Source organism: Granulicella mallensis MP5ACTX8 (assembly GCF_000178955.2).
Classification (GTDB): Bacteria; Acidobacteriota; Terriglobia; order Terriglobales; family Acidobacteriaceae; genus Granulicella; species Granulicella mallensis.
Map to the genome: position 1 here is coordinate 1,150,026 of NC_016631.1, position 230,686 is coordinate 1,380,711.

The 230,686-nt window shown below is 58.2% G+C and carries 203 protein-coding genes, 3 tRNA genes and 1 pseudogene (2 of these 207 only partly in view); 114 read left to right on the forward strand and 93 right to left on the reverse strand.

The window, feature by feature from the left end:
- The 4 genes from ACIX8_RS04760 to ACIX8_RS04775 form a co-directional block, all read left to right on the forward strand.
- Positions 1-286 carry the 3' end of a TonB-dependent receptor gene (locus ACIX8_RS04760; RefSeq protein WP_014264190.1) on the forward strand. Its footprint begins 3,419 nt before the window's first position, so only the last 286 of its 3,705 coding nucleotides appear in the window; the start codon falls outside the window, past its left edge; it ends in the stop codon at positions 284-286.
- A 283-nt stretch (positions 287-569) separates the two neighbouring features.
- Complete coding sequence (locus ACIX8_RS04765) at positions 570-1,619, forward strand: phytoene/squalene synthase family protein (protein ID WP_014264191.1); 1,050 nt, start codon at positions 570-572, stop codon at positions 1,617-1,619.
- A 355-nt stretch (positions 1,620-1,974) separates the two neighbouring features.
- Positions 1,975-5,181 (forward strand): TonB-dependent receptor, encoded by a 3,207-nt coding sequence (locus ACIX8_RS04770; RefSeq protein ID WP_150110492.1) that lies wholly within the window; start codon positions 1,975-1,977, stop codon positions 5,179-5,181.
- Positions 5,182-5,332: 151 nt separating this feature from the next.
- On the forward strand, positions 5,333-6,361 hold the full coding sequence (locus ACIX8_RS04775) for a hypothetical protein (protein ID WP_223295465.1): 1,029 nt from the start codon (positions 5,333-5,335) through the stop codon (positions 6,359-6,361).
- Between the two features lie 268 nt (positions 6,362-6,629).
- On the opposite strand, the gene ACIX8_RS04780 is transcribed toward ACIX8_RS04775, so the two are convergent.
- Together ACIX8_RS04780 and ACIX8_RS04785 are read right to left on the reverse strand one after the other, a co-directional pair.
- Positions 6,630-7,883, reverse strand: a complete 1,254-nt coding sequence (locus ACIX8_RS04780; protein WP_014264194.1) for a YdcF family protein — start codon at positions 7,881-7,883, stop codon at positions 6,630-6,632.
- Positions 7,884-7,966: 83 nt separating this feature from the next.
- Complete coding sequence (locus tag ACIX8_RS04785; protein WP_014264195.1) at positions 7,967-10,831, reverse strand: TonB-dependent receptor; 2,865 nt, start codon at positions 10,829-10,831, stop codon at positions 7,967-7,969.
- Positions 10,832-11,168: 337 nt separating this feature from the next.
- Between ACIX8_RS04785 and ACIX8_RS04790 the strand changes: the two genes are divergently transcribed.
- Entirely contained in the window at positions 11,169-12,485 is a 1,317-nt protein-coding gene (locus tag ACIX8_RS04790; protein ID WP_014264196.1) for a hypothetical protein, read from the forward strand.
- A 131-nt stretch (positions 12,486-12,616) separates the two neighbouring features.
- On the opposite strand, the gene ACIX8_RS04795 is transcribed toward ACIX8_RS04790, so the two are convergent.
- The 4 genes from ACIX8_RS04795 to ACIX8_RS04810 all read right to left on the reverse strand — a co-directional run bounded on the left by ACIX8_RS04795 (position 12,617) and on the right by ACIX8_RS04810 (position 19,203).
- Positions 12,617-13,834: a DUF1624 domain-containing protein gene (locus ACIX8_RS04795; RefSeq protein ID WP_052310566.1), complete on the reverse strand. Its 1,218-nt coding sequence runs from the start codon at positions 13,832-13,834 to the stop codon at positions 12,617-12,619.
- Between the two features lie 81 nt (positions 13,835-13,915).
- Positions 13,916-16,024 carry a glutaminase family protein gene (locus tag ACIX8_RS04800; RefSeq protein ID WP_014264198.1) on the reverse strand — a complete coding sequence of 703 codons (2,109 nt, stop codon included), beginning with the start codon at positions 16,022-16,024 and terminating at the stop codon, positions 13,916-13,918.
- A 131-nt stretch (positions 16,025-16,155) separates the two neighbouring features.
- Positions 16,156-17,676, reverse strand: a complete 1,521-nt coding sequence (locus ACIX8_RS04805) for a sialate O-acetylesterase (RefSeq protein WP_014264199.1) — start codon at positions 17,674-17,676, stop codon at positions 16,156-16,158.
- Between the two features lie 225 nt (positions 17,677-17,901).
- Entirely contained in the window at positions 17,902-19,203 is a 1,302-nt protein-coding gene (locus tag ACIX8_RS04810) for an MFS transporter (RefSeq protein WP_014264200.1), read from the reverse strand.
- 519 nt (positions 19,204-19,722) lie between these two features.
- Here ACIX8_RS04810 and ACIX8_RS26470 point away from each other — a divergent pair.
- Positions 19,723-19,857, forward strand: coding sequence for a site-specific integrase (locus tag ACIX8_RS26470; RefSeq protein WP_223295536.1), 135 nt, complete (start codon positions 19,723-19,725; stop codon positions 19,855-19,857).
- A complete protein-coding gene (locus ACIX8_RS26085) occupies positions 19,854-20,075 on the forward strand; it encodes a hypothetical protein (protein ID WP_044176177.1) in 222 nt (73 codons plus the stop codon). The genes ACIX8_RS26470 and ACIX8_RS26085 overlap by 4 nt, the downstream gene beginning before the upstream one ends.
- 32 nt (positions 20,076-20,107) lie before the next feature.
- On the opposite strand, the gene ACIX8_RS04825 is transcribed toward ACIX8_RS26085, so the two are convergent.
- Positions 20,108-20,182, reverse strand: a tRNA-Phe gene (locus tag ACIX8_RS04825).
- Between the two features lie 232 nt (positions 20,183-20,414).
- On the opposite strand from ACIX8_RS04825, the gene ACIX8_RS04830 reads away from it, so the two are divergent.
- The 5 genes from ACIX8_RS04830 (at position 20,415) to fabF (ending at position 26,347) form a co-directional block, all read left to right on the forward strand.
- Positions 20,415-22,052, forward strand: coding sequence for an adenosine deaminase family protein (locus ACIX8_RS04830; protein ID WP_014264202.1), 1,638 nt, complete (start codon positions 20,415-20,417; stop codon positions 22,050-22,052).
- A gap of 71 nt (positions 22,053-22,123) precedes the next feature.
- Positions 22,124-22,429 (forward strand): hypothetical protein, encoded by a 306-nt coding sequence (locus ACIX8_RS04835; protein WP_044177817.1) that lies wholly within the window; start codon positions 22,124-22,126, stop codon positions 22,427-22,429.
- Between the two features lie 229 nt (positions 22,430-22,658).
- Positions 22,659-24,449: an alpha-glucan family phosphorylase gene (gene glgP, locus ACIX8_RS04840; RefSeq protein ID WP_014264204.1), complete on the forward strand. Its 1,791-nt coding sequence runs from the start codon at positions 22,659-22,661 to the stop codon at positions 24,447-24,449.
- 133 nt (positions 24,450-24,582) lie between these two features.
- Positions 24,583-25,023, forward strand: coding sequence for a MarR family winged helix-turn-helix transcriptional regulator (locus ACIX8_RS04845; protein WP_014264205.1), 441 nt, complete (start codon positions 24,583-24,585; stop codon positions 25,021-25,023).
- A 76-nt stretch (positions 25,024-25,099) separates the two neighbouring features.
- Positions 25,100-26,347, forward strand: coding sequence for a beta-ketoacyl-ACP synthase II (gene fabF / locus ACIX8_RS04850; protein ID WP_014264206.1), 1,248 nt, complete (start codon positions 25,100-25,102; stop codon positions 26,345-26,347).
- Positions 26,348-26,690: 343 nt separating this feature from the next.
- Here fabF and ACIX8_RS04855 read toward each other — a convergent pair whose 3' ends face one another.
- The 3 genes from ACIX8_RS04855 to ACIX8_RS04865 form a co-directional block, all read right to left on the reverse strand.
- Entirely contained in the window at positions 26,691-27,593 is a 903-nt protein-coding gene (locus ACIX8_RS04855) for an NAD-dependent epimerase/dehydratase family protein (protein WP_014264207.1), read from the reverse strand.
- A 63-nt stretch (positions 27,594-27,656) separates the two neighbouring features.
- A complete protein-coding gene (locus ACIX8_RS04860; protein WP_014264208.1) occupies positions 27,657-28,037 on the reverse strand; it encodes a cupin domain-containing protein in 381 nt (126 codons plus the stop codon).
- The gene (locus ACIX8_RS04865) at positions 28,037-28,516 is read right to left on the reverse strand and encodes a carboxymuconolactone decarboxylase family protein (RefSeq protein ID WP_014264209.1); all 480 of its coding nucleotides are present in this window, start codon (positions 28,514-28,516) and stop codon (positions 28,037-28,039) included. The genes ACIX8_RS04860 and ACIX8_RS04865 overlap by 1 nt, the downstream gene beginning before the upstream one ends.
- A gap of 116 nt (positions 28,517-28,632) precedes the next feature.
- Here ACIX8_RS04865 and pdxR point away from each other — a divergent pair, with 116 nt between their 5' ends.
- From pdxR to ACIX8_RS04880, 3 genes are read left to right on the forward strand one after another with little or no spacing between them, the layout of a single operon-like run.
- A complete protein-coding gene (gene pdxR, locus ACIX8_RS04870; protein ID WP_014264210.1) occupies positions 28,633-30,126 on the forward strand; it encodes a MocR-like pyridoxine biosynthesis transcription factor PdxR in 1,494 nt (497 codons plus the stop codon).
- Between the two features lie 18 nt (positions 30,127-30,144).
- Entirely contained in the window at positions 30,145-30,606 is a 462-nt protein-coding gene (gene bcp / locus ACIX8_RS04875; RefSeq protein WP_014264211.1) for a thioredoxin-dependent thiol peroxidase, read from the forward strand.
- A 5-nt stretch (positions 30,607-30,611) separates the two neighbouring features.
- On the forward strand, positions 30,612-31,343 hold the full coding sequence (locus ACIX8_RS04880; protein ID WP_014264212.1) for a polysaccharide deacetylase family protein: 732 nt from the start codon (positions 30,612-30,614) through the stop codon (positions 31,341-31,343).
- Positions 31,344-31,360: 17 nt separating this feature from the next.
- Here ACIX8_RS04880 and ACIX8_RS04885 read toward each other — a convergent pair.
- Positions 31,361-31,437, reverse strand: a tRNA-Arg gene (locus ACIX8_RS04885).
- Between the two features lie 27 nt (positions 31,438-31,464).
- Here ACIX8_RS04885 and ACIX8_RS04890 point away from each other — a divergent pair.
- Positions 31,465-31,998, forward strand: a complete 534-nt coding sequence (locus tag ACIX8_RS04890; protein ID WP_014264213.1) for a DUF2911 domain-containing protein — start codon at positions 31,465-31,467, stop codon at positions 31,996-31,998.
- A gap of 87 nt (positions 31,999-32,085) precedes the next feature.
- Here the strand turns inward: ACIX8_RS04890 and gcvPB are convergent, their stop codons facing one another.
- From gcvPB to ACIX8_RS04925, 7 genes are all read right to left on the reverse strand, one after another.
- Complete coding sequence (gcvPB, locus tag ACIX8_RS04895; RefSeq protein WP_014264214.1) at positions 32,086-33,633, reverse strand: aminomethyl-transferring glycine dehydrogenase subunit GcvPB; 1,548 nt, start codon at positions 33,631-33,633, stop codon at positions 32,086-32,088.
- Positions 33,634-33,676: 43 nt separating this feature from the next.
- Positions 33,677-34,021, reverse strand: coding sequence for a hypothetical protein (locus ACIX8_RS04900; protein ID WP_014264215.1), 345 nt, complete (start codon positions 34,019-34,021; stop codon positions 33,677-33,679).
- Between the two features lie 124 nt (positions 34,022-34,145).
- A complete protein-coding gene (gcvPA, locus tag ACIX8_RS04905; RefSeq protein ID WP_044177820.1) occupies positions 34,146-35,510 on the reverse strand; it encodes an aminomethyl-transferring glycine dehydrogenase subunit GcvPA in 1,365 nt (454 codons plus the stop codon).
- 78 nt (positions 35,511-35,588) lie between these two features.
- Positions 35,589-35,975 (reverse strand): glycine cleavage system protein GcvH, encoded by a 387-nt coding sequence (gene gcvH, locus ACIX8_RS04910; protein WP_014264217.1) that lies wholly within the window; start codon positions 35,973-35,975, stop codon positions 35,589-35,591.
- A gap of 62 nt (positions 35,976-36,037) precedes the next feature.
- Positions 36,038-37,189, reverse strand: coding sequence for a glycine cleavage system aminomethyltransferase GcvT (gene gcvT, locus ACIX8_RS04915; protein WP_014264218.1), 1,152 nt, complete (start codon positions 37,187-37,189; stop codon positions 36,038-36,040).
- 95 nt (positions 37,190-37,284) lie between these two features.
- Entirely contained in the window at positions 37,285-37,803 is a 519-nt protein-coding gene (locus ACIX8_RS04920) for a hypothetical protein (protein ID WP_014264219.1), read from the reverse strand.
- Positions 37,804-37,923: 120 nt separating this feature from the next.
- Positions 37,924-38,409: a RodZ family helix-turn-helix domain-containing protein gene (locus ACIX8_RS04925; RefSeq protein ID WP_014264220.1), complete on the reverse strand. Its 486-nt coding sequence runs from the start codon at positions 38,407-38,409 to the stop codon at positions 37,924-37,926.
- Positions 38,410-38,477: 68 nt separating this feature from the next.
- Between ACIX8_RS04925 and ACIX8_RS04930 the strand changes: the two genes are divergently transcribed.
- The 3 genes from ACIX8_RS04930 (at position 38,478) to glgC (ending at position 40,504) form a co-directional block, all read left to right on the forward strand.
- Positions 38,478-38,687, forward strand: a complete 210-nt coding sequence (locus ACIX8_RS04930; protein WP_014264221.1) for a hypothetical protein — start codon at positions 38,478-38,480, stop codon at positions 38,685-38,687.
- Positions 38,688-38,745: 58 nt separating this feature from the next.
- Positions 38,746-39,147, forward strand: coding sequence for a hypothetical protein (locus ACIX8_RS04935; RefSeq protein ID WP_223295466.1), 402 nt, complete (start codon positions 38,746-38,748; stop codon positions 39,145-39,147).
- 94 nt (positions 39,148-39,241) lie between these two features.
- Entirely contained in the window at positions 39,242-40,504 is a 1,263-nt protein-coding gene (gene glgC, locus ACIX8_RS04940) for a glucose-1-phosphate adenylyltransferase (protein WP_014264223.1), read from the forward strand.
- Between the two features lie 113 nt (positions 40,505-40,617).
- Here glgC and ACIX8_RS04945 read toward each other — a convergent pair whose 3' ends face one another.
- Positions 40,618-41,367, reverse strand: a complete 750-nt coding sequence (locus tag ACIX8_RS04945) for a hypothetical protein (protein ID WP_014264224.1) — start codon at positions 41,365-41,367, stop codon at positions 40,618-40,620.
- A gap of 210 nt (positions 41,368-41,577) precedes the next feature.
- Between ACIX8_RS04945 and ACIX8_RS04950 the strand changes: the two genes are divergently transcribed.
- From ACIX8_RS04950 to ACIX8_RS04960, 3 genes are all read left to right on the forward strand, one after another.
- On the forward strand, positions 41,578-42,072 hold the full coding sequence (locus ACIX8_RS04950; protein ID WP_014264225.1) for a hypothetical protein: 495 nt from the start codon (positions 41,578-41,580) through the stop codon (positions 42,070-42,072).
- Positions 42,073-42,199: 127 nt separating this feature from the next.
- Positions 42,200-42,424: a Sec-independent protein translocase subunit TatA/TatB gene (locus tag ACIX8_RS04955; RefSeq protein ID WP_014264226.1), complete on the forward strand. Its 225-nt coding sequence runs from the start codon at positions 42,200-42,202 to the stop codon at positions 42,422-42,424.
- Positions 42,425-42,558: 134 nt separating this feature from the next.
- Positions 42,559-43,461, forward strand: coding sequence for a polyphosphate kinase 2 family protein (locus tag ACIX8_RS04960; RefSeq protein WP_014264227.1), 903 nt, complete (start codon positions 42,559-42,561; stop codon positions 43,459-43,461).
- Positions 43,462-43,521: 60 nt separating this feature from the next.
- Here the strand turns inward: ACIX8_RS04960 and ACIX8_RS04965 are convergent, their stop codons facing one another.
- On the reverse strand, positions 43,522-44,406 hold the full coding sequence (locus tag ACIX8_RS04965) for an EamA family transporter (RefSeq protein ID WP_014264228.1): 885 nt from the start codon (positions 44,404-44,406) through the stop codon (positions 43,522-43,524).
- 111 nt (positions 44,407-44,517) lie between these two features.
- Positions 44,518-45,897 carry a VWA domain-containing protein gene (locus tag ACIX8_RS04970; RefSeq protein WP_014264229.1) on the reverse strand — a complete coding sequence of 460 codons (1,380 nt, stop codon included), beginning with the start codon at positions 45,895-45,897 and terminating at the stop codon, positions 44,518-44,520.
- A 317-nt stretch (positions 45,898-46,214) separates the two neighbouring features.
- On the opposite strand from ACIX8_RS04970, the gene ACIX8_RS25065 reads away from it, so the two are divergent.
- Together ACIX8_RS25065 and ACIX8_RS04980 are read left to right on the forward strand one after the other, a co-directional pair.
- A complete protein-coding gene (locus tag ACIX8_RS25065) occupies positions 46,215-47,099 on the forward strand; it encodes a TIGR03435 family protein (protein ID WP_223295538.1) in 885 nt (294 codons plus the stop codon).
- Between the two features lie 69 nt (positions 47,100-47,168).
- A complete protein-coding gene (locus ACIX8_RS04980; protein ID WP_014264231.1) occupies positions 47,169-48,218 on the forward strand; it encodes a VWA domain-containing protein in 1,050 nt (349 codons plus the stop codon).
- A 375-nt stretch (positions 48,219-48,593) separates the two neighbouring features.
- On the opposite strand, the gene ACIX8_RS04985 is transcribed toward ACIX8_RS04980, so the two are convergent.
- From ACIX8_RS04985 to hisI, 11 genes are all read right to left on the reverse strand, one after another.
- Complete coding sequence (locus ACIX8_RS04985) at positions 48,594-49,268, reverse strand: 1-(5-phosphoribosyl)-5-[(5-phosphoribosylamino)methylideneamino]imidazole-4-carboxamide isomerase (protein ID WP_044176187.1); 675 nt, start codon at positions 49,266-49,268, stop codon at positions 48,594-48,596.
- Between the two features lie 123 nt (positions 49,269-49,391).
- On the reverse strand, positions 49,392-50,162 hold the full coding sequence (hisF, locus tag ACIX8_RS04990) for an imidazole glycerol phosphate synthase subunit HisF (protein WP_014264233.1): 771 nt from the start codon (positions 50,160-50,162) through the stop codon (positions 49,392-49,394).
- Positions 50,163-50,250: 88 nt separating this feature from the next.
- Positions 50,251-50,685: a DUF6968 family protein gene (locus ACIX8_RS04995; RefSeq protein WP_014264234.1), complete on the reverse strand. Its 435-nt coding sequence runs from the start codon at positions 50,683-50,685 to the stop codon at positions 50,251-50,253.
- A 34-nt stretch (positions 50,686-50,719) separates the two neighbouring features.
- Complete coding sequence (gene hisH / locus ACIX8_RS05000) at positions 50,720-51,331, reverse strand: imidazole glycerol phosphate synthase subunit HisH (RefSeq protein ID WP_014264235.1); 612 nt, start codon at positions 51,329-51,331, stop codon at positions 50,720-50,722.
- A gap of 2 nt (positions 51,332-51,333) precedes the next feature.
- Positions 51,334-51,966, reverse strand: a complete 633-nt coding sequence (gene hisB, locus ACIX8_RS05005) for an imidazoleglycerol-phosphate dehydratase HisB (protein WP_014264236.1) — start codon at positions 51,964-51,966, stop codon at positions 51,334-51,336.
- Positions 51,963-52,163, reverse strand: a complete 201-nt coding sequence (locus tag ACIX8_RS05010) for a hypothetical protein (protein ID WP_014264237.1) — start codon at positions 52,161-52,163, stop codon at positions 51,963-51,965. Before ACIX8_RS05010 ends, hisB begins: the two co-directional genes overlap by 4 nt.
- Positions 52,160-53,293: a histidinol-phosphate transaminase gene (gene hisC, locus ACIX8_RS05015; RefSeq protein ID WP_014264238.1), complete on the reverse strand. Its 1,134-nt coding sequence runs from the start codon at positions 53,291-53,293 to the stop codon at positions 52,160-52,162. Before hisC ends, ACIX8_RS05010 begins: the two co-directional genes overlap by 4 nt.
- A 39-nt stretch (positions 53,294-53,332) precedes the next feature.
- Positions 53,333-54,592: a histidinol dehydrogenase gene (gene hisD, locus ACIX8_RS05020; protein WP_014264239.1), complete on the reverse strand. Its 1,260-nt coding sequence runs from the start codon at positions 54,590-54,592 to the stop codon at positions 53,333-53,335.
- A gap of 9 nt (positions 54,593-54,601) precedes the next feature.
- Complete coding sequence (locus tag ACIX8_RS05025; RefSeq protein WP_014264240.1) at positions 54,602-55,006, reverse strand: hypothetical protein; 405 nt, start codon at positions 55,004-55,006, stop codon at positions 54,602-54,604.
- Between the two features lie 18 nt (positions 55,007-55,024).
- The gene (gene hisG / locus ACIX8_RS05030) at positions 55,025-55,900 is read right to left on the reverse strand and encodes an ATP phosphoribosyltransferase (RefSeq protein ID WP_014264241.1); all 876 of its coding nucleotides are present in this window, start codon (positions 55,898-55,900) and stop codon (positions 55,025-55,027) included.
- A gap of 59 nt (positions 55,901-55,959) precedes the next feature.
- Positions 55,960-56,307 carry a phosphoribosyl-AMP cyclohydrolase gene (hisI, locus tag ACIX8_RS05035; RefSeq protein ID WP_083836625.1) on the reverse strand — a complete coding sequence of 116 codons (348 nt, stop codon included), beginning with the start codon at positions 56,305-56,307 and terminating at the stop codon, positions 55,960-55,962.
- Between the two features lie 487 nt (positions 56,308-56,794).
- On the opposite strand from hisI, the gene ACIX8_RS05040 reads away from it, so the two are divergent.
- Positions 56,795-57,595, forward strand: coding sequence for a TIGR03435 family protein (locus tag ACIX8_RS05040; protein ID WP_150110493.1), 801 nt, complete (start codon positions 56,795-56,797; stop codon positions 57,593-57,595).
- Between the two features lie 27 nt (positions 57,596-57,622).
- Here the strand turns inward: ACIX8_RS05040 and ACIX8_RS05045 are convergent, their stop codons facing one another.
- Positions 57,623-58,255, reverse strand: a complete 633-nt coding sequence (locus tag ACIX8_RS05045) for a carbonic anhydrase (protein WP_014264244.1) — start codon at positions 58,253-58,255, stop codon at positions 57,623-57,625.
- 52 nt (positions 58,256-58,307) lie between these two features.
- A complete protein-coding gene (locus tag ACIX8_RS05050) occupies positions 58,308-58,913 on the reverse strand; it encodes a thioredoxin family protein (protein WP_014264245.1) in 606 nt (201 codons plus the stop codon).
- Positions 58,914-59,183: 270 nt separating this feature from the next.
- Between ACIX8_RS05050 and ACIX8_RS05055 the strand changes: the two genes are divergently transcribed.
- Both ACIX8_RS05055 and ACIX8_RS05060 read left to right on the forward strand, forming a co-directional pair.
- Positions 59,184-61,796, forward strand: coding sequence for a S53 family peptidase (locus ACIX8_RS05055; protein WP_014264246.1), 2,613 nt, complete (start codon positions 59,184-59,186; stop codon positions 61,794-61,796).
- 82 nt (positions 61,797-61,878) lie between these two features.
- The gene (locus ACIX8_RS05060; protein ID WP_014264247.1) at positions 61,879-62,373 is read left to right on the forward strand and encodes an HNH endonuclease; all 495 of its coding nucleotides are present in this window, start codon (positions 61,879-61,881) and stop codon (positions 62,371-62,373) included.
- A 26-nt stretch (positions 62,374-62,399) separates the two neighbouring features.
- Here the strand turns inward: ACIX8_RS05060 and ACIX8_RS05065 are convergent, their stop codons facing one another.
- Both ACIX8_RS05065 and ACIX8_RS05070 read right to left on the reverse strand, forming a co-directional pair.
- Positions 62,400-62,924 carry a bactofilin family protein gene (locus ACIX8_RS05065; RefSeq protein WP_014264248.1) on the reverse strand — a complete coding sequence of 175 codons (525 nt, stop codon included), beginning with the start codon at positions 62,922-62,924 and terminating at the stop codon, positions 62,400-62,402.
- 296 nt (positions 62,925-63,220) lie between these two features.
- On the reverse strand, positions 63,221-63,904 hold the full coding sequence (locus ACIX8_RS05070; protein ID WP_014264249.1) for a hypothetical protein: 684 nt from the start codon (positions 63,902-63,904) through the stop codon (positions 63,221-63,223).
- A 303-nt stretch (positions 63,905-64,207) separates the two neighbouring features.
- Here ACIX8_RS05070 and infA point away from each other — a divergent pair, with 303 nt between their 5' ends.
- The 15 genes from infA to purU all read left to right on the forward strand — a co-directional run bounded on the left by infA (position 64,208) and on the right by purU (position 77,237).
- A complete protein-coding gene (gene infA, locus ACIX8_RS05075; protein WP_014264250.1) occupies positions 64,208-64,426 on the forward strand; it encodes a translation initiation factor IF-1 in 219 nt (72 codons plus the stop codon).
- 58 nt (positions 64,427-64,484) lie between these two features.
- Positions 64,485-64,598: a 50S ribosomal protein L36 gene (gene rpmJ / locus ACIX8_RS05080; protein ID WP_013581269.1), complete on the forward strand. Its 114-nt coding sequence runs from the start codon at positions 64,485-64,487 to the stop codon at positions 64,596-64,598.
- Between the two features lie 189 nt (positions 64,599-64,787).
- Complete coding sequence (gene rpsM, locus ACIX8_RS05085; protein ID WP_014264251.1) at positions 64,788-65,168, forward strand: 30S ribosomal protein S13; 381 nt, start codon at positions 64,788-64,790, stop codon at positions 65,166-65,168.
- Positions 65,169-65,171: 3 nt separating this feature from the next.
- Positions 65,172-65,597 (forward strand): 30S ribosomal protein S11, encoded by a 426-nt coding sequence (gene rpsK / locus ACIX8_RS05090; protein ID WP_014264252.1) that lies wholly within the window; start codon positions 65,172-65,174, stop codon positions 65,595-65,597.
- Between the two features lie 287 nt (positions 65,598-65,884).
- Positions 65,885-66,517 (forward strand): 30S ribosomal protein S4, encoded by a 633-nt coding sequence (gene rpsD / locus ACIX8_RS05095; protein WP_014264254.1) that lies wholly within the window; start codon positions 65,885-65,887, stop codon positions 66,515-66,517.
- Between the two features lie 136 nt (positions 66,518-66,653).
- On the forward strand, positions 66,654-67,733 hold the full coding sequence (locus tag ACIX8_RS05100; RefSeq protein WP_014264255.1) for a DNA-directed RNA polymerase subunit alpha: 1,080 nt from the start codon (positions 66,654-66,656) through the stop codon (positions 67,731-67,733).
- A 210-nt stretch (positions 67,734-67,943) separates the two neighbouring features.
- Complete coding sequence (gene rplQ / locus ACIX8_RS05105; RefSeq protein ID WP_014264256.1) at positions 67,944-68,423, forward strand: 50S ribosomal protein L17; 480 nt, start codon at positions 67,944-67,946, stop codon at positions 68,421-68,423.
- 78 nt (positions 68,424-68,501) lie between these two features.
- Positions 68,502-69,434, forward strand: coding sequence for an ABC transporter ATP-binding protein (locus ACIX8_RS05110; protein ID WP_014264257.1), 933 nt, complete (start codon positions 68,502-68,504; stop codon positions 69,432-69,434).
- A complete protein-coding gene (locus ACIX8_RS05115) occupies positions 69,427-70,659 on the forward strand; it encodes an ABC transporter permease (protein ID WP_014264258.1) in 1,233 nt (410 codons plus the stop codon). The genes ACIX8_RS05110 and ACIX8_RS05115 overlap by 8 nt, the downstream gene beginning before the upstream one ends.
- Positions 70,660-70,680: 21 nt before the next feature.
- Entirely contained in the window at positions 70,681-71,316 is a 636-nt protein-coding gene (locus ACIX8_RS05120; RefSeq protein ID WP_014264259.1) for a lysophospholipid acyltransferase family protein, read from the forward strand.
- 4 nt (positions 71,317-71,320) lie between these two features.
- Positions 71,321-72,442 carry a tRNA preQ1(34) S-adenosylmethionine ribosyltransferase-isomerase QueA gene (gene queA / locus ACIX8_RS05125; RefSeq protein ID WP_014264260.1) on the forward strand — a complete coding sequence of 374 codons (1,122 nt, stop codon included), beginning with the start codon at positions 71,321-71,323 and terminating at the stop codon, positions 72,440-72,442.
- Between the two features lie 23 nt (positions 72,443-72,465).
- The gene (polA, locus tag ACIX8_RS05130) at positions 72,466-75,534 is read left to right on the forward strand and encodes a DNA polymerase I (RefSeq protein WP_014264261.1); all 3,069 of its coding nucleotides are present in this window, start codon (positions 72,466-72,468) and stop codon (positions 75,532-75,534) included.
- A gap of 84 nt (positions 75,535-75,618) precedes the next feature.
- A complete protein-coding gene (locus tag ACIX8_RS05135; RefSeq protein ID WP_014264262.1) occupies positions 75,619-75,894 on the forward strand; it encodes a type II toxin-antitoxin system RelE/ParE family toxin in 276 nt (91 codons plus the stop codon).
- 112 nt (positions 75,895-76,006) lie between these two features.
- Positions 76,007-76,300: a helix-turn-helix domain-containing transcriptional regulator gene (locus tag ACIX8_RS05140; protein ID WP_223295468.1), complete on the forward strand. Its 294-nt coding sequence runs from the start codon at positions 76,007-76,009 to the stop codon at positions 76,298-76,300.
- Positions 76,301-76,367: 67 nt separating this feature from the next.
- Positions 76,368-77,237, forward strand: a complete 870-nt coding sequence (gene purU / locus ACIX8_RS05145) for a formyltetrahydrofolate deformylase (protein ID WP_014264264.1) — start codon at positions 76,368-76,370, stop codon at positions 77,235-77,237.
- Positions 77,238-77,244: 7 nt separating this feature from the next.
- On the opposite strand, the gene glmM is transcribed toward purU, so the two are convergent.
- Positions 77,245-78,600: a phosphoglucosamine mutase gene (glmM, locus tag ACIX8_RS05150; RefSeq protein WP_014264265.1), complete on the reverse strand. Its 1,356-nt coding sequence runs from the start codon at positions 78,598-78,600 to the stop codon at positions 77,245-77,247.
- 129 nt (positions 78,601-78,729) lie between these two features.
- Here glmM and ACIX8_RS05155 point away from each other — a divergent pair, with 129 nt between their 5' ends.
- Complete coding sequence (locus ACIX8_RS05155; RefSeq protein WP_014264266.1) at positions 78,730-79,878, forward strand: VWA domain-containing protein; 1,149 nt, start codon at positions 78,730-78,732, stop codon at positions 79,876-79,878.
- A gap of 3 nt (positions 79,879-79,881) precedes the next feature.
- Here the strand turns inward: ACIX8_RS05155 and ACIX8_RS05160 are convergent, their stop codons facing one another.
- Positions 79,882-80,754, reverse strand: a complete 873-nt coding sequence (locus ACIX8_RS05160) for an alpha/beta hydrolase (RefSeq protein ID WP_190273746.1) — start codon at positions 80,752-80,754, stop codon at positions 79,882-79,884.
- A gap of 260 nt (positions 80,755-81,014) precedes the next feature.
- Between ACIX8_RS05160 and ACIX8_RS05165 the strand changes: the two genes are divergently transcribed.
- From ACIX8_RS05165 to ACIX8_RS05210, 10 genes are all read left to right on the forward strand, one after another.
- Positions 81,015-81,524: a thioredoxin family protein gene (locus ACIX8_RS05165; protein ID WP_014264268.1), complete on the forward strand. Its 510-nt coding sequence runs from the start codon at positions 81,015-81,017 to the stop codon at positions 81,522-81,524.
- Positions 81,525-81,590: 66 nt separating this feature from the next.
- Complete coding sequence (locus ACIX8_RS05170; RefSeq protein ID WP_150110496.1) at positions 81,591-82,529, forward strand: YihY/virulence factor BrkB family protein; 939 nt, start codon at positions 81,591-81,593, stop codon at positions 82,527-82,529.
- A 93-nt stretch (positions 82,530-82,622) separates the two neighbouring features.
- Entirely contained in the window at positions 82,623-84,092 is a 1,470-nt protein-coding gene (gene pyk, locus ACIX8_RS05175; RefSeq protein ID WP_044177840.1) for a pyruvate kinase, read from the forward strand.
- 114 nt (positions 84,093-84,206) lie between these two features.
- Entirely contained in the window at positions 84,207-84,764 is a 558-nt protein-coding gene (locus tag ACIX8_RS05180; protein ID WP_014264271.1) for a sugar O-acetyltransferase, read from the forward strand.
- Positions 84,765-84,858: 94 nt separating this feature from the next.
- Complete coding sequence (gene mutL / locus ACIX8_RS05185) at positions 84,859-86,823, forward strand: DNA mismatch repair endonuclease MutL (protein ID WP_014264272.1); 1,965 nt, start codon at positions 84,859-84,861, stop codon at positions 86,821-86,823.
- 168 nt (positions 86,824-86,991) lie between these two features.
- Positions 86,992-89,148, forward strand: a complete 2,157-nt coding sequence (locus ACIX8_RS05190) for a hypothetical protein (RefSeq protein ID WP_150110497.1) — start codon at positions 86,992-86,994, stop codon at positions 89,146-89,148.
- 2 nt (positions 89,149-89,150) lie between these two features.
- A complete protein-coding gene (cmk, locus tag ACIX8_RS05195) occupies positions 89,151-89,879 on the forward strand; it encodes a (d)CMP kinase (protein ID WP_014264274.1) in 729 nt (242 codons plus the stop codon).
- A 164-nt stretch (positions 89,880-90,043) separates the two neighbouring features.
- Positions 90,044-90,244, forward strand: coding sequence for a cold-shock protein (locus tag ACIX8_RS05200; RefSeq protein WP_013581125.1), 201 nt, complete (start codon positions 90,044-90,046; stop codon positions 90,242-90,244).
- 202 nt (positions 90,245-90,446) lie between these two features.
- Complete coding sequence (locus ACIX8_RS05205; RefSeq protein WP_014264275.1) at positions 90,447-91,199, forward strand: 3-oxoacyl-ACP reductase family protein; 753 nt, start codon at positions 90,447-90,449, stop codon at positions 91,197-91,199.
- A gap of 112 nt (positions 91,200-91,311) precedes the next feature.
- Positions 91,312-91,917 carry a TetR/AcrR family transcriptional regulator gene (locus tag ACIX8_RS05210; protein WP_014264276.1) on the forward strand — a complete coding sequence of 202 codons (606 nt, stop codon included), beginning with the start codon at positions 91,312-91,314 and terminating at the stop codon, positions 91,915-91,917.
- A 7-nt stretch (positions 91,918-91,924) separates the two neighbouring features.
- On the opposite strand, the gene ACIX8_RS05215 is transcribed toward ACIX8_RS05210, so the two are convergent.
- Positions 91,925-92,926 (reverse strand): hypothetical protein, encoded by a 1,002-nt coding sequence (locus tag ACIX8_RS05215; protein ID WP_014264277.1) that lies wholly within the window; start codon positions 92,924-92,926, stop codon positions 91,925-91,927.
- 76 nt (positions 92,927-93,002) lie between these two features.
- Here ACIX8_RS05215 and ACIX8_RS05220 point away from each other — a divergent pair, with 76 nt between their 5' ends.
- On the forward strand, positions 93,003-94,691 hold the full coding sequence (locus ACIX8_RS05220) for an MFS transporter (protein WP_014264278.1): 1,689 nt from the start codon (positions 93,003-93,005) through the stop codon (positions 94,689-94,691).
- A 29-nt stretch (positions 94,692-94,720) separates the two neighbouring features.
- On the opposite strand, the gene ACIX8_RS05225 is transcribed toward ACIX8_RS05220, so the two are convergent.
- The 3 genes from ACIX8_RS05225 to ACIX8_RS05235 are packed head-to-tail and all read right to left on the reverse strand — an operon-like array spanning position 94,721 to position 97,897.
- A complete protein-coding gene (locus ACIX8_RS05225) occupies positions 94,721-95,005 on the reverse strand; it encodes a HigA family addiction module antitoxin (RefSeq protein ID WP_014264279.1) in 285 nt (94 codons plus the stop codon).
- A gap of 11 nt (positions 95,006-95,016) precedes the next feature.
- Positions 95,017-95,334 (reverse strand): type II toxin-antitoxin system RelE/ParE family toxin, encoded by a 318-nt coding sequence (locus ACIX8_RS05230; protein WP_014264280.1) that lies wholly within the window; start codon positions 95,332-95,334, stop codon positions 95,017-95,019.
- A 43-nt stretch (positions 95,335-95,377) separates the two neighbouring features.
- Positions 95,378-97,897 (reverse strand): 2-oxoglutarate dehydrogenase E1 component, encoded by a 2,520-nt coding sequence (locus ACIX8_RS05235; RefSeq protein WP_014264281.1) that lies wholly within the window; start codon positions 97,895-97,897, stop codon positions 95,378-95,380.
- A 490-nt stretch (positions 97,898-98,387) separates the two neighbouring features.
- Between ACIX8_RS05235 and ACIX8_RS05240 the strand changes: the two genes are divergently transcribed.
- Positions 98,388-99,110 carry a prolipoprotein diacylglyceryl transferase gene (locus ACIX8_RS05240; RefSeq protein WP_014264283.1) on the forward strand — a complete coding sequence of 241 codons (723 nt, stop codon included), beginning with the start codon at positions 98,388-98,390 and terminating at the stop codon, positions 99,108-99,110.
- A 308-nt stretch (positions 99,111-99,418) separates the two neighbouring features.
- Positions 99,419-100,837 carry a radical SAM protein gene (locus ACIX8_RS05245; protein ID WP_014264285.1) on the forward strand — a complete coding sequence of 473 codons (1,419 nt, stop codon included), beginning with the start codon at positions 99,419-99,421 and terminating at the stop codon, positions 100,835-100,837.
- A 163-nt stretch (positions 100,838-101,000) separates the two neighbouring features.
- On the opposite strand, the pseudogene ACIX8_RS05250 reads toward ACIX8_RS05245, so the two are convergent.
- A pseudogene (locus ACIX8_RS05250) lies at positions 101,001-102,079 on the reverse strand (IS30 family transposase).
- Positions 102,080-102,318: 239 nt separating this feature from the next.
- On the opposite strand from ACIX8_RS05250, the gene ACIX8_RS05255 reads away from it, so the two are divergent.
- Positions 102,319-103,959: an RNB domain-containing ribonuclease gene (locus ACIX8_RS05255; RefSeq protein ID WP_014264287.1), complete on the forward strand. Its 1,641-nt coding sequence runs from the start codon at positions 102,319-102,321 to the stop codon at positions 103,957-103,959.
- Between the two features lie 382 nt (positions 103,960-104,341).
- On the opposite strand, the gene ACIX8_RS05260 is transcribed toward ACIX8_RS05255, so the two are convergent.
- The 3 genes from ACIX8_RS05260 to ACIX8_RS25840 form a co-directional block, all read right to left on the reverse strand.
- A complete protein-coding gene (locus ACIX8_RS05260; protein ID WP_014264288.1) occupies positions 104,342-107,578 on the reverse strand; it encodes a TonB-dependent receptor in 3,237 nt (1,078 codons plus the stop codon).
- A gap of 278 nt (positions 107,579-107,856) precedes the next feature.
- Positions 107,857-108,951 (reverse strand): YeiH family protein, encoded by a 1,095-nt coding sequence (locus tag ACIX8_RS05265; protein WP_014264290.1) that lies wholly within the window; start codon positions 108,949-108,951, stop codon positions 107,857-107,859.
- A gap of 7 nt (positions 108,952-108,958) precedes the next feature.
- Positions 108,959-109,096 carry a hypothetical protein gene (locus ACIX8_RS25840; protein ID WP_014264291.1) on the reverse strand — a complete coding sequence of 46 codons (138 nt, stop codon included), beginning with the start codon at positions 109,094-109,096 and terminating at the stop codon, positions 108,959-108,961.
- Positions 109,097-109,428: 332 nt separating this feature from the next.
- On the opposite strand from ACIX8_RS25840, the gene ACIX8_RS05270 reads away from it, so the two are divergent.
- The gene (locus tag ACIX8_RS05270; RefSeq protein ID WP_014264292.1) at positions 109,429-110,955 is read left to right on the forward strand and encodes a GDSL-type esterase/lipase family protein; all 1,527 of its coding nucleotides are present in this window, start codon (positions 109,429-109,431) and stop codon (positions 110,953-110,955) included.
- Between the two features lie 5 nt (positions 110,956-110,960).
- Here ACIX8_RS05270 and ACIX8_RS05275 read toward each other — a convergent pair whose 3' ends face one another.
- The 5 genes from ACIX8_RS05275 to pncB all read right to left on the reverse strand — a co-directional run bounded on the left by ACIX8_RS05275 (position 110,961) and on the right by pncB (position 116,427).
- Positions 110,961-111,422, reverse strand: a complete 462-nt coding sequence (locus ACIX8_RS05275) for an RES family NAD+ phosphorylase (RefSeq protein WP_014264293.1) — start codon at positions 111,420-111,422, stop codon at positions 110,961-110,963.
- Positions 111,422-111,865 carry a type II RES/Xre toxin-antitoxin system antitoxin gene (parS, locus tag ACIX8_RS05280; RefSeq protein ID WP_014264294.1) on the reverse strand — a complete coding sequence of 148 codons (444 nt, stop codon included), beginning with the start codon at positions 111,863-111,865 and terminating at the stop codon, positions 111,422-111,424. The genes ACIX8_RS05275 and parS overlap by 1 nt, the downstream gene beginning before the upstream one ends.
- Positions 111,866-111,903: 38 nt before the next feature.
- Positions 111,904-113,553 carry a phosphoglucomutase (alpha-D-glucose-1,6-bisphosphate-dependent) gene (gene pgm, locus ACIX8_RS05285; RefSeq protein WP_014264295.1) on the reverse strand — a complete coding sequence of 550 codons (1,650 nt, stop codon included), beginning with the start codon at positions 113,551-113,553 and terminating at the stop codon, positions 111,904-111,906.
- Between the two features lie 109 nt (positions 113,554-113,662).
- Positions 113,663-114,640 carry a S1/P1 nuclease gene (locus ACIX8_RS05290; protein WP_014264296.1) on the reverse strand — a complete coding sequence of 326 codons (978 nt, stop codon included), beginning with the start codon at positions 114,638-114,640 and terminating at the stop codon, positions 113,663-113,665.
- A gap of 476 nt (positions 114,641-115,116) precedes the next feature.
- Positions 115,117-116,427 carry a nicotinate phosphoribosyltransferase gene (gene pncB / locus ACIX8_RS05300; RefSeq protein WP_014264298.1) on the reverse strand — a complete coding sequence of 437 codons (1,311 nt, stop codon included), beginning with the start codon at positions 116,425-116,427 and terminating at the stop codon, positions 115,117-115,119.
- Positions 116,428-116,625: 198 nt separating this feature from the next.
- On the opposite strand from pncB, the gene ACIX8_RS26090 reads away from it, so the two are divergent.
- Positions 116,626-117,048, forward strand: a complete 423-nt coding sequence (locus ACIX8_RS26090) for a transposase (RefSeq protein WP_044176206.1) — start codon at positions 116,626-116,628, stop codon at positions 117,046-117,048.
- A gap of 26 nt (positions 117,049-117,074) precedes the next feature.
- On the forward strand, positions 117,075-117,575 hold the full coding sequence (locus tag ACIX8_RS26095; protein ID WP_263053396.1) for an IS1595 family transposase: 501 nt from the start codon (positions 117,075-117,077) through the stop codon (positions 117,573-117,575).
- Positions 117,576-117,683: 108 nt separating this feature from the next.
- Here ACIX8_RS26095 and ACIX8_RS05315 read toward each other — a convergent pair whose 3' ends face one another.
- Positions 117,684-118,745: a RelA/SpoT domain-containing protein gene (locus tag ACIX8_RS05315; RefSeq protein WP_014264299.1), complete on the reverse strand. Its 1,062-nt coding sequence runs from the start codon at positions 118,743-118,745 to the stop codon at positions 117,684-117,686.
- 173 nt (positions 118,746-118,918) lie between these two features.
- Between ACIX8_RS05315 and ACIX8_RS24355 the strand changes: the two genes are divergently transcribed.
- The 5 genes from ACIX8_RS24355 to ACIX8_RS05340 all read left to right on the forward strand — a co-directional run bounded on the left by ACIX8_RS24355 (position 118,919) and on the right by ACIX8_RS05340 (position 122,216).
- Entirely contained in the window at positions 118,919-119,284 is a 366-nt protein-coding gene (locus ACIX8_RS24355; protein WP_052310567.1) for a hypothetical protein, read from the forward strand.
- Positions 119,277-119,471: a helix-turn-helix transcriptional regulator gene (locus ACIX8_RS05325; protein WP_014264301.1), complete on the forward strand. Its 195-nt coding sequence runs from the start codon at positions 119,277-119,279 to the stop codon at positions 119,469-119,471. The genes ACIX8_RS24355 and ACIX8_RS05325 overlap by 8 nt, the downstream gene beginning before the upstream one ends.
- A 75-nt stretch (positions 119,472-119,546) precedes the next feature.
- The gene (locus tag ACIX8_RS05330; RefSeq protein ID WP_014264302.1) at positions 119,547-119,732 is read left to right on the forward strand and encodes a hypothetical protein; all 186 of its coding nucleotides are present in this window, start codon (positions 119,547-119,549) and stop codon (positions 119,730-119,732) included.
- A 33-nt stretch (positions 119,733-119,765) separates the two neighbouring features.
- Entirely contained in the window at positions 119,766-120,668 is a 903-nt protein-coding gene (locus ACIX8_RS05335) for an alpha/beta fold hydrolase (protein WP_014264303.1), read from the forward strand.
- A gap of 483 nt (positions 120,669-121,151) precedes the next feature.
- Positions 121,152-122,216, forward strand: a complete 1,065-nt coding sequence (locus ACIX8_RS05340; RefSeq protein WP_014264304.1) for a 1,9-bis(guanidino)-5-aza-nonane synthase — start codon at positions 121,152-121,154, stop codon at positions 122,214-122,216.
- A 331-nt stretch (positions 122,217-122,547) separates the two neighbouring features.
- On the opposite strand, the gene udk is transcribed toward ACIX8_RS05340, so the two are convergent.
- The 5 genes from udk to ACIX8_RS05365 form a co-directional block, all read right to left on the reverse strand.
- The gene (gene udk, locus ACIX8_RS05345) at positions 122,548-123,267 is read right to left on the reverse strand and encodes a uridine kinase (RefSeq protein WP_014264305.1); all 720 of its coding nucleotides are present in this window, start codon (positions 123,265-123,267) and stop codon (positions 122,548-122,550) included.
- 275 nt (positions 123,268-123,542) lie between these two features.
- On the reverse strand, positions 123,543-124,406 hold the full coding sequence (locus tag ACIX8_RS05350; protein WP_014264306.1) for a purine-nucleoside phosphorylase: 864 nt from the start codon (positions 124,404-124,406) through the stop codon (positions 123,543-123,545).
- Positions 124,399-124,737 carry a type II toxin-antitoxin system RelE/ParE family toxin gene (locus tag ACIX8_RS05355; RefSeq protein WP_014264307.1) on the reverse strand — a complete coding sequence of 113 codons (339 nt, stop codon included), beginning with the start codon at positions 124,735-124,737 and terminating at the stop codon, positions 124,399-124,401. The genes ACIX8_RS05350 and ACIX8_RS05355 overlap by 8 nt, the downstream gene beginning before the upstream one ends.
- Positions 124,734-124,976, reverse strand: a complete 243-nt coding sequence (locus ACIX8_RS05360) for a ribbon-helix-helix domain-containing protein (RefSeq protein WP_014264308.1) — start codon at positions 124,974-124,976, stop codon at positions 124,734-124,736. Before ACIX8_RS05360 ends, ACIX8_RS05355 begins: the two co-directional genes overlap by 4 nt.
- A 35-nt stretch (positions 124,977-125,011) precedes the next feature.
- Entirely contained in the window at positions 125,012-126,250 is a 1,239-nt protein-coding gene (locus ACIX8_RS05365) for a NupC/NupG family nucleoside CNT transporter (RefSeq protein ID WP_014264309.1), read from the reverse strand.
- Between the two features lie 271 nt (positions 126,251-126,521).
- Here ACIX8_RS05365 and ACIX8_RS05370 point away from each other — a divergent pair, with 271 nt between their 5' ends.
- Positions 126,522-126,722: a cold-shock protein gene (locus tag ACIX8_RS05370; RefSeq protein ID WP_014264310.1), complete on the forward strand. Its 201-nt coding sequence runs from the start codon at positions 126,522-126,524 to the stop codon at positions 126,720-126,722.
- A gap of 143 nt (positions 126,723-126,865) precedes the next feature.
- Positions 126,866-127,285, forward strand: a complete 420-nt coding sequence (locus ACIX8_RS24360; RefSeq protein WP_014264311.1) for a hypothetical protein — start codon at positions 126,866-126,868, stop codon at positions 127,283-127,285.
- Positions 127,286-127,431: 146 nt separating this feature from the next.
- Here the strand turns inward: ACIX8_RS24360 and ACIX8_RS05380 are convergent, their stop codons facing one another.
- The 3 genes from ACIX8_RS05380 to ACIX8_RS05390 all read right to left on the reverse strand — a co-directional run bounded on the left by ACIX8_RS05380 (position 127,432) and on the right by ACIX8_RS05390 (position 130,596).
- Positions 127,432-128,856, reverse strand: a complete 1,425-nt coding sequence (locus ACIX8_RS05380) for a thymidine phosphorylase (RefSeq protein WP_014264312.1) — start codon at positions 128,854-128,856, stop codon at positions 127,432-127,434.
- Between the two features lie 84 nt (positions 128,857-128,940).
- A complete protein-coding gene (locus tag ACIX8_RS05385) occupies positions 128,941-129,402 on the reverse strand; it encodes a cytidine deaminase (RefSeq protein ID WP_014264313.1) in 462 nt (153 codons plus the stop codon).
- Between the two features lie 48 nt (positions 129,403-129,450).
- Positions 129,451-130,596 carry a type IV pilus twitching motility protein PilT gene (locus tag ACIX8_RS05390; RefSeq protein ID WP_014264314.1) on the reverse strand — a complete coding sequence of 382 codons (1,146 nt, stop codon included), beginning with the start codon at positions 130,594-130,596 and terminating at the stop codon, positions 129,451-129,453.
- Between the two features lie 77 nt (positions 130,597-130,673).
- Between ACIX8_RS05390 and ACIX8_RS05395 the strand changes: the two genes are divergently transcribed.
- Positions 130,674-135,539 (forward strand): Lhr family helicase, encoded by a 4,866-nt coding sequence (locus ACIX8_RS05395; protein ID WP_014264315.1) that lies wholly within the window; start codon positions 130,674-130,676, stop codon positions 135,537-135,539.
- Between the two features lie 59 nt (positions 135,540-135,598).
- On the opposite strand, the gene ACIX8_RS05400 is transcribed toward ACIX8_RS05395, so the two are convergent.
- A complete protein-coding gene (locus tag ACIX8_RS05400; RefSeq protein ID WP_190273747.1) occupies positions 135,599-137,065 on the reverse strand; it encodes a S41 family peptidase in 1,467 nt (488 codons plus the stop codon).
- A 364-nt stretch (positions 137,066-137,429) separates the two neighbouring features.
- Between ACIX8_RS05400 and ACIX8_RS05405 the strand changes: the two genes are divergently transcribed.
- Entirely contained in the window at positions 137,430-137,852 is a 423-nt protein-coding gene (locus tag ACIX8_RS05405) for an SgcJ/EcaC family oxidoreductase (protein ID WP_014264317.1), read from the forward strand.
- A gap of 34 nt (positions 137,853-137,886) precedes the next feature.
- Here ACIX8_RS05405 and ACIX8_RS05410 read toward each other — a convergent pair whose 3' ends face one another.
- Positions 137,887-138,315 carry an SRPBCC family protein gene (locus tag ACIX8_RS05410; RefSeq protein WP_014264318.1) on the reverse strand — a complete coding sequence of 143 codons (429 nt, stop codon included), beginning with the start codon at positions 138,313-138,315 and terminating at the stop codon, positions 137,887-137,889.
- A complete protein-coding gene (locus ACIX8_RS05415; RefSeq protein ID WP_014264319.1) occupies positions 138,312-138,638 on the reverse strand; it encodes an ArsR/SmtB family transcription factor in 327 nt (108 codons plus the stop codon). The genes ACIX8_RS05410 and ACIX8_RS05415 overlap by 4 nt, the downstream gene beginning before the upstream one ends.
- 447 nt (positions 138,639-139,085) lie before the next feature.
- Between ACIX8_RS05415 and ACIX8_RS25540 the strand changes: the two genes are divergently transcribed.
- Positions 139,086-139,268, forward strand: a complete 183-nt coding sequence (locus ACIX8_RS25540; RefSeq protein WP_150110500.1) for a hypothetical protein — start codon at positions 139,086-139,088, stop codon at positions 139,266-139,268.
- A gap of 87 nt (positions 139,269-139,355) precedes the next feature.
- Here ACIX8_RS25540 and ACIX8_RS05425 read toward each other — a convergent pair whose 3' ends face one another.
- Both ACIX8_RS05425 and ACIX8_RS05430 read right to left on the reverse strand, forming a co-directional pair.
- Positions 139,356-141,377 (reverse strand): LVIVD repeat-containing protein, encoded by a 2,022-nt coding sequence (locus ACIX8_RS05425; protein WP_014264321.1) that lies wholly within the window; start codon positions 141,375-141,377, stop codon positions 139,356-139,358.
- On the reverse strand, positions 141,374-142,066 hold the full coding sequence (locus ACIX8_RS05430) for a DUF305 domain-containing protein (protein ID WP_014264322.1): 693 nt from the start codon (positions 142,064-142,066) through the stop codon (positions 141,374-141,376). Before ACIX8_RS05430 ends, ACIX8_RS05425 begins: the two co-directional genes overlap by 4 nt.
- A 405-nt stretch (positions 142,067-142,471) precedes the next feature.
- Between ACIX8_RS05430 and ACIX8_RS26390 the strand changes: the two genes are divergently transcribed.
- From ACIX8_RS26390 to ACIX8_RS05445, 3 genes are all read left to right on the forward strand, one after another.
- Positions 142,472-142,960 carry a LuxR C-terminal-related transcriptional regulator gene (locus tag ACIX8_RS26390; RefSeq protein WP_014264323.1) on the forward strand — a complete coding sequence of 163 codons (489 nt, stop codon included), beginning with the start codon at positions 142,472-142,474 and terminating at the stop codon, positions 142,958-142,960.
- Positions 142,961-143,080: 120 nt separating this feature from the next.
- Positions 143,081-143,632 carry a DUF4199 domain-containing protein gene (locus ACIX8_RS05440; RefSeq protein ID WP_014264324.1) on the forward strand — a complete coding sequence of 184 codons (552 nt, stop codon included), beginning with the start codon at positions 143,081-143,083 and terminating at the stop codon, positions 143,630-143,632.
- 94 nt (positions 143,633-143,726) lie between these two features.
- Positions 143,727-144,092, forward strand: a complete 366-nt coding sequence (locus ACIX8_RS05445; RefSeq protein ID WP_014264325.1) for a VOC family protein — start codon at positions 143,727-143,729, stop codon at positions 144,090-144,092.
- A gap of 64 nt (positions 144,093-144,156) precedes the next feature.
- Here the strand turns inward: ACIX8_RS05445 and ACIX8_RS05450 are convergent, their stop codons facing one another.
- Positions 144,157-144,756 carry a hypothetical protein gene (locus tag ACIX8_RS05450; RefSeq protein WP_014264326.1) on the reverse strand — a complete coding sequence of 200 codons (600 nt, stop codon included), beginning with the start codon at positions 144,754-144,756 and terminating at the stop codon, positions 144,157-144,159.
- A 187-nt stretch (positions 144,757-144,943) separates the two neighbouring features.
- Between ACIX8_RS05450 and ACIX8_RS24365 the strand changes: the two genes are divergently transcribed.
- Positions 144,944-146,836, forward strand: a complete 1,893-nt coding sequence (locus tag ACIX8_RS24365) for a winged helix-turn-helix domain-containing tetratricopeptide repeat protein (RefSeq protein WP_014264327.1) — start codon at positions 144,944-144,946, stop codon at positions 146,834-146,836.
- A gap of 126 nt (positions 146,837-146,962) precedes the next feature.
- Here ACIX8_RS24365 and ACIX8_RS05460 read toward each other — a convergent pair whose 3' ends face one another.
- Positions 146,963-147,931 (reverse strand): TolB family protein, encoded by a 969-nt coding sequence (locus tag ACIX8_RS05460; protein WP_014264328.1) that lies wholly within the window; start codon positions 147,929-147,931, stop codon positions 146,963-146,965.
- Positions 147,932-147,955: 24 nt separating this feature from the next.
- Positions 147,956-148,723 (reverse strand): hypothetical protein, encoded by a 768-nt coding sequence (locus tag ACIX8_RS05465; RefSeq protein WP_014264329.1) that lies wholly within the window; start codon positions 148,721-148,723, stop codon positions 147,956-147,958.
- Positions 148,724-148,829: 106 nt separating this feature from the next.
- Here ACIX8_RS05465 and ACIX8_RS25845 point away from each other — a divergent pair, with 106 nt between their 5' ends.
- Positions 148,830-149,069, forward strand: coding sequence for a VOC family protein (locus tag ACIX8_RS25845; protein ID WP_052310568.1), 240 nt, complete (start codon positions 148,830-148,832; stop codon positions 149,067-149,069).
- A 238-nt stretch (positions 149,070-149,307) separates the two neighbouring features.
- On the opposite strand, the gene ACIX8_RS24370 is transcribed toward ACIX8_RS25845, so the two are convergent.
- From ACIX8_RS24370 to ACIX8_RS05515, 8 genes are all read right to left on the reverse strand, one after another.
- On the reverse strand, positions 149,308-150,942 hold the full coding sequence (locus tag ACIX8_RS24370; RefSeq protein WP_014264330.1) for a hypothetical protein: 1,635 nt from the start codon (positions 150,940-150,942) through the stop codon (positions 149,308-149,310).
- 258 nt (positions 150,943-151,200) lie between these two features.
- Positions 151,201-152,025, reverse strand: coding sequence for a hypothetical protein (locus tag ACIX8_RS05480; protein ID WP_014264331.1), 825 nt, complete (start codon positions 152,023-152,025; stop codon positions 151,201-151,203).
- A complete protein-coding gene (locus tag ACIX8_RS05485; RefSeq protein ID WP_014264332.1) occupies positions 152,022-152,630 on the reverse strand; it encodes a hypothetical protein in 609 nt (202 codons plus the stop codon). Before ACIX8_RS05485 ends, ACIX8_RS05480 begins: the two co-directional genes overlap by 4 nt.
- Before the next feature lie 221 nt (positions 152,631-152,851).
- Positions 152,852-153,190 carry an L-rhamnose mutarotase gene (locus ACIX8_RS05490; protein ID WP_014264333.1) on the reverse strand — a complete coding sequence of 113 codons (339 nt, stop codon included), beginning with the start codon at positions 153,188-153,190 and terminating at the stop codon, positions 152,852-152,854.
- 73 nt (positions 153,191-153,263) lie between these two features.
- Positions 153,264-153,902, reverse strand: coding sequence for a LutC/YkgG family protein (locus ACIX8_RS05495; RefSeq protein WP_014264334.1), 639 nt, complete (start codon positions 153,900-153,902; stop codon positions 153,264-153,266).
- A complete protein-coding gene (locus ACIX8_RS05500; protein WP_014264335.1) occupies positions 153,899-155,410 on the reverse strand; it encodes a LutB/LldF family L-lactate oxidation iron-sulfur protein in 1,512 nt (503 codons plus the stop codon). Before ACIX8_RS05500 ends, ACIX8_RS05495 begins: the two co-directional genes overlap by 4 nt.
- The gene (locus tag ACIX8_RS05505) at positions 155,407-156,162 is read right to left on the reverse strand and encodes a (Fe-S)-binding protein (protein ID WP_014264336.1); all 756 of its coding nucleotides are present in this window, start codon (positions 156,160-156,162) and stop codon (positions 155,407-155,409) included. Before ACIX8_RS05505 ends, ACIX8_RS05500 begins: the two co-directional genes overlap by 4 nt.
- A gap of 285 nt (positions 156,163-156,447) precedes the next feature.
- Complete coding sequence (locus tag ACIX8_RS05515; protein ID WP_014264337.1) at positions 156,448-157,596, reverse strand: L-rhamnose/proton symporter RhaT; 1,149 nt, start codon at positions 157,594-157,596, stop codon at positions 156,448-156,450.
- A gap of 227 nt (positions 157,597-157,823) precedes the next feature.
- On the opposite strand from ACIX8_RS05515, the gene ACIX8_RS05520 reads away from it, so the two are divergent.
- From ACIX8_RS05520 to ACIX8_RS05555, 8 genes are all read left to right on the forward strand, one after another.
- On the forward strand, positions 157,824-159,017 hold the full coding sequence (locus ACIX8_RS05520) for a TIM barrel protein (RefSeq protein WP_014264338.1): 1,194 nt from the start codon (positions 157,824-157,826) through the stop codon (positions 159,015-159,017).
- A gap of 144 nt (positions 159,018-159,161) precedes the next feature.
- A complete protein-coding gene (locus tag ACIX8_RS05525; protein WP_014264339.1) occupies positions 159,162-160,373 on the forward strand; it encodes a substrate-binding domain-containing protein in 1,212 nt (403 codons plus the stop codon).
- Positions 160,374-160,934: 561 nt separating this feature from the next.
- Positions 160,935-163,136, forward strand: a complete 2,202-nt coding sequence (locus ACIX8_RS05530) for a bifunctional rhamnulose-1-phosphate aldolase/short-chain dehydrogenase (RefSeq protein WP_014264340.1) — start codon at positions 160,935-160,937, stop codon at positions 163,134-163,136.
- Positions 163,133-164,593 carry a rhamnulokinase gene (locus ACIX8_RS05535; RefSeq protein ID WP_014264341.1) on the forward strand — a complete coding sequence of 487 codons (1,461 nt, stop codon included), beginning with the start codon at positions 163,133-163,135 and terminating at the stop codon, positions 164,591-164,593. Before ACIX8_RS05530 ends, ACIX8_RS05535 begins: the two co-directional genes overlap by 4 nt.
- A gap of 363 nt (positions 164,594-164,956) precedes the next feature.
- Entirely contained in the window at positions 164,957-166,348 is a 1,392-nt protein-coding gene (locus ACIX8_RS05540; RefSeq protein WP_014264342.1) for an APC family permease, read from the forward strand.
- A 377-nt stretch (positions 166,349-166,725) separates the two neighbouring features.
- Positions 166,726-170,682 carry a carboxypeptidase-like regulatory domain-containing protein gene (locus tag ACIX8_RS05545; RefSeq protein WP_014264343.1) on the forward strand — a complete coding sequence of 1,319 codons (3,957 nt, stop codon included), beginning with the start codon at positions 166,726-166,728 and terminating at the stop codon, positions 170,680-170,682.
- Between the two features lie 163 nt (positions 170,683-170,845).
- On the forward strand, positions 170,846-172,291 hold the full coding sequence (locus ACIX8_RS05550; protein ID WP_014264344.1) for a sensor histidine kinase: 1,446 nt from the start codon (positions 170,846-170,848) through the stop codon (positions 172,289-172,291).
- An 11-nt stretch (positions 172,292-172,302) separates the two neighbouring features.
- A complete protein-coding gene (locus ACIX8_RS05555; protein ID WP_014264345.1) occupies positions 172,303-172,995 on the forward strand; it encodes a response regulator transcription factor in 693 nt (230 codons plus the stop codon).
- 348 nt (positions 172,996-173,343) lie between these two features.
- Here the strand turns inward: ACIX8_RS05555 and ACIX8_RS05560 are convergent, their stop codons facing one another.
- The 3 genes from ACIX8_RS05560 to ACIX8_RS05570 all read right to left on the reverse strand — a co-directional run bounded on the left by ACIX8_RS05560 (position 173,344) and on the right by ACIX8_RS05570 (position 178,534).
- Positions 173,344-174,549, reverse strand: a complete 1,206-nt coding sequence (locus ACIX8_RS05560) for an alginate lyase family protein (RefSeq protein WP_014264346.1) — start codon at positions 174,547-174,549, stop codon at positions 173,344-173,346.
- A gap of 82 nt (positions 174,550-174,631) precedes the next feature.
- Positions 174,632-177,154 (reverse strand): glycoside hydrolase family 2 protein, encoded by a 2,523-nt coding sequence (locus tag ACIX8_RS05565; RefSeq protein ID WP_014264347.1) that lies wholly within the window; start codon positions 177,152-177,154, stop codon positions 174,632-174,634.
- Between the two features lie 177 nt (positions 177,155-177,331).
- Positions 177,332-178,534: a Gfo/Idh/MocA family protein gene (locus ACIX8_RS05570; RefSeq protein ID WP_223295470.1), complete on the reverse strand. Its 1,203-nt coding sequence runs from the start codon at positions 178,532-178,534 to the stop codon at positions 177,332-177,334.
- 244 nt (positions 178,535-178,778) lie between these two features.
- Between ACIX8_RS05570 and ACIX8_RS05575 the strand changes: the two genes are divergently transcribed.
- The 3 genes from ACIX8_RS05575 to mug are packed head-to-tail and all read left to right on the forward strand — an operon-like array spanning position 178,779 to position 180,240.
- Positions 178,779-179,297, forward strand: a complete 519-nt coding sequence (locus ACIX8_RS05575) for a DoxX family protein (RefSeq protein ID WP_014264349.1) — start codon at positions 178,779-178,781, stop codon at positions 179,295-179,297.
- Positions 179,298-179,305: 8 nt separating this feature from the next.
- Positions 179,306-179,686 (forward strand): MGMT family protein, encoded by a 381-nt coding sequence (locus ACIX8_RS05580; protein ID WP_014264350.1) that lies wholly within the window; start codon positions 179,306-179,308, stop codon positions 179,684-179,686.
- A gap of 14 nt (positions 179,687-179,700) precedes the next feature.
- Entirely contained in the window at positions 179,701-180,240 is a 540-nt protein-coding gene (mug, locus tag ACIX8_RS25080) for a G/U mismatch-specific DNA glycosylase (protein ID WP_223295471.1), read from the forward strand.
- Here the strand turns inward: mug and ACIX8_RS05590 are convergent.
- A complete protein-coding gene (locus ACIX8_RS05590; protein ID WP_044176233.1) occupies positions 180,207-180,527 on the reverse strand; it encodes a GNAT family N-acetyltransferase in 321 nt (106 codons plus the stop codon). The genes mug and ACIX8_RS05590 overlap by 34 nt on opposite strands.
- Before the next feature lie 131 nt (positions 180,528-180,658).
- Here ACIX8_RS05590 and ACIX8_RS05595 point away from each other — a divergent pair, with 131 nt between their 5' ends.
- Positions 180,659-181,219 carry a methylated-DNA--[protein]-cysteine S-methyltransferase gene (locus ACIX8_RS05595; protein ID WP_014264353.1) on the forward strand — a complete coding sequence of 187 codons (561 nt, stop codon included), beginning with the start codon at positions 180,659-180,661 and terminating at the stop codon, positions 181,217-181,219.
- A gap of 145 nt (positions 181,220-181,364) precedes the next feature.
- Here the strand turns inward: ACIX8_RS05595 and ACIX8_RS25550 are convergent, their stop codons facing one another.
- Positions 181,365-181,637, reverse strand: coding sequence for a hypothetical protein (locus tag ACIX8_RS25550; protein WP_014264354.1), 273 nt, complete (start codon positions 181,635-181,637; stop codon positions 181,365-181,367).
- 123 nt (positions 181,638-181,760) lie between these two features.
- Here ACIX8_RS25550 and ACIX8_RS05600 point away from each other — a divergent pair, with 123 nt between their 5' ends.
- From ACIX8_RS05600 to ACIX8_RS05635, 6 genes are read left to right on the forward strand one after another with little or no spacing between them, the layout of a single operon-like run.
- Complete coding sequence (locus ACIX8_RS05600; RefSeq protein WP_014264355.1) at positions 181,761-183,308, forward strand: pyridoxal phosphate-dependent decarboxylase family protein; 1,548 nt, start codon at positions 181,761-181,763, stop codon at positions 183,306-183,308.
- Positions 183,308-184,879 carry a phenylacetate--CoA ligase family protein gene (locus ACIX8_RS24375; RefSeq protein WP_014264356.1) on the forward strand — a complete coding sequence of 524 codons (1,572 nt, stop codon included), beginning with the start codon at positions 183,308-183,310 and terminating at the stop codon, positions 184,877-184,879. Before ACIX8_RS05600 ends, ACIX8_RS24375 begins: the two co-directional genes overlap by 1 nt.
- Before the next feature lie 46 nt (positions 184,880-184,925).
- On the forward strand, positions 184,926-185,420 hold the full coding sequence (locus tag ACIX8_RS05620; RefSeq protein WP_014264357.1) for a hypothetical protein: 495 nt from the start codon (positions 184,926-184,928) through the stop codon (positions 185,418-185,420).
- Between the two features lie 39 nt (positions 185,421-185,459).
- A complete protein-coding gene (locus tag ACIX8_RS05625; protein ID WP_014264358.1) occupies positions 185,460-186,251 on the forward strand; it encodes a hypothetical protein in 792 nt (263 codons plus the stop codon).
- Positions 186,252-186,276: 25 nt separating this feature from the next.
- Positions 186,277-186,672 (forward strand): hypothetical protein, encoded by a 396-nt coding sequence (locus ACIX8_RS24380; protein ID WP_014264359.1) that lies wholly within the window; start codon positions 186,277-186,279, stop codon positions 186,670-186,672.
- Between the two features lie 39 nt (positions 186,673-186,711).
- Positions 186,712-187,278 carry a hypothetical protein gene (locus ACIX8_RS05635; protein ID WP_014264360.1) on the forward strand — a complete coding sequence of 189 codons (567 nt, stop codon included), beginning with the start codon at positions 186,712-186,714 and terminating at the stop codon, positions 187,276-187,278.
- A 237-nt stretch (positions 187,279-187,515) separates the two neighbouring features.
- Here the strand turns inward: ACIX8_RS05635 and ACIX8_RS05640 are convergent, their stop codons facing one another.
- Positions 187,516-188,430 carry an MIP/aquaporin family protein gene (locus tag ACIX8_RS05640; protein ID WP_014264361.1) on the reverse strand — a complete coding sequence of 305 codons (915 nt, stop codon included), beginning with the start codon at positions 188,428-188,430 and terminating at the stop codon, positions 187,516-187,518.
- A 506-nt stretch (positions 188,431-188,936) separates the two neighbouring features.
- Between ACIX8_RS05640 and ACIX8_RS05645 the strand changes: the two genes are divergently transcribed.
- The 12 genes from ACIX8_RS05645 (at position 188,937) to ACIX8_RS05700 (ending at position 202,291) form a co-directional block, all read left to right on the forward strand.
- Entirely contained in the window at positions 188,937-191,033 is a 2,097-nt protein-coding gene (locus ACIX8_RS05645) for a sigma 54-interacting transcriptional regulator (RefSeq protein WP_044177897.1), read from the forward strand.
- A gap of 284 nt (positions 191,034-191,317) precedes the next feature.
- On the forward strand, positions 191,318-192,580 hold the full coding sequence (gene egtB / locus ACIX8_RS05650; protein WP_150110502.1) for an ergothioneine biosynthesis protein EgtB: 1,263 nt from the start codon (positions 191,318-191,320) through the stop codon (positions 192,578-192,580).
- A 153-nt stretch (positions 192,581-192,733) separates the two neighbouring features.
- Positions 192,734-193,141: a response regulator gene (locus ACIX8_RS05655; protein WP_014264364.1), complete on the forward strand. Its 408-nt coding sequence runs from the start codon at positions 192,734-192,736 to the stop codon at positions 193,139-193,141.
- 352 nt (positions 193,142-193,493) lie between these two features.
- Positions 193,494-194,363: a class II fructose-bisphosphate aldolase gene (locus ACIX8_RS05660; RefSeq protein ID WP_014264365.1), complete on the forward strand. Its 870-nt coding sequence runs from the start codon at positions 193,494-193,496 to the stop codon at positions 194,361-194,363.
- Positions 194,364-194,608: 245 nt separating this feature from the next.
- Positions 194,609-195,490, forward strand: a complete 882-nt coding sequence (locus ACIX8_RS05665) for an alpha/beta fold hydrolase (RefSeq protein ID WP_014264366.1) — start codon at positions 194,609-194,611, stop codon at positions 195,488-195,490.
- Between the two features lie 20 nt (positions 195,491-195,510).
- Complete coding sequence (locus ACIX8_RS05670; RefSeq protein ID WP_014264367.1) at positions 195,511-196,212, forward strand: alpha/beta fold hydrolase; 702 nt, start codon at positions 195,511-195,513, stop codon at positions 196,210-196,212.
- A 91-nt stretch (positions 196,213-196,303) separates the two neighbouring features.
- On the forward strand, positions 196,304-197,077 hold the full coding sequence (locus ACIX8_RS05675; protein ID WP_014264368.1) for an SDR family oxidoreductase: 774 nt from the start codon (positions 196,304-196,306) through the stop codon (positions 197,075-197,077).
- 66 nt (positions 197,078-197,143) lie between these two features.
- Positions 197,144-197,761: a TMEM175 family protein gene (locus ACIX8_RS05680; protein WP_014264369.1), complete on the forward strand. Its 618-nt coding sequence runs from the start codon at positions 197,144-197,146 to the stop codon at positions 197,759-197,761.
- A gap of 70 nt (positions 197,762-197,831) precedes the next feature.
- Complete coding sequence (locus ACIX8_RS05685) at positions 197,832-198,542, forward strand: sigma-70 family RNA polymerase sigma factor (RefSeq protein ID WP_014264370.1); 711 nt, start codon at positions 197,832-197,834, stop codon at positions 198,540-198,542.
- A 164-nt stretch (positions 198,543-198,706) separates the two neighbouring features.
- On the forward strand, positions 198,707-199,270 hold the full coding sequence (locus ACIX8_RS05690; RefSeq protein ID WP_014264371.1) for a DUF417 family protein: 564 nt from the start codon (positions 198,707-198,709) through the stop codon (positions 199,268-199,270).
- A 136-nt stretch (positions 199,271-199,406) separates the two neighbouring features.
- Entirely contained in the window at positions 199,407-200,804 is a 1,398-nt protein-coding gene (locus ACIX8_RS05695) for a dihydrolipoyl dehydrogenase family protein (RefSeq protein ID WP_014264372.1), read from the forward strand.
- A gap of 302 nt (positions 200,805-201,106) precedes the next feature.
- Positions 201,107-202,291 carry a DUF1624 domain-containing protein gene (locus tag ACIX8_RS05700; RefSeq protein ID WP_044176246.1) on the forward strand — a complete coding sequence of 395 codons (1,185 nt, stop codon included), beginning with the start codon at positions 201,107-201,109 and terminating at the stop codon, positions 202,289-202,291.
- Positions 202,292-202,383: 92 nt separating this feature from the next.
- Here the strand turns inward: ACIX8_RS05700 and ACIX8_RS05705 are convergent, their stop codons facing one another.
- From ACIX8_RS05705 to ACIX8_RS05720, 4 genes are all read right to left on the reverse strand, one after another.
- Positions 202,384-203,715 carry an ankyrin repeat domain-containing protein gene (locus tag ACIX8_RS05705; RefSeq protein WP_014264374.1) on the reverse strand — a complete coding sequence of 444 codons (1,332 nt, stop codon included), beginning with the start codon at positions 203,713-203,715 and terminating at the stop codon, positions 202,384-202,386.
- A gap of 25 nt (positions 203,716-203,740) precedes the next feature.
- Positions 203,741-204,976 (reverse strand): ankyrin repeat domain-containing protein, encoded by a 1,236-nt coding sequence (locus ACIX8_RS05710; RefSeq protein ID WP_014264375.1) that lies wholly within the window; start codon positions 204,974-204,976, stop codon positions 203,741-203,743.
- A gap of 138 nt (positions 204,977-205,114) precedes the next feature.
- The gene (locus ACIX8_RS05715) at positions 205,115-206,089 is read right to left on the reverse strand and encodes a patatin-like phospholipase family protein (RefSeq protein ID WP_014264376.1); all 975 of its coding nucleotides are present in this window, start codon (positions 206,087-206,089) and stop codon (positions 205,115-205,117) included.
- A gap of 536 nt (positions 206,090-206,625) precedes the next feature.
- Complete coding sequence (locus ACIX8_RS05720) at positions 206,626-208,566, reverse strand: hypothetical protein (RefSeq protein ID WP_044176248.1); 1,941 nt, start codon at positions 208,564-208,566, stop codon at positions 206,626-206,628.
- Between the two features lie 946 nt (positions 208,567-209,512).
- Here ACIX8_RS05720 and ACIX8_RS05725 point away from each other — a divergent pair.
- A complete protein-coding gene (locus ACIX8_RS05725; protein ID WP_044176250.1) occupies positions 209,513-209,746 on the forward strand; it encodes a hypothetical protein in 234 nt (77 codons plus the stop codon).
- Positions 209,747-209,833: 87 nt separating this feature from the next.
- On the opposite strand, the gene ACIX8_RS05730 is transcribed toward ACIX8_RS05725, so the two are convergent.
- A complete protein-coding gene (locus tag ACIX8_RS05730) occupies positions 209,834-211,387 on the reverse strand; it encodes a malectin domain-containing carbohydrate-binding protein (protein WP_014264379.1) in 1,554 nt (517 codons plus the stop codon).
- A gap of 429 nt (positions 211,388-211,816) precedes the next feature.
- On the opposite strand from ACIX8_RS05730, the gene ACIX8_RS24385 reads away from it, so the two are divergent.
- Together ACIX8_RS24385 and ACIX8_RS05745 are read left to right on the forward strand one after the other, a co-directional pair.
- Positions 211,817-215,272: a malectin domain-containing carbohydrate-binding protein gene (locus ACIX8_RS24385; protein WP_014264380.1), complete on the forward strand. Its 3,456-nt coding sequence runs from the start codon at positions 211,817-211,819 to the stop codon at positions 215,270-215,272.
- 76 nt (positions 215,273-215,348) lie between these two features.
- Positions 215,349-217,586, forward strand: a complete 2,238-nt coding sequence (locus tag ACIX8_RS05745; protein ID WP_014264381.1) for a malectin domain-containing carbohydrate-binding protein — start codon at positions 215,349-215,351, stop codon at positions 217,584-217,586.
- 497 nt (positions 217,587-218,083) lie between these two features.
- On the opposite strand, the gene ACIX8_RS05750 is transcribed toward ACIX8_RS05745, so the two are convergent.
- Positions 218,084-219,130, reverse strand: a complete 1,047-nt coding sequence (locus ACIX8_RS05750) for a hypothetical protein (RefSeq protein WP_014264383.1) — start codon at positions 219,128-219,130, stop codon at positions 218,084-218,086.
- A gap of 271 nt (positions 219,131-219,401) precedes the next feature.
- On the opposite strand from ACIX8_RS05750, the gene ACIX8_RS26475 reads away from it, so the two are divergent.
- Positions 219,402-219,803 carry a Rap1a/Tai family immunity protein gene (locus ACIX8_RS26475; protein WP_223295472.1) on the forward strand — a complete coding sequence of 134 codons (402 nt, stop codon included), beginning with the start codon at positions 219,402-219,404 and terminating at the stop codon, positions 219,801-219,803.
- Positions 219,804-220,104: 301 nt separating this feature from the next.
- Here ACIX8_RS26475 and ACIX8_RS05760 read toward each other — a convergent pair.
- Positions 220,105-220,181: transfer RNA gene (locus ACIX8_RS05760), tRNA-Pro, on the reverse strand.
- A gap of 419 nt (positions 220,182-220,600) precedes the next feature.
- Between ACIX8_RS05760 and cysD the strand changes: the two genes are divergently transcribed.
- From cysD to ACIX8_RS05785, 5 genes are read left to right on the forward strand one after another with little or no spacing between them, the layout of a single operon-like run.
- The gene (cysD, locus tag ACIX8_RS05765; protein ID WP_014264385.1) at positions 220,601-221,545 is read left to right on the forward strand and encodes a sulfate adenylyltransferase subunit CysD; all 945 of its coding nucleotides are present in this window, start codon (positions 220,601-220,603) and stop codon (positions 221,543-221,545) included.
- The gene (cysN, locus tag ACIX8_RS05770) at positions 221,546-223,189 is read left to right on the forward strand and encodes a sulfate adenylyltransferase subunit CysN (RefSeq protein WP_014264386.1); all 1,644 of its coding nucleotides are present in this window, start codon (positions 221,546-221,548) and stop codon (positions 223,187-223,189) included. It begins immediately after the preceding gene.
- Positions 223,186-223,875, forward strand: a complete 690-nt coding sequence (locus tag ACIX8_RS05775; RefSeq protein ID WP_014264387.1) for a phosphoadenylyl-sulfate reductase — start codon at positions 223,186-223,188, stop codon at positions 223,873-223,875. Before cysN ends, ACIX8_RS05775 begins: the two co-directional genes overlap by 4 nt.
- 21 nt (positions 223,876-223,896) lie before the next feature.
- The gene (locus ACIX8_RS05780; protein ID WP_014264388.1) at positions 223,897-224,958 is read left to right on the forward strand and encodes an XdhC family protein; all 1,062 of its coding nucleotides are present in this window, start codon (positions 223,897-223,899) and stop codon (positions 224,956-224,958) included.
- Positions 224,955-225,515 carry a nucleotidyltransferase family protein gene (locus tag ACIX8_RS05785; protein ID WP_014264389.1) on the forward strand — a complete coding sequence of 187 codons (561 nt, stop codon included), beginning with the start codon at positions 224,955-224,957 and terminating at the stop codon, positions 225,513-225,515. Before ACIX8_RS05780 ends, ACIX8_RS05785 begins: the two co-directional genes overlap by 4 nt.
- A gap of 211 nt (positions 225,516-225,726) precedes the next feature.
- Here the strand turns inward: ACIX8_RS05785 and ACIX8_RS05790 are convergent, their stop codons facing one another.
- The 4 genes from ACIX8_RS05790 to treS all read right to left on the reverse strand — a co-directional run.
- Positions 225,727-225,981 carry an acyl carrier protein gene (locus tag ACIX8_RS05790; RefSeq protein ID WP_014264390.1) on the reverse strand — a complete coding sequence of 85 codons (255 nt, stop codon included), beginning with the start codon at positions 225,979-225,981 and terminating at the stop codon, positions 225,727-225,729.
- Positions 225,982-226,006: 25 nt separating this feature from the next.
- Positions 226,007-226,765: a hypothetical protein gene (locus tag ACIX8_RS05795; protein ID WP_014264391.1), complete on the reverse strand. Its 759-nt coding sequence runs from the start codon at positions 226,763-226,765 to the stop codon at positions 226,007-226,009.
- 63 nt (positions 226,766-226,828) lie between these two features.
- Complete coding sequence (locus ACIX8_RS05800) at positions 226,829-228,061, reverse strand: hypothetical protein (protein ID WP_014264392.1); 1,233 nt, start codon at positions 228,059-228,061, stop codon at positions 226,829-226,831.
- Positions 228,062-228,093: 32 nt separating this feature from the next.
- A protein-coding gene (treS, locus tag ACIX8_RS05805; RefSeq protein ID WP_014264393.1) for a maltose alpha-D-glucosyltransferase crosses the window boundary here: on the reverse strand, positions 228,094-230,686 show its 3' portion. The gene runs 755 nt beyond the window's last position; only the last 2,593 of its 3,348 coding nucleotides appear in the window; its start codon lies beyond the right edge, outside the window — the gene reads right to left on this strand; the stop codon is at positions 228,094-228,096.

A 230,686-nucleotide genomic window follows, 5' to 3' on the forward strand; every position in this document is an offset into this window, starting at 1 on the left:
GGGGAATGCTGCACGAGTTCCGGTTGTAGGACCGGATTTCGTCAACACGGACTTCTCCCTCATCAAGCAGTTCGCGCTGCCTCGCAAAAATATGGGTCTGAACTTCCGAGCCGAGTTCTACAACCTCTTCAACCATCCGCAGTATGGAATGCCGGTAAACGATATCAGCGCTGGTTCGGCTTTAGCCGCTGGTGCTTCGATACCCAATACTTCTCCGTTCGGCGCGGTCAACTCCACCGTCAACAATCCTCGCCTTGTGCAACTAGCTCTCAAACTATCGTTCTAAAGCGCACAAGCCAGACAGGACGCATTCTGTTGAAGCATCGGGGAGGTCTGCGAAATTGCAGCCTCCCGTTTTTTGCCCGCATCGAACACTTGCGCCCCGCAGCCACGTGATCCAGTTCGCTGAGATGCAATTGTCGTATCGCCGTTAGTCCAATTGCGCTGGACGTACTTCGCTCTCCCGGCTGCAAAATAGAGGCAGGATTACTCGAAACGGCCCTTCCTGTCGTCGCTTCATTCAACTTGGTCTACCGGTAGAATGGATGAAGGAATGGCCACCAGAACTCATGTCTAACCCAGCTCGTGCCGTGCTTCTCGGCCCCCTCCTGAAAAGTGTCTCGCGATCTTTCTACATCACCCTGCGCGTGCTTCCCGCAGGAATGCGTGATCCGATTGGCCTTGCGTATCTCCTGGCACGAGCCGCGGACACCATTGCCGATACCTCACTGATTCCTCCGGGACAGCGAATGGAGCTACTCTTGTCCCTTCGCAATCAAGTGAACGGCACGTCCGACGAAGCAGCGCTCAGGCGTATGTCGGCGGAGGTTGGCTCTCAACAAGCAGATTCAGATGAAAAGGTCCTGCTCGAGTCGCTTGGAGCAGCACTGACGGTGCTCTCTCAATTGAGTCAGTCCGATCGAGAAGCCGTGCGCGATATCGTCACCACTCTTACAACGGGGATGGAGTTCGACCTGCGTACTTTTCCTGATGAGGCGTCAGGGCGGATCGTCGCACTTCGGGAGTTCTCCGAACTGGATCAATACACCTATATGGTGGCCGGATGCGTGGGGGAATTTTGGACGAAGATGACCTTTATGCATGTGCCTGGCACGTTTGCCGGCAACCCTGAGGTCGTGTTGAGCCGGGGGATTCGTTTCGGAAAAGCGTTACAGATGACGAATGTTCTCAGAGACTGCGGCAAAGATCTACGGATCGGACGCTGCTACCTGCCATCCACGATGCTCGATCGATTTGGCTTAAGTCCACAAGACCTTCTGTTACCAGAAACATCTCTGCCCGCACGGCCGCTCTTATTCGAGCTCGTGGAAAAGGCCCTCGAGAACTTTCGAGAAGCGATCGAATACACGCTCTGCCTTCCAGCATTCGCGGTACGGCTACGGTTGGCCTGTTTGTGGCCAATCCTTATTGGGTTAGAGACCCTGTTGCTGCTTGTGTCCAACGATCACTGGCTGGACCCGGCAAAGGTTTCAAAGATCCGGCGGGGTGACGTGTACCAAATCATGGCGGCCTCGGTGCCTTTGGTGGCATCCAACCGACTCCTGCGTCTCTGGATGGAACGGCGGATAGGGAGCATCGAAGCCCGGATGAAAGGCTGAAATTCGTTGCCGCCAGATTTGATTGCTGGTGTGCAAGAGCGGACGCAGGGAATGCAATCCGCTCTTAGAGCCTGGGCGGTTTTCGGATGGTCATCGAGTTTTCACAAACGCATAAACTCTTGAGCCAACTGAACTAATTCCTGAAGTGAAACTTTTGGCACGTTAATATACGGTGTCTTGCACAGGTGTCGAACTCTGGATGACTTAGGGTGGGATCATCGCCGGTCCCGCAGGGCAGTCGCCCTGCCTATCAATGTAGCTATCCAGCCCACCACCTATAGGTTAGTGCTCGATGATCGCTTCACGATTCCGCTCTTGTGCGTTTGCTTTCTGTCTTCTATCACTCCCTCTCAAGATGTTTTCACAGGCAGGTGTAGCGTCTCTCTCGGGGCGAGTCACGGATCCTTCCGGGGCAATCGTGGCCGGCGCAGAGGTCACGGAAACCAACATCGATACACAGGTATCTCGTACCAAAGCGACAGACCGCTCGGGCTACTACACCTTTGTAGGACTTCCGGTGGGGCATTATCGAGTTTCCGCCAATCAATCGGGATTTCAGGAGCAGGAAGTCTCACTGATGCTTGATCCTTCGGAGGACGGCCGACAGGACTTTCGTCTTAAAGTAGCGGGCGGAACAACCCAGTTAGATGTCACCGTGGAAGAGCCACAACTATCCCGCGATGATGCTTCGATCGGCACGGTTATCGATAACCAGACAATTGTGGGGACTCCGCTCTATCAACGCAACTGGGATGACTTGATTCGTCTGGCACCAGGTGTCCAGATGCAGCGCTTCACTCAGCAGAGCGGGAGCAGCGTATCCGGCAGCACCGGTCTCTTCGTCATCCATGGCATCGGGGATGAGCAGAACGATTACATCCTTGACGGCATCGACAACAATACATTCTCCGAGAATCTGCAGGAACTTTCTGCATCGGCGGCACGCCCTTCGGTGGACGTAATCAGTGAGTTCAAGCTCATCAGCAACGCCTATACAGCGGTCTACGGTCGCAGCCCCGGTGGCCAGGTGGACGTATCGACCAAGGGTGGAACGAACCAATATCATGGCCTTCTCTTCGAATATCTGCGCAACAAGATCTTCGATTCGAACGACTACTTCAGCCACCAGGAAAATATCGCAAAGCCTGAACTGAACCAGAACCAGTTCGGCGGGTCCCTCGGTGCACCCATCATCAAGGACAAGCTCTTCGGGTTCTTCAATTACGAAGGCACCCGCATCGCCCAGGGTGTGAATCGTATCTCCACCGTTCCGCTCGCGAATGAGCGCGCCGGCGTCTTCACCAGTGCAGCTGCCGCGGCTGCGGGTGCCCCCAACGTCACCTATGCGACTTTGTACAATCCTTCCACTGGCAAACCCTTCCTGAATAACACGATTCCATCCGGAGCCTTCGATCCTTTTGGTTCAAAGATCCTCAACGCCTTCCCGCTCCCGAATCTGCCCGGTGACTTCAATAATTATGCGCGAACAGCTCCGATCATCGATAACACGGATAGCTATGACGCGCGAGTGGACTGGAACCCGAGCAGCAAGGATCTTGTTTTCGTCCGCTACACGGGTTCCAACCGAATCCGCGATGTCGGTGGAAATTTTGGCGGTATCGCAGACGGCAGTTCCACATCCTCGTGGGGCAACTCGACTCTGAAGTCGTGGTCGATAGCGCTGGGTTGGACCCGTACCCTCAGCCCCGCGCTTACCAACGATTTCCGCTTCGGATTCGTCCGGAACTTCTCTCAAGACAAGCAGCAGCCCTTCGGGCTGAACAGCCCTGACGCGTATATTCCGGGAGTTCCAAACAATCCGGCTACCGCAGGCGGTATTGGCATCACCGAATATGTTTCGGACAACAATGCCACCATCGGATCTCCAGCCTTTTTGCCCAAGCAACAGGTCCCGCAGCAATTTCAGTACACAGACACAGTCTCCTGGACCAAAGGGAAACACTTCTTCCGCTTCGGCGGAGATCTGCGCGCGCCCATGCGTAATATCTATCAGGATGAGGATTACATGAACGGAGGCCTGGCCTTCGCTGGTATCTTCTCAGCCGAAAGCGCTACTCCTGGAAATGGTTCGGCCTATGCCGACGGGCTGCTTGGACTGGTCTACGAAGGCGGCCTCTCCAACGTCTACTTCGTCGATCAGCGCCTCTGGATGATTTCGGCTTTCGCGCAAGACGATTGGAAGGTTACGCCGAAACTGACGTTCAACCTTGGTCTGCGCTATGACTTCGCCACACCGCCTTATTCAGCGAAGAACCAGTTGGCTAACTTCGATCCCGCAGGTGCCGGATCGCTGCTCTTCGCTTCCGCTGGATCTCTGTCCCAACGCTCATTGGTCCAGGTAAACAATCACGACTTTGCTCCGCGCCTTGGCGTAGCCTATTCCCTCGACGATAAGACCGTAATTCGCGGTGGATACGGCATCTACTATCTCCTGTTCAAACGTGCTGGCAGCGAAGACCAACTGGCTCTCAACCCGCCGGATCTCATCGAATCCACCGCGTATCCGAATTTGACCAAGTTCCAGCCGGCTTTCCTCCTCCAGCAGGGATTTCCTGCCGATACTCTCAGTCCGGCCAATCTTAACTATTCGCTGCTCCATATCCATGCGATGGAGCAAGCTTCACCCACCCCTTATTCCCAGGAGTGGAGCTTCGGCTTCCAGCGTCAACTGCCTGGAAAGGTGGTATTAACTACTGACTACGTGGGCACTAAATCGTCACACCTCGATGTGATCCAGGACCTCAACCAATACATCCGCGGGACAACAACCTTGCCGTATCCGAACTTCGGATACCTGGAATATTCTCGAGCCAACGGCGTCGGGAATTACAACGGTCTTGAGGTGTCTGCGCAGCGGCGCTACTCGAGTGGCTTGTCGCTTGAAGTGGCCTATACCTGGTCGAAGAACACAGGCACCACCTACCAGCAGACATTCACGAATGCATTGAGCGGTTCCGATGTGCCGCAGCGTCTTGTCGCGTCTTACCTCTATGAGTTGCCCTTTGGTCACGGTAAGCCGTTCCTTTCACGTGGTGTGGGATCTCAACTGCTTGGAGGCTGGAGGACGTCCGGTATCTATACCTATTCAGCAGGTCTTCCTTTTACCGTTACCTCAGGGGGAAATCTCTCGGACCTCGTCGACACGAATGGCAATGCGACATCGCTTCCAAATCTCATCGGCAAACCGAAGATCGTTGGAAGCCCGAATTGCTGGTTCTACACTCCGACTGCGGCCTGCCAGGCGCTCTCTCCAAACACCTCCGCAGCATGGTCCTTGCCCTCAAGCTCCGACCCCTACGGCGATGGAGGCACTAATACTCTACGTGGACCCCATACGAACGTCTTTGATTTCTCTCTGACGCGCGATTTCGCTCTCTATCGAGAGACGAAGCTCCAGTTCCGTTGGGAGGTCTTCAATCTCACGAATACCGTGTTGTTCGCGCAGCCTGATTCCGCCTTAACTGACAGTGGCGTCGGCACGATTACGTCGCTCGCAGGCGATCCACGCTTCATGCAGTTCGCTCTGCGGTTGTCCTTCTAGCAAAGCGTCAATCAGCGTTACTCTACACACTGGCGCCGCTGTTTTTGCAGAATCGGTCAGAGACATAGCCAGCTTAGGATGCCAGTTCATGGCGGAAAAGGGTTTTACAATGTCGCTCAAAAAATACCTGTGCTTCTTCGCGTGGATAGGAATGGCTACCACTTTATCGACGGCGGTTGCGCAGGGCCCCGACCTGGACTTTCTAAACCACAATCGTCCGATACTGGATGCGCATAACTGCTATCCCTATGAGGGCCAGTGGAACGACCGGGTGACGCGCGCGTTGCGATCGGGATTTCCGGTTTCTATCGAGCAGGACCTGGCATGGTATGTAGATCCAGCGACGGGGAAGGGCCGTGTCGTCGTCTCGCATACGCCCAAGCCCACCGGCCAGGAGCCAACCTTACGCGAATATTTCTTTGAGCAGGTCCGGCCTGTCATCGAGAAGGCAATTGCTCAGAATAAAAAGAAGGAGTGGCCGCTCGTCGTCCTGCACTTCGATTTCAAGGATAACCAGCCGGCGATTCTGAATGCCGTCTGGCAGTTGCTGGGCGAATACGAGCCGTGGCTTTCAACTGCCGTTAAGACGGATGATCCTCACCAACTCTCTTCGATTGAGCGGAGGCCTATTCTGGCGATTACTGAAGCCTCCGATGAGCAGGAGAAGGTGTTCTACGACCAGGTGCCGGTCGGCGCTAAGCTGCGCATCTTCGGCTCGGCTCATGATCCTGTAAATCCCAAAGGCATGCCGATGCAGGAGCTTATGCACTGGGCTGTTGTGACCCCTCCTGAACAGTTACTTACGGAGCGCCCCACCAACTATCGGCGTTGGGTGAACAGCTCCTGGTATCCCGTTGAAGAGGGGGGACAGAATCACGCGGGTGAGTGGACACAGGCAGACGATGCGCGCCTGCGCGCCCTCGTTGATCACGCTCACCAACTCGGTTACTGGACCCGCTTCTATACTCTCGATGGCTTCAAGTCCGGGGATGACCAAGGATGGGGAGGGTATTACAACTTTGGTTCGAAGGAAGCTGTCATCCTGAGATGGAAGGCTGCCATCGCGGCCGGGGTGAACTTTATCGCTACAGATCAGTATGAGGATCTGTCCCCGTATCTGAAGCAGTACGAGAAGGATCTTCGTCCGGTCGCACCAGCGGCGTCGACCCCGAGCCACTGAGAAGTTATGTCGCGGATGTTTCCAGCTTTACCTTGCTTGCAGAAGCACAGTCCGAACTTTTGCCTCTGGGCCGATGTCAAAGGCCAATCACGTAGCTTGATTCTGTTTGCCTTTCTGTTTTTTCTCACGCAGCATAGGCACAGAAGAGTGCTGCGTCGAACGAGGACCAGATACAGGCAGTGATCGTGCTGGCGAGGCATGTGATTCCGGGTGGTTCCAGGCTTGCAACACCTGAAAGGGATGGACAGTTCACCGCGGAAAACAATTGCTATGGGTCAAGTGGGTCCATAGGGTTTTGTTCCAGCGACTCAACCTCTGGCAGGAAGACAATGCTGGTATCCGAGGACCGTGTGATGATTTGATACGGCACATAGCCTAATTCGGAGCGGCAACGATCAGCGAATGATTGACCCTGGATATAGGTGATTTGTAAGGGATCGCTGACGACAAGGGCTTGCTTGTCTATCGGAATGTTGTATCGGTAGATTTCACGCGCGGCATTGCGCATATTCGTCGTGGTGTGCCGGGCGTGCGGATCTACAAGAATCGCTTCTTCTGGCACATGGTAGTCGCTCAGAAGAGCTTTCTTCATCTCGATAGCCTCTGAGAAACGTGTCTGGGAAGGATGAACGTAGCCCCCCGAGACGAGGATGAAAGGGGCTTTGCCCGCGTGATACGCCTCGGCGGCCAAAGCAGTCCGCTTACGGCCAATCTCAGCGAGGGAAACGTTGGGATCTTCCGGTCCTTCGCCGGGTACGACAATGACCGAGTAGGGGTACTTGTCCCAGTGAATTGATCGGAGAGCCTGCACCGCTGCGCGATTGACGCTTTCTTCCATAGGTTCAAAGCGACCTGCCTCATCGCGATGGTTCATAGCGAGCAATTGCAGTGCAGTTGTGAGAGAGGACTCAAAGAAGAGCTTCGGCGTTTCGTTCGATAACTGCTCTGTTAGAGAGGCTGTACGCTGCTGGAAATCAGCCGAATGTACATCAAAAGAGATGGAATCGATTCTTGGATAACGAGGACGAACGCCCTCTCCGTAAACGGTGAGCACCTCATTGAGTCCACGAGCGCAGAGTTCCCACGCGCTCACAAGAAGGCCTTCTCCCTCTCGCGCCTGGTAGAGTTCATAGGCACCGCTCGCTCGCAGTTCTTCGTCAAGAATCTTTCGGACCTGCCGGTTGCTGCGATAAATCTGGGCAAGAGCCAGTGAAACGGTGTGAATCTCCTCGTCATTCCAGACAAGAGCCTGGAACGTACACTCTGGCTTCTGTTGGCAAGTTTGCAGCGCTTGCCTGAGACGCTGTTGTCGCGTCGAATTGATCTGGCTGAGCGTTTTGTCTGACGCTAATGCGCCGCTAAGTTTCGGGTTCGCCTGAAAAAGTGACAGAAGGTAGAAGTTCTTGTCCTGGATGGCGGCATGCAGAGTCAACGGCTTTCTTGTTGGAGAGCCTTCCGCGAAGCTGTGGGGAGTGAAAATCGCCAGGGCGAGAAAACAAATCTGAAGATGACGCAGATGCATGGGCTGCTGAAGTCTCCTCCGAATCATCGGAACGAAATGGAGCGTGGAGGCCACCGAGTTGCCAGGGTAGCCTCCACGCTACTTTAGAATTTAATGCTTGCCCCGAGTTGAACATTGCGCGAGGTGCCCGCAGCTGTCTCTCGAAACAGGTCGCTTGAGTTTGCCGTATTGATTACGGCACCGGTACAGCCGGTGGTTGTGTTGCAGTTAAGATTGTTGGTGTTCAGCAGGTTCTCTGCTCCGATGAACGCGGACATATGGATGCGCTCTCCGATATCGAAGTAGCGTTTGACCTGTGCGCTCACCTGAGAGAAGCCGCGGCCATAGTCGCTGTTGCGACTCTCAAAGAGTGGCCGGTCATTGACGACTCCATCGTTGTTAAGATCTGTGCCTGCGGTTACGTTGATGGGAAAGCCGGAGTTCATATAGGTAATCGTTGAAAGCTCAAAACCGTTGAGCCAGTGCAGAGAGGGGGCGGCCAATTTGGGCTGATACAGCCCCTGGAGTACGAGGTTGTGGCGTATATCGCTGTCGGCATTGCCATAGTCGCGACGGAGATTGGTAGGATCGCTGATGCTTCCACCCTCTCCGATATTGTCGTCAAGAGCATGCGAGTACATGTAGTTGACGGTGAACTCAAGGCCGTTTGAAAGCCGCTTCTGTAGGGTAAGGAAGCCGCCGTTGAAGTTGGATGTCGTCCCGGAGTGGATCAGGTTGATGGCGCCAAAGTTGGGGTTCGGGCGCTTGGCCGTGCCGGCAAAGATCGGCCGTCCGTCTGCCAGTGTCTGTCCGGTCGCGGTAAGGTTTGTATCCGCATAGTAGAGCCCGTGTCGCAAACCCGCGAATTGATAGCCGATCGTGAGTTGAAAGTTGGCGCCAAGCTCCTGCTGGATCTGCAGATTGGCCTGCTGCTGGTAGGCATTGTGGAAGTTCTGGTCGAAGGCCGTAATGCTGGGAGGGACTTCAAATGCGCCGCCGTTGAATTGTGGAACATTTGGAAATGTTGGTGATCCCGGGGTGCTGCCAGTCACCAGATAGTTGAGCAGGCGATGACCGTTGACCTGCGCCGCATTGTAGAAAGTTCCTAAGCCGGGCACATCGTAGTACATGCCATAGGCCGCGTGGACAGTGGTCTTTCGGCTGCCGAAGGGAGACCAGGTGAGGCCGAACCGCGGCGCAATATCTTTGTAGTCGTTGGGGACGCTACGCGAAAGCGGATAAGGCGCTAGAGCATCAAAGGTAGGGAAGAGGATCACTTCATAGCGTGCGCCTACGTTGATATTCAGGTTAGGAGTGATGCGAATCTCATCCTGCACGAATCCATTCACAAAGTTGAATGCGATCCGAATCTCCGGATTGCCACTGTATGCAGTGAGGTTGGTATAGGTGTAGGGTAAGCCTGTCGCCGGATCGATTGCACCGGCAACGGTGTTGAGATATTGGTTGAGTGCGCTTACGGCAGGGCGCCCGTTCTGTGCGGCGAGACCACTGAAGGTAAAAGTGGGAGCAGTCCCAGAGAGGTTTGCAAAGAGTTCGTGATCGAACTCACCACCAAACTTCAACGTCTGCCGTCCGTGCGTCCACGTCAGGTTGTCGAGCGCGCTGGTGCTGCGCTCGGTGGTGGTGGTTGTAGTCAGCGGGCTGAACCCAATGTTCGCAACGCTCGAAATGTTGATCAGAACATTCCCCGCAGGGGAGTTATTGACTACGGGAAAATCTCCAGTATCGCGCTGGATGGTGCCGAAGCGCAGCTCATTGAGCAGGCTGCTGGAAAGAACGGTAGCGAGTTGGACACCGCCACCATTCTGGTGGTCAACATAATAGGAGCCACGGTCGACGATGGCGAGGCCGCTGTCGTTGTTTGGCTGATGATTCGTAAAACGAGCATAGCGGATATAGCCACTATTCTTCGAGTTCAGGGTGTAGTCCACTTTACCAACGAGCGTACGGTAGGTCTCTCCGAACGGAGCAGTACCAATCTCGTTGCTGGGCAAAGCGAGTGCTGCGGCACTGGCCGGAGTGATCGTGATAGCGTTCGGAAGAGTATAGGGGTTGTTCTCGAACTGCCCAAAGAAGAAGAGCCTGTCTTTGACGATGGGTCCACCCAGGGTAAAGGCTTCGTCATACCAGCTACGGTTGGGCTGGACAGTGGCGAGCGTGGGGATCGCCTGTAGGTCCGTGGGGCGCCACTGCCCAAGTGCCGAGCCGTGGAACTGATTGGTGCCGGACTTCAAGAGGACGTTAACCTGACCTCCAGCAGCTCTGCCGAACTCGGCAGAATAGCCGTTGGCTAAAGTTTGGGTCTGCGCGATCGCCTCCGGAGTGACGATGATGAGGCGAATCTGCCTGTTCCCGCCATGCTGGGTGTCATCGAGACCATCGAGGTTCCACTGCGAGCGCTCCGTTCCTCCGAAGGTGAACTGGGTCGTCGAGAACGTGCTGGTCGGCATACCAATGACGCCGGGAGAGAGGAGCAGGAAGTTGTAAGCCTGGCGGGAGAGAATCGGCAGGTTCTCGATCTCCTTCCGATCGAGCACGGCACCTACCGTTGAGGTTCCGGTGTCAAGGATGTCTGCTCCGGCCTCAACCTGGACCGTCTGCGAGGTGCTTCCGACGACAAGGGGGATATCCAGCCGGGCCTCCTGGCCTACACTCAGGACAATGCCTTCCAGCGTATGCGTCTGGAATCCATCCGCGACCGTGACCAGGCGATAGACTCCTACCGGCACGAGCGGAAAGCGATAATAGCCTTTTTCGTCGGTCGTCACCGCTTGAGAGATACCGGTGCTGACGTTGGTGAGCGTATTATGAGCGCCGGAGATCGCGCTCTTGGAGGGATCTAAGACGTAGCCGTTTACGGCGGCGTCCACAGCATTTGCCTGTGCGAAAGAAGCAACAGGAAATACTGCGAACAAGAATAGAAGCTGGAAGCAAAGATTACGGATCACGTCACTCTCTCCTAAAGCATGGTTGGTGGGAATTCCGGATGTACCAATTCGGTCAGTCTGCTACCTGTTGGCTCCGCGTCTGATGCGAGATCAATTCCTGCAAGCTATTTCAACTCGTCAGCTCGCATAGGATTAGCACCATCGTTCGCAGCTACCAAAGCAAATCACTGCAACTCGACGGGAAATCACTGCAACACCCCCGATACAGGACATAACACGCTGAAAATGCGAAGGTTGGTTTCGGGATGGATGTAACCGATACAGTGAATAGACTGTTTCAATCCTGTTTACGCTGGGTTTACATGAGCCTGCTTAACTAGAATTTCTGTAGGTTGCCATGATTCTCGCTGATAAAGAGGAAACTCACTCCGGGACTTCAGAGACGGATTCTCGCCGTGAGCTGGTCGGCCGTGTCGTCGCGTCCGCGCCCTTCTCGAAGACCGAACGTCTTTCGAGTCTGCTTATTTATGTCTGCGATGTTGCACTGGACGGCAGGGCGGACGAACTCAGCGAGCAGAATGTTGGTGAGGCTGTCTTCGGCAGGGCACGTGATTACGACTCCGCGAACGATGGCATCGTAAGAGCACAGGTGAGCCGCCTTCGACAGAGACTCGATCTCTACTTCGACGGCGAGGGAGCAGCTGAGCCGATCAGGATCGTGATTCCCAGAGGTGGTTATGTCCCCTTTTTCGAACCGCGGCTCCCGAAAGAGGTAATCGTTCCCGCTCCGGCGCCCATGCCAGATCCGGTGATCTCGTTCGCAGAGCCGTTGCGAATCGAAAAACGACGTATCGGAAGCGCCGGACTGATGTGGGGTCTGATCGTCGTCCTTGCAATAACAGTTCTGGCGCTGCTGCTTAAGATGGCAATCGCTCCCAGGGAGGCGCAACCGGTTCACTCGGCCGGTCACCCATTCTGGAGCCTGATGTTTGGCGCAGACCAGCCAACGACTCTGGTCCTGGCCGATAGTAATTTGGTGGTCTGGCAGGGATTAATGAAGCGAGACGTCGGCTTGGCGGAGTATCTTAGCGGCGACTACAGGACGACGATCCCACCAACCGCTACACCCCTTCAGATAGAGGCGCTGGGGATAGCTCGCGGCCGGTATACATCGATGATCGATGTTGAGATGGTCCAGTACTTCTCTCAAATCTCGCAAAGCGAGCGGAGCAAACTCGGGGTACGATACACGCGCGATCTAAGGCCCAACGACTTGAAGATGGGCAATATCATTCTCAGCGGAGCGCCGGAAGCCAATCCCTGGGTCCAGCTCTTTCAGCGCGATATGAACTTTGTCTATTCGTATGATCGGGCGAATAGAAAGACGTCAGTGCTCAATCGGTCGCCCAAGGGAAATGAGCCCAGGCAATGGGACTCGTTTCAGACGGACAAGCAGCACCAGGTTTATGGCGTCGTCGCTTATTTGCCCAACCTGAGTGGAAACGGCAACGTCCTTATCCTCGAAGGTACAACGATTGCGGGCACCGAGTCTGCCTTGGATTTTGTATCTGACGACGCCCAACTACTGCCGTTCTTGAAACAGATACGTCAACCAGATGGCAAAATTCCGCATTTCGAAGTGCTTCTCGGAACGAATAATATGAGCGGCAGTGCGGTGAAAAACAGCATTCTCGCATCGCGCATAAAAAACTAGATGGTTGCTTAGGGAATCCCTTCCACTGCAGCCGTAGTTCGTAGATCAACCTATAGTTGTCTCATTGACGTCTCAATGCCATTGAACTATACGGTTGCGAATCACGATTCAGAGAGTAGTCGGCGAAACCCTTAAAGGTATGCCAGCCACCAACTGCGCTTCCGATCTTTCAGACGGCTAAACCAGGCGCACAGGGGATAGAGCGCCAAGACCACCGACATCCAGATGAAATAGACAACCGGCAAAGAATAGCCCCAACCGTCGAAGTGGCGTGTAAAGACGGCATCCGGTGTAATCCAGAAACGCCAGTTGGGGTTCGTAACGCGTGCCACAACGAGTGCGAGAGCATGAATGACAAAGATGTGGGCGATGTAAAAGAAAAAGGGAACCCGTCCGTAGACATTCAGGAACGCGCGGAATCGATCCAACCGGCCGGCAAGGACCACTTTGTCAAATAGAGCGAAAAGCAACAGCACTACTCCGAGTGTTGCTAACAGGTAGTGGAGCGAGGGTGGATACTTCTGTACCGAGAGGAATGACATCACCGTGTGGCTCGGTGTTCCAAGGTGCTCGAAACCTGGCCCGGGATCACCATAGCCGTGCGTGAAGCGGAGGAGTGCGAAGAGCCCAAGACTCGCTATTCCGGTCAGGAGTGAAATACGCTGTCTTGCTTCTGGATTCTTCGCAACGATAGAGCCAAAGCCGTAACCGAGAGCCATTACTCCCACCCACGGAATGATGGGATATCCATACACTGCGACAGGATGCGCGTGGAAGGTCAACACTCCGCGCTGGTGGAGGAGGTGCCAGGCGTTTGACCAATGTCCCAGATTTTCGGCATGAACGGGATCGAGAAGATCATGGCCAAAGATCACGATCGCTCCGAACGCGCCAACCGCAGCTACAGGCAGCCATTGCAGTCCGGCCAGCACGATCATGCTGACACCAATGACCCAGATGACCTGGAGAATCGGCAACCCGAAACCGAAAGACCAACCGAAACTTACTACTATGATTTCAAAAGCGATCAACCATAGTCCGCGCAGGATAAGAGCGCGGGTGAGCGTTGCAGCGCTCTTGCGCTGACGCTGGAGATAAACGCTGGTACCGGCAAGCAAGATGAAGCCAGGGGCACAGATGTGGGTGATCCAGCGGGTGAAGAACAATGCGGGCCAGGAGTGGATTGGATCGGCTGGGTCGATGGCCGCGTTCGAAAAATAGTCGCGGGTGTGATCGATCGCCATGATCAGCATCAAGAGACCGCGAAGGACGTCAAGTGACTCGATGCGATAGCTGCGGCCCGAGGATCTTCCCTGGGATGGCTGTTGAATCATCTTCGAAGATGGCATAGCTGATTCATGGATGTTTTTGTCGGAATATGCAGACGTCGCTGATCGACTGTCAGTCACTATGGTTCTCCAATTGATTTACTACTGCAGATGCGAGACAGACGTCCCAGACTGCGCATGGTTACGCCACTTCTTTGCCAGCGCATCGTCACTCAGAGCCTTCATATAAACCCCGCCCACAACCGAGCGGGCCTGGAAGCCCTGCTGCTTTCCACTCAGTGTGTCATACCAGTCCGTCAGCGGAACTCGCGATGGCGTATCGTCCAGCCACGCTGCGATAGGTGCGGTAAAACTCTCAAATTGCTGCGGGGAATCCGCCAACGTGGCTGTCCATATCTCCCAATCCAGCTTGGTATAAGTCTTGCGGCTATCCAGAGGCAGCCCATAGCGATTCATGTGCTTCGCATAAAAGGCGAGCTCTGTCTCTCGCACCTTGGTTGGAAACAGATTCAACCGCAGCACTTTGTCCCACACTAGATTGTATTTCTGGCTCCACGTGTCGGTCGAATCGAAAGCCAGTTTGTAGTGGTCGCCTTCATGCGCCATCGTTTCCCATTGTGCCGCCATTGTCTTTGCCAAGCCGGCATAAGCTTTTGCCTCATCTGCATGGCCTAGTTCTTGAGCCATTTCGGCATAAGCGCCCAGCGCGTCAATCGCTTTGATCGACAGATTTGCATTGTGTGCCAGATGTCCGGCAAAGTCGTCCGTGCTCAACTGGTTCTCCGGGTCAAGTCCCTTCTCCCTCAGGTACTCGGCCCACTTTGTCAGCAATGGCCAATACGTTTTGGCAAAGTGCATATCGCCCTGGGCACGACCCATTGCGGCAATCATAATCAGCATATTGCCGCTCTCTTCGACGGGCATTTGATCCTCTTCTGTACGCTCGCCGCCACCGTACACCTGCCCGTTTGCCAGGGGATACTGCCCCAGATCATGCGGTGCAAAGGGCCACCGCCACCGCCCGCTCGCAGCATAGTCCATCACCGGTTTAAGCTGCGCCTCGAGTAACGCAGGATTGAAGAACAAAAAGAACGGCGCAGACGGATACAGCACATCCACGGTCGAGATGCAGCCATTGCTGAAGTTTTCCTTCGGAAACTGCAGTGGCCTGCCATCCACATCCGCAGCGAATCCATTTGCGGCCAGTGTCTGTCTGTAGGCCAGCGCTGTTAATCGCGCATAGTCTTTGCCGCCCACGCGCTCCATGTCGGCAACCAGTTCTTTGTCGAACTTCACCGCCTTCGCATCCACGGCTGCATAGTCACGTTCAGATTCGGCCAACATCGTTCCGCTCGTCTTGCCATCTCTTGCCCAATACGGCCGCAGCCTGCGATTCAGATACTCGATCGCATAATCCTGCGTAAAGCTCAGTAGCACATGCCGTTCTACCGCATGGCTTCCGGATACATTCATGGGTAAGGCAACTGCAAGCTGCACCGCGCCATCCGTCGGTACGCGCGGCATCCTCACATCGTCTTCCTCCGGTAAGGTGCCGTCATGGACAAATGACCTCACCGTGTCGCCACTCATCGCGCTTGTTGCTTGTTCGTCCGTGGGTATAGCCAGGTGAAAATAACCCCAGTCGGCGCGCAGATTATCGCCGCTGCGATTCAATACACGCTGTTCCTGAGATCCAACGCTCATTACCTGCAATCCCTTCGCTGCAGATCGCCCCCAAACTACAAACTGGTCCTGTGAATTGACCGCAATTCGCGAGTCTACATCCAGGTACGCTTCTACTGTGTGCTTCGCGCCATCCGTCGCAGACACTTGCCATGTGACATACGTTACTGGCCGCGCCATGACATCAAACTCGTCCGGCAGTAGCGGAGAGAGAAAGGTGAGCACGCACCGCACACCCGCACCTTCAAATGAATAACGTGTGTGGGTGGGCGTTATCTCCATCGCTGTCTGATTCATCGCGGGCACTTCACGCGGACTATCTCCCATTACGCGATAGGATTTTCCATCCACGCGCAGTAATCCACGCATGGGCTGTTCCGTGCCGGTCCAATGTCGCGTCGGGCCATCGGTAAGCTTGTCTGTCATCGACCACACGCTGAAGTATGGGTCATGCGTCACGAGCGGCACTGCTGGTTCACGCTGCGCGGACGCTCTCGTGGTGAGTAAAGCAGCGCATAACAGCAATCCAGTAACTATCGTGCAACGGGAAACAACAGAAAAGTTCAAGGGTCTCTCCAGAATGAAAACGGCGGTGTTCTATGGGATACTGCAGGCGATGCCTCTCACGAGCTTGTGGACACCCTAGCGTACCGGGCTGGAGGCGGTGAACTGAAGTGAACAGTCAATATCAGCTATCTCTACGGAGCTAATTCGGAAGAGAATGTTGACGCCGGTAAATCGGCTGAGTTGTAGATATTGCCGTCCACCACACCGGACCATCCGAAACGAACATACATAGGTTGAAGGATTTCTGGTGCGTTTACGAGGACGGTCTCTCCATCGATACGTGCCGTTGCGGCGACGAAGTGGCGGTCAGGCCCGGCGAGTTCGAATGCGCTGAGTGGTTTTCCTTTGGACGTGAGTCCCTTCGAGTTATCGAACCAAACGCGCATGCTGAACGATCCATCTGGATTGCTCTCCCTGGTAGCTTCTCGAAAGAGCGGTCCGGTCGAGAGAATGGATTCACCATACACCAGGTGCCGAGCAGTTAGAGCCAGACGGGCTCCAACCGTTTGTTTATCGCTGGGATGGACATTCTTCGCATCGCCGATATCCAGCGTAACGGTCATGGCCGTGTTGGCGACATCGAGCGTCCGGCGCTGTGCATCGCGGACGGCACCCCAATCCTCTGATGGAGAGTCAAAGCTCGAAATTTGTACGTAGAGAAAAGGAAGATCGCCTTGCGCAAAGTGATTCCGCCAGTCTCCGATCAACGCCGAGAACAGAGACTTGTAATAAGGAGCGCGATCATGTGCGGAGTTCGATTCGCCCTGATACCAGAGGAACCCCCTAATCGTCATCGGCGCGAGCGGGGAGATCATGCCGTTGTATATCCCTGCCGGCACCCATGCTTCCTCAGCGGGATGCCACGGGTGCTTCGGAAGAGGCTTGCCTGCGTGCTGAGCCGCTTCGTCTTCGGCCTTTTCCGAGGCAAGGATCGCGTTGAGGTCTCTTTGCTCGTCGGCAAAATGGGCTCTGCTAAGGAACGCAGGCAGAAGCTGAGCATTGGAGCCAAGCGTGTTCAGTGAAATCCAGGAGTCCGCGGGGGTTCCTCCCCAGGTCGTGTCTACCAATCCGATTGGAACGTTCTCATGCTGCGAGATATCGCGCCCGAAGAAATAGGCGACGGCGGAAAAATATCTCGCGGTGTCGGGCGTACAAAGCGTCCAGACGTTTTGTTGATCAGCTAGTGGAAAGTCATTGCTCTTATGCTCGAGCCGGAGCAGCCTCAGCCTTGGCTGTGTGGCGGCAGCAATCTCGCTTGCCTGATTCTTCAGGGGCGTGTCTGGCCCGAACCCTTGCAGCGGAAATTCCATATTGCTTTGTCCGGACGCAATCCACACATCTCCGACCAGGAGATCGTGTACTGCCACATCCGCGCCGTCTCCTGTAATCGTTAGGACATACGGCCCTCCCGCGCTCTCAGGGCGCAGATAGAGACTCCATATCCCGCCGGCATCTGCAATCGACGCGACCTGTTGTTGATGGAAGTGAGCCACCAGGTGCGCACCGGGAGCCGACCAACCCCACACGTGGATCGGACGATCGCGTTGCAGGACAGCATGATCGGAAAAGAGGTGTGGAAGGCGAACTTCGGCGTTGGCTTTCGCCCCCTGCGAAGTCAGGGCGAACAGAATTAATAGCTGAAGCCATTTCAAAGGTTGAACCTCCATGCGATGTCGCGATTTTACCCGCCAGATTGGGAGATTGCTCGAGTGAATATCTTTTATGCATACTGGCCGAGAAAGACCGTTCGCCTGTACCTGCCGAATATTGATTCAGTATTCGGTGATCAGACTCCTTTTAGGTTGGCCGCTCTACGCACTATGAACCCTCGAATCTCCATGGTGCGGTTTAGCATGATGGCTTAGACACGAGCCTTTTCAAAGTGCGCCGGGGGCATCGATTTCGCTAAGCGCATGCTTCGGTGCCATCAGCGTTGCACAAAGTCCGACGACGGTCACAGCCGCGATGTAGTGTGCCGGCCCGATGCGGTCAAGATGTGCAAGCCACGAGACCAAAAGAGGAGTCAGTCCGCCGAAGAGCGCGTAGGCGAGGTTGTAGGAGAATGAGACTCCGCTAAACCGTATCGATGTTGGAAATGCGTGAATCATCATGATGGGCGTGAGTACAACTGCGCCAGCGCCGAATCCCGCCAGTGCATAGAGAGGCAGCAGCATGGCTGGCATCGTCTCTGCACCGCGATATAGTCCATACGCTGAAGCGATCAGGAACAACAGCATCGGAACAGAGACACGGCGGACACCGAATCGATCTGTAGCAGCACCGATGACGATGGTGGAGATGCATAATGCTGCTGTCGCGACCAGATTAGCGGTTTGCGCTTGACCGGCCGCTATCCCAAATAACTTAGGCAAAAGCGAAGGCGTCATCAAAATTACAACTACGATGGCTGCGGTAAGCATCCACGTGCTCAAGATCGAGGTCACGACCGCTCGACAATGTCCTTTTAGGACAACACCTAAAGGCAACTCGCGGGAAAGCCTTGCACGGTTCCGCATCTCTTCAAACACTGGAGTTTCTTTCAACCAGCGACGCAGCCACATCGCGATGAATCCGAAGACGCCGCCAATCAAGAATGGAATTCTCCAGGCTCCCGCGGCTATCTGAGTTTGGCTGAATACTCGGCTAAGACATGCGGCCATCAATGAGCCGAGGAGGATACCGAAGCTCAACCCGCTGGTGAGCAAGCCGATCGCGAAACCAGCCCTTCCACGTCTCGCATGCTCTGCAACGAAGACCCAGGCGCCGGGCGCTTCTCCGCCGATGGCTATGCCTTGCATGATCCGCATCAACAAGAGAAGCAGGGGCGCGGCCACCCCGATCGATTGATAAGTTGGAAGAAGCCCAATGAGAAGCGTCGGAATTGCCATCAGTAGGACGCTGAGTGTGAACATGCGTTTGCGTCCCCTGGTATCACCGAAATGCGCCATTACGATGCCGCCAAGGGGCCTCGCCAAGTAGCCAGCAGCAAAGATGCTGAAAGTCTGAGCCTGACGCACCCAATCAGGCAGGCTCGCGGCAAAGAACAACTTCCCGATTATGGTGGCGAAGAACACGAAGATAACGAAGTCATAGAATTCCAACGCACCTCCGATAGATGCGAGCGAAAGAATGCGGACTTCCGATGTCGATAGTTCACGGGTTTTCTGCGGGATCATCATTAGCGTAAGGGTTTCCTATGTCTGAAGCAGGTTTGCGATTTCACGCCCTGCGCTGGCTGTGGTTGGCGTCAACAAGTCGGTGCCGGGACCTATCGAAATTGAAATGAACCCTTATCCTCTGAACATGAAGCACCGCGACGGAGAAGTAGCCGTAGAGTGCGTCTGGTTCTCCTTATGAATAAACACCGAGAAATTGAATCTATTCCCGCGCCTTCAGATAAGGTGTACCGTCCCGTAATAGTGCCGATGTACCAGGTTAGTGCCGCAATCAAACGATACAAGCGTGGTAATCGCTAATTGGATGGCACCCGGCCGATGACTTTAGCACTGTTAAAATCAGCAGGCCGCATTGCGCTTCCTGAGCATATCCGCGACCTCTGCATGAGATAAGTGCGCGGCAAAAGGGTGGGGTGCATCTGCCAGCGCGTACGCCGTTGAGCCTGTAACAGCGACAGTCTGGTTTAGGTCACTCCTAACGACAGAGTTGAACGTATCGGAGGCCTGATTGATGAGGATTGGATTTTCCCGCCAAACCGGGGCGACAAGAGTGAACGGCAACGTCTGGAAAGGAGTTTTGATGACCTGCTCGCCAGGGCTAGGATTCAGAACTTCTGGTTCCACGATCTGCGCCATACCTTCGCGTCCTGGTCATGATGGACGGCGGCGATCTCTACGAGCTTGTGAAGATTCTTGGCCACTCGAATATCAAGATGACTGAGCGCTATGCCAAGTTGGGACGCGAGCACATCACGAAGACCAAGCACCACCGCGAAGGTGATCTGGAGCCTGAAGAAGAAGCCGGAGCAGAAAGAAGGCGACCAATAGAACGTCGCTTAGGCGATGGTTGTATTGGTCGTGCGACTAAAACCTGAACTCTTTGGAAACCGCTAAGTCTTTTATAATGTGGTGGCCAGAGACGGGATCGAACCGCCGACGCCGGCCTTTTCAGGGCCGCGCTCTACCACTGAGCTATCTGGCCTTGGCACTGGAACACCTATCGGGCTGCCAAGTGCGCCCGTTAAGCTCGTGCGTTTCGACTTCGCCTGCCTGATGGTGGGGAGGGAATAACCAACTGCGTTACCGCGTGTGGCTTTCGAGAACGTCGAAGGCCAGTATACCAATGACTTACGTCTCGCGCCAACCTCGATAAGTGCAAAACCTTTTTCCCCGGTCTTCGCGGTACGATAAATCCCTGACGAGGTACATCCGGCATGATGAGTTTTTGCAACCGCCCTATCCAGAGGCTGCTCCGTTTCTCCGTTCTCTTTGCCTTTGGCTCAGCCCTTGCCGGTAGCGGCGTGTTGGCACAGACAGGTTCTCCGCTCACGCCTTCCGAGGCCCGGACTGCACGTGCCTTTGAGGCCGCAAAGAAGCTTGGAGCGCCGGAGCTTTATGCGTTTCTCAAGCCGATGCCCAAAGGCGCCGATCTTCATATGCATCTCTCCGGCGCGGTTTATGCGGAGACCTTTATTGCCGAGGCCGTCAAGCAGGGGCTTTGCGTCGATCCCAAAGCTTTGACGTTCGCGCCGCCCGTGACAGGGAAAGACGCGCCCTGCGGCCCAGGCAATCTTCCTGCGTCGTCCGCGCTCAAGGACCAGAGACTCTACGACGCTCTCATCGATGCCTTCTCCATGCGCAGCTTCGTTCCCAGCTCCGGCGTCAGCGGGCACGACCAGTTCTTTTCCACCTTCGATCACTTTCGCGGTCTCGATAGCTCCCATGCGGGTGAGTGGTTGGATGAGGTTGTCAGGCGTGCTGCTGCGCAGAACGAGCAGTATCTCGAGGCGATGCAGACTCCAACCTTTACTCATGCTGCGGACCTCGGCTACAAGCTAGGCTGGCCTAAGGGGGCGGAGAAGACCGTTACCCCCCAACAGCTTGCCAGGCTCCGCGATGAGCTTCTCGCCAGCGGTGTGCGCGATGAGGTTGGCGTCGACAGCAAAGAGCTTGCCGATGCGGAATCCGCGCGTCGTGCCATGGAGGGATGTGAAGGCGCGCAGCCCAACCCTGTGCAGATCCAGGGGATGGAATATGATCCCTGCACGATCCAAACGCATTGGCTCTACCAGGTTCTGCGCGGGTTTCCTCCCCAGCAGGTTTTTGCCCAGACGCTTCTCGGTTTTGAAGTCGCAAGCGCTGATCCACACGTTGTCGGCATTAACTTCGTGATGCCGGAGGACGGTCGTGTCTCCATGCAGGACTACCACCTCCAGATGCAGATGCTTGACTATCTGCACTCGGTCTATCCGAAGGTTCGCCTGTCGCTACACGCCGGCGAGATCGCTCCCGGCATGGTGACACCGGATGGCCTGCGCTTCCACATTCGCGAGGCCATCGACCTCGGACATGCGGAGCGCATCGGCCACGGTATGGATGTGCTTTACGAAGATCATCCCTCCGCCCTGTTGAAAGAGATGGCGGACAAACACGTCATGGTTGAGATCAACCTGACCTCCAACGATGTCATTCTTGGCCTCACCCGGACCGATCATCCGCTTGCCGCCTACCGCGCTGCACACGTGCCGGTCGCGCTCTCCACCGACGACGAAGGCGTCAGCCGCATCGACCTCACGCATGAGTACGTGAAGGGTGCGGAAGAGCAGGGTCTGACCTATGTCGACCTCAAGCAGATGGCACGCACCTCGCTGGAGCACGCCTTTCTCGCCGGAGAAAGCCTCTGGGCGGCGCCCGACAGCTTTACGCGACGCAAGGCTGCTTGTGCTGCACCGATCACTTCCACCAGCAATCCCACCTCTGCCTGTGCCGTGCTGTTGAAGTCCAGCGAGCGTGCCGCCGAACAGTGGGAACTGGAACGCCGATTCGCTCTCTTTGAAGCTTCTATCCACTAGCTCATGCGCTAAACTTGTGTCGCACCGGCCAGATATTTCGTGGAAATCACGATCCTAAGGAGAGTCCCTTGTTGAAGCGAGCGATTTCGGTAGTGCTGCAAACCATCCTGCTGCTGGCCGTCTTCGGCGTCGGGTCGTTTCTTCCGGTGTTCAATATTCTGCCTATGTGGAAGATGGGCGCTGGCGCCACGCACGATTTCGTGCTCGACGGCCTACTTTTGATGATCGCGCTCTACCTGGTCATTCTTGCCATTGCAGCCGCCCGGAAGCGGTTGCGCAGCTCCGGGGCTCTCAGCACCCTGGCGTTCGTACTGGCCCTCCTTCTTGGTTTTGCGATGAAGTTTGGAATGGTTACCGTCGGTTCGGCTGCCTCCTGACCCTATTTTGGGCTGTTTTTCCACAAACCTGAATCTGCCTCGGAACCCACGATTTTTCTGCCCGGGAGGCCGATTCTTGCTAGTCTTTAAGAGGCAAAGCACTATCAGCGGTCAAACGATTGCGTACTTACTCCACGCAGGCTGGACCGGAGGGGCATTTGTCGATTCCTGATCGTTGTTGTTGCCGCCGGGATTATTGCCCGGTTGAGAAAAGGACTCCTCCTTCCGAATGAATCTTTCCGCCTCTTCCCGTATTGCCACCCCCGCCCCCGCCATTGATCTCGCCGAACGCAAGATCGCTTACTTTTCGATGGAGATTGCACTTTCCAAATCTCTGCCGACGTACTCCGGAGGCCTTGGCATGCTGGCAGGGGACACCCTGCGTTCCGCTGCCGATACCGGCGTATCCATGGTTGTTGTCTCCCTGGTGCACCGCCACGGCTACTTCCAGCAGCACCTCGACGGAGTCGGCCAGCAGACGGAGAGCGATGTCATCTGGTCGCCAGAAACGACCCTGCCTTCCGTCGGCCAGGAGATTGTCGTCACCATGCAGAACCGTGAGGTTACGGTCCGCGCGTGGCGTTTCGACGTGGTCGGTGTCACCGGCCACATCATCCCGGTCTTTCTGCTCGACACCGATGTCGAAGGCAACGACCCTTGGGACCGCAAGCTGACTGACCACCTCTACGGCGGCGATACCTACTATCGCCTCTGCCAGGAGACGATCCTCGGCCTCGGCGGCGTGAAGCTGCTGCACGCACTCGGCTGCAAGCCTGAAGTCAGCCACATGAACGAGGGCCACGCCGCACTGCTGACGATCGGCCTCCTCGAAGAGCGTCTGAACGGTGCTCCGCTCCGCGATGCCACCGAGGCCGACGCCGAAGCGATCCGCCAGCAATGCGTCTTCACCACGCACACGCCGGTACCGGCGGGCCATGACAAGTTCGGTCTCGACCAGATGGTTGCGGTGCTGGGCCATGACCGCGCCTCGGCGATTGAGCGCTTTGGCTGTCTGCACGACGGTCTGATGAACATGACTTATCTGGCGTTGCGTTTCTCGCGCTACGTCAATGGTGTCGCCATGCAGCACGGCAAGGTCTCGCAGAGGATGTTTCCCGGCTACCGGGTACACGCGATCACCAACGGCGTTCATGCCGGAACGTGGCTCTCGCAGCCCTTCCAGGCGCTTCTGGATAAGGAAGTCCCCGAGTGGCGTCACGATAATCAGTACTTCCGCTCGGTCTACGGCATCGCCCCCGCGGTTATCGACGCGACCCATGCGCTCGGCAAGCAACGTCTGATTGCGACGGTCAAACATCGCACTGGCGTTGAGCTTGATCCTAAAGTCCTGACGCTCGGCTTTGCCCGCCGAGTGGCCACCTACAAGCGCGCGAGCCTGCTCTTCCGCTCACCCGAGCGGCTGGTTGAGATCGCCGAGAAGATCGGTGGACTGCAGATCCTGTTTGCCGGCAAAGCCCACCCTGCGGATAGCGCCGGCAAGGGACTGATTCGCGATGTCTTTACAGCGGCAGCGAAGATCAATAACTCGAAGCTGCGCATCCTCTACCTGGAAAACTACGACTGGGATCTGGGCGAGCAGCTTACGGGTGGTGTCGACGTATGGCTGAACACGCCGCTGCGGCCCTATGAAGCTTCAGGCACCAGCGGCATGAAGGCGGCTCTGAACGGCGTTCCCAGCCTGAGCGTGCTCGATGGTTGGTGGATCGAAGGCTGTGCGGAGAACATCACCGGCTGGGCCATTCCGGACTGCGACGATGAGGCGGCGGAAGCCAGCCTGCTCTATTACAAGATCGAGCACTCTGTCGCTCCGCTCTACGCGAACAAGGCTGCCTGGGCTGAAGTTCGCCGTCACTGCATCGCGATCAACGGCACATTCTTCAACACGCATCGCCAACTGGGCCAGTATGTCTCGAACGCCTACTTCCCGCAGTCGGCCTCGGTCGCTGCGAGTGACCAGGTGATTGTGGATGACGAAGTCCGCGAGGGCGTGCTGGTCTAATCTGTCCCGTAGCAACGGCAAAGGCGTCGCGTTCTCGCGACGCCTTTGTCGTTGCACTCTCATCTTTCGTCCGTTTGGGTCGCATGGACATACGTGTAATTACACGCATACAATCTTCTTAGGAGATTGATGAATGCCCTTACATCCTGGTGATCCGGGCTGCATCTGCTATCGTCTGCGACAGACCGCACGGCTGATCTCTCGAACCTACGATCATTTCCTGGCCCCTGTGGGGATCAGCATCGGACAATTTGGCATATTGGCCACTCTCGCCGCGATGCAGGGGAGTTCCATCTCCGAACTTGCCGACGTGCTGCAGATGGAGCGTACAACGCTTACGCGCAATCTCCTGCCGCTCAAAAAGCTCGGCTACATCGAAATTGAGGAAGGGGACGACAAGCGAGCCAAATCTTTATGCCTGACCCGGGCGGGCGAAGAGACTCTCTCGGACGCAAGACCACTTTGGCAGGCTGCTCAGCAAAGCGTTGAGCAGCAACTCGGTAAAGCTGAAGTGCAATCACTCAGCAAGACCTTGGATGGCGCGATGGATCGTCTATCGGCCAGTTCCGGTTAGGGCGGTCCCGTAAAGATCTTGATTTCAAGTACTCCTACTGATGCATTTGCTCCAGTCGTATGAAAAGGAAATCGATATGAATCAGCAACGCCGTGTCGTCGTAACAGGGGTGGGCCTCGTAAGTCCGGTAGGTATCGGTACGGAGGAGACCTGGGCCGCTTTACTGAAGGGCGAATCGGGGATTGCACCGATCCGCTTATTCGATGCCACCCAGTTTGCCTGCCGGATTGCCGGTGAGGTAAAGGACTTTGTTCCGGAGAAGTACATAGATCGCAAAGACATCAAGAAGATGGGCCGGTTCATCCAGTTTGCGATGGCTGCCGCGGAGTTTGCCCTGACGCAGGCTGGCCTGAGCATCACGGAAGAGAATGCGGAGCGCGTCGGGGTCTACGTCGGCAGCGGTATCGGCTCGTTCGAAGTGATCGAGCGCGAGCATGCGAAGCTCCTTGCCAGCGGCCCCGATCGTGTCTCGCCCTTCTTCATCAATGCCACTATCGCGAATCTGGCGTCGGGGCAGATCTCCATCAGGTACGGTGCCCAGGGGCCAAATCTCACGTGCTCTACAGCCTGTACTACCGGGGCGCACGGCATTGGCGAGGCCTGGCACATCATTCGCCGTGGCGATGCGGATGTCATGATCTGCGGCGGCAGCGAGGCTGCGGTGACGCCCCTCTCGATTGCAGGCTTTGCCGCAATGCGTGCGCTCTCGACCTGCAATGACAAGCCGGAGACGGCATCCCGCCCCTGGGACAAGCAGCGGGACGGGTTCGTTACGGGAGAAGGAGCCGGAGTACTGGTTCTTGAAGAGTTGGAGAGTGCCCAGGCTCGAGGTGCAACCATTCTCGCGGAACTCGTCGGTTACGCTGCGAACTCCGACGCCTTCCACACCAACGCTCCGCCGGAAGACGGGCGCGGCGTGCGGCGAGTGATGCAGCTTGCGCTCGAACGTGCAGGGCTAATGCCAAGCGATATCCAGTACCTGAATGCTCACGCGACTTCGACTCCTCTTGGCGATCGCGCCGAAGCCCATGCCATCGCCGAGGCCTTTGGAGAGCACACGGACAAGCTGCTTGTAAGCTCTACCAAGTCGATGACAGGGCATCTGCTGGGCGGCGCGGGAAGCCTCGAAGCCGGCATTACCGTGCTGGCCCTGAGGGATCAGATGGCGCCCCCCACCACGAATATCGAGGAACTCGATGAGGCCATCAAGCTGAATATCGTTCATGACAAGGGTGTCTCCGCGCCGATGGAGTATGCGATGTCTAACTCCTTTGGCTTTGGCGGAACCAATGCTTCGCTTATCTTCCGTAGGTGGAAGTCTTGATTTGCCAGACAGTGTCTGGCAAATCAAGGATGTACCCATAGCATTTGTTCATACGACCACAGAATCGTCATCCTGAGCGGAGCGTCCCGGCTTTTGGGGACGCGGAGTCGAAGGACCCCGAGAGTCGCCATCTTGCCTCTATCCCTCGGACCTTTTCTACCTCAAGTGTTCGAGCCCGGACCTTCGTGCTGGAAAAGGTCCGGGAATCATGGGCGAGAACGAATTCCTCGGGGTCCTTCGACTCCGCTCCTCGCAAAAAGCGCGAGGGGCTACGCTCAGGATGACGAATGTGTGGGGATATGGACTTTAAAGATCGCTGTCCCACAGCGGCATCAGCCACTCACTACAGCCACTCCAGCCGCCGGGGCTTGAATCCAAGCACCCGCTTCGCTTTGGCATTGGAAGCCCCGCGCAGCCTGGTCTGGTAGTAGACGGCATCTTCTCCGGCAGCCTGTCGCGCCTGCTCCTCTGTCACGTGCGCCGGTGGCGGAGCGCCAACAGACTTCGCAAAAGCGGGCAGCCACAAGCGCATCGGCGGAGGGTCATCCTCCACCACGTGGTATATCCCCGGCTCGCAATCGAGAGCCGCGACTGTCGCCAGCGCTGCATCTTCGATATGCACCCACGACCACAAGCCCTGTCCGTTGCCGATAAGAGGGAGTTGCTGCTGCCTCACCTGGTCTGCTGCGCCGCCACTTGGTTCATACCAGGTATTCGGACCATAGAAGAACCCATAGCGCAGCGCGACACCTTCCATCGCACCGGGCTGGAGCACACGCGCCTCCAGGGTGGTGTAGGTCTGCGCACTGAGCGCCACACCGGGGCTCGCATCGAGAGCCAATCCTTCAGACTCGTCCGCTAAACCTTCGCCGGCCTTCAGAAAGAATCCCGTTGACTGCTGAAGGTATCGCCGCACTCCACAAGCCAGCGCCGCGCGATGCAGATTGCCACCGCCTTCCAGCCGCAGCTTGCGGTCACCGGACTGATAGGAGGGCATGTCTTTCGGATCTTTCGGCAGGGAAGTCAGCTCATCGATGACGACCTCAGCCTTCGACTGCCGTAGTGCCGACTCGACGGCAGCCGCATCGAACGCGTCCACCATGGCAGCGGTTGCTCCCATCTCACGCAGCTTTCGGGCTCCGGCCTCGGACCGGGACATACCGGTGACGGTATGTCCCTTGCGAATCAGTTCCGTAATGAGCGGCTGTCCAATCGCTCCGCTTGCACCAGCGACAAAGATATTCATCTTTCTCTCCTTCTGAGAACTCTGAGGAATGGATGGGCCCCGATCCGGGGCGGTTGTGTGGCCTTACTTCACGGGTATCAGGAACGGAGCGCCTTTGTCCTTGACGAAGAACACGAGAAACTTCGCAGGCTTGGTCTTGCTGGCGTTTCGTCCGACGAGGTGCACATCCTCTGGAGACTCATAGAACGTATCGCCCGGCTTGAGCGTCTGTTCCTTCCCGCCCTTGGCCTGCATGACCACGGAGCCTTCGAGCACGTAGACGAACACCTGTGCGTTGTGGCGATGAACGGGATCGACCTCGCCGGGTGCAAACTCCACGGTGATCATTGCGCCTTCTTTGCCGGGAATGCCGGTGAGGTCTTTCGACATAAGTGGAGTGATCTTTGGCTGTTGGGCCGTCAGGGTGCCTGCCGCCAGTAAAAACAAGAGAAGAATGCGCTTCATTATCTTCCTTCCTCTGCTTTGCGTGGGGCTGGCTGGTACTCGCCCGGTACCATGCGGAACGAGATGGCGATGCGATTCCACCCATTGATGGTGATGATTGCCAGGGTGAGATTGACCAGCTCTTCGTCGGAGAACCGTTGCCTGGCCTCCTCGTAGGCCTCATCGGGCACATGGCCTTCGGCAACCAGCGTCACGGCTTCGGTCCACGCCAGAGCCGCCTGCTCCCGGTCGGTGAAGAACGGCGTCTCGCGCCATGCAGACAGTGCATAGAGACGCTGTTCGCTCTCGCCTTCCGCACGAGCATCCTTCGAGTGCATGTCGATGCAGTAAGCGCATCCGTTGATCTGGGAGGCACGCATCTTTACCAACTCAAGCAACGAAGGCTCCAGCTTGGAGGACTTCCGGATAAACATCTCCAGGTTGAGCATCGCGTTGTAGGCTGCGGGCGAGGTCTTCTGGGGTTCTAATCTCGATTTCATGTCAGGTATTCCTTTCATTGTCAGAATAGCCAGGAAGTGGACCGGCAGGAAGGTCCATAATTGAAATGTGGGCAAGTCCACTTGGCCGGAAAAGAAACGGAGTGTCTACCCCAGCGATGCCAAAGATGGAAACCTTTCAGGATCTATCGCTCCATCCCTCGACGAACCAGAAGGAGCTCTGGCGCTGGCTCTACACCGAGCTTCGTGCGGCAATCCTTGACGGCCGTCTCAGGGCAGGTACACGATTGCCCTCCACGCGGAGCCTGGCCGTGCAGTACGAGCTCTCACGCGGCACAGTGATCACAGCCTTCGACCAGTTGCAGGCCGAAGGCTACATCCGCACGGAGGTGGGCTCCGGAACCTATGTGGCAACCGGCTTGCCGGATGGTCCACTGCCAACCTCCCGCAGCAAGCCTGCACCCGCGTTGCCGCAATCAACGGCCACGCTGAGCAAACGTGCCCAGGCGCAGTTGAAAGATGTGGTGGTGATGCCTGCGCCGCACTCGGTGGGTAAAGCCTTTCGAGCCTACGAGCCTGCTATCGATCTCTTCCCGGCCGACCTGTGGGCACGTACGGCAGCGCGAGTGCTGCGACGGGCTCCGCGTTCTCTGTACGGCCACGGCAGCGCCGGAGGCTACCAGCCGCTTCGCCGAGCGATCGCCGAGTACGTTGGCTCCTCGCGCGGTGTGCGATGCACGCCGGAGCAGATCATCGTGACCTCGGGTGCGCAACAGGCGTTGGATCTGCTGGGTCGCTTCCTGCTGGATCCCGGCGACTCCGTATGGATGGAGGACCCCGGCTATCCCGGGGCGTGGCAGACGCTGCGTGCGGCAGGTGCGCGCATTATCCCTGTACCTGTCGATCAGGATGGGCTCAACGTTGCAGCGGCGCGCAAGCTCTCACCGCGAGCGAAGATGGCCTACGTTACGCCTGCGAACCAGTTTCCATTGGGCGTAACGATGTCTGCCGACCGCCGTATAGAGCTGCTGCAATGGGCCGCCGAGGCGGGAGCCTGGATCGTCGAGGACGAGTACGATGCCGAGTATCGCTACTTCGGGCGTCCGGTGGCGGCGCTGCAAAGCCTCGATCGCTCCGGGGCTGTGATCTATGTTGGAACGTTCACGAAGATGCTCTTCAATGCGCTTCGCTTGGGATTTCTGGTGCTCCCTCTGCGGCTAGTCGGTGCTTTTGAAGCGGCAAGAACGCTGGTGGACCGCCATCCTCCGACGCTCGACCAGGCCATTCTCTCTGAGTTCATTACGGAAGGACACTTCGGCCATCACGTGCGAAAGATGCGTCAGATCTACGCGGAGCGAATGGCCGTCTTGAAGGAAGCTGCGGACGAGCATCTGGGTGGGCTGCTCGATGTAACCAACGCCGCTGCGGGCATGAAGACGGTGGCATGGCTGAAGACAGGGACTTCGGACAAAGCCGCAGCGGCGCAAGCCAGAAGGCTTGGACTGGAGATGATCGAGCTATCGGAGTTTTCCATCAAGCAGCCGTTGAAGCCTGGTTTGTTGTTGGGGTTTGCCGGCTGCAATCCTGACGAGTTGCGCCGGGGTGTGTCTGTGCTGGCGGCTGCACTGAGAAACCCACCCGCGCTACGATAGAGTTCGAGGAGATTCATCATGCAACCGCAAGTAGGCGAGCTCGTAGAAAACTTCACCCTGCCCGACCAGGATGGCAACATCGTCAACCTCACCGACTTCAGCGGCAAGCCCGTCGTGCTCTTCTTCTACCCACGGGCCGACACTCCAGGCTGCACGATCGAAGCCTGTGGCTTCCGCGACCACTTTGCCAAGCTCCAGAAGGCAGGTGTGGTCGTTCTCGGCATCTCGCGCGACACCGTCAAGGCGCAGAAGAAGTTCGCGGAAAAGTACGACCTGCAGTACCCCCTGCTTGCCGACGCCGATCAGGCGATCGTCAACCGTTTCGAACTCGTCAAGCCAAAGACGATGTACGGCAAGCTGGTCAGCGGTGTCGAGCGCACGACCTTCGTCATCGGCCCCGACCAGAAGCTGCTGCACGTCTTCCACAAGGTCAAGCCCGAAGGCCACGCCGAAGAGGTCCTCGCGCTACTGAAGAAGTAATCGTGATGGCTCCAACCCTACCTGAAGAACTGGTACTCGGCGCAGCCGTAGCGGCCACGGCAGCCTATGCCGTGGCCAACGCCGCGTTGCGTCCGAAATCCCAGCTCTTCGGCCGCACGCTGATCGCGGGAAACGACCCGAACGAAGTCGCCCTGACCTACGATGACGGTCCGAACGACGCCGCGACCGGCGAGCTGTTGGAGGTACTGGCACGTCACAACGCCAGCGCGACCTTCTTTATGATCGGTCGTTTCGTGCGGCAGCGGCCTAGGATCGTTCGTGAGGTGCAGGCTGCGGGCCATCTTATCGGCAACCATACCGAGACGCACCCGTGGCTTGCGTGGCAGTCTGAGAAAGTCATTCGGGAGGAGCTTCGCGCCTGCAACGAGGCGCTGGAAGATGCGCTGGGTGCGCCCGTCCATTACTTCCGCCCTCCCCACGGAGCCCGCCGCCCGGCAGTTATGCGTCTTGCCCGGGAATTAGGCCTGACGACGGTGCAGTGGAACGTGATGGGCTTCGACTGGGAGCCGATTGGCGTCGATGGCATAGTAAGCCGTGTAGAGAAGGGGCTGACAAGCGTCCATGGGCGCGGCGTCGGAGCGAACATCCTTTTGCACGACGGTTACGACCGCGCATTGGGCGCAGACCGCAGCAGCACCGTAAAAGCGACAGCGAGGCTGTTGGAGAGTTTCGCCCGCGAGGGCAGGCGCGTCGTCACGGTAGACGCGTGGAGTTGATTGAATTTTGAGGGAAATGGTGCGCCCGAGAAGATTCGAACTTCTGACCTACAGCTTCGGAGGCTGCCGCTCTATCCAGCTGAGCTACGGGCGCGTGTCTTAAGCGTAGCATAGGCTTACTATGATCTCTCTCCGCACCGCCCTCCTCGCCGCTGCTCTTGCTCCGCTCACCCTCGTGAGCGTGGCCCAAAAGCCTCTCGCCTCCCCTGCGGCCACCGCCGAGACGACCCTCGCCGGTAAGACCGTGTCCATCAAGTACAACTCGCCCGCGATGCGTGGCCGCAAGATCATGGGCGACCTTGTTCCTTACGGCCAGGTCTGGCGTACCGGTGCCAACCCCGCGACGACCCTCGTGACGGCTGCGGACCTGAAGATCGGCACGCTTGACGTTCCTGCCGGAACTTATACGATCTACAGCCTGCCGGCAGCCCCTGGAACGCCGTGGCTGTTGATCATCAACAAGCAGAACGGCCAGTGGGGAACGGAGTACCACCAGGAGCAGGACCTCGGACGCACGCCGATGCAGGCCGGCCATCTGGCGGCACCGCAGGAGTCCATGAGCATTGGTTTCGAGAAGACGAAGAAGAACTCGACCGAGCTGCATGTGAAGTGGGAGAACACCGACGAGTGGGTGAAGGTCGAAGCGGCAAAGTAACAGCGATCAATGGAAACAGAAAAGCCTGCTCATCTGAGCAGGCTTTTTGTTTCTCCAATATGCAGCGTAAAAAGAAGGCAGGGATTCCTACCATTCCTTTGCTGCTGAATCAGGCGTCAACTGGGTGGAGGCCACGGGGGCCTTCCAGCGCAGGATCGGCTTACGGGCGGCAGTCGTCTCATCCAGCCGCTGCAGGCGCGTCGAGTGCGGCGCGTTCTGCACCAGCTCGGGATTCTCCTCCGCCTCGCGTGCAATCTGTTTCAGAGCGTCGATCAGCAGGTCGAGCTCTTCGCGCGACTCGCTCTCCGTTGGCTCGATCATCATTGCGCCGTTGACCACGAGAGGGAACGAGACCGTGTAGGCGTGGAAGCCGTAGTCGATCAGCCGCTTGCCCATGTCGCCGGTCTTGACGCCGTTCTTGGCCTGCAGCTTGTCGCTGAAGACAACCTCGTGCAGCGACGGCGACTTGTACGGCAGGTCGAAGGTGCCCTCGAGCTTGGCGCGGATGTAGTTCGCGTTGAGCACAGCGTCTTCGGTGGTCTGGCGCAGACCGTCGGGGCCGTTGGCGAGGATGTAGGCCAGCGCACGGATGAACATGCCGAAGTTGCCGTACCACGCACGCACGCGGCCCACCGACTGCGGACGGTTGTAGTCGAGGCCCAGCGAGCCATCGGGATTGGTCTTGACCACGGGTGTCGGCAGGAACGGCTCGAGGATCTTCTTGCAGGCGACTGGTCCCGAACCTGGGCCACCGCCGCCGTGCGGTGTCGAGAAGGTCTTGTGCAGGTTCAGGTGCATTACGTCCGCGCCGAAGTCGCCGGGGCGAGTCTTGCCACACAGCGCGTTCATGTTCGCGCCGTCCATGTAGAGCAGGGCGCCCTTCGCGTGGAGGATGTCGGCGATCTTGTGAATGTCGCTCTCGAAGACGCCGATGGTCGAGGGGTTGGTGAGCATCAGGGCGGCAACGTCTCCATCGACCATGCGCTCGAGCTCGGCCAGATCGACCATGCCCTGCGCGTTCGACTTGAGGTTCGCGACCTGGTAGCCGCAGACCGCCGCCGTCGCAGGGTTGGTGCCGTGCGCGGAGTCGGGAATCAATACCTTCGTGCGCGGATTGCCCAGCGACTGATGATAGGCGCGGGCCAGCAGAATGCCGGTGAACTCGCCATGCGCGCCAGCCGCGGGCTGCAGCGTGATGGTATCCATGCCGGTGATCTCGATGAGGCAGTCGGACAACAGCTTCATGATGCCCAGGGCACCCTGGCTTAGCGACTCGGGCTGGTAGGGATGCGCCTCGGCCAGACCCTCAAGCCTGGCAACGGCCTCATTGATGCGCGGGTTGTACTTCATCGTGCAGGAGCCCAGTGGGTACATGCCGAGGTCGATGGCGTAGTTCCACGTGGAGAGCCGCGTGAAGTGGCGGATGATCTCGATCTCGCTCAACTCGGGCATCGCGCCCAGGTCGTCCGTGCGCACGGCCGCGCCGAGCAGGGAAGCAGCATCGATCGCGGGCACGTCGAGCTGTGCCAGGCGATAGCCCTTCTTGCCGGACGAGGACTTCTCGAAGATCAGGTCTTCGTTCTGATTGACGTGCGTGGTCGCCTTGATGGGGGTGCCAACAAATTTATCTGCCATGTTTCCTGCCTTTTACTCGCAACTCATATCTCGAAACTGAATGTTAAAAATCTTCTGCATTTTCGCCGCTGCCGTCGGCCGAATAGCTTCCAGCCTCCGGCCCATCCAAATCTTCTTCGCGCAGACTCAGCGCAATTACCGTGCCGCTTTCGAACTCGATCGTCAGCGACTCCATCTCTTCGAGCGCGGCCTTGGCAACGGTCTCGCCGATCTGCGCGCAGAGGGCGTTGCGATACTCTGGCTCACCATACGCAATGCTGAAATCTGCAAGCAGTACGTGCGGCCAGTCATAGAGCGTGAACAGCGGGCCGTCGAAGCGCAGGCGGACGTAGTCGGCGACGAACTCGACGGCGGTTAGTTCCTGTCCTTCGATGGTGGTGATGTCCATGGTGCGGTCTCCGTGATGGTGTGTGAAGGGGATAAGTTCAGCGTAGAGCTATGAGGGGCTGAGCGCAGATACCCTCATAGCTGATTCACTCGTAGCTCTACGCTGAACTATCCCCCTACGATCCTTAAATGACAGCCGCAGCCGCGTCGATTTGCACTTTGGTCGTCAACTCTGTCGCACACCACAAGGTCGCCTTCTCGCCCAACTCCGGATACCACTTCGCCAGTGCAAGACCGCCGATGATCTGCTTGCCGAGCAGCTTGGTGTTGGCTGTCTCGGCGCTTTCCGGCAGATTGATGGCGAACTCGTTGAAGCTCGGCCCGGTGAAGAGCGGCTTTGCTCCGGCCTTGGTCAGCGTGTTGCGCAGATAGGCAGCCTTTGCGAGGTTCTGTTCCGCGAGCTCGCGCAGCCCCTGCTTGCCGTAGACGGTAAGGAAGATCGTCGTCATCAGGGCGACGAGCGCCTGGTTGGTGCAGATATTCGAGGTCGCCTTCTCGCGGCGGATGTGCTGCTCGCGTGTCGAGAGGGTGAGCACGAAGCCGCGCTTGCCGTTCTTGTCCTTGGTCTCGCCGACGAGGCGGCCGGGCATCTGGCGCAGGAACTTTTCCTTGCAGGCGATGACGCCGCAGTACGGTCCGCCGAAGCCCACAGCCACTCCGAAGCTCTGCGCCTCGAGCGAGACGATGTCCGCTTCTACGGGGGCCTTCACGATACCGAGCGAGACAGCCTCGGCGATAGAGACGATCAGCAGTGCACCCTTCTTGTGTGCGATCTCGGCGATGGCCGTAACGTCTTCAATCGTTCCGAAGAAGTTCGGCGACTGGATCAGCACGCAGGCGGTATCGTCGGTGATCGCGGCATTCAGCGCGGCGAGATCGACGCGGCCCGTCTCGGCGACGTAGCCGACTTCAGTTGCCGGAATGCCCTGGTGCTGAGTTGCAGTGTGCAGCACCTCGCGGTACTCGGGATGCACGGTGCGAGCTACGACCGCACCATTGCGTCCGGTTACGCGCACGGCCATCATCACCGCTTCCGCTGCTCCGGTCGAGCCGTCGTACATCGAAGCGTTGGCGATCTCCATGCCGGTGAGCTCGCAGATCATCGTCTGGAACTCGAACATGGCCTGCAGAGTGCCCTGCGCAATCTCGGGCTGATAGGGGGTGTAGCTGGTGAGAAACTCGCCGCGCTGCACGAGAGAATCGATGACTACGGGCCGATAGTGACGGTAGGCACCCGCACCGAGAAAGCTTGCATACTGCTTGCTGGCGGGCTGCGAGGCCAGAACCGCTACATCGCCGCTCGCGATGTTTCCAGCGAAGGCGCGGAAGCGGTCGAGCACTTCGGATTCACTGTGCTGGCGCGGGATGTTGAGGTCGCCCTTCAGGCGGTACTCGGCGGGAATCGTCTCGAACAGGGCTTCAATGGAGGAGACGCCGATAGCTTCGAGCATTTCCGTGCGGTCGGCGGGAGATTTTGGAAGATAGCGCATGGGGTCTTTCTGGAGCGTGAGCATCCTGCGATGCCCACGCCTCAGAGTCGAGACCTGGGCACCCGGTGGGTTGCGGGTCTAGTGGCCGGTTTCTTCAGCGACGAACTTTTCATAGTCGGCTGCGGAGAGCAGGTCATCGGATTCGCCCCCGGTCAGGGACAGCTTGATGATCCAGGTCTCGTTCGCGTCGGTGTTGATGGTCTCGGGCTCGTCGTTGAGCGCCTCGTTGATCTCGATGACGGTGCCGGCTGCGGGCGAATAAAGTTCGCTGACGGCCTTGACGGACTCCACCGAGCCGAAGGATGAGCCAGCATCAAGCTTGTCGCCCACCTTGGGCAGTTCGACGAAGACGATATCGCCCAGCGAGCTCTGTGCGTAGTCGGTGATGCCGATGATGCCGGTCTTGCCATCGATCTCAAGCCATTCGTGAGACTTCGCGTAGCGGTAGTTTTCGGGATAGGACATGTGAGGTTCTCCGAAGAAGATTGTAGAGGATTATGGGCTGTGTACCGGTTCAGGGGAAAGGGTTAAAGCTTTGGTGCCGCTGGTTTAGGACGTTTGTAAAAGGGTGTCGGCACAACCTGCGCCTTCACCAGTTGGCCGCGAATCTCGACGGCGAGCTCGGTGCCGAGTTCGGTATAGGCGACGGGCACGTAGGCCAGGGCGATATTCTTCTTGAGGAACGGTGCGGGCGAACCCGATGTGATCTCGCCGATTTTGGTGCCGTCGAGTGTGGCGACGAGATAGCCATCGCGTCCGATGCCGCGGTCGACCATCTCCAGGCCGACCAGCTTGCGCGACGGCCCGCCGCTGTTTTGAACCTCGAGCAGCGCCTCGCGGCCGACGAAGTCCGTGCCCTTGTCGAGCTTGCAATAACGGCCCAGATTGGCCTCGAAGACGTTGATGGTGTCGGAGATCTCATGGCCGTAGAGCGCCATCGCCGACTCCAGCCGCAGGGTGTTGCGAGCTCCAAGCCCGCAGGGGATGATGCCGAACTCCTCACCGGCGGCGAGCACCTCGCCCCAGACGCGTGCGCTGGTCGGTTCGTCGGAAGGGATGTAGATCTCGAAGCCGTCCTCACCGGTATAGCCGGTGCGCGCGATCATCACGTTGTGGCAGCCGCAGACCTGCCCCCAGGTGAACCAGTAGTTCTTGATCGTCGAGAGATCGACGCCGGTCAGCTTCTGCAGGGTGGCTGCGGCCTTCGGGCCCTGGATCGCGAGCTGCGTGTAGTAATCGGAAAAATCGTTGACGTGAACGCCGCTCATGCCGCCGATCACCTGTCGTACCCACTGCACGTCCTTCTCGCGGGTGCCGGCATTGATGACGATCAGATAATCGTTGTCGCCGAGCTTGTGCAGCACCACGTCGTCGACGAAGGTCCCGTTCGGATACAGCATCGCCGAGTAGTGGGCCTGGCCGGTCTGGAGCTTGCTGGCGTCGTTCATCAGCAGCTTCTGCACGGCGGCGAGCGAGTTCGGTCCGCGCAGCTGGATATCGCCCATATGCGAGACGTCAAAGAGGCCCACCGAGGTGCGTACGGCCATGTGCTCTTCGATCAGTCCGCGATATTGAACGGGCATATCCCAGCCGCCAAAGTCGACCATGCGCGCCTTGTGCGCGTGGTGGGTGGCGTGCAGGGCGGTACGGCGGAGGGCGGAAGGCGTTTCTGTCGTCATAATGTCTGTCCTTAGGATGCACCAGTATGGGCAATTGGTGCGAGGCAACTGTCTACGATAGCAAACCTAAGGGTACGGCGAGAGAAAAAACGGCCTTATGGGGCTGGCGTCACCACTGTCTTCAGATCGTTCACCAGGGCGGCAATCCCATCGTCGAAGTTGCGGTCATGCGTCTTTTGCAGATAAGCGACATCGACCGATTCGGTAAACGTCCACAGGATGTAATGCGTAGGCCGGTCGTAGACCACGAGCCGAAACATCGGCAGCGGATCGGCGGCACCCTTCACCTTGGCTCCCTGGTTATCGCCAAAGGCCGGCCCTTTGGGCGCCATCAGTTGAATCTCGAAGACCAGATCGGCCTCGGCAGGGCTTGAGGTCAGGGAAAACGTCTTGTCCGAGGCAAGGGCTGCATAGAGTTCGTTATAAGCACGTGCTGTATCGCCGCTGAAGGGGTGAGGGAACAAGCCGCTATCGGCGCCTGCGTTGGAGACGAACACCTTTTTGCCGGCAACCAGGGGCGTTGGGAAGGGCGCTTTGCCGGGAAGTTGCTGAGCCTGCAAAGCGCCAGGCAAAAGGGCAAGCGATAGGAGAAGGAACAAACGAAGCTGCTTCATGGCGACCTCTTGCAGCAGGCCGTCGTATCGCCGTGCTGCTGTAGGAAAGGACACGAGCTTTGAGCTATTTGTTTCGCGAAGCAGCGATATTCGTTGGAACGAGGCAAAGAGGAGTGGGTATCAGCTTCTCTGCCGGCGGTTCGCGCGCACAAAGCTGCTGATCGAAAAATATGCAAAGACGAGGAACAGGAGTAGATAGAAGTAGGCCTTATGCGCTTCAGACGAACTGGGCGAGGCTTTGAAGCTATTGTGTAGCCGCCACACGCTCTGACCCAGGACCAATGCAAACAGGGCGAAGAAGGTACCTGTCACCTCCAGCCAGAGAACGCTGGAAAACCGTTTTACCGGCGTTAGTACGGACCGTCCCAGGCCGCGCGCCTGTGTTTTGGCTACTTTTTGGACTTCGGCAACATTGCGATAAGCCTGCGCCGCCTGAGCTATTGGGGAGGGCCGTGGGGTGGTGGCCGCAGGATTGGGCCGTGCCGTTTGCTGAGAGGCTGCACCGGAGGGATTCGGTGCTGTGGCGGCATCGACAGCGCTGATCAACGTCTTTGTGGCGTGGCGCGCACCATAGCCAAGAGCGCGACCGAGGCGAACCCTATCCATGGCCCCAGTGTATCGCGGCCCTTTGAAAACTTGCGAAGCAAAGCTGCCATCTCTGGCATCCTAGAGTCATGGCGCCTGCGGATGAGGAAGACGAGAGTACGGGAAGCGTCAAAAAATGGGTCTGGGTGGTAGGAGGCTTGTGCGCGGCCACCGTTGGCTTCCTGGTCCTGGGTCCGAAGCGCGTAAAGCCTGTGCGAGATCTGGCTCATCGGCTTGAAGAGGCCTGGGAAGAGCACGATGACGGCCGGGACTCAGAGATTCAAGACCCGGAGATTTAGACAGCGTTCCGCAATCTTGTTTTGCGACACCGCCGACATCAGCGTAATCTTGAGGGCAGTGGCACCCGCAGCTGCCGTTCCCGACAATCTTCGATTGGGAATACCCGGTGCGTGGTCAGGGCGTTCTGAACAAAGCCGGGAGGTGGCATTGAATCAACAGGTTAAAGACCTTATCCAAAAACTGGGCGAGGCGATTCATGAGTCGGTAGCTGAATCGGAAGCAATCGCGGGCGTGGTTCGAGAGATCCGTGAGCAGGGCTTCGACGTGCTGCTGATGCTGGAAGCGACCATCGGCCTGAACGAGGTCGAGGACGACGATGAGGGTGCCGAAGGCGATGAAGGCAACGAAGCCGCGCATGGTCCCTTTACGCGCAACGATCTAACCTTCCTCAAGTCTTTACGCATCACAACGGAAGAGCATGAATCGGGCGCGGGCGGCGATACAACCAACGGTGTATAACCGCATCTACCTCAGTGTTTTGACTGTGTGCTAGACTCGTGGCCTGTTTTGCGTCTAACGGCTGTGCACGCATTTTGAAGAGGTAAGGGACTACATGAGAGATACGCTGGGTGTACTACTCGCTGGGGGTGCCGGCGAGAGGCTTTTCCCTTTGACTCGCGACCGCGCCAAACCGGCGGTTCCTTTTGCAGGTCAATATCGCATCATCGACATCACACTTTCGAACTGCATCAACTCCGACCTCCGCCACGTTTACATCCTGACGCAGTACAAGGCGCTTTCGCTGAACCGCCATATCCGCGAGGGCTGGGGCCCTGTAGTGGCCAGCGAGCTGGGCGAGTTCATCGAGATCCTGCCGCCGATGCAGCGCGTCTCCAAGAGCTGGTACCAGGGCACGGCCGACGCGGTCTTTCAGAACATCTACTCCATCGGCTCGGAAGAGCCTACGTATGTGCTGATCCTCTCCGGCGATCACATCTACAAGATGAACTATGCGCTGATGAAGCAGCAGCATACGGAGTCGGGCGCCGACGTCACGATTGCCACCTTGCCGGTGAGTCCCAATCAGGTCTCGCAGTTCGGTGTTGTCGAAGTGGCGCAGAACAGCGAAGTCACGGGCTTCGTCGAAAAGCCGAAGGAGACCAACATCCGGTCGCCCTTCAACCCCGACATGGTCGACGTCTCGATGGGCATCTACCTCTTCAACACGGACGTGCTGATTCCCGAGCTGATGAAGGATGCCGAAGACCCGAACTCCAAGCATGACTTCGGCCACGACATCCTGCCGAAGCTGCTCGGGCGCTACAAGGTGCACGCCTACAACTTCGTCGATGAGAATAAGCAGCGCGCTCTCTACTGGCGCGATGTGGGAACCCTGGAGGCCTACTACGAGGCCAACATGGATATCGCCGCCGTAGCCCCGACATTCAACCTCTACGACAAGGCCTGGCCGATGCGCACCCGAGCGTACCAGTATCCGCCGGCGAAGTTCGTCTTCGGTGAGCCGGGCCGCACGGGTATGGCGATCAACTCGATTGTCAGCGCTGGTTCAATCGTCTCGGGCTCGGTGGTGCGCAACTCGGTGCTCTCGCAGGATGTTCGTGTGAACAGCTATGCGGATGTCGATTCCAGCATCATCTTTTCGCACGTCAATGTGGGCCGCCACTGCCGCATTCGTCACGCCATTATTGATCGCGACGTACATATTCCGGACGGAACGGTGATCGGCTATGACCCGGTCGAGGACAAGAAAAACTACTTCGTCACGCCCAGCGGTCTCACCGTCGTCACGCGCGACTACTCGGTCTATGAGAACCCAGTCTCGCCAGACTTTATGCAGGTAAGCGAAGGCTGGTAAGAGCCGAGTGGCAAGTGACAAGTGGTAAGTAGCAATACAAAAGCGGCGCGGAATGATCATCATTCCGCGCCGCTCAGTTTTTGCTTTGTGACTTACCACTTGTCACTCTGCTTCTACCGCTTCCCGAACTTATAGACCAGTCCCGCTGAGATCGAGAAGAACTCACGCGTCTCGGTTCCGAAGTGCTCGAATATGAGATCGGGCTGCAGGCGGATGGCCACGCGGGGAGCGTAGTTGAAGTCGATGCTGCCGCCCACGGCGCCAAAGGGGCTGGTGGTATTGGGATACAGACCTGCGGTCTCCGTTGTGGGGACCTGTCCTCCACCGGGAGGTGGCGGGTAGCCGGTAATGGCCGTGTCGAAGGTTCCATGCGTCGCACCGGCGAGTGCGTGGTAGTCGATCGCGGCATAGCGGTTCTTGAAGCCGCGCCACTGCACGCCGCCACTGACGATGTTCTGGTACACCAGCACGCGGTTGAGATTGAAGACTTGTACCTGCGGGCTGGTGGGGGACGTTCCGGCCTGGATGCGGTAGTCTCCGACGACTCCCAGATGGCTGGTAAGCCAGTAAGTGCCCATCACCTCGCCGCCGCCCATGTTGTAGTGCTTGGGCAAGGCCTGCCCGGCCTGGCCGTTGCTGTAGCTCAGTCCGCCATAGACCTCCCACTTGTTGTTGTAGACCGGTCCGGTAGAGGGTGCCAGCGCCGGCGCCGTGATGGCTGAGGTTGAGCTCATGGCCTTGGTTCCGGGGGCGGCGACCTGCGCCTGCGAGCTGATGGCGCTGAAAAGGCCTGTTCCTGCCAGAACAAACGCCGCTATCGGCGTGCGCCAGCGGCGCGTGGATGAAGCTGTTTGATTCGTCACGTGGAAGATTGTCCTCTGCTGCTGGCGCCGGAGCGCGCTGTTATCTCAGGTGCGCGCCTTCGCGGTGCGTCCGTCTAAGGATATAACGCCGGGCATGGTTTGCGGCGAATCCTGGGGATTGTATCCAGCGAAGGCTATGGCGGGGCAGGCTTATCCGCCGTTTTGTTGCGGACGAGGAACACAGGCGCAGGTCGGTACAGGAGGCTGTAAGTGAAGAAACGAGAGCAGGGCATGATCGTTGTGGCTCTGATGTTTCTCTTTGGGGCTTCAGGTTTGGCGGTCTCCCAGGGAATACCGTCGCAGAGACATGGTGGCCTGGTATTGAAGGACCTTCCGATCCCTAAAGGTGCGCGAGTGATCGGCCTGGAAGTCCATTTGGCTGCCGGGGCATTCGATAGTCTGGCGGAGATCCCTGTCGGATGGCATGTTGTGGTGGACAATGATCCCTCATGGCAGGCAAATTTCGAGGCCCACGCAAGTGCTGGAGCCGAGGGACTGGATGAAAGCACGGTACAGAATCTCTGGCTTGAGGTGATAAAAAACGAAGTTGGAGACAGGAAGTTCATCGCGTCAGGATGGGTGATTTTGACCTCCAATGCTGAGAAGGAAAGGCGAATCCCCTTGAGTTCCTACAATTTCGACTTTGTTGAGCGCTATCCTCGGCACCGGCTCCATGATCCGGACGCGCCCGGACATTGGCGTTGATGTCCCTGCAGGGACTGGGTTTCGGGAACGTTGAAACCTGTCTATACCTCAGCAAAGACTACAGGTTCGTGCGACAATGGAGGTGCTTTTACACGTCTTAACGGCGTGTGACGAATGGAGAATCAATATGGAGATCTTTCAACCTTGGCACTTGATTATTGTGGCCCTGGTCGCTGTCCTCCTCTTCGGCGGTCGTAAGCTGCCGGAGCTTGGCAAAGGTCTTGGCGAAGGACTGCGCGGTTTCAAAGAGGGCATGAAGGGAATTACGGACGATGCTAAGGCAGACGCCAAGCCTGCGGATGCCACTCATACCGTTACTCCTACTCCTAAGGTCGAAGAGACCCCTAAGTAAACAAGGGTCGAAGGAAGCCTCATGGCGGAGTCGTTTCTGTCACGCCATTTCCTCGTTCATCTGCTCTGACGGTGGCCTCAATCTGTTCGTTATGTATATGGGACTGCCCCAAGCATCCGGAAGCGTAGCGATTTATGAAGCTAAAATCTGATTACCTTGTAAAGCCGCACACCAAAGTGCGGCTTTCGCATCTCTCGACCAGCGAAACCGGCGACTTTCACGACAAAGACGCCGCAGAGCCTGTTCTGGCTAAACATCGCGAGCAGCTCGACGCCCTGCAGGACGTCCTCTACGCCTCGCAGTCCAGGGCGGTGCTGATTGTCTTGCAGGGCATGGATACCGCCGGCAAAGACGGCACCATCCGGCACATTTTTTCAGGGATCAATCCGCAGGGCTGCGATGTCGCCTCCTTCAAGGTGCCGACCCCGCTGGAGGCTCGCCATGAGTTTCTGTGGCGCTGCCAGGCGCAGACGCCGCCGCGCGGCATGATCGGCATCTTCAACCGCTCGCACTATGAGGATGTGCTCTCTCCGCGTGTTCACGGCCTGATCGGAGAAAAGACAGCGCGCCGCCGCATGGACAACATCAATGGGTGGGAGCAGACACTGGTTGATAACGGGGTTGTGATCCTCAAGTTCTTCCTGCACATCTCGCGCGAGGAGCAGACCAGCCGCCTGCAGGCGCGCATCGATACGCCCGGCAAGAGCTGGAAGCTCTCGCCCGCAGACTTCGCCGAGCGCAAGTTCTGGCCGAAGTACGTCGACGCCTACGAAGATATTCTTCGGCATACGAGCCACAAGCATGCGCCGTGGTTTGTGATTCCGGCGGACAACAAGTGGTACCGCAACGTGGCGATCTCGCAGATTCTGGTCGATGCCATGAAGGGCCTGAAGCTGGAGTATCCGAAGCCGACCTTCGACCCGTCCGGCATCAAGCTCACGAAAGAAAGCGCGGATTCGACTGCAAAGAAGGTCGAGGCCCGCAAGAATCGCAAGAGTAAAAACGCTCCCGCCGCAGACGCGCCCAAGGCGACGTAAGCGGCCGCAGAAGCGTCAAAGCTTTCGATCGCAAAGGTAAGTATCTCTCCAGGCTGGTCCTCAGATACTGACCATCACCACGGCAGCTACAGCCACAGCCATACCCACAAGCTGCCGCCGCGTGGGACGCTCGTGCAGTTGCCATGCCGCCAGCAGGATCGTCGAGGCCGGATAGAGCGAAGCCAGCACCGCTGCCACGTCCAGCCGGCCGAGACGCGTCGCAGCGACAAAGAGTATATTCCCGCCAGTATCGAGCAGCGCCACGGAGAGGGCCCACAGGATAGCGGAGGAGGGGAGGTGTTTCGCGCCTCCGTCTTCCTTGCCTCCGCTCAGGCGTAGGGTCAGCAGCGTCAGGCCGCAGGTAGTGAGGCTGCCGATACGGGCCAGCGCCATCGGCATGAAGATGCCGAGCGGATTCGCCATGCGCAGCGCGACGAAATAAACTCCAAAGCCAATGCCGGCAAGGATAGCGAGGCTCAGTGTGCTGCGGCCGGAGTCCTCGGGGGAAGGCCCTGCGGCGATCGCCCAGATGGCGATAAACGCAAGAGCAAATCCGACGATCCGCAGAGTGCCGGGCGCACCTTCCAGCAGGCTGGAGACCAGTGCCGGAATGGCAGCAGCCAGGAGACCGCTGATGGCGGCTGAAACCCCCATCTCTCCACGTGAAAGCGCAATATAAAACGCGGTCAGAGAGATTCCGCCCGCGACACCGGCCAGCACGCCCCAGCCCAGCAGAGCGCCGTGGGGCATCGGCTCATGACGCAGCAGGAGGATGGACGCCAGCACGATAAAACTGACGGAGTGGGACATCAGGATGACCCGCAACGTCGAGCGAATCGAGCCTCCGGCAGCCTTGACCCCCATGCCGCCGGAGAAGTCTCCGCCTCCCCAGGCCAATGCCGAAGCCAGCGCGATCAAGGCATTGCTGTGTATGTTCCAGTTCATTGAAAGGTTCTTCCGTTTAAAACTTGTCCAGCGACTACCCATTAAAACGTCAAAGGCACGGCTGAAGCCGCGCCTTTGACGAAACCTGTCTTGTAATTATAGCGATCTGGCCTACGGTGTGGCTGTAGGAGTGACCGGCAAGGGGGCGCTATTCCTGGGGGTGGGATAGTAGCCGTCCTTGGAGATCACTGTCAGGTTAGGCCTCGCCACCCGAATCTCCGTCTTGCGGAATTTACCGTCAAGAATCGGCTCGTGGCTGTAGTAGCCGACCGTGTACTGGGTGCGTGCCTGTTTGGCGATGTTGGCGAAGCTTCTTTCGATCCCGCCCTGCCGGAACTCAGGATCGGTCTGCCCGCCGGTCAGGGCGGTAACGCGCGGCAGAATGTCATCGCGCATGGTCATGGGCAGATGGATACGATCGATGAAGCCGAATCCCGGGACCGCGGAGTCACCTACGAGGGTCGCGAAGACCTGAATATTGTTGGTCTGGCAGAATTGGATGACCTCTTTTTCCTTCGCGGTGCTGCCGTACTCCTTGCCGTCGGAGATGACATAGACGACACGCAGTCGTTCTCTGTTTGCGTGGGTCGTCTCAATTGCTGCGGCGAGAATCGCGTCAAGCAGCGTGTGGAACTCCTTGGGCGCGCTGCTGATAATGATGCCGCCATGGGAGCCACGATTCGTCTGGGGATCGACCGCCTGGTTGTTCTTCACCGTGGTCTGGTCCAGCGCACTGCCGAAGTTCATATTCGGATCGCGACCGGGTCCCTTGGATCTTTCCAGAATGACGCCCAGCCGCGCGCTCTGTGCCGCTGTAAAGGCTGTCTGCTCCTTCACGCCGTTGTTGTACGTAAAGACCGAGACCTCGTCGTAGGGCGCAAAGGCATCCTGTAATGCATGCAGGGAGTTATTGATCTTGTTCATGGTGTCGAAGGTGACACTCTGATCGATGACCAGGGCTACCGACATGGGCCGGGGGTCGCTCGAGAAGTTCTGCATCTGCTGGCGCAGGCCGTTCTCATAGACGCGCACATCGCGCCACGTCAGGCCTGGAACCAACTGGTTCTTGGAATCCTTGACGATAAAGGGAAGTTGGACGAAGTTCACATGCACGCGGAGTATGGGCATCGCGCCTTCACCTAGCGTTGGCGGCGGAGCGCCCGCATTGTCGTCTTCGGCAGGTGTTTGTGTGCCGGACGTGGGAGTCGAAGGCAGGGTGCTGCCGACGGCCTTCTGCCCGTCGCTGGCGGGGGCTTCGGTGGTGGACGTTTGCTCCGGTGGAGGAGCATCCGGCAGGGCCACAACCGGGGTAATCGTGTTGAGCTGCGGCAGGGTCTGAGGACGCGGTGCATCCGGGACGTTCTGTTGCTGCGTACCTGGAGTGCTCTGCTGTGGGTTCTGAGCGCATATCGCGAGATCAAAACCAGGGCCAAAGCCCGCCAGCGCAACCGTTAGCGCCCCTACCCAAACTGTTTGCTTGCCGAACACCATTAAGGTCAACCTCTTCTTGAACACGGTTCCCCGCAGCCGATGGGCCGAAGGCACACCCTTTGAGACTACCAGTGTGTGCGCTCCTCTGCTACGTTCTTCCCCAGGAGCCCGGTTAATGTTGGACTTTCCTTAGAAGCTAAGGGCACCCAGGATCCTATGCAAGACCGTAAGATGGCAGGCAGATACTGATGGCCCTGCTTTTGGGGTCGCACGGTTGCGCATCATTCTGAACATCGGCAGCTCACAAAGGTCTAAGCACAATGAGATGTGCAATCACCAAAACGGGTTTCTTTCCAACGATTCTGCTTCCTGCTGTCATGGGGGCAGCGATCACTCCTTCTCTGGCCCTATGTCAGGAGACCCCCGCTCCATCGCCGTCGCCTGCTTCGAGCAGCCCTGTCCCGGGGCCCAGGGGGCCGGTATTTGATGTGATCTCAATTCGACCGAGTACGCCGGGTGAAAGTTGGTTGATATCGGATCCTCCCGATGGATACCGAGTCCTCGCTCAACCTTTGGGGCGAACGATCCTGAGGGCCTATTTCCCTCGGATATTGCAGAGCAGGGTCGCTCTTCTTCAGGGGGCTCCAGGCTGGGTGTGGGACGATGCGTACGATGTCGTGGCTAAAGTGGCTCCGGGCGATATGGCCGAGTGGGAGACTCAACGCCTCAACATGGGCTCTCTGGCAAGCGGAACGATGCTGCAAAAGATGTTGCAGGCTGCCCTGGCGGAGCGGTGCAAGCTCGTCGTGCATCGCGTTCCGATGGAGATTTCAGGCTATGTGCTGGTGCTCAAAAAACACGGCCCTAACCTGGATCAAATGAAGGAGGCGCTGCCTGATGAGACGGTTCCTCCAGACGCTCACCGCATCTCCGGGGGTGGCTCGGCAACTCTTCCTACGCCGGGTCCAGGATCAGAGAAAACCTATTTCCAGACCTCCATGGCCTCCTTGGCTGCGGACCTGACTCTTTCCTGGTTCGGTGCCGTCGAAGACAGGACCGGCCTGACTGGAAAATATGATTTCACTCTGCAAAAACGAGAAGATGTATCATCCCCGCCCCCGGCCGGGCAGACGATAGTACCGGCAACCGACCCACGGCCTTCTCCCTGGAACCTGGAAAAGCTTGGTTTGGAATTGAAGGTCATTCAAATTCCCATGGAAGGGCTGGTCATCGACCATATCGAGAGGCCCTCAGCGAACTAGCCAAATGGGCCTGATTCTTGAGATATCGATTAGTCGCCAAAAAAGGCGAAACCGGCGTTTAATGTGTCTATGCGACCCCTATGGCTGCGTCTCGTCCCCGCTCTGTCGTTCGCACTCCTGTCCTGTGCGCCTGGCCTCCACGCGCAGGAAGCCCCCTCGCCGGACGCTCCGCCGCCGGCGAGCACCGCGCCAGCCCAGCAGGAGCAGAATCCTGAGACCCAGACCCTCAAGGTCAACGTCAACCTGGTCGACCTCTATTTTTCCGTGCGCGACAAGTCAGGCTATGTCACGGGCCTGCATCAGCAGGATTGCGGGCTTTGGGAAGACGGCCAGCAGCAGACGATCAAGAATTTTACGCAGGAGAAGAATCTGCCCCTGACGATCGGCATTCTGCTCGACACCAGCGGAAGCCAGAAGAACGTGCTTCCGCTAGAACAGGACTCCGGCGCGCGTTTTTTGAGTGAGGTGCTAAAGCCGAAGGATGAGGCTTTTCTGATCTCCTTCGATGTCAATGTTGACCTGCTCTCCGACTACACCAACAGCGCTCACGAGCTGAAGCGCGCCATCGACAAGGCTTCCATCAATGCGGCTTCGTCGAGCGCCGGCGTTCCCGGCATCGGCGGCGGCCCGTTCCCGACGAGCCACCCGCGCGGCACGCTGCTCTATGACGCTGTGTATCTGGCCGCGCACGACAAGCTGCAGTCGCAGACCGGCCGCAAGATCCTTGTTCTGCTGACCGATGGCGGCGACCAGGGATCGCAGGAGACGCTGAAGAGCGCGACGGAGGCCGCACAGAAGGCCAACGCCATCCTCTACGTCATCCTCATCGCGGACCGCGCGAACTTCAGCTATGGGTTCAACGCCGACGGGCAGATGGAGCAGTTGGCGCATGAAACCGGCGGTCGAGTCATCAACGTCGGAAACAACGGCAAGAAGCTCGAAGAGGCCTTCGACCAGATCCAGGACGAGCTGCGCACGCAGTACCTGGTCAGCTATACGCCCAAGAACAAAGCCGCCGATGGTAAGTTTCGCAAGATCAACATCGACTGCGGGAAAGATGCGAAGGTGCAGGCGCGCAAGGGGTATTATGCGATTGTCGGCGGTGGGGATGACAACTGAGTGGCTTCACACTTGACGTAATGTCTGTGAAAAGCGATCAACGCCTGTGCTTTCACTTTTCCCCATCCACAGAAACGTCATCCTGAGCGAAGCGTCTCGCGTTTTTGCGAGACGCGAAGTCGAAGGACCCTGAAGAGTTTATCTTGCCGCTATCGCCAGGACCGTTCCAACCGAAGAGGCTGAGGTTCGAGCGTTCGAGGTGGAAACGGTCCGGAAGGTCGAGGCGATGTGGAAGGTTTCGGGGTTCTTCGACTCCGCAGCTCGCACAGTACGCGAGCTGCGGAGTCGAAGAATGACGCTTCTGGGGTAAGTCGAGAAAGGATACTTCGTGGACGGGCCCAAAGAAGACTTTCCCACGTTTCTGCTTCGGCAGATCTAAGCCTCCATCGCCCCCGAATACACAGCCATTCCCGCCACGGCATCCACACCCATCGCATCGAGCGAATCGACCTCGGCGCGTTCCTTGATCCCTCCGGCGACGATAAGCTGCCGGGCGGTCGTAGAGCGCAGCACTGCGGCGACGTCCATCGGAAAACCCTGCATAGTGCCTTCGGTATCGACGTGCGTGTAGAGGAAGGCTGAGGTGTAATCCTCAAGCCAAGTCACAGCCTCTTCCGGCGTCAGGTCGACCGAGTCCTTCCAGCCCTTCACAGCAACCTTGCCGTTTTTGGTGTCGACGGAAAAACACAGGGCATCTTCGCCAAGCGCCTTCTTCAAGCTGGCCGCGAAGACCTTATCTACACCGTCGCTGTTGAAGAGGGAAGAGCCATAGATCACCCGCTTCGCCCCGGCATCGAGCAGCCGCTGTCCGTCTTCAGGGGTGCGCAGGCCACCGCCTACCTGGCACGGCAGGCGTTTGCAGATCATCTCGATCAGCTCGCGGTTGTCGCCCTGCCGCATCGCAGCGTCGAGATCAATAAGCTGCACGGTCGGGTATTTCGAGAAGCGCTCGATCCAGTAGTCGAAGTCGTCGAAGGCGAGCTTGAGTTTCTCACCCTGCACGAGCTGCACAATGCGCCCGCCCATCAGGTCAATCGAAGGAATCAGCATGATGTTTTCAGTGTAGACGGAAACAAACTGCAAACGCAGAGCCTGCCGAGTACACCAAGTTAACGCAACGTAAACTCTGCGCAAACTTTGCGTCCTTCGCGCACTCCGCGTTTGCAGTTTGGATCAACACGGCAGCCGCATCGGCACTCCCGCCGCCGCAACCTCTGCCTTCAACGCTCGCGAATCCGTAATCCCAAAGTGAAAGATACTCGCTGCCAGCGCCGCATCGGCCTTGCCTGCCTTGAACACCTCGGCAAAGTGCGCGGCCGAGCCCGCACCACCACTGGCGATCACCGGAATCTGCACTGCCTCCGACACGAGCCGCGTCAGCTCGCAGTCGAAGCCGTTGCGCATGCCGTCGGTATTCATCGAGGTCAAGAGGATCTCTCCGGCACCCCGCTGCTCAGCCTCCCGCGCCCAGTCGACGACTCGCAAACCGGTCGCCTTGCGTCCGCCGCTGACATACACCTCGGCATCCTCTACGCCATGCTCCCCTCGACGGGCATCGATTGCGACGATCACTGCCTGTGCGCCGAAGCTGGAGCCGATCTCGCCGATCAACTCCGGTCGTGCGATGGCCGACGAGTTGATGCTGACCTTGTCCGCGCCCGCATCGAAGACCGCCGCTGCATCCTCAGCAGACCGGATGCCTCCACCCACGGTGAAGGGCACGAAGAGCGAGGCCGCTGTGCGCTTCACGGTATCGAGCAGCGTGCCGCGGCCTTCATGGGTCGCGGTAATGTCGAGCAGCACGATCTCATCGGCCCCCGCCGCCGCATGGCGATGCGCCAGCTCCGCCGGGTCGCCCGCATCGACGATATCGACGAACTGGATACCCTTTACGACGCGTCCGCCCCGTACATCGAGGCACGCGATGATTCTCTTCGTCAGCATGAGATCCCGTCTTTGCCTTTCTTTCTGTTCTTGTTTTTCTTTCTGTCATTCCCGCAGGGAATCTGCTTTCCGTCTGCAGCCGCACCAATCACGAATTCACACTCATGCCCACAACCGGACACTTTGCCGCAGCCGCCTCGCTGCCGCCGACACGGCCGAAACCGAAGTCGTCCGTTCCTAGGAAGCTCATCTTGTGGTGCCGGGCCATGCCGCTGAGTTCGTTGTGCACCATATGCATCGCCATCTGGATGGAGTGCACGGAGTCCGCGCCACCGGCGGGCGTGATGTGTTCGCGGCCCAGTGCGCTGATGCGGTAGGGGCACGCCCAACCCTTGCCTTCGATGTGAAAGGGTTTGCCGAAGCTGACGGTCAGGGTCGCGATTTGGCTCTCATGTTCGATATCGAGGAAGCGTTCGGCGATGATCTCGAACGGCAGCAACTCCATGCCGGTCCAGTTTGCTGCCGTGTCTGGCTTTACCATCTCCACTGTGCCCTGCGAGACGTGGGTTGTGTCGGTAATCATGGGGTGCCTCCTGCGAACGTGTTGCGGTTCGATGCTACAGCGCGAGAAAGTTTTGCAGGACGCGCAGTCCTGTTTCAGCCGACTTCTCAGGATGAAACTGTACGCCCATTACGTTGCCGCGTTCGACTGCGGCGGTAAACGCGCCACCATACATCGTGGCCGCAGCCGTGTCCGCCGACACCGGCGCGCGCCACGAGTGGGTGTAATAGACGAAGCTCCCCGGCGTAACGCCTGCCAATAGCCGTGAGTCTTCGCGCACGTTCTCGAGCGAGTTCCATCCCACATGCGGCGACTTTAACTCCGTGCCCTCGAAGGTGGCAGGGAAGCGCTCGCACTGGCCGCCAAAGTGCCCGAGTCCTGCTGTCTCGGGTGCTTCGGTGGAACCTTCATACAGCCACTGAAGCCCCACGCAGATGCCGAGAAACGGCGTGCCCTTGGCGACGGCTTCGCGTGTCGCCTGGGTCAGGCCGAGGTCGGCGAGCAACTGTGTCGACTGAAAATGGCCGACGCCGGGAAGAACGATCTTGTCCGCACGCAACACCTCAGCGGGATCTTGCGTGATCACAATGCCGTTCGCGCCAAGATGTTTGAGCGCTTTGACCACGCTGGTCAGATTGCCCGCTTTGTAGTCGATGACAGCGATCATCTTTACAGCAGCCCCTTGGTACTCGGCAGCAACTCTCTCATCCGCTCATCCCGCGAGCACGCACCGCGCATCGCCCGTGCGAATGCCTTGAAGATCGCCTCGATCTTGTGATGGTTGCTGCGCCCATACATGGTCTTCACATGTACATTGGCCTTCGCGCCGCGCGCAAAGCCATCGAAGAAGTCCGCAACCAGCTCACTCTGCAGATCGCCGACGACGGGCACCGTCACCTGGTCATCGACGACATACGCCACGCGGCCCGAGAGATCGACCGCAGCCACTGCGAGCGTCTCATCCATCGCCATGACGAAGTATCCCGCCCGGAGAATGCCCTTCTTGTCGCCAAGCGCCTCGGCAAAGGCCTCGCCCAGCGCGATGCCGACGTCCTCCACCGTGTGGTGCTGATCGACATCCAGATCGCCCACGCACTTCAGTTGCAGGTCGAATCCGCCATGTCGCGTAAACAGCTCAAGCATGTGGTCGAAGAAGCGAATGCCCGTCGAAACCGTATAGCTGCCCTGTCCATCGACGTTGAGCCGAAGCGAGATCTTCGTCTCCGTCGTATTGCGTTCCACTACGCCAATGCGTTCGTCGCCTACCGGCGCGACACCCAACTCATTTACCAGATCACTCATCTTTCACTCCGCTTCAACTTCACAAACTCCCAGATCGTATAAAACAACGCGACTACGATGACGGCAACACACACCCGCATGAGCTTCGGATAATCTCCAAGAAGCGCAGATCTGAGAAGCACAAATCCTCCGCTCATGCACGCTACACCGACCGCCAGCATGATGACTTTATTTCGCTGCAGGTTCAGGTCACTCATGCACGTGCCCGGCCTTCCGCCGGTGTCCACCCAATCTCCGCCAACGACGCGCGCAACGCTGCGATACCGCGCGTTACATGCTCTTCCGTGCCGATGGTGATGCGCACATAACCGTCGCATCCCGGGTCGGTGGAGCGGTCGCGCAGCAGCACGCCATGCCGGCGCATCGCGGCGACGAGCTCTTTGTGCTTCGGCCCGATATCCATCAGGATGAAGTTTGAGGCACTCGGCCAGGTCCGCACCCCAAGCTCTTCGAGCGCGGTGTACATCCGCTCACGGCCCTGGTGTACCTGGAGGATGTACCAGTTCAGGTAGTCCTCATCGGCAAGCGCCTCAGGCAGCACGGCAAGCGCCACGCCGTTCACGTTGTAGGGGGAACTCACCTTGCGCAAGAATCCGATCAGCCGCGCATCGCCCGCGACCATGCCGACGCGCAGATTCGCCAGCCCATAGGCCTTTGAGAAGGTGCGCGCGACGATCAGGTTTGGCACGCTGCCGATGTCGCCCATCGTCGTCTCGCCATGAAAGTGAAAGTAAGCCTCATCGACCATCAGCACCGCCTGAGGAGCCGCGGCGGCAATCGCCAGCAGCTGCTCGCGGCTGATCGTTGCGCCGGTCGGATTGTTCGGCGAAGCCACGATGATGAGCTTGGTGCGCGGCGTAATCGCCGCCAGAAAGCGTTCGAAGGGGAAGGCAAGAGTATCGTCGGTCTGCACCTTACGCAGCCCCGTGGTCATCATGCTGATCGACACGTCATACATGAAGAACGTCGGTGTGCAGATCAGCGCCTCATCCCCTTCGTCGAGGAATGCGCAGGCCATCAGGTGAATCGCTTCGTCGACGCCATTGGTCAGCAACACCTGATCCACGCTGAGTCCGAAGTGGGCTGCGGCGATCCTCTCGACAGGCTGCCGTTCGGGATAGATCGTCAGTCCCTCGCTCGTCAGCTTCTGGAGCTTCTCAAGGACGCGGGGGCTCGGTGCCAGGGTGTTCTCGTTGAAGTCCAGCCGCAGAGCATCGCGGCCAGCGAGCGGCGGGTGGTACTCCGGCATCGCCAGTACGGCAGCGCGCGGCTGCGGAACAGTCCCTGCAGCGTCCGCCTTGTTCTCAGTTTCCGTCAACACAGCCATACTCTTAGCCCTTGCCTTCCTAGTGCCTAATCTCTAGCTCTACCGCATCCTCACGCGCACGCTCTCGGCGTGCCCTGCTAGACCTTCTGCCTCGGCCAGCGCGATCGTGTGCGGGCCGACCTCGCGCAACGCGTCGCGCGTGTACTGCTGTACGGTGATCACCTTTACGAAGTCGAACACGCTCAAGCCGCCGCGAACGCGGCCGTTGCGGCCTGTCGGCAGCACATGGTTTGGCCCGCTGATGTAGTCGCCCATGGACTGCGGCGTGTGATGTCCCACAAACACTGAACCCGCATTCTTCACCCAGCGCAGATCGGCGCCCGCATCTACCGTCAGGTGTTCAGGAGCCAGCCGGTTCGTTAGCGCCTGAGCTTCCTCTACGGTCTTGGTGACGAATGCAAATCCCTGCGCTGCCAGCGAGGCCTGTGCGATCTCATTGCCCTGCGCCTGGCGCTTGGTCTCGAGAGCGACCTCTTCGGCCAACTCGTGCTTGCTGGTGATGAGCACAGCAAGTGCCTCGGGATCGTGCTCGGCCTGCGCCACCAGGTCCGCCGCAATGCCGCTGGGGTCGCCGTTCTCGCTGGTGACTACAATCTCGGTTGGCCCCGCGGGCATGTCGATGCCGGTCTCCTGCGAGACCGCAATCTTTGCCGCGGTCACGTACAGGTTGCCCGGCCCAACGATCTTGTCTACGGCTGCAATCGTCGCCGTGCCGAAGGCCATCGCCGCAATCGCCTGCGCGCCGCCGACGCGGTAGAACTCTGTCACTCCCGCGAGATAAGCGGCGGCCATCGTCTCCCGCGCGGGCTTCGGCGAGCACACCACGATGCGTTCCACTCCGGCAACCTGCGCCGGAGTCACAGTCATCAGCAGCGTTGAAGGCAGGGGATAGCGCCCCCCCGGAACGTAGCAGCCGACCGAACTCAGAGGCCGTACGATCTGCCCGACCTCCATCCCCTCTGAGGGGCGAAAGCTCCACGCGCGCGGCAATTGTTTCTCCGCGAACGTGCGAATGTTGGCCTGCGCCAGGCGCATGGCGGCTTTGAGCTCTTCGCTCGTGGCCTCCCACGCGGACTGCATCTCCTCGCGGCTGACCAAAAGCGGCTGTTCGGCGGCCAGCCCGTCGAAGCGAGCTGTGTACTCGTGCAGCGCAGCATCGCCGCGTTCGCGCACGGCTGCGAGAATCTCGCGCACAACGCCATCCACCTTTGCGGTGTTTGCGGCGCCGCGCTGTTCCAGCTGCTGGAGGGTATCCTCTGCAACCTTCGCGTTCTCGCCGAATGTCTTCAAAACTCTCATGCTGCCTCGTTAATCCTTGTAGCCTGCTTTACGCATCTGCCGCCGTTCGCGCCGTGGACCGGTCAGGACCACACGCTTCGCCGCCTCCGGTCCCGCTGGGTAGATGCGTTCCGGATTCTTGGGGTCGATGACTACGGCCAATCGCACTCCCGCCGTGATCTTTTGCCCAGGTTCCACCCGCGAACTCAGCGTTACCTCGCGGCTGGTGGTGCTGCCCGGCTCCTGGATCCACATCACGATCTTCATGATGGGCAGGGTCCTGCCGAAGCGCTTCATCGGCGCCACTGAAATCACCGTGGCATACACCGCCACGCCCTCACGCTCGGCCTTCTGCTGCCGCCAGCGCTGGAAAAAATACAGGACGACCGGTGTAAGGGCCGCCAAAATAACGAGTGTCCAGATTGCGATCTTCAACGCATGCCTTTCGGGTGATTACAGTACTACTTTGCTCAAAGGGTATTCGACGATCCCCGCGCCGCCGGCTGCCTTCAGCTTAGGGATGACATCGCGCACAAGGGAGTTGTCGAGAATTGTATTCAATGCGACCCAATCGGGGTCCTGCAGGTGCGAGATCGTCGGCGAGTTCAACGCCGGCAGCACTCCGATGACCTTGTCGAGATCGGCCTTGCGTACGTTGAGCATCAGTCCAACCTGGATCTGCGCATCCATCGCTCCATTCAACATCATGGAGAGCGTTTCGATCTTCGAGCGCTTCCAGGGATCGGCCCAAGCTGCCTTGTTGGCGATGAACTGGGTCTCAGACTCCATCAGCGTCTCGATGATGCGGAGGCGATTCGCGCGCAGTGAGCTTCCGGTCTCCGTCACTTCAACGATGGCATCGGCCAGCGTCGGCGGCTTCACTTCGGTGGCGCCCCAGCTGAATTCAACCTTGACGGGGATATTCTTCGCCGCAAAGTAGCGCTTGGTGAACTCTACCAGTTCGGTCGCGATGGTCTTGCCGGCGAGGTCTTCGGGCTTCTCGAAGGGCGAGTCCTCAGGCACGGCGAGCACCCACTTCACGCGGGTGCGGGACTGCTTGGAGTAGGTGAGCGAGGTAATACGCTCAACGTCGGACTGGTTCTCGAGCACCCAGTCGTTGCCGGTCAGTCCGGCATCCAGGGCGCCATGCTCCACGTAGCGGGCCATCTCCTGGGCGCGAACGAGCATGCACTCGATCTCTGCGTCGTCGATGGTGGGGAAGTAGCTGCGGCCGCTCGCATAGATACGCCAGCCGGCGTGTTCGAACAGCGCGATGGTGGCATCCTGCAGGCTGCCCTTCGGAATTCCAAGCTTCAGTTTGTTGCTCATGTCGATTCTTCGCCTTTGCCTTTGCTTTTCTTTCTGTCATTCCCGCAGGGAATCTGCTTCTACTTCTCATCCATTGCAATGGGCTTCGTAAAGCAGCTGACGCTTCCCTCGTGGCACACCAGGCCATCGCCCTCGACCTCGACGCGGAAGAGCAAGGCATCGCTGTCGCAATCGGTGGAGGCCGAGATGACCCGCAGGCGGTTGCCGCTGGTCTCACCCTTCATCCACAGCTTCGAACGTGTGCGTGACCAGAAGGTTACGAAACCCGTTTCGGTGGTCTTTTTATAGCTTTCCTCGTTCAGGAAGCCGAGCATCAGCACCTCGCCGGTCTTCGCGTCCTGCACGATGCCCGCGACCAGGCCGCCGGCTTTTTCAAAATCGATCGCTACTGTCGTCATCTTCCTCATCCTCTGTGTTCGGCTGAAGCTGTCTATCTGGTGCTTGGTTGAAGCTATCGCGGCGCAGCAAAAAGCCCGCTCGCGATATGCGCGTCAGCGGGCCTGTTCGTAGTCCTATTGGGCGTTCTTGCTACTTCACCGCACCGGACACAGCCGCCAACACGCTTTGCGCATGATGATGATGCTGTCCACGATGGTGCAGAAGAACATTCATTGCTTTCTACCGTATCCGTGGCGCTCGCGGATGTCAATCGCGACCCGTATGGAGCTGTGGCACGGCCCCCAGCCCCGCAGGGGCAGCCCCATCAAAGCCCAAGGTGAAACCCTGGGTTAGGGTGCCAAAAAGATGCGGAGCCCTGAAAGGGCGATCTATCGATATCCCCCATACCCTATAGGATGTGGAGGATTAGATCGAGAGACCTCTAAATGCACTAACTGCTCCCTTTCCTCTCCCTGATGGAACCTTTGGGCACGACTCGCCGTAAGAATCATGACGATGACAAGGTCTTTTCGAACCCTCCGTTCCCTCGTCCTTCTATCTCCGCTCGTCATCGCCTCATTGCGCCTCTCGGCTCAATCTCCGGTCGTATCCCCGCCCGTCGCCCAGCCGCCTCTGCGATTTGAAGTCGCCTCCGTCCGCCCGCACCAGTCCGCCGGAGACGAACCCTCCAACCGCCGCGTACTTCCTGGCGGACGGTTTGTCGCCACCGCCACCACCGTCCGAACCCTCATTCGCATCGCCTTTGGCACTGACGATAACCGCATGTCAGGCGCACCCAGCTGGACCGATAACGAGACCTTCGACATCGACGCGACCACCGCCGATCACGCCGAAGTCACCACCCCGCAGCAATTCCAGCAACTCATCCTCTCGCTGCTCGAAGACCGCTTCCAGCTCAAATTCCATCGCGAGCAAAAGGAAGGCGCTGTCTACTGGCTCGAACTCAACAAGCCCGGAAAACCTGGCCCCGCTCTCAAGCCAAGCACTCCCGGCTCGGAGCCCAACATGAGCACCAACTCTACCGGCTCAAGGACTGTCATGAAGGTGACGAACATGTCCATGATCGATCTTGCCGCCGCGCTTCGCCGCCAGGCTGGTCGACCCGTCGAGGATCACACCGATCTCAAAGGCAACTTCGATTTCCAGATCGAATGGTCTCCCGAAGAAACTCCGGACTCCGCCGACCCATCGCTTTTCACCGTGCTCAAGGAACAACTCGGCCTCAAGCTCCAGTCCGCCAAAGGCAACCTCGAAACCCTCGTCATCGACGAAATCTCGCACCCTTCAGCCAACTAACCCGCCGTAGCCGTTGTTGCTCTTTTACTACTCCACCACCGTAAATCCCCGCTCGCCATCCTTGGCAATCGACACCTGCCCCTTGCCGATGTCATACAGCCAGCCCGAGACGGTCAACTCACCCATCGCCATAGCCCCCGCCACGGACGGATGCGTCTTCAGGTGCTGAAGCTGCAACAGAACATTCTGTTCCGTAAGCACGGAGAGCAGTTCGCGCCGCCACTCTGTCTTGGTGTGCATGGTCTCCGCCACCGTGAGGGCCGCGCGAGCATTGGTCAGCCAGCTCTTGACGGTGGGCATTTCTTTGACCGAGTCCGGGTTGAGCAGTGCCTTCATCGCGCCGCAGTCGCTGTGGCCGCACACCACGATGTGCCGCACCCGCAGGGAGGTCACCGCGTACTCGATCACCGCGCTGACGCCGCCGAGCATCTCGCCGTACGCCGGCACCATGTTGCCGATGTTGCGTGTCACAAAGACTTCGCCCATCGCTGAATGTGTCAGTTCGTTGGGGTTTACCCGTGAATCCGCGCAGGCAATGAACAGCGTATGAGGACGCTGTTCGTTGATCGCAGCCTGCGCATGCAGGTGGGCCTGGTTCGGATAGACCTCCGACCGAAACCGGCGTACACCCTTCTTCAATTGTTCGAGCACTTCGTCCATGAGGCGGCCTGTAGCTTTCTTGTGATTAGGGTGCTGAAAGTTACGAACGAATCTATTCTTCGCGCCACTTGATATTGCAGCCGATGCTGCTGCGCTGGTCAGTGTCAGGGCGTTTGCCGGCGACGACCGCATCCAGGGCCGCGCGCAGGTCCTTGCCGGTCACCGGCGTGTCGTTGCCGAAGTCTCCGCGCCGGGGGCGGCTCTCGTCGAGCTGTCCGCGATAGACCAGCTTCAGATCCGCGTCGAAGAGGAAGAAATCCGGGGTGCAGGCAGCCTCGTAGGAACGGGCGACCTCCTGGGTCTCATCCAGCAGGTAAGGGAAGTTCCAGCCCAGGCGCGCCGCCTGCTCACGCATGAACTCCGGGCCGTCCTGGGGGTACTCGACGATGTCGTTGGACTGGATGGCAGCGATGGCAATCGGACCTTCGCCGTTTTCGCCAAGGTAGTCGCGGCCGATTCGTCCCAGCTCCGCTTCGACGTGTTTTACGTAGGGGCAATGTACGCAGACGAACATCACCAGCATTCCGCGCCGCTTCTCGTCGCCGATTGAGGCGAAGATGTCATCGCGGCCCAGTGCTTTGCCGCTGATCGCGTCTACCAGCTCGAAGGCCGGGGCAGTTGTCCCCAGCTTCACCATCGTCGATTCCGTTCTGGACATTGCAGCCCTCCATTGTCCATCATAACGGCCATTCGCGGAGCAGGAGACTGTCCTGATGGCAGGATGTGAAACATGGAAGGACTTTTTCACGTCAGAGGTTACAGTCCTTGTTGCTAGTAATGACTCGTGATCGGTGCAGGGTTTAACCACGGTTAAATCTGTCCGTTTCGGCAATTAATCCGTTTCCGCGCGTGTTGTGGATAACGTATGCTTTGACCAAAGTTCAATCGGTCGCTGGCTTTCTGCAGTGCTGGCTTCCCAGAGGATACTGTGCGCCCTTCTCTTCGTAGTCTCGCTTCGGTGTTTTCCGCGTTTGTGCTGTTAGCCGCTTTGCTGTGCCTCCCTTTGGAGGCCCCTCTGGAAGCCCAGACAGCGGCAAACTCCGCAGCAGCCGCACTTCAACCCATGGCGCAGGCCAACCGGGTGTCGGCGCAGGCCAGCCTCTCGCAGCAGACGAAGCTCACCGGTCATATTCCAGCCTGGGCGACAGCCGCTCGGCAGACAGCCACTCCCGTAGATCTCAGCGCCCCGATGAACATCTCCCTGGTGCTGCGCCGCGACCCTTCCGTCGAGGCGGCTTTTGAGAAGCTGCTCGCCGACCAGCAGAATCCTGCCTCTCCGCATTATCACCAGTGGCTGACGCCGCAGCAGATCGGCACGCTCTATGGGCCCACCCAATCCGATCTGGATGCAATCACTTCCTGGGCAACAGGACAGGGCCTCAAGCTCGTGTCCGTCCAGCCCAATCGCGTCATTGTGGCGTTGACGGGCAGTACTGCGGCTGTCGCTAGTGTCTTTCGTACCAGCTTTGCCAACTTTGACCTGGGCAGCGAGACCAGGTTCTCCGCGATCTCGGAACCTTCGATTCCGGTAGCGTTCAGCGCAGTGATTCAGTCGGTGCATGGTTTGACCCAGGCGCGTTATGTGCCGCAGTCGAAGGCGTCTGTAGGGCAGTTGCCCGCTGCAGGATTAAAGCCGCAGGTGGGCGTTGGAAACGGCATCAACCTCATCCTGCCCGATGACTTTGCCACGATCTACAACATCAACAGCGTCTACAGCGGGGGAGATAAAGGTGCGACGATCGGGTCCGCCGCACAGCATGTCGCCGTGATTGGCCGATCTCGCGTCGTTACCGCCGATATCGCCAACTTCGAAACCCTTGCAGGGTTGTCAACAAGTCTTCAGCCTAACGTCGTGCTGGCGGGTGCTGATCCGGGAACATCGAATATGGGTGATGCACAGGAAGCCACCTTGGACGTTGATCGTGTCATCGGCACGGCGCCGGGGGCGGTGGTAGACCTCGTTATCGCTAAAGATACCCAGAACGAGGATGGGGTCGATATCGCGACTGCCTACAACATCAATACGCTGAAGGATCCAGTCATGACGATCTCCTTCGGCAGTTGTGAGGCGTCGAATGGCCAGACGGAAACGAACCTGCTGAACACCGAGTTCCAGGCTGCGGCTGGCGAGGGTATCTCCACGTTTATCGCGGCTGGGGATGCCGGCGCTGCTGGCTGCGATACGCCTTTTATGGCGGCGCCCGCGACACAAACTGCGAGCATCAACGCCCTTTGTGCCAGCAGCTATGTCACGTGTGTTGGTGGAACCGAATTCAACGATGCTTCTAATCCTTCCACCTATTGGTCTTCCTCTAACTCTTCCACGGGCAATGAATCAGCTCTCATGTACATCCCGGAGGGAGCCTGGAATGAGCCGGATGCTACCAACAGCAGTGGCGTCCCGACCGGCGGCTTCGAGGTCGGTGCGGGCGGAGGCGGCGAAAGCCTTTACATCGCCAAGCCGAGTTGGCAGACCGGCTCGGGCGTTCCGTCCGGTGCGTTTCGCTATGTCCCGGACGTAGCCTTCTCGGCCTCCGCGCATGATGGTTATCTTGGCTGTTTCGCCGCCGGTCAAGGAAGCTGCGTTACTACAGGCACAGGCCAGAACCAAAGCACGCCGATCCTGATCTTTAGCGGCACCTCGGCCTCGACTCCCGGCATGGCAGGCATCGCGGCTTTGCTGAATACAAAATTGGGCAGTGCCCAAGGCAACATCAGCCCTCTCCTCTACTCTATTGCGACCTCTACTCCAAGTGCTTTCAATGACGTCACGGTGGCAACTTCGGGTGTAACGAACTGCACGACGGCAACGCCGTCGATGTGCAACAACAGCACTCCAGGGCCCACGACGTTGACGGGAGGTTTGGCTGGTTTCGAAGTCGGCACGGGGTACGACGAGGCTACCGGCCTCGGCTCGCTCAACGTCGCCAACTTTCTGGCAGTGGCATCGGGATCTCCAATTTCCACCTCAGGCTCTGCTTCGTTCACTCTGACACCTTCCCCCGCGACCCTGACGCTTGCTCCTGGGGCCACAACGGGCAATACCGATACGATTACGCTCACTTCGACGAATGGCTTCGTGGGTTCGGTTGGCCTTGTTTGTGCTATCACCTTTACGGGCACTGCGACAGTCTCGCTTCCGCCAACTTGCAATCTGTCTGCTGCCAGCGTGTCGCTGACCGCCAACGGAACAAGCACGGTTACGGCTACGATCGCCACGGTGGCAGCTTCCACTGCTGGTAGCTGTTCCACAGCCTCTCTGCCTTCCAAAGGGCCAGTGGGAATGATGCTCGCTGGATTACTGCTGCTTGTTTTGCCGGTTCGTAAGCGTAAAGCGATACGTGCTCTGACGATGGTCTTTCTGCTTACGGGCGGTCTGGTTGTTATGAGTGGATGCAGTAGTAAATCATCCTCGAGTACCAGCAATACATGCCCGACTCCTCTTAGCCCAGGTACAACGGCTGGCCCCTACACCGTGAAGATTACTGGAACCAGCGGATCCATCAGCGTGCCGATGACCTTCTCGCTCACGATCTCCTAACCTGTGGTCATGCAATACAAAGGCCCTCGCCGAGGCGAGGGCCTTTCTGTTTCGCAGGCACGTCGTATTCTTAACCTCATCGATGTCCACGCTGCCCTCGCGAATCCTCTCCGAAGCCGGCCGCGCGCAACGCGCTACGTTGTCGCTGGGGCCGAACGGTCTGCCACTCTGCCGCTGGTGTCAGATGGAGATTCTCGCGCGCCGTCGCCGCACCTTCTGTTCGGAGTACTGCGTGCATCAGTGGAGGCTGCGTTCGGACCCCGGCTATCTGCGCGATCAGGTCTTTGCTCGCGATCGCGGTATCTGCACGGACTGCGGCACCGATACCGTCGCCGCCTATGCTGCGCTCAAACGCAGCCGCGGCAAGGCCCGAGTGGAGGCGCTTGCCGTCTGGGGCCTCAAGACCGTTCAGGCCCGGCGGTCCTTGTGGGATGCGGACCATATCCGGCCTGTCGCTGAAGGAGGAGGGCAGTGCGACCTCGACAACCTCCGCACGCTCTGCTTGCCCTGTCATCGCGAGGCGACAGCCGATCTTCGCTTGCGGTTGCGAGCAAGCACAACAAAGCCCCGGCCGTAGCCGGGGCTTTGCGAACTACAGGAACGTTAAGCTTCTGTTCCGGCGGGCTCGAGCGTCGCCTGGGTGGGGGATCCTGCTGTTCCACCCTTGACTTCGGAACCCGGCTTGCGGATGTCGATGCCGCCCTTGAAGAAGGCGCCATCTTCGATGGAGATACGAGCGGCGATGACGTCGCCGGTCAGCGAGCCTTCGCTGCGGATGTCCACACGGTCAGAGGCCTGGCAGTTGCCGCGCACCTTGCCGAGTACAACGATCTCGCGTGCCGAGATGTTCGCCGCGACCTGTCCGTTGCGGCCTACCGTAACGCGGTTGCCGGGGAGGGTAATGGTGCCTTCGACCTTACCGTCGATGTAAAGCGATTCGGAGCCTGAGAGCTCGCCCTTGATGACAAGGCTCTTGCCGATCGTTGCCTGTTCGCCGGCAGGGATTGCACCTGCTGCGGCCGCTGAGGGACGTGCAGCTTCAAACGTTGCGCCGCCGGTAGGCGTCGCCGGACGTACCGGCTCCGGGGTTGAAGGGGTTGAGCTGCCGGTCTGGTTCGGTTTCCACATATGTATTGCTTCCTTTCCTCGTTCCGGAGGGGATCTTTCGCAGGCCGAGTGCGCTACGCTTCCGCGCACCACAGCGTTTGCCCGTGCTTCGTCCACGATACTACTTTGTGAACCCGTCTGACCTGTGGAGTTCCGCCCAAATCTTCATTAAAACGCGCCTTTACAGTAACCCCCCGCAATCTCTTCTCCGTGCGGGGCGTATAGCGAAAGACGCAAGTTACTTTTACTGGAGTCGACGCATCTTAGTTGCTGCGATTTTGCCGCAGCGAACCGTGTGCAAACGCACCGATTTTGTTTTACTCTTCGGCTTCGCCTTCCTCTACCAGCGAACTTAGTCCGACGACATCAAAGGTCATCGCCTGCCCTCCGGTGAGCTGGAGTGTTGCTCTCATCGGTGTCCGCTGCCACTTTGCGGCGGTGCAAACGGGGTAGGGCGCATTGGCTTGTGGCCACGGCCCGATCACCTTCTGAACTACAGCCTTGCGTGCTCCAAGTTCGGCAACGACAGCTACCAGGCCCCCATTTCTGACCGTGGTTGCGATGCCGCAGTAAGCCGCGTAGTCGCGAAACCATATGGCCTCCGAAACAGCCGGATCAAACGCGGGTAGATGCAGCGCGGTAATGTGGCCGGTGATGCGGTCGACCATCAGCCACGGACCAGGCTGCCACGTCCATCGCGGAGCTTCGCCGGGCAGGGAATCATTGATTCGCAGGGCCCTCCGTACGACGAATGACCGGTCGGTGACGTCGTGAATCTCGCCGACGGTCCACTCCTTCTGGGTGGTGTCGACCAGCAGGGGCCGGACGCGTAGCGTGGTCGCCTCTTCGCTCTTGTTGTCCGGGTTGGCCTCGGGCGGGGTATAGGGCACGCGCCGGGAGGCTCCTAGTGTCACGGTATGGGTCTTAGGGGCGGCGGACGCCGAGGGGACGCACAAAAGGGCAAGCAGCGGCACAAAAGCCAGGCGGAGAGGTGTCTGCATGGCTTGCAGCCTAGCAGAAAGGAGGGAAACAGTGATTAGCAAGCAGGAAACAGGAAGAGCCCCCTTCCTTCCGCCTTTCTGTTTCCTAATTCCTGTTTGCTGTTTCCTTTGCACTCTTCCTTCCACAAATCCCCGTTTTCGGGTAGACTCAAACATGGTGCGTGTCCCTTCCGCCGTCTCTGTCTGCCTATAGGGGTTGGATGGAGGCACCAGAAGCCCACGAAACAGGCATAGGAAGCCGCGAAGCAATGATTCGCGGTCACAATGAGATCGGGCCTTCACGGCCCAATCGAAGGAGAGCGTTTGTCGAAGGAAGATGCAATTGAAGTAATGGCGGTGGTCGTCGAGACCCTGCCAAACGCGCTATTCAAGGTCGAGCTCGAAAACAAGCACCAGGTGCTTGCGCACGTCTCAGGCCGTATGCGCAAGAACTTCATCCGCATCCTCCCCGGCGATCGCGTAGCCATCGAGCTCAGTCCCTACGATCTGAACCGCGGCCGCATCGTTTACCGCTACAAGTAACAGCAGATTGTCCGTTCTCTGAGAGCTGGCAACTGTTAACTGAGAACTGAGGATTCAAATGAAGGTCCGTGCTTCAGTAAAGAAGATCTGCGACAAGTGCAAGGTGATCCACCGCCGTGGCGTCGTTCGCGTTATCTGCGAGAACGCCAAGCACAAGCAGCGCCAGGGCTAAGAGGCTGGACGCAGGAGTTTTCTAATCCCTGTGCCCTAAGCCCTAATCCCTGTTTTTAGCGGCCCCACCGGGCGAGTTAGCCGAAGTCAAGGCTTGCGATGAACCCGGAGGAGACAGCAATCAGGTCAGCCGCATGACCCCTAACCCCGCTCCCCAGCCAGTCTGGAAGCCCAACCGAAAGGCAATCTCATGGCACGTATTGCCGGCGTCGACCTGCCAGGAAACAAGCAGGCTCGTATCGCCCTCACCTATATCTACGGCATCGGTGACCCCCGCGCCCTCCGCATTCTGACGGCAGCGGGTATCGATCCGCTCGCCAAGATGGGCACCCTCGATGAGGACCAGCTCAACGCCATCCGTCAGGTCATCGAGAAGGAAGGCGGCATTGAGGGCGATCTCCGCAAGGAAATCTCACTCAACATCAAGCGCCTGATCGAAATCCAGTCCTACCGTGGTCTCCGTCACCGCCGCAGCCTCCCGGTTCGCGGTCAGCGCACCCACACCAACGCTCGTACCCGCAAGGGCCCCCGTAAGGGCACCGTTGCCGGTAAGAAGAAAGCGACCAAGTAAGCCATGGCAAAGACACAGAACAAGGCAGCCGGCTCAGCGAAGGTCGGAAAGAATAAGAAGTTCAAGAAGCGCGAGCGGAAGAACGTTCCGTTTGGTCTGGTATTCATCCAGGCGAGCTTCAACAACACCATCGTCACCATCACCGACCAGACCGGCAACACGCTGAGCTGGAAGAGCTCCGGCTCGCTCGGCTTCCGCGGCTCCCGTAAGGGAACCCCGTTTGCCGCGCAGCAGGCAGCGGTCGGCGCTGCCAATGCAGCCCGCGACCACGGTCTGCGTTCGGTCGACGTGCGCGTTGCTGGCCCTGGCTCCGGCCGTGAGTCCGCGATCCGCGCTCTCGCCGCCGCCGGTATCGAGGTTCGCTCGATCCGCGACGTCACGCCGATGCCGCACAACGGCTGCCGTCCTCCGAAGCGCCGCCGCGTGTAAGGAATCATCATGGCTTTGAGCGCGTTCCATCGGGCAGTCAGCAAAAGCCTTTGGTTCGTTCTGTTCAATGCCGGCACTGTGGTTTACCTCGTACTTAGTAGTAGCTTGCGGTGGAACTGGATAAGTATTGGGTCTTGCAGTGCAGCGCTGTTGTTGATCAATGGCGTTGCACTGTATTCCACTCGGAGATATACCGACTGGAGATGGACCTATAAACAACAACGGGATTGGGACCAGAAGGGCATGCCGCCCGTAAACCAATCGACATCTGATTCAGGAGAATAGAAATGGCACGTTATACAGGACCCGTCTGCCGCCTTTGCCGCCGCGACGGCACCAAGCTCTTCCTCAAAGGCCCGAAGTGCTTCACCGACAAATGCCCCGTCGAGAAACGTAACTTCCCCCCAGGCCAGCACGGCCAGTCCAAGAAGCAGAAGAAGGTTGTCGGCTACGGTCTGCAGCTCCGTGAGAAGCAGAAGGCCAAGCGCATCTACTTCACGCTCGAGACCCAGTTCCGCGCCTACTACGAGAAGGCTGCGAACCGCCCCGGCGTCACCGGCGAACTCCTGCTCCAGCAGCTCGAGACCCGTCTTGACAATGTCTGCTACCGCCTCGGCTTTGCGCTCTCGCGCCGCCAGGCACGCCAGGTCGTTCGTCACGGCCACGTGCAGGTAAACGGCCGCAAGGTTAACATCCCGAGCTTCCAGTGCAAGATCGGCGACGAGATCGCGATCCGCGAGGGTTCCAAGAAGCTTGTTCTGCTCGAAGCATCGCAGGACTTCCTCTCCGGCCAGAACCGCGTGGGCTGGATCGATGCCAACCGCGAGAATCTGTCGGGCAAGATCATCGCCCTGCCGAAGCGCGAAGACGTCAACCTGCCGGTCAACGAGCAGCTCATCGTCGAACTTTACTCGAAGTAATCCACAAATCTGGGTGCTCCACTCATCGCCTGTTCTTTGCGCGATGAGTGGGGAATCACCCGGACGTCTGCAACACCAACCGCACTACCGTTAGCCCCGCAAAATGCTTCGCGGTGCAACGAAGAAAGGAACACCCATGCTTTGGAGAGGTTTTCAGAAGCCCAAGCGTCTCGCTGTCGATCAGGAGACCCTGACCCCCACCTTTGGCAAATTTTCCGCGCAGCCCTTTGAGCGCGGTTTCGGTACGACCATCGGCAACGCCCTGCGCCGTACCCTGTTGTCCTCGATCGAAGGTGCTGCTGTTACCGCCGTCAAGATCGAAGGCGTGCTGCACGAGTTCCAATCCATCGCCGGCGTCGTTGAAGATGCTACCGACATTATCCTGAACCTGAAGCAGATCCCGTTCAAGCTCAACGGCGATGGCCCCAAGACCCTGTATCTCCGTGCCGATGCCGCGGGTGTCGTCACCTCGGGTTCCATCGAGGCTGATTCGGACGTCGAGATCCTCGATCCCAGCGTCTACATCTGCACCATCAGCGAAGGCGGCCGCATCGACATGGAGATGCGTCTCAAGCGCGGCCGTGGCTATGTCTCGGCTGACAAGAACTTCGACAGCGATCTCGGCATTGGCTTCATCCCGGTGGATTCCGTCCACTCGCCTGTGCGCAAGGTCAACTACCTCGTCGAGGCTGCTCGTCTCGGTCAGATCACCGACTATGACAAGCTCACGCTCGAGATCTGGACCAACGGAACGATCCTCCCGGCAGACGCTCTCGGCCTTTCGGCCAAGCTGCTGAAGGATCACATGACGATCTTCATCAACTTCGAGGAGGAGATGGAGGCCGGTGCTTCCGGCGATCACGACGGCCCGCTGCTTCGCAACGAGAACCTGAACCGCTCGGTAGAAGAGCTCGAGCTTTCGGTGCGCAGCTACAACTGCCTGAAGAACGCCAACATCGCGACCATCGGTGAGTTGATCCAGAAGACCGAAGCCGAGATGCTCAAGACCAAGAACTTCGGCCGCAAGAGCCTGAACGAGATCAAGGAAATCCTTGCTCAGATGGGCCTCTCGCTCGGCATGAAGATCGACGAACAGGGCAACCCGGTCCCGGGACCGACCTCGGTTCTCCCGGCCGCAACGCTCGCAGCCAGCTATGCCGGCTACGACGATGAGGACGACGACGATCTGGATATCGACGAGCCCGAAAACTTCTAAAGGCAGGAAACTGTTAGCAGGAAACAGCTAACAGCTTAACGCCTTTGGTATCGACCGTAGAGCAGCGGAGGAACCCAGCTTCCTCCGCTGCACCACGGTTCTAACTCGAAGCTGGCAACTCGCGGCTCGAAACTCAACGCAAACCCGCGCTTCCTGCGCAGTAACCCGTAAGCCGGTCGACAGCACAAGCTGGACCGAAGGAGACTTCAAATGCGTCATCGTAATGGCGGCTTTAAACTCGGCCGCAACACCAGTCATCGTCGCGCTCTTCTGCGCAATCTCGTCACCTCAATCATTCTGAACGATCGCGTTCATACCACCATTACGAAGGCCAAGGCGACCCGCCCCATCGTCGAGAAGATGATCACTCTCGGCAAGAACGGCAGCGTTCACTCCCGCCGCCAGGCGCTCGCTTACCTGATGACGCCTGAGTCGGTCGACCGTCTCTTCAAGATCGTTGCCCCGCGCTACAGCACACGTCCCGGGGGCTACAGCCGCATCGTGCGTACCAGCGTCCGCAAGGGTGATGCTTCCGAGATGGCTTTCATCGAACTCCTCGGCGCCGAGCAGGAACTCAGCGAGAAGGCAGCCAAGCGCTCCGAAGCCCGCGCCAAGCGGCAGGAAGAGCTGCAGAAGCAGCTCGAAGAGCGTGGTCCCGGCGAGCAGCCTGATCCGTCTGCCGAGAACTAAACACACTCATCATCTGCAGGAACAAGAGGCGCGCCCACGTGGCGCGCTTCTTGTTCTTGTTAGACTAGCGATATCCGCATGCCTATCGTTGAACTCCAGAACATCCGCAAGGTCTACGACACCAAAGTCGCGGTCGAAGGCCTGACCCTGACCATCGAACCCGGTACCATGTTCGGCCTGTTGGGGCCCAACGGCTCGGGCAAGACCAGCTCCATCCGCATGATGATCGGCATGACCGTGCCCGACTCCGGCACAGTGCGCCTCTTCGACAAGCCCTTTGCGCGTACGCTGCTGCATCGCGTCGGCTATCTGCCGGAAGAGCGCGGGCTCTACAAGAAGATGAAAGTGATCGATCAGCTCGTCTTCCTGGGCCAGCTTCATGGTCTGGACGAAGCCACGGCCCGCAAGCGCTCACTTGCCTGGTGCGAGCGCATGGAGATCAACGAGGCCATCGCCAAGAAGACCGAAGAGCTCTCCAAGGGCATGCAGCAGAAGATCCAGTTCATCGCCGCGCTGCTGCACGAACCCGACCTCGTCATCATGGATGAGCCCTTCAGCGGCCTCGATCCCGTCAATGCGACGCTGCTCATGGACACCCTGGTCGCGCTGCGTAGCGAGGGCAAGGCCATCCTCTTCTCGACGCACCGCATGGACCAGGTCGAAAAGCTCTGCGACGCCATCGCGCTCATCTCCCGCGGCAAGCTGCTGCTCTCCGGCAGCATGCGCGAGATCAAATCCCACTATCCACGCAACCGTGTCCAGATTGTTTTCACGGGCGACGATTCCTTCCTTCGCCATCCCGGCATCGTCGAGGCCAAGAATTACTCCGGCATCGCCGAGATCAAGGTGCAGGACGAAGTCGTTGCCCAGCAGGTTCTCGCCGAGGCTGTCGCCCGTGGCACCCACATCAATCGCTTTGAAGTCATAGAGCCTACGCTGGAAGAGATCTTCATCGAAAACGTCCGTGCAAGCTTCGGCGATGCAGAGGCAGGAGGCAGAGTCGATGCATAACACTTGGCTGATCGCAAAGCGCGAATATCTGGAACGCGTACGTACCAAGGGATTCATCATTGCTACGGTGCTCATTCCGTTGCTGATGGGGGCTCTGGTCTTTGGCAGCGCCTACATGGGGTCGAAGTCCAAGACCTCGTCGCACATCGCTGTCGTCACCAGCGACTCTGCTCTCGGCACTGATCTGAAACATCAGCTTGAAGGCGGCAAGGACAGCGACATGAAGGTCGACCTGAGCGAGCCTTCCAGCGAGACTCGCGCCGTCCTTGACGCGCAACTGCACGACAAGTCCTCTTCGCTTGCCGGTTATCTCTGGGTGACGCCGCCGGTGATTGCCGGCGACCGCCCCTCGTTCACCTATACGGCACGCTCTGCTGGCGATATCGCCACGCAGGGAGCGATCGAATCGGCCCTCGGCTCTGTGCTAATGCGCGAGCACCTTGAATCGAAGGGCATGGCCGGCTCCGACATCGATGCGCTCGTCGCTCCGGTCAAGGTCGATACCAGCGCCAGCGGCAATACGACGACGGCATTCTTCGCCGCCTACACGCTGTTCTTCCTCATGTACATGGTCATCATGTTGTATGGCATGAACACCGCGCGGTCGATCATCGAAGAGAAGACCAGCCGTGTCTTCGAGGTGCTGCTGGCGACGATCAAACCTGAAGAGCTGCTCGCTGGAAAGATCCTGGGGGTAGGGGCCGTGGGCCTCACGCAAATCGGCATCTGGATGATCGCTGCGGGGGCGCTCTCCAGCAGCAGTCTTGCAGCCAGCCTGATCGGGACAACGGGACATGGACTGATCAGCGCAACACAGATCGGCTTCTTTGTGCTGTACTTCGTCTTTGGGTTCCTGCTCTACTCCAGTATTGCCGCCGCGCTCGGCGCCATGACGAACTCGGAACAAGAGCTGCAACAGCTCAACATGTTCCTGGTTCTTCCGCTCGCATTCTGCATGGTCATGCTCTTTTCGATCATCCGCGCGCCGAACTCTACCCTGGCCCGTGTGGTCTCCCTCATTCCTTTCTGCAGTCCGCTGCTGATGAACTTCCGCATCTCGCTCACGCAGGTACCGGCATGGGAGATCTGGCTCTCCTTTGTGCTGATGTCGGCTACGATCTTCGCTATTCTGTGGGTCTCTTCGCGCATCTATCGTGTCGGCATTCTTATGTATGGCAAGAAGCCGAATCTGCCTGAAATCCTGCGCTGGCTGAAATACAGCTAGCGCGCAAGTAAACTCATCTGCGTGGCTGTCTTCACTCCAAAGCAACGTCTGCTGCTGGCGATCGTGCCTCCACTGGCGGTGGCGTTGATCCGCCTGCTTGGAGCGACGTTGCGCTATCGCGACCTCAACGCTCCCGCTACGCCTGTCGGCATTGATGTTCCCGGCCCTACGATCTTCGCCTTTTGGCACTGCGCGCTGCTGGTCAGCGCGCATCGCTTCCGCAACAAGGGAATCGCAATCCTGATCTCGCGCTCCTTCGACGGCGAACTCATCGCGCGTATCGTCGAGCGGCTCGGCTTCGTCGCCGTCCGAGGCTCCAGCACCCGCGGAGGCCCGCAGGCGCTACGCGGAATGCAGCAGGCCTACACCGACGGCCGCATCTGTGCCTTCACCGCCGATGGCCCCAAGGGACCTGCCTGCGTCGCGAAGCCGGGGCCTGTGCATCTCGCCGAGCTTACCGGGGCGAACTGGATCGGTGCGTTTCATGGGCAGCCAGAGCACGTCTGGGAGCTCCGCTCCTGGGACCGCTTCATGATCCCCAAACCCTTTACTACCGTGACCTTTTCGTGGCCCGCGCACACCGCGCCGGAGCTCACATCCGTGCAGCAGGCTATGGATGAAGCAGTCGCGATGACCTCACGCCTACAATCGCAGTAGCCCCATGCTTGTCTCAGACTTCCACTACGACCTGCCTGAAGAACTCATCGCGCAGCGGCCTCCTGCGGTGCGCGGCACGAGCCGCATGATGACGCTGGATCGCCGTACCGGTGACTTCTCCGACCATACCTTTGCCGAGTTGCCGTTGCTGCTCCAGCCGGGCGATCTGCTGGTGATGAACGACTCGCGCGTCATCCCTGCACGTCTGTTTGCCACCCGCGCCGGCCTCACGACCCAGCACAACTCCCCCGCGCCCAGCGGCCACATCGAAGTCCTGCTGACGCAACGCCACGCTTCCGCTGAAGGCTATAACGACTGGTCGGCGCTTGTTCGTCCCGCAAAGAAGATCCAGCCCGGCGAGACCCTGCTCTTCGCACCGGACGACTCCACTGCGCCGCTACTGCGCGCCACCGTGCTCTCTGCCGGTGAGTTCGGCGAGCGTACTCTGCGCTTCGATCCGGCCGAAGACTTCCATGCCGCACTCGAACGTATCGGCCACCTGCCGCTGCCCCCCTACATTCACCGCTCCAAGCAGGAGCCCAATACCTCAGAAGACCGCGAGCGCTACCAGACGGTCTACTCGCAGCAGTTGACCAGCGCCGAGGCTGAGGGTTCCGCCGCCGCGCCGACGGCTGGCCTGCACTTCACACCGGAGGTGCTCTCGCAGCTCAAGGAGCGGGGCGTAGAGTTCGCCACCCTCACATTGCACGTTGGGCTCGGAACCTTCCAGCCTGTCCGCGTCGAGCGCACCGAAGACATTCGCCTCCACGCCGAGCACTACACGCTCTCCACGACGACGGCCGAAGCCATCCAGAGAGCCAGGCGCGAGGGCCGCCGCATCGTCGCCGTAGGCACGACCACGACGCGCACCCTGGAGCACATCGCACGTGAAACCAATGGCAGCGAAATCGCCGCGCATTCGGGAAGTACCGCCCTCTTTCTCTCTCCCGGGGTGGAGTTCAAGCTGGTGGGCGGCCTGTTGACCAACTTCCACCTTCCGCAATCGACGCTGCTGATGCTGGTCTCCGCCTTTGCAGGCCGCGAACAGGCGCTCGCTGCTTATGCCCACGCCGTCGAAGCGCGCTATCGCTTCTTTTCCTACGGCGACTGCATGCTCATCACGTAGCATCCAATAAAAGAGATCAAATCATGCCGAACCAGACCGACAAACCGCCTATCTACCTCCTCGATTCGATGGCCTTCATCTTCCGTGCATATCACGCGATGCAGCGCTCGCGACCGATGTCCACGCGCACCGGCATTCCCACGGCGGCAACGTATGTCTTCGTCAACATGATCAACAAGCTGCGTAAGGACTTCCAGCCGCAGTACCTGGCCGCGGTCTACGATGTTGGCGCGCCCCTGCTGCGCAACGAACAGGCCAAGCAGATGAAGGACGTCCAGAAGTTCAACATCAAGACGCAGGAGTTCGAGACGATCGAATACGGCGGTTACAAGGCCAACCGCGCCGAGACGCCACCTGATCTGATCCAGCAGCAGCCCTACATCCGCCGCGCGCTTGAGGCCTTCCGCATCCCTATCCTGTTCTACGAGGGCTTTGAGGCGGATGACGTGATCGGCACGCTGAGCTGCCAGCTCTCCGCGCTCGGCCATCACGTCTATGTCGTCTCCTCCGACAAGGACATGATGCAGCTCGTCAACGAGGACGTCTCGATCCTCAACCCGATGAAGGACAACCTCATCCTCGATCCGGCAGGAGTCGAGAACGTGCTGGGAGTTCCGCCCGCGCGCGTAGTCGACGTGATGGCGCTACGTGGCGACGCTATCGACAACATCCCCGGAGCGCCGGGCATCGGCGACAAGGGCTCGGTCGAACTCATCCAGCAGTTCGGCACTGTGGAAGGCGCGCTTGATCGCGCCGCTGAAGTTAAAAAGAAGACCTACCGCGAGTCGCTGCAGAACAATCGCGACAACATTCTGCTTTCGAAAGAGCTCGTCACCATCCACACGGCGGTGCCCATCGAGTTCTCGCTCGACCACATGCGTACGCAGCCGGTCGATAACGCAGCCTGCCGCGCTCTCTTCACCGAGCTTGAATTCACGACGATGCTCAAAGAGCTCGCTCCGGACGTCGACGCCACCCCCGTGACCTACAACATCAAGGCCACTGCGGACGACCTCGCAAAGCTGCTCGCCGAAGCGCGCGAACCCTCTCTCGCAGCTCGCGATCTCGAAGCTCGTAGCTCGACTGCAAACCAGCTACCTCGCGGCCTCGCCATCGCCCTGGCCGAAACGACACAAGCCATCGCAGAAGAGGTCGCCGCCGATCCCAGCGCCAGCGCCGAGGTTGAAGAATCCGAACCAGAACCGCCGCAGACGATGTCGCTCTTCGGCGCGGATGAGGGGGCAGGGGACAGGGCCCAGGGCTCAGGGGCCTCGTCTTCTGAACTCTTGGCCCTGAGCCCTGAACCCTCCCAGGACCCTGCCTGCCGTCTCGGCCTTGCCGTCACTGCCGGACACGCCATCGAGATCTCGCTCGACACCCCGGGTATACGCGAAGCCCTCGCCGACCCTGCGTTACCCAAGCAGGTCCACGACCTCAAGGCCGTGCTGCGCGCGCTCCAGCCGCACGACATCACACTTGCCGGGCCGATCACCGACGTCATGCTGCAGAGCTATCTCCTCAACCCGACGCACAGCTCACATACACTCATCGACCTGGCCGCGCGCACGACCAGCAGGGCCCTGACGCATCAGCCGACGAAAGACAATCCCAACGATCCCAAGCGCCTGCCGGAGGCCGCCGCGGCCATCGCACGCCTGGCCGTTACGTTGGGCGAACAACTCGCCGAAGTCCCCACGACCCACGTGATTCCGAAGGACGATCCTGCTCTAGGCGGCGCAATCACAACGGAGATGCTCTTCGCCGACAAGGCGCAGGTCGAAGGGGCCAGGGCTCAGGGGGCAGCGAGCGCGTCTTCTGGACCCTTGGCTCTGAACCCTGAGGCCTCTCCCCTGAACGAACACTCCACCCTCGCCGAAGTCTACGAGCAGCTCGATCTCCCCCTTGTCTCCGTGCTGCTGCAGATGGAGCAGACGGGCGTTCGCGTCGACAGCAACCTCCTGCGCGAGATGAGTTCGCGTCTCGCCGTCACCATCGACGACCTGGCCGAGCGCATCTATGCCAGCTCGGGACATCGCTTCAACATCAACTCTCCCAAGCAGCTTGGCGACGTGCTCTTCAACAAGATGGACCTGCCCAAACCCATGAAGCACGGCAAGGGCAAGGTCATCTCGACGGCGCAGGACATCCTCGAAGACCTCGCGCAGCACCACGAGGTTCCGGCGATCGTTCTCGAATACCGCCAGTTGCAGAAGCTGAAGTCCACCTATCTCGATCAGCTTCCGTCCCTGACGGACGTGAACGGCCGCATCCACACCACGTTCAACCAGGTAGGCACGGCAACGGGGCGTCTCTCGTCGATCAACCCCAACCTGCAGAACATCCCCATCCGCACCGCCGTCGGCCGCGAGATCCGTGCCGCGTTCATCGCGGCACCGGGCAATCTGCTGATGTCCGCGGACTACTCGCAGATCGAGCTGCGCCTCATGGCGCACTTCTCGCAGGACCCCCTGTTGCTCGACGCCTACCGCACCGGCAAGGACATCCACACACTCACCGCCGCGGAGGTCTTCGAGGTCGACGCCGCGACGATGGACAAGGAGACCCGTGCCCGCGCGAAGGCCGTAAACTTCGGCATCGTCTATGGCATCTCGCCCTTCGGTCTGGCTGCGCAGTTAGGCATCGACCAGAAAGTCGCCAAGGCCTATATCGAACGCTACTTCGACAGGTACAAGGGAGTCGCGACGTTCATTGAGCAGACGCTCGAAACCGTTCGCCGCGACCAGGCGGTGAAGACCGCCTTCGGCCGCGTCCGCCCCATCCCCGACATCCAATCCCGCAACCCCAACCAGCGTGGCTTCGCCGAGCGTACGGCGGTCAACACGCCACTGCAAGGCACCGCCGCCGACCTCATCAAGATCGCCATGCTCCGCATCGACGCCGCCATACGCACCCGCAACCTGCGCTCGCTAATGACGCTACAGGTGCACGACGAACTGCTTTTCGACGTTGTGCCCGAAGAGGCTGATGAGATGCAGGAGTTGGTAAAGACCGAGATGGAATCGGCAGCGGAGTTCAGTGTGCCCATCGTTGCGGAGGTAGGTCTTGGAGATAACTGGCGAGATATTAAGTAGCGGCTGTCGAGTCTTACCGGACAACGTAGCGGGAATTCGTGTTCAGGGCTTGACAGATATTCGTTTATAAACGAATATCTGTTAGTGTACGAGATTCGTCATTATCTGTCTTCCAATGGAAAAGATGTTTTCATGGAGTGGCGAACTAAGCTGCGCGATACAAAAGCGCGAGTGGCCATTGACCGCAGAGTCAACCGGATCGAGCAAGGAAATTTAGGCGATCACAAATACCTGCAGGATGGTGTCTCGGAGCTTTGCATCAACGTCGGGCCGGGATACCGTGTGTACTACGCCGTGGAAGGTAAGCAAATCATTCTGTTGCTTTGCGGCGGTGACAAAAGCACACAGCGCGGGACATAGATCAGGCGTGCGCAAACTGGCGAGACTGGCAGGCGCGCGGTGGGGAAGAGGAGGAATAACAATGGGAGCTTCCAACGCAAAGAATGTGAGAGATCGTAGCCACGACGAAGCTATGGCAGAGGCGTTCCAGGCAGATCCTGCCTACGCCGCCGAATTGTTAAACTCTATCCTCGAAGATGGTGAGCAAGGAGAACTGCTCATCGCATTGCGGCAGATGGCAAAAGCCTTTGGGGGTATATCGGCCGTAGCGGAGAAGGCTCATCTGAACCAGACGCAAATGTATCGCACATTGTCTGAGGAGGGTAATCCAGCGCTGAGTAGCTTGGTAGCCGTTCTAAAGGTGATGGGCCTCCGCCTTGCCGTTCAACCTGTAAAGGTGGATCGCATCGAAGCTACCGCAGCCTAAGCGACCCCTGGAGAGGACTGAGGCATGTCGTAATTTGGCATGAGGTAGCCTGTATCTGAAACCCCAAATGACCCAGTCCACAAGAAAGACAGCTACACTCCTCATCGACTGCCCTGACCGCAAAGGTCTTGTCGCGGCTATCATCAATTTTCTTGTCCAGCAGTACGACGTCAACATCCTCAATGCCGATCAGCATCAAGACGCCGAGCTGGGCCTCTTCTTCATGCGCGTCGAATTCGCCACCGAGGCTGCAGGCTTCGACGAACTCAGCTTTCGCACGGCCTTCCAACCTCTCGCGCAGCAGTTCCAGATGAACTGGCGCATTGAGTTAGCTGACGCGCCGCAGAATGTCTGCCTCTTCGTCTCGCAGTATCTGCACTGCCTTGCCGACCTGCTGCATCGCCATCAGACCGGCGAGTTCCACTGCAATCTCGCGCTGATCGTCAGCAACCATGAGAGTGCACGGCCGCTGGCGGAGTTCCATCATGTTCCGTTTTACTACCTGCCCGTCGGGCGTGAGAACAAACAGCAGGTCGAGCGGCAACAACTTGCCTTGCTGGATGAGCACAAGATCGACCTCGTCGTCCTCGCGCGCTACATGCAGATCCTGTCGCCCAAGTTCGTGGATGCCTATCCGCGCCGGATCATCAACGTCCACCATTCGTTTCTGCCCGCGTTTACAGGGGCAAAACCGTATCACGCAGCCTTCGCGCGAGGCGTAAAGCTCATTGGTGCGACCAGCCACTACGTCACCGCAGAACTCGACGAGGGGCCCATCATCGAGCAGGACGTCGCCCGCGTCTCGCAGAACGATCAGCTTCCCAGCCTCATCCAGAAGGGACGCGACCTTGAGCGCCTGGTGCTCTCCCGCGCTGTGCAGTGGCATCTCGACCACCGGATCCTGTCCTACGCGAACAAGACCGTCATCTTCGCCTGAGCTGGGACTAAATCCCCAGCTCTGCTCGTATCGCTCCGGCAATCGCTTCGGCGTGGCGGCGCATGGCCTCTTCGCTTTCGGCCTCGATCATCACGCGTGCCAGGGCCTCGGTGCCGGAGTAGCGGATGACTACGCGTCCTGAGTCCTTCAGCTCTTCTTCCGCGGCTTGAATCACCACAACAACCGAGGGCAGGGAATCGAGCGGCTTCTTCTCGCGCACCTTTACGTTCAGGATGACCTGCGGATAGTTCTTGAGATCGGCGATCAACTCGCCGAGTGTCTTACCCGAGCGATGCACCACATCGAGTACCAGCAGTGCGGTGAGCAAGCCATCGCCTGTTGTGGCTTTGGCTGGAAACAGGATGTGGCCGGACTGCTCGCCGCCTAAGGAAGCACCAGAGTTTTGCATCTCCTCAAGGACATACTTGTCGCCAACCGGAGCACGCAGCATGCGAATTCCCGAGCGCTTGAACGCAGCCTCCAGGCCCATGTTCGACATCGTCGTTGCAACGACGAGATTGTCCGCAAGCAGGCCGCGCTCCTGCAGATCGCGGGCGCAGAGCAGCATCACGGCATCGCCGTTTACGACGTTGCCGTGCTCGTCGGCAAAGAGCGCGCGGTCGGCATCGCCGTCAAAGGTGAACCCCATCGACGCGCCGCGGGTTTTCACCTCGGTTGCGACGACTTCGGGATGCAGCGCGCCGCAGTTCTCGTTGATGTTGCGACCGTCAGGAGAGGCATGCGTAACTTCGACCGTTCCCTTGAGCGACTCGAACAACTGCGGAGCGACCGAGCTGGCAGCACCGTTCGCGCAGTCGATGACGACGGAGCGGTTATCCAGAGAGATATCCGGTACTGCTTCGAGCAGGAAGCGGATGTACTCGGCACGGTAGCTCTCGTTGACTTCGGGGAGTTCTTCTTCCGCAGGCGTGGCGGTCGCGCTGTTTGCCAGCACTCGCTCGATCTCGGCCTCGATGCCCAACTCAACCGCATCGGGCAACTTGTAGCCGTCGCCGCCAAAGATCTTGATGCCGTTATCCTGCCAGGGATTATGCGAGGCGGAGATCACTACGCCTGCGCTGAATCCGTGCTTCCGGGCGAGGAATGCGATAGCTGGCGTAGTAATTACGCCTGCGGACTCGACCTCGGCGCCGCCTTCGCGCAATCCGGCGGCGAGCGTCGCCGCAATCCACGGGCAGCTCTCTCGCGTATCCATGCCCATGACGACATGCACCGACCTGCCTGCTGCCTCATCCTTCAGCTTCGTCGCCAGGGCCACGCCTACGGCGCGTACCGTGCGCCGGTCCAGCGGCGGCTCTCCAGCTACTGCACGAATTCCATCGGTACCAAATAACTTTCGCATTGCCACCTCTTGTCCTGGTTTTTAATCTCTTTCTAAGATGCTAGCGGAGATTCGCATGTGTATTCGTTATCTGGTGGGCAGAATCGGCCCATTTTGAAACCCGCTTATCGCGTGATCGTCTAAAGGGGTATGCAATCCCTGCGATTTTTCACCGGAATGGCCTTGCTGGCAGGGTGCGTCGGCGCGTTCGGACAAGAATCGACGCCTTCTGCCCCGGTCGCCAGTTTGTCAGTCGAGGCCCGCCTCGTGGTTGTTCCTACGGTGGTTCGCGATAAGCATGGAGCACTCGTCCAGAGCCTCGGCAAAGACGATTTTGCCCTGAAGGTAGACGGAAAGGCGCAGACGATCCGCTACTTCGACCATGACACGGATGTTCCGCTGACGCTCGGCTTGCTGGTCGATACCAGCCAGAGCCAGCGTACGGTGATCGACAGCGAACGCTCGGCGAGCGGCACCTTCCTCGACAAGATGCTTGCGCCCGCGAGCGCGAATCGCGAGTCGGACAAGGCTTTCGTCGTGCAGTTTGCGCGTGAAGTGGAGTTGTTGCAGGACCCGACCGACTCTCGCTCCAAGTTGAAGCAGGCGCTGAAGGAGCTTGATACGACCGCGCCGTCAACGTCCTCTTCAACCGGTGACGATAGCGGCCACGCCCATGGTGGAACAACTCTCTACGACGCGGTCTTTCTCTCCGCCGATGAGGTCACCTCCAAGCAGAAGGGTCGCCGCGCACTCATTCTGCTTACCGATGGCGTCGACCGCAACAGCAAGGAGTCGATTGCCGAGGCGATCGAGGCCGCGCAGCGCGCCGATACGATCATTTACGCGATCTACTTCAAGGGCGAGGAGCCGCATCGCGATAACGGCCCAGGGAATCCGGGAGGCCATCATGGCGGTGGTTTTCCCGGTGGTGGAGGCTATCCCGGCGGGGGTGGCTACCCCGGGGGAGGCGGGGGCTGGCCCGGCGGCGGCACTGGCAATGGTGGCGGCGGACGAAGTCGAGGGCCCGAGCCGCACGCCGTTGATGGCAAGAAGATCCTAGAGCGACTGTGCGGTGAGACCGGCGGACGCGTCTTTGAGGTGTCGAAGAGGGAGACTGTAGACGCCATCTTCGCGGAGATCGCCGAAGAGCTCCATTCGCAATACCGGCTGGGTTTTACGCCAGAGACGGCAGCAACCTCAGACGGTTATCACGAGATCGATCTGGAGATGGCTAGCCAGCAGAATAAGAGCAAGCTCACCGTGCAGACGCGTGAAGGCTATTACGCAGGCAGCAAGTAAAGCCTAAAGACCTTTGTCCATCCATCCATGAGCCTGCATCCAGTGCTCCAGCAGGGTGGGCCATATGGCCAGTTCCGGTGTCAGGGGAAGGTTTTGCCCCATGCCCGTACCGTGTGGCCCGCGTTCGAAGACGTGCAACTCAGCCGGGACACCCGCGAGCAGCAGCGCATTGAAAAACAAGGTGGCATTGATCGCGCTGACAGTCTTGTCGGATTCGTTGGCATAAAGGAAGGTGGGCGAGGTTTTGGCCGTAACGTGCAGCACGGGGGAGAGCGTATCGACCAGGTCTTTGGGAGCGTCTGGGCCGGTCAGAGCTTCCATCCCAAAGGTGCCGGGGATGCTCGGGTCAAGGCTGAGACGTCCATAGCTGCTGATGGCGAAGTCCGGGTGGCTGCTCGCATGGTCGATCGGGTCGGCAGCGCTTGAGTCGGCGGTGTCGTCAACGGTTGCAAGATAGCCCACGAGGTGTCCGCCCGCCGAGAATCCCCAGACGCCAATGGCGTCCGGTCGCAGCTTCCACGCCGTAGCATGGCTGCGCACGAAGCGAACGGCTCGCTGGCCGTCGAGCATCGGCGAAGGGTACTTGTAGCGTGGGCTCAGGCGATATTGCAGCACGTAGGCGCTGACTCCGTGAGCGTTGAGCCAGCGCGCTTCGGCGGCGCCCTCTTTTTCCATCACGAGATGCTTATAACCGCCGCCGGGCAGCACGACAACCGCACTGTGCGGGCCGTCTCCCGCTGCCGGATAGCAGTAGAGCTTGGGGACGTCCTCCGCAGTTGTGCCGAGAGCTCCGGGGGCTCCAGCGGGCCAGAGAACCTCAATAGAGGTGTAGCCAGCGGGCGGTGGCGCTAGTGGTGCTGCAGCTGTTTGGGCCAAAGCCGCAAAAGGCATTGTGGACAGGAGGAGGGCGAGCAAGCCAGCGCGAAGAGAACCGGTCATACCGATACGATACGCGGAAAGACTGGTTTTGGGATTCAAAAACGGTTGGCAAGCATCTATTTCGTGCATGTCTGAAACCGCGTCCTTGACGAAACTCTCTCCATGACCAGTCGAGGTTCTGAGAAAACAACACTGTCCTTTGCTCCGTACGCCACTTTGGCAGATGATGGAGAAGATATTTCCAAGGAGCAGCAACGATGGCGGCGAAGTCAGTTCTTCTTTCAGGTACGCGCAAGGCATTTGGAGCGGTTGTTTTGGCTGCACTTCTGAGCACAGGCGGCATGGTTACCGCCACGGCTCACGCTCAAATGTCGGCGAAGCATATTTATCCCACCATCGAAGCGGCACCGGCCGATATCAAGGCGGCCCTGGCTGAGGCCCGTCGTACGCATCGCCGTGTGCTTATAGACTTTGGCGGCGACTGGTGCGGCGACTGCCAGTTGTTAAACCTCTACTTTGACCAGAGTCCGAATGCCGATCTGCTGGCTAAGAACTTCGTTAGGGTAAACATCAACATCGGCCATATCGATGCGAACCTCGACATCGGTGACAGGTACGGCGTGACCCTGAGAAAAGGGACTCCCGCGCTAGCTGTGCTCGACGGACAGGGCCATGTGCTCTACGCGCAGAAGATAGGCGAGTTCGAGCACAGGCGAAACATGGAGCCTTCCGAAGTCACTGCCTTTTTGGAAAAGTGGAAGCGATAGCAACGGAACATCATGGCGCGCACATCGGCTGGAATGGCCGGAGTTTTGTGGAGAAACGTCTGCCTCATGCCGACGCATCGGGCACTCCGGTTCGGGGTGCTGCTGCGCGCTACCTTTGCTGCGTCCATCGAACATGATGTGCTGACGCTCGCCCAGGCTACGGCCTATTCCGCGATGGTCACCTTGTTTCCAGGCCTGATTGTGGCGGCGGCCATCGTGACTCTTCTCCCGGATACCATGCCGTTGCGTTTCCAGATGGCGCTGTTCTTCGATCGTGTCCTGCCCTCGAATGTAAGTCCGTTGCTCGATGCCTACTTTGCGACCACGCAGAAAAATCAGCAGACGGCGCAGGCACTGCTCGGTTCGCTTCTGGTCAGTATCACCGGAGCGGCCAATGTCATGGTGACCCTGATGGAAGGCTTTCGCCGGGCGCACAATCTGCCGCTTCCGAAGGCGAGTTTCTGGCCCCGACGGATCCGTGCGTTGGTGCTGGTGCCCTTGTCCCTGGTGCCGATGGCCGCAGCCAGTGCGCTCGTGGTCTTCGGTCACCTGATCACGCATTGGCTGGCTGGAGAGCTCCCCCCTGGAGAGCATGTGCTGGTCTATATCCTGGCTTTCACCCTTCGCTGGGCGATCGCGCTGGCTGGCAGCGTTGGCATCATTGCCGTGATCTATCACCTGGGCACGGACGTGAGCCGGCATATGCGGCAGCACGTGGAGTACTGGCTTGCGCTGCGCATGGACTGGAGCTGGCGTGCGAGTCTTCCGGGGGCGATGGTGGCGACGCTGCTCTGGTTCGTCTCCACGCTTATCTTTGGCCTGTACGTCACGCGTTTCGCCAACTATTCGCGGGTCTATGGCTCGCTGGGGGCGGCTATCGCGCTGATGTTCTGGCTGTACATCATCGCTCTGTGCGTGCTGGCGGGCGCGGAGTTCAATGCGCAGCTCGTCGCGCATCGCAGAAATTCAGATCCCGAGGCCGCAGTTGACGGGCTTTCAAACTAGGCACCACGTCGGGCAGGTAGAATGGCTGACTGACAGGCAAGAAAAGGATTAAGCCGGGGCTTCAAGGAGCCTCCGGTGGAAGGACATGTGCAGATGGCTGTTATGAATGGTGGTTTAGGCGCAGGTTTGGGTGAAAACATGCGGCGCGCGAAGATTGTTGCGACATTGGGACCGGCTTCGAGTTCGGAAGAGACATTCCGCCAACTCGTGCGCGCAGGCCTGGACGTGGCACGGCTCAATTTTTCGCATGGATCGCACGAGCAGAAGAGCGAACTGATCGCGATGGTGCGCAAGGTCGCCCGCGAAGAGAACAAGCCCATCTGCATCCTCGCCGATCTGCAGGGCCCCAAGATCCGCACCGGAACGCTGGTGGACCACAAGCCGGTGATGCTCGAAGCGGGCAAGCGTCTGACCATTACGCCGGAGAAGATCGACGGCACCGCCGAGCGCGTGAGCACCGTCTTCACCACGCTGGCGGAAAACCTGAAGCCGGGCGATCAGGTGCTGCTCTCCGATGGCCTCATCGAGCTGCGCGTGCTCGAACTGCAGGGCGCGGATGTCGTGACCGAGATCATCAACGGCGGCATGCTGGGTGAGAAGAAGGGAATCAATCTTCCTGGCGTTGCGATCAAGGTTTCTGCTCTGACCGAGAAGGACGAAGTGGACCTGGAGTTTGCGCTCAAGGCAGGCGCCGATACCATCGCCGTCTCGTTTGTGCAGACCGCCGACGATGTGCGCTACGTCAAGAGCCGCATCGCGGCGCTGGGCTATGACGCGTGGGTTATCGCGAAGCTCGAAAAGCCGCAGGCCATCGACCACCTCGACAGCATTCTTGAGGCTGCCGACGTCATCATGGTGGCGCGTGGCGATCTCGGTGTCGAAGTCCCGCCTGAGAAGGTTCCGGCCATTCAGAAGCACATCATCCGCCGCGCGGCGGAGTATCGCAAGCCCGTGATCACGGCGACGCAGATGCTGGAGTCGATGATCGACAATCCGCGTCCGACGCGCGCCGAGGCCTCTGACGTGGCGAACGCCATCTACGACGGCACCGATGCCGTCATGCTCTCGGCCGAGAGCGCTGCCGGCAAGTACCCGGTGGAGTCGGTCGCGATGATGAACAAGATCGTCACCGAGACCGAGAGCCAGATGCACCTCGAGCCGCAGTTGGCGGTGCTGCGCCATCCGCGCAAGGCGCTCACCGTGCCTGAGACGATCTGTGAGTGTATGGCCCACTCCGCGCAGGACCTCGATCTGGCTGCTATCGCAATCTTTACCGAGAGCGGCAACACAGCGCGGCTACTCTCCAAGTACCGTCCCGACGCGCCCATCTATGCGCTTTCGCCGGACGAGAATGTTGTGCATCGCGCCATGCTTTTGTGGGGTACTTATCCGATCCAGTGCGAGCGCTTTATCGGTACCGACAAGCTCGTGAACATGGCCGAGGACATCCTCGAAGCCCGTGGCTTTGTGAAGTCGAAACAGGTGGTGGGCATCGTGGCTGGAACGGCGACGAAGACCGGTGCGACGAACTTCATGCGGCTGCACCTGGTGGGCGATCGGTAGAGCTTTCGCGCAGAGGACGTGAGACCTTCGCGTCCTCTGCGCCACATTCAGCGAATCCCGGTGCTGCTCTCGTGTGCCGACACACGCTAAACTGTAGCCCGAGCAAAATAGCGAATGCCGAATGACGATCGCACCAGGATCATTTACCGCAGGACGCCGGAATCGGCGGCCATGTTGGCAAACGTCAAACGAGCGATGGCGATTACCGCCAAACTTAATCGTTTGACGTTCAACGACGCGGACGAAGTTCGGGCCTTGTTCAGCGAACTGATCGGTAAAAAGGTAGACGAGAGCTTTTTACTGATCCCTCCTTTTTACACTGCCGGTGGCGACGAAATCCGCGTTGGCCGTAATGTCTTCGTCAATCAGAACTGCACCTTCTATGACCTTGGTGGCCTCGACATCGCGGATGACGTGATGATCGGGCCGAACGTGAGCCTCATCACGGCGGGCCATCCCCTTGAACCTTCGCAGCGACGCGCCGCCACCATAGGAAAGCCCATCGTGATTGAGAAGAACGTGTGGATCGCAGCCGGTGCGACCATCATCGGCGGCGTAACCGTAGGCGAGAACTCGGTCGTAGCGGCGGGTTCGGTCGTCACCAGGGACGTTCCCCCGAACACCCTTGTCGGAGGAAATCCGGCGAGAGTGATTCGTTCGATTGGTGAGTGAGGGAACCTCCGCAAGGGGGCAAAACTCGAACTTCAAACTGACCCAATATCAGCTAATAGGAACGCTTTCCTGACAGACTGGCTACAATCGAACCATGGGAAAGATTCGCGTACTTTCGGACCAGGTAGCGAACCAAATTGCTGCTGGTGAAGTCGTCGAACGACCCGCATCCGTAGTCAAAGAGCTGCTCGAAAACTCACTCGACGCCGGAGCCACGCGCATTCGCCTCGAGATCGAGGCCGGTGGACGCAAGCTCATTCGCATCGTCGACAACGGACACGGCATGGGCCGTGACGACGCCTTGCTCGCCTTCGAGCGGCATGCGACCTCCAAGCTCCGCTCGTCGGACGATCTGCTCTCCATCGCCACCCTCGGGTTTCGCGGCGAGGCGCTGCCGTCCATCGCGTCGGTCGCGCGGGTAAGCCTTGAGACTCGCGCTGTCGAAGACGAAGTTGGCACAATGCTGGAGATTGCCGGCGGCAACCTGCTGCGCGTCGAAGACGCCGGCCTGCCTGCGGGAACAACCATCGCCGTGCGCGACCTGTTCTTCAATACGCCTGCGCGGCGCAAGTTTCTGCGCAGTGAGCAGACGGAGCTAGGCCACGTCGCCGCATTGGTGACGCACTACGCGCTGGCGCATCCCGACAAACACTTTGAGCTGCACTCCTCAACGCAGTCGCTGCTCGTCGCCCCGGCCGTCGCCAACGCCGGAGAGCGGCTGTATCAGATCTTTGGCCGCGAGACCTTTGAGAGCCTCATCCCTGTCGCAGCAGAGCTCGATTTCTCGCGTGCGGGCCTGCCCGAGCCGCCGCCCTGGAAGCGTGGGGAAGACTACGAGGCTCCTGAACCCGGCTTCATCCGCCTGACCGGCTTCGTCTCCAAGCCGGAGCTGCAGAAGCTCAATCGCAACTCGATCTACGTCTTCGTCAACGGACGCCTGATTCGCGACCGCCTCATCCTGCACGCGTTTACCGAGGCCTATCGCAATATCATTCCGCCCACGTCGTACCCGGTGGTCCTGCTCTTCCTGGAGATGCCGCCCCAAGAGGTCGACGTGAATGTGCATCCTGCCAAGACCGAGGTGCGTTTCCGCCAGGGCAGCTTTGTGCATGACTTCGTGCGCGATGCGGTGCGCACGGCGCAGATGAACGCCCGCCCAGCCGCGAGCTTCTTTGCCGCGCTGAACTCGGCTCCCTCGCTGGCCTCGTCGCTGCTGGTGGATGTCAGCCCACTGCCGGGTGTCGACCCCGCGGTCTTTGCGCCGAATGGAGGGCTGCAGGCTCTCGTTGCCGGAAGTGAGTCCTTTATCGAACCCCAGGACACTGCTTCCTTCGATCTGCTGGCCCCTGTGGTCCCCGCGTCGCCGGGCCGTTTGAGCTTTGAAGGCTCGGGAATGTCGGTGGGCTACGATGAGCCCGCACAGAGCGGCATCGTAGAGGGTGCAGGTGGAACTTCTGAACATCAACCGACCCTGAACTCGCTGGCCACGCTCAAGCCGCTTGGCCAGCTTCGCGACTCGTTCATTCTCGCGACCAACGAAGAAGGCCTCTGGATCGTCGACCAGCATGTGGCGCATGAGCGCATCCTGTTTGAGAAGATCCTTCGCGAGCGCAAGGTCGAGCAGGTACAGCGGCAGCGCCTGTTGATGCCGGTCCTGGTCGAGCTTCTGCCGGAGCAGATGGTCACTTTTGCAGCGATTGCCGAGGAACTGGAGCGTAATGGCTTTGAGGCTGAGCCTTTCGGGCCGCGCACCCTGGCGGTAAAGGCCACGCCCGTAGGCCTGGAGGGCCGGGAGCTGGAGCGGATGCTCGAAGAGGTTCTTGCCGTAACCGAGCGCGAGCAGCAGGTCGAAAACGAGGAGGCCAGGCGGACGCGTATCGCCGCTTCCATCGCCTGTCACGCGGCAATTAAGATTAATATGCCTCTGGAACCGGCAAAAATCGACTGGCTGCTCACAGAACTTGGAAAAACTGAGCATCCGACGAGCTGTCCGCATGGCCGACCCATCGCATTGCGGTATTCTTTAAAAGACATTCAGCGGGCGTTCCAGCGTATCTAGGCTTCCCATGCCGGATTCAACTGTAGCGTTTAGCCCGCTCCTGCCGATTTAATGTTCCGGCTTCGCAGTCTTTCCTGATCGGTTGTTTCGATCTGTAGTCTAGGCCTCCGCTCGACGGAGGTCTCTGCTGTGTGCGGTAGTCTCGCCGCCAGCACAAAGGGGTACGTCTTGAGTTCAACACCTGAGTTTAATGCGGAGCAGCTAACCGCTGCTCGCGCCAAAGTATGGCATCAAACCGGTGAGCCGCTGCTCACACTGGATGCCGTGCGCGAGTGGCTGGCCACAGCCGGACTCGTGCTCTTCACGCCGCGTTCGCTGCAACTGCCGACGCCTGCTCCCTCGTTCGTCGAAGCCACGCTCGGCTCGGCCAACGTTGGGCCCACACCTGCGCAGATCGAAGCCGCACGGACGATCCTCGTGCGGCTCGTCTCCGAGGGCAACGCGCTGCCCCTGAACCTGCTCGGCATTCCGGGCGAGCTTCCGGACTTCGTCGTCTCGGCACAGATCTTCAGCTACATCTTCACCATGCGCGGCGATAAGGCCTGGAAGCTGCCACCCTCGACGACCGGTGCGGTCAAGGTATCGCCGCTGGGCCTGCGCGTCTACGAGGTGCTTGCCGAGCGTGGCGCGATGACCGCTGCCGAGCTTGCCTCAGAGCTTGGCCGCGAAGTCACTGAAGGCGCTATCCTGCGCACGCTCAATGAGCTCTGGTCGCTGCTGCGTGTCATTCCTCTGCCGCAGATGGGCGAGGCCTCAACGCTTTGGGAGCTGGCCACACGGCGCTTTACCAAGGCCATCAAGGCGGGCATCAACGCCGGCCAGCCAAAGGCACTCTCCGCTCTGATCTCGCTCTATCTCGCCCAGTCGCTGCTTGCGACCGAGGACGAGGTGGAGACGTTCCTCTCGCCCTTGGCGGCACGCTCGCGCATTCGCGAGGTGTTGCACGCGCTTACATCGTCGCGCCAGCTCGAGACCATCGTGCTCGAGGGGAAGTCGTTGCTGCATATTCCTGGCACACTGCCGGAGTTCCCGTCCATCGCGAAGCCTGAGCCGACGGAAGAAGAGATTGCCGCAGCTGCTGCAGCCAGCCTCGAAGGCGAAGGCCGCATCAAGCGGTTTACGCCGAGCGCAGGCAGCAAGCCTCGCGGAGAGTTCAAGGGCAAGCCTGCCCGCAGCTTTGGGGAGAGAGCCGGGGGATCGGGTGGAACAGGCACTCGTGGCGCCAGGCCTTCGACGCCGCGCACTGGCGACCGTCCGGATCGCGAGCGCCGTCCCTTCAACCGCGATGGAGCCTCTGCCGGCAGTAAGCCGAGCTTTACGCGTCCGTGGAGTGAGGATCGCAAGCCGCGTCCTGAACGTGCGGGCTTTACGCCTCGCGCAGAGGGCGACAGCGCTGCACCGAAGCGTCCTTATGTGCGTCGCGAAGGCGCCGCTCCCGGAGGCTTTGCCAAGCGTGAAGGCGGCTTCTCCGACCGTGGACCAGCTCGCAAGAGCTTTGGCGACAAGCCTGCCTTCCGCAAGGACCGTGGCGAGGGCTTTGCCGCAAAGCCACGCTTCGCGCAGGATGGAGAGCGCAAGCCTTACGTTCGTCGCGAAGGCGCAGCGCCTTCGGATGCTCCTCGCCGCAGCTATGGCGAGAAGCCGGGCGGACGCGACTCGTTCGCGAAGTTCCGCAAGCCCGAAGGCGATCGCAAGCCCTTCCGTCGCGATGAGGGCGAAGGTTCAAGCCCCCGCCCCAGCTTCAAGCCGAGCTTTACGCCACGGCCCACCGGGGACCGTCCGTTCTCCAAGCCGCGGTTTGATCGTGGCGATAGTAAACCAGGCGGTTATGTAAGCAAATCCGGCGGCTTCGCAGGCAAGTCCAGGGATTTCTCCAGTAAGCCTGGTGGCTTTGCACCGAAGCGTCCTTATGTTCGCCGCGATGAGGGTGCAGGTTCGTCCTATGGTGGAGGCGATCGCCCCGAGCGTCCAGCCTACGGTGGCAGCGACAGCACGCCGCGTGCGCCAAAGCGGCCGTTCCCGCGCAAGGAAGGCGATCTGGCTGATCGTCCCGTGCGTCCGTGGCCGGAGCACAAGCCGGAGCGTAGCGACAGTAAGTCGCGCAAACCAGGCGGTTTCGGCAAGCGTCCCTTTACGCCTCGCGAGGGCGGATCGGGAGATCGCCCGCGTCCGTCCTTTGGCGGCAAGCGTCCGTTCGGTTCGAAGCCTGCTGGTGGCTTCAGCAAGCGTCCAGACAGCCGGGGCGGTAAGGCTCCATTCGGCAAGCGCCCGGCAGGGGCAGGCGGCTTCACGCCTGCTGCTCGCAAGCCGGAGTCTGAGGAATAGCAATGAGCGAAAGTCCCACCCCGAAGCGCGAGCGTCCAGTGATCGCGATTGACGGACCCGCCGGTGCGGGGAAGAGCACGATGGCGGCGCATCTCGCGCGCCGCTTCGGGTTTCTCAACCTCGAGACCGGGGCCATGTACCGCGCCCTCGCCTTCAAAGCCATCGATAACGATCTTGGCTTTGAGGACGAGGACGCTCTGGTTGCGTTGGCTGACGAGACGCGTATCGTGCTTGAACCGCAGTTGGAAGGCAACCGCGTCTTCCTGGACGGCGTCGATGTGTCGCGGCGTGTACGCGAGGCCGATGTGACGGCTGCGGCCTCTAAGGTCTCTGTGCATCCGCGGCTACGGGCCTGGATGGTCGATCAGCAACGCCTGATGGGGCAGAAGGGTGGGGTTGTGATGGAAGGCCGGGACATCGGCACAGTCGTCTTTCCCGATGCCGAGGTCAAGATCTTCCTTGACGCCGCTCCCGAGGTTCGCGGCAACCGCCGCTACCGGCAGAGCGGCCCCGTCCAGACGAAGTTCACGGAACAATCCTCGACCACCGAGGAAGCCATGGTTCGTGAGCTGAAAGAACGCGACGAGCGGGATCGCAACCGGGCTGAATCGCCTTTAAGGCCGGCTGAGGACGCGATTATCCTCGATTCGACCTCAATGACGCTGGACGAGGTGCTCGCGGCGGCTGAAGCGATCGTTCGATCGCATGTTGCAGAGCCTCAGTTGCACTAATTCTGGTGCAGGATTACACCTCAACAATTTTTTACGTGGAAATTTTGTCAGTCGTGCTAACATTTCCCCATCGTTTGAAACAGATTGGCTTTCTGCATTAGATTCACCGCCGGAGCCCCATTTGGATTCAGCGTCAAAGTCAATCACACAAGGATTTGCGAGATATGGAACAGGGAACAGTGAAGTGGTTTAACGACGCCAAGGGTTTCGGCTTTATCAGCCGGCAGAACGGTGAGGATGTGTTCGTGCATTACTCGGCCATCAACTCCAACGGCTTTAAAAGCCTGCAAGAAGGTCAAGCGGTTCAATTCAACGTAGTTAAGGGGCCGAAGGGCTGGCAGGCATCCGACGTACAGCCTCTCTAAGCTTCGGCTTGAAGTAGCGGTATCGTAAGATTGAGTTCCATTAACTTTGCGAAAAGGGCGGCTTCGGCTGCCCTTTTCCTGTTTTAGACCGCTTATGCCGTAAGGGAAATATCCGTGTTGGCGCTCTCCGTAAAAAAGTACTGCATCTTATTTTGGATTTTATTATCTATAATTCCAGTTCAGTTTTATAGAGGAGAGAAGGATGAATCTTGGTTCCGGAGTGCTTTCGGGCAAAGTGACCTTGGTTACGGGTGGTTCGCGCGGTATTGGGGCGGGGATCGTGAGACGTCTGGCCAAAGAGGGGGCGGCTGTTGCGTTCACTTATTCGGCTTCGCACGAGAAGGCAGAGCAGTTGGTGCAGGTTGTCGAAGCGGCAGGAGGAAAAGCCCTGGCGATTCAGGCTGATAGTGCGGATGCTACTGCGGTACAAGGTGCGATTGAGCAGACGGTGAAGGCCTTCGGCAGGCTCGATGTCTTTGTAAACAATGCGGGTATCCTGCTGCGGGGCACGATCGACCAGTTTTCACTTGAAGATCTGGACCGGATGCTTGCGGTCAATGTGCGTTCCGTCTTTGTAGGCATCCAGGCGGCGGCACGTCACATGACTGAGGGCGGCCGCATTGTGACCGTTGGAAGCGTCGTCGCTCAGAGAACAGCTTTCCCAGGTGCCAGTGTCTATGGAATGACCAAGTCGGCTGTCGCGGGACTGGTGCGCGGAGTCGCCATTGATCTTGCCTTGCGTGGCATTACCGTCAACAACATACAGCCGGGGCCGACGGCGACGGATATGAATCCAGCGGATGGGCCGCATGTCGATATCATCAGGAATCTGCTGCCGATCAAGCGGTTTGGTACTGACGATGAGGTCGCCAGCCTAGTCGCCTATCTGGCTGGCCCGGAAGCAGGCTTTATTACGGGAGCAAGCCTGACGATCGATGGTGGCTATCTGGCGTGAGTTTAAGACAGCCTGATGTCTCGTGGTCTCTTCAGGGCTGCGAGACATCACACTGAGCAGATACCCTGTTTACAGCCGCGCTTCAGCCCAGTAGGAAGAGAAGACACGAATCATGGCCAGACCGAAAGAGTTCGACCGCGACGAAGCGCTGCAAAAGGCGATTGGAGTTTTTTGCGAGAAAGGCTATGCCGCAGCTTCTACCGATGAACTGATGCGGGCGATGAAGATCAGTCGCCAGAGCATGTATGACACGTATGGAGATAAGCGGGAGCTTTATCTGGAGGCATTCCGGCGCTATGTTGCCGACAGTGTCAGCGAGCAGATCGGTTATCTGGAGCAGACTTCGTCCCCGCTCGCGGGAATCGAGAAGATGCTTCTTGCCTTCGCTATCAGGGCGGAGCGAGAGGGAGTCGTCGGCTGCATGGGTATCAATGCGATCTGCGAGTTCGGCCGATCTGATGCAGCGGTTAGCTCGCTGGGAGATCTGGAAAGCGATCGATTGAATGCTGCGCTGCGGAAGGCGCTTCGCCGGGCGAAGGTTGAAAAAGAGATCAGTGAGACGATGAAAGAAGAGGCCGCCGCACGGTTTCTGAGCGCGACGCTTGCGGGGATGAAGGTGGCTGCGAAGGCTGGTGCAGAGAGGCAGGCTCTTGAGAGCATTGCCCATTTCGCCTTGCGTGGATTGACGAGCCCTGAGAGGACAGAGGATGACTTATAGCCAAGATTCAGGGTTTAGGTGTCTCGTCTGGCTTTGGCGGTGCGCTCTGATCGGGTGTTGAGGCTGGAGCAGGCTGATCGGGTAGCGGCTGGCCATCCGGTCCGATAACACCGTTGCTGCCAAGGATCCTTGAAGTGGCGCGGAACTTGCGGTAGTCGGAGGTCACGAGGTGTATCCGGCCATTGATCCCGGCGAACAGCAGGACGCGGATATTACCCTGCCCGTCGAGCTGCGCCGGCAGCCAGACTTCGCCGTTCACCTTCTGCGCCCGAAAGCTGAAGCTCGCCCCTTTGTGCACGTCCGCGACGAGGCCGCCACCGATCTTAAAGTCGTTGAGGAAGTGTCCCTCACTGCGAACCATCGTTTGATCCGCCTCGTCGATCCAGACGGTTCCCACCAGGTCGCGGATAACGCCTTCGGATGCATTGTGTGTCTTGGCCTTGGGATCTCCGGCGTAATCGACGATGATCGTCGGCCGTCCGTCAAGCATCTCCCGGCGTGGATGGGTGAAAGAACCAAGCTCCAGGATGCGCGAGGCGGAGATGGTCTCATCGCCGCGTGAGTCAGTGTCTTTGCCCTTGTCCTGTGCTTTTTCCTGGCGCGCGTGAGCCTTGGCGACTTCTTTGTTGATGTGCTCGTCTTCCTTCTTCTTTTCGTCGTCGGTGAGAGGCTTTCCGTTCCGAGCCACGATGCGGTTGACTCGAACGCCGCTAATCGTCAGGCTCTCCGCATCGGTCACGGTCATCTTCTTTACGTTGCCTTTGCCGTCGAGGTCCTGCTCTTCCTGGTGGACGTGATAGGTGTAGTCCTTCTGCTGGGCCTCGATGGTCTTCTGATTCTTTTCGACGGCGAGCAGCAGTTCTCGAACATCCGGCAGAGGCTTTTCCTGTGCGTCTGGTGTTGCCTGGATTTGAATAGGAGCGGGCTCGGGTGTGGCCGCAGGTTGTTGCGCGGTGGCGAAGCATCCGGTGAGCAGCATCGTCGCGGAGAGCACGAGGTTCCGAGTCATATTTTCAATATACGTTTGTCCCCGGAAGCAGGTTCATTCGCGAAGGCTGCCCCAGGCGGGGTAGCATCAAAGAATCGTGGGTCAAACGGGACAGGTAGATTCAACCGATATCGCGCCTCCGGAGCAGAATCCGCTGCGCAAGAGCGCTGGCGCTTTCGCTCCACTGCAAATCCCTCTCTTTCGCGATCGTTGGATCGCGTCTACCGTATCGAGCGTTGGCACGTGGATGCAGGACACCGCCGGCACGTGGCTGATGACGGTACTGACGACCTCGCCGCTGCTGATCGCTCTGATGCAGACGGCGGCGAGCCTGCCGGTGCTGTTTCTTGGCCTGCTTGCGGGAGCGACCGCGGATATCTATGAACGGCGTCGGCTGCTGATCTTCTGGCAGTGTTGGATGCTGGGCAGCGTCGCGATTCTTGCGGTGCTGACCTTCTTCGGTGTGGTTTCGCCAGTCATGCTGCTGTTGCTTACCTTCATGCTCAACATCGGTTCGGCGATGAACAATCCTGCGTGGCAGGCGATTGTGCCAGAGCTGGTGCCGCGTGAAGATATTCCCAGCGCCGTTACGCTGAATGCCGCGAGCAACAATATTGCACGCGCGGTGGGGCCTGCGCTCGGCGGTCTGATGATCGCGGCGTTCATGAGTCCTCACAAAGGCGCGGGCTGGGTCTTTGCGCTGAACTCCGCATCGTTTGCCGGGGTGATCTGGATTCTGTGGCGATGGAAGCGCACGCCGCTCTTCAAGAGCGCGCTGCCTGCGGAACGCATGGCTGGCTCAGTGCGGTCGGGGCTGCGCTATCTGCGTTATGCGCCGAGCTTGCAAGGGCCGCTGATTCGTGCGTTTACGTTCACCTTCTTTGTCAGCGCGGTGTGGTCGTTGCTGGCGCTGGTGGCCAAGCAGGATTTGCATCACGGTGCGATGGGCTATGGCATTCTGAACGGCTCTCTTGGGGTAGGGGCGGTCATGGGAGCTACATCGCTGGCGAGGATTCGTCGTCATATCGACGCAGACAAGCTGCTGGCGATTACTTCGGTCTACTATGTCGTGACGCTGCTGTTGTTGGCCTTTGTTCATGTTCCCGCTGTGGCCATCCTCACGCTGCTTGGCGCGGGTTTTGCGTGGACGACGACGATGTCCACGCTGAATGTGTCGGTGCAGCTCTCGGTGCCGGGATGGGTCTACGCTCGCGCGCTGGGCACATACCTGATGACGTTCCAAGGAGGAATGGCACTGGGCAGCGTGGTTTGGGGCGTTATTGCGCAGCGCAGTTCGACGAAGGCGGCGTTGATTTGTTCGGCGGTTGGTATGGCTCTGTCGATTCCGTTCATGTCCCGCATCCACATTCTGAAGGGCGAGCTGCCGGACCTGACGCCGTACAAGTGGAAGCGTCCCTTACCGACTCTGGCGACGATGCCCGATCCCGATGACGGCCCGGTGCGCATCTCGATCGACTACCGCATTCCGCTGGAGAATTATGCGGTGTTCTCTCGGGTCATTCACTCGCTTGAAGCGGTGCGCCTGCGTGGCGGTGCGGTGCGCTGGGGGATCTACCGCGATGCGGCAGATCCTGAACATCTGAACGAGACCTTCGTGATGGAGAGTTGGCTGGACTATTTGCGTTCACGTGAGCGCATGACGGCGGCAGACCACCTGATTCGCGAACAGGTGTATGCGCTGCATCGCGGCGATGGAACGCCTACGGTCTCGCACCAGATATGGGCGAGGGAAGTGGCGGAGCATGCCGAGGGATCGGCGTCGTAAGAGGCGCAATGTGGGGAATTTGGGGGGATCTAGGCCGCAAGCCGCGGTTGTACTTTTGCTAACGCGTTACTCTTAGCAAGGCGGAGGTCATAGTCGTTCTGGAGATTCAGCCAGAACTGTGCCGGTAGTCCGAAGTAGATGCCGAGCCGAAGTGCAGTATCGGCTGAAATGGAACGCTTGCCTCGCACTACGTCGTTCATGCGGGGAACAGAGACATGCAGGTCCTTTGCGAGACGGTATGCCGTGAGACCGAGTGGTTCCATGAACTCGGTCAGCAGGATGTCTCCAGGATGGATTGCGAATGGCTGGGGCATCTTACCCTCCTTCAGTGGTAGTCCACGATCTCTACATCGTGCGCGTTCTTATCGTGCCAGATGAAACACACACGATATTGATCGTTCACCCGGATACTATGTTGACCTTTACGATCACCTTTCAATGCCTCAAGCCTGTTGCCTGGTGGAACTGTCAGGTTTTCCAGTTCGAGAGCGGCATTGAGAATTGCGAGTTTCTTCCATGCCGATATGTGGATGTTTGCAGGAATACGGCGGCTTTTGCCTGTGTCCCACAGCAACGCCGTATCGGCATCTCGGAAGCTCACAATCACGAATTCGATAATAATGCGATGCGTTACTATCGTCAAATATTGTCAGCGTGAGTTGATTCGTCTTTGTCCTAGAGATGGGTTACAGCCCATGTCCCAGGGCCAGGTCGATCAGCGTCTTCTCTTCCATCTCGTGGGCCTTTGCGGAACCCGTTGCGGGGCTGGCGCTGGCTGTGCGTTTCACGGTCAGGACGGGGCGGTCTCCCGCCACGCGCTTCAGTCTTGGCTGCACGAAGGAGAGAGCGCCCATGTTGGCCGGCTCTTCCTGGACCCAGACGATCTCGGTCGCGTCCGGATGCTGGTCGAGGGCGGCCTTCAGCTCTGCTTCGGGCCAGGGATAGAGCTGCTCGACGAAGACGATGCCGACGCTCATGTCATTGCGCTTGGCACGCTCGACGCGGAGGTTGTGGCCGATCTTGCCGGTGCAGACCAGAAGACGGCGAGGGTTCTGCACTTCGTTGTCGGGCAGCACATTCTGGAACGAAGCCTTACCCAGGTCCGCGATGCTCGACATCGCGTCCGGATGACGCAGCATCGACTTCGGTGTGAAGACGATCAGCGGCTTGCGCCACTTGCGCATGGCCTGGCGGCGCAGCAGGTGGAAGTACTGGGCTGCGGTCGAGGGCTGGGCGATCTGGATGTTGTCCTGAGCGGCGAGCTGCAGGTAGCGCTCCATGCGTGCGCTGGAGTGCTCCGGTCCCTGGCCCTCATAGCCATGCGGCAGCAGCATGACGAGGCCGGAGAGCAGACCCCACTTGGCTTCGCTGGCGGAGATGAACTGGTCGATGATGATCTGCGCGCCGTTGGCGAAGTCGCCGAACTGCGCCTCCCACAGCGTGAGTGCTTCGGGGAAGTCGCGCGAGAAGCCATACTCATAGCCGAGGCAGGCAGCCTCGGAGAGCATAGAGTTGTAGACCTCCCAGTGGCCCTGGTTCGGAGCGATGTTGCTGAGCGGCGAGTAGCGGACCTCGGTCTCGATGTCGATCAGCACGGAGTGCCGCTGGTTGAACGTGCCGCGCTGCGAGTCCTGCCCGGTAAGCCGGACGGGAGTGCCTGCCTTGAGCAGGGAGGCATAGGCGAGCAGCTCGGCGGTGCCGTAGTCGAAGGGCTTCTTGCCTTCGCCCATCTCGATGCGCTGGTCGAGGACGGTCTTCTTCACCTTGGGGTGCAGGTGGAAGCCCTCGGGCGCTGTCGTGATGGCCTTCGTCAGAGAGGTGATCTCGGCAGCGTCAAGACCTGTGTTGGGGTTGTCATCCACGCGCAGCCGTCCGCCGTAGTAGGGGGCCCAATACTCGGGCAGGGTGTGCATCGTCGGCTTGTGCTCGGCGTGGGTCGCGCTCTTCTGGTCTTCGAGGAACTCCTGCTGTACCTCAGCAATCTCAGCGGTGGTATCTACACCCAGCTTCTCGGCATAGAGCTTATAGAGCGGAGGATGGTCCTTGATGAGGGCGTAGCGGCGCGGCTGCGTGACGGTTGGGTCGTCGACTTCGCTGTGGCCGTGGCGGCGATAGCCGATGAGATCGACGACGACATCGGAGCCGAAGGTGTGGCGATAGTCGGCGGCCAGTATGGCGATGCGTGCAACTGCTTCCGGATCTTCGGCGTTGACGTGGAAGATCGGGATCGGCAGACGCTTGGCGAGATCGCTGGCGAAGCGCGAGGAGTTGGACTCCTCAGGTAGCGCCGTGAAGCCGAGCAGGTTGTTGACGATGACCTGGATCGTTCCGCCGACGTTGTAGCCATGCAGAGAGGCAAGGTTGAGCGTTTCGGCCCAGATGCCCTGACCCGCGAAGGCCGCATCGCCGTGGATGATGAGCGGCAGCACCTGCTTCCGTCCGGCTTGGCCGATGCGCTCCTGATAGGCCCGTGCGCGCCCCATGATGACTGGGTCTGCGGCTTCCAGGTGGCTGGGGTTCGAGGCGAGGTGCAGGTGGATGCTCTTGCCGTTGGGGGTGACGAAGTCTCCCGTTGCGCCGGTGTGGTACTTCACATCGCCGCCGCCCATGATGCTGCGCGGGTCGACATCTTCAAACTTGGTGAAGACCTCTTCGGAGGCGCGACCGATCGTGTTCACCATGACGTTCAGGCGTCCGCGATGGCTCATCGCGAAGACCGATCGTGTGACGCCGTTGTCGGCTGAGGTCGTGAAGACCTGGTCGAGGAAGGGGATGAGGACCGTCAGGCCTTCGAGCGAGAAACGCTTGGTGCCGAGATAGCGCTGCTGGATCACCTGCTCGAAGATGTCCGCGCGGATGAGGCCGGTGAGAATGCGCGCTGTGTCTGCCGCCGGCAGGTCGCGCTCAAGCTGCTCCTGGATCCAGGCGCGCTTCTCGGGCGAAGGAATGTGCATGAACTCCGCGCCGATGGAGCCGCAGTAGTAGCGGCGCGCTTCTTCGGAGTCCGCGCCATCGGGCGCAGGAGTCGGGAAGGGCTCGGGCGGAAGATACTGGCCGAGTGGATCGAGCGAGGCCTGCAGATAACCCCAGCGGCGGAAGATGTCGAAGGTGGTTTCGCGCGTGGTCGCTGCGGTGCCATTGTTGCTTGCGGGAGAGGTCTTGACTGAGGGGGAAGGCTTCGATGGAGTGGGCGTCTTCGTCGGCATGACACTATCTATGCTAGACCTTTCGCTATAGCGTTTGGAATGGGTGTTCGATATTCGGGCGTTAATGCGGGATTTCGAACCTGAAGAGTGACTGGAGGTTGAGGCCAGGGTTGCTCTTTGTCTTGCAGGATGAGGGTTTTAGGTGTGCGTAGCTGCGTTTATGCCCTGGCGGGACGGGTTTTGGTATTTGCTTTTCTGGTTTGTCATTCCGAGGCATCGCCGAGTGAATCTGCTTTCTCCCGTTTTTTGTGGGTGTCGTCACGAATGCCATGTGGCGCAGATGTGTGCTTTTCGTTTTGCCTTGGATTGTATGGGTGGTTCGGGCGAAGAACGGGAGGAAGCAGGTTCGCTCCCCTTCGGCTGCGCTCAGGGTCGGAATGACAACCAGAAAGGCAACGGCAAAGACAACAGCAACAGCAGATTCCCTGCGGGAATGACAAACCAGAAAGGCAACAGCAAAGGCAACTAAGTTCGCTACACTCGCTGTATCTTGCCGACGATCTTCCATTCCGAACTGCATCCGCTGTTTGAGACGCTGGGGTATGTGGGTGGATTTGCGGTGTATCGCTGGAGCCGTGCCCGGCAAGGCGATGCGCTGACCGACGAGCGGCGCTGGACCGTGATTGCTGCTGCTGCCATTGGGGCGCTGGTGGGAAGCCGCCTGCTGGGGCTGGCTGAACAGGCTCCGCGGATTGGCCTGCATTGGAGCGATGTGCTGCGGCCCGGTGGTAAGACGATCGTCGGTGGACTGCTGGGCGGATGGATCGCAGTCGAGATTGCGAAATGGCTTACTGGCGTGAGATCGCGAACGGGCGACCTGTTTGCCGTGCCGCTATGCGTGGGCATTGCGATCGGCAGAGTTGGATGTTTTTTCGCGGGACTTGCGGATGACACTTATGGAACGGCAACGTCCTTGCCCTGGGGCGTCGATTTTGGCGATGGAGTGCGGCGGCATCCCACGCAGTTGTATGAGTTCTGCTTTCTGGCGTTGCTGGCGGGCGTGTTGTGGCAATGGAACAAAAGGCCGCATGTTACAGGGCAGGTATTCAGGGAATTTTTAGCGGCGTATCTTGGTTGGCGGCTGGTGATTGACTTCATCAAGCCGCAGCCACTGGTTGTTGGGATGAACCTGATTCAGTGGGCGTGTGTCGCAGGGTTGGTTGTGCTGGCTGTAAGTGAGGTAATTCGTAGGCGAGAGGTGCAGCGTGCTTGAACCGAATCAACAGCAACGTTCCGGAGTGAGAACTCCTGCAATAGTCATTGCGATCTCTGCAGCGGGACTTCTCCTGTCCTTAGGGCTTTGTGGTGCTGGAGGTGCCCTGTCGCACCATAGCCTCTCCGGATTTCTCTTTGCTTCAGGCGTGGTGGTGCTATTCGCATCGATCGTCGGAGTGGTTGTCGGAGTCTTGTGGCTGATCCTCGCAGTGATCCTAAATACCAGCAGCAAATAAAAGCACACGGCCTGGCTTGAAGGGCAAACTGAGCTACAGCTCAGAGAGACGATCAAAAGGGTGGCGAGTAATGGCGAAGACACGGGACTATTTGTTCTATGACACAGCCGTATCGATCTGCACCACATGTTATCGGCGCATCGACGCGAAGATCGTCTTCGAGGACGGGAATGTCTACCTGCTGAAGCGCTGTCCGGAGCATGGGTTTGAGCGCGTGCTGATGGCCGATGATGTGGACTACTACCGGCGTTGCCGTGAAGTATTTCTGAAACCGCCGGAGATGCCGGACCACTACAACACGCCGGTGAAGTATGGCTGTCCGTACGACTGCGGGCTGTGCCCGGACCACGAGCAGCACTCGTGCCTGTCGTTGATCGAGATCTGCGATGCGTGCAATCTGAGCTGCCCGATCTGTTATGCGGAGAGCGGGCCGCATCGCACGACCTACCGGACGATGGAGCAGATCGAGGCGATGCTCGACATGGTGGTGGCGAATGAGTTGGAGCCGGATGTGGTGCAGATCTCCGGTGGCGAACCGACGATCCATCCGCAGTTCTTCGAGGTGCTCGATGCGGCGAAGCGCAGGCCGATCAGGCACCTGATGGTGAACACGAACGGCATTCGAATTGCGCAGGAAGACGGCTTCGCGGAGCGGCTCGCGGGCTATATGCCGCAGTTCGAGCTCTACCTGCAGTTCGATTCGCAGCGGAGCGATCCCCTGATGCAGTTGCGCGGCGCTGATCTGCGATCGATTCGTGAGAAGGCGTTGGAAAAGCTCAACCGCCTGAATGTTTCGACGACGCTGGTCGTCACGGTAGAGCGCGGTGTGAACGACGATGAGATGGGCAGCATCGTCGACTTTGCGTTGCAGCAGCCATGCGTGCGCGGGGTGACGTTCCAGCCGGTGCAGCAGGCGGGAAGGCTGGCCGGGTATGACCCGGCGCGTCATCGGCTGACGTTGAGCGAGGTGCGGCGGCGCATCCTGGAGCAGACCAGCACCTTCAGGCCGGAGGATATTATTCCGGTGCCGTGCCATCCGGACAGCCTGGCGATGGGCTATGCGATGAAGCTGGGCGGCAAGGTGGTTCCGTTGACGGGGATGATCGATCCGCAGGTGCTCATCGAGGGTGGGCGGAACACGATCATCTATGAGCGGGATGAGGCTGTTCGCAACCACATCTTCAAGCTGTTTGCGACGAACCACTCTCCGCAGTCGCAGGCGACGACGCTGCGGGAACTGCTGTGTTGTCTGCCGCAGGTGCTTGCGCCGAAGAACCTGGGGTATGACAATCTGTTCCGGATTTTGATCGTGCAGTTTATCGATGCGCAGAGCTTCGATCTGCGTTCGATCAAGAAGACGTGTATTCATATCGCGCATCCGGATGCGAAGAGGTTGATTCCGTTCGATACGTACAACATGTTTTATCGGGATGGGTTGGAGCAAAGCCGGTTGCAGCCGTTGCGGGATAGGGTGCTGGCTTCGGTGTAGTTTTTGTTTTTTTGTTGTCATTCCGAGCGTAGCGAGTGAATCTGCTTCCTCCCGCTTTTTGCTTGTGTCGCCATGAATGCTATGCGTAGCGAAGCACGCTTTTTGATTTTTCGCTTGGATTTCTGGGTGGTTCCGGCGAAGAACGGGAGGAAGCAGCTTGGATTCAAGCCCCAAGTGCAACATTTGTGAACATACCAGGATTTTGCCAGAACTCAACGAAGTCGAAGGCTCCTTCTGGGAGGAAGAGTTCAGCTGGAGCTCGTTTTCCGAGTGATTTTCGGATGCGAGCATTCATGAGCATGGCGATATCGTCGAGCTGCTGTTGTGAGAAGTGACCGAGGTCTTGTCCCTTGGGCAGGAACTGTCGGAGCAGGCCGTTGGTGTTTTCGTTGATGCCGCGCTCCCATGGCGAGTGGGGATGGGCGAAGTAGACCTCGATGCCAGTCTGCTGTTCCAGCCACTTGTGCTGGGCCATCTCTCGTCCCTGATCGTAGGTCATGGAACGGCGCATCTGGGAGGCGAAGCGGTTGAGGATGCGGGCGAAGCCTTCCGCGCAGGTTTTTGCCGAGCCGTCTTCGAGCTTGACCAGGGCGAGGAACAGCGTGGTGCGCTCCACCAGCACCCCGACACGGGACTGGTTGAGTCTGCCCTTGATCAGGTCTCCTTCCCAGTGTCCCGGGACCAGGCGAAGCCCCACCTCCTCGGGCCGCTGGTCGATGAGCTTGATGGGGTCGATGAAGTGACGGCGGTTGGGGTCCACAGCGGCCTTGGAGCGCGATCTGCGGCTCATCCGGCGGCGGCGCAGCATCGTCATCACGCGGGCGCGGAGTTCTCCCCGTGGCATGGCGTAGAGCGCGGTGTAGATGGTCTCGTGCGACAGACGCACCGGATCGGGCATACGCCTGAGTGTGAACCCAACCTGCTCCGGACTCAAGCCCCGGCCAAGCTCGGCCACGACAAGGTCCCACACGAAGGTGCCTGGAACCAGTTTGCGCGCAACCCGCGGCATGCGCTGCAACCTTCGGGCACGTCGATCTGCCGTCACCGCAGAATAGCCTCCGGCGATAAACCGGCGACCGCCCTTCGGACTAGGCTGCGCAACGTGCCAGCCATTACGACCCATCTCCCGGGTGACCGTGGACCGCGCCCGTTGGAGGCCGGCGCCGGCCTCCAACCCATCGATAACTGCGTCTGCAGAAGACAGCGCTCCTCCATAGAAAACTGCTTGTACGTTCGACCCATGCAACATCTTCCTCCTTAGAAAAGAAAATGTTGCACTTCGAGTTTGAATCCAAGCAGGTTCGCTCGCTGCGCTCGGAATGACAAGCCAGAAAAGCAACAGCAAAGACAGAAGCAGATTCCCTGCGGGAATGACAAGCCAGAAAAGCAAGAGCAACGACAACGGTAACGGCAAATCGCGTAAGTCTCGATCTGTTCCTCCATTAAACCCATCCTCATCTCTGCGTGATAGTCTGCGGGGCATGTCCGAACATGATCGCCACAGGCAAAACAATCAACAGCAGCATGGCCACTCCGAGAGCCACCCTCCGCAGCACAACGATCAGCACAATGGAAATCATCAGCAGCACGGCGGCCATGGGTTCGATCTGGCGTCTGCTGCGCTGGATGAGATGCACGCCGCCGGCTTCAAGCCGGAGTTCGGTGCGGGCGTAGCCGAGGAGCTTGCGGCGACCGAGGCAACGCTTGCGACTCTGAAGCCTGTGGCGGGAGTCGAAGACCTTCGCGCGCTGGGCTGGTCGTCCATCGACAACGATACGTCGAAGGACCTCGATCAGATTGAAGTTGCTGAGCGCGTGGCTGGGGGGATCAAGCTGCGCGTCGCGATTGGCGATGTGGCTGCCGCGATCGAGAAGGGCTCGCCGATCGATAAGCATGCCCAGGACCAGACGCAGACCATCTATACCGCGGTAAAGAACTTTCCGATGCTGCCGCTGGAGCTTTCTACCGGTCTCACGTCGCTGAACGAAAACGGCGATCGCCAGGCCGTGATGATGACCTTTACCGTAGGACCCGAGGGGCAGATGCTTGACGAGTCCGTGTCGCGCGCTCTGGTGAGGAACCGCGCGCAGTTGGCTTACTCACGCGTGGGACCGTGGCTGGAAAATACAGCGGCGGGCAAGGTGGACAACGATGTGATGTCGTTGCGGTCGGACAGCGCGCGGGAGCATGATGAGGCGCAGTTGGACTCGGGATCGTTGCCGCAGAACTGGCTGGTTGAGCAGTTGAAGCTGCAGGATGAGGCCGCGCAGGCGTTGCATGAGGCGCGCGTGAAGAACGGGGCACTCGAGTTTCATAAGGCGGAAGCCGATCCGGTCGTGGTGGATGGCCGCGTGATCGACGTGCATGAGGCGACGCAAAACCGCGCGATGAACCTGATCGAAGACCTGATGGTGGCGGCGAATGGCGTGATGGCACGGGCGTTGCGCAAAGGCGGACGCTCGGGGCTGCAGCGCGTCGTGATCGTTCCGAAGCGGTGGGACCGCATCGTGGCGCTTGCCGCGCAGCACGGAGGCTCCCTGCCCACGGTGCCGAACTCCGTGGAACTCAACAACTTTCTCGAAGAGCAGCGTCGGACGGATTCGATTCACTATCCTGACCTTGCGGTTGCGGTGATCAAGTTGATGGGGCCGGGCGAGTACCTGCTGATGCGTCCGGACGACGATCCTACCGGGCACTTCGGTTTGGCGGCGCGAGACTATACGCACTCGACTGCGCCGAACCGGCGCTTTCCTGATCTGGTGACGCAACGGGTGCTGCATGCGATGGCTGCGAACGAGCCTGCGCCTTATAGCGATGCCGAGCTCATTGCCATTGCCCAGCACTGCAACGAGGCGGACAAGGCGCTGCGTAAGATCGAACGCGACATGCAGAAGCGTGTGGCGGCGGTGGCGATGTCGTCGCGTATCGGCGAGGTGTTCCCGGGTGTGGTTACGGGGGCGTCGGACAAGGGCGTGTATGTACGGGTGATTCGTCCGCCGTTCGAGGGACGTGTGGTGCAGGGAGAAGATGGGCTGGATGTTGGCGATAAGGTGAATGTGAAGTTGATTCATACCGATCCTGCGCGGGCGTTTATTGATTTTGCGAAGGTGTCGGGGCGGTAGGTTTTTCGTAGTCTCTTGAGCGGTACGCGAAGGCCCTCAGCATTCGTGCAGCCACGAATGCTGAGGAGCGAGCTATCGAGGCACCCATGATAGATCGCCCTTTCAGGGCTCGACCTTTGTAGCCATTCAGTAACCCAGGGTTTCACCCTGGGCTATGATGGCGCAGCCCCTGCAGGGCTGGGATTATTGCCGCTTCTTAGCTATTGATCTCACCTGAAATTAGCTGTTGTTCATCCTTCGCCTACGGCTCAGGATGACGACGAAAAATAAGCAACGACAAAAGCAGATTCCCTGCGGGAATGACAAGCCAGAACGGCAACAGCAAAGGCAAAAACGAAGAGGCTCGCTGGTTGGCGAGCCTCTTCGCTTTGCTGTGCGTCGGTTAGAACAGCAACTTCAATCCAAGCTGTATCTGGCGGCTGGTGTTGGCCGTTGCCGAGATGACGCCGGGAGAGCCTAGAGCGGGAGCCGTGGTCTGGTTTGCGAGAGTGCCCTGTGTTGGGCCTGCGGAGTAGACGACCTCGTTCGGCAGTTGCAGGTTCGTGTGGTTCAGGACGTTGAAGAACTCGGCGCGGAACTGCAGGCGCGTCGAGGCGGTCAGCTGTGTTGACTTAAGCAGGGAGAGGTCCCAGTCGGCGTAGCCGGGACCTGTGAGGCTGTCGCGTCCGGCGTTGCCGACCGTGCCGAAGGCAGGAGCGGAGTAGGCGTTGGGGTTGAAGAACTGGGCTACTCGCTGGGACGTGGTGCCGTGGGTGTAGAGCGAACCACGGAAGGCTGGATTGACGTTCGGGCGGACGGGGTTGCGTGAGTCTCCTGAGCCGGTGGGGTTGTAGCCGAGCTGAGGCGAGAAGGGGAAGCCGGTCTGTAGATTGGCGATGGTGGAGAGTGACCAGCCTCCGAGGGTGGCTTTGAGGGCGCGTCCAGGTACGAGATGCGAGTTGCGAGTCGCGAGTTCGAGTAGGGGTAGCTCGTAGGTGCCGTTGAAGGCGGCGAGGTGGCGGATGTCCGTTGCGGCTGGACCGTAGTCGAGATGAGGAAGGGAAGGCACTTCGACGAAGGCCGGTGTGTTGGCGGAGACCGAGGTGTTCCAGGCCGAGCCGTCGTCGAGGTTCTTGGACCAGGTGTAGTTGGCGCGGAACTGCAGGCCGTGAGCGAAGTCGCGGCGGAAGTCGACTACGAGGGCGTTGTAGTTGCCCGAGCCGCCAGCCCACCAGGAGGTGGTGTTGGCCAGTGCGGGATTGGCCTTGGTGGTGGTGGGATAGAAGATCGTGCCATCGGGCTGCACGGTGAAGGCGGGCTCATTGAGATCACCGGAGAGGATCTGGTGGTAGCTGTGCGAGCCGTTATAGCCGACGGTGAGCGAGGTGCCGGGAGCAAGCTGCTGCTCGATCTTCAGCGAGTAGGAGAGCAGCGCCGGGGTGGCGATGCCGGAGTCTACCGTGGAGGGCGATACCTGCGGTGCTACTCCGGTGGGGGCGGCGACGGTGCTGTTCGAGTAGGAGTAGACCGTGTTGAACGGAGCGGCCTGGTCGAGGCGGTAGTCGAGGGCGTCGAGCAGTGAGTGATGCAGGCCCACCGATGCGCGGAGGCTGGTCTTGCCATCGCCGAAGACGTTCCAGGCGACGCCGAGGCGTGGTTCGGGAAGGAAGAGGGCCTGGTTGTTGTTGATGGCGTTGGACTGCACGCTGGGGTTGGTGTTGATGATGCCGTTGGTGAAGTTGTAGACGCCTGCGCGGCCCTGGGACTCGCTCCAGCCGGTCGAGGACTCGCTGCGGAAGCCGGCGCGAATCTCGACGCGTGGGGTGACGTGGAAGGTGTCTTCGAGGTAGGCGTCAGCAAAGAGTGCGCGCCAGCCGAGCTCGGTTGGGTTGGGAGCGTAGGTGAAGGTCTTGATGGTGCCGTTCAGGAAGCTGGTGAGCGAGGCGAAGGAGGCCTGGCCGAACTGGTCCTGTGCGAGGTTGTCGTTGGACTCGAGGCGCTGCACCCAGACACCGGCTTCGATCTGGTGCTTGCCGATGGAGTAGAAGATGTGGTCGTCGAAGGTGAAGAGGTTGCGTGTGATGGCGTTATTCGCGCCGACGTTGGCTCCTGCGCCGGTGATGGAGGAGGCGCCGTTCGAGGCGGTGGAACCTGAGATGACGACAGCTCCGGTAGGCTTGCCGGGGATGAAGGTCGGTGTGACGGCCTGGATATCGGAGGGCAAGGAGCCGAGGAAGAGGAAGCTGGCGCGCGAGTAGCCGACACGTGCGGTGTTGAGCAGGCGCGGCGAGAAGACGTGCTGTTCCTGCACGCTCAACACCTGTTCGCGCAGGGCCTCGTCGACGATGGAGAAGGGATCGGCGGTGGGGGTGTGGTCGGCGGAGTCGTCGACGGTGTAGACGGCGAAGAGCAGATCGTTGGGGGTGAGGTTGGCGTCGAAGCGGGTGGTGCCGAAGTCTTCGCGGATGTGCTGCGGCGCGGTGCCGATGAACTGGCCGATGCCGGTGGGCAGGCCATTGGTGAGGACTTCAGGGCCGTTCTGTATGGGCCAGAGGTTGAGCAGTTGCGCGGAGATGGGGCTGACCTTGGTGGCTGTTTCGACGCCCTTGGCGTTGGGCACGAAGCCGAGACGGGCCTGGTTATCGGGCACCAGCGTGACGAGGGAGAGGCCGAGGTTCTGGCGGTAGCTCTCGTAGTTGCCGAAGAGGAAGAGCTTGTCCTTCTTGATGGGGCCGCCGAGGGCCGCGCCGTAGTTGTTGCGCTGGAATTCGGGGATGCGGGGGCCGTCGAAGTAGTTGCGGGCGTCGAAGAAGCTGTTGCGGAGGAACTCGTAGACGTCGCCGTGGAGCTTGTTGGTGCCGGAGGTGGTGACGATGGAGATCTGTGCGCCGTCGCGCTTGCCGTAGGCGGCGGAGTAGCTGTCGGAGACGACGTTGAACTCGCGGATGCCGTCGATGCCGAGAAGCTGGCCGGAGGTGCCGCCGGGGGTGACGTTGATGAGGGAGGCTCCGGTGTACTCGATGCCGTTGAGGAGGAAGAGATTGTCCTGCGGACGGCGTCCGGAGACCGCGAACATACTGCCGACCGAAGAGTTTGAGGTGCCGACGCCGCCGGAGCGCTGGTTGGTGTAGTTCACCGTGCCGGGGTTCAGCGTGATGAGCTGATCGTAGCTGCGGCCGTTGAGCGGGAGCTCTTTGACCTGGCGGGAGTCGACCAGGCCGGAGGTGGATTCGGTGGAGAGGTTGACGGCGGAGGGCTTGTCTTCAACGTTGACGGTGTCGCTGCCGGAGATGGCGAGCTTGAGCGTGAGGTCGAGCGACTGGCCGACGGTGAGCTGGACTCCGGTGCGCTTGTAGGGCGCGAAGCCGGAGACGTCGACCGAGAGGGTGTAGCTGCCGACGGGGATGGAAGGCGCTGAATAGGAGCCTGAGCCGTTGGTGGTCAGAGCGCGCTGGGTGCCGGTGTCGTCGTTGTGGATGAGGACGTGGGCGTTGGGAATCACGGCTCCGGAGGGATCGGTGACGACGCCTGAGATCGTGCCGCCGACGACCTGGGCTCGTGAGGCGATGGCGAAGAGAACGAAGAACAACGCCGCAATCAAAGTGCGGGTGCGGGAGGGGATGAGGCGAAAGACTTGCATGGGGCTCCTGAAAAGGTGTGAGGGACGCGCCTGCCGGGATGTCTGCGCAGGGTCGCTTTTATAGGGGAGGTGAATCGAGAGAAGGTGTTCTGGTTCTCGCGCGGACTAGCGGCGACAACAACAGCTACACGTTTCCTTGGAGGCTTTTGACTCAGTGGTATCGGTCGTGCCGGCGGAGAGCAGGTTTCTCGCCGCGCTTGGAATCACAGCCAGAAAGACAACAGCAATCGCAGAGACAAACGCGATTGAGGTGGAGGCAATGAGGACGGTGTGAGCTGTCATTTCATGCCTCCGTGGTGATAGACCGCGAAGACCATCCCCAGCGTGACCAGGGCGATGAAGATCTCACCGAGTACACCGACGAGAATCGGACGCCAGCCCTGGTTGATGAGATCGCTTAGCTTGGTGCGCAGGCCGACTCCCGCGAAGGCCGGAAGGAAGGCCCACTTGGAGAGGTTGCCGAGAGAGGTGAGCTGCGAAGAGGTGAAGAAGCCGCTGGTCGCCAGCAGAGAGATCGCGACGAAGCCCAGGATGAACTTGGGGAACTTCTGCCAGAGGAAGAGTGCCTTGCGCTCGACGCGGGTAGCCTGGCCCTGCGACGCCCAGTAGACGGCATAGCCCAGAACGACGAAGCCGATGAAGGCGGAGCGCGCGGTCTTGGAGAGGATGGCGAAGCGGCCGGCTTCGTCTCCGTAGAGCGCGCCGGTCACGGTGGCTTCGGCGGTATTGTCGACGGCGAGGCCGGTCCAGATACCGTAACTCTGCTGCCCAAGATGCAGCGCATGGCCGATGGCGGGGAAGGTGAACAGGGCGAGTGCGCCGAGGGTGAGGATCGCTGCGATGGCAGTGGAGGTGTCTTCTTCGTCGGGCTCGATTGCGCCCTGTGCGGCCATGATGGCGGTAACGCCGCAGATGGAGCTGCCGATGGCGAGCAGGGAGGTGAGCTTGGGCGGCAGCTTGAAGATCTTGCCGAGCAGCGTCATTACGGTCAGGGAGAAGATCAGCTCGATGAAGACGAGCACCAGGGACATGCCGCCGAGGTGCAGGACATCGCCGATAAGGAACTTTGCGCCGACGAGGACGATGCCGAGCTTCAGCCACAGCTCATAGGTGGCGACTCCGACGCGAAAGATGTGCGGCAGCTCGATGGTGTTGGAGATCAGGAGGCCGAGGATGATGGCCCAGAGGACGTACTCGATGCGAGGGAAGGGGACGTGGTGCGCCGATTGGAGCCAGGCGCCGAGGCTCTCCAATCCCTTGCCTGCGACACCGATACCGAAGAGAAGCAGCGTTCCGGGCAGCAACGCGAGAATCTGCTGGGGGCGCGAGGGGCGTTCGGTACTGGGGGGCAACGAGATGGTCTGAGCGGACAAGAAAGGGTTACCAGCCGATGTGATGAATGATGTTCAGTCGAATCAGAGCGGCGAACGCCAGGGCGATCGCGATGGCGACGACATCGGCATTGAAGGCGAGCTTGATGTTGGCGACGGCTTTGGAGGTCTGGAAGCGGGGGGCCATGGATAACTCCTGCTGGATGCTTTGCGTGTGAGGGAAGGAGATCGTGGGCTCAGAAACAGAAAACCCACGCTGCTCGGGGGAGCTGTGCGTGGGTGGTTTGAGCCTGGGGCGAAGGCTTTTAGCCGCTTCGCTTTAGAGCAAACAGACACCGGCGCAACAGCGCGGCATGCGACAACACATGCAACAGAGGGCGGCGGTGTGGATCTGCTTCATCAGGTTTAGAGCCTAACTGGGTGGAGGGGTGGTGTCAAGATTGGGATTAGCGAGTCAGCGGGGAGGTGGGGGAGCCAAAGCTGTATGACAGGTTGTACACTCATCGGCGAGGTCATGAGATGAATGTGCGGTTGATAGCGGTTTTGGCGGTCGGAACGATGTTGGCTGGGGGAAGTGCGGCGCGGGCGCAGGGCGATCCGGCGCGGGCGTTTGATGCGGCAACTGCCGCAATTCGGAAGCCGGGAACGACGGTGCGGATCGACCTGATTGGCGATTCGACCCAGACCAACAACGCCGGCTATGGCCGTGGATTCTGCGCTAACTTTACGGCGCAGGTGGACTGCGTGAACATGGCGCGTGGCGGAGCCAGTACGGGGACGTTCCGTGAACTGGGCCTGTGGGACCGCTCACTGGCCACCAAGCCGGACTACATGGTGATTCAATTTGGGCACAACGACTTCGTGACAGCCGAGCATCTGCCCCGGCAGGTGCCGCTGCCCCAGTACATCGAGAACCTGAAGCGGTATGTGACCGAGGCCCGCGCGGCGAAGATTACGCCGGTGCTGGTGACTCCGCTGACGCGGCGATACTTCGGCACGGATGGCAAGGTCCACTCCGACCTGCAGGAGTACAGCGAAGCCATGCGTGGCGTGGCGCGTGAGATGAAGGTTCCGTTGATCGAGCTGCAGAACGAGAGCATCGCTTATCTGGACAAGGTGGGCGAAGCCGAGGGTGACAAGCTCGCGATCACGAAGAAGGACACGGACGGCAAGACGATCTTCGACAAGACGCATTTGGACTGGGCGGGGAGTTACGTCTTCGGGCGCATGGTGGCGGTCGACCTGGGGAAGGCCGTGCCTTCTCTGAAGAAGTATGTGCGTCCTGAGGCTGCGACGCTTCCTCCCGAGGGGGAGAAGGCGATGCGCATTATCAACGGCGGTCCGGCAATGATTGTGCTGGTAGGGGACTCCACCGTAGCGACCGAAGGTGGATGGGGGCCGGGCTTTTGCGCGGTGATGACGAAGAACATTACGTGCATCGACGATGCGCTGAATGGGCGCAGCACGAAGAGCTTTCGCGATGAGGGTGCATGGAAGAAGGCGCTGGACCACAAGGGCGACTACTACCTGATCCAGTTTGGGCACAATGACGAGAAGACCGACGAGAAGCGTCACACCGATCCGGAGACGACTTACGCGGCGCAGATTCGGCAGTACATCACAGAAGCCCGGGCGATTGGTGCGGTGCCGGTGGTGCTTTCGCCGCTGGCGCGGAGGACGTTCAAGGACGGCAAGCCCTCGAACGACGATCTGCGGCTCTATGCCAATGCCGCGCGGCGTGTGGCGGAGGAAGAGGACGTGACGTTCATCGATCTGCTTTCGCTTTCGACTGCGGTGCTGGCCAAGGGCACGCAGGCGGATGCGGACACCTTCAATGCGGTGGGGCATGAGGATGCGCGGGCTGAGCAAGGCAAGTCGGGGATCGACCGGACGCATTTGGACGACAAGGGCAAGGCTGTATTCGGGCGGATTGTTGCCGATAACCTTGTGCGCACTCGGGTAGAGTTGGGGCCGGATGTGATTGGTGTTCCGGCGCAGGCCGCTGCCGCGGTGCCGACGCAGGCTGCGCCTACGGATGGGAAGTAAGTCTTCTATTTTGAAGAGGGTCTACTGACCAGTCGAGGATCGAAGTTCGCGGTTTGCGATTTTACGATGGTGATGCGAGCTGAGTCAGGATGCAGTGGATTCAGCAGGTAGTTGAAGGTATGGGGAAGGATGGCAGAGGGAACGCGTGCAAGCGCTGAACGTCGCGATTTCAGCCATGTATCGCCAAGGCTTCGCGTGAGTGCAATATTTGATTTCCAACGCTCGCCCCGGGGAACGTTGAGAAGTGGAATCCGCAATTTGGGCGGAACAGAAATTTGCAACAGCTTATAACTTGGCGGGAGTTCATTCTCATTGAGTTCGAGGTGTACAAGCACTTCGATGAGTGCGCCTGGAGGAGAGGCGGCTAAATAGACAATGGGTGAGCCTGCGCTATGCCAGCGCGCCGCATAGCGACGACCGCCCTCGCCGTTCAGAGAACGATAGTTGCTGATTCGCCAGAGTTCCACTAGGCAAACATGCCTTCGTCGATTTGGCCGAGCATCTCTTCTACCATGCGAGCGCCCACTTCCGTGCGGAGCATATCCATGGGGGTGCGACCGTCGAAGCGCTTTTTGGGTTTATTGAGCCAGGTCCGGGCAAGATCGGGATCCTCAAAGACGGCGACCGTATGGTCGAAGACGCGGACGAGGCGCGCCAGCTTATCGGACTCATCCGTAGAGAGCGATTCCTTGCGCGCTCGCCGATGCTTGAGCGTGCGTGCCGGAATAACCACCTCGTAGATGTCTTTGAGCGGTAATCCGGAGGTTGCGACGAAGTCGGACATTGCGGCAACGGGCACCCCGGACTCCACACTGGCCAGGTTGAGATGCAGGGTGGTCAGGAGTGGGGTCGAGAAGACCGGCTTGGCTGCGCTTGCCATGGAGACATTATGCCATAAAGAGAGAGGCATAATGTCTCCATGAGGGTTGAGTTGGGGAACTCCATAAGCTAGGCGATAGCAGAGCTAACCAGTGCTTTAGCTTCGGCTTGAATCTCCTTCAGGTGGTCTGCGCCGTGGAAGCTTTCGGCGTAGATCTTGTAGACGTCTTCCGTCCCGGAGGGGCGTGCGGCGAACCAGCCGTTTTCGGTGGTGACCTTTAGCCCGCCGATGCTGGCCTTGTTGCCGGGAGCTTCGGTGAGGATCGCGGTGATGGGTTCGCCTGCCAGCGTGGTTGCCGTGACCTGCTCGGGGGAGAGCTTGGACAGCTTGGCCTTTTCTTCCTTCGTGGCTGCGGCGTCGATGCGCTGGTAGACGGGTGAGCCGTACTTGGCGGTGAGTTCGTTGTAGTGCTGGCCGGGATCTTTGCCGGTGCGGGCTGTCATCTCGGCAGCGAGCAATCCGAGGATGAGGCCGTCCTTGTCGGTCGTCCAGACGGTGCCGTCGCGGCGCAGGAAGGTTGCGCCCGCGGACTCTTCGCCGACGAAGCCCAGCTTGCCTTCGAGCAGCCCGTCGACAAACCACTTGAAGCCTACCGGCACCTCGAGCATCGGGCGGTTGAGGCCTTTGGCTACGCGGTCGATGATGCTCGATGAGACCAGCGTCTTGCCGATGCCGACCTGCGCCGACCAGTGGGGCCGGTGCGTGCAGAGATATTGAATGCAGACAGCAAGGTAGTGATTGGGATTGAGCAGGCCTGAAGACCGCGTGACGATGCCGTGGCGATCGTGGTCGGTGTCGCAGGCCCAGGCCACATCGAACTTGTCCTTGTTCGCGATCATGCTGGCCATTGCGTTGGGTGAGGAGCAGTCCATGCGGATACGTCCGTCCCAGTCGAGGGTCATGAAGCGGAAGGTGGGATCGACGTAAGGATTCAGGATCTCGAGCGGCAGCTTATACTGCTCGGCGATACGCGGCCAGTAGTCGACGCCCGCGCCGCCGAGAGGATCGACCGCGAGCTTGAGGCCGGTGCCGTTCAGCGCTTCGAAGTCGATGACGTTTGCGAGATCGTTAACGTAAGCGGTGATGAAGTCGTGGCGATGCGTGGTCTCCGCGGCGAGGGCCTTCGCAAAGGAGAGGCGGTGGACGCCCTGCAGCTTAGCCGCGATCAGTTCGTTGGCGCGGTTCTCGATCCACTTGGTCGCACTGGTGTCCGCGGGGCCGCCGTTGGGTGGGTTGTACTTGAAGCCGCCGTCCTCGGGCGGGTTGTGCGAGGGCGTGATGACGATGCCGTCGGCACGCTCTTTGGCGCCGCTGCCGTTGTACTCCAGGATCGCGTGCGAGAGCACGGGAGTTGGCGTATAGCCAAGGTCCTTGTCGATCATGACCGTTACACCGTTGCCGCTCAGCACCTCGAGAGCGGCGATGAATGCGGGCTCGGAGAGAGCGTGCGTGTCCTTGGCGAGGAAGAGCGGACCGTCGGTCTTCTGCTCCGCTCGAAACTCGCAGATGGCCTGCGTGATGGCAATGATGTGTGCGTAGTTGAAGCTGGTGGTCAGCGACGATCCGCGATGTCCGCTGGTGCCGAAGCTGACGCGCTGCGCCGGGTCTTCCGGATTGGGGTGGCCGGCGTAGAACGCCGCCACGAGACGCGGCAGATTGACGAGCTTATCGGGGGATGAGAGGTGGCCGGGGGTGTTGAGCGGTGCGTCGATGGACATGAGGGAAGGATAAAGCAGAAGGGCAGGGATTAGGGATTAGGGACTAGGGATTAGTCGTTGCACGAGCCCGTTTTCTAATCCCTAATCCCTGTTCCCTAATCCCTGTGTTCTACTGCGGTCCGTGATATTCCTCTACGGGATCGGCGCTGTGGACCCAGGCGGAGTAGATGAGGTCGCGGAGTTCGATGGCTCCGGCGGCCAGGCGCTCCTCGGCGAAGGTTTTGGCTTCCGGTGTGCCTGCGTCGGTAAAGCCGCCGGTCTTCTCGATCTGGTAGGTCTTTTCGACGAAACTGTTGGTGTGGCGCAGATAGTTGAGATAGCTGGTCCACTCGTCGTCGATGGGTTTGGGCTGGGTTGCGGCGACCAGTGGAGCGACGTCGGCAGGCTTGATGTTCGCTGAGACGTACAGGCTCTCGAAGAGGGAGTGGATCTTGTGGTCGGTGGTGTAGCCGTTGGGATTGGGGCCGGTCCAGCCGTTGTACTGGATGGTCGTGTGCAAGGGCTGCGAGCCGTCGCCAACATAGTGACCAAGCCAGCCCGCTTCAAAGAGGATGACTGTCTGGACGGGAGCGGTGTCCTTGTTGGCGGCGACGAGTTTGCGGTACTCGCGAAGGTCGGTCTTCAGGCGTTGCCAGACTTCCTCGACCTGCCAGGGTTGCAGTCCGACGTTCTCTTTCAGCACTACGTCCGGATGCTTCGGCTGCGCGGCGGCAAGTGCGCGCAGAAAGTCGTAACGCTCTTTGGGGAAGCTATAACCGGCGATGCAGTTGGGTGTGCCTTCGGCGCAGGGTGTGGCAGCGTAGAGGGCCTCTTCGTAGTCGAAGAAGTGGTCGGGCGATTGGGTGTCGCTGAGTTCTTTTTCGTTGCGGCCTTTCCAGCGGTCGGGCTCGGGGCCGAGGTACTCCATGGTGTCGAGTGCGTTGCCGTTGCGGAGGAACGCCGGGACGTCTGACGGCAGATACTGCGCGGCAAGACGGTTGATCATCATGTGACCGTCGCGTCCCCAGGCCCAGGCGGGCTGCGCGGCGAGGACGCTGAGAAGGGAAGTCGCGACGGCGACGCGGGTGAAGGCGGAGAGCTTTTGCATAATGGGCAGTATACGGATGGGGTGTTAACGGAGTTGCTGATGCTTTTAGTTTTTGCTGTTGTTTTTGCTTTTCTGGTTGTCATTCCGACCCTGAGCGAAGCCGAAGGGGAGTGAACTTGTTTTCTCCCGTTTTTAACTCATGCCGGTACAAGCTATGCCACTTAGTTCCTATATGCGATTTCTAGGTGGTACGAACAAAGAACGGGAGACAGCAGGTTCGCTCGCTGCGCTCGGAATGACAACCAGAAAGGCAACAGCAACGACAACAACAACGACAAGAGCAACGACAAGAGCAGAAGCAGATTCCCTGCGGGAATGACAAGCCAGAAAAGCAAGGGCAAGAGCAAGAGCAAGAGCAAGAGCAAGAGCAAAAGCAAGAGCAAAAGCAAGAGCAAAAGCAAAAGCAAGAGCAAGAGCAAGAGCAAAAGCAAAAGCAAAAGCAAAAGCAAAAGCAAAAGCAAGAACAACGGTGACAGCTACACCAGTACTGGTTCTTCCGCCAGCACAGGACTGCCGAAGACCCTGCGGTAGCGAGCGATCTCTTCGACGGGCCCCGTTGCTTTGCTGGCGTTGTCCGAGAGCTTGACCGTGGGCTGTCCGTCCGCGCTGGTGACCTTGCACACGAGGCTGATCGGCTCGAAGGTGTCTTCACCGCGCGGGTGGCAGTCGCGGAAGTCGTTGGTCAGCAGGGTGCCCCAGCCGGCGCTGAAGCGGATGCGGCCGTTGAAGTACTCATGCAGGCGGATGATGGTGTCGACATCGAGCCCGTCCGAGGCGATGAGGCGTTTTTTGCGCGGGTCTTCCCCGTGCTTTAGGAGCCAGGAGATGTACTCGTCCCCGGCGATGAACGGATCTTTGGAGTCGACGCGCTCACCGGTCCATTTGGCAACCCAGTCGGGCGCTCCTTCGAGGAACTGCGTGGTGCCGAAGGTGTCGGGCAGGGCGATGAGCAGCTCTCCGCCGTAGCTGCGCTGCCACAGCTCCAGCACCTTGTACTGCGAGGTGCGGAGTTCCTGGTCGCTGCCGCGCGCAGCCATCGCGGCCATGGCCATCGGCAGCTCGTGCGCGTTGGTGCCGATGGCTTCGAGGTTGTGCTTATAGGCCAGCGCCGTGTTTGAGGTGCCGGAGAGCCGGTTGCCGAGCGCGGAGGAGAGGGCCTCGACCGCATACTCCTGCCACAGGAAGCTGTGGCGGCGGCGCGTGCCGAAGTCGGAGAGGCGCAGGCCTTCGACGGCGCGCAGCTTTTCGATCTTGTCCCAGAGGCGTGTCTTGGCACGCGCGTAGAGCACGTCGAGCTCCAGCTCGGAGAGCTCTGCCAGGGCCGCGCGCGTCTTCATCTCGCTGACGATGGCGAGCGAATAGACTTCCCACATCGTGACTTCAGTCCACAGGCCCGAGAAGCGGATGACGAGCTGGCCGTCGTGCTCGTGAATCTCGTAGTCGCTCAGGCGGAAGTCATGCTCCAGCCAGTCGAGGAACTCCGGCTGAAAGATCTGGCGTACGCCGTAGAACGTATTGCCGGCCAGCCATACAAGCTCCGACCGGCGGTAGCGCAGACCGCGCACATGCTCCATCTGCTCACGCAATGCGATGGCGGAGATACGTTCGGCCAGCTTGACCTTCAAGGTGCGGTTGTAGATCTCGCTCGTTACGGGGATGGCAGGAAAGTTCTTCCAAATGAACTGCAGCATCAGCAGCTTGTAGAAGTCGGTGTCGAGCAAAGAGCGCACGATAGGATCGAGCTTCCAGTTATGGTTATGCGCGCGCTCGGCGAAGTTAACGTTCATGTGTCGTTTCCTCTGGCATTTACAGGGTATCAACGCCAGGGAGACAACGTAGATACAAGGAGTTTGTCCCAACTCTATATCTCAGAGATAGGAGCGCGAAAATTTATTTTATGGAATAAAAGACAAGGTGGCTTGACATGACAAGGAGGTAGAAATAATATACTTGACAAATCAATATGACATTAATGCTCTAGATTCATGAACGATTTCGCCAATATCCGCACTCTTCAGCAAGCCATTATCGAGTTCTCAAACCCCGATAAGTGTATTGAGTACGTGGTTTCCATGCGCTGGCCTGATGGTGTCGTAATCTGCCCCATATGCGGACGGAATGACGTGACTTGGCTTTTGACTCAGCGCAAATGGCAATGCAAGTCCAAGCACGCCAAACGTCAGTTCTCCGCAAAAGTGGGAACTATCTTCGAGGATTCTCCCCTGGGTCTGGACAAGTGGCTGATGACCGCATGGATGATCGTCAATTGTAAGAACGGCGTGTCGTCCTATGAGATTTCGCGCAACATTGGCGTCACTCAGAAATCCGCATGGTTCATGCTTCAGCGTCTGCGGTTGGCGATGAAGTCTGACGATAGCGGCATGAGGGGGGATCTGGTGGCGCCGTAGAGGCTGACGAATGCTTTATCGGCGGCATTCCCAAGAATCTCCACCTCGGCAAGCGTGTAGGGGCAGATAAGAAGGTTCCTGTCGCTGGTATCCTTGACCGCACCACTCGCCAAGTTCGCGCAGCTGTTGTGCCAAACGTGCGGATGGAAGTGCTTTGCAATCGCATCCTCGACAACATAGGCAAGGGGTCGAATGTCTACACTGGCGGCTGGATGGCTTACCAGAATCTCGGCTATGCCGGATTCATTCACGACACCGTCAACCACGTTGACGAGTATGTGAATGGCCAAGTCCACACTCAGGGTATCGAGAACTTCTGGAGCCTACTGAAGCGCACCATCAAAGGAACCTATGTAGCCGTCGAACCGTTCCACCTTGAACGCTACGTTGACGAGCAGGTGTTTCGGTTCAATACCAGCAAGTCCATGAATGACGGGCAGCGCTTCAAGAAAGTTTTATCGCAGGTCGCGGGAAAGCGGCTCACCTTCGCAAAGGTCACCGGCAAGGTGGGAGAAAACCGGTTCTAATGCGAACCGGAAACGCCAGGGGAAGGGGAAGCGGAGGTCTTAGGCCCCCGCTTCTTTCCAATTTTGATTCGTTGGCTGTCCTCAGAAAGACGGCGTTGCATCTCCTTTTTACCGAGGCTCAGAACTCTTTTCATCACGTTGTCGAATTTTTCTTTTTGGTTCATTCCACACGCCTTCCATAAGGAACAGAAACCGCCCTACGTTCAAATAGTAGTTTGGATACGCCTTCTTGAGGTCTTTCAATTTGCTGACCATAACGAGCACGACTTGCTGGCTTGGATCGTTGAAATACAACTTCTCCAACTGCATGTAGAAATCCAACGCCGCTTCCAATTGGTCTTTAGTGAAGGGCGTCTTGTTGATCATCTTTTCGTCTAGATCAAGCCGAAGAACATAAGCCACCTCGCCAGGAATCTTGGCCTTACTGATTCTTTCGACGCTACTGGATAGCCCTTCAAGTTTTTGCCGAATCCGCAACTCCGCATCCAAAACCCGTATCTCTTCAGTCAATTCAGAGAGAGTGTTTGGGGTATCTGGCACCGTAGGTGTCTTCTCTTTCAATGCAATTACACTTGATGCCAGCGCAAAGAACCTTCTCCATTTCAGGTCGCCTCCGCCAGTTTTGATGTTTTGATGCAATAGCGAGTCAACCGTTTCCACTGCTGTCGCCCAAGCATGCTGCGCATTTGTACGAATCTGAACCTCAATCAAGCGGCCTGCTAAGTTCTCGTGCTTCATAATCTTTGGGTGGTATTTAGAAATGAGATGAATGCCTCGATACCCGTCAGGTTTTGGTCTGTCTATGTAGTTGGTTAGATCGCATTGGAACTTTTGCGCAAGTTGGTACGCCGTTAGCACGTTTTTCACTACTGCCCGGCACCCTCCAATGTCTTGCATGCGCGCCAACTGCATCCCCGGCTGGCGTTTAAGCTTGACCATCACCGATGGGATTCGCTTTAGTCGCTGAGATACCAGAGCGGAAGGATCGAGTTTTCGGGCGCGAGTTCCCAGAGTCATAAAACTCGCCTGTAGAGGATGGATGTGCGAACTTCTCCACGCCCCAAGAACATCTAGGGCATGGCTCAATTCGTCAGAAAGACGCCCGTCGCCGTGGTCGCGGATACAGTCGCCTGCCCTGCTGACCTCTTTTTTTGTGTAGGGGAAATCCACGAACAGCCCCTCCTAAATCAAGTATGTTTCACGTGACAAGGTACACCTTTTCTCGGTTGATTCGTCAAGTAAGTTATTGCCAAGGAGACTTTACGTAAAGTGAGCTTGTCATTAGGACAGGGAGACAAGACATGCTAAGTCCCGCAGCACGGAAGTACAGGAAGACCAGTTTTATGGTTTTGGCCGGATACCTGGTCTTGTTCCCGGCAGCCAGTTATGTTGCCGATCGGATTCACCCTACAGGTGCCGTCCTATGGATGCTGGCGGTGCTGCCGGTGCTCCCCATCCTTGGGGTGATGTCTTTGATGGGCCAATATCTTCGGAACGAAAAAGACGAGTACAAACGTGATCTCGCTGTTCGCTGTCTTCTATGGGGAACCGCGGGCATGGTGATCGTAAATCTGTTCTCGACTTACCTGCGCATCTTCGGTTGGAATGGGCAGTTGTTTCCGTTCAGCGAGTTCTTTGTGTTCTTGGGTTTCATGCTGGTTGCGAAGATCTCGTACCGCATGTCGAACCGGGTGCCTGCCGATGAATAACCGGCTGCGAGTCTTGCGGGCGGAGAAAGGATGGTCGCAGGCCGATCTGGCGGACAGGCTGGAGGTCTCGCGGCAATCAGTGAACGCCATCGAGACGGGGAAGTACGATCCGTCGCTGCCGCTGGCGTTTCGGATTGCGCGGCTGTTTGATCAGCGGATTGAAGAGATCTTCGAGGACGAGGCGTGACAAATGTCAGGTCGCTTTGCTGACACGCTTCACTCGCGATCAGGTGATGAACCTATCAGGCTAAGGAGAATGGAAATGATAAGTATCAATCGCAAGTGGTCTACTGAGTTGCGCCTGGCTTATATCGCTATTTTGTTCTTCATCGTGGCCCAGTATGTGGTGAATGAAAGGCCGTGGGACCACATCTTTCGCATCGCGGGCCTGCTCACTTATATTGCGTCGATGTTCTTAGCTCTACACAAGCAGCGCCGCAATTTATAACGAATTTTTCCATCCTATGAAGGGAATCAAATCATGAAAATCTTTCGTGTTCTCGTTATGCTGGCCTTTGTTCTCGGTGGTATCGCCCTGCTGTGTGTGCCGTCACGCGGCCAGACCGCGAAATCTTTCGCGCCTACACGTTTCACCATCACGGACGCGGGTACGGTGGGCAAGCCGGATGTCGTGCTGATTCCGGGACTCGCAAGCTCGAAGGCGGTGTGGGACGGAGAAGCAAAGCTGCTGGCTCCGAACTACCGGCTGCATATTGTGCAGATTGATGGCTTTGCCGGAGCTCCGGCCGGGCCGAATGCTACGGGGGCGTTTCTCGCGCCGGTGGTCGAGGAGTTGCACGCTTATATCGTCGCGAACAAGATTCATCCAACAGTGATGGGGCATTCGCTGGGCGGGCTATTGACGCTGATGCTCGCGGATAAGCATCCGGAGGATGTCAGCAAGCTGATTATTGTGGACTCGTTACCCTTCTATGCGGTGGTGTTCAACCCGGCGGCGACGGTGGATACGGTCAAGCCGCAGGCCGATGCGATACGGCAGCAGTTGATTGCCGCTCCTGCCGCCCAGTTTGCGGCGATGCAACCGCTGATGGTGGCGGGTATGGTGAAGAACGCGGACGGGCAGAAGCTAGTCGTGGCAAGCTCGATTGCGAGCGATCGAACGGTGTTCGCCAATGCCATGTACGAGGATCTGCAGACGGATTTGCGCGGCGATGTCGCGACGATCAAGACGCCGATGCTGATGCTGTATCCGTACGATGCCACGGCGCAGGGGGCTGACCCGGCGAAGGTGGATACGATCTATACGACGGCGTATGCGGCGAAGCCGAATGTGAAGCTGGTGCGGATCGACGACTCGCGGCACTTCATCATGTACGACCAGCCGGAGAAGTTGGATGCAGCGGTGGAGAGCTTTTTGAAGTAGGGCGCGCTTTTTGCGAGGGGTGGAGTCGAAGGACCCGAGGGGCTTGACCCTACCCGAGCTGTCGGGACCTTTTCCAGCACGAAAGCCCGGACTCGAGCGTTCGAGGTAGAAAGGGGTGAAGGGCATGGGCAGGATGGTGAACCTCGGGGTCCTTCGGTCCTGAGCGTAGCCGAACGGACGCGTCCCCAAAGGCCGGGACGCTTCGCTCAGGATGACGATTCTGTGGGGAGATGAAACAGAAGCTATGCGTGCATCGAGCCCGGTTGTGGTCTAAGACGAGGTCTTCGATGCCTCATTCAGATTTCAGGGTGGGGCATCCCCTTTATCTTGCGCGAAGTTCTTCGATTTCAGGCAGTTGTATTCTGAAAACAGGGGCTGGTATTTGAACCTTGTATAGGGACGATAGGCGCTGCTGGCTGTTTCCGTGAAATTCACAGAAATCCTTATCGATATTGGCTCAAACACGATATTCTGATAGTCAATATGCCTACGAAAAAAGAACTCCTCCAAGCTCAGATCCAGCACATCGACATCAAGCAGCACAACGTTGTCGCGCTGGTCGATGCCATGGCATCCATGGCTTACAGCTCGCGCGATCTCGCGCGTGCAGCGAGCATCTACGACATGATGCTGCGCGATACCGAATGCGGTGTCATCCTTTGCCTCGCCGGTTCGATGGTCTCGGCCGGCCTGCAGAAGGTCATCGTCGACCTGGTGCGCAACAACATGGTCGACGCGATCGTCTCGACCGGCGCCAACATCGTCGACCAGGACTTCTTTGAGGCTCTCGGCTACCGGCATTACATCGCGGGCGAAGAGTACAAGTACGGCGCGGGCGATGCCGAGCTTCGCGACCTGGCCATCGATCGCATCTATGACACGTTCATCGACGAGGACGAGCTGCGCATCTGCGACGCTGCGACCGAGAAGATTACGAACTCCCTGGAGACGCGGCCTTACTCCTCGCGCGAGTTCATCGCCGAGATGGGCGCTTACCTGAAGAAGAACGGTCGCACGCCGGAGAACGGCAACAACGACTCGATCGTATTGGCCTGCTACGAAAAAGACGTGCCCATCTTCTGCCCGGCATTCTCGGACTGCTCGGCGGGCTTCGGCCTGGTGGCGCATCAGCATGCGCGTCGCGGCAAGCCGGTGGTTTCGATCGACTCGGCCAAGGACTTCTACGAGCTGACGCAGTTGAAGATTGCGAACCCGACGACGGGCCTGTTGATGCTCGGCGGCGGTGTACCGAAGAACTTTGCGCAGGACATTGTGGTCGCGGCGGACATCCTTGGCGTCGAGGCTTCGATGCACAAGTACGCCATCCAGATCACGGTAGCCGATGCGCGCGACGGTGCGCTCTCCGGTTCGACGTTGAAGGAAGCCAGCTCGTGGGGCAAGGTCGATTTGACCTATGAGCAGATGGTGTTCGCCGAGGCGACCATCGCGTTCCCGCTGATCGCTGCGTATGCCTACCATAAGAATGGGGCTGCAGAGCGTACGGGCAAGTTGTTCGCCCAGGTGCTGGTGGAGCCGGTAACCGCGTAAGGCAAAGGGCCCAGGGTCTAGGGCTCAGGGTTTAGAAGACGGCAGGGCCTTTGGGCTCTGCCGTTTTGCTTTTGCGGTGGAAGGGGCGGTATATCGTGCAACCGCGATATGCCGCCCCTTCAGGGCTCTAGCTTTTCTGCGGTCGTAACCCAGGGTTCCGGCGACACGGCGAGCAAAAAGCGCTCGCCAGCCGCCTCCACCCTGGGCTGGGATATGCCGCCCCTTTGGGGCTTGTACCTGTGGCTGGTTGAACCTCTGCGCTCCATTTTGTTGATGTAGTCGCCCATTAGAGTTGCGTCAAAGATATGGCATTCGGATTGTTACCTCTTCGCTACTGCAGCAACCCTCGTTTGTGGAGTTCGCGGAGTACCTGTTCGATGGACCAGTCGAGGTCTTCGGTGCCTTCCACGATGAGATTGGCGTGGATCTGCGAGGGCAGGACGTAGCGTTCGGCCATAGGCCGGGCTGTGGCTTCGAACTGCGCACGGACACTCTCTTCCGTGCGGCCACGCTCGCGCATGTCGCGGTAGATGCGGCGGTTCAGGCAGATTTCGTTCGGTGCGTTGACGTAGAGGCTGAAGTCGTAGAGCGGAAGAAGCTCGGGATAGTGCAGAGCGAGGATGCCTTCGACGATGAGGAAACGCGCTGAGGAGATGAGATCGAAGGCTCCTGCGACGCGGGTATGGTGGGAAAAATCATAGACGGGCCGCTGGATGGTGTGGCCGTCGGCCAGCCTGCGAAGGTGTTCGACGAAGAGTTCACTCTCCAGCGAGTCGGGATCGTCGAAGTTTTCCTTATCGCGTAATTCAAGTGGAATCTGCGAGAGGTCGCGGTAGTACAGGTCGAGCGGGAAGATGGTGGCCTCGAGCTGGGAGGCCAGCTCGCGTGCGAGCGTCGTTTTGCCGGAGCCGGAGCAGCCAGCGATGCCGAGGATGATGGGCTTCTGGGGAAGTCTGAGTTGCCGGTCGGATTCCTGCATGGTCTTCACACGAGTGTATCCATGAGTAGCCGGCTTTTGCAGCAGAGACGCCGCGTGAAGGTTTGTGGCCATTGATTTCAAGGCCCTGAGGTAAATCGAAAAGAAGAGGCTACCTTCTTTTCGATTTTTGGATTACGCGCAGGCTTTCTGGGAGCATGAGCGAAAAACGGGAGGAAGCAGGTTCGCTCGCTGCGCTCGGAATGACAACCAGAAAAGCAAGAGCAAGAGCAAGAGCAAGAGCAAGAGCAAAAGCAAAAGCAAGAGCAAAAGCAGATTCCCTGCGGGAATGACAAACTAGAAAAGCAAAAGCAGAGGCAGAGCAGGTTATCTAATTGAAATGGGTTGAATCATGCGATTTGCGCGGCGACCTGCGGAACGAGCGCTTTTACCAGGGCCGTGAACTGCTTTTCGACGCGTTTGCCAGTCTCCATGACTTCTTCGTGGTTGATGGCCTGATCGAGCACGCCTGCTGCCATGTTGGTCACCAGGGAGAGACCGAGGACTTCGATCCCCATGTGGCGGGCGACGATGACCTCATGCACGGTGCTCATGCCGACGAGGTCCGCGCCGAGTGTGCGGAAGGCGCGGATCTCGGCGGGGGTCTCGTAGCTGGGGCCCAGCACGGCGAGATAGACGCCTTCCGGCAAGGGGATGTTTTGTTTTGCAGCCTCGGCGTGTGCAATCTGGCGCAGTCGCGCGGAGTAGGCGGTGCTCATGTCGAAGAAGCGTTGACCACTGGCAGGGGAACAGGCGAAGCGGGAGTCGTTAGGACCGAGCGCGGCGTTGGTGCCGGTGAGGTTGATGTGGTCGGAGATGCAGACGAGGCCTCCCTGACCGTAGCTCTTGTTGATGCCCCCAGCCGCGTTGGTGACGATGAGTCCGGTGCAGCCGAGCAGCCGGAGAACGCGGGTAGGGAAGGTGACCTCGGCCATCGAGTAGCCCTCGTAGGCGTGGACGCGGCCTTGCATCACCGCGACGTTGACGCCGCCAATGGTTCCGAGCACGAGTTTGCCGGAGTGGCCTGCCACGGTGGAGAGCGGCCAGCCGGGGATGTCGGCGTAGGCGATGGTCGTTGCGTCTTCTACCTGCGAGGCGAAGTCGCCGAGGCCTGAGCCGAGGATGATGCCGAGGGTGAGCGTGGCGGCGTGGAGCGAGCGGATGTGCTCGGCGGCGGCGGTGCAGCGGGTGTATTGGTCGGGAGCTTCAAGCATGATCGTCTTCCAACTCTTTAGCGTAGTCACTTGAACGCCGAGATATGAGTGGCGCTAGATCTTGCGCTCCGTGGATGATGCCGATGATCGCGAGGGGATCAGAGGAAGGGTCGTAAACGACGAGATACTCTTCTGCAACCCAGAAACGTAGATGATTCGGAGCATATTCCGGTCGAATACGTCCCGTCTGTGGCCACTCCGCGAGGTGATCGAAGGCTTCCAGCATTCGGTCTTCCCATTTAAGGGCTGCTCGAAGGCTATGTCCTGCAATGTAGTCAAAGGCTTCGAAGTAGTCTTGCCTCGCTTCGTAGGAGAGCCGATACGATTTCATGCTCGCTTGCGCCGCCGCTCTTTGATTTCGGCAAGAAACTCTTCTCGTGAAACCGTACGACCTGCGGCAACATCTTCAAGTCCCTTGGCGATCTTCGCTTTTATCAGGTCTTTGTACTGCTCTTCTCTTTCGAGCCTATGCAGACCCTCGTGTAGGACCTCAGCCACGCTGGCGAAGCGGCCAGAGCTAACCAGGGCCTCGGCTTTTTGTTGGTCTTCAGCTTTGAGTTCAACTGCCATAGCCTTCACCTCGCACGAACAGGATACCAAGCGAACTACTTGATCAGCATGGAAACGATGCTGGCGGACATCAGGTTGGCCATGGTTCCGGCGAGCATGGCGCGCAGGCCGAGCTTGGCGAGATCGTTGCGGCGGTTGGGGACCAGGGCTCCGATGCCGCCGATCTGCATGCCGATGGAGCCCACGTTGGCGAAGCCGCACAGGGCGAAGGTGGCGATGGAGAAGGTGCGGGGGGAGAGTACCGCCTTGATCTTGCCCAACTCATTGAAGGCAAGAAACTCATTGATGATGGTGCGGGTGCCGAGGAGGTTGCCGATGGTGCGGGCCTCGTGCCAGGGGATGCCGATGAGCCAGGCTACGGGTGCTCCTACGACGCCGAGAACGTTGTTCAGCGAGTGCGGGAAGGGAATATGGCCGTGGGCCCAGAGGGTGTTCGAGATGCCGAGCATGATGGCGTTGAAGAGGCCGACGAGGGCGACGAAGCTGATCAGCATGATGGCGACGTTGAAGGCCAGTTGGCCGCCGTCGATGGTGCCGCGGGCGATGGCGCCGATGAAGTTCTCGTCCTTGTGCTCCTCGCTGGGAGGCATGTTGACGGTGCCCTGGGTTGCAGGAACTTCAGTCTCCGGAACGAGCATCTTGGCGACGAGGATGGTGCCCGGCGCGGTCATGATGACGGCGGAGAGGAGGTCTTTCGCGTTGATTCCAAAGAGGATGTAGGCTGCCATGATCCCGCCGGACACGTGCGCCATGCCGGAGGTCATGATGGTCATGAGCTCGGAGCGGGTGGCACCGGCGAGGAAGGGGCGGATGGTGAGTGGGGCCTCGGTCTGGCCCATGAAGATGCTGGCCGCGACGTTGGTGGACTCGGCGCCGGAGGTTCCCATGGTGAACTGCATGATCCAGGCGACGGCCTTGATGATCTGCTGCATCAGGCCGATGTGATAGAGGATGGCGAAGAAGGCGCTGACGAAGATGATGGTGGGCAGTACGGCGAAGGCGAAGATGCTGAGCGGACTCTTCGGATTGCCGAGAGCGCCGAAGACGAGCGAGGAGCCGTCGGCGGAGTGCCCCAGAAGGCCTGTGATCACGCCGGAGACAGAGCTGAGGATCTGCTGTCCATAGCTCCACTTGATGACCAGGAAGGCGAAGATGATCTGCAGGCCGAGACCCCAGCCTACGGTACGCCAGCGAATGGCGCTGCGATTGGTGGAGAAGGCATAGGCAAGTCCGAGAAAAACGATAAGTCCGAGAAGTCCGGTAAAACGGCCCAAGGCGTGCTCCGATGGTCAAACAAAATCAGCTGGTTGGTGGCAGTGTACCGGGTCAGACGGCGCCAGAGCTATTGCCTGTTTCCTTTGCCGGGCAGGTTCTCGAAGAAAAGGGGGCAAAAGTGGGGTGTGTCGCTCTTTTTGAATGAGGATGATACACTGAAAAAGATCGTAGAATCCGATCTGGTCTACTTGCTTGTTCTGGCCGTACTGCTTTACAGCAAACAACTCCAAATTGCGTTCAGCGGTACATCGTATTAAAGGAACAAACCAAATGGAACAGGGAACAGTTAAATGGTTCAACGACGCTAAGGGTTTCGGCTTTCTGAGCCGCGCTAACGGCGACGACGTTTTCGTACATCACACCGCCATCCAGAGCAACGGCTTCCGTTCGCTTCAGGAAGGCCAGAGCGTTCAGTTCAATGTAGTCAAGGGCCCCAAGGGCTGGCAGGCAGAGAACGTTCAGGTTGTGTAAGAGTTTCAACGGATCGAGGCTCAGGGCGGTTCTTTAGGAACCGCCCTTTGCTATTGCAGCAGAGACTTACAAAAATCTGATTCCCCCTGACGATTCCGCGGGGCTGCCTCTTATTACTCCAACCAGAAGTCTGTGGAGGGCACATGGCGAACATCGTCGAAAACAAGTATTACCTGAAGACCGTCCATGAAGAGATCGATCTCTTCGATCGCAAGCTGGCGCATCTTTTGAACTTCGAGAGCTTCGACAACGAAGCCGACCGTGCTGCCGCAACCCGCAAGCTGACCCTGAAGCGCGACGCCCTGGTCCTCACCGCCAAGCGTCTTGCCGGTGAGGGAATCGAGTTCAATCAGAACGACCTGCCACGCTCTTTCCGTCCGAAGGACGCGCCTGTGGCTGTCGAGACTACCGAAGTAGCAGAAGCCGCTCCCAAGACTGCAGAGCCTTTCGTTCCCGCGGGATCGAACCGCAGCGTGCGGCGTCAGGGTTCTCCCTATGCCGGAACGTCGCTGGATTGGCAGTCGAGCGTACAGCATTACATGCAGAAAAAAGCCAAGGCGTAAGAGCCGGGGCGTTTCTGGAAAACCGTTCAATCTGTTGTGCGACGAAGCGCAACGCTATACCCGCCTGGGCAATGCTCCGGGAACTGGTACCTATATCCAAGGGCTGAAGGCCCGATCTATCTGGGGTTCAAAGATAGGTCGGGCCTTCAGCCCTTGATGTTTTCTTTCGTAATGATCTCGCGGATGAGCGGCTGCTTCTGGCGTGGCTCGTTGGCGATTTCGACTGTCGCTTCTAACATGCGATAAGGCTCGTCGAGCAGCGCTGCATCCTCACTGAAGAGAGTGAAGATGGGCTGGCCTTCTTCTACTTTGTCGCCAAGTTTTGCGTGTGACTCGATACCGGCGTGGGCGCTGACGGGATCGCCGGGTTTGGCGCGGCCTGCGCCGAGGCGTTGCACGGCCCAGCCGACTTCTTTGCAGTCCATGCCCGCGAGATAGCCTGCACGCGAGGCCTTGAGCACGCGCGTTGCCTTGGGCTGATGGAAGGCTGCTGGATCGTTGAAGATGCTGGTGTCGCCCTGGTGCGCGGCGACGATCTGCAGCCAGGACTTGTAGGCCGCGCCGGAGCGAAGGATGTCGTCGGCGAGCTTTGCGCCGGCCTCAGGCGTGGCGGTCTTGCCGCCGAAGTAGAGCATCCAGCCGGAGAGAATGTTTGAAAGCTCGATGAGGTCGGCGGACATCGGATGGCGACGGTTCTGCAGGATGTCGACACACTCCCACACCTCCATCCAGTTGCCGGAGAAACGGCCGAGCGGCTCGTCCATGGTGGTGAGCAGGGCGGCGGTGCGTGTGCCGGCGCGTTCACCGGTGGAGACCATCAGTTCGGCGAGGAACTTCGACTTCTCATAGGTGGGCATGAAAGCGCCGGAGCCTACCTTGACGTCTAGGACGAGCGCGTTCAGGCTCTCGGCGAGCTTTTTGCTCATGATGCTGGCCGTGATGAGGAATGGCGATTCGACCGTGCCGGTGTGGTCGCGCATGGCGTAGAGGATGCGGTCGGCGGGTACCAGGCGCGGCGTTTGGCCGACGAGCGAGGCGTGGCACTCGCGCAGGATCTCCGCGAAACGGGCCATGGAGATCTGGGTGTCGAAGCCGGGAATGGTTTCGAGCTTGTCGAGGGTGCCGCCTGTATGGCCCAGGGATCGTCCGGAGATCATCGGCACCGAGATGCTGGGCGACAGGTCCAGTCCGGCTGCGGCGACGATTGGCGCGATGAGCAGTGAACTCTTGTCTCCAACACCACCGGTGGAGTGCTTGTCGACGGTGAAGGTGTGCAGGGGAGCGGCATCGAAGGTTTCGCCGGAGAAGCGCATCGCTGTGGTCAGGTTGGCGAGCTCTTCCGGCGAGAGCCCGCGCTGGAAGACGGCCATGAGGAACGCGGCGATCTGCGCATCGGTAACCTTGTCGGTGGCAGAGAGTGTGGCTGGCTTTTCTCCGCGTGCTTCGGCGAGTTTCTGCTCTCCGTTAAGAACGACCGCGTGGATGAAATGCTCGATCTCGGCTTTGGTGAGTTCGGCTCCGTCGCGCTTTTTGATGACGATGTCGAGGGGATAGATTGCGTGGTCGGACATAGGGAAGGTCTCTTGGTGCGGGATGCTCGGTGTGGCGATGGTCCGGTGCGGGTTCTATTCAGCTATGAGCTGCGAGGTTGCGAGCTACGAGGTGCGAGAGTGATGGGACTCGAGGTGTTCGGGGCGGAAGGCGTGGGGTAGTAGCTCTCCCAAAGTCGTTTCTTTTGGCGCACCGTTCTCGCCAGGGTAGAGGATGATCGTCGCGTCGTCGCCGAACTCGGTGAGGGTTTGGCGGCAGGCTCCGCAGGGCATGGAGGCTGCGTTGTTGAGGTTCGCGACGGCGACGGCGCGCAGGCGGATCTTCGGGCCGTGCTCTGCGACGGCGCGGGCGATAGCTCCCTGTTCCGCGCAACTGGTGAGGCGATAGGAGCAGTTTTCGACGTTGCAGCCGGTGACGATGGAGCCGTCGGTGAGCAGCAGAGCTGCGCCGACGCGGAAGTGGCTGTACGGCGAGTAAGAGCGTTCGGCTGCGGTCGTTGCGAGGACGCGAAGATTCTCGCGTTCAGTAATCGTGAGATCGGCGGATTGGAGCGCAGCCTGTGACATGGTGAGTGATTTAAGGTAGTCGCTTGGCTGCGGGATGGCAAGCTCGGTCTAGGCTGGATGCAGCAGGTGGGAGCGCAGCTCTTCGGGGTGGTAGCAGTGAGCCAGGGCCGTCTCCTGGGTGATGCGTCGCGTTCGAGCCAGTTCGGCCAGCGATTGGTCCATGGTCATCATGCCTTCGCCGCGACTGGTCGAGATGTGCGAGCGAATCTGGTGGTCCTGGCCGGTGCGAATCATGTTGCGGATGGCCGTGGTAGCGACCATGACCTCGACGGCGGGGTAGCGGCCCACGGGGCCGACTCCGGGGACGAGCTGTTGGGCGATGACGGCGAGCAGTGCCAGCGAGAGCTGCTGGCGAATCTGGGCCTGGTTGCTGTCGGGAAAGCTGTCCAGGATGCGCGACATCGTCTGGGCGGCGTCGTTGGTATGCAGCGAGGAGAGGACCAGGTGTCCGGTCTCGGCTGCGGTGAGCGCGGCGGCCATGGTTTCGCTGTCGCGCATCTCGCCAATCAGGATTACGTCGGGATTCTGGCGCAGGACGGCGCGGACGGCGTGCGCAAAGCTCGGGGTGTCGTGGCCGACCTCGATCTGCTCCACGATGGAGTTTCGGTTGGTGTGCTGGTACTCGACGGGGTCTTCAATCGTGATGATGTGGTCGCGCCTGCGTGCGTTGACCTGGTCGATGAGCGCGGCCATGGTGGAGGTCTTGCCGGAGCCGGTGGGTCCGGTGAGGAGGATCAAGCCTTGCCGGCGCTCCGTCAACCGGGCGAGTATGGGGGGCAGATGTAAAGATTCGACGGTTGGAATCTGGGCGGGCAGCAGCCGGATGCTCGCAGCGAGCGTGCCGCGCTGATAGTGAACATTGGCTCTGAATCTGCCTGTTGCTCCTCGAACGAAGCAAAAGTCGAGGGACCTTTGAGCTTCAAGCTCTTTCGATTGCTCATTCGTCAGGAGCGGCAGCAGCAGGCCGCGAAGGTCCTCGGGTGTCTGGACTTTGCCGGTGGCCGCAGCCAGCACCCCATTGATGCGCAGCGTGATGGCTGACCCAGCCACGAAGAGGACGTCGGAGGCGCCTTGTCCGGCGGCCAGCGCGAGCAGCGAATCGAGCGAAGCCGTTGTCGTGGCGGTTTTGGCTCCCGGCACGGTGCGATTCAACTCATAGACAAGCTGCGACAGATCACTCTCATACACGGACATGGGCCCTCCAAAGTGTGAGGGCCTAAGGTCGGGCGGCTCCTGCACGTTGTTTATGCTTAGACGGGCAGGAATGGAGGATGGATTCTTCCGAGGTTTGTTCTTTAGGACAATGCTCGGCAGAATTGCATCCCACCTTTAGCAGCCGTGCGAGATGGTTGCTGAAGCGAATGGAGCGGACGCACGTGGCGGAACGTAAGCGCGGTGAAGCGGCGAAGTCGATCAAAACAAAGCGTTCGTCGCGAGCGGAGAGCACCTCTGCGGATACATCTGGGCTTGAGCTGTTCCATCCGGTGACGGCTGCGTGGTTTCGTGAGGCGTTCGAGGGGGTGACCGCACCGCAGCGCGAAGGCTGGCCTGCGATTGCACGTGGAGAGTCGACGCTGATCCTTGCGCCGACGGGCACCGGCAAGACGCTGACGGCGTTTCTGTGGTGTCTCGACAAGCTGATGCTGCGCGAGCCTGCGACCCAGCCCGGATGCAGGGTGCTGTATCTTTCGCCGCTGAAGGCGCTGGCCGTCGATGTCGAGCGCAATCTGCGTATGCCGATGGCGGGCATTACGAAGACGGCGCAGCAACAGGGGGTTGCGGTACATCTGCCGGAGATCAGCGTGCGCACGGGCGATACGTCGCCGAAGGAGCGCGCACGCTTCAAGCGGCATCCCGGAGAGATCCTCATCACTACACCGGAGTCGTTGTATCTGCTGCTCACTTCGGACGCGGGCGAAGCGCTGCGTTCGATTGAGACGGTCATCATCGATGAGATTCATGCGCTGGTTCCGACGAAGCGCGGAGCGCATATGATGCTGTCGCTGGAGCGGCTGGAGGCGCTCTGCGGGCGGCCCGTTCAACGCATTGGCCTGAGCGCGACGCAGAGGCCGCTGGAGGAGGTGGCGCGCTTTCTTGGTGGAGCGGATGGAGCAGCGAGTCAGCAAGTCAGCGAGCCAGCGAGTCAGCAAGACGGGGAGTTAGCGGGGCAAGAAGAGCGTGAGCTGTTGGGGGTACGGTATCGCGCTGTCACGATCGTGAATGCGGGGGCGCGCAAGCGGCTGGAGCTGACGGTTGAGGTGCCGGTCGAGGATATGGCGAAGCTCGGCGAGGCTGACGATCTGGCCGACGGCTCGGCGGTGAAGGGGACGAAGCGCACGAGCATATGGCAGTCGATCCAGCCGCGCCTGCTGGAGATCGTGCGTGCGCGAACGTCGACGCTGATCTTTGTGAATGCTCGGCGTATCGCCGAGCGCATGGCGGGCGCGTTGAACGAGCTTGCGGGAGAGCCGATCGCGCGAGCACATCATGGATCGCTTGCAGCGGCGCAGCGCCGGGAGATTGAAGAGTTGCTGAAGGCCGGACAGATCAAGGCGCTGGTCTGCACGTCGTCGTTGGAACTCGGCATCGACATGGGCGCGGTTGATCTGGTCGTGCAGATTGAGTCGCCGCCGAGCGTGGCGAGCGGGATGCAGCGAATCGGACGTGCGGGGCACCAGGTGGGCGCGCCGTCTGTGGGGATTATCTTTCCGAAGTATCGTGCGGACCTGGTGGCCTGTGCCGCGGTGACGCAGGCGATGCATGAGGGACACGTAGAGTCGACACGGCTGCTGCGCAATCCTCTCGATGTGCTGGCGCAGCAGGTGGTCGCGATCGTCGCGCATCCGCCCCTGCCGGTGGAAGAGGTAGAACGGCGGAGGCTGCGCAAGGTTGAGGAGGAGGAGGCTCCGGGCATCTCTTATGACGCGCTGTTGGCGTTGGTTCGCAGTGCCGCGCCGTTCGCGGGGTTGAGCGTTGCAGTCTTTGAAGGCGTGCTGGATATGCTGGCGGGCTTCTATCCGTCGGATGAGTTTGCGGAGCTGCGCCCGCGCATTACGTGGGACCGTACACGCAACTGGCTGACGCCGCGGCAGGGCGTGAAGCGCATCGCGATTCTGAACGGCGGCACCATCCCGGATCGAGGTTTGTATGGTGTGTTCCTGAGCGGCGATCATGCGAAGCCTCTGCGCGTGGGCGAACTCGATGAGGAGATGGTGTACGAGGCGCGCACGGGGGAGACGTTCATGCTGGGCGCGTCGACGTGGCGCATCGACGAGATCACGCATGATCGTGTGCTGGTGAGTCCTGCGCCGGGCGAGCCGGGCAAGATGCCGTTCTGGCATGGAGACAAGGCAGGCAGGCCGATTGAGTTTGGCCGCCGCATCGGGGCGCTGGTTCGTGAGCTGCGCGAACTTCCGCGCGGCGCGGCGGTGACGAAGCTGACGCGTGAGCACGATCTCGATCCGCAGGCGGCGGAGAATGTACTGCGCTACCTAGCCGATCAGGAGCTTGCGACGAAGGAGGTCCCCGACGATCGCACGATGGTGATCGAACGCGTACGCGATGAGGCCGGGGTATGGCGAGTATGTTGCCTGTCACCGCTGGGCAGCAGGGTTCACGCGCCCTGGGCGATGGCGGTGACGGCGAAGCTCAAGGCCGCGGGCCTCGATACAGAGGCGATGTGGAGTGAGGACGGCTTTGTGCTGCGCTTTCCCGAGACCGACGAGCCGCCGGAGGTGGAAGCTCTGTTGCTCGGGCCGGAGGAGGCGGCTCAGTTGGTGATGCAGCAGCTTGGATCGACGGCGTTGTTTGCCGCGAAGTTTCGCGAGGCGGCTTCACGCGCACTACTGTTGCCGCGCCGTCGCGCGGAGGGGCGAACACCGTTGTGGCAGCAGCGTAAACGATCGTATGATCTGCTGGCTGTGGCCTCGCGCTATGCGAGTTTTCCGATTCTGCTGGAGGCTTATCGCGAGTGCCTGCGCGATGTCTTCGACATGCCCGCGCTGATGGAGACGCTGCGGGCTGTCGAGAGCCGCGCCATACGCGTGCATGTGGTGGACTCGCAGACGCCCTCGCCGTTTGCGAAGTCGCTGTTGTTCAGCTACATCATCACGTACATCTACGATGGCGACGCGCCGCTGGCGGAGCGCCGGGTGCAGGCGTTGAGCATCGACCAGGACCAGTTGCGCGAGCTGTTGGGCGATGCCGATCTGCGCGAGTTGCTCGACGCAAACGCCATCGAGGAGACCGAAGAGCAGTTGCAGTGTGTCGTCGATCCGTACAAGGCGCGGTCGATGGATGGCGTGCATGACCTGCTGCTGCGGCTCGGCGACAGAACGCGCGCGGAGCTTGCCGCTCGCTGTGTGAACGCTGAGGTTGCGGGCAGTGTTGGCCGCTTGATCAAAGAGCGTCGCGCGCTGGAGTTGACCGTCGCAGGAGAGAAGCGCGTGATTGCGGTCGAAGATGCTGCGCGCTTCCGCGATGCGCTGGGAGTGGCCCTGCCTGCGGGATTGCCACAGGCACTTCTTGTGCCTGTGCCTGAGGCGCTGCTGGAGATCGCACGCCGCTATGCGCGTACGCATGGGCCGTTCACGACGGTCGATGTTGCGGCGCGATATAAGCTGCCAAACGAGAGAGTGGAGGCAGCGCTACAGCAGTTAGTCGGCACGGGGCGTGTCGCAGAAGGCGGGTTCCGGCCTGGAGGTGTGCATCGTGAGTGGATCGATGTGGAGGTGCTCCGGTCTGTAAGACGCAAGTCGCTGGCACGCTTGCGGAAAGAAGTCGAGCCGGTAGAGCAACGCACGCTGGCGCGGCTGTTTACGCGGTGGCAGGGAGTCGTGCAGCCGCGCCGTGGACTCGATGCACTGCTGGACACGATTGAAAATCTGCAAGGCACACCGCTGCCCGCGAGCCTGCTGGAGACGGAGATTCTGCCTGCGCGTATCGCGGGGTATAAGTCTGCCGATCTCGATACGCTGGTCGCGGCAGGCGAGGTGGTGTGGGCCGGGTTTGAGCCGATCGGCGAGCGCGATGGGCGGGTGGGGCTGTATCTGGCGGAGAAGCTGCCATTGTTGTGGCCTCCGAAGGCAGGGATTAGGGATCAGGGATTAGGGATTAGGGAGCTGAACGAGCGTGAGCGGCAGATTGTTGATTATTTGCAGACCAATGGTGCTTCGTTCTTTCAGCCGTTGCATGACGCTATTGGTGGAGGGTATCCGGGAGAGACGATCGATGCGCTGTGGTCGCTGGTGTGGCAGGGATTGCTGACCAACGATGCGCTCCATGCCCTGCGGGCGTATTGTGAGAAGCCTGCGGGCAGCGGGCGTGGAGCGAAGCCGTCGCGTCGGGTGCATCATCAGAATCAGACGGGGTTTCGCAGCCGTCGCACGACCCCTCCGGCGGCGCAGGGACGCTGGAGTCTGAATGCGGTGGCGTTCGATGTAGAGCGCACAACACCTGCACGCGTTACCGAGTGGAGTTATGCGATGGCGCAGCAGTTGCTCACGCGCTATGGGGTGGTGTTTCGTGAGACCGCTCATGCGGAGAATCTGCCGGGAGGCTTCTCCGCGGTGTACGACGTGCTGAAGGCATTCGAGGAGAGTGGCCGGGTGCGGCGGGGATACTTTGCCGCCGATCTCGGCGCAACCCAGTTTGCGATGCCTGCCGCAGTGGACTTGCTGCGCAGCCTGCGTGTGAGCGTGCAGGAACAGCCGAGCGAGGTGTTGATGCTCTCTGCGACTGATCCTGCGAATCCTTACGGTGCGTTGCTGCGCTGGCCCGCCGCTCCGGAGGAAGGCTCGTCACTGACGCGCAGCGTCGGCGCGCGTGTGGTGCTGGTCGATGGCGCGCTGACCGCGTATCTGCGTCGGGGCAATACGAACGTGCAGGTGCTGTTGCCGGAGGATGAGCCGGCGTGTTCGCATGTTGCAACGGCTCTTGCTGAATTTTTTGTGGCGAACACGCAACGGGAAGAGAGTGGCGAAGAGCCGCGTGAGCGCAGGGGAATGTTGATCACCACGGTCAATGGTGTGCCTGTTGCGAGGCATCCGTTGGCGAGGTTTTTGCTGGAGGCAGGGTTTCAGCCTGCGCCGTCGGGATTCAATGTGCGGCGAAGGCCAGTAGGGGCGGTCGCCGAGTAGCGGGCAAACTAAAACTATCGCTCATTTTTCAGCGGCTTCATCAGCGGAGACCACACGTATCAAGGTCTAGCAACTATGGCGGCCAGTTCGCGCATCGATTCGCGTCCTAGCCTGTCTACGTCAGGAAGCACTACGTCTACGTCGAGGCCGTAGCCATCGACGGAGCGATTATCTCCATAGGGATCGCTTCTGCCTAGCGCCATGCGATAGTGCAATCCAGTGTGCGGCAGCACCGAGTAGCCGGGCTGGATCAGCTGGCATAATCCGTAGGTATTTGCTCCCACGACGAGCGTCTGAGGCAGGGAGGCAAGCTCTTCCGTCATCAGTTCGCAATCGGAGCCGCAGCCCGAATTGACCAGCACGATAATGCGCATATCGCTGGGCTTCGGATTAAAGTGGTGCTGCAAGTAAGTCCACCTTGACGGTGTTCTGTCTACACTGCGAGGGCAGTCAGAGGGAAAGGGCTGGGCCATGCGATCCAACCATCTCTGCATTTGTGCATTACCGTTGTCATCTGCATAGCTCCACTTCAGTGCGGCGTAGAGACAGGACGAATTGACTTGAGAGCCGATGCTGTCGAAGCGGATCATCTGGTCTTGGTCGACCCACCCTTTGAGCACATCGAGGCCATAATCGACCTCTCCCCCGCCGTTGTCGCGCAAATCTACGATGAGCACGTGGTCCGAGGGCTTGCGATTCGCCCAGCCCTGACGCGAAACACCGTCGTAGTGGGCGGAATCGAACTCCGGAAGCCGCGCGTACACGATGCCGTCGCCGATGCGTTCGACGCTTGGCCGGACACGACCAAGCGTCTCCTTCCATAGCTCCTTGAGTTTTGACGACCATGGCTTGCCTCGCCGGTCGCCCAGCGGTTGGACCGTAATCCAGTCTCCGCCGCAATGCACCGCTTGCGGAACTCCATAGGAGGTAGGGGTGGCGATGTAGCTGGCGTTTATAAAAGACCTTGCGCCACGCGTCCACAACTGTGCAGTGCGCACGTGTTGGCCTGCATCGTTGGTATTGATGGAAAAGATTCTGTCGCTGCTGCGAATCTCCGTACAGGCAGAGCCAGGTGCACGAGCAAGCAAAGCTGTTTGCGAGCCGTCGGATGTTTGGCGATCGAGCGGAATCTGTGTGTGATTGTCGTGTTGGAATGCCAGGAGCTGATCCATGGGCGCGAACGCGTCGTCCAACGAAATCTCCTCGCTGCCCCTTGCGGCAAGCCGATTGCGCCAATCCCCAAACCAGCGGTCCCAATTCCAACCTAGCGTTACGGCACTATCCCACCCTCCGTAGGCGCGGGCCATCACAGGCTGAAGCACATCCAGATCGGCCAGCAGAAGATCGGCGCGAACGTGACGGGAATGAAGAAGAGACTTTATTCCCGGCTCCGCCCAGGTTGAAGGAAAAAGGAGCGAATGCGAAGTCCAAGGCGGCTGGAATGGATGTTCCTTCAGAAAGCTGCCGTCTTGGAGGGCCAAGCCCATCTGCTGCAGGTGTGCGTCCTCGGCTTTCACTTCCGACATCGTGACGGAGGTATGCACCGGTGATGGGCGATGGGCGGTGCTCTCCACTATTCCAACTAAAGCCAGCAATGCCAAAGCCCCAATCGTAGCGCTCCACCGGAGCATGTATACCCAAAGATTCCGCCTTGATTCATGGGATGCTGGCAATATAGAAGGGCTCCGCAGTCTCAATTCATACAACGGCAATGGTATCTCGTACGTGTGTGCGGCGGTCTCCGAGTAAATCTGCGATTCGATATTTGAGTGGTCAAAGGGGCGAGACCAGACGCCATTTTCGCGGGCTCCGCACACTTACAATCAAGTGGCGCATATCTGGTATTTTTTGATTTACCGAGCCAGCTGGCATAACGCGAGAGGAGGCATCATGAATCAGAGCACGGAGGCGGCAAAGATCCCCATGCGCTTTCAGGAAGCGTGGAACACGCACGACATGGACGCCTTCGGTCGGCTGTTCCATCCCGATGCGACGTTTGTGAATCGGTTTGGGAGCTACTGGCGCGGTGTCAACCAGATCGTCACTGGCCACACTGGTATTCATGCCACGATCTATCGCGATTCAACGCTTGAGAACGACGCGCCTGATGTCGACACAATCGCAGACAACGCGGCGATTCTGCATTTCTGGTCGCGGCTCAGCGCCGGCGATGCGCATCCTGCCGGGCCGCATCAGATCGATACGTTGATCCTGGCCGTGGTGACGCTTCGCGAGGGCGAATGGCGTATTCAGGCGTTGGAGAATGTGACACTGACAAATCCGATGACAGGGGCTGTGCGCCTGCGCTCCTGAGCGCGCGGCGCACAAGCCTGTCCCTCCGCCACCGTCACGCGGCGTCTCCCTCAAGTACCTGCTCCAACTTGCCGACGAAGTTTTTCCATCCATAGCCAGCGCCTTTGTAGGCTGCCTCTTGATCGGGACGGAAACCAGACTGCTCTATGCGAAGGTGTGTGCCGCCCTCACCTGGCGTCAGGGTGAAGAGCACCACGCTCTCAAGTCCCATGGAGTTCCAGGTATACGAGAGCCGTGCCAGCGGTTCGACGATCAGCACTTCGCAGTCGATGATTCCACTCCAGTTCGGCATCGGATCGGCGCGGAACTGGAACGCTTGTCCAACCGAGGGTTTGAAGTCATTGTTCAGGAGCCATTGCGCGAGGAGCGATGGCTCCGTAAGAGCCCGCCATAGTTTTTCGGGCGGGTAGGCGAACACTTTTTCTACAACGACAGTACGAGTATTCTCTGCGGGATTGTTCATGGTTCCATCCTTTCCAAAACTGCTTCAAGACGATCGAATCGCTCGTGCCAGAAGGCACTATAGAGTCGCAGCCAATCCACCATGGGTTCCAACGCTTCGGACTGGGCGCGATAGTGCGTCTCGCGTCCATCGCGACGATGCCGCACCAGCTTTGCCCGTTTGAGCACCGTCAGATGCTTGGAGACGGCAGGCTGAGAGACTCCCGCGAAATGGGTCAAGGCATGGACGGTTTGTTCGCCCTGACGCGTTAGTTCCTCGAAGATAGCCCTTCGGGTTGGATCGGAGAGCGCGCGGAATACGAGATTGGCGGTAGCTGGCTGCACAGACAAACCATAACCATTTGGTTATGGTTTGTCAACGGATTATTTATTGCGCCCAACGGCAGGTAGGGCATGGCCGAACCTGAGATGTTGGGACTTTTCCAGCACGAAGGTCAAGGCTTGAGCGCTTGAGGTAGAGAGGTGCGAAGGCTATGGGTGAGCGCAATTCCCCGGGAAAAACGGGAGGAAGCAGGTTCCTCCCCTTCGCTTTGCTTGAGGGTCGGAATGACAACCAGAAAACAAGAACAGATCCTTCGGCTCAGATAAAACACGGCCATAAATGTCGCGGTTTTGCTATACACCTACAGGAAATTTGCTCTAATCCGGTGGCCTCTGGGTAAACTCGCTGAAGATATGCAAGATCATGGCCTTATTTTTTACTTTCAGAACCAGCCAGTGGGCTTTCTGATCGACCGCACAAAGCCTCTGGTGCCAGGAAAGTATGCCTACATGCCCTTGAGAAGCCTCGGCCATCTCCGATTCCATCAGACTCTCAAAGAAAACAAAAAGGCACGCGTAAGTTTTGCTTTCGATGGGAGTCAGATCGAATTTGAAGTCGTAGCGTGTCCGCAGTACGGCGTACTGGAAGTCGGCAGCATCAATACTTATCCGGCGCATCGGGGCCTGGAGTAAGTGCTGCACCGGGAGGGATGCCGGCACCGTGGACAGACACAGCACCGGCACCCTTCGATGAGGAATACGACCTATGATTTTGCTCGGTTACTCGCCTGCTTTGGCGGCTTCTGCACCGCCGCTCACGAGGATCTTCGATAGTGCGTGGAGGCGGTCGGCGTCTCCCGGTGTTTTGGCTGTGGCAGCGGCTTTTTCGGCTGTCTTCGCATCGGCGTGAAGCTTCTTGGTGTTCTTCGCGTCGATGTCGGCGTTGATGGCCGCGATCTTGTCTGCGTCCAGACTGGTTCCGCGTGCGAGCTGGTCGAGGTACGCCTTCGCGGTGAGGAACGTCATCGGGTAGTCGATGTGCGGCTGGTTCTGGACGTTCAACTCAGGCAGGTAGACCTGGGCCGCTGCGTCGATTTCGTTTTGGGTGAGGTCTTTGGTGGGAACGAGTTTGAGGACGTCTGTACCGCGTGCGATCTCTGAGCCGTAGATGTAGCCGTTGTAGTAGTAGGTGGACCATTGGCCGCCCATCGCGGGACGGCTATCGTCGACCGGGCCGCGGTCGAAGTAACCGATCTCGAAGGGGTGCGAGGGGTCGGTGTAGTCCATGACCGAGACGCCTCCCTGGTACCAGGACTGGACTTCGATGTTGCGTCCGGGGACGGGAATCATCGAGCCGTTATGAGCGACGCAGTTCTCCTTGTCGGTCTGGGGAGCGGGCATCTTGTAGTAGGCGTCGAGTTTCAGCTTCTTGTCCGGGGTGATGGAGAAGATGGCGTCGGCGCCCCAGGCCATGGGGTCGGAGACACGGCAGCGCGGCTGGCCGCCGCCGCCCCACTCATCGGTGAAGAGAACGGTCTTGCCGTCGTTGGAGAAGTTGGCGGAGTGCCAGAAGGCGTAGTTGGGATCGGTGACGGCATCGAGGCGCTTGGGGTGTGCGGGGTCCTTGATGTCCAGCAGGATGCCGTTACCGGAGCACGCGCCGCCGGCCAGGCCAAGCCAGGAGTAGGCGGTGATGTCGTGGCAGCCTCGGGTGGACGAGGTGGTCTGCGTGCCGTCACCGTGGTTGCCGCCCTTCCACAGGCCGTTCATGTCGCCGGTCTGGGGATCGGAGAAGATGCGCGGGCTGGCGATTACCTTGGCCAGCTCAGGATGCGCGACCGGCACCTTGATGATGACGATGGTAAAGAGCGCGGTATCGGGATCCTTGTCGGGATCGCCGCCGGAGCAGCCGCCAAGCTCAGCGGAGGGGCGGACGCCCGCGGAGCCGGAGACATAGATGTAAACGTTGTCCTTGTCCTTCGGGTCGATGACGAGCGTGTGGGTGTGGGAGCCGCGGCAGGTCTGGACGTCAGCCACCTGTTTCGGGTTGTGGATGTCGGAGATGTCGAAGATCCGGACACCCTTCACGCGGTCCGGGCTGGGGGGCGGCTGGCGCGTCCTGAAGGCCCTCATCGCAGCGGCATCGGCTGCGGCGTCGCCGGTCGGAGCCGGTGGTTGAGGTTCGGGGCTTGCGGTGGCGAAGCCCTGGGTGCCGCAGTCCATGCGACCGTTGGCCGCTTCAACCGACATGAAGAGAAGGTTCTTGTAGACCGAGACATCGCCCTGGCCGCCGGGGCAGACCATGGAGGTCAGCAGCGCCATGTGCGTGGGGTCGGAGATGTCATAGATGTTGACGCCGTTGTAGTTGCCGTTGAACAGGTACTTGGCGTTGAAGGCGAGGTCCGAGTTCGTTCCGCCGTAGTTGGCACGAGGGCCGCTGGGGTGCGCTGGGCCAGGTTGGCGAGGAGCGTCGGGATCGACAGGCGGTGGCGGTGGCGTGGCGTCGACGGCCTTGATGGAATCGAGGTCAGGGCCAAAGCCTGCGGGCTTGGGAGTGGTCATCACCAGCTTCATACCGAGGATGGCGGTGTTTGCGTCATAGAGGCCGCCTTTGAGGCCGACGCGAGGATCGTCCGGGCCGGAGCGAGGATTGACGAAGACGCTGGGCGGCTTGGGCGGCATCTTTGCGGTGGGTGGTGTCGCAGAGGCGGTGGTCTGGGCAGCGCAGAAGCTGGTGGCGGACAGGGAAAGAGCCAGCGCCAGGGTGTTGCGGAGGAAGTGCGAGGAAGTACTGCGGATCATTGTCTCTCCTTCAGCATGTGACGCATGATGTCGATTTCAGCCTGTTGTGTGTTGTCGACGTCGCTGGCGAAGTCGAAGAGTTGCGGGTCCTGGCCGGCTCCGGGGTTGGCAAAGAGATCTTTGACCATCTGCAGGGCGCCGGTGTGGTGCTGGATCATTCCGGTAAGAAAGAGGTGGTCGAACTCGGGGCCACTGGCTTTGCGCAGGGTGTCCATCTGGGCGGAGGTCAGCATGCCGGGCATCATGGGCATGCTCATGTCCATGCCCTTCATGTCGCCCTTCATATCCATGCCCGCCATGGGATCGGCGGAGATGGGGAAGCCGCGGTCGGTGAGCCACTGTTTCATCCAGCGCATCTCGTCGCTTTGGGAGACGTCGATTTTCTTGCCGAGCTCCCTCACCTCAGGATCCTTGGTGCGGGTCTTGAGGAGCTCTGTCATTTCGACGGCCTGATTGTGGTGCATGATCATGCCCTGCATGAAATCGACGTCGGCTTTGGACGGTGTCTTGGGAGCTTCGCCGGCAGTTGCGTCGGCGTTGGAGAGGGTCTTGTTGCTGGTGCCGGGAGCGCCGGGCTGGATGATCGCCGGTGCGGAGGGAGGTGCCGGGGTAGTCTGCTGCGACCAGGCAGCCGTGGCACAGAGACAGAAGGCGACTGATCGAAGTGTAAGGAAAGTCGGGTAAGACAACGCTCCTCCAACCATGATGCAAAAGAGAGACTATTTGCAGTAACACCCGGAACTGGGCGGTCAGCAGGAGACTTCCTCTTGCGAGGGGAGAACGGTCTGCCGGCTTTCAGCCTGTGAAAGATCCTGAGTGTAACTGTGGAGAGGGCCGCACAGGCTTTGTGGCCTGCACGGGAAAAAGTGTTTGGCTGAATATAAACGGTTCGGGGATCACAGCGCAATTGGATACGATGATGAACCCGATTCAGCGTAGCCAATTGTTTTTTAAGTTGCTGATGCGCAAACTGAACAGCCAATGCGGAACTTCAAGCAAAGGCTTACGTGCGGATTTCTAGTTCGCGTTGCAGGACACATCTACCACTTGGCGTTGTGGTTGACGCTCGCACTGTGATTCTCCAGGTGTAAGCTATGGACACAATCCCCATCATGAAGCGCCACGTCCTCATCTTCGGTCTCGTCGGCGGCGTCCTCATCGCCACCCTCCAATACACCGAATACCGCTTCGTCGTTATCGAGCACTCCGTCGAGCTCTACAGCGCGCTCGTCGCCATCCTCTTTGCGGCCTTCGGCATCTGGCTTGGCTTCCGCATCACGCGCAATCGCGAAACCATCCGCGAAACGGTCGTGGTGAGGGAGGTGCTTGTCCCTGCGGAAGCTCCGGCTCCCGAACCCTTCGCTCCCAATACGGCCCAGCAGCAGACCCTCGGCATTACGGCACGCGAGCTCGAAACCCTCACCCTGATCGCCCGCGGCTTCAGCAATCGCGAGATCGCCACGCAGCTCTTCGTCTCCGAAAACACCGTCAAGACACACTGTGCCCGCGCCTTCGACAAGCTTGGAGCCGCCCGCCGCACCCAGGCCGTCCAGCGCGGCAAAGAACTAGGCCTCCTGCCGTGACCGCGTCACCCGAAAGCACGATTTTCGCTCCATCCCTGCAAAATCATCCGAAAGGGTGACGACATTCGGCCCTGTTCTACCGCATCGTGACTGCATCCTCATTCGCTCCAGGAGCCTCACATGAAGAAAACAGTCCTCATCTTCGGCCTCATCTCCGGCCTCATCATCTCCGTCCTTATGGACGGCTCGGTTCTCCTTGCCGACAAGATCGGCTCCGGCCACAGCCTGCTTCTCGGCTACGCCAACATGGTGGCGTCGTTCCTGCTGGTCTACTTCGGCATCCGCAGCTATCGCGACAACACCCTGGCCGGCCAAATCTCCTTCGGCCGCGCCTTCGCCTGCGGCATCCTCATCACTCTCATCACCACCGTTTGCTACGTCGCCACGTGGGAGGTCCTCTACTTCAACTTCATGCCCCACTTCATGGACAGCTACTTCGCCGCGCAGATTCACAAGGTCCAGTCCTCCGGGCTTGACCCCGCCACCACCGCCGCGAGGGTCGCAGCCATCCAGCACTCTCAGCAGCTCTACCAGAACCCCTTCGTCAACATGGCCTACACCGCTATGGAGCCCCTGCCCGTCGGCCTTATCATCACTCTCCTCTCTGCTGCGATCCTTCGCCGCAGAGCCCCTGTCGAACCGACGGCAACTTCCGCAGTCATGACCCCATAGATCAATAAATCAAAGGCGGGAAATCAAAAGGCTGGGGCGTAGGCCCCGATCTTCCGTCTTCCACCCCAAACACATCGTTCTCATAGGAGGCAGCATGGCTTCAATCACTGGCTTTGGCGGTATCTTTTTGCGAGCGGATGATCCAAAGGCTCTGTATCAATGGTACGAGCGGCATCTCGGCCTGGTGAAGTCCGAGGGAGCATTCGGGTTTCCCGCCCCGACGCAACACCCTCAGGTCGTCTTCTCCTTTTTCAAACAAGACAATGCCTACTTTCCGCCGCCACAGAAAGCGATGATCAATCTGCAGGTGGATGATCTGGATGGTGTGCTGGACCGTTTGATCGAGGAAGGCGTCACGGTCGATCCCAAACGCGAGAGCTATGACTTTGGAAAGTTCGGCTGGATCACCGACCCGGAAGGAAATCGTGTCGAGCTTTGGCAGCCGAGCCCAACTGAATGATGCGGATCTCGCCTCGGCCTAGTCACCGCCGAGCGAGACCCGCGATTGCCAGTCAGGATTCGACTTACTCAACTTTCTCGAATCCGGTTTCCATAGTTACTCTGGTTCCGGTGACTGTGCCCTGGATGTGAGCGAGAAGGGTGCCCGACTCGTCCCACTGATCGATGGTGAATTTTCCCGAGGTGGCATTCCCTTTCTCATCAAGAGTTAGCCATTGCTGAATGCGGGCGGGACCGACCAGGTTGACTCCTGTGGAGTCGTAGGAGACGCCAAAGTGGTTCAACTGATAAGACCGCGCGCCAGTTCTTTTCCATTCGCCGAGGCAAACGTCGCCGGTCAGGGGTGAGCGCAGACCAGAGACGTTGATCTCGGTGCCGTCACTGTGCCACTGAGCGTAGCCAGCGTCAATCTCGGTGCCGTCCGGGATCCCACTACTGCCCTCGGAGATCCAATGCTCTTTCCAGGTCCCGACGATTGTGGTGGCCTCATCCTCACCGGGAAACGACGCCCGCAAGAGGTACGGCGAACTGAACTGATGCTGCGAACTTGCATTGAATGACGCGGGACGATACTGGCCGCACCCGGCATGTGCGTAGGGAACAAGCACAGTTGCAAACGCCAGCGCGCTCAGCACCGGCACGATTTTCATAGTTATTGCTTTCATCACTTCCTCCTCAGCCGGGAATCTGCCGGCTCGAGTCAGATGAGACGCGAGTCCGACTTCGGGAACAATGGAGGAAGGTAAATTCAGAGGTGAAGAAAGGTGAAGACCTAAGTAATTCAATCTAAATGGGTACCGTTCGCGCTGATTTGCATGAATGCTATACTTCATGCCTCATTGGAGGAAGCAGGTGTCCTTTGCCGTCTATCAGTTCGGCGAATTCCGCCTTGATTGCGGCAGATTTGAGCTTAGCCAAGCAGGTCGCAGGCTCAAACTCGAGCGGAAACCTCTCGAACTCCTCGTCCTCCTGGTCACCAAGCATGGCCAGATCGTTACCCGTGATGAGATCGCCAAGTGCCTGTGGGAGCAGGAAGTCTTCGTCGACATCGAACACGGAATCAACACGGCAATCCGCAAAATTCGCCAGACCCTGGGGGATGGCCCCGACCTGCCGCAGTTTGTGCAGACAATCTCCGGATCTGGTTACCGGTTCATCGCGACCGTTACGGCGGTTGAGCCAGAGGTTACCGAGCCGACCCAATCTCCTGATGTTCCGATCGAGCCTCCTGCTCGGCCGGAGATCTTCGCTGCGCCCTCCATCCCGTCGACTGTTCGACCCCGGCAAAGATTCTGGCTGGTCGCCGTCCTGTGTGCCTTCGTTCTCATCGCAATTGCGATACTCACCGTCGGCCCTCATCCATTCGCTGCCCGCTTCCTCCATCGACCAGGTCGCTCCACCATCGGCTCGCTTGCCGTGCTGCCTCTCCAAAACCTCTCCGGCGACCCCTCCCAGGAGTACTTTGCCGACGGCATGACAGACGAGCTCATCACTGAGCTTGCCCGCATTCCCAACCTTCGCGTTGTCTCCCGCACCTCCGTGATGGCCAGCAAGGACTCCCACCGCTCGCTTGCCGACATCGTCCGCCAACTCGACGTCGACGCCATTGTCGAAGGCTCCATCGTCCGCTCCGGGGACCGCATCCGCATCACCGCCCAGCTCATAGACGCTCGCACCGACCGCCACCTCTGGGCGCAGTCCTTCGAAGGCCCTGCCTCCGACGTTCTTTCCCTCCAGGACAGTGTTGCCCAGCAGATCGCCACCCAGGCCCGCTTTGTCCTCGCCGCTCCCGCGCCGCGCACGCCCGTCAACCCCGCCGCGTACGACGCCTATCTCCGCGGTCGCTACTTCCTCAATAAGCAGGACCTCTCTCACAGCCTCGAGTCGTTTCAGCAGGCCATGGCCCTGGACCCCACCTACGCCTCCGCCTACGCCAGCTACGCCTCAGCGCTCGATGCCGCCACTACCTTCGGCATCGGTACACCCGAACAGGTCATGCCCAAAGCCATCGCCGCCGCCCAGCGCGCCATCCAGCTCGACCCGCAGAACGGCGAGGCCTACACGGCGCTCGGTAGCGTCCAAACCATCTACCAGTGGGACTGGACGGCAGCCGAACAGAACCTCACCCGCGGCATCTCCCTCAATCCCAACGACTCGATTGCCGAGTTCAAGTACGCTGTTTACCTCGACGCCGTAGGCCGTCCGCAGGATGCCGTCACTCACATGCGCCGCGCTCTTCAGCTCGATCCGCTATCTTTCCTCGTCAACCGCCGGTTGGGCGCTACTCTCTACCTTGCCCGCCAGTACGATGCCGCACTCGCTCAAATACAGCGCGCCGCCGAGATGGAACAACGGCCCGCCTCCATCGACAACTACATGAGTCTCATCTACGAGCAGAAGGGCGATCACGACCAGGCCGTGCAGCATGATCTGACAGCGCTGCACGAGGGACAGCCACAGCTCGACATCGCCGCTCTTCTTGGTGTGTATCGGCAGTACGGATGGCAGTCCTATTGGCGCGCGCGCACCCGCGGTCTCCTCACCACCACAGCCCACCCTTGCACCGCTTACGAGATCGGCATCGATGATCTTCGCATCAACCAACTCGACCATGCCTTCGAATCGTTCCAACACGCGCTCGACAGCCACTGCTTCTACATGGCACTCATCCGCGTGGACCCACTATTCGATTCCGTCCGCCACGATTCCCGCTATGCCGCTCTCCTGACACGCATGCATCAGTAGACGAACCGCGCCTTGAGATTGCTGCCGCTAAACGGGCCCCAGTCCCGCAATCTGGCGCACGGGTATCGATTGCTACGCCGAAATTGTTCAAGATAAGCGATCGTCAGATCACCTTCGCAATACGTACTACTGCAAAGGCTCATACGTTACATACGCAAAGCGCATCGAGTCGGGAGCCCATGAGTTCACATTCATGCTGCCCTGTCCGCCCGACGCTTCTACCAGCACCTTCTGTGACTTCGAGACCTTGTTGTTGTGGATGTCCACCAGCTTGAAGACGATATGCACATTGCGCGGATCGTGAGTCGTCACGTCGGCCGGATAAGCAATGTAAACCAGCCTTTTGCCATCCGGCGAGATGTGCGGGAACCAGTCCTGCATCGAGTCGCTCACGATCCTCTCGGCCTTCGCGTCGTTCTCTCCTGCTCCGGTCGCCGGGAAGCGCCAGACCTCTTCCTTGTCGGACCTGTTGGAGTTGATATAAATCCACTTGCCGTCAGGAGAATAGTCCGGGCCATCGTCCTGTCCGGGGCTTGAGGTCAGTCGGGTCTCTTCACCGCCCGTCGCAGGCTGCCCGTAGATATCGTACTGCTTGCCGCCCACCGGCCGTTGCGCCACGTACGCGATGGTCTTGCTGTCAGGCGACCAGCCGTGGAAGTAGCTCGGCGACACGTTCGTCATCTGCTTCACTTCACTGCCATCGGCATGGGCGAGATATACCTCCGACCCATGCTCTTCGCCCTGCGACGCCGAAAAGGCCAGCCACTTGCCATCCGGCGAAAGAGCTTTGTCATTGTTGCAGTGATAGTCCTCGGGAATCTTCAACTTCTCCGACTCTTCTACCGTGCCGTCATTCTTGAAGTTCAGCTTATGAATCATGCCACCCGAGTTCGAGATCAGATACTTGCCATCAGGAGACCAATTGGGAGCCTCCCAGATGGTGTCGGCGGTAAAAATGAGCTTTGACGAGTGTGTGCGCAGGTCGTAGACATAGATGCGGCTGCGCATAGGTGCTTCCGCCCCATGAGCCATCGAAGCGAAAGCAAGTGAAAACGTGGCAGTAGCCGCCAGCCTTGAGACAAACTTCATCATCATCAGATCCTTTTCGTTGAATTCCAGTTATTCGACCTTGCCTGCTTTGTTGACGAGCAGCACGTGAGAGAAGACTCCCGTGTCAGGCGTGGTTGGGAGATGCGAACAGAAGCCAATGCCAACATAAAACGGTGCGTCAAAGTGGATTGTCAGCGGAGGACCGAGCGGGTGCATCGGCTCACCCTTGATCGACGCGTAAATCGTGACCTCATCGCCCTTCTTCTCGATTCCTATCCGCTGCGCGATCACTTGGTTGAGCGTACCTCCGAAGCGATATTGCATGTCGCTCATCTGCGCGCCTTTTTCCGGACGGCCGGCCAGGTGAATCATGCCGGTGCCGTGCATGCCCAGCATGGCTTCCTTCGAGTCGTCCTCAAGTGTCTGCCGGATCATCAGCACGACCTTGCGATCGCCGTAACCCTCTGTCTTCGGAAAACTGGTACTCGCCGCAAGAGACACATCGCCGGACAGCTTTTTGAAGAGAAAATGGAACTCGTCCCGCTGGTACCAGATGTTGTATCCGGCCGAGGTCACCGTGTATTGCCCGCTGGATTGGTCAAATTGGCCGCTGCCTGCCACAAGCGCGCCACCCACGTCTGCCTGCCCATCGAAGATGCCCAGGGGCGTATTGTCGATCCGGCTGGGGCGGTGAAAATCGGCAGGCGGAGGCACCTGCTTATGCGTCGCCGAGCCGGGCAGCGCCCAGTCAGGTACCTGCGGCTGCTGTGCGATGGACAGAAGGCTGAGTGGTCCAAGGAGTAATGCATACGCAGCACGAAAAGCATTTTTTCTCATCGAAGAGCACTCTAGCAGATGGTGGTGAGAAGTTGCCACGAATCTGCACACACTACGGATCGACGGTCAAGCGATTTCTTTCAAGTACGCCGGGCCAGACATCGGCGTGACAGCGAATGTATTCGGCTTCGCCCTTTTCCAACAAGACAATGCCTACTTCCCGCAGCCGCAGAAAGCGATGATCAATCTGCAGGTGGACGACCTGGATGGTGTGCTGGATCGTTTGATCGAGGAAGGCGTCACGGTCGATCCAAAGCGCGAAGGCTATGACTTCGGAAAGTTCGGCTGGATCACCGACCCGGAAGGAAATCGTGTCGAGCTTTGGCAGTCTGTCGCGACGGAATGATGCCGAGTCGACCCAGATGATCCTCATAAATAGGGGTTCAATCCACAACTGATGCGAAGGGCGTCTCCCGGTACTAATCCGTCCACGTCGCTTGAGCAGTTATGCCACTCAAGAACGCCTGTGGGTTGCTTCCCGTAAACCCAAATCCTTCAGCCTTTATGGATCACTTCGAAGACAGGGGCGCGACTACGATGCACCGCAAAGGTTTGGATTCAACAAGTTGTGGCCCCATACAAAACTAATCGTCGTAGTCGACGTCTTCTTCCGTAGGTATGTTCGGCAGGAAATACTTTTCGAGCGTTCTGAGGGTCCAAACGCACTTAATGAGAATGTCTTCGAGAACATCGGCTAATTCTTTTTCCCCCATTTCAAAAAATGGCTTTAGCTTTTCGTAGTTGTCTCCCTTTCGGTGGGCCGTGCTCGCCGAGCGCAACGCCTGGAGCTTGCGCAAAAACTGCATCATTGGATCACTGCGAAAATGCTGTGATTGTAACCATGTTTCAAATTTGTCCAAGCCTTTCGCATTTTCTTTGTTCGTGATTCCCTTTGCGAGCTCTTTCTCGTTCAGAGAATCGATAAACACTTTTGTGAGCGTTGCGATCTGCTCGTCAAACTCTCGTTGATCGTTGGTCAGGGGAACGCGAAGGATCTTGAAGGCGTACTCATCCTTGCCGATCAATGACCTGAAAAGTTCCCAGCCGAACTTCTTTTTCCAGTACTCGTTAAAGGCTAAAAACTTTTGCTTGAAGTAAAGATCGGCAGTCTGAGGAGTTGTGAATTGGCCGAGAATACTCCTCTTGAACGCAACCCTGCTCATATTCCCGGAAGGAAGATTAAATCCGCGCCAATACATCTGCTCTGTGTGAGAAAGGTGGCCAAGATCACCAAGAAAAACCATGACCGCTTCAGGTTGATTGTTGTCGATATGAAGGCTCCACAGAGCGCCACAGGACAGATACCCATCACTCACCGTGTATTTTTCCGGCTGCGAATAGTACTTGTTCAGCACCTCTTTTCGGAAACACACTGGCGTCAAATAGTGCGGCGCCCCCGGATTTGCCCCAAAGTAGTTTGAAAGCTCCGCTTCGTTGCAGGTGAATAGAGTTTCCCTGCCGTTGTCATCCGCACCAATGATGAAATCTATGTACTGCTTTTTCTGGCGCCCCAAAATGTCCGGTTTGAATGAAGAATCGCTGGAAACGAGCTTCTTTCCGAGAAGTCGCCCGTGGGACTTCTTTGTGTCATCTGAGAAACCCATCGACCGACCGACGCTAACAGAGTAGATGAATCCTGCTCCCTTCTTTTCTACCGAATCCTCTTCGATGCCGAGCTCTTCAATTGTTCTCGGAGAAAACAGGTGGTAGTCAAAAAATATCGCCAATTTCATCTTGCGAACAGTCAGATACTGACGGATCAAGAAGGTTTTGATCTTGATTTCGTCATTCTTCATTAGGACCGCTTCGTGCTCGTCACCGTTATCGTCTATACGCAAAAGCTTGCGACTCGACTTGTCATCATAGAGGTTGAAATAAAGACGGAAGTCTTCAGAGATTTCCCAATAGCCGGGTCTAATGTCGTGAAAACTACGATTCAATACAAGTGGTTCTACTCCTTTATCCGAAGAGCGAACGTAGCGAGTCTGTTCTTTTCCGTCTCTAAAGCTGGACTCTAGGCCAGGGCCGCCATCCCCAATCTGGATGTCCCATGAGGGATGTTTTAGCGCCATCTTTACGAGGGTGTTCTTTATGAGTGCAGAGTAGATGGCCACCCCATCAACGCCATCTCGGGAGGAGTAGACGGTGGTCCACTCGCCTTTGCCTAACCCGTCAATTTCCGCAATAAAACCTGCAAAACTCAGATCTTCTTCCGCCATATCAGGAGTTTACTCCCAAGATGCCTCGTCGCGGTTTCGTGCGCTTCCTCTCTTTACGGACCTAAGGGGGCACAATGGGTTGACGCCATCGCCAATGCGCTCATCGAGGCTAGATTAGTACCGACAAGTCGGCATCTCATCAGTAATTGTCAACTGACGAAATGCGCGTTTATTGGGAGTAACGAGAAAGCCCGAGGCTAGGTATTGGATTGGGCAAAACACGAAGTCCCAAAAGACTCTGCAAGTAGCGCATTCGTTTTATGAATTTAACTTCGGATTCTGGAGCACGATTGCGCTGATATCGGAGAAGAACGCGACAACGTTGGGCTCTTCGATCGGCGCCGCGCCTGGATGGGCACTGTGATTCCTATATTGAAAACATGTTTCCATTCGCTCCGCTTCATTCCCATCTAGGAGTTCTAATCCTTCTAGAATGACGATCAAATCGGTATCGAAGATGGTTTGCAGTTCTGCAAGGGTCGTGACCGCGAACTCCTTATTCCATCGCTTATATTTACCCGCAGTCTGAGCTTTTAGCTTTCGCGAAGTTGCGTTGAATTTATCAAGACCAAGACGAAGGATCTTTTGCTGAACCTTATCGATAGCGGCGCACCAACCTAAAACTATCGCGGCGCGCCGATGCCCCTGTTCCGCACATTCGATCGCTTCTTTCAGGTATTCCGATTCGTCTGGATTAGCAAGACTAGGGACCAGCTTTTGCAGGTCGAAGATGCTTTCGACTTCCGTGGCACTCTGTTTGATGGGTAAAACGAATTTATCTTCGAACTTCTTCAACGTTCGATCGATGACGGCCAAATATGAGCTTTTAAGATTGTTTGGTCTGCTCAGGACATGAAGTCTTTTCATATCTTCCGCCGTTTTTTCGATTAGGGCGGCAGGAAGTTTAGCCTTATGTTCAAGCGGGCTGCGCATCTCTTCGACCCACATATCAGCGATCGCGTTTGCCTGTTTGCTTATGTTGTTTCGGTTGATTCGTTCACCTGGCACAGCTGTGACCAGCTTCTTAAGCAGCTGCAGCTCTTTCTTGAACGCTTCCAACTTTTCTAGTAGCGGCCCTTTCATGAAGCCGCCGATAAATCTTTCACTACTTTCGCCAGTTCCTTCATGCCCTCTGTCGTCAGCTTTTGCGCTTCACCTTGGGCTTCCATCGCACCCGTAAAATATCCGGCTGTGGTTGTACCCTTGAAATTCTTGATGAAGTTCGCCTTATCGTAGAAACCTTTCTCTTGGCAGACCGAACGTATTTTCTCGGGATCTGCAGAGAGGACATTGGATTCTATGCCGTTCTTGAGTGCCAATAGCAAAGCCCACTCCACTTGGCCTCTTGCGACCTTGGTTGTCTGGGGCTCATGAACGAAGAGAACGCTTTGATCCTCATACATCAGCACAGCCGAAAGGTCCTCCTGCGTCAAACCCGTTTTCTGCATGAGCACCTTAACCTGTGAAGGTGTGGGTATTGTCCCGTTTACGCCAACTGGCGGTTTCACGTCGTTCGTATCTGCTGGCGGCTGTTGCACTGGCGGAAGGGCCGCTGTGGCTGTGCTTGGTGTGGAAGCGAGCAGGTTTTGCAAAAGGACTTCAAAGCAACGCTCTTTGAAGGACTGGGGGACAGAATCGGCGATTTCAGCGATCGCCTTGATCTCTTCTTTAAATTCCTCGTACTTCATAGACAGACCTCGTTCTTGCTACTGAGTTGTCGCTGCTGGCCACCAAATCGTTGCAGCAATCATAAACTGCAATGCTACTAAGACTCGCTAACCTCCTTGATAACTATTGAGGAGGCGTGTGAAACGGGGCCAGTGGACTAAATCCGCAGAAGTCGGCTTTTGGGATGTGATCTGTTTGAGGGTTTAGTGACGGGAGGGCTACGAGTTTCGTAGCAGCCTCGCTACTTCACCGGAGGCCCGTCGAAGTGAAACACCTCGCGCAAGGGTGACCACTTCTCGCCCGGCAGGGCATCGGGCATCTGGGCTTGCATCGGGTCCATGATCTTCCACCAGCGCTGGGTCTCGGGGTCTGCTGCCATCTTGAGCATGTCGGCTTCGTAATCGGTGCCGTGGTACTCGAAGTAGGCGAACAGCACACCGTTGCGCAGAAAGATGCTGTAGTTACGAATGCCGCAGTCGGCAATTCTTTCAAGTACGCTGGGCCAGACGTCGGCGTGGTAGCGAATATATTCGGCTTCGTCTTCGGCGCGGAGTTGGATGACCTGGGCGTAGCGTTGCAAGGGATTGTTCTCCTGAGGCGTTAGTAATTTCGTAATGCGGCGAGTCGATATCAGCCCGCAAGGTTGTGTCGTTTCAACCGTAGAGGATCACGGTCAAGCGGCGTGGGCCGTGAACGCCGCGGATGCGTGTCATCTCGATGTCGGAGGTCGCTGATGGTCCGGAGATCGTGGTGATGGGCTTGGTGGTTCGGCCTGCGATGGCGGTCATCGCTTCGGGTAGAAGCTCGAAGACCTGATCGCGGTGCACGAGGCAGATGTGGTGGTCGGGCATGAGCGTGATGACGCGGCGGCCCTGAGCGCCATCGTGTACCAGGATGATCGTGCCGGTCGCGGCCACGGCAGCTTCGCAGGTGGTGACGACAGCTGCAACGCCTTCGATCTCGGAGGTGGGGAGATTGTTGTCGGGCTTGAACTCGAAGCCTGCGGGAAGACAGGCAGCAGGGAACGCAGGAGCGACGAGGGCGCGGTGCTCGTCTGCATGCTGCAGGGCCTGCGCGATGGCTTGCGGTATCTCGGATTCGGTGGTGACCTGGAGGATCTCGCTGTCGTAGTCGACGAGCCGGTCGATGAAGAGCTCCAGGCAGGCTTCGCGACTGAGCTTTCCGATACGGTTGTAGGTGTGTGAGAGGCGGGCGTGCGCGGCCACGGGGTCGGAGGGCGCGGTGTGCAGCGCGGAACGGACGCGGGCAAGAATCTCTTCGCGGGCGGTCATGCTTTTCCCTCGGCTTTCTTTTCGCGTATTTCCTCGGCTTTCTTTTCGCGTGTTTCCTCTCTATTTTTATCGCGTGCTTTCCACCAGTCGCGGAAGCTCTGCTTGGGGATGGGGCGCAGATCGCGCGAGCGTGTCCAGCCGCCGGCCATGCCGGGGAGGTTGGTGAGCTGGCCGTCGCGTTTGAAGATCGTCTGGCCGATGCGCGCGAGGCGTTGCGCGGCCTCGTAGCGGTGATGATCCTGAAAGACCGTCGCTACAGTTTGCATCGCGATGTTCTCGGCGGAGAGCTTGCCGCCGAGCGTCTTCTGGTCTTCGCGAACGACGCGGCCGCGAAGGTGGATCAGCACCTCGGGGATGTTGATCTTGACCGGGCAGACCTCGTAACAGGCACCGCAGAGCGTGGACGCAAAGGGCAGGGAACGCGAGTGCTCCAGCGACTGCAGCTGCGGCGAGAGGATCGCGCCGATGGGGCCGGAGTAGATGGAGCCGTAGGCGTGACCGCCGGTCTCGCGATAGACGGGGCAGGCGTTGAGGCAGGCTCCGCAGCGGATGCAGGCGAGGGTCTCGCGCTCGATCTCGTCTTCGAGGAGTTTGGTGCGGCCGTTGTCGAGCAGGATGACGTGGAAGGCCTGCGGGCCATCGCCCGGCGTGACCCCGGTCCAGATTGAGTTGTAGGGGTTCATGCGCTCGCCGGTGGCGGAGCGGGGAAGCGTCTGCAGGATGACTTCGAGGTCGGCGAAGGTCGGGAGGACCTTCTCGATGCCGATCAGCGTGATGAGCACCTCGGGCAGCGTGACGCACATGCGTCCGTTGCCTTCGGACTCGACGACGCCGATCGAGCCGGTGGCGGCGATGGCGAAGTTCGCTCCGCTGATGCCGATCTTCGCGCGCAGAAAGCGGTCGCGCAGGTAGTGGCGGGCCGCGTTGGTCAGGTCTTCGGGCTGCTCGGTGAGCTCGGGGAGGCCCATCTGCTTGCGGAAGATGTCGCGGATCTCGACGCGATTTTTGTGCAGGGCCGGGACGACGATGTGCGAGGGCTCGTCGTGGCCGAGCTGCACGATCATGTCGGCGAGGTCGGTCTCGATGGGCTTGATGCCCGCGGCTTCGAGGGCGTGGTTCATCTGCACTTCGTCGGAGGTCATCGTCTTGACCTTGATGACTTCGAGGCCGGGCTCCGTGCCGCCGTAGTGGCGAATGAGATTGATCGCGATGCTGTTGGCTTCGTCGGCGTCGCGCGCCCAGTGGACTTTGCCTCCGGCAAGCTCGCAGTTGCGGGCGAACTCTTCGAGGTAGTGGTCGAGGTGCGCGAGGGTGTGCGCCTTGATGTCGCTGCCGGCCTGGCGGAGGTCTTCCCAGTCGGGCATCTCTTCTACGCGCAGTGCACGCTTGTTGCGGATGACGTTGGTGGCATGAGCCACGTTGCGGCGAAGCTGATCGTTCTTGAGCGCGGACTTCGCCGCGATGGGAAAGTCGGGTGCTTTGGAGGTCTTGCCGACGATGACACTCACGCGAGGCCTCCCGTGGGCTCGATGGGCTCGATGGACTCGAGGATCTCGGCCAGGTGCATGGTGCGAACCTTCGAGCCGGAGCGATGGAGGCCGCCGTAGATCTGCATCAGGCAGGAGTTGTCGAGTGCCGTCACGATCTCCGCGCCGGTCTGGACGACGCAGGCATCCTTCTCTGTGAGCATGGCGACGGAGACGTCGGGGTTCTTCACGGCAAAGGTGCCGCCGAAGCCGCAGCACTGTTCTTTGTTGGGGAGCTCCAGCAGTTTGAGGTCGCGGACGGAGCGCAACAGCTTTACGGGGGCATCGCCGACGTGCAGCATGCGGAGCGAGTGGCAGGAGGGGTGATAGGTGACGCTGTGCGGGAAGGTGGCGCCGACGTCTTCAATGCCGAGGCGGTTGACGAGCAGCTCGGAGAACTCGAAGACGCGCGGCAGCAGGCTGTGGACGTCCGTGAGGAAGGCGGGGTCGTTCTCGGCTTCGGCCATCATCACGTAGTGCTCGCGCATCATCGCCACGCAGGAGGCGGAGGGGACGCAGACGGCTTCGGCGTCGCGGAACATCTCGACGAAGCGGCGGACGAGAGGCACGGCCTCGCGATGGTAGCCGGTGTTGTAGTGCATCTGCCCGCAGCAGGTCTGCTGCACGGGAAACTCGACGGTGTGGCCCAGGCGTTCGATCACACGGGTGACGGCGATTCCGGTTTGAGGGAATAGCGTGTCGTTATAGCAGGCGACAAAAAGCGCGATACGCAGGGAACTCCTCCATGGAGCGTATATCAGGAGCGAAAAACAGTTTTCAAAGAGATTCTAATCTCTTTGGTGGTGGCAGCAATGTTATGTGAAGCTCTTCTGGTTGTTGCCTGTAGCTTTCGGGCGGTTCGGGCGAAGAACGGGAGGAAGCAGGTTCACTCGCTCCGCTCGGAATGACAAACAAGAAAAGCAAAAGCAAAAGCAAGAGCAAAAGCAAGAGCAGATTCCCTTCGGGAATGACAACAAGAAAAACAAAGGCAAAGGCGAATTCTTACCAGGCCACTATTCTCAACTTACCTTGAGATAACTTCCGTAGCCGACCACGACTGTCGAGCCGATGAGAAGAGCGAGTCCGCAGCCGACCAGCAGGCGCGTGCGCAGGCTGGTGTCCTTCCACTCTTTCAGGGCGATGCCCCATAGGTTCGCGAAGATGATGATACTCGCCATGTGCAGCGTCCAACTGGCGAAGTCGTACTTGCCCATCTTGGTGGTGCCCATGGAGTAGAAGAAGAACTGGAAGTACCAGATCACACCGGCAGCGGCCGCTAGCAGGTAGTTGCGCGTGAGGACGCTGCTGCTGATGCGTTGGGTGAGGTGGCGGGGGTCGATGTCCTGCAGCGTCTCGCCGGTGACGACGGCGGTGCCCATGGGGTTGTCGCCGGGTTCGCCGGCGAACTGGCCGATGGAGCGGTTGCGAATGATCAGAATCGCCGACCAGATGAGGTTGGTGACGAAGCCTCCCCAGAGAACGACGATCAGGACGGGAAGGTTCGACCAGAGATCGGTGCTGCCAGCGGCGATCAACTCGGTGCGAGCGATGTCGGCGATGGGCTTGCCGGCGTCGAGGCCGAAGGCGAAGAAGGAGCTCATGATGCCCGCGAAGATCGCGATGATGAGGCCTTTGACGAACGAGAAATCGCGTTCCCCGGCTGCGGCCTTGTCCTCTTCGCTGATCTCCTGTTCCTTGGAGTAGCCGGCGGCGCCGCTGACGGCGATGGCGAGGATGCACATCGCGACGCCGCACAGGATCACCTGCCCGGAGCGCTCGCTGATGATGGTGTGCATCTGGCCGTGAAAGATGGGCGGGATCAGGGTCCCGAAGGCCGTGCAGAAGCCCAGCGCGATAGCATAGCCCAGGCCCAGGCCGAGGTAGCGAATCGCCAGGCCGAAGGTGAGGCCGCCGACGCCCCAGAGAATGCCCCAGAAGATCGCCCAGCCGATGCTCGAGGCCGGAGCGGCGCGCAGCACCCGGAAGAGGTGCGGAACGAAGATGGAGGCCAGCAGCGGCGGGGCGATCAGCCAGGCGGCAACGCCCTGGATGATCCAGTAGATCTCCCACGACCAGCGTTTAATGCCGCGAAACGGTATGAAATTGCTGGCTGAGCAGAGACCGCCGAGCCAGTGAAAGATGACGCCGATAAAGGGATTCGGTCCCACGTTGACCTCGAACGCACGTTCCGGCGATTGATTTCGACAACTTCCGGTGGCGCAGCTATCCTAACTGATAGGGAGATCGATAAGAAACAATTTTCCTATTGAAGGAAGCTTTTTGAGGGAGTAAAAGAAAGTACGTAACATTTCTCCTGCCAAAAAGTTTCAATACGTATTATAGTTCCGTTTGAGAAGAAGGCCCGCTTTTGCGTCAGCCCGAGGTGAATCGCTCCATGCCAACCGATCCGATCAAAGAGCGGGTGTTTCGCGCACTCGATACCTTCGCCATTGAGATTCCCTCCTGGGGCTTTGCCAATACGGGGACGCGCTTCGGCAAGTACATCCAGGCCGCTGCGGCCACCAATATCGAAGAGAAGTTTGCCGACGCCGCCGAGGTCCATCGGCTGACCGGGGTTACGCCGACGCTGGCCCTGCATGTGCTGTGGGACCTGCCGAACGGTGTGGCCGATGCTCCGAAGATCCAGGCGCTGGTCGAGAAGACCGGCATCCGTGCGGGGTCGATCAACCCGAACCTGTTCCAGGAGGCCGAGTACAAGTACGGCTCCATCTGTAACCCGAGCGCGGAGATTCGTGCGAAGGCCACCGCACACCTGCTGGATTCGGTCGCGATCGGCAAGGCCCTGGGAGCCGCTGAGGTCTCGATGTGGGTGTCCGACGGATCGAACTACCCCGGCACGCAGAGCATGCGCCGCCGTATCGGCTGGATGAAGGAAGCGCTCGCGAAAACCCATGCCGCGCTCGCGCCGGGGCAGATCATGCTGGTCGAATACAAGCCCTTTGAGCCGGCCTTCTATCACACCGACATCGCCGACTGGGGCATGGCGCTTGAGCTCGCGCGCAGCGCCGGGCCGCAGGCAAAGGTGCTGGTCGATACAGGCCACCACTACCAGGGCACGAACATCGAGCAGATCGTTGCGTGGCTGATCGAACTGAATGCACTGGGCGGCTTCCACTTCAACGACCGCAAGTATGCGGATGACGACCTGACGCTGGGCTCGATCGATCCGTACCAGATCTTTCGTATCTTCCACGAGATCCTGTTCGAGCAGAGCAAGGGCGGGGCGTTCAAGTCTCCGGCGTTCATGATCGACCAGAGCCACAACCTGAAGGGCAAGGTCGAGGCGATGGTGCAGACCGTCGTTACCGCACAGGAGCTCTACGCGAAGGCTTCTTTGGTGGACCAGGACACGCTGGCAAAGCTGCAGGATAGCTGCAGCCTGGTCGATGCGGAAGAAGCCTTCCGCGGGGCGTTCTGGCAGGATGTTCGTCCTCTGCTGGCGGAGTGGCGTGAGGCACGCGGTCTGCCCGCCCATCCGTTGGCTGCCTTGCGCGAGAGCCGCTATGTCGAGCGCATCACCGAAGAGCGCAGGGAGAAAAATGCCGGGGGCGGAAGCTCATACGCCTGAGATCCTTGTCAAGGGCGTAGAGTGCCGGATGAGGGGCCGCAAAATTGCAATTTCATCTTGAGGATGCACGAATTCATTAGGGGAATTGGCGCTCCTTGCCGATAATGGACGCGTAGGTTTCTAACTAGTCCTAAAGAGGTTGTAATGGCGCCCAAGACAAAGACCAAGCGGCTGTACCTGATTCCTGTACTCACCAAGGCTCTCGATATCCTTGAGCTTCTGCAGAATGAAAACCAGCCGATGGTGCTGGAGACGATCCACAAGCGCACCAAGATCTCAAAGACGACGGTCTATCGAATTCTGAAGACCCTGGTGCATCGGGGCTACGTTGGGCAGACGGCGGACCGGCACTACCGGCACATCGCACGGCCCAAGAAGCTGCGCTTCGGCTTCGGCAGCCAGAGTGCGGAGATGCCATTCTCCGAAGCTGTGACCGTTAGCCTGAAGGAAGCGGCAGCGGCGGTCGGCGTCGATTTGCTGGTGCTGGATAACCGCTATAACGCAGAGACAGCTATTGAGAATGCGGAGACGTTTATCCGCGAGCGCGTCGACGTCATCATCGAGTTCCAGGTGGACGAGCACGCAGCGCCGATTATTGCCGACAAGATCGCCGAGGCGAAGATCCCCCTGATTGCAGTGGATATTCCGCATCCTCATGCGACGTACCTGGGCATCGACAACTACCGTGCGGGTCGCGAGGCAGGCGGGGTGCTGGCGGAGTTTGCGCAGCAGCGCTGGGACGGCGAGATCGACTGGATGGTGGGGCTCGATCTTGCGGAGGCCGGGCAACTGGTGCAGAGCCGCATCACCGGGGCGTTTGAGGGCGTGAAGACGCGGCTGCCCAATCTGCCCGTCGAATGCTTCGTGCGGATCGACGGCAGGGGAATGCGCGACATCAGCTACAAGGTGGTCCTCGACTTTTTGAAGCGCCACCCGAAGGACAAGCACATCCTGATTGCGGCGGCGAACGATACGAGCGCGATGGGCGCTATCGCGGCCATTCGCGATCTGGACCGTGAGAAGCACGTGGCCATTGTGGGACAGGATTGCCTGGAGGAGATGTTGATCGAGATGCAACGGCCGGGAAGCCCGGCGATTGCTTCGATCTCTCACGAGGTGGGGCTCTATGGTCCAAGGCTGATTGACCTTGGCTTGGCTCTGCTGCGCGGAGAGACAGTGGCTCCATACAACTATGTGGAGCATCGGGCTATTACGGCGGACCGTGCGGGTCGTGTGCTGGAAGCGGATGCTGGCCTTACCGTGGCGGCCGCGGCTTCGCAGGCGGGCGGCGAGAATAAATCCGCGCCGAAGCGCAGCCCGAAGTTGAAGCAGGGCGCGGCGCGGAAGACGTCGTAGCCTGGCAGTCTTTCACCAGAGCCCATATGGCTGCCTTTGTTTTTCTTTCTGTCATTCCCGCAGGGAATCTGCTGGCTAGAGTGGCACGATCTTGAGCGGGAGGACTCCGGTCCTCCCGCTACGAGTTTCTGAACTGTGGTTTAGCTTCTACGGAAGTCATTCAGGGCTGGTCTGGGGCAGCTTGTCTCGCCATGGCTAAAGAAGGCAATTCAGTCGCTCCGGCTACGCCTTCACTCCGGCCTTCGGCAGAAAGGAAGGAACCTTTGGGCGATGCCTTGGTGGCCTGGCTGAAGCCAGGCCCGTCCGGTTTGTGCCTCAACAAACTGTTTGTACCTTTCACCCCACAAAACAGTTTGATAGCAGATCCTGGCATGCTCCTTCGTGGATAGAGTCTTGCCTCTCCGAAACAGAAGCAGATTCCCTGCGGGAATGACAAAAAGAAAGGCAAGAGCGAGTTGGATAAATACCCCTATAGAAATAGTTGTTCTATTGATAGTTGGTGTGTAATCATCATTACGCCGCGAAACAGGCGCGAGACCCACCACAGGAACCGATATCAGAATGACAACCTCGAACAAACTCCACTTCCTCGAAGACCGCTGGGATGAAGCCGTAGCTTCCAAGCTCGACGCTCCAGAGTTGTTGCGCTACCGCTCGAATCTGCTGGGCTCCGACCTGCGACTGACGAACTTCGGTGGGGGCAACACGAGCTCGAAGATCGAAGAGATCGATCCGCTCGACGGGCAGAAGAAGACGGTGCTCTGGGTCAAGGGTTCCGGCGGCGATCTGGGCAGCATCAAGCGCTCCGGCTTTGCGACGCTGTACCTCGACAAGGTGCTGTCTCTGGCCAAGAGCTACAAGGGTGTTGAGTTCGAAGACGAGATCGTCTCGATGTATCCGCTCTGCACGTTCAATAACAATCCGACGGCGGCTTCGATCGACACGCCGCTGCATGGTTTTCTGCCCGCGCCGCATGTGGATCATCTGCACCCCGATTGGGCGATTGCCCTGGCTGCCTCGGCCAACGGCAAGGAGAAGATGGAAGAGTTCAACCAGCGCTTCGGCCACAAGATGGTCTGGGTGCCGTGGCAGCGTCCGGGCTTTGAGCTGGCGATGATGCTGCAGAAGGCCGTGGCGGCTACACCCGGCTGCGACGGTGTCGTACTCGGCGGACATGGTCTGTTTACGTGGGGACAGACGCAGCGCGAGAGCTATCTGAACACCATCACGATCATCGATCAGCTCGGACAGTTCATCCAGGAACACGCAGCGAAGAAGGGACCGAGCTTCAGCGGTGCGAGGTACTCGTCGCATGAAGAGCGGAAGAGTCTTGCGGTGCAGTTGATGCCTGCGATTCGCGGCCGCGTTTCGGCGAAGCAGCGGGTCATCGGCAGCTTTACGGATGCGCCGGATGTGCTCGCATTCGTGAACTCGAACTCGGCGAAGCAGCTGGCGCATCTCGGCACGAGCTGCCCGGACCACTTCATCCGCACGAAGATTCGCCCGCTGTTTATCGACTGGAATCCGACGGGGAGCATTACCGATCTCGAGGCCAAGCTGGATGAGGCTCTTGAGACCTATCGCGCCGAATATGCGGAGTACTACAAGGCCCACGCGGCGCCGGAGTCTCCGGCCATGCGCGATGCCAGTCCGACGGTGGTACTTGTGCCGGGCGTCGGTATGTTCAGCTTCGGCAAGAACAAGGCGGAGTCGCGCATTACGGGTGAGTTCTATATCAATGCCATCCACGTGATGGAAGGCGCGGGCAGTATGGACGAGGGCAAGTTGCCTGCAGAGTTGCCGCAGGCTGGTTGCGCGCCGACGTCGGCGTTCAGCGTGCATGAGAACTACGTAGCGCTTCCGCCGAGCGAGGCCTTCCGTATCGAGTACTGGGCGCTGGAAGAGGCGAAGATTCGCCGCCAGCCTCCCGAGAAGGAACTGAGCCGCCGCGTGGTCCTGGTGGTCGGCGGCGCTAGCGGCATCGGACGTGAGACCGTTCTGCTGGCCGCGGAACGCGGTGCGCACATCGTCGTTGCGGATCTTTCGCTTGAGGCTGCGCAGAAGGTTGCGGACGAAGCCAAGGCGATCGGCGGCAAGGAGTGCGCGGTGGCTGCGGCGATCGACATTCGTAAGCGCGATGCGATCAAGAGCGCCCTGGACGCGACGATCGCGGCCTTTGGCGGCATCGATATTCTAGTCAATACCGCTGCCATCTTCCCGACCTCGCCCGACGGTATTATCACGGACGCGCAGTGGGGTGTGACGCTGGAGATCAACGTTACTGCTAACTACCTGCTCACCGATGAAGCGCAGAAGGTCTTCAAGGCACAGGGAATTCCGGGCAGCGTAGTGCTGACCAGCTCAGCCAATGCGGTTGTGGCCAAGCGCGGCTCCGAAGCCTACGACGTGAGCAAGGCGGCGTTGAGCCACCTGGTGCGCGAGCTGGCGATTACGTACTCGCCGCTGCTGCGCGTGAACGGCATCAGTCCGGCTACGGTGGTTAAGGGATCGACGATGTTCCCGCGCGACCGCGTGAAGGCCTCGCTCACGAAGTATGGAATTCCGTTCGATGAGAGCGGAAGCGATGACGAGATCCGCAACCTGCTGGCGGCGTTCTATGCCAAGCGCACGCTGACGCATGTGCCCATCGATCCGAAGGACTGCGCAGAGGCGATCCTGTTTGTCGGCGGCCCCAAGGCGCCGGTGACGACGGGCCACCTGATTCCGGTGGACGGCGGCCTGACCGAGGCGTACCTGCGATGAGTGTGGACGGTACAGCGGCAACTCTTCCTCTTCCGGTTCCAAATGACCGACGGGCTCTGGTTGCTATCGATCTGGGAGCAGAGAGTTGCCGCGTATCGTTGCTGCGCTGGCTGGAACAGGGTCCCCGGATTCAGCTTGTCCATCGCTTTGCGAACCACGCTGTCGAACGCGCGGATGGTCTGCGGTGGGATCTCGGGATGATCCTCGAGGGGCTCTATGTTGGCCTGCGTCAATGTGCGGAGATCGCGACTGAAGGGGTACGGTCGATTGCTGTTGACGGTTGGGCCGTGGACTATGTGCGGCTCGACGATCAGGGCACGGCCATCGCCGATCCCTTTTGTTATCGCGATGAGCGTACGGTTGCGGCTGAGCCGGTATTGCACGAACGTCTCTCCGCTGAGCGGATGCGCGAGATTACGGGTCTCCAGCTTCTACGCATTAATAGCGTCTACCAGATGTTTGCCGACGATGTGGAGAAGAAGAAACACAGCTGGCTCAACCTGCCGGAGTATGTTCTGCATCGGCTTGGCGGCCGCGCGGTCTCGGAGCTTACCAATGCGACGCATACGCAGATGGTGGGCCTCGATGGCGAGTGGTCGAGTGAGATCTTCGCTGTGCTTGGGCAGTCGATAGCGGATGCGCCTCCGATTGTTCCTCCGGGAACCGACATTGGAAGAGTGCAGGGCGAGTTAGCGATGCTGCCAGCGTTTGAGAATACGCGTCTGATCGCTCCGGCGTGTCACGATACGGCTTCGGCGATTGCGGCGATTCCCGATCCGGGTGATGACTGGGCCTACATTAGTTCGGGTACGTGGTCGCTGGTGGGAACGCAGTTAGAGGCTCCGGTGAATTCGGCTACCGCGCGGGAAGAGAACTTCACCAACCTGGGCGGCGTCGATGGGACGATCTGCTTCCATAAAAACGTGAACGGCATGTGGCTTCTGCGCCAGTGCATCGAGAGCTGGAGCACAAAGGGCACGACGCTCGATCTGCCGGCATTGGTGGAGGCTTCGATGACGTTTGGCCCTCGTGAGTATGTGCTAAATGTGGATGACCCTGACCTGATGCTGCAAGGCCATATGCCGGAGCGCATCAACGCGCAGCTTCGCCGGCGCGGGTTGGCGGAGTTGAGCACCGAGGCAAAGGACGCGGCGGAGATGGCTTCGTTCCTCTTCTACAGTTTGGCGGCGCGCTACGCGCATGTGCTGCACAGCGTCGCGGAGATTACGGGCAAGCGCTTTCGGCGGCTCTACCTCATGGGCGGCGGAAGCCAGAATGAGTTCCTGAATCGCCTGACGGCTGAGGCTACGGGACTCGAAGTGTTGCGGGCGGGTACGGAGTGCTCGACCCTGGGCAACTTTGCTGTCCAGCTTGCAACCCTGGAGAAGACGGGCGAGACGGTGTCGCGACCGGCGTGCGTCTGGGCGGCTAGCCTCGCAAACGCGCAGCAGAGCTAGAACACACTTGAAACGGTTCCATCGATAGCGTGCCTTACGGATGAATCGCCCCTAAATTGTCATCTCGACTGGAGCATGATGGTTTTGTCGTCATGCGGAGTGGAGAGACCTGCAGGTTGTTCGCACAGGCGATGGTGCTGGTACAAGCAAACTGCAGGTCTCTCCACTGCGGCGGCAGAAAACGCCGCCTCCGGTCGAGATGACAATTTAGGGGGAGGGTCGAAAACGACCACCTCGCACTAACCGCCAAGAACAGGCAGCAGCAAAAACTGCGCTATGCTGAATCCACACGAATCATCCAGTTGGTTAATCCGGCCCAGTCCGCTGGGTCCTTAACCGAACTTCTATCTGCGAGGTTGAACGATGGATTCTTCCACGGTCGCGACGATCAGCGACGGCCCGGAGACAGCGACCTCGCCCTCGTATGGGTTGCGGCAACAGGTGCTGTCGCCGCTCGAAACCCTGGCGCAGTCCATCTCTCTGATTGCACCCAGCACAACGCCTACACTGACGGTGCCGCTGGTCTTTGGATTGTGTGGGGCGGGTACGGGTCTCGCCTATCTGATTGCCCTGGCCGCAATCGTACTGGTTGCATTGTGCGTGGCGAGTTTTGCGCGAGAGTCGGCGTCGCCCGGCTCGCTCTATAGCTATACGCGCTCGTCGCTTTCTCCGGCGTGGAGTGCGCTTACTGCATGGGCGCTGTTCTTTGCGTATGTGATGACTGCGTCATCGGTCATCGGAGGCTTCCTCAACTACGCCTATATCTTTCTCGATGAGTACCACGTGCATGTGTCTCCTGTGCTGCTTTCGCTGGTGGCGGCGGGCGGAGCGATGGCGGTCGCGTATCGCGATGTAAAGGTATCGACGGAGATGATGCTCTGGATCGAGGCGATCTCGGTATGCCTGATTACCTTCGTCGTCGGCATTACGCTGTGGAAGCATGGTCTGCATCTGGACATGTCGCAGGTCCGCCTTCGGGGAGTCTCCGCGCAGCAGGTACGGATGGGCGTCATGCTGGCGATCTTTAGCTTCGTGGGTTTCGAGAGCGCGACGACCCTTGGTGCGGAGGCCCGCGAACCTCTGAAGACGATTCCTCGCGCTGTGATCCAAAGTGCGCTGCTGGCGGGTTTATTTTTTATCGTTTGCGCGTATGGTGAGGTGCTTGGATTCCACGGAGCCTCCACAACGCTGGATGCCAGCGCCGCGCCGTTTCACTACCTCTCCGCGCAGGCTGGTGTCAGGTTTGTCGGCCCGATCATCGATGCGGGCGTGCTCGTCAGCATGCTGGCGGCGACGCTGGCCTGCGTCATCGCGGCCTCGCGCGTTCTGCTGCTGATGGCGCACCACGGTTTGGCGCATAGCCGTTTCGGAGTGACGCACGCCCGGAACGAGACGCCCGGTATGGCCAGTATTCTTGCCGCGATACTCGCCTTTGTGCCTGTAGGAGTGCTCGCTCATCGAGGAGCCAGCGGAGCCGATATCTATGGCTGGATGGGCACGCTCGCCGTCTTTGGCTTTCTTACGGCGTACACGCTGGCGGCGATTGCGCTCGCCGTACATCTGCGGCGAGAGCAGCGTCTGGGCGTGGTGTCAGGTTTGCTCGCCGCTGTTGCTACAGCGGCGATGATCGCTGCGCTGCTGTGGAATATCTTTCCCGTGCCGCCTGCGCCACAGCGGTATTTTCCTTACATCTACCTTGCGTACCTGGTGTTAGCGATGGCCTGGTATGGGATCAGCAAGCGGCGTGAAGCGTAGAAGCCTGCGCGCGAGCCCTGAAGAGCATATTTCTATTGGCCTGAGATGAATTCTCAGTTATTCTTTGGTTATCGCAACAGTTCATGGGACGCAATCTGCTGCCCTCATCCAGTATCTGGCTTCGAACTTAACCATTCGATCAAATGCATTTTTGCATTTAGTCGAATCGCTCAGTAAGTGTCCTTGAGGCACGGCGCGGAGTTGTACCTGCCGTCGAAACTAGAACGTACAACCCCGGAATACAGGGGGCTGTCCCTCCGTTTTCAGACGTACCGATTACACAGGAAACGAGTTTCAGAACAACGGCCGCTGGGCTGCATGCGATACGTGTCTCTTCTTTGCAGCTCTCCCGTAGGTTCTTCCCAGGAGGTAACACCTTGCTCTCCCTACGCAGAATGGCCGCGGCCTTTGCTCTTTCCACCCTCTGTCTCTTCCTGCTTGCGCCGAGTGTTGCGCGAGCGCAGCAGACTCTCGGGGGGATCGTTGGAACAGTGACCGATCCTTCGGGAAGCGTTGTGCCTGGGGTGCAGGTGAAGGCTGTTTCGGACGATACCAAGCTTACCCGCACCGCGCAGTCCAGCGCACAAGGTTCCTACACACTGAATGACCTGCCTATCGGTAAGTACACTCTGACGTTTACGCGAGACGGTTTTTCAAGCCAGAGATATCCCGGCATCCTGGTCCAGGCTGACCGTACGATCACTCTTCCGGCGCAGCTTGCGGTGGGAGCTGTATCGGATTCCGTAACCGTCGATGTCAATCCGCTGCTCAATGCGACCGACACCACGAACGGCTATGTGCTCGATAAGTCTCAGATTGAGGCGATTCCTCTGCCGACCGGCAGCTTTACGGGTGTAGCGATTCTCTCGCCTGGAGTTAACTCCGAACTTGCGGGTGGTACGGGCGCGAACTCCGGCCTGGGCAATGCTCCCATCTGGGCCAATGGCCAACGCGATACCAGCAACAGCTTCTCGTTGAATGGCGTCGACGCCAGCAGCCTGTTCAACGGCAAGAGCACCAGCCAGGTGGGTTCGGCTCGCGTAATCAATAGCACGGGGGTTTCCACCAGCAATGGCGCGGCTGGCGTCATTCAATCCGCAGCCTCGATCTATCTCTCGATCGGCAACGCCATTCCTACTCCGGCTCCTGAGACGATTGCCGAGGTTCGGGTCAACGCTTCGATGTATGACGCCCAGCAGGGCTCCACCTCTGGTGCGCATATCGACATGAGCACTGCCTCCGGCACGAACACCTATCACGGCACGCTTTATGGCCGTCGTGGCACGAACTGGATCAATGCCGCGCCCTTCTTCTTCAAGAACGATATGGATGTTCCCGACAACCTGAAGAACCCCGAGCTGCACCGCTATCTTGTCGGCGGCACGTTCGGTGGTCCCATCATCAAGGACAAGCTCTTCGGTTTTCTCTCCTACCAGCATCTGCACGTCTCCGATCAGGAGATCGGGGACTCCTTCATGAACGTCCCCGTCGGCCTCTCCGACAGCACTCGTAGCGCCTCAGGCTTTGCGAGCATCGTGAACGCACAATTTCCAGATGCCAACCAGACTCTTAGTGCCGGCAACATCGATCGGACGGCCCTGGCTCTTTTCAATTCGCCCGCACTGCCCGGGGAGCCCGGAAAGTGGCTCATTCCCAATGACACCGGATCGGCAAGCCTGTCTCCGACGCATCCCTTCAACGCCTTCCTTCCGGGAACCGGCCGCTTCAAGGCGGACATGCTGGTCGCGAACCTCGACTACAACGCTACGACGAAAGACACCATTGCGTTGAAATACTACTACCAGCACGATCCCACGCTTGCGCCCTACTCCTACTCCAATGTTCCCGGCTTCACCGAGCACCTCGACTCCGGCGCGCAGGTCTTCTCTATCGTCAACACCTACCTGGTGAAGTCCAACCTGAGTACGACAGAGACGCTGGGTTTCCTGCGCGAGAAGACCTGGGGCGACAACGAGCAGCCCTTCGGTCCGAGCGCTATCCCCGGCGGTTCGGAGGGTAATGTCTCGATTAACGAATTTGGGTCGAACTACTTTCCCGGTGTTTCGATTGTGAATGTATTGGGCAGTGCTGCAGCCAACGCCGGTCTCTCCGGCACGGGCATTCTGAACATCGGCCCCAATGCGGAAGGGCAATCGTCGAACACGGGTGTCTTTCAGAACCGCTTGCAGCCTACCGGCAATGCGATCTGGACGATCGGCAAACACACGGTCAGCTTCGGAACGAGCTACAGCTATACCCAGCTCAACACCATCGACAAGCGTACGGGCACCGGTACCGTCGCCACGGACGATCTGAGTGCGTTTGCGCAAGGCTACGTCACTCCTGGCAGCTCTTCTACGAGCTTCTATGTCAGCTCTTTCCTGCAGGGCGATGCCAGCCGTTACTATCGGGCGAACCAGATTGGAAGCTACGTGCAGGACAAGTTCCAGGTCACGCCGACTCTCAGCTTGACGGCCGGTGTGCGCTACGACTGGGACGGTGGACTAACGGAGAAGCAGGGTCGCATCTTCAACTTCGATTTCCCCGATGCCAGCCACCCCAACGATCCGAACGCCTATCAGTACAACGCGGTAGCGGACGTGATCACGCAGCCCGGCTTCATCATCGCCGGTAACAATGCGAACGGTACTTCAGGTGTAAGTCCAACGACTCTTACCGGCCGCCAATGGGGGATTGGTCCGCGTATCGGGGCAGCCTGGCAGCCCGAGATGTTCCATAACAAAGTCGTTATTCGTAGTGGCTTTGGCATGTACTACGACCGTGGCGAGCTGTTCAGCTATTTCTCGCCCGGATATGCGATCGGCACCGTTACCGGCGGGCCCTTCGGCGTCAACCAGCAGCTTCCTTTTGTCACTGCGCAGAACTGCCCGAACAACACTCTCTACGACTATTACATTCCTACCTGCGGCACGAATAACCTCGGGCCGGGTAACACGAACGACCCTTTCTCCCCTCCGAACCAGACGCCTACGGCGGCAACCGGTAACCTGGCTAATCCTTATACGAATGTTCAGTCCGCGGCCCCCTCCAATCCCAAGGCCTCTGACCTGAGTAAGTACCTGCCTAACCTGGGGGAGATTAACAACGGAGGGCGGCCGATCTCGCTGGGCGTTTATGATCGTGGCAACAAGCTGCCCTATACCTATAACTACACGCTGGACGTTCAATGGCAGCCACGCAACGACCTGGCCGTTGAGTTTGGCTACGTTGGCAATCTTGGCCGTCACCAGGTCATCCCTGTTCCGTTCAACCAGCCGGGAATTGCTTCACCTACGAGTCCTATTCATGGCGAAACTCTCTCCTACGGTTACAACGTAGGCGGAGCTACGCTGAATAATGGCAGTAGCTACGACACCGATTATGAGGGAGGCAACGTCGACCATCGCGTTCCTTATATCGGCTATGCAGCGGAATCGATCGACTATAAGGCTGCCGGTGTCGATGCCTATAACGCGCTGACGGCCCACATTGAAAAACGTATGAGCCACGGCCTGCAGGTCGCTGCTTCTTACACCTACTCCCATGCGCTCGACGAACAGAGCGGGCTGGGACTTTTCTATAACGGCAATAACCCGCTCAATCTGCGCGACGGGTACGCTTCGTCCGACTTTGACCGCACGCATGTCATCAACTTCAACTACGTTTACAAGCTGCCGGATTTTGCTACCAAGTTCACCGCTAAAGGCTACCTGGAAAATGGCTGGTCGCTGGTCGGCCTTACCGTGCTGCAGAGCGGTCAACCTTACAGCGTCATCGATTTCAGCGGTGCCATCGGCAGCGTTTACTACGGTGTCAGCGACGGCATTACCAACCCCATTGTGCCGCTGGCTCCTGGCTGTACGCCGAAGAATGCCAAGACCGGTCTCTCCGGAGCGTTTGGAGACTTTGCTCTCAAGACCTCCTGCTTCGCTATCCCGGTGCTGCCGGCGGGAGGCTTGAATGGCGCTATCCCCGCCTCCGATCCTTACGAAACCAACTTCACTACCGGACAACGCAATATCTTCCGCCAGGCCTTCCAGAAGCGTGCGGATGCTTCCCTGGTCAAGGTCACCAGCATCACCGATCGTTACAGCCTCAAGTACACGTTCGATGTCTACAACCTCACCAACACCAGCAGCTTCGATGTTCCTGGCAACGAGGTGTCGCAGAACCAGAACTACAATGGATTCCCGGTCGCTGGGACCCCGGTTCTACCCACATCCTGCAATGCCAGCAACACGGGTTTCTATAACTGCCCCTTTAGTCTTGGTTCTGTCACCCACACCATCGGCAGCGCGCGCCAGATTCAGATGTCGTTGCAGTTGAGTTTCTGACGCGGTTCATCTCTGAAGCATAAAATGGCGAAGCCTACGGGCTTCGCCATTTTTGTTTCGCTATCCGGAGGATGACTTGCGGGGGTGAGTTGATGAAGATCGCCAAATAACAGCTTCATGCCTTCTTTAGGCATACTTATCTATCCTTATAGAGGAGAGATTTTTGTCCGTTCGCTTCAGATCCGTCATCGCCACACTCGCAGCCTGCGTATTGGTTGTTGCGTTCGGGGCTATCAACGTCCGGCATACGTTGGGCCTCGCGACCACGATTCCGCTCTATATGCTGCTGACGCTCCTGGTGGCATGGCGAGTCGGCTTTCGCGCAGCCATGGTGGTATCGATCTGCGCTACGGTGAGCCTGGACCTGTTTTTTGCGCAGCCGCTCTTTACGCTTCGCGTCGCTGCGCCAGAAAACATTACGGCCCTCGCCACATTCATCTGCGTGTCGCTGCTGGTGAGTTATCTATCCCATACGGTGAAACGGACAGATCAGGCCCTGCAGCGTCATGATGAGCAGCAGTTGGCGCTCTATGAGTTGTTGCAGCGTATGTTGCTCCTGGACTGGAGAGAGTCCGTCGGCATCCATCTCAGCATGCTGGTGCAGCAGTGCTTTCATCTCGACGGTGTCGGCCTCTGGGAGGCCCATGAAGAACGCTTTTCCTGGACTGGCGACGCTGAAGGGGCCGCCGCGGCTCTGAGAGCGGCCTTGTTGGCAGACCGTGATGTCGATTCCGAAAGCAGGAAAGAAGCGATCCGTGTGCTGCGTTCCGGAACACGTCCGGTCGGGGCGGTGCTATTGCGTGGCGACTTGATCGATCCGCTGATGGCCAGCGCGGTCGGCACGCTGATGGCCTCCGCACTGGAACGGGCGCGCGCGCTCAAAGCAGAGGTTGTGGCCGAGTCGGAAAAGCTCTCTGAGCAGCTTCGTTCTGCGGTGCTCGATGGGCTGGCGCACGCGGTGAAGACACCGCTGACGACGATTGCTATTTCGAGTGCGGGACTCTCCGAGATTGGCGGACTTACGCCGGTCCAGATCGAACTCGTCGATCTCATCGAAGGACAGGCTTCCCGGCTGTCGAGCCTTACCAATAAGTTGCTTCGTACCTCCAGGCTTGATGTCGGCGAGATGAGATTGCAACGGAAGCCGCTGGAGCTGCGTGCGCTATTGCAGGCGACGATCGAAGAGCTGGGCTCGGAGTTCGATACCGAACGGCTTCATACGCACTTTGAAGAAGGGCTGGCTATCGAGGGGGATCGTGAGTTGCTCAGTATGGCCCTGGCCCAGATTCTCGAGAACGCGCTGAAGTATAGCCCCGCAGCCTCTGCGATTGAGTTGTCCGCGAAGGCAGATGGGGGCTCCGTGATTCTTTCGATTCACAATGACGGCTCTTACATTCCGGTTGAAGAGCGGGCTTTGATCTTCCGACGCTTCTACCGCAGCCAGGATGTGGAGCATCGTGCTCCTGGCACGGGAATTGGGCTTTCCGTCGCGTTGCGAGCCGTCGAAGCGCATGGCGGCGAGTTATGGGTGGAGAGCGAGCGCGATACGGGAACGACTTTCTCTATCTCGCTCCCCGCTAAAGGTCTTTCTATTTCGTTATCTGCATAAAGGAGAAGCCAGTGACACAAGGCTCGGTACTAATCGTTGAGGATGATTCTGCTCTAAGGCACAGTTTGCACAGCACACTGCAGGCCCTTGGATTTACTGTGGCCGATGCCTCCAATGGAGAGAACGGCTTGCTGGAGCTGCGTAAGACCGCTTATGACGTCGTGCTGCTCGATCTGAATATGCCGGGTATCGGAGGCATGGCAACCTGCCACAAGATGCGGGAGGCTTATCCGCGGCTGCCTATTATCGTGTTGACCGTTCGCGACAAGGAAGAAGATAAAGTGCTCGCGCTGGATGCTGGCGCTGATGACTATGTCACCAAGCCCTTCCAGTTATCTGAGCTGGCCGCACGCATTCGCGCCGCTGTTCGCCGGGTGCGCACTCCGGTAGGAGAAGATACACGCGCGATACAGATTGGCGATGTGGCGATCGATCCGGTTACGCACCGCGTTACGAAGCGCGATGAAGAGTTGCATATGACGCCTAAGGAGTTTGAGCTGCTGCATCTGCTGATGCAGCATGCTGGAAAGCCGCTCGCGCATAATCGTCTGTTGAAGACGATCTGGGGATCGGAGTATGGCGGAGAGCGGGAGTATCTGCGGACCTATATCAGCCAGTTGCGCAAGAAGATTGAGGATGATCCTGCGGCGCCGCAGTATCTTCTTACAGAGAATTATGTCGGTTATAGATTTAGGCAGGAGTAAGTATTTGGGGTATGGCTCAAGCAGCCATACCTCAATTAGTTTATTCGTAGTCTCTAACATCGTTCTATCTCTCCACTGAAACGTCATCCTGAGCGCAGCGTCCCAGTTTTTGGGACGCGGAGTCGAAGGACCTCGAGGGGCATAATCCCTGCCCAAGCTCTCCGGACCTTTTCTACCTCGAGCGCTCGAGCCCGGACTTTCGTGGTGGAAAAGATCCCGACGGTATGGGTGAGATCAAACCCCTCGGGGTCCTTCGACTGCGCACCTCGCAGAAAGCGCGAGGCGCTCCGCTCAGGATGACGCTTTTGTGGGAAACAAGAAAGACGGGACATCTATCCTGGTTTTGCGTTACATCGTTGTGATCCAGAGCAACGGCTGCCGAACAGGGAAGTTGCGGATGATCTCCGCAGTCTTCGGATCGGGCGGAAGTGTGCGCCAGAGGGCGATGAACTTCGGCTCGCTATACGCCAGGCCAGCGAAGAGCAGGCTGGGCTGGCGGTTGGGCATGTCGTCGAAGTACTCCACGTCCTTGGGGTAGGGCCACTTGCTCTTTTCCTGGATGAACGGGAACATGAAGTCGACGGCCTTCCTATAGCGATTGCCATTGGGCAGAGCGAACTGCCAGAGGTCGTTGGCTGAGCCGTCGTTCGTGGAGATGAGCTGGCAGAGGATGGCCGTTACGTCGAGGTCGAAGAGCGAATAGCTATAGGGCTTGGTGCGCGCCAGCTCCAGAGGGAAGCTGCCGTTGGGCGCGAGCTGGTCGGGCATCAGGTTTTCTTTGAAGCGCTTGCGGCAGAGGGCGATGGCGTCCTGATTGCCGGTGTAGACGGCGAACGCCGCAGCCTGCGCGACCCAGCAGGTGCCGTGATTGTTCTTGGCGAGTTCTTCCTCAATGCCGTTTTTGGAGGTGCTCATCCAGTCGAGATATTGCGCGAACCACTCGTGCAAACCCTGGATCTCCGCAGGTGTGAGGACGTTGGCCTTCTCGATGTGTCGCATCGCGCGCGTGACCTCGATGAGATGCAGCGTATCGATGATGCCGGTACCGCGGCCGGGACTGACCCCGAAGATCGCCTGCGCATATTGCAGGTTGGGGTTCATCTTCGTTGCCGGATCGAGGAACCAGGCACGCAGATGGAGCGCGGCATGTTTGGCGTAGCGAGTGTCTTTGGTGAGCAGCCAGGCGGCTGTCAGCGCGGGGACGTGCAGGCTCAGGCGAATGAGGGCTTCACGATGGTCGTTGAAGTTCTGGGGGTTGGAGAGGCCGTCGCGGCGGATGTAGGGGCCGCCGGGGTTCTTCGGGTCCGGCCACCAGTAGTCGCCCTCGGAGAAGTAGTCGTGCGGGCCTCCGGTGCTGCGTGGCGAGTGTGATGCAGTGAGAGTGATCGGCGGTTGCGGAAGGTACTCATTCGCGGCGCGCAGGATTCGGTCGTGGTCGATGCGAGCGATCTCTTTTGCTGTGATTAGAGGGGCCGCTGTGGCTGCGAGTGCGCGCAACTGGGGTGTGAGTGCCAGTGCGGCGGCGGAGAGCGTAAAGCGGCGGCGATCGATCATGATGGCTCCTGGTGAGCTGAAAGACTTTGGATTCAGCTACGAGCTATGAGGTGACGAGCTACGAGGGGCGGAGGTGGTGCCGTCAGAGGATGGAGACGAAGGCGGCTGGGATGCCTTCGGTGACGACGCCTACCGTGTTGGCTCCGTTGTTGCGCTGCAGGCTGATCTGGGAGCGTCCGTTGTACATCTGCACAACGCGGGAGCCGGTGGAGGTTCCGAGGTTGTCGATCAGCTTGCCGCTGCCCGCAAGCGTGTAGTGAACGATCGCATGCGAGTCGAGGCAGAGCACGCCGTTGGCGTCTATTAACGTGGCTTCGACGGTGGCCTTGTCTCCCTCGCGCGCAAGCTCACGCAGCACCAGCTTTGCGGGCTTGCCCCACTTGGCGGTCTGGTACTCGAATTCGATCTCGTCGGTGAGGGTGATGCCGTTTTTCTTCGCGATGACGCGCAGATGGTTCTTGCCGGGCACGAAGTTGGCCATCCAGCGCAGACCGGCGGCAGGGAAGTTCTGGCTGTCACGTTGCTTGGTGCCCACGGATTTGCCGTTGACAAAGAGTTCGGCGGACGGGCAGTTGGAGTAGACCTTCACCATGCGCTGCTCGTCTTCCGCACCCCAGCGTACCGGCCATGAGTGGCCGTAGAGATGCACCATCGGCTCTTCGCTCCAATAGGACTGGAAGACGAAGTAGCCTTCCTTCAACGTCATATCGCGTTCGAGCAGACCCTTCTGGTTGATGCGCGGAACAGGATTTTCTGCGCGCAACGGAGTCGTGAAGTCCTTGAAGATCCACTGTGCGGAGCCGGTAAACCAGGGCAGGGTCTCCTGCACCTTGAGGTGCCAGTCGAAGAGGTTGCAGGCGTAGCTCTCGGACCAGTCGCCGTCCTTGGAGATGCGCGGCGCGCCGCCGGTGGGCAGGTAGTCGAGGCCGCGTTCGTCGGTGCCTGTGCCGGTGGCGATCCTGGCGAGAGAGGCGTCGGGGTTTTCGGAGTGGCGGCGGGCGTGGCTGTCCGCGCCCCATTCGATGTGGATGAAGTGTTTGACGCGCTCGCGTTCGGTCTCAAGCGACTGCTGATATTCGGTATAGACTCCGCGATACCAGCCCGCCCAGATGGAGGGCGAATACACGTCGGGAATGTCGCGTGCGAAGTCGCAGCGGCGGAAGGAGGTGACACGCGTGGAGTCGAGGCTGTGTGCGAGCTCGTTCATCTCCTGCATGAAGCTGCGGATGGCCTGCTGGTCGAGCGTGGGATATTCGTTGGGCCAGTCATCCTCATTGCCCAGTCCCCACATCAGAATGGAGGGATGGTTGTAGTGCTGGTCGATCAGGTGCGCGAGCATGGTGCGCGTCTGTTGCTTCCACTGCTCATCGCCGATACCGGCGCGACACCATGGTGCTTCTTCCCAGACGAGGATGCCGAGTTCGTCGCAGAGGTCGAGCACCTGGCTGGTCTGCTGATAGTGGCCGAGACGGATGAAGTTGGCGCCCATCTTCTTGACCAACTCCATCTCCTTGCGGACCAGGTCGTCAGGCTGCGCGGCGGCATAACCGGCGTGGTCCATGTGGCGCTGCGTGCCGCGTAGCAGAAGACGTTCGCCGTTCAATTTGAAAGGCCCGTGGTCGACCCATTCCGTGTGCTTCAGGCCGAAGCGCTCCGTCATCTCGCTGTCGCCGTGCTCGCTGCTGAGTTTGACGCTGCAGGTGTACAGGTGTGGTGTCTTTGGCGACCAGAGCTTCGGTGCGGTGATCTCGAAGGAGGCAATCTCTGTCTCGTCGTTCCACGTGGCGAGGGTCTTCGTCGCCTGATGGACGGTCTTGCCGTCGGCGTCGTTCACGCGGATCGCCAGGGTTACATTGCCCGAAAGCTTCGTCGGATTGTGGAGGCGGCCTTGTAGAGCGACTTTGGTTGGAGCGCCGAGAGCTACTGTCGGTGTGATGTGGAGTGATTCGAACGATACCGCAGGAGCATAGACGAGGTGCACATGGCGATAGAGGCCGCCATAGAGGCTGAAGTCGCTGAGGTCCGAGGGAGAGCGTTCGAGGTCCTGCGAGTTGTCGCAGAGGACGGCAAGTGCAATGCCATTCTCTTTGCCTTTGGTAACTGCTGCTCCGGGCACGGGCGTGGCTGTTGCGAGAGCGTCGGTGATGTCGTAGACAAACTCGTCGTAGCCGCCTACATGCGTCCCTATGAGCTTGGTGCCGATGTAGACCTGCGAGGTCTGGCCGGCACCTTCAAAGTGCAGCAGGGTGCGGCCGTTCTTCAGGGGATTCGTGGCTGGAATATGGGTGCGATACCAGCCGTGGCCGCGATAGTACGGTGTGTCGGGATCGCAGGCATCGTAGTGATTGAAGCAATGAGGGAGAGATATCTTTTCCCACACGGCAATCTCGTCTCCGTGCCAGACTGCCCAGGGACCGGCCAACGGGCCCTGGTAGTACTCCCAGGGCTGATCGAGTTTGAGCGAGGTAGAGGAGGCATCCGCCGCGGCCAGGAAGGGCCGCACAATAGATGCGCGCAAGGGAATAGCTCCCTGGGCGACGGCCGCGGTTGCGGCGAGAGACTTCAAAAACTGGCGGCGAGAAGGCGAAGAGAAGGTAGGTGGCATGGGTGTGAAGTCGCTCGGCCAGGATAAAGCCGTCTTCTGCGGTATATCTAGCGCGGGTTGCGCTTGTCAAGCGGTTGTACAGAAAGGAAAGAATGAATGCGTTCGCGATCGGCGGAAAAGAAAGAGAGGCCGGATAACGCATCGTCTGCGCCTCCGGCCTCCCTTTGTGATCGTGTGTTAGGCGTTCATATGCACGAGCTTGGCGTTCTTCTGAGCGGTGATGACCAGTTCCGCCGCTAAGAGAGCCTGTTCCTGGTCCTGTGCCGTGTGCGTGCGGTTGACGATGTCGGCGACGAACTGGGGACCGAAGGGCAGATCGATGTTGTTGCAGTCGATGTAACGCGACTGCTTTCCGTCCACGATAAAGAGGTTGTTGCCTTGTGGCTTGACGGCGACATCGGTGTACTTGCGCACCTCGATGTACCCTTGCGTGCCGAGGATGAAGAGCCTTCCATCGCCCCAGGTGCCGAGTGCGTCGGGCGTGAACCAGTCCAGCCGAACATAGCCGAACCCCTTGTTGCCGCGCAGCACCATGTCTCCGAAGTCCTGGAAGCGCGGGTGCTCGGGGTGCGCGATATTAGCGATCTGCGACTCGACGATCTCAGCCTTCGTGGACCCTGTGTAGTAGAGAAATTGATCCACCTGGTGCGAGCCGATATCGCAAAGAATTCCGCCGTACTGGTCGGGGTTCCAGAACCAGTCGGGGCGGGGGGCTCCGCCGCCGTTGTCGCCGGACTTCTGCATAATCTGGTGCGGCGCAATGTTGATGGTCTGGATGACGCGGCCGATCGCTCCGGCCTGGACCAATTCTCCAGCTTTGACGGCAGCTTTTACCTCCAGCAACTCGCTGTACATGATGCCGTAGATGCGTTTGGTTTCGGCGATGGTCTTGCGGACTTCGGCGAGCTGCTCCAGTGTCGTGATGCCGGGCTTATCGCTCAGGTAATCTTTGCCGTGCTTCATCACTTTGATGCCGAGGGCGGCACGCTCGCTGGCGATCTTCGAGCTCATGACCAACTGGATCGACGGGTCGTTCAGGATCTCCTCTTCGGAAGAGGCGACTTTGACGTCTGGGAAGCGCTTGCGGAACACGGCAATCTTGTCCGGTTCCGCGCCATAGGCTGCCACCATGACACCGCCGCCGCGTTGGATGGCGCCGATCATTCCGTAGATGTGGTCATGGCTCATGCCGCATACGGCGAAGCGAATGGTGTGGCTGGGTTTCGCGTCCGTCTCCTGCGCTGGCTGTGCGATCTCATGCACGATATGTCCGCTGCCGGTATGCGCTGCGAAGGACGATTCCGGCAAGGCTCCCATGAGCCCCACCGAGCCTATTGTCTGCAAGAACGACCGCCGGTCCATTCCACTGCCTGCACTCATCTATTCATCCCCTTTACCTGCAAATTGCGTGTTTCATCTTATTCCGATGGAGCAACGGCTGTCGCGCTGCCATGACATGTGGAACGAAGAAGCGTCCGTCTTCGGGGCGGAAGGATCGAAACCCGTGGTTTGATGTTCGAACGTAACCTATCGCGCCCAAGAGACTCTAACAGTATGCGTTGGCGTGCGTTTCATTTCAGAATGTCTGCGGCATCGCGCCCTTTAACAGGAGAGCTGATCCAGCATGAACAATCAGAGTGAAACATCAAACGGTGATAAAGCGTCGCTCTTTGGCTACTTTGCCGCGCTCTATCGGTATCCTCTCAACCGCTGGGCGCCCATTCCCTTACGGCTGATCGTCGGCTATGGTTTCATGCAGCATGGTTATGCAAAACTGACCAAAGGCCCCGAAGCCTTTGCCGTGATTCTTCATGCGCTTGGTGTGCCAAGTCCCCATCTGATGGCCTGGCTCACGATTCTGCTCGAACTGTTTAGTGGCCTGGCTGTTCTTCTGGGCGCATTTGTGTCGCTCGCCAGCCTGCCGATGGCTGTGCTTCTAGTGGTAGCTATCTTTACAGTGCATCTGCCGAATGGATTCAGCTCGATCAAACTGATAGCTGTGACCCCTGCCGGCGCTCGGTTTGGGCAGCCGGGGTATGAGTGTAACTTGCTGTATCTCGCTTGCCTCGCGGCACTCGTCCTGGGTGGTTCAGGACCGTTATCGATAGATGGTCTCGTCAAGAGGCGCTTGAAAGTAGAATAATCGTTTCCGTGCCGAGATTTGGAATCGAACCTGTCGATAGGAGCAAGCTGAAACGGCAACTCATCAAGTCCGGGATGAGGCCGAACGACGATCGTGATGCCGCGTTCCGTCGCGTCATCAGTTCTATTCCCAAAGGCAAAGTGAGTACCTATGGAAAGGTCGCTACTGCTGCCGGATATCCTCTCTATCATCGTGCGGTGGCACGGTTGCTGAGGGTGGAACCGGATGTTTTGCCCTGGCATCGTGTTGTGGGTGTAGGTGGAGAGATCAAGGTGCGCGGTGAGGGAACGGCTGAGCAACGCCTGCGCCTGCAGATGGAAGGTGTCAAGTTTTCTGGCAAGCATGTCGACATGGAGAAGTACGAGCACTTTTTGAAACCATGGGAGTAAAGAGAGACAGAGTGGTGAATCGTCAAACCTTGCCAGCTGAGAATCCCATTCAGGGTCTTCCTGATATCCTCGCAAACGGTTTGAGCGTGGTCTTCTGCGGGATCAATCCCGGTCTGCGTTCGGCTGTACTTGGATACCATTTCGCTGGCCGTAGCAACCGCTTCTGGCGTGTTCTTCATCTTTCGGGATTTACTCCGGAGCAGATATTGCCTGAAAATGCCCGTTCTCTACTCGACTATCGTTGTGGGCTTACATCTGCTGTAGAGAGGCCTACGGTCGGCGCCAACGATCTCAGGAGAATTGATTTTATTGAGGGGCGCCCCGAACTGGAGCGGAAGATCCGGCAGTATGGTCCACGTTACATTGCCTTTCTGGGAAAGCCGGCGTGTTCGGCGATCTTTAATCAGCGGGAGCTTCCGTGGGGGCAGCAGTCTATGCGTTTTGGCGGTGCCAAGGTATGGGTGCTACCGAACCCCAGCGGGCTTAGCCGTGCCTTCACTCTTGAAAATTTGGTCACTGCTTACCGGGAGTTGGTTGAAGCCGCAGGATTGTAGGCAGAGGAGGTACGGACAAGCGGTTTGTACTCAGGATGTTTATTGAGAAAGTGATAGACAAACGGACAAATAATTTCGACCTTCAAGTGGCTCTCCTTCGCATAGTCAAACGCCATTTGGGCAAGCTCTGTGGCGATACCGCGACCTCGAAGTGCAGGAGCCACTTCGGTGTGGAGAAGCGATATTGATTCATGGCCGTCGATCTCATAGGCAAGGTAGGAGATCTGGCCCTCGCGCTCGATCTTGAACCGTCCCATTAATTTCTGTGAAGGATCATTATTCATCATTGACCTCGTCTTCTATTTCGCGGTTGGTGCTTTACAAGCACAAGCTTACGCTTGAAGCCCTCTGCATCACTCTCTGTAGAGTGAGATGCATCTTGTTGGCCATCGCAGCATCATAGAAAAAGGCAAAGATCATGGTCTATAAAATCATCGACACTCCAGTCGGAAGATTAAAGCTAATAGCGAGTGATAACGGACTCGTTGCCATTCTCTGGGAGAACGACAATCCGCGCCGGGTCCGTTTGGGAGAGCTTGCGGAGGATGAAAGACATCCCGTCCTTCTCGAAACAGAGCGCCAATTGGGTGAATACTTCAAGGGAAAGCGAAAGTCATTTTCGCTTCCACTTGATATGAGAGGCACTCAGTTCCAGAGGGATGTCTGGGAAGCCCTTTTGGCCATACCCTTTGGCGAGACGCGGAGTTATGGCCAACTCGCGAAACAGTTAGGGAATCCCAAAGCGACACGAGCGGTCGGCGCTGCCAATGGCAGAAATCCGATCTCGATCATTGTGCCATGCCATCGTGTGATTGGATCATCCGGTAAATTGACAGGGTTCGCAGGCGGCCTCGCCCGGAAGGAGCTCTTGCTGGACTTGGAAGGCAACGTTAGATCTGCACACGGGATAGAAGCCAAAAGATCTCTGTCTGAGTCGCACGTTGACCGAACAGTTCAGTCAACCTTGTTTGGTTCGTAACAACTGACAATTCACTCATCCATTTCACATATTGTTCTGAAACTCCCGACGCGGAGAACTATCACTCTCCGCGTCGGTTTTTCTTGATCTGTCAGGCAATACGTCGTTATAACTACATTTTTACGAATATTTATAATGTCGAAAATTAAATAGATGGCGCATTTTGGAGCTTCGGAAACTGCACCGGGAATGCACCCGTGTGGCTACTGACAAGAGCATAGGCTTGTCTATTTGTTCGCAGGATCGCGTTGTTCGCAGGATCGCGTAAACCAATATCTGCAAGCAGAGAGAAAACTCCCCTGCTGAGGAAGAGAAAACTACTAAATGAAATTCGACCCAGTCCGTTTACGGATTGAAATTTGATGGAGATCCTGATGTTTTTAACGATTCTGTCGTAACTTTTTAATCTTTCCTTCATCTGCTATTGGCTCCGGTGAGTCAACCTGATCACAGCAATTGATGCAAGCAGTATCAGTAGGGTCTCCCGTTGGTCGTAAATCGCAACCGCTGAGCAGTGTTACGTCAGGTAAGGAGATGTACCATGTTGTACCAAAAGGAAGAGCCCATTTTAAATGGGCAGAGTTCTTGCGCCGAAAACTTCCGGTGCGCCTTTTCACCCGCCACGTTTGATCTATCCGCTCAAGTTGCCATTGAAAAGATCAGCGAGCTGCTGCGCCGGGAAAAGATAGAAGGCGTTACGCTCGAACAGCCTGAAGACTTGATGTCTGAAGCGCGTGGACTCATGACCGCTCATAGCGGATCTGACGCTCCCTTCGATCCTGAGAGATTCTCCAAGATTATCGACCTGTACTTCCGAACCAGCATTAAGGTCGGATCTACCGGCTATATGGCACGGCAGTTTTCTTCTGTCTTCCCTGTAGCTGCGGTCTTCGATATGATCACGGCCATTTCGCCGCAGCCTGCTTCGTTTTATGAGGCCGGGCAGCTTGCCAATGTCGCCGATAAGATCATCGCGGAAGAGTTTGCCCGTCGCATCGGATGGGATCCCGATACCTGCGACATGATCACGACGTCAGGTGGTTCTCTGGCAAACCTTACGGCGGTTCTCGCTGCACGGAACGATCGCTTGTATGCCAGTTGGAAGACCGGCGTTACACGGCGAAACGGTACTCCTGCTATCGCAGTAGGTGATGACATCCACTACAGCGTGTGCCGGGTCCCTGGAATCATTGGAATTGGTCAGGACAATATCATCCGGCTGCCGCTTAATGATCGCCGTCAGATCTGTGTTCGTCGTGCGATCCCTATCCTCAGGGAAGCGCTTGCAGAGGGCAAAGACATCTTCTGCCTGGTTATCTCGGCGGGTACTACACCCGTCGGGGCCATCGATCCGCTCGAAGAACTGGCTGATTTTGCCGAAGAACATGGCATATGGCTCCATGTAGATGCGGCACACTGCGGCGCTTTTCTGCTATCAGAACGACTCAGACCCAGACTGCGTGGAATCGAACGAGCAGATTCCTTCTGCATTGACGCACACAAGACCTTGTTCGTTCCGGCCCTCTGCACGCTCTTGTTCTATCGTGATCGGGCCAAGGCACGCGGCGCCTTTTCGCAGGAGGCCAGTTACGTCTTTGACCACCATGAGAATTCCATGACGCGATTTGAGAGTGGTGCGAAGAATTTTGAATGCACGAAGCGCCCGGCAATTCTCAACCTATGGTTGATCTGGGCCATGTTTGGGCCACAAGTTATCGCACAAAAGTTAGAGTACCTGGTAGATCTCACCTGGGATGCCTATAGCTATCTCTCGTCTCTGCCGGATTTTGCAACTGTCCACGAACCGGAGGCGAATATCTTGTGCTTTGAATATAAGCCCAAGGGACTCGACTCCATCCAGATCAGCGAACTGCAACTTGCCCTGCGTGATGCCATTCGCGACGGAGGGCGATTTTTTATTTCCAAAGTAGAGATCGAAGGTAGAAACGTGCTTCGCATTGTCATGATGAACCATGAAATAGAGATGGACCATATAGCTGCTCTGATATTTGAAATACGGAGCAGGGCCGCAGAGATCATGAAGTCCTGGGAAGTGCGTGCTCTCGACGCAACGATGGTGGCTCAATAATGACCCAAGCTACCCTCTCCCCTATTGATAACGAACAGGAACAGCTTGCCACGTCCGTTATCCCTGAAGACCAGCTAGCCCCGGATTCGATTGAGGCGGTTCTGGCCCTTCCTCAATTTCTTTCTACGCTGCGAGACGTAGAGCAGCGCACACAGGTCTCCTACGATTGTCTTCCAATCGAGATACAACACGCGATTGTGTTGCGCCGCCTGCGTCAATTAGTGAATATCGCTCGGCTCAATCCTTTATGGCGCGAACGGATGGATGCGGCCAGCCTGTCGGGAGGCATCCACAGCTTCGAAGACTTTCAAGCCATTCCGCTCACCGATAAAGAGACCTTCCGTGATTTCTTTACAGGGGACCGGGCCGGTATGGTCGTGCCTATCGAGCACGGCGGCTTCGAGGTTGTAGCCAGCGGTGGGACTAGTTCCGGCAAGCCGTCTGAGACGGTGTACTCCCTGAAGGAGCTGCAGGATACGTACGAGCTTTCTGGAGAGTTTATTGGCCGCCATATGATGCTTCGGCATCTGGGCGAGAGTGGGCCGCGATGGGTTGCGACGACGCTGGCCGACTACCAGATGTGGAGCAGCGGAACGATGGTGGGAGGGGTCCTGCAGAAGATCCCTGGCGTGAACTATATCGGGGCGGGGCCAATGAGTCCGGAAGTCTATCGCCTCATGATGTCCTATCCGGGCACCAAAGCCATTATGGGTATCACCCAGAGCATCGCTCTGCTGGCCAGCTTTGCAGAGGGTCTGGATGTCGAGGAACGCGATAGCTTCCGGGTGGCGCTCTATGGCAGTGGTGTGTTGCGGAAGAAGATCCGCGACGACTTGAAGACTGCTTATCCCAATATCGCTATTCTCAGCTACTTTGCCGCCACGCAGGCGGAAGCGATCGGGTTACAGCTTAGCGAGGACTCGAATCTACTTTCGGCCGTGCCCGGGCTGCACTTCATCGAGGTTGTCGATGCCGATGGCCGATGGGTAGCGGAGGGAGAAGAAGGGGAGCTGGTTGTTACGCGTTTGCACGCGAATGAGGCTCCGGTCTTCCGTTACAAGATAGGTGACCGGGTTATTCGCCGGCCTTACCTCGCGACACCCTCGCTCAATACGGCACAGTTCGAGTTTGTCGGCCGCAGTGGCGATTTTATGCACATCGGCGATACCCAGTACAACGTCAAGCAGGCGTTCGAAAACATCGCACAGGAGTTCCAAAAACAGGGAATCCTCGATATTGACGAAGTAGCGGCGGAGGTTCAATTCATCAACTACCGGGAGCGGAAGGAGCTGCATCTATTGGTGGCTACCCCCGCCTATCTCGAGCTACTTCCGGTAGTGGCTCAGCGACTTGGTCCGGCAGGCGCATCGCCGGTCATGATCAATGGCCTGATCCGCTCTCTCTCCGTATTCAACAGCCTGGAAGCCAACGACGCGTCGTTACGACGTACCGGATATAACTTCGGCTTGCGGCTGATCGCTCCTTCCTCTCCAGATCTGGTGCGGACAGAGGTCGGTAAGGTTCCTTTGTTGGTTGATGTGGTATCAGGCAACGATGGATCCGGGCTCTAAATTGTTCCATTCACCTATAAACGATTTCAGCGAAAGGAAATGCCCAGTGAGTAAGCTTAATATTCAGATATTCGTAGATGTCATTGCGATGATGACCGGAAGTCCTGTCGAGAAAACAGTTTTTATCTATGACGACAGCCCTTCAGGTAGCCTTGGCAAAGGCACCCATAAAGCAATTTCCGCAGTCTATCCCGGTCAATTGATCCAGTGGAATCTGTATCCAGTGGATGTCCAGACACCGGTGTGGCTCGGTGGCATTACCTTCGGCCCTCAGGAGACCGGAGTCGCTGTGGCTCCGCAAGCAGGCTCTACTGCAACAACCGATTCGGCAGATGGAACCCAGGCAGTAGGCAGCGAGACTCCCTGGCTCTGCACCTGGACGGGCTATGCACCGCTCTGCATGCTGCCGAATTATGGGCATCCCTATACGCTTCATCTGCAGTTCGGCACCACGGGAAAAATGATCAGCGTCGCTGGTCCACAACTCGCTTTTCCCACGATGTATGCCCCTGCTCCCGTTGGGACGAACAGCGTCCTCTAATATTCGCGACTAGCACAACGAACCCTAAAAGAGGAATCTATGCAAAACGGAATCATCTTGTTGGTGGATGTCGACGCCCTGCTGGAAGAGCGCCGGGTCGAGAACAATGTCTATCTCTTAGACAACACAAAAAAACTTGGATCTATTGGTGAGGGAACCACGGATCTAACAACGAATATTGTTGGTGCTCTTAATCCTGATGGGTCCATAGCCGGCGAAGCCGTCATGAACTGGCTGCCCTACGGAATCGCCGCCGCACCGAATCCGGTGTTGCGAGTCGCAGCGAGAAAAGATCATGGCGCTGCGAGATTCCATGAACTCCTCGCTGAGCTGAAAACGGCACCTCCCGCGAATGTAGCGAAGATCGTCGCCCGTCATGAAAAGATAGCGAACCAGCAAGAGTGCGCTACCTTCGAGCGTAAAGATGGACGTCATCACGAGGTCCCCATGGCTTTTGCGCATCCTGCAGGAGTTTCGAAGGGTGAAACCACCGTTAGCGCAGGGGATTTGTCTCCATTGATCTCCGACATCACCGGTCCTGCTGTGGACAACGGAGTGCTTTACCCGGCTCAATACGGATCTCCGGATGCCCTCACAGAAGGCTGGTATTGGAGTGCGACCGTGGATACGCATAAGACCGGTCTCCATGTCTACCAGATCCACTTGCTTGTCCATCGCCCTGTTGGTAAGAAAGGCGAGCCTGTGGTGTGGAAGCCTGAAACTTTTGTCGTAAATGCAAAGATCAACGTCACGGCCGGCACTATCGCCAATGGCTTCACTGGGTATGGGCCTGGAGTGCTTCCGCTCGTACCGCAACTAACAGCAGCATAAGTGATGGCAACAAAGGAGACTAAATATGATCAACGTGAAATCCATCATTGATGTTGTCGGCGCACTCGACGATAACACGCTTGCAGGGAATTGCTACCTGTACGATGACAACCGCCGCGGAGGCTCCCTGAATCAGGGAACTCACAAACTGGCAACAGCAGTTAAAAAGGGTGACCAGATCATTTGGACGGTCACACCGATGGAATGCGAAGCCTATGCGGACATTACAGCGATCAATGTTCCCCAGGATATCTGTGAAGTAAAGCGCTACACCTATGACGGCACCGCAATCGTCTATTGGCTCGGAACTGTGAAAGAGTCCGTGGATGATCTGCCTTATTCCATCACTCTCAATGTAGGTTCTCACTCGTTCAGCATGACCTGTGATCACGGATCGAGACTCATTAAAGGAAACGCCTAAATGACCACTACAGCGGAACAGATACAGGAGAAACCAGTCATGGCGCCGAATGATAAAAATTTGGATAACCCACTGCCTGGTCAATTCAATTCGACCCAGCTCAATGTTGTTACAACCCTTGATGTCGCTAATACTGTTGCGTCGAAGTCGATCGACGGGCGTGCGTTCCTGATGGATAACAGCCCCCACAGTAAGGGCAAGGGAACGCCCCAGCTGCAGACCATCTGCAAGCAAGGACAGGTGCTGAACTGGCTTATCTATTGCCTGGATATGGACCAGCGTGCAGATAAAACCTGGCCTCCGATGGCCCGCATCGTCAACATCGTCTTCCTGGACGAAGGTGGCGAAGAGGTCCTCGGGACGCAGGTCTGCTCTGATTTGAAGATCTACGGAGGTCCTGACGAAATCCGTAGCCCTTACACGCCCTCCTACTACTACTGGGCGGGAATGGTTCGTCCAGACGTGACGCCGGGAATTTACAAGTATCGGTTGGTCTATGAGCTCGACGCTGACGGTGGTGGAATGAAGCATTATTTCCAGCTCTCAGAGGCATCGCTGCGGGTACTGCCGTACGACTTTGTGCCCCAGCATCCCCATAAAGACTAGCTGTGATCGCCTGGATCTATAGCATCCTGAACATGGGCCATGTGTCAGCTTTTGATTGTTAGTATCGCTTGATCTTTTGTAATTCGAGAGAGTTGCCGCCAAGGGGTGTGGAGAGGTGGAAAACGCATAGCGGTTTCCATTTCTCCACACCCTTTGTCTGTTTAAGTCAGCCAGGTTTTGTGGGTGGTCTGTATCCCAACGGGGAGTACGGTCTGACGATGTTGTAGGGAGCAGATCTTATAGCCGATTTTCCGGAGACAATGAATTGCGAGATTGTATGGAATTGCTGTTGATTTTTGCAGGTTCGTATCCGCAGATGAAGATACAGCGTTTGTCATTGGCGTGATGTAGCTTTGCACAACAGGGGGCGGCTCCCCCGCGAACTCGTAAGAAGAGCTTAGCCCCGGCCAACATTCCTAGCGTAGGGGCGATGAAGTAGATCCAAAGCGCGTGCCAGTAGCTGATATAGGATGCGGACCCAAACGTTCGCGCGGGGTTCATGCTCATTCCTGACAACGGTGTTTCGAAGGTTATGTACGTTGCGTACAGTACTCCGACAAAATAAGGGGTAAATTGTGCCAGTGATTTGTGATTGGATACGAACAGGATCGTGCTCATCAGCGTAAACGAGATCATCAATTCTGCAACAAATGCAACCAGATTTCCGTATACGCCCGGCGCAGTTACCGCATAGTGGATAGCATCGTTCTGCACTATACTCCGGAGCACGTAGGCGGCGATCGCGACACCACTCGTCGCGCCAAAGAACTGTGCTGCGCCATAAAACAGTGCATCCCAGAACTTCACCTTTCCCAGCCGATAAAAGGTAAAGGTGATAGCCGGATTGAAATGACCTCCGGACTGCTTGCCCCACGGCGTCATAATAATCGCAGCCAGCGTCGTTCCTACAGCCAATCCCATGAGTGCTCGACGTAGGACCGGGTTGGTAATTGTGTGTCGAACCGGCGAAGCGGGATGCTGGAGCAAAGTTGCAAATATGCAGACAGAGAACATGTATAGGGCTAGTCCGGCAGCCTCCATCAGGTACTCGGGCCAGTGAAGACGTAAGCTGTCGACTGCATTCAATGTGTCATACCGACGGAGTGGTTGCAGGCGGTCCTCTGGTTCCGTGCTGGTGACGGCTTTACTCATTTGCTTTCCATCCCACCCGGCCGGCGATGGTTGCTCTCATGCCCGCGACGCTCCATCGTGAGATGGAGTGGGTCTTGCACCTGGAATGCCAAAGGCAAAACGCCCTCCTTCAGGGGCGAGCGAAGAGATAAGTGCTCTGAACTGCCAGAGATTTCTGCTTAAAGGCTCGGAGAAGGTCGGGGTCTGAGTGACGAAGCCGCGACGGACCGTCAACACTGGCGAATATTGGTCGCCATCCTCGTCGCGGAGGCGGTCTACCGTTCAGCCGTTAAGTCGCCGTCTAACTGGATCGCAGCGTATGCTGGGGATTGCCCGCACGAAGCCTCGCTGACGAAGCGAGTGTTGACGAGTTTCATCGTGCAATCTGACACTATATTGAAATATCAAAATCTCCGCGCAAGTGGCACATTCTTCTGTCATGGAGTCGCGTTGAGAAAGGAGAGCTAATGGAGTCAACGACACAATACCCCGGGCCGGCATTGAACCCAAAGGATGAACTCGGCGAAATGGGCCTTTTTTCCAGTGAATCTGTGCTCAACATTTTAAAGTTGATTCTTGCAGGATCTCCGCTACCCGAGGTGCTCACGATCATTGCTCAGTTGGTCGAATCTCGCGGGGACGGTACCTTGTGCACGATCTGGCTTCCGGACGAGGACGGAAGACATCTTCATTGCGCCGCGGCGCCAGGCCTGCCCGGATTTATCGATGGGACAGGGTCCATGTTGATTGGCCCCCAGGGCGGGTCCTGCGGCACAGCCGTTTACCGAAGGCAGCCGGTTTATGTAAGTGACATCCTCGAAGACCCTATCTGGGATCACTATCGTCATCGGCTTTTGCCGTTTGGAATTCGCGCTGTGTGGTCGCTGCCGTTATTTACCAGCGAGGGGCAAACCCTCGGAACGTTTGCCATTCATTATCGTGAAGTGCGCACCCCTGACGACGCTGATCTGAAGTTGATCGAGAACGCCAGCCATATCGCAGGAATTGCGATCGATCGCCACCTGAATGAAGAGCAATTGCGGCTTGAACGGAACCGGTTGCACTTGCTCCTGGAAATTACTAATAGCATGGCCTCGAAATTAGACATCCGTCGTTTGGTGGAGACATTGTCTACGGATCTGCTGAGAGTGACCCGATGCGACTTTTGCGCCTTGCTTCTACCCGATATCGATAGCGGAGGATTGCGCGTCACTACGCTGTACAACCCTGAGGCGCGAGGCTCTCTGCGTGATGGGACGATCGTCCCTAATGATGGTTCTATCTGTGGCAAGGCCTTTCGGACCGGCAAGACTCAATACTTTGACAACTTCGAGGTGGCTCGAAGTGACGCGGAAAGTTCAGGCAACAGCGCAGGTCCAAGGATCTATCAGCGCTTCGTGGACGAGGGCCTGGTGTCGGGGTGCGGCTTTCCGCTGCTTACCAAGAATGGCGTGATAGGAGTGCTGAGTGCTCTAAACCGGTCGGAGAGAGCGTTCGACCAGGTGGAGATCGCCTTTCTTGAGCAGGTCGCGGGCCAGGTGGCCATAGCTGTCGAGAATGCGTTGGATTATGAAAAAGCGATAAGAGATCGAGACAAAGAGACGAAACATAGGCTTTATCTTGAAGAAGAGATTCGCGCCCAGTTTGGAGAGATTGTCGGAGATAGCCCGGCGTTGAAGACCGCGCTGGACCTGGTGTCCATCGTGGCTCCGACGGATTCAAGTGTGCTGATCATGGGCGAGACAGGAACCGGCAAAGAGCTGGTTGCGCGCGCGATCCACAATTTGAGTGGTCGCCGGGGCCGCTCCTTTGTGAAGTTGAACTGCGCTGCAATTCCACTTGGACTCCTCGAAAGCGAGTTATTCGGGCATGAAAAAGGAGCGTTCACCGGAGCGATTGCGCAGAAGACCGGGCGCTTTGAGCTTGCGAATAAAGGCACCCTCTTCCTGGATGAGGTCGGTGACATTCCTCTGGAACTTCAAGCCAAGCTGTTACGAGTTCTGCAGGAGCGGGAGTTTGAACGGCTCGGCAGCAATCACACGCATAAAGTGGATGTCCGTCTCATCGCAGCGACACACCGTGATCTTCCTGCCATGGTCAAGCAGGGTACGTTTCGCGAGGATCTCTACTATCGGTTAAAAGTATTTCCGATTCATATTCCCGCCTTGCGGCAGCGAACGGAAGATATTCCGAACCTGGTCCGGCATTTTGTGGAATTCTATGCACGCCGAATGGACAAGAGGATCGAAGAAATTCCTTCGGAAACGATGGGTGCCCTGGTACGGTATCGCTGGCCTGGCAACGTTCGCGAGTTGCAGAATTTTATCGAGCGGGCAATGATTCTCTCGCCCCATACGGTTTTGCGAGCTCCCATTTCAGAGTTAGAACCGTTCAGCACTCATAAAGGATCAAACCCACCGTTGACGGGTCTCGAGGATCTGGAGCGGGATCATATCCTCCGGGCGCTTGATGCCAGCGATTGGGTCGTCGGCGGCCCAAAGGGCGCTGCGGAACGGTTGGGCATGAAGCGGACAACCCTGGTTTCTAAAATGCAGAAACTCGGGATAAGCCGGGCCATGTCCGCTGAACAGAAGAGTGTTGGGAGTCCCCTGCGGTCGAAGTGATCGATTCTCTTCGACCGCATTAAGTGCCAAGTCTTGCGACGGAAACCCGTCAGTGGCGAAAATCAGTCCTGGTTTCGTCAGGGATGACACGTGTGCTTCACGTCGTTGGTGGCGATATAGCATTGCAAATACATAACTTATACCTTGGTTTCCATGGACGATAGAGTTCCATTTTTTTGGCACGTTGCTTGCAGCACAAAAGCTGTGTCGACATTCGGAATGTACTGTCCAGTTTGTGGCGAACATGCCGTCTGCAATCAGAGTCTCAGCGGATGATTACCCCCATGTCCACTCTCCAGTCAAAATATCAAGCTGTGCGATCGATGACGCGCTCTCTCGTTGCTCCTTTGTCCGCGGAGGATCAAATGGTGCAGTCGTGTCCGGAGGCTAGTCCGGTCAAATGGCATCAGGCGCATACCACCTGGTTCTTCGAGACCTTTGTCTTGCGGCCGTATCTGTGTGACTACAGGCCCTTTCGCGAAGAGTTTCATCGCCTCTTCAATAGCTATTACCTCGCGCTTGGTGAAGAGATTCCCGAGAAGAAGTTGCGAGCGTCGTTCTCTCGGCCATCGCTCGATGAGGTTCTGGCTTTCCGTGCTCATGTCGATCAGGAGATGGAGAGGTTGTTTGCGTGTTCTCTTGATCCAGAGGTATCAAGGCGGATCATGCTGGGGCTGAATCACGAACAACAGCATCAGGAACTTGCCCTTACCGATATCAAGCATGCCTTTTTCTCGAACCCCTTACGTCTCTCGTACGGATCTGCGGCGCTGCCGAAAGAAGCTCCTCAGCCGAGTCCTCAACTCAGATGGCTGGATTTTGAGGGTGGGATTACCGAGATCGGGTATCCGCTGAACGTTGCCGAACCTTTGGACTTTTGTTTTGACAACGAGACTCCGTGCCATAAGGTTTATCTGGCTCCATTCCTGATTGCGAACCGTAAGGTGACCTGCCGTGAGTATTTAGAGTTCATGGCTGATGAGGCTTATACACGCCCTTCGCTCTGGCTGTCTGAGGGGTGGGAAGCCGTAACACGAGGAGCCTGGAAAGCACCGCTCTATTGGGAGCGAGATGCTGGCGATGCGGCAGGTTGGCGTATCTTCACGCTCAAGGGATGGCACGGACTTGCGGAGTTGCTTGATACCCCCGTCTGTCACGTTAGCTTCTTCGAGGCAGACGCCTTTGCGCGTTGGCGTGCTTGCCGGCTTCCAACAGAGGCAGAGTGGGAATCGATTGCGAGCAGGGAACGCCGGCATGGAAATCTGCTGGATACCGGAAGGCTGCATCCTGCTGTGGCGACTGGCGCCGGCATGGAGCAACTGTTCGGAGATTGCTGGGAATGGACAGCCAGCCCCTACTTGGGCTACCCGGGGTATAAACCTCTCCCCGGTGCACTCGGCGAATACAACGGCAAATTTATGTCGAACCAGATGATCTTGCGCGGAGGGTCATGCATCACCCCTGCCGATCACGTGCGTGCGACCTATCGTAATTTCTTTCATCCGGCGACTCGTTGGCAGTTCACGGGGATACGTCTGGCCATTTGAAAGGTCTTCATTAGCAATGACTCAATACACTCAAGTACTCGATCTGGAGCGCGCATCTGCGAACGGTAAGCGCTCAGAACTTATGAACGAAGTTCGACGTGGTCTAATTACGCGGCCTCGATCACTTGCTCCCTGGATGTTTAAGGAGTATGTGTGGTTTTGAAAGATGACGCTCCCGAATTACGCAGATATCACATTCTGTGCGTGGATGATGAGATTCTAGGTACCACCATGCGCGGAGAGACGCTCCAAGAACACGGTTATTCCGTCGTTCTCTATCATTGTCCGCTTGCGGCTCTTCGCTGCGACTTCTCCAAGTTCGATCTCGCGATTCTGGACTTTCAGATGCCGGGATTAAATGGACGGGAGCTATTTCTGCGCATGCGCGCATTGGGTGCAAGGTTTCCAATGATATTGCTCGCAGGAGGCGTGAATGCACTTTCACATGAAGATCGCGTTCTATTTGTGAAGTGCATCGACAAGGGCATGCCTATCGGACACCTGCTCGAAACGATAGCGGAAGTTCTGGATCCAAACGAGGTGCCTGATCCCTGCACTTGAGGACATCTGTGGTACTTAGATGCTTTGCACGGTTTTAAGAAATTGTGGATGCGTTATCTGGGCCGTCAATCAATATAGGCAGGCAAAAATAGTATTCCGCGACGGTCGTTACGTCCAAATCCTGCCAGCGTCGGACTCTAGTCATCTGTTCGTCACCCAGAGCCTTAACTCTGCTCGCCTGACTGCATGATCTAATCACTAGCAGGAAGAGGCTTATAGCAGAGTTTTTCCTTCTCATTAAAGGTCTTCTCGATGGCCCGTCGATTGCTTTTCTATCTACTTATGCGGGACGCCTCAAAACTTGCTTCGTCTGAGTCGATCATTCAATAGCGAATAAATCAGTGGAGGAATTATGGATAACCTAAGAACATCGTTAACAGCAGCGCAAAGCAATGGGACGGCCATTGGTCACTTCAATATCTCCGATTGGGTATTGCTGAAAGCTGTATTCTCGGCTGCTCAGGAACTAAAGGTTCCGGTAGTCGTCGGTTTATCGGAAGGTGAACGAGGCTTCCTGGGGGTCGCTCAAGTTGCGGCCCTGGTGAAGAGCCTTCGTGAGGAACAGGGCGCCCCTATCTTTCTCAATGCCGACCATACGCATTCCCTGGACAGCGCCATCGCGGCAGCCAAAGCTGGATTCGATTCCATTGTGTTCGACCTGTCCGCACTGCCGTTTGAGGAAAATATCAAACAGACAAAGCAGGCGGTGGAGGCGTTGAAGTCGATCAATCCGATGATCCTGATAGAGGGAGAGATTGGAAACATTGGAACAGGATCTGAGATTCATGAATCCATGCCTGATCTCTCGAGCGAGCTTACGACGCCAGAAGAAGCCAGGCAGTACGTCGAAGGCACCGGAGTCGATATTCTCGCTCCTGCGGTCGGGAACGCGCACGGTATGTTGCAGACCATGTTGAAGGGAGATGTGAAGAAGCACCTCGACATTACCCGGATACGGGAGATAAAGCGTGCCTCCGGAAGCTTCCTGACCTTGCATGGCGGCTCCGGTACGGAGGATCGTGACCTGCAGGAAGCGATCAAGGCCGGAATCAATATCATTCACATCAACACCGAGTTGCGCGTTGCATGGCGGCACGGCCTGGAAGACGCTTTTGCGAAGCAGCCACGAGAGGTTGTTCCCTACAAGCTCTTACCTGTAGCGGAAGAAGCTGTTAAGCAGGTTGTTCTCGCCCGGTTGCGGCTATTCAATCAAGTGCAGTAGCCGCCGGAATCTGCGGAAGATCAGGTGCTGTGACGACGTCACGACCAAATCTCGTCAGTGTTGGAAGTCCGTCGCGAGTTCGTCAGTTTGAGGCAGGATCCCTTGGCGTTTGTATAGGGGGATCTTGCTGTACTCAAACGACTTAGCAAACAGCCAATCTCAATTTGAGATTGGCTGTTTGCTTGCATCGCAATAGGGATGCGGCTCGTGGTTAACGATGACCAGCAGTAGTGAGGAGAGATCTTATGAGTCAAGTCCCTGTGACATCCGTGCATAAAGTTGAGGCGGACGGAATCCAAGTCTTCTACCGTGAAGCCGGCGATGCAGCCGCGCCTGTGTTGCTCTTGCTGCATGGGTTTCCGACATCATCCTTCATGTTCCGCGATCTCATCTCTCGTCTTGCCGACAGCTACAGAGTGATCGCGCCGGATCTGCCCGGATTTGGGTTTACGGAGGTACCCGAAAAGCGAAACTACACATACTCATTCGACGCGCTGGCCGGTACGGTGCAGGCCTTCACTGACGCGCTTGGCCTCACTCGCTACGCGATATACATCTTCGACTATGGAGCGCCTACAGGCCTCCGTCTGGCAATGAGCCGCCCCGAGCGAATTACCGCGATCGTCTCGCAGAACGGCAACGCTTATGAAGAAGGACTCGGCGATGCCTGGGGGCCGATCAGAACGTATTGGGCTGCGCCGACAGCAGAGAACCGGGAAGTGATCCGGAAGAACATCTTGAATTTTGACGGAACCCGCTGGCAGTACACGCACGGTGTCGCGAATCCCGAGAGCGTGCCGCCCGAGTCGTATACGTTGGATGCGGCCTTGCTGGAAAGACCGGGGAATATGGAGATTCAGCTCGACCTGTTCCTTGATTACGCATCGAATGTGAAGCTTTATCCCAAGTTCCAAGAGTACCTTCGGAAGTCGAAGCCGCCGCTGCTGGCAATCTGGGGCAAGAACGATCCCTTCTTCATTCCGGCCGGAGCCGAGGCCTACCGCAAGGATCTGCCGAACGCGAAGGTCCAGTTTCTGGATACAGGGCATTTTGCTACGGAGACACACTCTGTCGAGATTGCCGCTGCGATCAAAGAGTTTTTCGGCGCAAACGGCATCTCGAAATAGAAAGGCGGCAGGGAATCACGATGAACTCTTTTTCTGAAAATGTAACGGTTGTACTCGTCCATGGGGCATGGGCTGACGGGTCCTGCTGGCAGAACATCATTCTGCCTCTGAAGCGACAGGGCCTGAAGGTCACATGCGCTCCTATTCCACTTACATCCCTCATGGATGACATCGCTGCACTCCAGCGCGTAATTGAGAGAACCACGGGACCTGTTGTTCTAGTCGGTCACGCGTATGGCGGAGCTGTGATCGCTGGCCCGTCGGACGATCGGGTCAAGTCGCTCGTGTATGTGGCGGCCCTGGCACCTGATGAGGGGGAGACGGTAGCCGATGTGTTTTATCGCGCCACTCCGCATCCCTCTGCTCCGCAGCTCGCACCCGATGAGCATGGCTTTATCTGGATGCCGGAAGAAGGCTTCAGCAACGCTGTGGCGCACAATGCATCTCCGGATCAAACGACGATTGCGTCTGCAGTGCAGAGGCCTGTCTCTGTGAAGTGCATTCAGGAGAAAGCTCCTGCACCCGCATGGAAGACGAAGCCCTCGTGGTTCCTGCTTGCGGAAGAAGACCGCATGATTCTTTCTGAGACTCAGCGGTACATGGCAAATCGTATGAATGCCAAGATCTGGTCGCATGAAGTGGACCACTCTCCGATGCTCACGGCTCCGTACCTTGTGGTCGAGGTGATCCTGGAAGCTGCGCGTGGAGCGCTCGGCTCGTAAAGTGCTAACGAAGAGGAGGGTCGCACCTCCTCTTCGTTAGAAACATGGAACGTGCTCAACGGACACTCGTGTCTGACGAAGAAAGGTTCTTATGAAGCCCAACTCTGTTGCTGTTGTTACGGGTGCAAGCCAGGGGATTGGCCGCGCTACCGCAGTGCGTTTGGCGCGCGATTTTTCAGCCGTGGTTCTCGTAGCCAGAAATCAGGATGAACTACAAAAGGCTGCAGCCGATGTCAACGCCGCAGGCGCCGAGTCGCTTATCTATGCGCTCGACCTGCGAGATCCTCAGGCCGTAGAGACAGTCGTTAAGGGGACGCTGGAACGCTTTGGCAGGATCGACGCCCTGGTGAATATTGCGGGAGCGGTTCCCCAGATCGATCTGTTCGAGATGACGGATGCTCAGTGGAATGACGGATTAGAGCTCAAACTGCACGGCGCACGCCGCCTGACGGTACGAGCCTGGGATGCGTTGAAAGCCTCAGGCGGATCTGTCGTCCTGATCTCCGGCAGCGCCGCTCTCGACCCAAAGCCTGGGTTCGCTGCGGTTGCCGCGATCAACGCTGCGATTATTGCCCTCGCAAAAGCCTTTGCTGAGCAGGGAATCAAGGACGGAGTGCAGGTCAACAGCGTAGTCCCAGGCGCTGTGATGACCGGACGCAGGCAATCGTTCTTCGCGAAATGGGCGCCCGCGCACAACCTTACCGTAGAAGAGGCGCTGAAGAAGTTTCCAGAGGAAGCTGGTATCAGCCGTTTCGGTAAGCCAGAAGAGATCGCTGACCTGATGGCGTATCTGGTATCGCCGTCGGCGAAGTGGATGACGGGATCTTCTATACGAATGGATGGCGGCGAAGTCAAAGGCATCTGAGTCAGGAGTTCAGCGCCGTTTTGGTTCGCTAGTGCTATCTGCCAGGCCGGCATGATGGGAGAACCTATGTCTCCACGAAAAGCGAATATTGAACGACTGGCTACATTTTCAGATGGGGTGTTTGCGGTCATCATCACGATCATGGTCCTGGACCTGAGGCCGCCGGAGCACCCCACCTTCGCATCTCTGTTGCCGTTATGGCCGACTGCGCTGAGCTACCTGGTGAGTTATCTGTTTATAGCCATCGTTTGGACGAATCACCATCACCTGCTGCGCTTCGCCGACGAGTCGACGCCGCGGTTGATTTGGATTAATTTCGCGCACTTATTCACAGTATCGCTGGTGCCGTTTGCAACGGCATGGGTTGCGAGCACACGTATAGCCGCGGTTCCCGTCTTCCTTTATGCAGCGGTGTTTGTCCTGGTGGAGTTGGCCTATCTTCAGTTCGAGCACCACGCCCTGACCCAGGCGGAAGTGGAGGAGATCTCGCCTCGCACTCGCAGGCTTGCATGGATACGCTCCCTCGTTGCACTCGGACTCTTTCTCACTGCGATGTTCGTGTCGTTCGAGTTTCCGCGGTGCAGCTTCGCACTGGTGTGTTGCGCCGTCCTTCTTTATCTAGTGCCGGAGCCTCCAGTGCCCCCAGGTGAGAGCACGGACTCGGTCTCTCTGAAAACGGTGTGACTGCCCAAGAAGGACTCAACAGCAGCCGGGCTCGTTTTGTTAAGACATCGCTGGAAACAGCTTCAAAAGAATGATCCCCATGATCCAAAGCGGAGGAGAGTCGGAGTTGATTGATGTTATTTTGGCTGGCAATACCCAGCTTTACCATCAGTTGATTCTTCCTTATGAGCGGAGCGTCTACCTGATTTCGCATTCCTACATGAAGAACGATAAGGATGCTGAGGATGTAGCGCAGGAAACGTTTGTTAGGGCCTTTCAGAATCTAGGCTCCTTCCGAGGCGATAGAAAGCTCAGGACGTGGTTCATCGGTATCGCGATCAATGAGGCAAAGAGCCGATTGCAGCAACAGGCGATCATCCAGACTGCCTCTCTACTAAAACCTCAGAACGAAGAGTGGCTTATGTCCCCGACACTTCTGGACGATTGGAAAGAGCTTCCTTCTGGTGTGGTCGAGCACGAGGAGATCAGAAGCCTGCTGCAGCAAGCCTTTGAGAGGCTTCCTGATATTTACCAGCGAGTGTTTCTCCTGCGCGATATAGAGGGACTCGATCTAAACGACACGGCACAGATTCTGGATATGGATGTCGCACAGGTGAATCTCACGTCGCACGGGGCTCGAATCATTCTGCAGAGCTTGTTGGTACCACAATTGGGTGCAATCAACCTGGCTTCGAAGGAGCCGAGCTCCAGGAGGCATTCACGTGCAGCGACGAACCTTACAGCTAAAGTCCGTCACTGTCGAAGATCCGTCACAGCTTCGTCAGATGACGACTGCGATTGATGATGCTGGTTCAATCGATTTGCAGCGCAGGAACCACTTAGCTAGCCCATCTGGTTGAAAAGAAGATGCGCTGAGTTTGGCCGTTCGATTGCACTCAAACAATTAACCTTCGTTACGTCATCGCCTACGTGGAGCTATATCCATCACGGCAAGGAGAAGTATTTATGGATCGGGTCTCGTCTGAACAATCAATGAACGCGGAGAATCAAGACCTGGTTTCTGTTGGTTCCTCAATAGAGGCCAAAAGCCTCCTAACTAAGGTAGCTGCCTGGGTAAGTGATCGTAATATCCCTTTCCTGATTTCCAGTATCGGCATGATCGCGATGCTCCTTTGGGCGGGGTCTTTCAAGATGACTGCGCCCGGCGCCGAAGGCATCATTCCCCTGGTTTCAAATAGCCCGCTGATCAGTTGGCACTTTAAAGTATTCGGTCCTTATGTCGGCTCTGATCTAATTGGCCTTACCGAAATCATCGCCGCCACGTTGATGATCGTAGGTTATTTGAAGCCCAAAGCCGGTATCGTCGGCGGCCTTATTGCATGCGTCATGTTCTTCATCACCAGTACGATGGTGATGACTACCCCCGGTGCGATTATTGTGGTCAAAGGGCTTCGGTATATGAGTTTCACGGGCTTGTTCCTTTTCAAGGACATCATCTCTCTTGGGGTAGCGTTCTATCTCGTCACCTATTTCGGTAAAAGAGCTATCCTCTCCGAAAACAAAAACTAATCGCTAAGTAGACGAAACCCTGGCCACGTCACCTCTCCGCTTGAAGCGCTCGGGGTGACAACAGGGCGTTGATCGCGTAAGTATGCAAAGAGGCTGAGATCCTCAAACACAAGTTCTACAACGGAGAACATTACCTATGGACCCTCAAGTGCAGCCCGAAGTTTACGATCTTCTTATCCTTGGTAGCGGCGCAGGCGCGAAACTGCTGGCCTGGACCTTCGCAGGGCAAGGCCAGCGCGTCGCCGTGGTCGAGCGCAAGTATGTTGGAGGAGCCTGCCCGAACATCGCATGCCTTCCCAGCAAGAATGTGATTCATACGGCACAGATCGCGCACAACGTTCGGCGCAGCGAAGAGTTCGGTGTCAGCATCGACAACTTTCGCATCAATATGCCGGCTGTCAGAGATCGCAAGCGCAGGATGGTCCAGGGATTGGTAGACACGCATCTCGCTCTCTACAAGCAGAGCGGCGCGGAACTGATCATGGCATCCGGCAGATTTGTGGGACCCAGGGTACTGGAAGCGACCCTGGCGGATGGAACGAAGCGATTGCTGACCGGCAAGAATATTGTGATCGGAACAGGGACGCATGCAGCTATTGAGAACATTCCCGGAATGGCAGCGGCACAGCCGCTGACCCACGTCGAGGCACTGGAGCTCGATGTCGTGCCCGAGCACCTTATCATTCTCGGAGCTGGATATGTGGGGCTGGAGTTCGCACAGGCGATGCGCCGGTTCGGTAGCCAGGTCACGGTCGTAGACCGTAACGAGCGTGTAATTCATGGCGAGGACGAAGACACCACCGAGGGATTGCAGAGCCTCCTCGAGGACGAAGGCATCAAGCTGGTTTTGAATGCCAAGGTGAAGAGCGTCGCGGGAGTATCAGGACAATCGGTCCGTGTCACTCTCTCGCAGAACGGCGTGGAGAGGACGCTGGAGGGCACACATCTCCTGGTTGCGGCTGGACGTGTGCCGAACACGAAAGACATTGGGCTGGATCTCGTTGGAGTGGAGCTGACGGAGCGCGGCTACATAAAAGTAAACGAGCGCCTTGAGACGAGCGCGCCCGGAGTGTGGGCGGTGGGTGAGGTCGCGGGCAGCCCGCAGTTCACCCACATCAGCGAGGATGATTTCCGCGTTGTTCGCGACAACCTGCTCGGCGGCAACCACGTGACTACGGGGAGACAGGTACCCTTCTGTCTCTTTACAGACCCTGAATTCGCACGCATTGGAATGACCGAGAAGGAAGCCCGCTCCAAGGGGATCGCCTACCGTCTCTTCAAGGTTCCGATGACGCATGTGCTACGGGCGCGCAGCCTTATGGAAACACGCGGATTCCTTAAGTGCCTGGTGGAGCGTGACAGCGACCGCATCCTCGGGTTCGCGGCGTTTGGTGTGGGGGCAGGCGAGATCATGGCGTGCGTGCAGATTGCCATGCTGGGAAGGATGCCCTACACCTCGCTGCGAGAGGCTATCCTCGCACATCCTACGATTCCAGAGGGGTTGATCGCTCTGTTTTCTTCTGCTGCGTCTTAGAGCTTGAATCGTTCATTCACCGGGAATATTTCGTGAGTTGGCGGGTTGTAATGCCTATGGGTTCTTTGCGTTTCCTGCACTCCCATAGGCAACTCCCACTCGACGAGGTTCATCCATTGCTACGATTTCTCCGCACAGAGTTTGCCATTGGCGACCTCACTCAGCGCCAATCTATTCTAAAATTGCTGGCGAAGGAAAATAAGCACGGACAGATGGTCCATGGCTCCCGAACTGAAGTTACTGACTCTCGTCAACCTCAAGACAAATACGAGGGCTTGAACGGAACATCCACTTCAGATCGCGTGAAGATCCATTCACGTATCCCCTCGCTTGATGTGCTCCGTGGTGTGGTCATGATGCTTATGGCGCTCGATCACACAAGGGATTTCTTCACGAATCAAAACATCGATTTGATGGACCCTTCCCATCTGAGCCTGCCCTATTTTTTTACTCGCTGGATCACTCACCTCTGCGCGCCTACATTCGTCTTTCTCGCTGGAGTGGGAGCGTATATGCAGCTCGCACGGGGACAAAGCAAAGGCGCAGTTTCGCGTTTTCTCGCCATACGCGGTTGTTGGTTGATCTTTCTCGAACTGACGATCGTCTATTTTGTCTGGATCGGAATGCCGGGAGTCAGCATTCTGCAGATTATCTGGGCGATAGGCGTGTCGATGGTCTTTCTGTCGGGATTGGTCTGGCTACCCATTCCCGTGGTCGCCGCGATTGGAGTGATCCTGGTTGCAGGGCATAACACTCTGGATGGTATCCATGCGGCTTCCCTGGGGAATTGGTCCGTTCTTTGGAGGCTCGGGCACGAGCCGGGCTTCGTGAGTTTTCACGGTAGACCGATCCTCTATGTCGTGTACCCAATCGTCCCTTGGAACGGACTGATGGCCCTGGGCTTCTGCTTTGGCCGCTTATGGACCGCGCCGGCTGGCCAACGCATTCGCTGGTCGGCGGGACTCGGCACTGGGCTCGTTGCACTCTTTTTGATCCTCCGAGCTTTCCACGGGTACGGCGATCCCAATACATGGGCCAGCCAACACGGCATAGCGCCTGCTATTACGACCTTCCTCAACGTAGAAAAGTACCCACCCTCGCTGCAATATATCTGCATCACGATAGGACTCTCTCTTCTGCTCTTAGCCTGGTTCGAATGGTTGATTTCTTCTGGCCGCGCACCCTGGCTGCGGAGTACCGCGGAGGTCTATGGACGTGTCCCTCTCGCCTACTACGTACTACACGTGGGCTTGATCCATCTCCTCACGATCATTACATGTGCTCTTACCGGCCATGATTGGCATCGCTTCACTACACCACTTCCATACGGCAGTGTGGCACTCGGGACGCCGCAAGGTTACGGCTTTAGCTTGCCGGTAATCTATCTCATCTGGATCGGAATTGTCGCATCGCTGTATTGGCCTATGAAGCGTTACGCGAGCTATAAGAGAACTCATCCCGAGAACAAATGGCTCAGTTATCTCTAAAGTGCTGAAGCTGGCAATGCACCAAGCACAAAGACAGAGGCGAATGCGCCCGAAGCAACCAATGCGATGAACTACGGGCGCGCCATCACCGACTATCCTGCTAATACTTTGGCTTTTTCTTGATTGAATTCCTCTTCCGAGAGGATGCCCATATCCAGTAATTCCTTCAGATCCAGCAGGGACTTTTTCTTCGCCGCCGTAAAGTCGCTAGCCGTAGCAGTTCCAGGGATGATTTCAGGTTGCGTCGCGGACCCAGCTTGCAAGATCAGTGCGGTGATCTCGTTATAACCCTTGATGTTGCTGTAATCGACCGCTTTTTGTTCCTTAACATTGGCGATGGCGATGTCAGCTTTATGTTCCAGCAGGCATTTCACTACATCTTTTTTGCCGGATGCGACGGCGTAGTGCAAAGGCGTGTTTCCGCCTTCGTCCTGCATGTCGACGTCCACGCCCTTTTCCAGCAGCAGTTTCACCATGCTTAGATGGCCCTTCTTGGCAGCCAGATGGAGCAGGCCTTCGCCACCATAGGTGTAAGTGGTGTTGAGCGAGAACCTCGCCTCGATCGAAATGTCATTCGTGGAAACTGCCCACTCAAGATAACTGCCGATAGCGGCAGCCGTGTCGCCACCCAGTGGCCTGGCATAGTTGACGTTCGCTCCATGTTGCAGGAACAGGTCTACGATCTCCTTCTGATTGTGAGCACAGGCATACCAGATCGGTGACACGCCCGCGTTGTTGAACATGAGCACGTCCGCGCCGCGCTCTACCAGCAGCTTCACGAGCATCCGATTGCCTTGCTCGCATGCGATGAGCAGAGAGCTTCCGCCGGAGTTGTTGGTGTGGTTGACGTTCGCGCCCTTGTCCAGAAGTACCGTCATCATCGGCAGGGCCTGGGCACGCGTGGCAAAGATGAGTGCCGTGTCGCCATTCTTGTCAACGGCGTTGACGTCCGCGCCCTTGTCCAGCAACAACTGCGCCGCCTCTTTGTTGAACCCGCTCGCCGCGACCATGAGAGGGGGCAGCGCCTCGTTGTTCAGCAGATTAACGTCTGCCCCGAGTTCCAGCAGCTTGCCCACAATTTCGGCCTGTCCTGTTCGCGCCACGAGGTGCAGCAGGCTGTTACCGAATCTGTCATTGATCTTTGGATTCGCCCCCTTGTCGAGCAGATAGAGCGCGGTCTGCTTCTGCTTTTGCCGGCAGGCGAAGAACAGTGGCGTCTCACCATCATGGTCTTCGTAATCGATATCCGCGCCCGCGTCGATCAGGGCTTTTACGATATCCAGATAGCCCCGGTGCGCGGCATAATGCAGGGCCGTCCGGCCTCGCTCGTCCGTGTATTTGACATCGGCTTCGTTGCTCGCCAAGAGCAGTTCGGCGATCTTCCGGTTGCCGTTCTCGCAGGCAACAATGAATGACATTGACATGGTTTTTTATTCCTACGGATTGGTCTTATTTTGCCTTCAGCAATAGCTCGACCGTCTTGATCTTCAGATTGTCCTGCTGCGCCAAAGTGAGTGGGGTTTCGTCTTTGTCATTGGTGAGCTCGGGGTCCGCTCCAGCTTCCAACAACAGCTTCGCTTTTCGATAGGTCTCTTTGGCTGCATTGGTATCGTAATTGACGTTGAACCCGCAGACCTTGTGTAGCAGGGTGTTGCCTTTGTCGTCGCGGCGGTTGATCTCGATCGCTCCGGCGTCCAATACGGTCTTTAGTAATTCAACCGACTTCTCGGCGATCCAGTCCGCGCCCGATTTGGGCGCCTCGTAATAAGGAGAGGTCTGATAGATATTCGCTCCGTCCTGCAACAACTCCAGCAGCAAGGCCTTTTGGCTCTCCGGCGGGTTGTCGGACAAGCCTTTCACGAAGCTCGTAAAAAGATGTTGCCCATCCTTTGTAGTCAGGTCGAAATCCGGCGAAGAGAACTGCTTCAGAAGCTGATACGCCTCCTTGCCCTGTTGTCTTGTCACTGCTTCGTAAAAGGCAGTGATGCCTTTATGGTTCTGCTCGTTGGGGTTTGCGTCCTGTTGCAGCAGCAGTTCTATGAACCCGCCGGGCAGGTTTTCCTTGACCGCTGCCAGTAAGGTCGTATTGCCCTCGATGTCCTTTGCATCCACTTCGACGCCTTCTTGAATCAGCAGCTGCAGATAAGCCAGCTTCAGCTCATTCCTTTGCATCCTGGTGCCGATGACATAGTGGATGAAGTTGCGCTCCGCATTGTCTTTGTAGCGGGCGTCGCAGCCTGCCTCGATCAGGCATTGAATGGCAGCGGGCGCTGCACTTTCGTGTAGGAAGAACCCCAGCAGGGTCTGACCCTTGACCTCATCGTTCCGGTTATCCGTCTTGTCGAGAAGAGCTTTCAGGAACTCTAACGAGGATCCCTCGTCTGTAGTGTCTCTCGCCAGCGCCTGATAGAGACCGTATTCGAATGTATCCAGCTCGTAGATGTCGGTCTGTATCTGTCCGCCCCTGATTAAAGCATCAGCGATATCGGCTGCTTTGTAGCGGACGATGTTACGGAATATCTGGGTTCTATTGTTTTGGAAATACTGCGCTTCAACCGTCTCCCCGGCTGCAATGAGAGCCCTGGCGTCGTCCATTTTGCCGTCCAGCAGGGCCTGTGTGAGTGTGCTGTGCGCGCTCATGATCTCAATGTACCTTATGCCATTTTCGATGGATGCGGGCGGCATGTGAATATGCCGATTCCTTAGCGTTCGCACAAGTGGCTTTCTAGAAGGGAGCCGGCCAGGTATGAAGCGGTAGCTGTGACGCGGTACTTGTGGGAGACGCGAGTGCCCACTCGCATCTCCCACGGGAGCAGGACAGGATTAGATGGCCAGGGACCAGTGGTCTTTTACCAGTCTTTTTGCGATGTCGAATTCGGGAGTAAGGGTGACAGCTTTCGCCAGCCCTTCCAGTTCATCGAGCACCAGATTGTTGGTCTCATTCTCGGGAATGTAGTTGGGGAGGGTGGGGTTGAGATAAGCGTAGCGGCCGGGCAGCATCATGCGAGCGAGGTCGGGGATGAGACTGGTGGAGGTTCCGTTGAGAGAGGCGTTCAGGACTGGCGATGGCAGCCCGTTGATGAGGAGAGGCGGAACGTTGTAAGGGTTGTCGGGGTCGCCTGTCTGCCATTGCTGGAAGCCCCAGGACTGTGTTGCGCTTCCAAGGCTATTGGCCATAAGACCTGTGCCGAAGCAGATCGCGACGATATCGGACGGATTGACACCCGAGTTGATGGCCAGGGCGATTGCCGCAAGCGTGGGATCGTGGTTGACGAAGGCGCCATCGATCGTGCCTTGATAGTTGCCGAACTTATGGGAGCCAAACATGCCAGGCATGGCCGATGTGGCAACGACCGCATCCGCAAGTTTGGTGTCGGCTGTAGGGGAATCGGGAAAGTTGTGAAGGAGAAGCGGTTGCCAGGGCGTGCCCTTCTGGCCGACGTCGAAGGAGGTAAATAGAAGCTTTTGATTCTTGTCGCTGAGCTTCTGGAGTCCATATTTTGCATACATCCCCGCGGCAAAGAGTTCGACGGGGTAGGCCGGCTTGGTAGGATCGCCGCCGCTGTAGTACTTGATATAGAACTCCCGGTCGGTGGTCCTATAGGTGGTGACGATCTCCTGCGGGCTCTCCCCATTCACCAGAGCGGCGATGATAGTACCGCCGGTGGAGGTTCCGGCCAGCATGCTGGCGCCTGAGACGACATTGGAGTGTTTCTCAAAAAGTGCATTCAGCAACGTAGCGGAGGCTAGTCCGCGGATGCCCCCGCCGACGAACGATAGAATCGTAAAACTGCTCATGATGATTCTCCTGTTTGTGTTGCCCGGTCAATTGGAACGGGGCTATGTGGGTGGATGATCGCGCAGCTACAGCGGAGATGGGAACGCTTGCTTTAGCCTCGTAGCTGGCACGGGCAGGGTTTCGGTCCGGGAATTAAGTAAATGGCATATTGGGGAAGTTCCTCTGTTCCTTGACGGAGTATTCGATCTTCATAATGGTTGCTTCATAAGCATCATGAAGATCGTTCATAGGTAACTGCCTCCGCTCCGCCCCGAAAGGACGAGGTCGTAGGTGCGCAATGAGAGGGGACATAGAAGCTAATTCCATTTCGCGTGTTCAATGAGAATCTTTGGAGGATGCGCAACGCGTTCGAGCTAGTTGGTTGCCTATCCGCACATTCTCCAGGTGGCGAGCGTGCTGTGACTCTACGACAGTAAAGTGTCGGCGACTGCCTTAGTGCAAGGGGCTCTTAGGCCGGAGCCATTGCACTAACGCGGGCCGAACTCAACTCTCGCGTTCAAGCGAGAGTTGAGTTCGGCCTGATCACCAGCGGTCGTTATCGTGTCAATTGGTAGACATCTACGCCGCCGTTGTAATTCGGTACGTAGATGTGACCGCCGTCGATCACTGGCGGGTCAAACTTGTTGAACAGGAATGCAATGCCTTCGGCCTGCGAATCCCACAGGACTTTCAACGAGCCATCGGCAGCAAGGTGGACCGGGTCGTATACCAGTAAGCGTCCGTTCGTTACGGCCTTGTTGGCGTCACGGTAGGGAATCGTGCAGGCCAGGATAGCCGTGTTCGGGTCGGCCCCATTGCTGGATCCGCTGCAGAAGCCTCCGGGCATGCCACCGTGTTGAACGGTTGTGCGAACCTCTGAGCTGGCAAACTCGTTGCTTTGGGCGAGATAGGACAACGTTCCCGTGTCACTCACCTTCCATTTGTGGAGTTGGTTGTTCTCGCCCCAGGCGAAGATCGTCCATGAATTCAAGACAGGATCGAAATACTGGACCGGCGTCATGTGCATGTGCGCCGTGTCTCCCCAGGGAAAGAAGTTCAGGACCGTTGGATCTGTGGGACATGGATCGACAGGTCCTGGATCGACCGTCAGCCACACCGGAGCTCCGGCGAGCTTCGCGCAGTTTGCCGGGGGATTTTTCAGGTCGGCAACGGTCGTTCCTCCCATGTTCGTCGTCTTGATGGGAAAGGCAATTCCATCCTTACCGCTAGCGACACATACGCCAAGGGGGAAGATGCAGGCCGGACCGGCGGAGCCCCAGTCTTCGTCCGCCCAGGCACCCTGGGCCATATCGGGATACACGCGGACGCTCAGCTTGCCCTCAGCGCTCATGGAGGTTTCCACTCTGGCATTCTTGAGCGACATGTTCATCCCGCTGCCCACAGGCTTGCTCATTGCCTCGGTGGCAGCATTCATTCCGGCGAGCTTGCCAGCGGGAGGCGCCTGACCGCCACTTCGGCCCATATCGGTCCACGGAGTCCAATGGTCCACGACCGCGATGTTGGCTTTGGTGCTCCCTGAAGGGGGTGTGTACTTCAGCTTGAGAAATGACTCTCCCCACTGGGTCGCGCCGTCGAAATCTCCATTACCGGTAATCACGTACAGATTGCCCTGCGCGTCTGCCGCTGCGCCTTGTCCGGCCATCCAAATGCCTGCGCCCTCTCCAGCGGTGGTCGCGAAGATCGCCGTCTGGGTATTGCTGGCGACATCGAAGGCGAAGCAATAGCCTGCAGCGCCAGGGTCTGTCTCATCGATGGTGCCTGAACAGCCAAGCACCGTCTTGACGCCTGCGACATTGGTTTCAACGAGAGAGGATCGCTGCTTCCGGGGATAGCCGTTGAAGTCCTGCCCATTACTGGATCCCTGGATCATGACCGGTGGCGTGACCATGCTGCCGTCGCCCACATTGAGAACAAACATAAAGTATCGCGCTGCCTTCGGATCACTACTGGCGGGGGCAGCCGGCATAGGAGTTCCATGGGCATTCGGCACCACCCAGCAAACCTGATAGAGCCGCTTCAGCTCCGGGTCGATGACCCCTGTCGATACGCAGCCCCAGTGTTGGTTGATGCCCCAACCATCAATAGCCCTGGTCCCGTCGATCGGGGTTCCCAGCTGGACCTGCCAGATGCCCGATCCGTCATGCGCATCGACTCCGCGCACAACGTTGGCCATCGACGGCAGCACCATGACATCCCGCACTCCCCGCGAAGTTGTCACCTGCGGCAGGATGAGCGGCTGCGCTTCCATGCCGCGAGCATCTCCGGCCAGTGGGATGATTGTGCTTCTTACGATGCCTTTGGTGCCAACGGACGCTTGCGTCAGTATCGTCTCGTGCGCGTTCCAGCCGCTCCTGGAGTTGTCTGCCGAGCGGGTAACCCATGGCACCATGGTTTGAGCAGTGAGAGGAAGAAAAGAGAGCAGACTGATCGTTCCGGCTGCTATGCGAAAAATCTTCGAGATCAGAGAAATTCTCAACGTGATGTCCCCCTGTAAGTAACTACAAATTGATAGCCCGCGCCGCTTGCCGCCAGCCCGGAACCTGTGGCCGAAATCGTATGCCGATGTGTTCTGAGACGATAGTTTTTCCATCTGGAGATACGACTGTCGTCGAGAGCGTGATTCCCACCGGAAGCTGTGCTGAAAGTTGCAGCGAGATCTCAGAATCGTTCGCGCAATCGATGTAGGTCCAGCCGGCATGTTGTGCTGTTGGATAGGCGTTGATATTTTCCGCAGCGTTGCTGACGGATCGATATCCCGCGCGTTACCCGCCATGCCAGCCCTCTGTCTCTAGATTGATTGAATGGCCCGCGAGTATTTTGGTGAGAATCCTACTTTGCTATTCATGTGGATTTTGGTCAAGAGATTTTAAAATATTCAGCGAACTTTCCTGCAAGCGTTGTTTCGCAGGCACTACATTAACCTCCGCCTGTTTTGCGCCATGCGCTCTTCGTTCAAGAAGGTGTGTGCCCGAGCCTAGGAAATAGCAGCTAGCCAATACATATATCTATGCACTTCTCCGGATGCGAGTGTAGGTGCGAATTTGAATCCATTCCGCATGCTTCATGAGAATTCATTGCGTATACGCGACGAATTCCGGATAGCTCGTTGCTTATCGGCAATGTTCTCCAGTAGGCGAGAGAGCTTGTTGGTTGTGACCGTAAAAATACCAGCGACTTGCCTCTGGTTTAGAAGCTTGGTCAAAGCTTATTGGCTTTGCCATTCTGCGTAGTACGCCTGCGATTGAAAACTGCGAAAGGGATAATGAAACGACTGTGCAGTAATCGTTGCAGGGTTGCAGGAATGTTTGCGAAATATTTACTTTAAATTTTTTGACCAAAAGCCACATGAATAGCAAAGTAGGATTCTCACCAAATTACTCGTGGGGGAAGCCTGTGCATTTGTCGCGTCAAATTTCCTTATTATGGGATTGCTCGCGATCGGCGGTGCGGCAATCTTCCCAGTGATGCTTCATTCAACACTCGGACCCCAATATTCCCTCACCGCTTACACCATTTCCGCGAATCACACTGCTTTGCTGATCGCCTCCTTCTGGTGGCCGATTGGCTTCGCTCTGGCAGCGGCATACTTCATCTTTATTTCCAGGTACTACGCGGGAAAGGTCAATGCGAATCGTGACAATCAAGGCTTCTACTAGTCCGGACATGACTTCTATGCACCCAAAGATCGAAGAGAAGCGCAACGACGGATTGATCTGAGGAACATGCGTATGCGGGGATAGTTTTTATTCTGTTTCTTCTTCCAATTCGACTGCATCCACACTGGCGTAATTCTGATCTGGCACGAACGACACAATTAACTTACCTTGTGCATTTGGGTGGAGTCCATGAAATGTCTTCTTGAAGGCATGGCCTGGACCAGCTTCCTTTAGGATGTCAAGATTTCGTGTTAACGCTGTTCCATTGCAGAGTACGTCGAAGACCCGACTTCCGACACCGCCAGTCTTTGATTGACTCGTACCCCAGTACTTTTCCGCAAAATATAATGTCAGCGCATAGCTCCCTTTGTCTGCGGGTAGTGCATAGCTGAAATTGCCATATCGTTCCCCGGCATATAGACCTGGGTCTTCCGTCCCGGCTACTGTAATCTTGTCGTTCGCCAGTTGTCCTCCGCCGAAGTAAGTATCGGGAGACCAGAGATCTCCCGCCTTATCTACAAAGAACTCATTTTGCGCCACCATGCGAATGGGACGTTGATGGTGCGCTATTCCTGGAACGATTTCGATTGCATTAATCATCGATTCTCCCAAGACACTTGAAAAATTCAACTGGAGATTGCCATCCGGTCCAGGGTGAATGTCCTTGAATACCCTCACGTCGGCTGTATTCGCTCCGGCATCGGCAACAATATCGAATTGACTCAGAAGGAGGGCTCCATTGAGTTGTACGTTGAAGACGCGACTGTTTTCTCCGCCCCCCAAACTGCTTGTCGGACTATAGGTGGTTTCGGCAAAGTAGAGTCGCATCTCATAGGTCCCGGGTTTGAGCGGGATCTTGTAGGAAAATGTTCCCGACCGTGATGTGAGATACATCTCGGAATCCCGGGTACGCGCAATGTACTGATCAGGCAAGTCCGTTGTGGCTCCGCCTGAAAAGTAGCGGTCTCCCATCCATACGTTGCCTTCATGGTCTTTAAAGATCGGTCGGCTATATCCACAACGAATACGGATCTCCGGACCGGACGGCAATACGGGGGCGAAGGGTGTCGAGGCAATGGGTGCATTGCTCGAACGCGTAAGATGAACCAGGTTCGACGAGAGCCGTGCCACGATCAATGCGCAGATGATTACCGGAAGAACATACAAGAAAATCCTGTTCTTTTGTACGAATCTCCGGCTGGTCATGGGGGCAGCGACTGAGGAATCTCCGGGAGCGGTTTCCTGATTCTGGTCAGGCACAGAGGGAAAGTGCGGTTCGATGGCGGTGCGATCTACAAATTCCGGCAGGTAATGTCCGGTAGCGACTACGATCTCTATCGGCTCGTGCGCGCCTTCTCCTTCGTAAAATTCACGCAGTTTCTTTCTCAGGCGGTAAACCTCGACCCGCACTATCGAATCCGTTGCCTGATCGAAGCTTTCTGGGCGGTGAAAGACGTCGGCGGCGATCGAATATTCTTTGATGTTGTCGGTATCGCCTTCGAAATACTTCTGGCAGATATATTCCAGCAGGTGGGTCAGCCGAGGATTTTTTCTAAATCTTGGTGATGCGAGTACTGCCTCGAGTGCCTGACGTTCTTCTGCTAAACGTGCCGGTTGCGGAATCGTTCCCTGTGTCGCCATGAGTCTGTTTCTCTGTGATTGCAGAGGGCAGGGAGGTCCCCACCCTGGTCAAGGGGGATCGCGGCCTGGAGGCCATTCCAGAGGGTTGTTGCCGGTTGGATCATGAAAATCGTCCAGTCGATAGATCGGACTGCCGGCAGCTTCGATTGCGGAGCTATGTCCATGTGCGAGATTTCAGAATGATGAATGCTGTCAACTTCGCTCGTCCCGGGAAGTCGATTTCCTCGCGAGGGGTATTAGCGCTGCAAAAAAAGCTACGAGCATTGACGCGTCCCAATATAACCCCCTAAATTTCCCAGTGCAAACACGAGGTAACGGTGAAAGATACCGCAAGGTAACAGATGTAACGTTTACGGTTTCGACTAAAGGTCCATATAAGTGGGGAGTCATCGACTCCGATGAGTTGGAATCTCTCCCCCAAGGACCTTTATGACTCGCAACCTATCGAAACTTCGCCAAGCGATCTTCTTCCTGTGCTTCCTGGCCTCGGTGAGCGTCATAACTAATTGCTCATACGCACAATCGGCCTCGAGCTGGCAGCTGGTCTGGAGTGATGAGTTCAATGGCCCGGCTGGTTCTGCCCCTAATTCCCAAAACTGGACCCTTACCCAGGGGCTGACCCCTGATGGAGCCCAAAGTTACAACTGCCTGTTTGGTCAGACCACGAATGGATGCGATCCCAACAACCCCAACGTCTATCTGGACGGCAACGGAAATCTGGCTATCGTGGCGCGTTCGGCTGCGGCTGCCCCCAACGGAGTTACAACCGGACGAATCTCGTCGACTTCCGGAACGAATAACTCCACGATTCTCTTCGGCACTCAATATGGCCGCGTCGAAGCAGGCATGACTCTACCGGCGGGGACAGGGAACCAGGGCGTATGGCCGGCCTTCTGGATGTTGGGGAACAACATCTCCTCGATCAATTGGCCAAGCTGCGGCGAGATGGACATTATGGAGTACATTGGTGCCGCCAATCCCACACAGGTCTATGGAACGCTTCATGGACAGGGGTATGGCAACGATGGGTTGGGCGTTCGAGCTACCAATACAGCGGGGTTCGGCGGGTACCATGTCTTCGGTATGATCTGGAGTCCAAATCAGGTCCAGTTCTACGTAGACGACGTTACGAACATCTACGGGACGATCTCCACTGCCGATCTTATGGCGAACCAATCCTGGGTCAATGGTGGACTGGCAGCATGGCCCTTCAACAATCCCTTCTTCCTCATCCTCGACCTGAACATGGGCGGCCCTTTCCCAGGGAATGTCAGTAGCGCGACGACCTATCCTCAGACCTTGTTGGTCGACTATGTCCGCGTCTACCAGGCCACGCCTCCAGCGGCACCAACGCATGTGACTGCGACGGCTTCCTCTCAGAGCCAGGTTGCTCTCAACTGGACCGCAAGCACGACCACGGATGCAACGTACAACGTCTATCGCAGCTCAATCTCCGGAACGCCGCCGCAGTCCCAGAGCCAACCGAATCCGGCCGTCATCCCGCAATCGAATCAGACTTTGATCGCCAACAACATTACGGGAACCTCGTTTGCCGACGCCAATCTTGCACCCGGGCACACGTACTTCTATACGGTGACAAGTAGCGGAGGTTATTCCGGGGAATCGGCCGCTCCGCAGGCTTCGGTAACGCTGCCTGCCAGCGGTGTAGGAGCGAATGGCGGCGCGCTTCACGTAAGCGCCGCGGGCTACAGCGGGACGGGGGCATATATCCAGAACTCCCAGGTAAGCGGTGGGTTTACGAACGCCTTCACCGCCACGGTTGATACCAGCGCCGTCACCAATCCGGCTCCTCAGGATGTGTACCACTCCGAGCGTTGGGGACCACAGAGCTGGACCATCGCGCATCTTTCTCCTGGCAGCAGTTACGACCTTCGAATGCACTTCGCCGAATCCGCCTGGACTGCAGCCGGCCAGCGACAGTTCAACGTATTGGTCAATGGCCAACAGGTACTGACGAACTTCGATATCTTCGCCACGTCCGGTGCCCAGAACAGAGTGGTAACGCAAACGATCAACACTGTGGCCGACCAAAACGGGGTCATTCTTCTTCAATTGGCACCTGGGGCGGCAGACCAGCCGGAGATTCGCGCCCTGGACGTAACCCCTTCAACCGGTGGCACGACCTATGGCAATACTGGAGGCAGCACTGCCTACATTGCGATCGATTCCGGCGGCCCGGTTGAGGGTGCCTTCGAAGCTGACGTGAATGGCGGGAGCTTCGGACTTCCACAAAACCCGCTGACGGCGGGCGGGGGGACCAACACCACAACGCAAACCATCAGCACTGCAGGTGTCACAAACCCGGCTCCTGCTGCGGTCTACGAGACAGAACGGTACGGGGCCTTCGGGTACGTCTATACCGGACTGCTTCCAAGTTCCATCTACACCATCCGGCTCCATTTTGCAGAGGGCGTTACGACCCATACCGCGGCAGGTGATCGTCTCTTCAACGTTTCGGTCAACGGTACTCAGGTGCTGACGAACTACGATATCTTTGCCACCGCCGGCCTCAATCAGGCTGTCATTCAACAGGTCACGGGCACATCGGACGAGCATGGAATACTCTCGGTGCAGTTGTATCCAGGCGCGACCGACCTGCCCTCGCTGCGTGGAATTGAAATTACGCAGACAGGGACCGCACCTCCACCCCCGGTTCTTCCCGGGGCGCCGACGGCACTTAGCGCGACGACAGCTTCGGCCAGCCAGATCAACCTGAGTTGGACGGCGAGCAATACCTCCGGCGTGCAGTACCAGGTATTTCGGCGCACAACGTCCGGATTTACACCGTCAAGCAGCAACCAGGTGGCTACGACCACTACGACAACCTATTCCGATACGGTCTTAGCGGCAGCGACTACCTACTACTATGTGGTTGAGGCCAGCAACGCGTCGGGAAGCTCGCCGGCCTCCAACCAGACCAGCGCCACAACGGCTGGCAGTGGCGGCAGTAACACCGATGTAGTGGACATCAACGCAGGTGGAACGGCCGCAGGCAGCTATCTGGCGGACACCGACTTTACAGGTGGCACGGCGTCCTCGACCACAGCGACAATCAATACCTCCCTGGTAGCCAACCCCGCTCCGCAATCCGTTTATCAGACGGAGCGGTTCGGGGATTTCACTTACACCATCCCCAACCTGACTCCCGGCGCAAGCTACACCGTGAATCTGCACTTTGCGGAGATCTACTGGACTGCTCCCGGCAAACGGCAGTTCAACGTCCTGATTAACGGAGCCACCGTGCTGACGAACTTCGATGTCCTTGCCACTGCGGGTGGAGAAGACATCGCCATCGTCAAATCGTTTCCTGCGACCGCCTCCAGTAGCGGAACCATCACCATACAGTTCACCACCGGCGCCGCTGACCTGCCCAAGATCAGTGGGATTGAAATTACTCAACCAACGTCTCTTCACAAGACCGATCTTCAGATCGATGCGGGCGGCGCTGCCGGCGGTACGTGGCTGGCGGATGAGGACTTTAACGGCGGGACGGCCTCTTCAACGACAGCTGCGATCAACACCTCCCTGGTGGCCAACCCTGCTCCGCAAGCCGTCTATCAGACGGAGCGGTTCGGGGACTTCACTTACACCATCCCCAATCTGACTCCTGGTGCAAGTTACACCGTAAATCTGCACTTCGCGGAGATCTACTGGTCTGCTGCGGGCAAGCGACAGTTCAACGTCCTGATCAACGGAGCAACCGTGCTGACGAACTTCGATGTCTTCGCTGCGGCTGGGGGTGAAGATATCGCCATCGTCAAATCGTTCTCTGCAATCGCCACCAGTAACGGAACCATCACGATACAGTTCACTACCGGCGCCGCCGACCTGCCTAAGGTTAGCGGGATTGAGGTTGTGGGCTGAACCTTTGTAAACCTGGTGCGGCAATCGCTCGCCGCTGCGCTAAACCACTCACGTCACCTATACCCACGAGGGATTCATGCGACTTTCGATCACGCTGCGCAGTAAACTCCTGATTCTTAGCGCTGCATGCGCTGTTACATGCGGTTTTACGAATCGAGCCGTCGCACAATACAACTCCACCATCTTTGGACCGAACGTCTATGTTTTCGATCCATCCGTTGCAGGATCTGTCATCAACGCCGACATCGCTTCCATCTCAAACCCCACGGTTAGCAGCGGACAGTTCAGCAGCAGCCGTGCGGCAGTTCTGTTCAAGCCCGGTACATACTCCGGAGTGAGCCAGGAGGTAGGCTTTTACACCTCCATCGCCGGACTGGGACTAACACCGGATTCGACGGTGCTCAATGGTGGTGGCCTCTACCTGGATGTGACCGACAGCAATGGCAACGTAACGACGAACTTCTGGCGGTCGATGGAGAATCTCCGCATCAATGTGCCCGCAGGCGATACGGAGACCTGGGCTGTCTCGCAGGGGGCTTCACTTCGCCGCGTTCATATCGCCGGCGGTCTGGAGTTAAGCAATCAGAGTTGCGGCGAGGCGAGTGGAGGCTTTATCGCAGATGCCACGGTTGATAATGGGATTAACGCCTGTTCACAGCAGCAGTGGTACACCCGCAACAGCACCATGGCCTCGTTCAGCGACAATGTGTGGAACTTTGTCTTCTCCGGCGATACGTTTACATCCACGGCACCTTCCAATAGTTTTCCTAAGAACACGATCCTTTCCACTACTCCTGTCGTGCGTGAGAAACCTTATCTCTACGTCGACAGCAGCGGGAACTATAACGTCTTTGTGCCTGCTGTGAAGAGTTCTTCCAGTGGTGTCGACTGGACAGCCAACAATGGGTTGGGAACAGGCTCCAGTGACGCCATCAGCACCTTCTTTATCGCCACGCCTTCGAATACCGCAGCTCAGATCAACTCCGCGTTGGCATCGGGCAAAAATCTTATCCTGACTCCCGGCATCTACAATCTCTCAGCGCCTATCAGTATTACGAACGCGAACACGATCATGCTGGGGCTGGGGTATCCGACGCTGATTCCGCAAAGTGGCAGCTCCGCGATAACAGTCGCCGATGTGAATGGCGTGCAGATTGCAGACGTCCTGATCGACGCCGGTCCAACGAACTCCTCTGTGCTTCTGCAGGTGGGCGTCGCCGGTGCTACACGTGTAAGCCATGCTTCGAACCCCACTTCGATCAGTGACGTGTACTTTCGTATCGGCGGTGCAGAGGGGGGCTCTGCTACTACCAGCCTCGAGATCGATAGCGATAACGTCATTCTCGATAATGTGTGGGCGTGGCGAGCGGACCACGGTACCGGTGTGGGTTGGACCTCCAACACCGCCTCGCATGGGCTTGTTGTCAATGGTGACAATGTGACTGCGCTTGGCCTTGCTGTCGAGCACTATCAGCAGAGCCAGGTGCAGTGGAATGGCAACGGTGGCGAAACGATCTTCTACCAGAGCGAAGATCCGTACGACGTCCCGAACCAGACCTCGTGGACCTATAACGGTGCAAACGGGTATCCCTCGTACGAGGTCACATCCAACGTGTGCTCGCATACCGCGTATGGTCTGGGTATTTACTCCTTCTTCGATGTCACAGGAGTGACGATCTTTCAAAGCAACGCGATTCTCGCCCCGAACGTCTCCGGAGTGAACTTCACAGACATGGTAACTGTGATGCTTAGCGGCTCGGGCGGCATCAGCAATGTCATCAACAACACAGGAGGATCTACAGTCTCTGCCGGAACGCCGCATGATCTTACGACGTACAACGGAAGTGGAGCGTGCTCCAGCACAGGGGCTTCGAGCGTCGAGATCAACTCCGGCGGCGGCGCAGACTCGCCCTTTGTTGCAGACACGGATTACACCGGCGGCTCGTCTTATGCTGTTTCCAATACGATCTCTACGGCGGGCGTAAACGACCCAGCGCCGGAAGCGGTCTACCAGGATGCTCATGAGGGTACGGCGACTTACACCGTTCCAGGCTTTGTTGCTGGCAGTACCCATACTGTAAGGCTGCACTTCGCGGAACTCTACTGGTCCACTGCTGGCAAACGTCAGTTCAATGTTGCTATCAATGGAGTACAGGTTCTCAATAACTTCGACATAGTGCAAACGGCAGGTGGTCAATATAAGGCCAACGTGCAGCAATTCACCGCCACCGCCAACAGCGCAGGCCAAATCGTAATTAGCCTAAGCAATGGAAGTGTTGACCAGCCAGAGATCAGCGGTATCGAGATTCATTAGCGCCAACTTAGTTGCTATTGAAGATGAAAGATCATCTGGTTTCATCACCGTAGACTTCATCGTCTACGGTGATTCTTTCTGCGTCCATGCATTTTCGTCGGAAGGGCGTGCAGCAGTGGGATGGGCTAGAGAATTAGCGATTGGACCCAAATCGGGTCTGGGGCAAAAAACCTGTGACTCTAACTAGTTGATTGCTTGGTATCTAAATGGTCGGGGCGAGAGGATTCGAAATGGCAAAAGATCCCTTAGTCCTCGCAGATGGTGGTCCTACCGAAGTTCAGGTTGGACCCGTCGACTTTCCGTATCTTGATCTTGGGCCCTTTTCGTTTTCAGGTTTTTGCAATAGCGATTACCACAGAGCAGTTCCCGTAGGTGTATAGCGAACCACAGGTCTATACGTTCTTTTTCCCTAAGAGAAACAGCACTCGCAGGGATTATCCACTTCACATCAATACGAGAACTGCTCTAGCAAATGCCCCGCCGCACGATGGAGGATGTTACGGGGTAGCTTTGTTAATCTTCAGCTGGGACACGTAGATCTGTTGGCCTTCTTTGGACGTGCCGTCACCCTTATTAGCCAGGATCAGCACCCATTCATTGTTTCGGAAGGCCGTCGTCATGCCCGTAGTAGAGTCGGTTTCCGGTTGGATATTCGAGGATTCGTAGATCTCCTTGTTGCCAGACCACGCCTGGTTGGTGAGCATTGCCCAGTAGATCTCTTTGTACTTCTCGCCTTTGTAGGTCATGTACATTGAACCGTTGTACAACGCGATACCGGGCGGTACATTAGACTTCGGGGTTTTAAATTCGCCACGCTTGTCCTTGATGTCTTCGTTGCCGCTCCATTCCTTAGTGATGACGTTATAGGAGGCCCACATCAGCTCGTCGCCGTGGCGTGCCTTGAAAATGACCATCACGGTATAGCCGTAGCCGCACAGCGTAGGTCCGTAATCCGACTGTGGCGTTCCGTTCGAGGCGACCTTCTCGATCTTGCCCATATTGGTCCAGGTTGTTCCATCAAAGGTTGCTGTGAAGAGGTCGCTGTCCTTCTGCCAGCCAAGCCACAGAGCCGCTGAACTTCCGGTGCCCTGCACGGTCAGCGAGGGTGCGTGATCGGTCGGCAGATTTTTGCCGCCGATGCTAATCAACTTTCCATCCTGCCATTGGCCGGTGGGGCAGGCCAGCGTCGTTAGCATGATCGGATACTCGTCGTCGATTTTGATCGACGAGCGATAGGCCATGTAGAGTGTTTCATTGAATACGGCGAGGCTTGGTCCATTGCTGGTGTAGAGTTTTTTATTGTTGATGGTCTCCACTACATCCTCTTTCCAGATATTGTCCTTGTAAAGACATTGCCAGATGACATTGGTTTCGTCGTAGGAGCAATAGGTGAACAACAGACTGTCGGAAAAGTAGGCCACAGCAGGTGTGGCGCTAGTCCGCGGGCTAATTTTGCCATGGTTGGCGGAGAGTACCGCGATTGATTGGTTGCCGGTCCACGAGCCGTCGCTCGATGGGATTTCCAGGGTGGATTGCTCTGACATTTTTCTCCTCCGGATGCTGGTTTGTGTGTAGCGTTAACGTTGAAAGTCGCAGGATCTCCATCGTCCAACCCGAGGTTAGCCGTTGAATAAACATGGGTATGATGCAGAAATCCCGGCGAACGCGTGTGCAACTGCGACTTCGCACACGTGCGATCTAGAGGCACGAAAGAGTCTTTGCGCTTCGGCCTCCAGCTCGGGGATCGACGATTGCCGCATAAGGGCATAGACGGTTCTCGGCAGTTGAAAGCCGCTACTGTGCGGATTTCAAACTGTGCACCATCCTCACAAACGAAAAACGGACCGCCCACTCTTGTACAGTGCTCATCGCCTGGTACAAGAGTGTCGCGCCACAATAGCAGACTATGATTCAACGCGTTCAGAGATTGGCACTGACGGGGAACATTGCCTGGGGTATGTTCAGGGCGTTATAGAAACCGCGACTATGTGGCAGGTCGCCAATGAGAAGACTACTCAGGCCCAGGTGCCTATGTTCTGCCTAAACCCTAAGGCCACGAACGAGGTCATCATTCGCAAAATACCCATTTGGGCTATCGAATATCCAGAAGATACAAAGGGCTCAGCAATAGAATTTCTTATCAGCATGCTTGTTGGAAACTATCCCTGTTCGAAATGGCCTAAGGGCTGCTTGGCACGTGCAGATTGCCCCTGGTGAAAGCAATGTTGAGTTCACCCCTATAATGCTATGCCCGAGTTTCAACGGCTTCAGACAATACAAGGACGTATGCGAGCCTTCACGTTTTATGGGGACGCTATCGAGAGTGAACGAATATGCCTGAATCTTCGCGGGATCCCTTGAAACTTCAACGCGATCTTCTCGATTCAATAAATGACAAGGACGCTCCTCGGAGTCGCGTGCAGCAGTGGGACTGATCGAAGAATTAGCGATTGGACCCAAATTGGGTCTGGGGCAGAAACGCCCGTGACTTTAACTAGTTGATTCTTTGATGTTTAAATGGTCGGGGCGAGAGGATTCGAACCTCCGACCCCCTGGTCCCGAACCAGGTGCGCTACCAGACTGCGCTACGCCCCGAACCTCTGGTGGTGTTGTCTTGCCGGCTTGTGATGGGAGCAAGACGCTCAGTTCCTAAAACCTCTGGAACCTGCCGCTTGCCGACCGACTGATCTAGTCTAGCAGAAAATAAGGGTCTTGCCTCGACAGCACAACCTGAGAAGCTGTCCAAAACTGTTCCAGGGCATCTTCTGACCGTTGAGCCGGAGATTGCTGAAGCTATACGGCCCGCGTAGAATAGAACGAGTGAAAGTTACCTGTATGTGCGGTTGTCGCTGTCCACAGCTCTTTGGCTGTTGTTGACACCTTTCCGCAACCTGGCTGTCCTTCACTTTTACAGCCTGTAGTTGGTACCTTCACCCCATCAAATTCCAGATTTATCCATTGCCGGCAGGTCAGCCGGAGGCGCGGGTGCAAATGCGCCGAACCAGGAGGATTCCTTGCCAATCAAAACTGCTCCAGAAGAAAACGTCTCGGAGGTGCTGCGAGAGCGGCTGAACCATCTGCAGGCGCTTGAAGCCGAGAGCCTCTATATTCTGCGCGAGGCTGTCGCTGAGTTCGCGAAGCCGGTGATGCTGTACTCCATCGGCAAGGACTCGAGTGTCATGTTGCGGCTGGCGCAGAAGGCGTTTTATCCGGGCAAGATTCCGTTTCCGCTGCTGCACGTCGATACCAGCTACAAGTTCCCGGAGATGATCTCGTTTCGCGACACCTATACGAAGGAGATTGGCGCCGATCTTATCGTGCATCGCAACGAGGCGGCAATCGCCGATGGAGCCAGCCCCTGGAAGCTCGGCACGCAGAACTGCTGCGGTGCTTTAAAGACGCGGTCTCTGCTGGATGCCCTGGAAGAAGGCGGCTTCGACGCTGCTTTTGGCGGCGCGCGGCGCGATGAAGAAAAGAGCCGTGCGAAGGAGCGTGTTTACAGCTTCCGCGATGGGGCGGGGCAGTGGGACCCCAAGAACCAGCGGCCTGAGCTGTGGAGCCTCTACAACTCGCGTCTGCGCAAGGGTGAGAGCATTCGAGTCTTCCCGCTGTCGAACTGGACGGAGCTCGATATCTGGCTCTACCTCTACTCTGAGCAGATCCCTATCGTACCGCTGTACTTTGCGGAAGAGCGTCTGGCGGTTGTACGTGGCGGTTCAATCACGCTGATACACGATGGTGTACGTCTGTTGCCCGGCGAGAAGCCTGAACTGATGAAGGTGCGGATGCGTTCGCTGGGCTGCCTGCCCTGCACGGGCGCGATTCGCAGCGATGCGGACACGCTGCCGAAGATTATCGAGGAGCTGATTACGTTCCGCCGCAGCGAGCGCGAGAACCGCGCGATCGATCACGATGAAGAGGGCTCCATGGAGCTGAAGAAGCGGGAGGGCTACTTCTAAATGAGCACACAGGGATTGGGTTTGAACGATAGTGTGCGCGAGACGGCCTTCCGCGCTTTTCTCGATGCACATCTCGACCAGGAGATGCTGCGCTTTACGACTGCCGGCAGCGTCGACGACGGCAAAAGCACGCTCATTGGCCGTCTGCTGCACGATACCAAGAGCGTGTATGAAGACCAGCTTGCCTCGATTCGCGCGAGCCGCGTAAACCGCGCGGGCGCAGGTGTCGTCGATCTTTCGCTGCTGACCGATGGTCTGAAAGCGGAGCGCGAGCAGGGCATTACGATCGATGTGGCCTACCGCTACTTTTCGACCTCGAAGCGGAAGTTCATCATCGCCGATACTCCCGGGCACGAGCAGTACACGCGCAATATGGCGACCGGAGCTTCCACTGCGGACGTGGCGATTGTTCTGATCGATGCGAACGCTTTCGCGAAAGCTGATGGCTTGTTGCCGCAGTCGCGCCGCCACACGTATATCGCCAGCCTGCTGCGGATTCCACATGTGGTGGCGGCGGTGAACAAGATGGATCTCGTCGGTTACTCCGAAGAACTGTTCCAGCGTATTCGCGAGGAGTACGGCAAGCTCACTACGCAGCTCGGTCTGCCGAGTGTGGAGATCATTCCCGTAAGCGCGCTGGCTGGCGACAATGTCGTGGAGCCTTCAACGGCCATGCCGTGGTACACCGGTCCCACGCTGCTGGAGTATCTGGAGACGGTGCCGCTGGAACTCGTTGAGGCCAAGCATGGGCCGCTGCGTTTTCCAGTGCAACTGGTCATGCGGCCCGATGCGACCTTTCGCGGATTTGCCGGACGCGTTGAACGCGGTGAGGTGAAGCCCGGCCTGCGGGTGAAGGCCTTGCCGAGCGGGCGTACTACGCGTGTGAAGAGCATCGTGACCTATGACGGCGAGTTGAAGTCCGCGAGCTTTCCGCAGAGCGTGACCCTGGAGCTTGAGGACGAGATCGATCTCAGCCGCGGCGAGATGCTGGTGGCGGAAGATCAGGCGCCGCCGCTCATCAGCACGCAGTTTCGCGCGATGGTGGTGTGGATGGGCGAAGACCCGCTCGTCGTGGGCAAGACCTACCTGGCCAAACACACGACCCGTACTGTGCGTGCGACCGTGCGGACGATTCGCTATCGCGTGGACGTGAACACGACCGAGCATCGCGATGCGGCAAAGCTAGCAATGAATGACATCGCCGAGGTGGAGTTCGAGACCAGCCTGCCGCTGTTCTTCGATACCTATGCCGAGAGCCGCGGTGCGGGATCGTTGATCCTGATCGACGCGGTGACCAACGCCACGGTGGGCGCGGCGATGATCAACGCGTCGATAGACGACTCCGAGAGTGCTGTCGAGCACAAACCGGCCTTTCTCTTCTTCCAGGGCGATGAGGCTGCGGCCATCTCGTTCCGTGAAGAGCTGCATCATCTCGGTCAGCGGGCGGTGATCGTCGACGATCCGCTGATTCCCGAGAGCACCTTGGTAGCGGTAACGCGTGCTTTGCAGCTCGCTGGTGTAACGGCCATCTCCGCGCGCGCGGTTCTCAGCTCTGAAACTGTTGCCTCACTTCGGTCATCTACTGAAGACCACTTCGTGCAGGGCCTTGAGGCTGCGCGGACCTGGCTGGAGGCGAAGCGATGAGCACGGTGTCAGTCGATATCGAATCGTTGCAGGCGGAAGAGCTAGTTGCAGAGATCGTGCGCGAGTCGCAGGGTGAAGCTGTATGCCTGACGAGCAGCTTCCAGACCGAAGACATGGTCGTGCTGCATCTGCTGCGCAAACACCTGCCGCATGTGCCGGTGATCTTTCTCGAAACGGGATATCACTTTCCCGCATTGATCGAGTATCGCGATCGCCTGGCGCAGGAGTGGGATTTGAACCTCATTAACGCGATGCCGCGCACGACGCTTGCCGAGCATGAGAAAGAGTTTGGCCTCTTGCATATTGTGGAGCCCACGAAGTGCTGCCAGATTCGCAAGGTCGAGCCTCTGATGCGCTCGCTGGAGCCGTACTCCTGGTGGTTTACCGGGCTGCGGCGCGAACAGTCGCCGACACGCGCGGGGCTCAAGAAGATTGAAGACCATAAGCTGCCGACCGGCAAGCAGATGAAGAAGATCAGCATCCTGGCGGACTGGGACTGGGCACGCGTTGAGGCCTACGCGCAGGAGCACGGGATTCCACGGCTCTCGCTCTACGACCAGGGCTATACGAGTATCGGCTGCGAACCCTGCACGGCCATTCCAGCAGCGGGTGCGGATGCGCGCAGCGGGCGCTGGGGCGGCAAAAAGCTGGAATGCGGCATCCATACCTTTAGCGAGAAAGAATAAGCGCAAAGGAGTATTCTGCGCATGATGCGCGAACGTCGCCAGATTGTTGAGCTTTGGGAGCGCGGCGAGGCCGAAGCCCTGGTAACGCTCGTGCGCGTGGAAGGCTCGAGCTATCGTCGTACAGGCGCACGGCTATTGGTGGCCGCGAACGGCGATTATGCAGGTTCTATCTCTGGTGGCTGTTTGGAGGCCGAGGTCGTTCGCAAGGCGAAATGGCTTGTCCGCGAGGGCGCTACGATCCAGCGCTACTCGACCTTGTTCGATGATACGGCTGAGATTCCTTACGGTCTCGGGTGTGGTGGCACGGTGAACCTCTTGCTCGAACCAGCGGGGACACCGGAGTTCGAGAGGCTGATGGAGGGCATGCGTTCGTCCCTGCGAGGTGAGACGCTGTTTGTTGAGACGGGGCTTCCGACCGCTGGAAAGGCGCTGTACCGCATCATTCAAAGCGTAAAGACTGCTTTTCCTCCGCGCGTCAGTTCTGACTGTCCTTCCGATTCCGGCAACGCCTTCTGCGAAACGCTCGAGCCGCCACAGCGGCTCTTTGTCTTTGGGGCGGGTGATGATGCTCGGCCGGTCGTGCGCATGGCATCACTGCTGGGGTGGAGCGTTATTGTGGTGGATGCGCGTCCCCAATGGGCACGGGCCGAGCGCTTTCCCGAAGCAGAGCGTGTGCTCGTATCGCCAGTCACTGACGATTTGCGCATCGACTCGAGAGATGCCGTTGCCGTGATGACGCATAGTTATGAGCAGGACCGCGCGTGGCTTGCTGCTGTCTTGCCCCACAGCCCACGCTATCTTGGATTGCTGGGAGCGCGGCATCGCAGCGCTTTGCTGGTGAGCGAAGCGGCTGCCCTGTTGGGGTGGACACTGGAACGTGTCTGCGCGGGAATCTTTGCTCCTGTTGGGCTGGATCTTGGCGGCGACGGCGCGGAGGCGATTGCTCTTTCAATCGTTGCGGAGATACAGGCCTGTCGTGAAGGGAAGCTTGGTGCCTCGCGGCGCATGGCCCCCGAGACGGTTATGGCGCTGATTGCTAAAGAAGGAGCGTCGCGCTACGTGCAAACGCAGTGTGCTCTATGAGTATTGCGGGAATCGTTCTGGCCGCGGGTTCTTCAAGCCGGCTGGGCAGGCCAAAGCAGACAGTCGTGCTCGATGGCGAGATGCTTGTGGAGCGTGCCGTGCGTGTGGCGCAGGAGGCCGGACTTTCACCAGTAATCGCTGTGATGAACCCTGAGGGTGACTTCGGTCACTCACTGCAACAGTTGGGCTGCCTTGTTGTGATCAATGAAAGTGCCGCAGAGGGTATGGCATCTTCAATTCGCCGCGGTGTGGTTGTGGCGAAGATGCGGAAGGCCAGTGGCGTCGTGTTGATAACCTGCGATCAGATCGCAATCAGTCCTGAGCATCTGCAGGCTCTATGCGAGGAGCCTGCAATCATCGCCGGTTCAGGATATGCAGGCAGAGTTGGCATTCCAGCATACTTTCCTGAGTCGAGCTTCGAGAGCTTGCAGCAGTTGAGTGGGGATGTGGGTGCACGTGAACTGTTGCGGACTGCGCGAGTGGTGGCGAATGAAAAGCTTGCGCTCGATATCGATACGGAAGAGGATCTAGCACGCGTACAAGATACGCTCTCGTAGCGTGGGTCCGGACTGGGGCAGATGTCTTGTTCAGCTTCGAGCTATGAGGTAACGAGCTACGAGGTGGTTTTGGCTGCGAAGTGCAAGATCGAACGGGTTTAGAGCAAATCTCCTGTTACTGGGAAGTTGAACCGGGCGTGCAGTGCCGTTTTTCTGGGGAAAAACGGCCATAAATGTCGTGGTTTCGCTATACACCTACAGGAGATTTGCTCTAGCGTCCCTGAGCGACCAGCTTCGACTGAACGATGTCGGCAAGGTGGCCTACCGTATGCATCGATTCAAGCTCAGCGGTCTGGAACTTGATGCCGAAGCGTGACTCGATGGCTACGATCAGGTTGATGTGGTTGAACGAGTCCCACTCGGGAACGTCCGCAGCCGTGAGGCCAGGGCTTAGTTCGATGGAATCGTCATCAAAGAGATCGTGAAAGATCGTGGTGAGCCGCTCGTAAATATCGTGCTGTTGCATCAGCACATTATATCGGCGGCTCCTGTTAGAAGTGGCGCAGCTTGGGGCCTGGGGTCTCGCGTATTTCGGTCGCGGCCGAGGCCTCTGGACGGCTGGGAAGTGGCTTTTCGATGCTCTTCTCGATTGAACGGCTGACCAGGTCGCGCGAGCCGAGTCCGATTGCCAGCGAGAGCGTCAGGACGATGCCGCCGAAGAGAATCCCAAAGGCCAGTTCAACGACCGTACCGCCGATGTGCAGGTGATCGAGCGCCATGGCTGCGGTAAGCACCAGCACGAGCCACTTCACTCCGAACGAAAGAAAGCGCGCATATTGCAGTTGCGCATTGACGGCACCGATGAGCACGGAACGCGCGAGAAACCGTGCCAGCAGGTTGCCGGTGAAGAGGATCAGGATGGCGCCGAGGAGGTGTGTCAGGTAGGGAAGAACAAAGAGCGAGACCTGATCGTCGGCAGAGTAGGACGCGTCGAAGGCAGAGATCCCGACGGCGACGCCAGCAAGGATGCAGAGCCAGAAGACCACACGCGCAACCAGAAGTGTGGGCGAGTTAGAGGGCGCCCAATCAGAGAAGTTGACCGGCGAACTGATCTTCTCGCTGGCGGCGATGCGTTCGTCGAAGCGTGTCGCGGTAAGCAGTCGCCGTACGAGTGACGCAAGTAGGAAGCCTATGGCTGTCAGCACGAACACAGCGAGCAGAAAGGCCAGCAAGCCGGGAAGAAAGCGGACGAGCACGACCACTACGCGATGGGTGGACTGAAGAAGGGCGAATTTGATTTGCTGACCCATGATGATTGGCTCCTGAGTTCGTTGGTGCCGGGATGCTGTGATTCCGAGGGTATCGGCCGATTGCTAAGGATTGAAACGGTCCGGCCAGCGCCAGCGGGCAACGACGTAAGGTTTTTCGGCGGCGAATGCAGCGGCCGTCTCTTCGACGTGAAGAGCGGAGCGCGTTGCATCGCCGGCTGCGCGGCGAAGATGCGAGGTGACCCATGCCAGGTAGAGCGGTGTCAGCGCGCCGAGCAGATGGCCGCGATTGATCGTCCGCAGGTGATAGGCGAGGACAAAGTCATAGACGACTCGCGCCCACAGGTCTGGCGGCATCAGGAAGCTCTCCGCCGGGGCGAGTGAAAGCTTCTTCAGCGCCAGCAAAGACTGCGGCGGAAGCACCAGCGACCAGATCTCCTGCAGGTTCAGGTAGGCGCTGCGGAAGCTCTCAGCCATGGCGCGAACTTCGGCAAGCTCTTCGGTTTCTGCCCCTAGGGGGAGGGGTTCGGCGGTCGGAATGGCAGAGATGGAAGCCCGGCTGCGTTGCCAGAAGGGAGCCTTGGCTTCGATGTCGGTAAAGAGCGAACCTGCGACCTCGGCAAGCAGCGAGTTCAGATCGGCATCGCCAGGGTGCGGCATCGTCCTCTCACCCGCTTCGACCTCACGAACAACGAATGCTGCGACGGAAGCTTCCGCCACCGGCCAGAGAAGCGGCGTGCTCTGAGCGGCGCTTCCCAATCTGCGGGCGGCTGCGGCGAGACGTTCCGCCATACGCGAAGAGAAGGCTACGTCGAGGGGCAGGGGCAGATGCGTGCCCGCTCCGAAGAGCGCGTGGGTCAGGGGATAGAGCAGCGCGGAACTCACGAGGGCATCGTGCGGACCTGTCTGGTAGCGCGGCAACGCCAGGTCGACCCGCTGGCTCAGGACGGAGGCGACCAGGGCATGCAGGCCGCCGGTCGAGAGCGAAAGGGTCTCCGCACCCAACACCAGGATCGTCGATGCTCCGTGTTTTTGTGCGAGATCGGCCGCGCCGAGATAATCGCTCGCCGTAAGTGCCCATCCTGCATGCGGAAGCGATGAGGGATATTCGACCAGTTGAATTGTTTCGCTGGCCGGGATGTTCTCCGGCAGAACATCGGGCGAAGCGAGCAGAACGGATTGCCCGGGAAGTGCGGCGGCGATGCGTTCGTGCATCGTCTGCAGCGCTTCGGGACTCAGTGACGGAAGGCAGATGAGCACGGAGGCAGCGCTGCGTGCCGCTGTAGCTGTTCCCAGCGGGCGTTCATTCGAGATGTCGGCGATGGGCAATGAGGACATGAGGGTTCACTAGACAGTGCAACAGTAGACGGTTAAGCAGTATCACGGGCGAGTGCCAACAGGCCACTCAGGGGAATATGCAGCCAATCGGGACGGTTATTCAATTCGTACAGCAACTCATAGAGCGATTTCTCCAGCAGCAGGGCCCGAAGCATCGTATCTGCCTGGGACGACTTGGGAAGCAGTGACTCTCCCTGCGTACCAGCGGCGTGTATTGCATCGCGATAGGCCTGAAGAAACTTTGTGGACACGGCATTTTCCCAGAGTGATGCCCATCCCGCGAGAGTTACCGAGTGTTCCGGGCGGCGCTGGGTGTAGCGGTCAAGCGTAGAGCGTGAAGCATAGCTGAAGCTGCGTAACATTCCGGCAACATCCTTCAACGGAGATTGTTTCAGACGCCGCTCTTCCAGCGGCCGCGCAGGTTCTCCTTCAAAGTCGACGATGAGGAAGTCGGACTTTACATGCAGCAGTTGACCTAGATGATAGTCCCCATGGCTACGAATGCGTTGACCGAAGGCCTCGGGGGCAGCCGCAGCCAGGGACTGGGTGCGCTTCAAGAGTTCGCTGCGGTGGCTCAGGAGCAAGGCTGCACCGTCGACCAGGTCGTCGGGAATCGCTGCAAGGTTGCGCTTGAGAGCTCCGAGCGTGTGCTCGACCTGTTCGCGGATGCGTGCGGAATCGAGAGCGAGATCCTTGGCTGCGGTAATTTCCGCGGTAAAGGCGGCATCATCCGTTGGCGTTGCCAGGGCAAGATGCATCTGCGCGGTGCGAGTGCCGATCAGTGCCGCGGCCTCGAGCGAGAAGCCTGCGTGCTCCTGCGCATCCAGCGGGATCTCCGCTTCCACGAGAAAGCTTGCGGGTTTGCCGTACGACGCAGGTTGAGGAGAGTTGGCAACCGACTCATAGAAGCGTATCAACTCCTCTGAGAACCACGACCATCCGTCGCCTTCATTGGCCGCAAAGGCCTGCAGAAAGGCGAGGGTCGTTCCATCGGCCTCGTGATGAAGCTCGCCCAAATAGGCGGGGATGCGGTCGAAGTGCGCCACGTCGGTTAGAAAGCGGCTGATCTCGACGTCGGGATTTTCGCCGGGCTGCAGCCGCCGGAAGAGCTTGAGAATGGCCGTCTGACCGAACAGGAGACTGGTATTGGACTGCTCCGCGGAGCCGACACGAGACTCCGTCTGCGAGAGGCTTGCGGGATCGAAGGCGGGGGAGTGCGAGGCCACGAGCGTCGCATCGGCTTTCGGAGAGGTGATGAACATCTCCAGCAGCGCCTGTCGAAAGCCCTCGCTTGCCGTGGCGTCGTAGAGTACCGAACCGCTCGAAGCATCTCCTAGTGTTGCCAGGATCGCCTTTGGCGAGTTCTTGCGCAGCGTTTCTGCTGCATCGCCTGCAGCGATGGCGAGCGGAAGCTGATAGCGCTCGGTGCTTCCATTGTCATAGGTGACATCGATCAACGTAACGGCATATTCGCTGTTGGCGAGCGCCAGCGAAGAGCCGACAGTCGCAGAACGGATCTTGCGCGACTTGCTGCCGAACCAGCGTTGTTGCTCGAGATAGTTCGGCAGCAGTTGCTGGAGGAGTTCGTGCCCGCCGCCTTGCAGAAGAATTCCAATGGACAAGGTGGGCGATGCCTGCGTCTTGTTTGGCACGATGCCCGCCAGAGCTTCGTGCTCAGCGGGAGACTCAATGGTTGGCGCTTCCGGCTTAGGCGGAGCAGGCTGCAGTTCGAGCCAGAAGAAGCTGTACGGTGCAAGCGTCAGGGTGTAGGGCTGATCGGTAATCTCGGGGAAGGCGACGTAGCCCAGCATCTCCATGGGCTGACGACCGGCAAACTGGGCCAGGTCGAGCGCGACAGGCTGGGCAAAGCGCGAGAGGTTGGCGACGCAGAGCACCGTCTCCGACGCGCCGTCCTCATATTTGTGGTCGCGGATGTAGGCGAGAACCTTGCGGTTTGACGGGTGCAGGAACTCAAGCGAGCCGCGTCCGAAGACCTGGAACAGCTTGCGCAGCGCAATCATGTTGCGCGTCCAGTGCAGCAGCGAGGAGGGATCGCTGAGCTGAGCCTCCACATTGATCGCCTGGTAGCCCCAGATAGGGTCCATGATGACCGGGAAGTAGAGTCTCGCGGGTACGGCCTTGCTGAATCCGGCGTTGCGGTCGGAGTTCCACTGCATGGGCGTGCGCACGCCGTTGCGGTCGCCGAGATAGATGTTGTCGCCCATACCCAGTTCGTCGCCGTAGTACATGATCGGCGTTCCGGGAAAGCTCAGCAGCAGGGAGTTCATCAGTTCGATGCGGCGGCGGTTGTTGTCGAGCAGGGGAGCGAGACGGCGGCGGATGCCCACGTTAACGCGCATGCGCGGATCGGCCGAGTAGGCCATGTACATGTAGTCGCGTTCGTCGTCGGTCACCATTTCGAGCGTGAGCTCGTCGTGATTGCGCAGAAACAGTCCCCACTGGCAGTTGGCGGGGATGTCCGGTGTCTGCGCCATGATGTCGGTGATGGGCAGACGATCTTCCTGCCGCAGCGCCATGTACATGCGCGGCATCAGCGGAAAGTGGAAGGCCATGTGGCACTCGTCGCCGTCGCCAAAGTAGGGCCGCACATCTGCGGGCCACTGG

Excerpts from the sequence above, each read along its gene's own strand:
- ACIX8_RS04765 (WP_014264191.1), top strand. The coding sequence starts at position 570 with ATGTCTAACCCAGCTCGTGCCGTGCTTCTCGGCCCCCTCCTGAAAAGT.
- ACIX8_RS04770 (WP_150110492.1), top strand. The coding sequence starts at position 1,975 with ATGTTTTCACAGGCAGGTGTAGCGTCTCTCTCGGGGCGAGTCACGGAT.
- ACIX8_RS04775 (WP_223295465.1), top strand. The coding sequence starts at position 5,333 with ATGGCTACCACTTTATCGACGGCGGTTGCGCAGGGCCCCGACCTGGAC.
- ACIX8_RS04780 (WP_014264194.1), bottom strand. The coding sequence starts at position 7,883 with ATGCATCTGCGTCATCTTCAGATTTGTTTTCTCGCCCTGGCGATTTTC.
- ACIX8_RS04790 (WP_014264196.1), top strand. The coding sequence starts at position 11,169 with ATGATTCTCGCTGATAAAGAGGAAACTCACTCCGGGACTTCAGAGACG.
- ACIX8_RS04795 (WP_052310566.1), bottom strand. The coding sequence starts at position 13,834 with ATGCCATCTTCGAAGATGATTCAACAGCCATCCCAGGGAAGATCCTCG.
- ACIX8_RS04810 (WP_014264200.1), bottom strand. The coding sequence starts at position 19,203 with ATGATGATCCCGCAGAAAACCCGTGAACTATCGACATCGGAAGTCCGC.
- ACIX8_RS26085 (WP_044176177.1), top strand. The coding sequence starts at position 19,854 with ATGATGGACGGCGGCGATCTCTACGAGCTTGTGAAGATTCTTGGCCAC.
- ACIX8_RS04830 (WP_014264202.1), top strand. The coding sequence starts at position 20,415 with ATGATGAGTTTTTGCAACCGCCCTATCCAGAGGCTGCTCCGTTTCTCC.
- glgP (WP_014264204.1), top strand. The coding sequence starts at position 22,659 with ATGAATCTTTCCGCCTCTTCCCGTATTGCCACCCCCGCCCCCGCCATT.
- ACIX8_RS04845 (WP_014264205.1), top strand. The coding sequence starts at position 24,583 with ATGCCCTTACATCCTGGTGATCCGGGCTGCATCTGCTATCGTCTGCGA.
- fabF (WP_014264206.1), top strand. The coding sequence starts at position 25,100 with ATGAATCAGCAACGCCGTGTCGTCGTAACAGGGGTGGGCCTCGTAAGT.
- ACIX8_RS04855 (WP_014264207.1), bottom strand. The coding sequence starts at position 27,593 with ATGAATATCTTTGTCGCTGGTGCAAGCGGAGCGATTGGACAGCCGCTC.
- ACIX8_RS04860 (WP_014264208.1), bottom strand. The coding sequence starts at position 28,037 with ATGAAGCGCATTCTTCTCTTGTTTTTACTGGCGGCAGGCACCCTGACG.
- ACIX8_RS04865 (WP_014264209.1), bottom strand. The coding sequence starts at position 28,516 with ATGAAATCGAGATTAGAACCCCAGAAGACCTCGCCCGCAGCCTACAAC.
- pdxR (WP_014264210.1), top strand. The coding sequence starts at position 28,633 with ATGCCAAAGATGGAAACCTTTCAGGATCTATCGCTCCATCCCTCGACG.
- bcp (WP_014264211.1), top strand. The coding sequence starts at position 30,145 with ATGCAACCGCAAGTAGGCGAGCTCGTAGAAAACTTCACCCTGCCCGAC.
- ACIX8_RS04880 (WP_014264212.1), top strand. The coding sequence starts at position 30,612 with ATGGCTCCAACCCTACCTGAAGAACTGGTACTCGGCGCAGCCGTAGCG.
- ACIX8_RS04890 (WP_014264213.1), top strand. The coding sequence starts at position 31,465 with ATGATCTCTCTCCGCACCGCCCTCCTCGCCGCTGCTCTTGCTCCGCTC.
- gcvPB (WP_014264214.1), bottom strand. The coding sequence starts at position 33,633 with ATGGCAGATAAATTTGTTGGCACCCCCATCAAGGCGACCACGCACGTC.
- ACIX8_RS04900 (WP_014264215.1), bottom strand. The coding sequence starts at position 34,021 with ATGGACATCACCACCATCGAAGGACAGGAACTAACCGCCGTCGAGTTC.
- gcvPA (WP_044177820.1), bottom strand. The coding sequence starts at position 35,510 with ATGCGCTATCTTCCAAAATCTCCCGCCGACCGCACGGAAATGCTCGAA.
- gcvH (WP_014264217.1), bottom strand. The coding sequence starts at position 35,975 with ATGTCCTATCCCGAAAACTACCGCTACGCGAAGTCTCACGAATGGCTT.
- gcvT (WP_014264218.1), bottom strand. The coding sequence starts at position 37,189 with ATGACGACAGAAACGCCTTCCGCCCTCCGCCGTACCGCCCTGCACGCC.
- ACIX8_RS04920 (WP_014264219.1), bottom strand. The coding sequence starts at position 37,803 with ATGAAGCAGCTTCGTTTGTTCCTTCTCCTATCGCTTGCCCTTTTGCCT.
- ACIX8_RS04925 (WP_014264220.1), bottom strand. The coding sequence starts at position 38,409 with ATGGATAGGGTTCGCCTCGGTCGCGCTCTTGGCTATGGTGCGCGCCAC.
- ACIX8_RS04930 (WP_014264221.1), top strand. The coding sequence starts at position 38,478 with ATGGCGCCTGCGGATGAGGAAGACGAGAGTACGGGAAGCGTCAAAAAA.
- glgC (WP_014264223.1), top strand. The coding sequence starts at position 39,242 with ATGAGAGATACGCTGGGTGTACTACTCGCTGGGGGTGCCGGCGAGAGG.
- ACIX8_RS04955 (WP_014264226.1), top strand. The coding sequence starts at position 42,200 with ATGGAGATCTTTCAACCTTGGCACTTGATTATTGTGGCCCTGGTCGCT.
- ACIX8_RS04960 (WP_014264227.1), top strand. The coding sequence starts at position 42,559 with ATGAAGCTAAAATCTGATTACCTTGTAAAGCCGCACACCAAAGTGCGG.
- ACIX8_RS04965 (WP_014264228.1), bottom strand. The coding sequence starts at position 44,406 with ATGAACTGGAACATACACAGCAATGCCTTGATCGCGCTGGCTTCGGCA.
- ACIX8_RS04970 (WP_014264229.1), bottom strand. The coding sequence starts at position 45,897 with ATGGTGTTCGGCAAGCAAACAGTTTGGGTAGGGGCGCTAACGGTTGCG.
- ACIX8_RS25065 (WP_223295538.1), top strand. The coding sequence starts at position 46,215 with ATGGGGGCAGCGATCACTCCTTCTCTGGCCCTATGTCAGGAGACCCCC.
- ACIX8_RS04980 (WP_014264231.1), top strand. The coding sequence starts at position 47,169 with ATGCGACCCCTATGGCTGCGTCTCGTCCCCGCTCTGTCGTTCGCACTC.
- ACIX8_RS04985 (WP_044176187.1), bottom strand. The coding sequence starts at position 49,268 with ATGCTGATTCCTTCGATTGACCTGATGGGCGGGCGCATTGTGCAGCTC.
- hisF (WP_014264233.1), bottom strand. The coding sequence starts at position 50,162 with ATGCTGACGAAGAGAATCATCGCGTGCCTCGATGTACGGGGCGGACGC.
- ACIX8_RS04995 (WP_014264234.1), bottom strand. The coding sequence starts at position 50,685 with ATGATTACCGACACAACCCACGTCTCGCAGGGCACAGTGGAGATGGTA.
- hisH (WP_014264235.1), bottom strand. The coding sequence starts at position 51,331 with ATGATCGCTGTCATCGACTACAAAGCGGGCAATCTGACCAGCGTGGTC.
- hisB (WP_014264236.1), bottom strand. The coding sequence starts at position 51,966 with ATGAGTGATCTGGTAAATGAGTTGGGTGTCGCGCCGGTAGGCGACGAA.
- ACIX8_RS05010 (WP_014264237.1), bottom strand. The coding sequence starts at position 52,163 with ATGAGTGACCTGAACCTGCAGCGAAATAAAGTCATCATGCTGGCGGTC.
- hisC (WP_014264238.1), bottom strand. The coding sequence starts at position 53,293 with ATGGCTGTGTTGACGGAAACTGAGAACAAGGCGGACGCTGCAGGGACT.
- hisD (WP_014264239.1), bottom strand. The coding sequence starts at position 54,592 with ATGAGAGTTTTGAAGACATTCGGCGAGAACGCGAAGGTTGCAGAGGAT.
- hisG (WP_014264241.1), bottom strand. The coding sequence starts at position 55,900 with ATGAGCAACAAACTGAAGCTTGGAATTCCGAAGGGCAGCCTGCAGGAT.
- hisI (WP_083836625.1), bottom strand. The coding sequence starts at position 56,307 with ATGAGGAAGATGACGACAGTAGCGATCGATTTTGAAAAAGCCGGCGGC.
- ACIX8_RS05040 (WP_150110493.1), top strand. The coding sequence starts at position 56,795 with ATGACAAGGTCTTTTCGAACCCTCCGTTCCCTCGTCCTTCTATCTCCG.
- ACIX8_RS05045 (WP_014264244.1), bottom strand. The coding sequence starts at position 58,255 with ATGGACGAAGTGCTCGAACAATTGAAGAAGGGTGTACGCCGGTTTCGG.
- ACIX8_RS05050 (WP_014264245.1), bottom strand. The coding sequence starts at position 58,913 with ATGTCCAGAACGGAATCGACGATGGTGAAGCTGGGGACAACTGCCCCG.
- ACIX8_RS05060 (WP_014264247.1), top strand. The coding sequence starts at position 61,879 with ATGTCCACGCTGCCCTCGCGAATCCTCTCCGAAGCCGGCCGCGCGCAA.
- ACIX8_RS05065 (WP_014264248.1), bottom strand. The coding sequence starts at position 62,924 with ATGTGGAAACCGAACCAGACCGGCAGCTCAACCCCTTCAACCCCGGAG.
- ACIX8_RS05070 (WP_014264249.1), bottom strand. The coding sequence starts at position 63,904 with ATGCAGACACCTCTCCGCCTGGCTTTTGTGCCGCTGCTTGCCCTTTTG.
- rpmJ (WP_013581269.1), top strand. The coding sequence starts at position 64,485 with ATGAAGGTCCGTGCTTCAGTAAAGAAGATCTGCGACAAGTGCAAGGTG.
- rpsM (WP_014264251.1), top strand. The coding sequence starts at position 64,788 with ATGGCACGTATTGCCGGCGTCGACCTGCCAGGAAACAAGCAGGCTCGT.
- rpsK (WP_014264252.1), top strand. The coding sequence starts at position 65,172 with ATGGCAAAGACACAGAACAAGGCAGCCGGCTCAGCGAAGGTCGGAAAG.
- rpsD (WP_014264254.1), top strand. The coding sequence starts at position 65,885 with ATGGCACGTTATACAGGACCCGTCTGCCGCCTTTGCCGCCGCGACGGC.
- ACIX8_RS05100 (WP_014264255.1), top strand. The coding sequence starts at position 66,654 with ATGCTTTGGAGAGGTTTTCAGAAGCCCAAGCGTCTCGCTGTCGATCAG.
- rplQ (WP_014264256.1), top strand. The coding sequence starts at position 67,944 with ATGCGTCATCGTAATGGCGGCTTTAAACTCGGCCGCAACACCAGTCAT.
- ACIX8_RS05110 (WP_014264257.1), top strand. The coding sequence starts at position 68,502 with ATGCCTATCGTTGAACTCCAGAACATCCGCAAGGTCTACGACACCAAA.
- ACIX8_RS05115 (WP_014264258.1), top strand. The coding sequence starts at position 69,427 with ATGCATAACACTTGGCTGATCGCAAAGCGCGAATATCTGGAACGCGTA.
- queA (WP_014264260.1), top strand. The coding sequence starts at position 71,321 with ATGCTTGTCTCAGACTTCCACTACGACCTGCCTGAAGAACTCATCGCG.
- polA (WP_014264261.1), top strand. The coding sequence starts at position 72,466 with ATGCCGAACCAGACCGACAAACCGCCTATCTACCTCCTCGATTCGATG.
- ACIX8_RS05140 (WP_223295468.1), top strand. The coding sequence starts at position 76,007 with ATGGCAGAGGCGTTCCAGGCAGATCCTGCCTACGCCGCCGAATTGTTA.
- purU (WP_014264264.1), top strand. The coding sequence starts at position 76,368 with ATGACCCAGTCCACAAGAAAGACAGCTACACTCCTCATCGACTGCCCT.
- glmM (WP_014264265.1), bottom strand. The coding sequence starts at position 78,600 with ATGCGAAAGTTATTTGGTACCGATGGAATTCGTGCAGTAGCTGGAGAG.
- ACIX8_RS05155 (WP_014264266.1), top strand. The coding sequence starts at position 78,730 with ATGCAATCCCTGCGATTTTTCACCGGAATGGCCTTGCTGGCAGGGTGC.
- ACIX8_RS05165 (WP_014264268.1), top strand. The coding sequence starts at position 81,015 with ATGGCGGCGAAGTCAGTTCTTCTTTCAGGTACGCGCAAGGCATTTGGA.
- ACIX8_RS05170 (WP_150110496.1), top strand. The coding sequence starts at position 81,591 with ATGCCGACGCATCGGGCACTCCGGTTCGGGGTGCTGCTGCGCGCTACC.
- pyk (WP_044177840.1), top strand. The coding sequence starts at position 82,623 with ATGGCTGTTATGAATGGTGGTTTAGGCGCAGGTTTGGGTGAAAACATG.
- ACIX8_RS05180 (WP_014264271.1), top strand. The coding sequence starts at position 84,207 with ATGCCGAATGACGATCGCACCAGGATCATTTACCGCAGGACGCCGGAA.
- mutL (WP_014264272.1), top strand. The coding sequence starts at position 84,859 with ATGGGAAAGATTCGCGTACTTTCGGACCAGGTAGCGAACCAAATTGCT.
- cmk (WP_014264274.1), top strand. The coding sequence starts at position 89,151 with ATGAGCGAAAGTCCCACCCCGAAGCGCGAGCGTCCAGTGATCGCGATT.
- ACIX8_RS05200 (WP_013581125.1), top strand. The coding sequence starts at position 90,044 with ATGGAACAGGGAACAGTGAAGTGGTTTAACGACGCCAAGGGTTTCGGC.
- ACIX8_RS05205 (WP_014264275.1), top strand. The coding sequence starts at position 90,447 with ATGAATCTTGGTTCCGGAGTGCTTTCGGGCAAAGTGACCTTGGTTACG.
- ACIX8_RS05210 (WP_014264276.1), top strand. The coding sequence starts at position 91,312 with ATGGCCAGACCGAAAGAGTTCGACCGCGACGAAGCGCTGCAAAAGGCG.
- ACIX8_RS05215 (WP_014264277.1), bottom strand. The coding sequence starts at position 92,926 with ATGACTCGGAACCTCGTGCTCTCCGCGACGATGCTGCTCACCGGATGC.
- ACIX8_RS05225 (WP_014264279.1), bottom strand. The coding sequence starts at position 95,005 with ATGCCCCAGCCATTCGCAATCCATCCTGGAGACATCCTGCTGACCGAG.
- ACIX8_RS05235 (WP_014264281.1), bottom strand. The coding sequence starts at position 97,897 with ATGCCGACGAAGACGCCCACTCCATCGAAGCCTTCCCCCTCAGTCAAG.
- ACIX8_RS05245 (WP_014264285.1), top strand. The coding sequence starts at position 99,419 with ATGGCGAAGACACGGGACTATTTGTTCTATGACACAGCCGTATCGATC.
- ACIX8_RS05255 (WP_014264287.1), top strand. The coding sequence starts at position 102,319 with ATGTCCGAACATGATCGCCACAGGCAAAACAATCAACAGCAGCATGGC.
- ACIX8_RS05260 (WP_014264288.1), bottom strand. The coding sequence starts at position 107,578 with ATGCAAGTCTTTCGCCTCATCCCCTCCCGCACCCGCACTTTGATTGCG.
- ACIX8_RS25840 (WP_014264291.1), bottom strand. The coding sequence starts at position 109,096 with ATGGCCCCCCGCTTCCAGACCTCCAAAGCCGTCGCCAACATCAAGCTC.
- ACIX8_RS05270 (WP_014264292.1), top strand. The coding sequence starts at position 109,429 with ATGAATGTGCGGTTGATAGCGGTTTTGGCGGTCGGAACGATGTTGGCT.
- parS (WP_014264294.1), bottom strand. The coding sequence starts at position 111,865 with ATGCCTCTCTCTTTATGGCATAATGTCTCCATGGCAAGCGCAGCCAAG.
- pgm (WP_014264295.1), bottom strand. The coding sequence starts at position 113,553 with ATGTCCATCGACGCACCGCTCAACACCCCCGGCCACCTCTCATCCCCC.
- ACIX8_RS05290 (WP_014264296.1), bottom strand. The coding sequence starts at position 114,640 with ATGCAAAAGCTCTCCGCCTTCACCCGCGTCGCCGTCGCGACTTCCCTT.
- pncB (WP_014264298.1), bottom strand. The coding sequence starts at position 116,427 with ATGAACGTTAACTTCGCCGAGCGCGCGCATAACCATAACTGGAAGCTC.
- ACIX8_RS26090 (WP_044176206.1), top strand. The coding sequence starts at position 116,626 with ATGAACGATTTCGCCAATATCCGCACTCTTCAGCAAGCCATTATCGAG.
- ACIX8_RS24355 (WP_052310567.1), top strand. The coding sequence starts at position 118,919 with ATGGTTTTGGCCGGATACCTGGTCTTGTTCCCGGCAGCCAGTTATGTT.
- ACIX8_RS05325 (WP_014264301.1), top strand. The coding sequence starts at position 119,277 with ATGAATAACCGGCTGCGAGTCTTGCGGGCGGAGAAAGGATGGTCGCAG.
- ACIX8_RS05330 (WP_014264302.1), top strand. The coding sequence starts at position 119,547 with ATGATAAGTATCAATCGCAAGTGGTCTACTGAGTTGCGCCTGGCTTAT.
- ACIX8_RS05335 (WP_014264303.1), top strand. The coding sequence starts at position 119,766 with ATGAAAATCTTTCGTGTTCTCGTTATGCTGGCCTTTGTTCTCGGTGGT.
- ACIX8_RS05340 (WP_014264304.1), top strand. The coding sequence starts at position 121,152 with ATGCCTACGAAAAAAGAACTCCTCCAAGCTCAGATCCAGCACATCGAC.
- udk (WP_014264305.1), bottom strand. The coding sequence starts at position 123,267 with ATGGCCACAAACCTTCACGCGGCGTCTCTGCTGCAAAAGCCGGCTACT.
- ACIX8_RS05350 (WP_014264306.1), bottom strand. The coding sequence starts at position 124,406 with ATGCTTGAAGCTCCCGACCAATACACCCGCTGCACCGCCGCCGCCGAG.
- ACIX8_RS05355 (WP_014264307.1), bottom strand. The coding sequence starts at position 124,737 with ATGAAATCGTATCGGCTCTCCTACGAAGCGAGGCAAGACTACTTCGAA.
- ACIX8_RS05360 (WP_014264308.1), bottom strand. The coding sequence starts at position 124,976 with ATGGCAGTTGAACTCAAAGCTGAAGACCAACAAAAAGCCGAGGCCCTG.
- ACIX8_RS05370 (WP_014264310.1), top strand. The coding sequence starts at position 126,522 with ATGGAACAGGGAACAGTTAAATGGTTCAACGACGCTAAGGGTTTCGGC.
- ACIX8_RS24360 (WP_014264311.1), top strand. The coding sequence starts at position 126,866 with ATGGCGAACATCGTCGAAAACAAGTATTACCTGAAGACCGTCCATGAA.
- ACIX8_RS05380 (WP_014264312.1), bottom strand. The coding sequence starts at position 128,856 with ATGTCCGACCACGCAATCTATCCCCTCGACATCGTCATCAAAAAGCGC.
- ACIX8_RS05385 (WP_014264313.1), bottom strand. The coding sequence starts at position 129,402 with ATGTCACAGGCTGCGCTCCAATCCGCCGATCTCACGATTACTGAACGC.
- ACIX8_RS05390 (WP_014264314.1), bottom strand. The coding sequence starts at position 130,596 with ATGTCCGTGTATGAGAGTGATCTGTCGCAGCTTGTCTATGAGTTGAAT.
- ACIX8_RS05395 (WP_014264315.1), top strand. The coding sequence starts at position 130,674 with ATGGATTCTTCCGAGGTTTGTTCTTTAGGACAATGCTCGGCAGAATTG.
- ACIX8_RS05400 (WP_190273747.1), bottom strand. The coding sequence starts at position 137,065 with ATGTCGGAAGTGAAAGCCGAGGACGCACACCTGCAGCAGATGGGCTTG.
- ACIX8_RS05405 (WP_014264317.1), top strand. The coding sequence starts at position 137,430 with ATGAATCAGAGCACGGAGGCGGCAAAGATCCCCATGCGCTTTCAGGAA.
- ACIX8_RS05410 (WP_014264318.1), bottom strand. The coding sequence starts at position 138,315 with ATGAACAATCCCGCAGAGAATACTCGTACTGTCGTTGTAGAAAAAGTG.
- ACIX8_RS25540 (WP_150110500.1), top strand. The coding sequence starts at position 139,086 with ATGCCCTTGAGAAGCCTCGGCCATCTCCGATTCCATCAGACTCTCAAA.
- ACIX8_RS05425 (WP_014264321.1), bottom strand. The coding sequence starts at position 141,377 with ATGATCCGCAGTACTTCCTCGCACTTCCTCCGCAACACCCTGGCGCTG.
- ACIX8_RS26390 (WP_014264323.1), top strand. The coding sequence starts at position 142,472 with ATGGACACAATCCCCATCATGAAGCGCCACGTCCTCATCTTCGGTCTC.
- ACIX8_RS05440 (WP_014264324.1), top strand. The coding sequence starts at position 143,081 with ATGAAGAAAACAGTCCTCATCTTCGGCCTCATCTCCGGCCTCATCATC.
- ACIX8_RS05445 (WP_014264325.1), top strand. The coding sequence starts at position 143,727 with ATGGCTTCAATCACTGGCTTTGGCGGTATCTTTTTGCGAGCGGATGAT.
- ACIX8_RS05450 (WP_014264326.1), bottom strand. The coding sequence starts at position 144,756 with ATGAAAGCAATAACTATGAAAATCGTGCCGGTGCTGAGCGCGCTGGCG.
- ACIX8_RS05460 (WP_014264328.1), bottom strand. The coding sequence starts at position 147,931 with ATGATGATGAAGTTTGTCTCAAGGCTGGCGGCTACTGCCACGTTTTCA.
- ACIX8_RS05465 (WP_014264329.1), bottom strand. The coding sequence starts at position 148,723 with ATGAGAAAAAATGCTTTTCGTGCTGCGTATGCATTACTCCTTGGACCA.
- ACIX8_RS24370 (WP_014264330.1), bottom strand. The coding sequence starts at position 150,942 with ATGGCGGAAGAAGATCTGAGTTTTGCAGGTTTTATTGCGGAAATTGAC.
- ACIX8_RS05480 (WP_014264331.1), bottom strand. The coding sequence starts at position 152,025 with ATGAAAGGGCCGCTACTAGAAAAGTTGGAAGCGTTCAAGAAAGAGCTG.
- ACIX8_RS05485 (WP_014264332.1), bottom strand. The coding sequence starts at position 152,630 with ATGAAGTACGAGGAATTTAAAGAAGAGATCAAGGCGATCGCTGAAATC.
- ACIX8_RS05495 (WP_014264334.1), bottom strand. The coding sequence starts at position 153,902 with ATGACCGCCCGCGAAGAGATTCTTGCCCGCGTCCGTTCCGCGCTGCAC.
- ACIX8_RS05520 (WP_014264338.1), top strand. The coding sequence starts at position 157,824 with ATGCCAACCGATCCGATCAAAGAGCGGGTGTTTCGCGCACTCGATACC.
- ACIX8_RS05525 (WP_014264339.1), top strand. The coding sequence starts at position 159,162 with ATGGCGCCCAAGACAAAGACCAAGCGGCTGTACCTGATTCCTGTACTC.
- ACIX8_RS05530 (WP_014264340.1), top strand. The coding sequence starts at position 160,935 with ATGACAACCTCGAACAAACTCCACTTCCTCGAAGACCGCTGGGATGAA.
- ACIX8_RS05535 (WP_014264341.1), top strand. The coding sequence starts at position 163,133 with ATGAGTGTGGACGGTACAGCGGCAACTCTTCCTCTTCCGGTTCCAAAT.
- ACIX8_RS05540 (WP_014264342.1), top strand. The coding sequence starts at position 164,957 with ATGGATTCTTCCACGGTCGCGACGATCAGCGACGGCCCGGAGACAGCG.
- ACIX8_RS05560 (WP_014264346.1), bottom strand. The coding sequence starts at position 174,549 with ATGATCGATCGCCGCCGCTTTACGCTCTCCGCCGCCGCACTGGCACTC.
- ACIX8_RS05565 (WP_014264347.1), bottom strand. The coding sequence starts at position 177,154 with ATGCCACCTACCTTCTCTTCGCCTTCTCGCCGCCAGTTTTTGAAGTCT.
- ACIX8_RS05570 (WP_223295470.1), bottom strand. The coding sequence starts at position 178,534 with ATGAGTGCAGGCAGTGGAATGGACCGGCGGTCGTTCTTGCAGACAATA.
- ACIX8_RS05575 (WP_014264349.1), top strand. The coding sequence starts at position 178,779 with ATGAACAATCAGAGTGAAACATCAAACGGTGATAAAGCGTCGCTCTTT.
- ACIX8_RS05590 (WP_044176233.1), bottom strand. The coding sequence starts at position 180,527 with ATGATGAATAATGATCCTTCACAGAAATTAATGGGACGGTTCAAGATC.
- ACIX8_RS05595 (WP_014264353.1), top strand. The coding sequence starts at position 180,659 with ATGGTCTATAAAATCATCGACACTCCAGTCGGAAGATTAAAGCTAATA.
- ACIX8_RS25550 (WP_014264354.1), bottom strand. The coding sequence starts at position 181,637 with ATGAAGGAAAGATTAAAAAGTTACGACAGAATCGTTAAAAACATCAGG.
- ACIX8_RS05600 (WP_014264355.1), top strand. The coding sequence starts at position 181,761 with ATGTTGTACCAAAAGGAAGAGCCCATTTTAAATGGGCAGAGTTCTTGC.
- ACIX8_RS24375 (WP_014264356.1), top strand. The coding sequence starts at position 183,308 with ATGACCCAAGCTACCCTCTCCCCTATTGATAACGAACAGGAACAGCTT.
- ACIX8_RS05625 (WP_014264358.1), top strand. The coding sequence starts at position 185,460 with ATGCAAAACGGAATCATCTTGTTGGTGGATGTCGACGCCCTGCTGGAA.
- ACIX8_RS24380 (WP_014264359.1), top strand. The coding sequence starts at position 186,277 with ATGATCAACGTGAAATCCATCATTGATGTTGTCGGCGCACTCGACGAT.
- ACIX8_RS05635 (WP_014264360.1), top strand. The coding sequence starts at position 186,712 with ATGGCGCCGAATGATAAAAATTTGGATAACCCACTGCCTGGTCAATTC.
- ACIX8_RS05640 (WP_014264361.1), bottom strand. The coding sequence starts at position 188,430 with ATGAGTAAAGCCGTCACCAGCACGGAACCAGAGGACCGCCTGCAACCA.
- ACIX8_RS05645 (WP_044177897.1), top strand. The coding sequence starts at position 188,937 with ATGGGCCTTTTTTCCAGTGAATCTGTGCTCAACATTTTAAAGTTGATT.
- egtB (WP_150110502.1), top strand. The coding sequence starts at position 191,318 with ATGTCCACTCTCCAGTCAAAATATCAAGCTGTGCGATCGATGACGCGC.
- ACIX8_RS05660 (WP_014264365.1), top strand. The coding sequence starts at position 193,494 with ATGGATAACCTAAGAACATCGTTAACAGCAGCGCAAAGCAATGGGACG.
- ACIX8_RS05665 (WP_014264366.1), top strand. The coding sequence starts at position 194,609 with ATGAGTCAAGTCCCTGTGACATCCGTGCATAAAGTTGAGGCGGACGGA.
- ACIX8_RS05670 (WP_014264367.1), top strand. The coding sequence starts at position 195,511 with ATGAACTCTTTTTCTGAAAATGTAACGGTTGTACTCGTCCATGGGGCA.
- ACIX8_RS05675 (WP_014264368.1), top strand. The coding sequence starts at position 196,304 with ATGAAGCCCAACTCTGTTGCTGTTGTTACGGGTGCAAGCCAGGGGATT.
- ACIX8_RS05680 (WP_014264369.1), top strand. The coding sequence starts at position 197,144 with ATGTCTCCACGAAAAGCGAATATTGAACGACTGGCTACATTTTCAGAT.
- ACIX8_RS05685 (WP_014264370.1), top strand. The coding sequence starts at position 197,832 with ATGATCCCCATGATCCAAAGCGGAGGAGAGTCGGAGTTGATTGATGTT.
- ACIX8_RS05690 (WP_014264371.1), top strand. The coding sequence starts at position 198,707 with ATGGATCGGGTCTCGTCTGAACAATCAATGAACGCGGAGAATCAAGAC.
- ACIX8_RS05695 (WP_014264372.1), top strand. The coding sequence starts at position 199,407 with ATGGACCCTCAAGTGCAGCCCGAAGTTTACGATCTTCTTATCCTTGGT.
- ACIX8_RS05705 (WP_014264374.1), bottom strand. The coding sequence starts at position 203,715 with ATGTCAATGTCATTCATTGTTGCCTGCGAGAACGGCAACCGGAAGATC.
- ACIX8_RS05710 (WP_014264375.1), bottom strand. The coding sequence starts at position 204,976 with ATGCCGCCCGCATCCATCGAAAATGGCATAAGGTACATTGAGATCATG.
- ACIX8_RS05715 (WP_014264376.1), bottom strand. The coding sequence starts at position 206,089 with ATGAGCAGTTTTACGATTCTATCGTTCGTCGGCGGGGGCATCCGCGGA.
- ACIX8_RS05725 (WP_044176250.1), top strand. The coding sequence starts at position 209,513 with ATGGGATTGCTCGCGATCGGCGGTGCGGCAATCTTCCCAGTGATGCTT.
- ACIX8_RS05730 (WP_014264379.1), bottom strand. The coding sequence starts at position 211,387 with ATGGCGACACAGGGAACGATTCCGCAACCGGCACGTTTAGCAGAAGAA.
- ACIX8_RS24385 (WP_014264380.1), top strand. The coding sequence starts at position 211,817 with ATGACTCGCAACCTATCGAAACTTCGCCAAGCGATCTTCTTCCTGTGC.
- ACIX8_RS05745 (WP_014264381.1), top strand. The coding sequence starts at position 215,349 with ATGCGACTTTCGATCACGCTGCGCAGTAAACTCCTGATTCTTAGCGCT.
- ACIX8_RS05750 (WP_014264383.1), bottom strand. The coding sequence starts at position 219,130 with ATGTCAGAGCAATCCACCCTGGAAATCCCATCGAGCGACGGCTCGTGG.
- cysN (WP_014264386.1), top strand. The coding sequence starts at position 221,546 with ATGAGCACACAGGGATTGGGTTTGAACGATAGTGTGCGCGAGACGGCC.
- ACIX8_RS05775 (WP_014264387.1), top strand. The coding sequence starts at position 223,186 with ATGAGCACGGTGTCAGTCGATATCGAATCGTTGCAGGCGGAAGAGCTA.
- ACIX8_RS05780 (WP_014264388.1), top strand. The coding sequence starts at position 223,897 with ATGATGCGCGAACGTCGCCAGATTGTTGAGCTTTGGGAGCGCGGCGAG.
- ACIX8_RS05785 (WP_014264389.1), top strand. The coding sequence starts at position 224,955 with ATGAGTATTGCGGGAATCGTTCTGGCCGCGGGTTCTTCAAGCCGGCTG.
- ACIX8_RS05790 (WP_014264390.1), bottom strand. The coding sequence starts at position 225,981 with ATGCAACAGCACGATATTTACGAGCGGCTCACCACGATCTTTCACGAT.
- ACIX8_RS05795 (WP_014264391.1), bottom strand. The coding sequence starts at position 226,765 with ATGGGTCAGCAAATCAAATTCGCCCTTCTTCAGTCCACCCATCGCGTA.
- ACIX8_RS05800 (WP_014264392.1), bottom strand. The coding sequence starts at position 228,061 with ATGTCCTCATTGCCCATCGCCGACATCTCGAATGAACGCCCGCTGGGA.